The 230686-nt window shown below is 71.2% G+C and carries 202 protein-coding genes, 9 tRNA genes, 1 pseudogene and 1 riboswitch; of the genes and pseudogenes, 140 read left to right on the plus strand and 72 right to left on the minus strand.

The features are described 5' to 3' along the window. Positions 1–121: 121 nt before the first annotated feature. Both PX701_RS15290 and glsA read right to left on the minus strand, forming a co-directional pair. Positions 122–1798, minus strand: a complete 1677-nt coding sequence (locus PX701_RS15290) for an MFS transporter (RefSeq protein ID WP_275506813.1) — start codon at positions 1796–1798, stop codon at positions 122–124. Next, a complete protein-coding gene (gene glsA, locus PX701_RS15295) occupies positions 1795–2832 on the minus strand; it encodes a glutaminase A (RefSeq protein ID WP_231430687.1) in 1038 nt (345 codons plus the stop codon). Before glsA ends, PX701_RS15290 begins: the two co-directional genes overlap by 4 nt. Before the next feature lie 169 nt (positions 2833–3001). On the opposite strand from glsA, the gene PX701_RS15300 reads away from it, so the two are divergent. After that, positions 3002–3934 (plus strand): cytochrome b/b6 domain-containing protein, encoded by a 933-nt coding sequence (locus PX701_RS15300; protein ID WP_275506814.1) that lies wholly within the window; start codon positions 3002–3004, stop codon positions 3932–3934. A gap of 115 nt (positions 3935–4049) precedes the next feature. On the opposite strand, the gene PX701_RS15305 is transcribed toward PX701_RS15300, so the two are convergent. Next, a complete protein-coding gene (locus tag PX701_RS15305; RefSeq protein WP_275506815.1) occupies positions 4050–4817 on the minus strand; it encodes an ankyrin repeat domain-containing protein in 768 nt (255 codons plus the stop codon). Further along, positions 4810–5487, minus strand: coding sequence for a FadR/GntR family transcriptional regulator (locus PX701_RS15310; RefSeq protein WP_231430690.1), 678 nt, complete (start codon positions 5485–5487; stop codon positions 4810–4812). Before PX701_RS15310 ends, PX701_RS15305 begins: the two co-directional genes overlap by 8 nt. A 113-nt stretch (positions 5488–5600) precedes the next feature. On the opposite strand from PX701_RS15310, the gene PX701_RS15315 reads away from it, so the two are divergent. From PX701_RS15315 to PX701_RS15345, 7 genes are all read left to right on the plus strand, one after another. Next, positions 5601–6698 (plus strand): amidohydrolase family protein, encoded by a 1098-nt coding sequence (locus PX701_RS15315; protein ID WP_275506816.1) that lies wholly within the window; start codon positions 5601–5603, stop codon positions 6696–6698. Between the two features lie 101 nt (positions 6699–6799). After that, positions 6800–8428: an ABC transporter substrate-binding protein gene (locus PX701_RS15320; protein ID WP_275506817.1), complete on the plus strand. Its 1629-nt coding sequence runs from the start codon at positions 6800–6802 to the stop codon at positions 8426–8428. Positions 8429–8430: 2 nt separating this feature from the next. After that, positions 8431–9381 carry an ABC transporter permease gene (locus PX701_RS15325; protein ID WP_275506818.1) on the plus strand — a complete coding sequence of 317 codons (951 nt, stop codon included), beginning with the start codon at positions 8431–8433 and terminating at the stop codon, positions 9379–9381. Beyond that, on the plus strand, positions 9378–10268 hold the full coding sequence (locus PX701_RS15330; protein ID WP_231430694.1) for an ABC transporter permease: 891 nt from the start codon (positions 9378–9380) through the stop codon (positions 10266–10268). The genes PX701_RS15325 and PX701_RS15330 overlap by 4 nt, the downstream gene beginning before the upstream one ends. Then, positions 10265–11116 carry an ABC transporter ATP-binding protein gene (locus PX701_RS15335; RefSeq protein ID WP_275506819.1) on the plus strand — a complete coding sequence of 284 codons (852 nt, stop codon included), beginning with the start codon at positions 10265–10267 and terminating at the stop codon, positions 11114–11116. The genes PX701_RS15330 and PX701_RS15335 overlap by 4 nt, the downstream gene beginning before the upstream one ends. Continuing rightward, the gene (locus PX701_RS15340; protein WP_275506820.1) at positions 11113–11943 is read left to right on the plus strand and encodes an ATP-binding cassette domain-containing protein; all 831 of its coding nucleotides are present in this window, start codon (positions 11113–11115) and stop codon (positions 11941–11943) included. Before PX701_RS15335 ends, PX701_RS15340 begins: the two co-directional genes overlap by 4 nt. Before the next feature lie 141 nt (positions 11944–12084). Then, the gene (locus PX701_RS15345; protein WP_275506821.1) at positions 12085–14391 is read left to right on the plus strand and encodes a transglycosylase domain-containing protein; all 2307 of its coding nucleotides are present in this window, start codon (positions 12085–12087) and stop codon (positions 14389–14391) included. 3 nt (positions 14392–14394) lie between these two features. On the opposite strand, the gene PX701_RS15350 is transcribed toward PX701_RS15345, so the two are convergent. Then, entirely contained in the window at positions 14395–15033 is a 639-nt protein-coding gene (locus tag PX701_RS15350; RefSeq protein ID WP_275506822.1) for an MBL fold metallo-hydrolase, read from the minus strand. A gap of 217 nt (positions 15034–15250) precedes the next feature. Here PX701_RS15350 and PX701_RS15355 point away from each other — a divergent pair. Further along, positions 15251–15326, plus strand: a tRNA-Glu gene (locus PX701_RS15355). A gap of 141 nt (positions 15327–15467) precedes the next feature. Here the strand turns inward: PX701_RS15355 and PX701_RS15360 are convergent. After that, entirely contained in the window at positions 15468–16178 is a 711-nt protein-coding gene (locus tag PX701_RS15360; protein WP_231430699.1) for a TIGR00645 family protein, read from the minus strand. 210 nt (positions 16179–16388) lie between these two features. Here PX701_RS15360 and PX701_RS15365 point away from each other — a divergent pair, with 210 nt between their 5' ends. From PX701_RS15365 to PX701_RS15440, 16 genes are all read left to right on the plus strand, one after another. After that, positions 16389–17426, plus strand: a complete 1038-nt coding sequence (locus PX701_RS15365) for a TerC family protein (RefSeq protein WP_231430700.1) — start codon at positions 16389–16391, stop codon at positions 17424–17426. Positions 17427–17561: 135 nt separating this feature from the next. After that, the gene (locus PX701_RS15370) at positions 17562–18437 is read left to right on the plus strand and encodes a PP2C family protein-serine/threonine phosphatase (RefSeq protein ID WP_231430701.1); all 876 of its coding nucleotides are present in this window, start codon (positions 17562–17564) and stop codon (positions 18435–18437) included. Continuing rightward, positions 18430–19653 carry an FHA domain-containing protein gene (locus tag PX701_RS15375; protein ID WP_275506823.1) on the plus strand — a complete coding sequence of 408 codons (1224 nt, stop codon included), beginning with the start codon at positions 18430–18432 and terminating at the stop codon, positions 19651–19653. Before PX701_RS15370 ends, PX701_RS15375 begins: the two co-directional genes overlap by 8 nt. Next, positions 19653–21314: a serine/threonine-protein kinase gene (locus PX701_RS15380; RefSeq protein WP_275506824.1), complete on the plus strand. Its 1662-nt coding sequence runs from the start codon at positions 19653–19655 to the stop codon at positions 21312–21314. The genes PX701_RS15375 and PX701_RS15380 overlap by 1 nt, the downstream gene beginning before the upstream one ends. Then, positions 21311–22030 carry an FHA domain-containing protein gene (locus tag PX701_RS15385; RefSeq protein ID WP_231430704.1) on the plus strand — a complete coding sequence of 240 codons (720 nt, stop codon included), beginning with the start codon at positions 21311–21313 and terminating at the stop codon, positions 22028–22030. The genes PX701_RS15380 and PX701_RS15385 overlap by 4 nt, the downstream gene beginning before the upstream one ends. A gap of 168 nt (positions 22031–22198) precedes the next feature. Then, on the plus strand, positions 22199–27553 hold the full coding sequence (locus PX701_RS15390; protein WP_275506825.1) for an Ig-like domain-containing protein: 5355 nt from the start codon (positions 22199–22201) through the stop codon (positions 27551–27553). A 46-nt stretch (positions 27554–27599) separates the two neighbouring features. Then, positions 27600–28568 carry an AAA family ATPase gene (locus PX701_RS15395; protein ID WP_231430706.1) on the plus strand — a complete coding sequence of 323 codons (969 nt, stop codon included), beginning with the start codon at positions 27600–27602 and terminating at the stop codon, positions 28566–28568. Then, a complete protein-coding gene (locus PX701_RS15400; RefSeq protein WP_231430707.1) occupies positions 28565–29875 on the plus strand; it encodes a DUF58 domain-containing protein in 1311 nt (436 codons plus the stop codon). The genes PX701_RS15395 and PX701_RS15400 overlap by 4 nt, the downstream gene beginning before the upstream one ends. Beyond that, positions 29872–32178, plus strand: a complete 2307-nt coding sequence (locus tag PX701_RS15405) for a transglutaminase TgpA family protein (protein ID WP_275506826.1) — start codon at positions 29872–29874, stop codon at positions 32176–32178. Before PX701_RS15400 ends, PX701_RS15405 begins: the two co-directional genes overlap by 4 nt. A 9-nt stretch (positions 32179–32187) precedes the next feature. Further along, complete coding sequence (locus tag PX701_RS15410; RefSeq protein ID WP_275506827.1) at positions 32188–32751, plus strand: FHA domain-containing protein; 564 nt, start codon at positions 32188–32190, stop codon at positions 32749–32751. A 199-nt stretch (positions 32752–32950) separates the two neighbouring features. Continuing rightward, entirely contained in the window at positions 32951–34399 is a 1449-nt protein-coding gene (gene leuC, locus PX701_RS15415) for a 3-isopropylmalate dehydratase large subunit (RefSeq protein ID WP_275506828.1), read from the plus strand. Then, a complete protein-coding gene (leuD, locus tag PX701_RS15420; protein WP_275506829.1) occupies positions 34399–35019 on the plus strand; it encodes a 3-isopropylmalate dehydratase small subunit in 621 nt (206 codons plus the stop codon). The genes leuC and leuD overlap by 1 nt, the downstream gene beginning before the upstream one ends. Further along, entirely contained in the window at positions 35016–36386 is a 1371-nt protein-coding gene (gene murA / locus PX701_RS15425; protein ID WP_231430712.1) for a UDP-N-acetylglucosamine 1-carboxyvinyltransferase, read from the plus strand. Before leuD ends, murA begins: the two co-directional genes overlap by 4 nt. A gap of 7 nt (positions 36387–36393) precedes the next feature. Then, positions 36394–37170: a lysophospholipid acyltransferase family protein gene (locus PX701_RS15430; RefSeq protein ID WP_231430713.1), complete on the plus strand. Its 777-nt coding sequence runs from the start codon at positions 36394–36396 to the stop codon at positions 37168–37170. Next, complete coding sequence (locus PX701_RS15435) at positions 37160–38293, plus strand: NAD(P)H-dependent glycerol-3-phosphate dehydrogenase (protein ID WP_231430714.1); 1134 nt, start codon at positions 37160–37162, stop codon at positions 38291–38293. The genes PX701_RS15430 and PX701_RS15435 overlap by 11 nt, the downstream gene beginning before the upstream one ends. Further along, a complete protein-coding gene (locus tag PX701_RS15440) occupies positions 38193–39281 on the plus strand; it encodes a D-alanine--D-alanine ligase family protein (RefSeq protein ID WP_275506830.1) in 1089 nt (362 codons plus the stop codon). The genes PX701_RS15435 and PX701_RS15440 overlap by 101 nt, the downstream gene beginning before the upstream one ends. A gap of 28 nt (positions 39282–39309) precedes the next feature. Here the strand turns inward: PX701_RS15440 and PX701_RS15445 are convergent, their stop codons facing one another. Together PX701_RS15445 and PX701_RS15450 are read right to left on the minus strand one after the other, a co-directional pair. Continuing rightward, positions 39310–39837 (minus strand): DUF3515 domain-containing protein, encoded by a 528-nt coding sequence (locus PX701_RS15445; protein ID WP_231430716.1) that lies wholly within the window; start codon positions 39835–39837, stop codon positions 39310–39312. 191 nt (positions 39838–40028) lie between these two features. Beyond that, positions 40029–41705, minus strand: a complete 1677-nt coding sequence (locus PX701_RS15450) for a substrate-binding and VWA domain-containing protein (protein WP_231430717.1) — start codon at positions 41703–41705, stop codon at positions 40029–40031. A 203-nt stretch (positions 41706–41908) separates the two neighbouring features. Between PX701_RS15450 and thiL the strand changes: the two genes are divergently transcribed. Continuing rightward, on the plus strand, positions 41909–42916 hold the full coding sequence (gene thiL, locus PX701_RS15455) for a thiamine-phosphate kinase (RefSeq protein ID WP_231430718.1): 1008 nt from the start codon (positions 41909–41911) through the stop codon (positions 42914–42916). Here the strand turns inward: thiL and rsmD are convergent. Beyond that, positions 42886–43476 carry a 16S rRNA (guanine(966)-N(2))-methyltransferase RsmD gene (rsmD, locus tag PX701_RS15460; protein ID WP_231430719.1) on the minus strand — a complete coding sequence of 197 codons (591 nt, stop codon included), beginning with the start codon at positions 43474–43476 and terminating at the stop codon, positions 42886–42888. The genes thiL and rsmD overlap by 31 nt on opposite strands. Before the next feature lie 102 nt (positions 43477–43578). Here rsmD and PX701_RS15465 point away from each other — a divergent pair, with 102 nt between their 5' ends. The 11 genes from PX701_RS15465 to mutM all read left to right on the plus strand — a co-directional run bounded on the left by PX701_RS15465 (position 43579) and on the right by mutM (position 57237). Continuing rightward, complete coding sequence (locus PX701_RS15465) at positions 43579–44409, plus strand: tetratricopeptide repeat protein (protein ID WP_231430720.1); 831 nt, start codon at positions 43579–43581, stop codon at positions 44407–44409. Continuing rightward, entirely contained in the window at positions 44406–46625 is a 2220-nt protein-coding gene (locus tag PX701_RS15470) for an ATP-dependent DNA helicase RecG (protein ID WP_275506831.1), read from the plus strand. The genes PX701_RS15465 and PX701_RS15470 overlap by 4 nt, the downstream gene beginning before the upstream one ends. 51 nt (positions 46626–46676) lie before the next feature. Beyond that, positions 46677–47168, plus strand: a complete 492-nt coding sequence (coaD, locus tag PX701_RS15475) for a pantetheine-phosphate adenylyltransferase (RefSeq protein WP_275506832.1) — start codon at positions 46677–46679, stop codon at positions 47166–47168. A 47-nt stretch (positions 47169–47215) separates the two neighbouring features. Then, entirely contained in the window at positions 47216–48190 is a 975-nt protein-coding gene (locus tag PX701_RS15480) for an AAA family ATPase (RefSeq protein ID WP_231432311.1), read from the plus strand. A 1-nt stretch (position 48191) separates the two neighbouring features. Then, positions 48192–49556, plus strand: a complete 1365-nt coding sequence (locus PX701_RS15485) for a DUF58 domain-containing protein (RefSeq protein WP_231430723.1) — start codon at positions 48192–48194, stop codon at positions 49554–49556. Then, the gene (locus PX701_RS15490; RefSeq protein ID WP_275506833.1) at positions 49543–51873 is read left to right on the plus strand and encodes a transglutaminase TgpA family protein; all 2331 of its coding nucleotides are present in this window, start codon (positions 49543–49545) and stop codon (positions 51871–51873) included. The genes PX701_RS15485 and PX701_RS15490 overlap by 14 nt, the downstream gene beginning before the upstream one ends. Positions 51874–51884: 11 nt before the next feature. After that, positions 51885–52454 (plus strand): YceD family protein, encoded by a 570-nt coding sequence (locus tag PX701_RS15495; protein ID WP_231430725.1) that lies wholly within the window; start codon positions 51885–51887, stop codon positions 52452–52454. 2 nt (positions 52455–52456) lie between these two features. Beyond that, the gene (gene rpmF / locus PX701_RS15500) at positions 52457–52660 is read left to right on the plus strand and encodes a 50S ribosomal protein L32 (protein ID WP_106564619.1); all 204 of its coding nucleotides are present in this window, start codon (positions 52457–52459) and stop codon (positions 52658–52660) included. A gap of 76 nt (positions 52661–52736) precedes the next feature. Further along, positions 52737–53402 carry a ribonuclease III gene (rnc, locus tag PX701_RS15505; RefSeq protein ID WP_231432313.1) on the plus strand — a complete coding sequence of 222 codons (666 nt, stop codon included), beginning with the start codon at positions 52737–52739 and terminating at the stop codon, positions 53400–53402. Positions 53403–53522: 120 nt separating this feature from the next. Continuing rightward, positions 53523–56243, plus strand: a complete 2721-nt coding sequence (locus PX701_RS15510) for a sunset domain-containing protein (protein WP_275506834.1) — start codon at positions 53523–53525, stop codon at positions 56241–56243. A gap of 58 nt (positions 56244–56301) precedes the next feature. Next, on the plus strand, positions 56302–57237 hold the full coding sequence (mutM, locus tag PX701_RS15515; protein WP_275506835.1) for a bifunctional DNA-formamidopyrimidine glycosylase/DNA-(apurinic or apyrimidinic site) lyase: 936 nt from the start codon (positions 56302–56304) through the stop codon (positions 57235–57237). A gap of 33 nt (positions 57238–57270) precedes the next feature. On the opposite strand, the gene PX701_RS15520 is transcribed toward mutM, so the two are convergent. After that, positions 57271–57831: a dihydrofolate reductase family protein gene (locus PX701_RS15520; protein WP_231430727.1), complete on the minus strand. Its 561-nt coding sequence runs from the start codon at positions 57829–57831 to the stop codon at positions 57271–57273. A gap of 96 nt (positions 57832–57927) precedes the next feature. Between PX701_RS15520 and PX701_RS15525 the strand changes: the two genes are divergently transcribed. Then, the gene (locus PX701_RS15525) at positions 57928–58560 is read left to right on the plus strand and encodes a TetR/AcrR family transcriptional regulator (protein WP_275506836.1); all 633 of its coding nucleotides are present in this window, start codon (positions 57928–57930) and stop codon (positions 58558–58560) included. Between the two features lie 129 nt (positions 58561–58689). On the opposite strand, the gene PX701_RS15530 is transcribed toward PX701_RS15525, so the two are convergent. Further along, positions 58690–59757: a GNAT family N-acetyltransferase gene (locus PX701_RS15530; RefSeq protein ID WP_275506837.1), complete on the minus strand. Its 1068-nt coding sequence runs from the start codon at positions 59755–59757 to the stop codon at positions 58690–58692. A 182-nt stretch (positions 59758–59939) separates the two neighbouring features. Here PX701_RS15530 and smc point away from each other — a divergent pair, with 182 nt between their 5' ends. Then, positions 59940–63458, plus strand: coding sequence for a chromosome segregation protein SMC (gene smc / locus PX701_RS15535; protein ID WP_275506838.1), 3519 nt, complete (start codon positions 59940–59942; stop codon positions 63456–63458). Between the two features lie 34 nt (positions 63459–63492). Here smc and PX701_RS15540 read toward each other — a convergent pair whose 3' ends face one another. Together PX701_RS15540 and PX701_RS15545 are read right to left on the minus strand one after the other, a co-directional pair. After that, positions 63493–65154: an alpha-amylase family protein gene (locus PX701_RS15540; RefSeq protein WP_275506839.1), complete on the minus strand. Its 1662-nt coding sequence runs from the start codon at positions 65152–65154 to the stop codon at positions 63493–63495. Then, positions 65151–66119 carry a TIGR03885 family FMN-dependent LLM class oxidoreductase gene (locus tag PX701_RS15545; protein WP_275506840.1) on the minus strand — a complete coding sequence of 323 codons (969 nt, stop codon included), beginning with the start codon at positions 66117–66119 and terminating at the stop codon, positions 65151–65153. Before PX701_RS15545 ends, PX701_RS15540 begins: the two co-directional genes overlap by 4 nt. Positions 66120–66265: 146 nt before the next feature. Between PX701_RS15545 and ftsY the strand changes: the two genes are divergently transcribed. From ftsY to ffh, 3 genes are all read left to right on the plus strand, one after another. Continuing rightward, positions 66266–67141, plus strand: coding sequence for a signal recognition particle-docking protein FtsY (gene ftsY, locus PX701_RS15550; RefSeq protein ID WP_231430733.1), 876 nt, complete (start codon positions 66266–66268; stop codon positions 67139–67141). 24 nt (positions 67142–67165) lie between these two features. Further along, positions 67166–67654: a DUF2004 domain-containing protein gene (locus PX701_RS15555; protein ID WP_231430734.1), complete on the plus strand. Its 489-nt coding sequence runs from the start codon at positions 67166–67168 to the stop codon at positions 67652–67654. A 93-nt stretch (positions 67655–67747) separates the two neighbouring features. Then, a complete protein-coding gene (gene ffh / locus PX701_RS15560; RefSeq protein ID WP_231430735.1) occupies positions 67748–69328 on the plus strand; it encodes a signal recognition particle protein in 1581 nt (526 codons plus the stop codon). An 89-nt stretch (positions 69329–69417) separates the two neighbouring features. Here ffh and PX701_RS15565 read toward each other — a convergent pair whose 3' ends face one another. Then, complete coding sequence (locus tag PX701_RS15565; protein ID WP_231430736.1) at positions 69418–70563, minus strand: glutamate--cysteine ligase; 1146 nt, start codon at positions 70561–70563, stop codon at positions 69418–69420. 183 nt (positions 70564–70746) lie between these two features. On the opposite strand from PX701_RS15565, the gene PX701_RS15570 reads away from it, so the two are divergent. The 13 genes from PX701_RS15570 to PX701_RS15630 all read left to right on the plus strand — a co-directional run bounded on the left by PX701_RS15570 (position 70747) and on the right by PX701_RS15630 (position 84291). Further along, on the plus strand, positions 70747–71409 hold the full coding sequence (locus PX701_RS15570; protein WP_231430737.1) for a GntR family transcriptional regulator: 663 nt from the start codon (positions 70747–70749) through the stop codon (positions 71407–71409). A 188-nt stretch (positions 71410–71597) separates the two neighbouring features. Next, positions 71598–72782 (plus strand): branched-chain amino acid ABC transporter substrate-binding protein, encoded by a 1185-nt coding sequence (locus tag PX701_RS15575; protein ID WP_231430738.1) that lies wholly within the window; start codon positions 71598–71600, stop codon positions 72780–72782. 77 nt (positions 72783–72859) lie between these two features. Continuing rightward, on the plus strand, positions 72860–73747 hold the full coding sequence (locus PX701_RS15580; protein WP_231432314.1) for a branched-chain amino acid ABC transporter permease: 888 nt from the start codon (positions 72860–72862) through the stop codon (positions 73745–73747). A gap of 1 nt (position 73748) precedes the next feature. Further along, positions 73749–74948: a branched-chain amino acid ABC transporter permease gene (locus PX701_RS15585; RefSeq protein WP_231430739.1), complete on the plus strand. Its 1200-nt coding sequence runs from the start codon at positions 73749–73751 to the stop codon at positions 74946–74948. After that, a complete protein-coding gene (locus PX701_RS15590; protein WP_231430740.1) occupies positions 74945–75823 on the plus strand; it encodes an ABC transporter ATP-binding protein in 879 nt (292 codons plus the stop codon). Before PX701_RS15585 ends, PX701_RS15590 begins: the two co-directional genes overlap by 4 nt. Next, positions 75820–76530 carry an ABC transporter ATP-binding protein gene (locus tag PX701_RS15595; RefSeq protein ID WP_275506841.1) on the plus strand — a complete coding sequence of 237 codons (711 nt, stop codon included), beginning with the start codon at positions 75820–75822 and terminating at the stop codon, positions 76528–76530. Before PX701_RS15590 ends, PX701_RS15595 begins: the two co-directional genes overlap by 4 nt. A 41-nt stretch (positions 76531–76571) precedes the next feature. Further along, positions 76572–77732, plus strand: coding sequence for an NAD(P)/FAD-dependent oxidoreductase (locus PX701_RS15600; RefSeq protein ID WP_275506842.1), 1161 nt, complete (start codon positions 76572–76574; stop codon positions 77730–77732). Continuing rightward, positions 77729–77971 carry a (2Fe-2S)-binding protein gene (locus tag PX701_RS15605; RefSeq protein WP_231430742.1) on the plus strand — a complete coding sequence of 81 codons (243 nt, stop codon included), beginning with the start codon at positions 77729–77731 and terminating at the stop codon, positions 77969–77971. Before PX701_RS15600 ends, PX701_RS15605 begins: the two co-directional genes overlap by 4 nt. Next, positions 77968–79347, plus strand: coding sequence for an FAD-dependent oxidoreductase (locus PX701_RS15610; protein ID WP_275506843.1), 1380 nt, complete (start codon positions 77968–77970; stop codon positions 79345–79347). Before PX701_RS15605 ends, PX701_RS15610 begins: the two co-directional genes overlap by 4 nt. Before the next feature lie 87 nt (positions 79348–79434). After that, positions 79435–80751 carry an MFS transporter gene (locus PX701_RS15615; protein WP_231430744.1) on the plus strand — a complete coding sequence of 439 codons (1317 nt, stop codon included), beginning with the start codon at positions 79435–79437 and terminating at the stop codon, positions 80749–80751. Positions 80752–80829: 78 nt separating this feature from the next. Then, a complete protein-coding gene (locus PX701_RS15620; protein WP_275506844.1) occupies positions 80830–81762 on the plus strand; it encodes a dihydrodipicolinate synthase family protein in 933 nt (310 codons plus the stop codon). Then, positions 81762–82763, plus strand: a complete 1002-nt coding sequence (locus PX701_RS15625) for a proline racemase family protein (protein ID WP_231430746.1) — start codon at positions 81762–81764, stop codon at positions 82761–82763. The genes PX701_RS15620 and PX701_RS15625 overlap by 1 nt, the downstream gene beginning before the upstream one ends. 28 nt (positions 82764–82791) lie before the next feature. Beyond that, a complete protein-coding gene (locus PX701_RS15630) occupies positions 82792–84291 on the plus strand; it encodes an aldehyde dehydrogenase (NADP(+)) (RefSeq protein WP_231430747.1) in 1500 nt (499 codons plus the stop codon). A 117-nt stretch (positions 84292–84408) separates the two neighbouring features. On the opposite strand, the gene PX701_RS15635 is transcribed toward PX701_RS15630, so the two are convergent. After that, the gene (locus PX701_RS15635; protein ID WP_275506845.1) at positions 84409–85392 is read right to left on the minus strand and encodes a proline racemase family protein; all 984 of its coding nucleotides are present in this window, start codon (positions 85390–85392) and stop codon (positions 84409–84411) included. Continuing rightward, positions 85392–86333 (minus strand): ornithine cyclodeaminase family protein, encoded by a 942-nt coding sequence (locus PX701_RS15640; RefSeq protein WP_275506846.1) that lies wholly within the window; start codon positions 86331–86333, stop codon positions 85392–85394. The genes PX701_RS15635 and PX701_RS15640 overlap by 1 nt, the downstream gene beginning before the upstream one ends. Positions 86334–86407: 74 nt before the next feature. On the opposite strand from PX701_RS15640, the gene PX701_RS15645 reads away from it, so the two are divergent. The 6 genes from PX701_RS15645 (at position 86408) to PX701_RS15670 (ending at position 90979) form a co-directional block, all read left to right on the plus strand. Further along, positions 86408–87898, plus strand: a complete 1491-nt coding sequence (locus tag PX701_RS15645; protein ID WP_275506847.1) for an aminopeptidase P family protein — start codon at positions 86408–86410, stop codon at positions 87896–87898. Positions 87899–88089: 191 nt separating this feature from the next. After that, a complete protein-coding gene (gene rpsP / locus PX701_RS15650) occupies positions 88090–88515 on the plus strand; it encodes a 30S ribosomal protein S16 (RefSeq protein WP_231430751.1) in 426 nt (141 codons plus the stop codon). A 4-nt stretch (positions 88516–88519) separates the two neighbouring features. Continuing rightward, positions 88520–88756, plus strand: coding sequence for an RNA-binding protein (locus PX701_RS15655; protein WP_056651189.1), 237 nt, complete (start codon positions 88520–88522; stop codon positions 88754–88756). Between the two features lies 1 nt (position 88757). Continuing rightward, positions 88758–89393, plus strand: a complete 636-nt coding sequence (gene rimM / locus PX701_RS15660; RefSeq protein WP_275506848.1) for a ribosome maturation factor RimM — start codon at positions 88758–88760, stop codon at positions 89391–89393. A 10-nt stretch (positions 89394–89403) separates the two neighbouring features. Beyond that, positions 89404–90117 (plus strand): tRNA (guanosine(37)-N1)-methyltransferase TrmD, encoded by a 714-nt coding sequence (trmD, locus tag PX701_RS15665; RefSeq protein WP_231430753.1) that lies wholly within the window; start codon positions 89404–89406, stop codon positions 90115–90117. Between the two features lie 106 nt (positions 90118–90223). Continuing rightward, positions 90224–90979: a sirohydrochlorin chelatase gene (locus tag PX701_RS15670; protein WP_231430754.1), complete on the plus strand. Its 756-nt coding sequence runs from the start codon at positions 90224–90226 to the stop codon at positions 90977–90979. An 84-nt stretch (positions 90980–91063) separates the two neighbouring features. Here the strand turns inward: PX701_RS15670 and PX701_RS15675 are convergent, their stop codons facing one another. The 6 genes from PX701_RS15675 to nirB all read right to left on the minus strand — a co-directional run bounded on the left by PX701_RS15675 (position 91064) and on the right by nirB (position 100935). After that, the gene (locus PX701_RS15675) at positions 91064–92728 is read right to left on the minus strand and encodes an FAD-dependent oxidoreductase (protein WP_275506849.1); all 1665 of its coding nucleotides are present in this window, start codon (positions 92726–92728) and stop codon (positions 91064–91066) included. Continuing rightward, positions 92725–94902, minus strand: a complete 2178-nt coding sequence (locus PX701_RS15680; RefSeq protein WP_231430756.1) for a molybdopterin oxidoreductase family protein — start codon at positions 94900–94902, stop codon at positions 92725–92727. The genes PX701_RS15675 and PX701_RS15680 overlap by 4 nt, the downstream gene beginning before the upstream one ends. Positions 94903–94912: 10 nt before the next feature. After that, positions 94913–96301, minus strand: coding sequence for an MFS transporter (locus PX701_RS15685; protein ID WP_231430757.1), 1389 nt, complete (start codon positions 96299–96301; stop codon positions 94913–94915). A gap of 136 nt (positions 96302–96437) precedes the next feature. Continuing rightward, positions 96438–97568 (minus strand): uroporphyrinogen-III synthase, encoded by a 1131-nt coding sequence (locus PX701_RS15690; protein ID WP_231430758.1) that lies wholly within the window; start codon positions 97566–97568, stop codon positions 96438–96440. Next, positions 97565–98338: a uroporphyrinogen-III C-methyltransferase gene (gene cobA, locus PX701_RS15695; protein WP_275506850.1), complete on the minus strand. Its 774-nt coding sequence runs from the start codon at positions 98336–98338 to the stop codon at positions 97565–97567. Before cobA ends, PX701_RS15690 begins: the two co-directional genes overlap by 4 nt. Continuing rightward, entirely contained in the window at positions 98335–100935 is a 2601-nt protein-coding gene (nirB, locus tag PX701_RS15700; protein WP_231430760.1) for a nitrite reductase large subunit NirB, read from the minus strand. The genes cobA and nirB overlap by 4 nt, the downstream gene beginning before the upstream one ends. A 222-nt stretch (positions 100936–101157) precedes the next feature. On the opposite strand from nirB, the gene nirD reads away from it, so the two are divergent. Continuing rightward, entirely contained in the window at positions 101158–101508 is a 351-nt protein-coding gene (gene nirD, locus PX701_RS15705; protein ID WP_231430761.1) for a nitrite reductase small subunit NirD, read from the plus strand. A 17-nt stretch (positions 101509–101525) separates the two neighbouring features. Here nirD and map read toward each other — a convergent pair whose 3' ends face one another. Further along, the gene (map, locus tag PX701_RS15710; RefSeq protein ID WP_231430762.1) at positions 101526–102293 is read right to left on the minus strand and encodes a type I methionyl aminopeptidase; all 768 of its coding nucleotides are present in this window, start codon (positions 102291–102293) and stop codon (positions 101526–101528) included. A gap of 86 nt (positions 102294–102379) precedes the next feature. On the opposite strand from map, the gene PX701_RS15715 reads away from it, so the two are divergent. The 5 genes from PX701_RS15715 to PX701_RS15735 all read left to right on the plus strand — a co-directional run bounded on the left by PX701_RS15715 (position 102380) and on the right by PX701_RS15735 (position 105319). Beyond that, the gene (locus PX701_RS15715; protein WP_275506851.1) at positions 102380–102910 is read left to right on the plus strand and encodes a hypothetical protein; all 531 of its coding nucleotides are present in this window, start codon (positions 102380–102382) and stop codon (positions 102908–102910) included. Between the two features lie 216 nt (positions 102911–103126). Next, positions 103127–103474 carry a 50S ribosomal protein L19 gene (gene rplS / locus PX701_RS15720; protein WP_231430764.1) on the plus strand — a complete coding sequence of 116 codons (348 nt, stop codon included), beginning with the start codon at positions 103127–103129 and terminating at the stop codon, positions 103472–103474. An 82-nt stretch (positions 103475–103556) separates the two neighbouring features. Further along, the gene (gene lepB, locus PX701_RS15725) at positions 103557–104303 is read left to right on the plus strand and encodes a signal peptidase I (RefSeq protein ID WP_231430765.1); all 747 of its coding nucleotides are present in this window, start codon (positions 103557–103559) and stop codon (positions 104301–104303) included. After that, positions 104303–104989: a ribonuclease HII gene (locus PX701_RS15730; protein WP_231430766.1), complete on the plus strand. Its 687-nt coding sequence runs from the start codon at positions 104303–104305 to the stop codon at positions 104987–104989. Before lepB ends, PX701_RS15730 begins: the two co-directional genes overlap by 1 nt. A gap of 6 nt (positions 104990–104995) precedes the next feature. Next, entirely contained in the window at positions 104996–105319 is a 324-nt protein-coding gene (locus PX701_RS15735) for a DUF2469 family protein (protein ID WP_231430767.1), read from the plus strand. A 59-nt stretch (positions 105320–105378) separates the two neighbouring features. Here PX701_RS15735 and dprA read toward each other — a convergent pair whose 3' ends face one another. From dprA to PX701_RS15750, 3 genes are read right to left on the minus strand one after another with little or no spacing between them, the layout of a single operon-like run. Continuing rightward, positions 105379–106632: a DNA-processing protein DprA gene (gene dprA / locus PX701_RS15740; protein ID WP_275506852.1), complete on the minus strand. Its 1254-nt coding sequence runs from the start codon at positions 106630–106632 to the stop codon at positions 105379–105381. After that, positions 106629–108164: a YifB family Mg chelatase-like AAA ATPase gene (locus PX701_RS15745; protein WP_275506853.1), complete on the minus strand. Its 1536-nt coding sequence runs from the start codon at positions 108162–108164 to the stop codon at positions 106629–106631. Before PX701_RS15745 ends, dprA begins: the two co-directional genes overlap by 4 nt. Next, on the minus strand, positions 108164–108520 hold the full coding sequence (locus PX701_RS15750) for a YraN family protein (RefSeq protein ID WP_275506854.1): 357 nt from the start codon (positions 108518–108520) through the stop codon (positions 108164–108166). The genes PX701_RS15745 and PX701_RS15750 overlap by 1 nt, the downstream gene beginning before the upstream one ends. 197 nt (positions 108521–108717) lie before the next feature. Between PX701_RS15750 and PX701_RS15755 the strand changes: the two genes are divergently transcribed. Further along, entirely contained in the window at positions 108718–109620 is a 903-nt protein-coding gene (locus PX701_RS15755; RefSeq protein ID WP_275506855.1) for a phosphodiesterase, read from the plus strand. Continuing rightward, entirely contained in the window at positions 109617–110561 is a 945-nt protein-coding gene (locus tag PX701_RS15760) for a tyrosine recombinase XerC (RefSeq protein WP_275506856.1), read from the plus strand. The genes PX701_RS15755 and PX701_RS15760 overlap by 4 nt, the downstream gene beginning before the upstream one ends. Before the next feature lie 20 nt (positions 110562–110581). Here the strand turns inward: PX701_RS15760 and PX701_RS15765 are convergent, their stop codons facing one another. Then, positions 110582–111175 (minus strand): M23 family metallopeptidase, encoded by a 594-nt coding sequence (locus PX701_RS15765; RefSeq protein ID WP_275506857.1) that lies wholly within the window; start codon positions 111173–111175, stop codon positions 110582–110584. Positions 111176–111446: 271 nt separating this feature from the next. Here PX701_RS15765 and rpsB point away from each other — a divergent pair, with 271 nt between their 5' ends. The 9 genes from rpsB to PX701_RS15810 all read left to right on the plus strand — a co-directional run bounded on the left by rpsB (position 111447) and on the right by PX701_RS15810 (position 118202). Next, positions 111447–112367: a 30S ribosomal protein S2 gene (rpsB, locus tag PX701_RS15770; protein WP_231430774.1), complete on the plus strand. Its 921-nt coding sequence runs from the start codon at positions 111447–111449 to the stop codon at positions 112365–112367. A 23-nt stretch (positions 112368–112390) separates the two neighbouring features. Then, the gene (gene tsf, locus PX701_RS15775; RefSeq protein ID WP_231430775.1) at positions 112391–113215 is read left to right on the plus strand and encodes a translation elongation factor Ts; all 825 of its coding nucleotides are present in this window, start codon (positions 112391–112393) and stop codon (positions 113213–113215) included. A gap of 173 nt (positions 113216–113388) precedes the next feature. Next, positions 113389–114120, plus strand: coding sequence for a UMP kinase (gene pyrH, locus PX701_RS15780; protein ID WP_231430776.1), 732 nt, complete (start codon positions 113389–113391; stop codon positions 114118–114120). Between the two features lie 109 nt (positions 114121–114229). Continuing rightward, entirely contained in the window at positions 114230–114784 is a 555-nt protein-coding gene (gene frr / locus PX701_RS15785) for a ribosome recycling factor (protein ID WP_231430777.1), read from the plus strand. 24 nt (positions 114785–114808) lie between these two features. Beyond that, complete coding sequence (locus PX701_RS15790; RefSeq protein ID WP_275506858.1) at positions 114809–115792, plus strand: phosphatidate cytidylyltransferase; 984 nt, start codon at positions 114809–114811, stop codon at positions 115790–115792. A 20-nt stretch (positions 115793–115812) separates the two neighbouring features. Continuing rightward, positions 115813–116367, plus strand: coding sequence for a DivIVA domain-containing protein (locus tag PX701_RS15795; protein ID WP_231430779.1), 555 nt, complete (start codon positions 115813–115815; stop codon positions 116365–116367). Between the two features lie 129 nt (positions 116368–116496). Then, positions 116497–117075 carry an aggregation-promoting factor C-terminal-like domain-containing protein gene (locus PX701_RS15800; protein ID WP_231430780.1) on the plus strand — a complete coding sequence of 193 codons (579 nt, stop codon included), beginning with the start codon at positions 116497–116499 and terminating at the stop codon, positions 117073–117075. A 69-nt stretch (positions 117076–117144) separates the two neighbouring features. Next, complete coding sequence (locus PX701_RS15805; protein ID WP_231430781.1) at positions 117145–117453, plus strand: hypothetical protein; 309 nt, start codon at positions 117145–117147, stop codon at positions 117451–117453. Between the two features lie 17 nt (positions 117454–117470). Continuing rightward, complete coding sequence (locus tag PX701_RS15810; protein WP_275506964.1) at positions 117471–118202, plus strand: alpha/beta hydrolase; 732 nt, start codon at positions 117471–117473, stop codon at positions 118200–118202. Positions 118203–118208: 6 nt separating this feature from the next. Here the strand turns inward: PX701_RS15810 and PX701_RS15815 are convergent, their stop codons facing one another. Both PX701_RS15815 and PX701_RS15820 read right to left on the minus strand, forming a co-directional pair. Further along, on the minus strand, positions 118209–119273 hold the full coding sequence (locus PX701_RS15815; RefSeq protein WP_231430782.1) for an AI-2E family transporter: 1065 nt from the start codon (positions 119271–119273) through the stop codon (positions 118209–118211). A gap of 23 nt (positions 119274–119296) precedes the next feature. Further along, positions 119297–120949, minus strand: coding sequence for a DivIVA domain-containing protein (locus PX701_RS15820; RefSeq protein ID WP_275506859.1), 1653 nt, complete (start codon positions 120947–120949; stop codon positions 119297–119299). A gap of 144 nt (positions 120950–121093) precedes the next feature. Here PX701_RS15820 and PX701_RS15825 point away from each other — a divergent pair, with 144 nt between their 5' ends. After that, positions 121094–123025: a hypothetical protein gene (locus PX701_RS15825; protein ID WP_275506860.1), complete on the plus strand. Its 1932-nt coding sequence runs from the start codon at positions 121094–121096 to the stop codon at positions 123023–123025. Continuing rightward, positions 123026–123967, plus strand: a complete 942-nt coding sequence (locus PX701_RS15830) for a tetratricopeptide repeat protein (protein WP_275506861.1) — start codon at positions 123026–123028, stop codon at positions 123965–123967. It begins immediately after the preceding gene. A gap of 39 nt (positions 123968–124006) precedes the next feature. Here the strand turns inward: PX701_RS15830 and glgB are convergent, their stop codons facing one another. Then, a complete protein-coding gene (gene glgB / locus PX701_RS15835; RefSeq protein ID WP_275506862.1) occupies positions 124007–126220 on the minus strand; it encodes a 1,4-alpha-glucan branching protein GlgB in 2214 nt (737 codons plus the stop codon). Then, positions 126213–128234 (minus strand): alpha-1,4-glucan--maltose-1-phosphate maltosyltransferase, encoded by a 2022-nt coding sequence (locus PX701_RS15840; RefSeq protein WP_275506863.1) that lies wholly within the window; start codon positions 128232–128234, stop codon positions 126213–126215. The genes glgB and PX701_RS15840 overlap by 8 nt, the downstream gene beginning before the upstream one ends. A 121-nt stretch (positions 128235–128355) precedes the next feature. On the opposite strand from PX701_RS15840, the gene glgP reads away from it, so the two are divergent. Next, positions 128356–130935: an alpha-glucan family phosphorylase gene (gene glgP, locus PX701_RS15845; protein ID WP_275506864.1), complete on the plus strand. Its 2580-nt coding sequence runs from the start codon at positions 128356–128358 to the stop codon at positions 130933–130935. Between the two features lie 48 nt (positions 130936–130983). Here the strand turns inward: glgP and ybaK are convergent, their stop codons facing one another. Further along, entirely contained in the window at positions 130984–131484 is a 501-nt protein-coding gene (gene ybaK, locus PX701_RS15850; protein ID WP_275506865.1) for a Cys-tRNA(Pro) deacylase, read from the minus strand. Next, on the minus strand, positions 131481–133568 hold the full coding sequence (gene glgX, locus PX701_RS15855; RefSeq protein ID WP_275506866.1) for a glycogen debranching protein GlgX: 2088 nt from the start codon (positions 133566–133568) through the stop codon (positions 131481–131483). The genes ybaK and glgX overlap by 4 nt, the downstream gene beginning before the upstream one ends. A gap of 100 nt (positions 133569–133668) precedes the next feature. Here glgX and PX701_RS15860 point away from each other — a divergent pair, with 100 nt between their 5' ends. The 14 genes from PX701_RS15860 (at position 133669) to PX701_RS15925 (ending at position 148956) form a co-directional block, all read left to right on the plus strand. Then, entirely contained in the window at positions 133669–134898 is a 1230-nt protein-coding gene (locus tag PX701_RS15860) for a cysteine desulfurase family protein (protein ID WP_275506867.1), read from the plus strand. 85 nt (positions 134899–134983) lie between these two features. Beyond that, entirely contained in the window at positions 134984–136123 is a 1140-nt protein-coding gene (mnmA, locus tag PX701_RS15865) for a tRNA 2-thiouridine(34) synthase MnmA (RefSeq protein WP_231430792.1), read from the plus strand. Positions 136124–136625: 502 nt separating this feature from the next. Beyond that, positions 136626–138977, plus strand: a complete 2352-nt coding sequence (gene ligA / locus PX701_RS15870) for an NAD-dependent DNA ligase LigA (protein WP_275506868.1) — start codon at positions 136626–136628, stop codon at positions 138975–138977. 107 nt (positions 138978–139084) lie between these two features. Beyond that, positions 139085–139387 carry an Asp-tRNA(Asn)/Glu-tRNA(Gln) amidotransferase subunit GatC gene (gene gatC, locus PX701_RS15875; RefSeq protein ID WP_231430794.1) on the plus strand — a complete coding sequence of 101 codons (303 nt, stop codon included), beginning with the start codon at positions 139085–139087 and terminating at the stop codon, positions 139385–139387. After that, positions 139384–140925: an Asp-tRNA(Asn)/Glu-tRNA(Gln) amidotransferase subunit GatA gene (gene gatA, locus PX701_RS15880; protein WP_231430795.1), complete on the plus strand. Its 1542-nt coding sequence runs from the start codon at positions 139384–139386 to the stop codon at positions 140923–140925. The genes gatC and gatA overlap by 4 nt, the downstream gene beginning before the upstream one ends. Further along, complete coding sequence (gene gatB / locus PX701_RS15885; RefSeq protein WP_231430796.1) at positions 140925–142448, plus strand: Asp-tRNA(Asn)/Glu-tRNA(Gln) amidotransferase subunit GatB; 1524 nt, start codon at positions 140925–140927, stop codon at positions 142446–142448. Before gatA ends, gatB begins: the two co-directional genes overlap by 1 nt. Positions 142449–142565: 117 nt before the next feature. Continuing rightward, entirely contained in the window at positions 142566–143177 is a 612-nt protein-coding gene (locus PX701_RS15890; protein WP_275506869.1) for a hypothetical protein, read from the plus strand. 96 nt (positions 143178–143273) lie between these two features. After that, on the plus strand, positions 143274–144614 hold the full coding sequence (locus PX701_RS15895) for a DNA polymerase IV (protein ID WP_231430798.1): 1341 nt from the start codon (positions 143274–143276) through the stop codon (positions 144612–144614). Positions 144615–144624: 10 nt separating this feature from the next. Beyond that, the gene (locus tag PX701_RS15900) at positions 144625–144957 is read left to right on the plus strand and encodes a hypothetical protein (protein WP_231430799.1); all 333 of its coding nucleotides are present in this window, start codon (positions 144625–144627) and stop codon (positions 144955–144957) included. 89 nt (positions 144958–145046) lie between these two features. Next, a riboswitch (TPP riboswitch) is annotated at positions 145047–145156 on the plus strand. Positions 145157–145194: 38 nt separating this feature from the next. Continuing rightward, entirely contained in the window at positions 145195–145833 is a 639-nt protein-coding gene (locus PX701_RS15905) for an ECF transporter S component (RefSeq protein WP_275506870.1), read from the plus strand. A 1-nt stretch (position 145834) separates the two neighbouring features. Next, positions 145835–147325: an ABC transporter ATP-binding protein gene (locus PX701_RS15910; RefSeq protein WP_275506871.1), complete on the plus strand. Its 1491-nt coding sequence runs from the start codon at positions 145835–145837 to the stop codon at positions 147323–147325. Beyond that, complete coding sequence (locus tag PX701_RS15915) at positions 147322–148116, plus strand: energy-coupling factor transporter transmembrane component T family protein (protein ID WP_275506872.1); 795 nt, start codon at positions 147322–147324, stop codon at positions 148114–148116. The genes PX701_RS15910 and PX701_RS15915 overlap by 4 nt, the downstream gene beginning before the upstream one ends. Then, the gene (locus PX701_RS15920) at positions 148113–148694 is read left to right on the plus strand and encodes a nucleoside/nucleotide kinase family protein (protein WP_275506873.1); all 582 of its coding nucleotides are present in this window, start codon (positions 148113–148115) and stop codon (positions 148692–148694) included. The genes PX701_RS15915 and PX701_RS15920 overlap by 4 nt, the downstream gene beginning before the upstream one ends. A 4-nt stretch (positions 148695–148698) precedes the next feature. After that, a complete protein-coding gene (locus PX701_RS15925) occupies positions 148699–148956 on the plus strand; it encodes a hypothetical protein (protein WP_231430804.1) in 258 nt (85 codons plus the stop codon). A gap of 40 nt (positions 148957–148996) precedes the next feature. On the opposite strand, the gene PX701_RS15930 is transcribed toward PX701_RS15925, so the two are convergent. The 6 genes from PX701_RS15930 to PX701_RS15955 all read right to left on the minus strand — a co-directional run bounded on the left by PX701_RS15930 (position 148997) and on the right by PX701_RS15955 (position 152831). Further along, positions 148997–150250, minus strand: a complete 1254-nt coding sequence (locus tag PX701_RS15930; RefSeq protein WP_231430805.1) for a D-alanyl-D-alanine carboxypeptidase family protein — start codon at positions 150248–150250, stop codon at positions 148997–148999. 25 nt (positions 150251–150275) lie between these two features. Then, on the minus strand, positions 150276–150623 hold the full coding sequence (locus PX701_RS15935) for a metallopeptidase family protein (protein ID WP_231430806.1): 348 nt from the start codon (positions 150621–150623) through the stop codon (positions 150276–150278). 78 nt (positions 150624–150701) lie between these two features. Continuing rightward, a tRNA-His gene (locus PX701_RS15940) sits at positions 150702–150777 on the minus strand. A gap of 44 nt (positions 150778–150821) precedes the next feature. Next, positions 150822–151448 (minus strand): oligoribonuclease, encoded by a 627-nt coding sequence (gene orn, locus PX701_RS15945; RefSeq protein ID WP_231430807.1) that lies wholly within the window; start codon positions 151446–151448, stop codon positions 150822–150824. A 59-nt stretch (positions 151449–151507) separates the two neighbouring features. Beyond that, positions 151508–151580 (minus strand) — tRNA-Arg (locus PX701_RS15950). A 30-nt stretch (positions 151581–151610) separates the two neighbouring features. Further along, positions 151611–152831 (minus strand): cation:proton antiporter, encoded by a 1221-nt coding sequence (locus PX701_RS15955; RefSeq protein WP_275506874.1) that lies wholly within the window; start codon positions 152829–152831, stop codon positions 151611–151613. 90 nt (positions 152832–152921) lie between these two features. On the opposite strand from PX701_RS15955, the gene nadE reads away from it, so the two are divergent. Further along, positions 152922–153743 (plus strand): ammonia-dependent NAD(+) synthetase, encoded by an 822-nt coding sequence (gene nadE, locus PX701_RS15960; protein WP_275506875.1) that lies wholly within the window; start codon positions 152922–152924, stop codon positions 153741–153743. 13 nt (positions 153744–153756) lie between these two features. Here nadE and PX701_RS15965 read toward each other — a convergent pair whose 3' ends face one another. Both PX701_RS15965 and PX701_RS15970 read right to left on the minus strand, forming a co-directional pair. Beyond that, positions 153757–154431: a hypothetical protein gene (locus tag PX701_RS15965; protein WP_275506876.1), complete on the minus strand. Its 675-nt coding sequence runs from the start codon at positions 154429–154431 to the stop codon at positions 153757–153759. 70 nt (positions 154432–154501) lie between these two features. Next, the gene (locus tag PX701_RS15970) at positions 154502–154756 is read right to left on the minus strand and encodes a hypothetical protein (RefSeq protein ID WP_275506877.1); all 255 of its coding nucleotides are present in this window, start codon (positions 154754–154756) and stop codon (positions 154502–154504) included. Between the two features lie 259 nt (positions 154757–155015). Between PX701_RS15970 and PX701_RS15975 the strand changes: the two genes are divergently transcribed. From PX701_RS15975 to PX701_RS15990, 4 genes are all read left to right on the plus strand, one after another. Continuing rightward, a complete protein-coding gene (locus PX701_RS15975; RefSeq protein WP_275506878.1) occupies positions 155016–155642 on the plus strand; it encodes a single-stranded DNA-binding protein in 627 nt (208 codons plus the stop codon). 75 nt (positions 155643–155717) lie between these two features. Then, positions 155718–156215 (plus strand): DUF6993 domain-containing protein, encoded by a 498-nt coding sequence (locus tag PX701_RS15980; RefSeq protein WP_231430813.1) that lies wholly within the window; start codon positions 155718–155720, stop codon positions 156213–156215. A 53-nt stretch (positions 156216–156268) separates the two neighbouring features. After that, positions 156269–157951: an energy-dependent translational throttle protein EttA gene (ettA, locus tag PX701_RS15985; RefSeq protein ID WP_231430814.1), complete on the plus strand. Its 1683-nt coding sequence runs from the start codon at positions 156269–156271 to the stop codon at positions 157949–157951. A 1-nt stretch (position 157952) separates the two neighbouring features. Continuing rightward, complete coding sequence (locus PX701_RS15990) at positions 157953–158432, plus strand: acyl-CoA thioesterase (RefSeq protein ID WP_231430815.1); 480 nt, start codon at positions 157953–157955, stop codon at positions 158430–158432. Between the two features lie 66 nt (positions 158433–158498). On the opposite strand, the gene PX701_RS15995 is transcribed toward PX701_RS15990, so the two are convergent. The 3 genes from PX701_RS15995 to PX701_RS16005 all read right to left on the minus strand — a co-directional run bounded on the left by PX701_RS15995 (position 158499) and on the right by PX701_RS16005 (position 160477). After that, a complete protein-coding gene (locus PX701_RS15995; RefSeq protein WP_275506879.1) occupies positions 158499–159023 on the minus strand; it encodes a hypothetical protein in 525 nt (174 codons plus the stop codon). Between the two features lies 1 nt (position 159024). Next, complete coding sequence (locus PX701_RS16000) at positions 159025–159498, minus strand: QcrA and Rieske domain-containing protein (RefSeq protein ID WP_275506880.1); 474 nt, start codon at positions 159496–159498, stop codon at positions 159025–159027. 97 nt (positions 159499–159595) lie between these two features. Beyond that, positions 159596–160477, minus strand: coding sequence for an acyl-CoA thioesterase (locus tag PX701_RS16005; protein WP_231430818.1), 882 nt, complete (start codon positions 160475–160477; stop codon positions 159596–159598). 91 nt (positions 160478–160568) lie between these two features. Between PX701_RS16005 and PX701_RS16010 the strand changes: the two genes are divergently transcribed. Further along, positions 160569–161249, plus strand: coding sequence for a DUF8185 domain-containing protein (locus PX701_RS16010; RefSeq protein WP_231430819.1), 681 nt, complete (start codon positions 160569–160571; stop codon positions 161247–161249). 2 nt (positions 161250–161251) lie between these two features. Here the strand turns inward: PX701_RS16010 and PX701_RS16015 are convergent, their stop codons facing one another. The 11 genes from PX701_RS16015 to PX701_RS16065 form a co-directional block, all read right to left on the minus strand. Then, entirely contained in the window at positions 161252–162901 is a 1650-nt protein-coding gene (locus tag PX701_RS16015) for an FAD-binding dehydrogenase (protein ID WP_231432317.1), read from the minus strand. 47 nt (positions 162902–162948) lie between these two features. Then, a complete protein-coding gene (locus tag PX701_RS16020) occupies positions 162949–163335 on the minus strand; it encodes a globin (RefSeq protein WP_275506881.1) in 387 nt (128 codons plus the stop codon). Further along, the gene (locus PX701_RS16025; protein WP_231430821.1) at positions 163332–164447 is read right to left on the minus strand and encodes a mechanosensitive ion channel family protein; all 1116 of its coding nucleotides are present in this window, start codon (positions 164445–164447) and stop codon (positions 163332–163334) included. The genes PX701_RS16020 and PX701_RS16025 overlap by 4 nt, the downstream gene beginning before the upstream one ends. 11 nt (positions 164448–164458) lie before the next feature. Beyond that, positions 164459–167029: an aminopeptidase N gene (gene pepN, locus PX701_RS16030; protein WP_275506882.1), complete on the minus strand. Its 2571-nt coding sequence runs from the start codon at positions 167027–167029 to the stop codon at positions 164459–164461. 53 nt (positions 167030–167082) lie between these two features. Next, complete coding sequence (locus PX701_RS16035) at positions 167083–167796, minus strand: response regulator transcription factor (protein WP_275506883.1); 714 nt, start codon at positions 167794–167796, stop codon at positions 167083–167085. Further along, positions 167793–169193, minus strand: a complete 1401-nt coding sequence (locus PX701_RS16040; protein ID WP_275506884.1) for a sensor histidine kinase — start codon at positions 169191–169193, stop codon at positions 167793–167795. The genes PX701_RS16035 and PX701_RS16040 overlap by 4 nt, the downstream gene beginning before the upstream one ends. Before the next feature lie 10 nt (positions 169194–169203). Then, on the minus strand, positions 169204–170052 hold the full coding sequence (locus PX701_RS16045; protein WP_231430825.1) for an ABC transporter permease: 849 nt from the start codon (positions 170050–170052) through the stop codon (positions 169204–169206). Beyond that, positions 170049–170960 (minus strand): ABC transporter ATP-binding protein, encoded by a 912-nt coding sequence (locus PX701_RS16050; protein ID WP_275506885.1) that lies wholly within the window; start codon positions 170958–170960, stop codon positions 170049–170051. The genes PX701_RS16045 and PX701_RS16050 overlap by 4 nt, the downstream gene beginning before the upstream one ends. A 117-nt stretch (positions 170961–171077) precedes the next feature. Continuing rightward, positions 171078–173648, minus strand: coding sequence for an aminopeptidase N (pepN, locus tag PX701_RS16055; RefSeq protein WP_275506886.1), 2571 nt, complete (start codon positions 173646–173648; stop codon positions 171078–171080). Between the two features lie 180 nt (positions 173649–173828). After that, positions 173829–175094 (minus strand): RNA polymerase sigma factor, encoded by a 1266-nt coding sequence (locus PX701_RS16060; RefSeq protein ID WP_275506965.1) that lies wholly within the window; start codon positions 175092–175094, stop codon positions 173829–173831. Between the two features lie 55 nt (positions 175095–175149). Beyond that, positions 175150–175503 carry a YciI family protein gene (locus PX701_RS16065; RefSeq protein ID WP_231430828.1) on the minus strand — a complete coding sequence of 118 codons (354 nt, stop codon included), beginning with the start codon at positions 175501–175503 and terminating at the stop codon, positions 175150–175152. 185 nt (positions 175504–175688) lie between these two features. Between PX701_RS16065 and PX701_RS16070 the strand changes: the two genes are divergently transcribed. The 7 genes from PX701_RS16070 to PX701_RS16100 all read left to right on the plus strand — a co-directional run bounded on the left by PX701_RS16070 (position 175689) and on the right by PX701_RS16100 (position 182806). Beyond that, on the plus strand, positions 175689–176393 hold the full coding sequence (locus PX701_RS16070; RefSeq protein ID WP_275506887.1) for a DUF998 domain-containing protein: 705 nt from the start codon (positions 175689–175691) through the stop codon (positions 176391–176393). Between the two features lie 78 nt (positions 176394–176471). Further along, on the plus strand, positions 176472–177464 hold the full coding sequence (locus tag PX701_RS16075) for a DUF2332 domain-containing protein (RefSeq protein ID WP_275506888.1): 993 nt from the start codon (positions 176472–176474) through the stop codon (positions 177462–177464). Between the two features lie 9 nt (positions 177465–177473). Further along, entirely contained in the window at positions 177474–177989 is a 516-nt protein-coding gene (locus tag PX701_RS16080) for a ribose-5-phosphate isomerase (RefSeq protein ID WP_275506889.1), read from the plus strand. Between the two features lie 4 nt (positions 177990–177993). Continuing rightward, a complete protein-coding gene (locus PX701_RS16085; RefSeq protein ID WP_231430832.1) occupies positions 177994–178998 on the plus strand; it encodes an Fpg/Nei family DNA glycosylase in 1005 nt (334 codons plus the stop codon). An 81-nt stretch (positions 178999–179079) separates the two neighbouring features. Then, the gene (locus tag PX701_RS16090) at positions 179080–180636 is read left to right on the plus strand and encodes a multicopper oxidase family protein (protein ID WP_275506890.1); all 1557 of its coding nucleotides are present in this window, start codon (positions 179080–179082) and stop codon (positions 180634–180636) included. Next, positions 180626–182023, plus strand: a complete 1398-nt coding sequence (locus PX701_RS16095; RefSeq protein ID WP_275506891.1) for a sensor histidine kinase — start codon at positions 180626–180628, stop codon at positions 182021–182023. Before PX701_RS16090 ends, PX701_RS16095 begins: the two co-directional genes overlap by 11 nt. A gap of 123 nt (positions 182024–182146) precedes the next feature. Then, positions 182147–182806, plus strand: a complete 660-nt coding sequence (locus PX701_RS16100; RefSeq protein ID WP_231430835.1) for a response regulator transcription factor — start codon at positions 182147–182149, stop codon at positions 182804–182806. Positions 182807–182810: 4 nt separating this feature from the next. Here the strand turns inward: PX701_RS16100 and PX701_RS16105 are convergent, their stop codons facing one another. From PX701_RS16105 to PX701_RS16115, 3 genes are all read right to left on the minus strand, one after another. Continuing rightward, a complete protein-coding gene (locus PX701_RS16105) occupies positions 182811–183509 on the minus strand; it encodes a hypothetical protein (protein ID WP_231430836.1) in 699 nt (232 codons plus the stop codon). A gap of 49 nt (positions 183510–183558) precedes the next feature. Beyond that, on the minus strand, positions 183559–184467 hold the full coding sequence (locus tag PX701_RS16110) for an alpha/beta fold hydrolase (RefSeq protein ID WP_275506892.1): 909 nt from the start codon (positions 184465–184467) through the stop codon (positions 183559–183561). Positions 184468–184665: 198 nt separating this feature from the next. Further along, positions 184666–185154 (minus strand): Dps family protein, encoded by a 489-nt coding sequence (locus PX701_RS16115; RefSeq protein WP_231430838.1) that lies wholly within the window; start codon positions 185152–185154, stop codon positions 184666–184668. 197 nt (positions 185155–185351) lie between these two features. On the opposite strand from PX701_RS16115, the gene PX701_RS16120 reads away from it, so the two are divergent. Further along, positions 185352–185747: an SHOCT domain-containing protein gene (locus PX701_RS16120; RefSeq protein ID WP_231430839.1), complete on the plus strand. Its 396-nt coding sequence runs from the start codon at positions 185352–185354 to the stop codon at positions 185745–185747. Between the two features lie 77 nt (positions 185748–185824). Here the strand turns inward: PX701_RS16120 and PX701_RS16125 are convergent. Together PX701_RS16125 and PX701_RS16130 are read right to left on the minus strand one after the other, a co-directional pair. Next, positions 185825–185895: transfer RNA gene (locus PX701_RS16125), tRNA-Gly, on the minus strand. Positions 185896–185961: 66 nt separating this feature from the next. Continuing rightward, complete coding sequence (locus PX701_RS16130; protein ID WP_275506893.1) at positions 185962–189723, minus strand: SCO7613 C-terminal domain-containing membrane protein; 3762 nt, start codon at positions 189721–189723, stop codon at positions 185962–185964. A gap of 171 nt (positions 189724–189894) precedes the next feature. On the opposite strand from PX701_RS16130, the gene PX701_RS16135 reads away from it, so the two are divergent. The 6 genes from PX701_RS16135 to clpX all read left to right on the plus strand — a co-directional run bounded on the left by PX701_RS16135 (position 189895) and on the right by clpX (position 194876). Continuing rightward, a tRNA-Pro gene (locus PX701_RS16135) sits at positions 189895–189968 on the plus strand. A 50-nt stretch (positions 189969–190018) separates the two neighbouring features. Further along, positions 190019–191476: a trigger factor gene (gene tig, locus PX701_RS16140; RefSeq protein WP_275506894.1), complete on the plus strand. Its 1458-nt coding sequence runs from the start codon at positions 190019–190021 to the stop codon at positions 191474–191476. Positions 191477–191562: 86 nt separating this feature from the next. After that, positions 191563–192054 carry a tetratricopeptide repeat protein gene (locus PX701_RS16145; RefSeq protein WP_231430842.1) on the plus strand — a complete coding sequence of 164 codons (492 nt, stop codon included), beginning with the start codon at positions 191563–191565 and terminating at the stop codon, positions 192052–192054. A gap of 74 nt (positions 192055–192128) precedes the next feature. Next, positions 192129–192713, plus strand: coding sequence for an ATP-dependent Clp protease proteolytic subunit (locus PX701_RS16150; RefSeq protein WP_231430843.1), 585 nt, complete (start codon positions 192129–192131; stop codon positions 192711–192713). A 26-nt stretch (positions 192714–192739) separates the two neighbouring features. After that, on the plus strand, positions 192740–193423 hold the full coding sequence (locus PX701_RS16155) for an ATP-dependent Clp protease proteolytic subunit (protein ID WP_231430844.1): 684 nt from the start codon (positions 192740–192742) through the stop codon (positions 193421–193423). Between the two features lie 175 nt (positions 193424–193598). Further along, positions 193599–194876, plus strand: a complete 1278-nt coding sequence (gene clpX, locus PX701_RS16160; RefSeq protein WP_231430845.1) for an ATP-dependent Clp protease ATP-binding subunit ClpX — start codon at positions 193599–193601, stop codon at positions 194874–194876. A 67-nt stretch (positions 194877–194943) separates the two neighbouring features. Here the strand turns inward: clpX and sepH are convergent, their stop codons facing one another. Beyond that, the gene (gene sepH / locus PX701_RS16165) at positions 194944–196032 is read right to left on the minus strand and encodes a septation protein SepH (protein ID WP_275506895.1); all 1089 of its coding nucleotides are present in this window, start codon (positions 196030–196032) and stop codon (positions 194944–194946) included. A gap of 196 nt (positions 196033–196228) precedes the next feature. On the opposite strand from sepH, the gene PX701_RS16170 reads away from it, so the two are divergent. Then, the gene (locus PX701_RS16170; protein ID WP_026378289.1) at positions 196229–196522 is read left to right on the plus strand and encodes a DUF4193 domain-containing protein; all 294 of its coding nucleotides are present in this window, start codon (positions 196229–196231) and stop codon (positions 196520–196522) included. Here PX701_RS16170 and PX701_RS16175 read toward each other — a convergent pair. After that, on the minus strand, positions 196519–196983 hold the full coding sequence (locus tag PX701_RS16175) for a DUF3093 domain-containing protein (protein ID WP_231430847.1): 465 nt from the start codon (positions 196981–196983) through the stop codon (positions 196519–196521). The two genes, PX701_RS16170 and PX701_RS16175, sit on opposite strands and share 4 nt — an antisense overlap. A gap of 59 nt (positions 196984–197042) precedes the next feature. On the opposite strand from PX701_RS16175, the gene dut reads away from it, so the two are divergent. The 5 genes from dut (at position 197043) to dxs (ending at position 203956) form a co-directional block, all read left to right on the plus strand. Next, positions 197043–197501: a dUTP diphosphatase gene (dut, locus tag PX701_RS16180; protein ID WP_231430848.1), complete on the plus strand. Its 459-nt coding sequence runs from the start codon at positions 197043–197045 to the stop codon at positions 197499–197501. Then, positions 197498–198118 (plus strand): DUF3710 domain-containing protein, encoded by a 621-nt coding sequence (locus tag PX701_RS16185; RefSeq protein WP_231430849.1) that lies wholly within the window; start codon positions 197498–197500, stop codon positions 198116–198118. The genes dut and PX701_RS16185 overlap by 4 nt, the downstream gene beginning before the upstream one ends. Positions 198119–198120: 2 nt before the next feature. Next, on the plus strand, positions 198121–198909 hold the full coding sequence (locus PX701_RS16190) for a DUF3159 domain-containing protein (RefSeq protein WP_275506896.1): 789 nt from the start codon (positions 198121–198123) through the stop codon (positions 198907–198909). Positions 198910–199065: 156 nt separating this feature from the next. Continuing rightward, positions 199066–201876 (plus strand): aconitate hydratase AcnA, encoded by a 2811-nt coding sequence (gene acnA, locus PX701_RS16195; protein WP_275506897.1) that lies wholly within the window; start codon positions 199066–199068, stop codon positions 201874–201876. A gap of 133 nt (positions 201877–202009) precedes the next feature. After that, positions 202010–203956 carry a 1-deoxy-D-xylulose-5-phosphate synthase gene (gene dxs / locus PX701_RS16200; RefSeq protein WP_275506898.1) on the plus strand — a complete coding sequence of 649 codons (1947 nt, stop codon included), beginning with the start codon at positions 202010–202012 and terminating at the stop codon, positions 203954–203956. Between the two features lie 101 nt (positions 203957–204057). On the opposite strand, the gene PX701_RS16205 is transcribed toward dxs, so the two are convergent. From PX701_RS16205 to PX701_RS16220, 4 genes are all read right to left on the minus strand, one after another. Beyond that, entirely contained in the window at positions 204058–206202 is a 2145-nt protein-coding gene (locus PX701_RS16205) for a 3-hydroxyacyl-CoA dehydrogenase NAD-binding domain-containing protein (RefSeq protein WP_275506899.1), read from the minus strand. Positions 206203–206207: 5 nt separating this feature from the next. Continuing rightward, the gene (locus PX701_RS16210) at positions 206208–207413 is read right to left on the minus strand and encodes a thiolase family protein (protein WP_231430853.1); all 1206 of its coding nucleotides are present in this window, start codon (positions 207411–207413) and stop codon (positions 206208–206210) included. Between the two features lie 78 nt (positions 207414–207491). Next, positions 207492–208688 (minus strand): HRDC domain-containing protein, encoded by a 1197-nt coding sequence (locus PX701_RS16215; protein ID WP_275506900.1) that lies wholly within the window; start codon positions 208686–208688, stop codon positions 207492–207494. Further along, on the minus strand, positions 208681–209271 hold the full coding sequence (locus PX701_RS16220; protein ID WP_231430855.1) for a DUF3000 domain-containing protein: 591 nt from the start codon (positions 209269–209271) through the stop codon (positions 208681–208683). The genes PX701_RS16215 and PX701_RS16220 overlap by 8 nt, the downstream gene beginning before the upstream one ends. A gap of 91 nt (positions 209272–209362) precedes the next feature. On the opposite strand from PX701_RS16220, the gene PX701_RS16225 reads away from it, so the two are divergent. Continuing rightward, positions 209363–210592 (plus strand): alpha/beta hydrolase family protein, encoded by a 1230-nt coding sequence (locus PX701_RS16225; protein WP_231430856.1) that lies wholly within the window; start codon positions 209363–209365, stop codon positions 210590–210592. Here the strand turns inward: PX701_RS16225 and PX701_RS16230 are convergent, their stop codons facing one another. Together PX701_RS16230 and PX701_RS16235 are read right to left on the minus strand one after the other, a co-directional pair. Further along, complete coding sequence (locus PX701_RS16230) at positions 210593–211030, minus strand: SufE family protein (RefSeq protein WP_275506901.1); 438 nt, start codon at positions 211028–211030, stop codon at positions 210593–210595. It lies immediately after the preceding gene. 65 nt (positions 211031–211095) lie between these two features. Continuing rightward, entirely contained in the window at positions 211096–211995 is a 900-nt protein-coding gene (locus PX701_RS16235) for a sulfurtransferase (RefSeq protein WP_231430858.1), read from the minus strand. A gap of 143 nt (positions 211996–212138) precedes the next feature. Here PX701_RS16235 and zapE point away from each other — a divergent pair, with 143 nt between their 5' ends. The 4 genes from zapE to PX701_RS16255 all read left to right on the plus strand — a co-directional run bounded on the left by zapE (position 212139) and on the right by PX701_RS16255 (position 215699). Then, positions 212139–213194 (plus strand): cell division protein ZapE, encoded by a 1056-nt coding sequence (zapE, locus tag PX701_RS16240; protein WP_231430859.1) that lies wholly within the window; start codon positions 212139–212141, stop codon positions 213192–213194. Positions 213195–213372: 178 nt separating this feature from the next. After that, on the plus strand, positions 213373–214635 hold the full coding sequence (locus PX701_RS16245) for an ammonium transporter (protein WP_231430860.1): 1263 nt from the start codon (positions 213373–213375) through the stop codon (positions 214633–214635). 52 nt (positions 214636–214687) lie between these two features. Continuing rightward, complete coding sequence (locus PX701_RS16250) at positions 214688–215251, plus strand: type II toxin-antitoxin system PemK/MazF family toxin (RefSeq protein ID WP_275506902.1); 564 nt, start codon at positions 214688–214690, stop codon at positions 215249–215251. A 124-nt stretch (positions 215252–215375) separates the two neighbouring features. Beyond that, positions 215376–215699, plus strand: a complete 324-nt coding sequence (locus PX701_RS16255; protein WP_275506903.1) for a hypothetical protein — start codon at positions 215376–215378, stop codon at positions 215697–215699. A gap of 141 nt (positions 215700–215840) precedes the next feature. On the opposite strand, the gene PX701_RS16260 is transcribed toward PX701_RS16255, so the two are convergent. Beyond that, positions 215841–215913, minus strand: a tRNA-Val gene (locus tag PX701_RS16260). A gap of 237 nt (positions 215914–216150) precedes the next feature. Between PX701_RS16260 and PX701_RS16265 the strand changes: the two genes are divergently transcribed. The 3 genes from PX701_RS16265 (at position 216151) to PX701_RS16275 (ending at position 216453) form a co-directional block, all read left to right on the plus strand. Further along, positions 216151–216223, plus strand: a tRNA-Gly gene (locus PX701_RS16265). Between the two features lie 56 nt (positions 216224–216279). Beyond that, positions 216280–216353: transfer RNA gene (locus tag PX701_RS16270), tRNA-Cys, on the plus strand. Positions 216354–216378: 25 nt separating this feature from the next. Continuing rightward, a tRNA-Val gene (locus PX701_RS16275) sits at positions 216379–216453 on the plus strand. A gap of 291 nt (positions 216454–216744) precedes the next feature. Here PX701_RS16275 and PX701_RS16280 read toward each other — a convergent pair. After that, a complete protein-coding gene (locus tag PX701_RS16280) occupies positions 216745–218811 on the minus strand; it encodes a glycosyl hydrolase family 28-related protein (protein ID WP_275506904.1) in 2067 nt (688 codons plus the stop codon). A gap of 334 nt (positions 218812–219145) precedes the next feature. On the opposite strand from PX701_RS16280, the gene thrS reads away from it, so the two are divergent. Further along, entirely contained in the window at positions 219146–221080 is a 1935-nt protein-coding gene (thrS, locus tag PX701_RS16285) for a threonine--tRNA ligase (protein WP_275506966.1), read from the plus strand. Further along, a complete protein-coding gene (locus PX701_RS16290; RefSeq protein WP_231430864.1) occupies positions 221077–221649 on the plus strand; it encodes an HIT family protein in 573 nt (190 codons plus the stop codon). Before thrS ends, PX701_RS16290 begins: the two co-directional genes overlap by 4 nt. A gap of 95 nt (positions 221650–221744) precedes the next feature. Here PX701_RS16290 and pdxY read toward each other — a convergent pair. Both pdxY and PX701_RS16300 read right to left on the minus strand, forming a co-directional pair. Next, positions 221745–222597 (minus strand): annotated as a pseudogene (gene pdxY, locus PX701_RS16295) (pyridoxal kinase PdxY). A gap of 7 nt (positions 222598–222604) precedes the next feature. Then, on the minus strand, positions 222605–223966 hold the full coding sequence (locus PX701_RS16300) for an aminotransferase class I/II-fold pyridoxal phosphate-dependent enzyme (protein WP_231430866.1): 1362 nt from the start codon (positions 223964–223966) through the stop codon (positions 222605–222607). Between the two features lie 111 nt (positions 223967–224077). Between PX701_RS16300 and pdxS the strand changes: the two genes are divergently transcribed. The 9 genes from pdxS to yajC all read left to right on the plus strand — a co-directional run bounded on the left by pdxS (position 224078) and on the right by yajC (position 230671). After that, positions 224078–224968: a pyridoxal 5'-phosphate synthase lyase subunit PdxS gene (gene pdxS / locus PX701_RS16305; protein ID WP_275506905.1), complete on the plus strand. Its 891-nt coding sequence runs from the start codon at positions 224078–224080 to the stop codon at positions 224966–224968. Next, a complete protein-coding gene (gene pdxT / locus PX701_RS16310) occupies positions 224965–225603 on the plus strand; it encodes a pyridoxal 5'-phosphate synthase glutaminase subunit PdxT (RefSeq protein ID WP_231430867.1) in 639 nt (212 codons plus the stop codon). Before pdxS ends, pdxT begins: the two co-directional genes overlap by 4 nt. A gap of 73 nt (positions 225604–225676) precedes the next feature. Beyond that, positions 225677–226390, plus strand: a complete 714-nt coding sequence (locus PX701_RS16315; protein ID WP_275506906.1) for a hemerythrin domain-containing protein — start codon at positions 225677–225679, stop codon at positions 226388–226390. A 70-nt stretch (positions 226391–226460) separates the two neighbouring features. After that, complete coding sequence (locus PX701_RS16320; protein ID WP_231430869.1) at positions 226461–226997, plus strand: DUF1697 domain-containing protein; 537 nt, start codon at positions 226461–226463, stop codon at positions 226995–226997. Positions 226998–227108: 111 nt separating this feature from the next. Then, positions 227109–227864, plus strand: a complete 756-nt coding sequence (locus tag PX701_RS16325) for a YebC/PmpR family DNA-binding transcriptional regulator (protein ID WP_231430870.1) — start codon at positions 227109–227111, stop codon at positions 227862–227864. Between the two features lie 10 nt (positions 227865–227874). Beyond that, the gene (ruvC, locus tag PX701_RS16330) at positions 227875–228504 is read left to right on the plus strand and encodes a crossover junction endodeoxyribonuclease RuvC (RefSeq protein ID WP_231430871.1); all 630 of its coding nucleotides are present in this window, start codon (positions 227875–227877) and stop codon (positions 228502–228504) included. Next, on the plus strand, positions 228501–229124 hold the full coding sequence (ruvA, locus tag PX701_RS16335) for a Holliday junction branch migration protein RuvA (RefSeq protein WP_231430872.1): 624 nt from the start codon (positions 228501–228503) through the stop codon (positions 229122–229124). Before ruvC ends, ruvA begins: the two co-directional genes overlap by 4 nt. After that, a complete protein-coding gene (gene ruvB, locus PX701_RS16340) occupies positions 229121–230188 on the plus strand; it encodes a Holliday junction branch migration DNA helicase RuvB (RefSeq protein ID WP_231430873.1) in 1068 nt (355 codons plus the stop codon). The genes ruvA and ruvB overlap by 4 nt, the downstream gene beginning before the upstream one ends. Positions 230189–230260: 72 nt before the next feature. Continuing rightward, on the plus strand, positions 230261–230671 hold the full coding sequence (gene yajC, locus PX701_RS16345) for a preprotein translocase subunit YajC (RefSeq protein WP_231430874.1): 411 nt from the start codon (positions 230261–230263) through the stop codon (positions 230669–230671). The last annotated feature ends 15 nt before the right edge of the window (positions 230672–230686 follow it).

Consider the following 230686-nt stretch of genomic DNA (forward strand, 5'->3'; position numbering starts at 1 on the left):
GCGCTCCTGGCTCATCGACTACACCGACACCCTCACCCCACCCACCCACTGACGATGGCGGGAGCGGGCGCCGGGACGCCTCCGTCGCGGCACCCCGGCACTCGCGCCCCGGACCAGCGCATCAGACGTCGTCGCCGCCCGCGGCCATCGGGTCGGGGATCTCCTCGGGCTTGTACTTCGGCAGGCGCGACGCGGGCAGTGCCGCGAGCGCGCTGAGACCGGCGAGCACGAGGAACCCGAGGCGCAGCGTGTTCAGCCGCTCCTCCTCGTTGATGGCGACGGCGGCGTCGATCTGCTCGGGTGTCGCGCTCGTCTCCTCGAACTTCGCGCGCAGGTCGTCGTTGCTGACGAAGTTCACCTGGCCGAGGCCGACCTCGGCCTTCAGCTCCTCGGGGATCTCGGGGTGCTCGACCGCTGCCTGCGTGAAGTTGAGCGTGAGCATCGTGACGAGCAGGGCCCCCATGAGCGCGGTGCCCACCGCGCTCGCGAGGTTCTGCGTCGTGCCGCGGATGGAGCCGACGTCGCCGGCGAGTTCCTTGGGAGCCGCGGTCACGAGCACGTTGAACACGAGGGTCACGAGCGCGCCCTGGCCGATCCCGAACACGATGAGCCCGACGATCGTCGGCACCGTCTCCCAGTTGTTCGTGACCACGAACGCGAGCCAGATCAGCGCGGCCGTCGTCAGCCCGAACGCGAACAGCGCGATCGTGCGCGGGCTGTGCCGACGATAGAAGCGCACGATGAGCGTCGCCGTGACGAACACCGTGAGGTTGAACGGCATCATCGCGAGCGAGGTGTCGAAGGGGGTGCGCCCCTGCACCACCTGGATGTACGTCGGCACCGTGAAGTTCACGGCTGCCTCCATCGCGACGATGATGAACATGGCGTAGACGGCCGCCCGCTCGGTCGGCTCGCTCAGCACGCCGAGATCGACGAGCGGAACCCGGCCGAGCCGCATGCGGCGCTTCGTCCACATGAAGAAGGCCTGTCCGAGGATCAGCCCGACGACGACGAACACGGGCGCGGGGGAGAGGCCGAGCACGGAGAACGGCGCCCCGGGCTCGGCGAGCAGGATGCCCCACGCGTTCAGGTTGTTGAAGCCGAGCGTGAGCAGCACGATCGCGGCGCCGATGAGCGCAGACGCGACGAGGTCGATGCGGATGCTCCGGTCGCCCCGGTCGCCCCGCAGCCTGAAGCTCAGTGCGAAGACGGCGACGGCGAGCCCCAGCGTGATGAAGAACACCGGACGCCAGCCGACGAGCGTGCCGAGCGTACCGCCGATGAGGAAGGCGCTGATGCCCGAGAACGCGCGCGCCGAGCCGAGCGAGCCGACGGCGGTGGCCTGCTGGTCGCCGCGGTAGTTCTCGGCGATCAGCGCCACGAGTGCGGGCACGATGATCGCGGCGGAGGCGCCGGCGAGCACCTGCCCCGCGATCGCCCAGCCGATCGTCGTCGAGAGGATCATCATGACCGACGACACGGCGAACACCGCGACGACGACGCGGAAGATGAGCACCCACCCGATGCGCTGGCCGAGCTTCGCGCCCGTCATCACGAGGGCCGCGACCGCGAGGCCGTAGACGACGATCGTCGTCGATGCGACCGTCGGCGGCACGCCGAAGTCCTCGACCATGCCGCCGAGCGAGATCGGCAGCGCGGCGACGTTGAACGACATGAGCACCTGGGCGAGGAAGAGCCCCACCATCGGCGCCCACGAGCGGCGTTCGACTGCGTGCGGTGCCGGCCCCGAGGCGTCCGCCCCGTTCGCGCCGTTCGTGGTCGGTGCGGGTGTGGTCATCGCAGGTCTCCTTCGTCGGTGGGCGCGGTTCGCGCCACGAGCGGCTGTGGGTCGGAGGCGAACAGGTTGAGTCCGAGGGCGCGTGACAGGTAGGCGCAGGCGCGCTGGCCGCGCACGCTGTTGCCGGCCTCGTCGAGCGGCGGTGAGAAGACGCCGACCGCCCCCTTGCCCGGTGCGACGGCGACGATGCCGCCCGAGACGCCCGACTTCGCGGGCAGTCCGATCTCGAAGAGCCACTCGCCCGAACGTTCGTACATGCCGCACGAGGCGAGCAGTGCGAGGGTGTCCCGTGCGGTCTCCGCCGAGACGACGCGCTCACCCGTGACGGGGTTCACCCCGCCGTCGGCGAGCGTCGCGCCCATGACCGCGAGATCGCGCGCGGTGACCGCGAGCGAGCACTGCCGCGTGTAGACGTCGACCGCCTCCTCCGGGTCGATGGCGAGCCGGTCGTAGCTCTGCAGGAGCCGGGCGAGCGCCTGGTTGCGGTGGTTCGTGAACGACTCCGAGCGGTACACCTCGCCGTCGAGTGCGAGCGGCCGGCCGGCGAAGCGGCTGAGCCCGTCGCGGATCAGCTGCCAGCGCTCGTCGGCGTGGCCGGCCGGCACGAGCGCGGTCGTCGCGATCGCGCCCGCGTTCACCATGGGGTTCATCGGGCTGCCGCCGTTGAGCTCGACCGCGACGACCGAGTTGAACGCGAGCCCCGTGTTGTTCACCCCGATGACCTCGTGCACGGCTTCGTGACCGATCGCGTCGCACACGAGCGCGAAGACGAACGCCTTCGAGATCGACTGGACGGAGAAGGCGAGCCCGATGTCGCCTGCGAGATGCTCGCCGCCGTCCGCGCCCACCACGGCGAGACCGAACCAGGCGGGATCGGCCTCGGCGAGGACCGGGATGTAGTCGGCCACGGTGCCCTCGTGGAGGTCCGCATAGCGCGCATGGGCGGCCGCGACGAGTTCGTCGACGTGGTCCTTCAACGGCAACGACCCGGTCGAACTGCGCTGGGCGACGTCGCGAGCGTCCGATTCGAACATGCCCCCACTCTGGCGCGCCGAGCCCGATCGCGCGAGCATCTGCCCCGTCCGTCGCCGAATCCCCGGCGCGCCCGCGTCACGTGACGGCGCGGAGTTGCGCCGTTCGCGGGCCTTTGTCACGCTGAGTGACGTGCCCTCAACCTCGCGCCCCGGGTCACGGGGACTCTCCGTGAAGCGAGCCCTGCTCCTCGCCTGCGGCGCCGTCATCCTGCTCGTCGTCGCCGTGGTCGTCGCCCGGTTCCTTCGCACCGCGCCGGCCGTGCAGGACTTCATCGCGGAGTACCCGGGCCACAGCCCGCTGCCCGATGGGGCGCCGGTGGGCATCCCGGCATGGCTCGCGTGGCAGCACTTCTTCAACGCCTTCTTCCTGGTGATGCTCGTGCGGACGGGGCTGATCATCAGGTCGAAGGCGCGGCCGCCGGCCTTCTGGACGCGGGACAACACCCGCTGGCCGCGCACGAACGGGGCGCCGCGCCGGCTCGGGATCTCGGTGTGGCTGCATCTCGTCGTCGACGCGTTCTGGGTGCTCAACGGCGTCGTCTACGTCGTGCTGCTGTTCGCGACGGGGCAGTGGCTGCGCATCGTGCCGACCAGCTGGGACGTCGTGCCGAACTCGATCTCGGTCGTGCTGCAGTACCTCTCGCTCGAGTGGCCCGTCGAGAACTCGTGGGTCTCGTACAACGACGCGCAGGTGCTCGCGTACTTCGCGATCGTGTTCGTCGCCTCGCCGCTGGCGATCCTCACGGGACTGCGGCTGTCGCCGGTGTGGCCGATGCGGGGGGCGCTCGCCTCGGCGCCGCCCGAGCGGTTCGCGCGGGCGCTGCACTATCCGGTGATGCTGTTCTTCCTGCTCTTCACCGCCGTGCACGTCGTGCTCGTGCTCGCGACCGGCGCCCTGCGCAACCTCAACCACATGTACGCGGCCCGCGAGAGCGACGACTGGGTCGGGTTCGCGGTGTTCGCGGTGTCGCTCGCCGTCATGGTCGCCGGCTGGGTGCTCGCCCGGCCGCTCCTGCTGGCTCCCGTGGCCGAGCGCTTCGGCCAGGTGAGAAGGATGCCTCCGGCTCCTGCCGCTCCGGCGCGCAGCGCCGCTCGCAGCTGAGGCGCGGCTCGCCGCTGCTCGTGCGGGATGACCCCGCCGAGGGTGCGGTCGTGGCCCGCTGCGGGGAGTCGAACGCATGCGCGACGAGCGCGCGCCACGAGGCATCCGCCTCGAGTCAGCTCGCCGCGTCGATCTCGGCGACGATGGCGTCGTAGCCGCGCTGTGCGGCGAGCCGGCGGGGGAGCACCCCGTCGCCGTCGGGGATGGACGGGTCGGCGCCGGCCGCGAGCAGCAGTCGGACCGTCTCGACGTGCGCGTCGTCGCCGTCGCCCAGCACGATCGCCTCGTGCAGCGCCGTCCAGGCGAGGTTGTTGACGTGGTCGACGGGAACGCCCGCCTCGATGAGGATGCCGACGGTCTCGACGTGCGCGTGCTCGCTCGCGGGGATGAGCGCGGTGCCGCCGTAGCGGTTGGTGCTCTTCGGGTCGGCGCCGTGCGCGATCGTGAGGCGCAGGATGTCGTTCAGGCCCTCCGCCCCGGCGTAGAGGAACGCCGAGTCCTCGATGCCGTCCTTCGCGTTCGGGTCGGCGCCCGCCTCGAGGAGGGCTCGGGCGACGGCGACGTCGTTCGCGCGGGTCGCCGTCACGAGCACGGGCCGGCCCTCGCCGTCTCGCGCGTCGACATCGGCCGAGTTCGCGATCGCGCGCTCGACGCCGGCGAAGTCGCCCGCGGCGGTCGCGGAGACGATGAGGGCGGTGGCCCGGTCGGGCGTCATCTCGGGGGTGGGCACGGCGGTCTCCTCTGCGGTCGGGGCGGTCGTGGCGGGCCGGGCCGATGCCGTCGGGACCCCCGTCGGTCCGGGCCGGGCAGTGCATCCGGCGAGCAGCCCGACGGCGACGAGCGCCGTCACCGCGAGGATCGGCGTCGGCCGGCGGTCAGGCATCGAGCGAGCGCTCGGTCTGGTCGAGCACGCCGAGCGCCGCGGCGGTCGCGGCCTCGGGGTCGGCGGCCTCGATCGCGCGCAGCAGCTGCTCGTGCAGGTCGACCGCACTGGGATCGGCATTGTTCGAGAGGCACGAGTTCTGCGCGACCGAATGCCGCAGCGACGAATCGAAGCTCGCGTAGATGCCCACGAGCAGCCGGTTGTGCGAGGCGGCCGCCACGCCGACGTGGAACGCGACGTCGTGGTCGGCGAAGGCGTCGACGTCGTTGCGGTCGATCGCCGTGCGGCGATGCTGCAGCTCCTCCCGGAGGGCCGCGACGTCGTCGTCGTCGCGGTGCGTCGCCGCCTCGCGCGCCGCGAGCACGTCGAGCGCGCGGCGCACGGCGAGCACCTCGCGCGCGTCGGCGACGCCGAGCGCGCGTCGGAGGGCGACCTCGGTGGCGTCGCTCGCGATCACGTAGGTGCCGTCGCCCTGTCGTGTCTCGAGCAGCCCGAGCTGCGCGACCGAGCGCACCGCCTCGCGCACCGACGGGCGGCTCACGCCGAATGTCTCGGTGAGTTCGGCCTCGGTGGGGATCCGCGTGCCGACGGGCCAGGCGCCCGTCGCGATCTCGGACTGCAGGCGGTCGACGACCGAGTCGACGATCGACCTTCGCTGGATGGGCTTCACGATTTCCATTCTCTCGATCTTCCGCTCCCGGGGGAATGTATGGTTATCATACATCTTACAAATCGCGGCCGGCAGACCCCGGCCGACCCTCACGGACAAAGGAGTTCGTTCGCATGACCGACACGACCGCCACGACGGCCGAGCTGGCCGGCGACCACCGCTCGGCGACGGGCATCGTCGCCGCTCCGGGGCTCGTCGACGCCCACATCCACCCCGACAAGTCGAGCTGGGGCGGTCCGTGGATGTCTCGCCGTCGTGCCGGCTCACTGCCGGAGTTCATCGCGAACGACCTCGCGACGCAGCGCGCCTACACCCGCAGCGTCGAAGAACGCGCCCACGCGCTGCTCTCGACCGCGCTCGCGCAGGGTACGCTCGCGATGCGCGCGCACGTCGACGTCTCCAGCGAACTCGGCACGAGGAACGTCGAGGGCGTGCGAGCTGCCGCAGAGCGCCTCGCACCGTGGCTCACGGTGCAGATCGTCGCGTTCCCGCAGTTCGGCCTGCTCACGAATCCGGGAACCGTCGAGGCGATGGCCGCCGCGCTCGACAGCGGTGCCGACCTCGTCGGCGGCATCGACCCGCTCGGCCTCGAGGGCGACGTCGACGGCCACCTCGACACCGTCTTCGGGCTCGCCGAGCGCGCAGGACGCGAGATCGACATCCACCTGCACGACGGCGGCGAGCCGGGCCTCGCGCAGATCCGCGAGATCGCCCGGCGCACGCGAGCGGCCGGCCTGCAGGGGCGGGTCACCGTGAGCCACGCGTTCGCGCTCGGGGATGCCTCGCTCCCGACGCTCGGCGCGACGCTCGACACCGTGGCCGATGCCGGGGTGTGGATCGCGAACTGCGCCCTCGGCGACGACCCCGTGCCCGATCTCGACCAGCTCGGGCGTCACGGCGTCCGCCTGGTGGCCGGCAGCGACGGCGTCCGCGACTCCTGGACGCCGTTCGGCTCGGGCAGCATGGTCGATCGCGCGCACCTGCTCGCGTATCGCACGGGCGCCATGACCGACGACGAGCTCGAGCGCTGCTACCGCATCTGCTCGACCGAGGGGGCGAGCCTGATCGGCGTACCCGACCTCGCCGAGTTCTCGGGCCCGGAGCACCCGACCCGGGTCGAGTTCGCCGGCGAGTCGATCGCGCAGATCGTGGTCGACCGTCCCGGCCCCGTCAGCGTGATCCGCGACGGGCTCGTGTTCGACCGGCGCTGAGCCGGCCCGCCGCCCCACCCCTTCCGATCTCCACCCACCCACCCATCCGAAACACCCCCACCACCCCTCATCCAGAGACACGACGACAAAGGAGTTCCCCCGTGTTCCGACGCCGTATCACGCTCACCGCAGCCGCCCTGGCTGCCGCGAGCCTCGCCCTCGCCGGCTGCACCGCGCAGTCGACCGACCAGAACGCTGAGGCGGCGCTCGCCGTCGACTTCGACAACCTCGTCACCACCACGGAGTCCGGCACCGCGCCGGTCGACGAGGTGACGTGGAACCTGCCGTACGAGCCGATGTCGCTCGACCCGCAGTTCGGCTACAACTACGCGGAGAACACGGCCACCGCGAACCTCTGCGAGAGCCTGCTGCGCATGAAGCCCGACTTCTCGGTCGAGCCGGGCCTCGCGTCGGGGGTCACCCAGCCCGACGACACGACCGTCGTCTACACCATCCGCGACGGCGTCACGTTCTGGGACGGCACACCGCTGACGGTCGACGACGTGGTCTACTCGCTCGACCGCCAGGTCGGCGAGACGGCCACGAGCTACTTCTCGAGCTACTTCCAGAACGTCGAGTCGGTCGAGGCGACCGGCCCGAACGAAGTCACGGTGAAGCTCACCCAGCCCGACGTGCTGTTCACCCAGGCCATGGCCACCGCGGCCGGCGCGATCGTGCAGAAGGCCGCGGCCGAGGCGCAGGGCGAGGCGTTCGGCACGCCCGACGGCGGTCTCCAGTGCACGGGCCCGTTCTCGCTCGAGGCGTGGAACTCGGGCAAGAGCATCGAGCTCGCGGCGAACCCCGCCTACTGGGACGGCGCGCCGCTCGCGTCGAAACTCAGCTTCAGCTTCATCGCCGACGAGTCGACGGCGGTCAACGCCCTCCGCACGGGCGAGGTCGACGGCCAGTACTTCTACCTTCCGCCCGCCGGCCTCAGCCAGCTCACCGACAGCGACGAGGTGACCGTGACGTTCGGCGACTCGCTCGTGTTCTGGACCATGATGACGACGAACTTCGACGGCGGCCTCGGCGACGACCGCATCCGCCAGGCGCTCTCGCTCGCGATCGACCGCGAGGCGCTCACGAAGGTCGTCTTCCAGGGCGCCGGAATCCCCGCCACCACCCTCGCCGGCCCCGCGTACTGGGGCTACGAGGAGGAGAAGTTCGCGAAGGCGTTCGACGGGTTCTCGGCCGACCCCGACATCGAGGAGGCGAAGCAGCTCGTGGCCGAGGCCGGCACGGTCGCCCCGATCGTGCTCGCCGTGCAGGGCAGCTCGGCCGTGCACGAGCAGACCGCGAACGTCATCCAGGCCGCCGGCCAGGCGATCGGCCTCGACATCCAGACCAAGGTGATCCCGGTCGAGCAGTTCGGCAACCTCTACTTCGACCCGGCGGCGCGTGAGGGCATCGACGGCTTCTTCACGACGCAGTACGGCAGCTTCGCCGACCCGACCGACGTGTACCAGATGTTCGCGAGCACCGACAGCCACAACTACGCGGGCTGGGACCACGCAGACGACGCGATCTTCGCGGCGCGCGCCGAGACCGACGAGGCCGCTCGTGCCGACCACGTGATCGACGCGCAGCAGACCATCACCGACGAACTGCCCTGGCTCCCGCTCGCCTACGAGCCGGTGACCCTCGTGCAGAACGACCGCATCTCGGGTGCGACTGCCTCGTTCGCCTACCTCTACGCGCCGTGGGCGGCGACGCTCGGCGGCGTGGAGTAACCATGTCGGCCGGCTCCTACCTGTTGCGACGCGTGGGCGGGCTCCTGCTCGTCCTGCTCGTGACCTCCTTCCTCGTCTTCGGACTGCTGTACCTCGCCCCGGGAAGCCCCCTTGCGTTCATCCTCGGGCCGCGCGGCGGCACACCCGAGCAGATCGCCGCGGTCACCGAGCAGTACCACCTCAACGACCCCTTCCTCGTGCGCTACGTGGCCTGGCTCGGCGACATCCTCCACGGCGACCTGGGCTACTCGATCGTCTACCGGCAGGACGTCTCGACGCTGATCTCGGGTCGCGTCCCCACGACGCTCGTGCTCGTGTCGATGGCGGCCGTGATCATCGCGGTGGTCGGCATCCTGGCGGGGACGTACGCCGCGCTCCGGCGCGGCTGGAGCGACCAGCTCACGTCGACGCTCGCGGCGGTCGGGCTCTCGACGCCGTCGTTCGTGGTCGGCGTGGCGCTGATCAGCATCTTCGCCGTCACCCTCGGCTGGTTCCCGACCTTCGGGTCGGGAACCGGCGGGATCGACACGCTGCACCACCTCACCCTGCCGGCGATCGCCCTCTCGGTCGCGAGCGCCGCCTATCTCGCACGCATCACGCGTGCGGCGGTGCTCGAGGAGAGCGGGCGCGAGCACGTGCAGACCGCGACGGTGCGGGGTCTCGCGCCACGGTACATCGTCCGGCACCACGTGCTGCGCAACTCGCTCGTGCCGATCGTCACGGTGCTCGGCCTCACGATCGCGACGCTCATCGCGGGCGCCGTCGTCGTCGAGAACGTGTTCGCGCTCGACGGGCTCGGATCGCTGCTCGTGCGGGCGATCCTGCAGCGCGACTTCGCGGTCGTCCAGGCCGTCATCCTCGTCCTCGTCGTCGCGTTCGTCGTCGTGAACGCGGTCGTCGACTTCCTCTACACGTTCATCGATCCGCGCATCGCGCTCGGGAGCCGGCAATGACCACCCCATCCACCACGAGCCTCGCCGTCGCGCGCGTGACGCGGGAGCGACGCCGAGCGGGCGTCGTCACCGCGACGCGAGACCGGCTCGGCGTCCTCGGCTGCACCGCGGCGGCCGTGCTCCTCGTGATCGTCGTCGCCGCGCTGTTCGCGCCGATCGTCGCACCCTACGATCCCGACTTCCCCGACCTGCTGGCGGCGCTGTCGGGGCCCTCGCCGGCGCACCTGCTCGGCACCGACGCACTCGGCCGCGACATCCTCTCGCGGCTCATCTGGGGCGCGCGCATCACGCTCGCCGGCCCGGGTCTCGTGATCCTGATCGCGACCGTCGTGGGCGTCCTGCTCGCGCTCCTCGCCGCGTGGCGCGGCGGCCGCACCGACACGGTCATCACCTGGCTCCTCGACGTGCTGTTCGCGGTGCCTGGCATCGTGTTCGGGCTCATCGCCGTCGCCATCTGGGGCCCTGGCCTCGGCACCGTCGTCGCCGGGCTCTCGATCGCCTACATCCCCTACGTGGCCCGGGTCGTCCGCGGTGCCGCGCTCCGCGAGCGGAACATGCCGTACGTCTCGGCCGCGTGGCTGCAGGGGCAGTCGGGCACGGGCATCACGTTCACGCAGGTCCTGCCGAACGTGCAGCCGATCGTGGTCGCGCAGGCGGTCTCGTCGCTCGGCTTCGCCGTGATCGACCTCGCCGCCGTGTCGTTCCTCGGGCTCGGCGTGCAGCCGCCGACGGCCGACCTCGGCCTCATGGTCAAGAGCGGCTTCGACTCGATGCTGCGCGGCCACCCGATCGAGGCGATCGCGGCCGGCACGCTCATCGTCGTGATCGTCTGGTGCGTCACCGTCATCGGCGACCGACTCACCTCCAGCGCAAGGAGCCTCCGATGACCGCACCACTGCTGCGCCTCGACGACGTACGGGCGACCCTGCGGCTCAAGGGCGGCGAGCAGACCCTGCTCAACGGCGTCTCGCTCGAGATCGGCGAGGGCGAGGCCCTCGGACTCGTCGGCGAGTCGGGGTCGGGCAAGTCGCTCACCACTCGCGCGATCACCCGCATGCTCGGACCCGAGTTCGCCGTCACCGGCGAGATCGAGTTCGGCGGGGCGTCCGTGCTCGGCATGAACGCCGCGAAGCTGCGGCGCTACCGTTCGCAGGACGTTGGCATGATCTTCCAGGACCCGCGCGCCCACGTGAATCCGGTGCACCGCGTCGGCGACTTCCTCACCGAGGCGCTCGTGCAGAATCGGGGCGTCGATCGCCGCGAGGCCGAGCGCCGGGCGGTCGTGCTGCTCGACGAGGTCGGCGTGCGCAATCCCGAGCACCGGCTGCGCCAGTACCCGCACGAGCTCTCCGGCGGGCTGCTGCAGCGCGTGATGATCGCGAGCGTGCTGCTCACCGAGCCGAGGCTCATCCTCGCCGACGAGCCGACGACCGCGCTCGACGTGACCGCGCAGTCCGACGTCATGGCGATCCTCGACGAGCAGCGGCGTGCCCGCGGGCTCGCGCTGCTGTTCATCACTCACGACCTCGAACTCGCCGCAGCGTGCTGCGACCGACTGGCCGTCATGTACGCCGGCGAGATCGTCGAGCAGGGCGCGCACGTCTACGACGCGCCGAGCCACCCCTACACGGTCGAGCTGCTGGGCGCTCGACCGAGCATCGACGAACGAGCCGACCGGCTGCCGGTGCTGCGCTACAACCGTGAGACCCACGAACTGATGAAGGCGGAAGCATGACCGACAGGACCGAGCCCATCGTCGTCGCGCGCGGGCTGCGCAAGGTGTTCCCGGGGCGAGCGAAGGACGAGCCGATCGTCGCCGTCGACGAGGTGTCGTTCGAGCTGCATCCCGACGAGTGCCTCGCGATCGTCGGCGAGTCGGGCTCCGGCAAGACGACGGTCGCGCGCATGCTCGTCGGCCTCGAGACCCTGACCGGCGGCGAACTCACCGTTCGCGGGGAGTCTCGCGCCGGCGGGGTGAAGCGGCTCGCCGACCGCCGTCGCTGGGCGCGGGAGGTGCAGTACGTGTTCCAGGACCCGTACTCGTCGCTCAACGGACGGCAGCGTGTCGGCGACATCGTCGAGACGAGCGTGGTCCTGCACGCCAACCGCTCCGGGCGCCGAGGCTCAGCCAGGACGGCGGCGCTCGAGATCCTCGAGAGCGTCGGCCTCGGCGAGCAGTTCGCGTCGAAGTACCCGCATCAGCTGTCGGGCGGGCAGCGCCAGCGCGTCGCGATCGCGCGCGCGCTCGCGGCCGACCCCGCCGTCATCGTCCTCGACGAGGCGGTCGCGGCGCTCGACGTGTCGATCCAGGCGCAGATCCTCAACCTGCTCGCCGACATCCGGGCCGAGCGGGAGATCAGCTACCTCTTCATTTCGCACGACCTGGCCGTCGTCAACCAGATCTCCGATCGCATGATCGTGATGGAGCACGGCATCGTCGTCGACTCGGGCGAGACCGCGGGCCTCCTCGCGAACCCGGTGCACCCGTACACGCGCTCGCTGCGCGCGGCCGTGCCTCGCCCGGGATGGCGGCCGGTGCGACGCGACCGGCTCGCCTCCTGAAGGGCCGGGCGCCGCTTCGATTCCGCAACCGGCCGGCCGGACGCTTTACAAGTCCGGCCGGCTGCGGTGTCATGGAATGACAGCGCGGATCGATTCCGCTCGCATCCGCCGCGTACTGCTTGTGGCTGGGGGTGCGTCGGGGTGAAGTCGTCGGAACCGCGCAACAAGCGCAATCGAGACTTCGCCGAGACGCGCACGCCGCTGGGGGTGCTCGGCGGGTTCGTCGGGCTCATCGCCGCGAGTGCCGCCGTCGCCGCACTCGTCGTGGCGGCGGCGACGCCGGCGATCGCCATGGTCGGCATGGCCGCGAGCGGCACGATCGGCATGTTCGACAGCCTGCCCGGGTATCTCAAGATCGACGAGCTCAGCGAGAAGAGCAACATCTACGTGATCGGCGCGACCGGCGCACCGAGCCTGATGGCGTCGTTCTACGACCAGAACCGCGTCGAAGTGGGCTGGAGCGCCATCGATCAGGATGTGAAGGACGCCACCGTGGCGAGCGAGGATCCGCGCTTCTACGACCACGGCGGCATCGACCTGCAGGGCACGCTGCGCGCGGCGGTCACGACGGCGAGCGGCCGCGAGACGCAGGGCGGGTCGTCGATCGCCCAGCAGTACGTCAAGAACGTGCGGGTGCAGCAGTGCGAGCTCGAGACGGACGAGGCCGCGCGAGACGACTGCTACGACGCGGTCACCGAGACCACGATCGACCGCAAGGTGAAGGAGATGCGGCTCGCGATCGGAGTCGAGAAGCGCTACAGCAAGGACGAGATCCTGCTCGGGTACCTCAACATCGCGGGGTTCGGCGGCACCGTGTACGGCATCGAGGCCGCGGCCAACTACTACTTCGGCACGAAGGCGTCGGACCTCACTCTTCCGCAGGCTGCGTCGCTCGTCGCGATCGTGAACAATCCGGAGAAGTTCCGGCTGGACGAGCCCGACAGCGAGGCCAACGGGGCCGCGAACGGCTATGCCGCGAACCACACGCGCCGCGACTACATCCTGAAGCGCATGCTCACCCTCGGGAAGATCACGCGCGACCGCTACGACGAGGCGATCGCGACGCCGGTCGAGCCGAAGATCACGGAACCGAGCACCGGTTGCCAGACCGCCGGGGCGAGTGCCTACTTCTGCGACTACGTGAAGAACATCCTGCAGACCGATCCGAGCTTCGGGGAGGACGCCGAGACGCGCATGCTCAACTTCCGCCGCGGAGGCTACGACGTGTACACGACGCTCGACGTCGACCTGCAGGGCGCGGCCGTCCGGGCGATCGCGGAGAACGTGCCGATGACGTACCCCGGGTGGGACCTCGGCGGGGTCGTCGTGAGCGTGGAGGTCGGCACGGGGCGCGTGCTCGCGATGGCGCAGAACAAGCGGTACAGCCAGGATCCGACCGTGCTCGCCTCGGGCCCCGAGTACACGAGCATCAACTACAACACCGATTTCGACCAGGGTGGCTCGCGCGGGTTCCAGCCCGGATCGACGTACAAGGTCTTCACGCTCGCGCAGTGGCTGAAGGAGGGGCACGGGCTCAGCGAGCGCGTCGACTCGCGCCCGAGATCGAACTGGGGCGTCTTCCACGACAGCTGCCTCGGCGACTACGACGTCTCGGGCGAGAACTGGAACCCGAAGAACGACGCGGGCGAGTCCGGCGGTGCCTACACGGCGCTCGAGTCGACCGTCCAGTCGATCAACACGGGCTTCCTCGGCATGGCGAAGGAACTCGACCTCTGCGGCATCCGGAAGACGGCCGAGGCGTTCGGGATGCACCGGGCCGACGGCGACCCGCTGCTGGAGAGCCCCTCGACCGTGATCGGCACGAACGAGGTCGCGCCGTTGAGCGTCGCCGTGGCCTTCGCCGGCATCGCGAACAACGGGCGCACCTGCAGCCCCATCGCGATCGACCGAATCGTCGGTCGGGACGGCGAGGAGTTGCCGCCGCCCGCGTCGACCTGCACGCAGTCGGTGCCGCCCGAGGTGGCTGCCGGTATGCACTACGGCATGACCCGGGTGATGAACGGCACGGCGTGGGAGTCGGATCAGAACACCGTGCCGCACGTGCCGTTCATCGGCAAGACCGGAACGACCGACGGCGCGAAGGACACCTGGATGGCCGGTGCGAGCACGGAGGTCGCGACGGTCGCGGCGGTCGTGAGCGTGAACGGCGACGCCAACCAGCGCGGCATCTGGTTCGACAGCGGGCGGGCCGCCGAGGCGCGGCACCGCATGTGGCCCGTCGTGATGTCGGTCGCCGCCGCGAAGTACGGGGGAGGGCCCTTCACCGAGGCCGGACCGGGCCCCGTGGTCGAGCCGCCACCCGGTGTCGGCGAGCGGGACGACGAGAGCGCCGGCGACGAGGGCAGCGGCGATCAGGGCAACGGCAACGGCAACGGCAATAACGGGAACGGCAACAACGGCAACGGCAACGGCAATACGGGGGACTGAGCCTCAGAAGTCGAGTGTGTCGCCCGGCTCGAGCGGCAGGAACTCGCCGCCGTGCTGTTCGGTCGCCCATGCCAGGCGGGTGTTCGCGAGAGCCTTGCCGGCGCGCGAGAGCAGCATCTCGTGCGTCGCGAAGGCGCGGCGAGGCGCGACCGCCTCGACGTAGTCCATCGAGTCCGACAGCTTCATCCACGGTGCACCCGCCGGGGCGGCGAGCACATCGACCGCGACCCCCTCGGGCACGGCGAACGAGTCCCCGGCGTAGTAGAGCGCGTCGTTCACGAGGACGCCCACGTTGTCGATGATCGGGATCGACCGGTGGATGAGCGCGTGCTCGCCGCCGAAGAACCGCAAGTGGAAGGGGCCGACCTCGACGGCGTCGCCCGCGGCGACGACCTCGACCGGGTAGTGCTCGGCGTCGGCGGCGACCCCCGCCGGCCCGAAGATCCGCACATCGGGATTCATCTCGATGATGCGGTCGAGCTGGTCGGGGGCCCAGTGGTCGTCGTGCTCGTGCGTGATCACGACGGCGACGGTGCCCGCCGACTCGGTGATGGGCGTCGTGAACTTGCCCGGGTCGATGTACAGCTTGTCGCCCGAGTCCTCGATGAGGAGGGCCGCGTGCTCGAGTTTCGTGAGGCGCATGCCTCGAGCCAACACCCGTGCGGCCGGCGTGCGCAAGCCTGAGCGAGCCGATGCGATGCCGGCCGGGATCCGCGTCGTTCCGGCCGCCGTCGCGGCGTTCGCGTGACCCCGCGCGCCCGCCGGCGCCTCGATTTGGAAACCGCCCGAAACGTGTGTCATACTCTTCGAGTTGCCAGAACGGAGCGAGGTTCCCGAGAGGGAGTCCGATCCACGACACGGCCCCATCGTTTAGCGGCCTAGGACGCCGCCCTCTCACGGCGGTAGCGCGGGTTCAAATCCCGCTGGGGTCACCAACGGCAACACGGCAGAACGCCCTCGCGAAAGCGAGGGCGTTCGTCGTTTCCGGGGCGCGCCGGGCCGGGCGCGGCGCCGACGGCGGATGCCTCGGAGCGGGCCGCTCCGAGGCATCCGTGTCGGGCCGGAGGCCGGACCGCTCACCGCACGGGCTCGAGCCTCGGATCGGGGGATTGCACGCCCTCCGAGGCCGCATCGGGCCCCGGTGCCGCCGGGACCGGAACGACGACGCCGTCGTGGATCTCGCCCGCGGTGACCCTGTGGTACGACATGCGGTCGATGAGCGCGAGCGCGAGCGCCGACAGGATGAACACGCAGTGGATGATCACCTGCCACATGACGCCCTCGCCGGTGTAGTCGTTGCCGGTCGTGTTCTCGGCGTTCGGGCTGCCGAGGTCGCCGACCTCGATGAAGGTCTTGAGCAGGTGGATCGAGGAGATGCCGATGATCGCCATGGCGAGCTTGACCTTGAGCACGTTCGCATTGACGTGCGAGAGCCACTCGGGCTGGTCGGGGTGATCGTCGACCCTGATCCGCGAGACGAACGTCTCATAGCCGCCGATGATGACCATGATCAGCAGGTTCGCGATCATGACCACGTCGATCAGGCCGAGCACGAGCAGCATGATGTCGGCCTCGGTGAACGCGTGCTCCTGGTCGATGAAGACGCCGTCGACGAGGTGCCACAGTTCTTTGAGGAACACCCACACGTAGATCGCCTGGGCGACGATGAGTCCCAGGTAGAGGGGAGCCTGGAGCCAGCGGCTCGCGAAGATCGAATAGCCGATCAACGAGGTGCCGGGGGCGCGGCGGTACGGGCGGGCGGGGGTGGGCGTCGTTCGGGCGCTCAAGCTCTCTCCTCGGTTCGCGGGGTTCGAGTCTACGTGGGCCCGCCGTCCGCTAGACTCGCCTGAGCGAAGGGGAGTATCCCGCGAGGCAACGGCCTCGGCCCATGATCGTCAGTACGAGCGCCGTCGTCGCCGCTCCGGTCCTGGGAGTGGCAGCGCCACGAGGGAGAGACTTTCGGGTTCCGTCGTACCCTGATCCCCGAAAGGCCCAACGTGCTCGAACTCCCCATCTGGTTCGAAGTCGGTTCGCTCGTCGTCCTGACGCTCATCCTCGTCGGTGACCTGCTGCTCGTGCTCAAGCGCCCGCACGTGCCCTCCATGCGGGAGTCGACCCTGTGGGTCGTCTTCTACGTCGTGCTCGCCCTCGTCTTCGCCGGGCTCATGTACCTGTTCGCCGGCGGCGAGTTCGCGGGGCAGTTCCTCGCCGGATGGTTGACCGAGTACAGCCTCTCGATCGACAACCTCTTCGTGTTCGTCATCATCATGGCGAAGTTCGCGGTACCGCGGAAGCTGCAGCAGGAGGTGCTGATGGTGGGCATCATCATCGCGCTCGTGCTGCGCGGCATCTTCATCCTGCTCGGCGCCTCGCTCATCGAGAACTTCAGCTGGATCTTCTACATCTTCGGCGCCTGGCTCGTCTGGACGGCCATCCAACAGGTGCGCGGCGACCACGACGACGACGATTCCGAGACCTTCGTCGTGCGCATGCTTCGCAAGCGCGTGCGCCTCACCGACGACTACGACGGGGTGAAGCTGCGCACCACGATCGACGGCAAGCGCTTCTTCACGCCCATGCTCATCGTGTTCATCGCGATCGGTACGACCGACCTGCTCTTCGCGCTCGACTCGATCCCCGCGATCTTCGGCATCACCCAGTCGGCGTTCATCGTCTTCACCGCGAACGTCTTCGCGCTCATGGGGCTGCGCCAGCTGTACTTCATGCTGGGCGGCCTGCTCGAGCGCCTCGAGTACCTGAAGTACGGCATCGCGTTCATCCTCGCCTTCATCGGCGTGAAGCTCGTGCTCCATGCGATGCACGTGAACGAGCTGCCGTTCCTCAACGGCGGCGAGCCGATCGAGTGGGCGCCCGAGATCTCGACGTGGATGTCGCTCGGCGTCATCGTGCTCGCGATGCTCGTCGCGACCGTCGCGAGCCTCGTGAAGGCGCGGGTCGACGCGAAGCGCCGCGGCCACCGGCTGCTCGACGAGGTGCCGCACTTCACCGAGGACCCCGAGCACACCGGCCGCTGAACCGCGTCGACGGATCGCCCGCGTTCTCCACAGGCGCGGGCGATCGGTCCGCGGACTTGCTACCGTTGACGGGCGACGCCCGGGCGGCGTCGCTCGGGCTGCCGTCCCGACCATCCCGCCCTACCGAGGAGTTCCGTGCCAGGTGATGCCGAGGGCGTCGTCGCCCTGACTCGCGGCTCCGCGCTCGTCGCGCACTCGGCGCGCACCGACATCGGGCTCGTGCGCAGCGTGAACGAAGACGCCGTGTTCGCCGAGGCGCCCGTGTACCTCGTCGCCGACGGCATGGGCGGTCACGCCCGCGGTGACGCGGCGAGCACGGCGGTCGTCGAGACCTTCCGCCGGCACATCGAGCCGGGCACTCCGCCGTCGCCCGAGCAGGTGCTCGATGCGATCCACAGCTCCAACGACGCGGTCCGCGCGCTGAGCGGCGACGGCGACGAGGGCACCGCTGTGGCGGGCACGACGCTCGCGGGGGTCGCGCTGGTCGACGCCGGCGACTCGGGCGGCTTCCACTGGATGGCATTCAACATCGGCGACTCGCGCATCTACTCGTGGGACGGCCGCTCGCTCGAGCAGATGAGCATCGACCACTCGGCCGTGCAAGAACTGGTGGACGCGGGGCTCATCCGCCCTGAAGAGGCCGAGCGGCATCCCGAGCGGAACGTGATCACCCGGGCGCTCGGGGCCGACGACCTCGTCGAGCCCGACGTCTGGCTCGTCCCCGCTGCCGGCCGCCAGGCGTTCCTGATCTGCTCCGACGGCCTCACGAAGGAGCTTCCCGACGATCGCATCGCCGCGATCCTCGCGGGCGACGCCGCCCACCCGGCCGGAATGGCCGGTGAACTCGTCGAGGCGGCGCTCGCCCACGGGGGCCGCGACAACGTGAGCGTCGTCGTCGTCGAGTCCACGATCGGGGGCGAGGTCGACGACGACGGCGACGCGACGCGCGATCGGGTGCACGAGGCGGTCGAAGAGACGAGACCACGAGACGAGGGGGGTCGCGATGCCTGAGTATCGCGCAGACGAGCAGGGCGATGCGGTCGCCGCGGTGCGGAGCGGGGCCGCGCTCATGGTGTCGGGGCCGACGGCCCCGGCGATCGCGACCGAGCTGTGGCCGGCGCTGGCACCCGAATCCTCGACCGAGGTGATCGAGCGGCTCACCGCCGCCGGCCTCGGCCGCACCCCCGACTTCGCCCTGGTCACGTGGGCGGGCGACGGCGACACGCTGGGGTCCGTGCGCATCATCGTGCGCGGCGCATTCGAGGTCGTCGCGGGCGACACGACCGTCTCGGGCGCCACGGTGTCGACCTGGGCCGAGCGGGTCGTCGACGGTGTCGAGCGGGTCGAGATGTCGGCCGCGGGCGCCGGGGCGGATGCCTCGTGGCTGCCCATCCTCGACGGCGTCGTGCCGACCGCGGCGATCGCGGTGCCGAGCGCGTCGGGTGCCGGCGAGTCGCCTGCGAAGCCCGTCGCCGTGACGGCGGCCGTCTCCGGCGGCGAAGACGCCCCGGCATCCGGTCCGCGCGGTCCTCGTACGGCGCCGACCGTGCTCGCGAGCCCGCCGCGCGTCGACGCCGGTCGGGTCGACGACGCACCGGCACCGGTCGCGCCGCCGGCGCCGCCAGCCCCGGCCGTGCCGGTATCGGAGCACACGATGGCGCCGATCGAGGAGACGATCGTGGGCGTCTCCGAGCTGGTGCGCCCGCCCGAGCTCGATCTCGACGAGACGATCGCCCGGCCCGCGGGCGAGATCGCCTCTCCGCCGCCCGGCGACGGCGACCACGACGGCATGACCGTCGCGAGTGCCGACATCCGGCGCCTCCGCGCCGAGCGCGATGCCGCCCGCCCGTCCGACACGCCCGCCGAAGGCGCCGCCCCCGCGCCCGTGCCCGAGGTGCGCCTGCGCATGCCCGACGGCAGCTTCGAGCCGCTCGTGCACGAGATCGTGCTCGGGCGAGCCCCGAGCGTCAGCAAGGTGGCCGGCGGCCGGTTGCCCCGGATCGTCACGATCGGGCAGGGCGACGCCGACATCTCGCGCAGCCACGTCCGGCTCGCGCTCGAGGGCGGCACCGTCGTCGTCACCGACCTGCACTCTCGCAACGGCACCCTCGTCGTCGCGCCCGGGAAGGCCCCGGTGAAGCTTCGCGCCGGCGAGCCCACGCCCGTGCTCATCGGCACCGTCGTCGACCTCGGCGGCGGATGGACCATCCAGGTGGTCGGGGACTGATGCGTCGAGCCCCGTCCAGCCCGCCGGAACTGCCCGGCTACGCGTCGCTCGGCCTGCTCGGCTCGGGCGGGTTCGCCGACGTCTTCCTCTACGAGCAGCGGCTGCCGCGGCGCAAGGTCGCGGTGAAGGTGCTGCTCACCGAGGAGCTCGGCCGAGACACCCGCGCGCAGTTCGTCGCCGAGGCGAACCTCATGGCGCAGCTCTCGGCGCACCCGTTCATCGTCACGATCTTCCATGCCGACGTGTCGGCCGACGGCCGCCCGTACTTCGTCATGGAGTACTGCTCCGGCCCGAGTCTCGCCGAGCGCTACAAGCGGGAGCCCTTCTCCGTGGAGGACGCGCTGCGCACCGGCGTGCGACTGGCGGGGGCGATCGCGACCGCCCACGCCGCAGGCATCCTGCACCGCGACATCAAGCCGGCGAACGTGCTCACGAACGACTACGGCTGGCCCGCGCTCACCGACTTCGGCATCTCGTCGAACCTCGAGGGCGAGCTGCCCGTGCACACGGTCACCGTCGCCGAACTCGGCGCGACGGGATCCGGCTCGGGCCAGTCGGCCGTCGGCCTGAGCGTGCCGTGGTCGCCGCCCGAGATGTTCGAGGACGACCCGAAGCCCGACACCCGAAGCGACGTCTTCTCGCTCGCCGCGACCGTCCACACGCTGCTTGCGGGCCGCACGCCGTTCGAGATCCCCGGCCGGCCGAACGGGTCGCTCGACCTCATGGGCCGCATCGAGCGGGGCGCGATCACGCCGATCGGGCGCGCCGACGTGCCCGCGAGCCTCGTCGCCGTCCTCGCCAAAGGCATGGCGGCGCATCGCGCCGACCGCTATCCGAGCGCTGTGGAGTTCGCGCGCGCCCTGCAGCGCGTCGAACTCGAGCTCGGTTACGCGGCCACGACGATCGAGGTCCCGAACCTCGGCGCCGAGCGGGAGCCGGCTCCCGACGACGGGGCCGACGCGACCCGCGCGCGCACGGTGCAGACGGTCGAGGCGCAGGCGCCCCGAGCCCCCGGCGCGTCGATCGGAGCGCCGCCGGTCGCCGCAGCCGCGTCGGCCCCAGCGCCGATCGACGACGACCGGACCCGTGCACGAACGCCGCAGCAGGTCGACGCGCAACCGCACCGCACCGCACCGGTCGTCGACGACGCCACGGTGATGCGCGAAGCCTCGGCCGCGGCAGTCGACGAGACGATCGTCCGTCCGCGCAGGAACGTGCCGGAGGCGCCCGGTGCTGCGCCGACCGAGACCCGCGCACCGCGGCGCAGCCGCGTCGGTGCGATCGTCGCGGCCTGCGCGGGTGTCGTGATCGTCGCCGTCGTGGGCATCGCGATCGCCATGTCGGGCACGTTCGTGAATGCCGGGCCCGAGCCGACGAGCGATGCGAACGGCGAGGACGCGCTGCTCGAGGTCGCCGTTCCAGCGCCGGAGGTCGAGTTCACCGGGGCGGAGGGGTCCTCCGCCGTGTTCGAGGTCTCGCATCCCCGCGCCGAGGAGGGCGACCGCTATCGGTGGGAGCGCGCCGACGGTTCAGGCAGGACGGAGGTCACCGACGAGTCGACGATCATGGTCGAGAACACTGCTGGGGGAGTCGTCTGCATCGACGTCGAGGTGCAGCGCGGCAGCAAGACATCGGAGCCGGTGAGGGGATGCTCGGAATGAGGCCGTTGCGCGTCGAATACTGCGGGGAGTGGTACACGGTCGAGGCTGGAGGCGATCCGTTCACGATCGGACGGGACTCCGACCTCACGATCGACGAGAACCCCTACCTGCACCGAACCTTCCTCACGCTCTCGAGCGAGTACGGGCTGTGGTGGCTGTCGAACGTGGGCCAGCTTCTCGCGGCGACCGTCTCCGACGCCACCGGCAGCGTGCAGGCCTGGGTGGCGCCCGGCGCCAAGCTGCCGCTCGTCTTCCAGACCGTGCACGTCATGTTCAGTGCGGGAGCGACGACCTACGACTTCACCGTCCATGCCGAAGAGGACTTCTACAACACGTCCCTCACCGCGACGCCGGTCGACGGCGGCACGACGGTGATGCCGGTGACGCTGACGACGAGCCAGCGGTTGCTGGTCGTCGCGCTCGCCGAGCACGTGCTCGCGCAGCCGGCGGCCGGTCGCGCCGCGGTCCCGACTTCGGCGGAGGCCGCGGCCCGCCTCGGCTGGAGTATGACGACCTTCAACCGCAAGCTCGACAACGTCTGCGAGAAGCTCGATCGCATCGGCGTCGACGGCCTCCGCGGCGGTCGCGGCAAGCTCGCCACCAATCGACGGGCCCGGCTCGTCGAGTACGCGGTGGCGACCCGGCTCGTGAGTGCCGACGACCTGCCGCTCCTCGATCGCCCGGCCCCCGACGCCGACGACGCTGCGCGGGCGTGACGCCCGCCGCTGTGCCGACGACGCGGCACGATCGCACCGCGACGATCAGCGACTGTTGCGCATGGGGACGACTCCCCATGTGACCGCGTCGGATCCCCGTGTTACCGTGTACCCCGTTGTGGGGGCCGATCGGCCCGATCCGATTCGTGGTGCATCAGGGGAGAAGTGGTGGGATCCTTCACGTCCTGGGTGCGCACGCGCAAGGCGACGGCGACGACGCTCGCACTCACGCTCATCGCGGGGGTACCGCTGACCTTCGCGGTGCTTTACCAGGGTTTCCCCGTGACCGACCCCGACCTCGACGCGCGAGACGTCTGGGTCCTCAACGAGCACGATCTGCTCGCCGGCCGCCTCAACCGGCCGATCGGCGAGCTCGACGCGGCCGTCAACACGGCAACGAACGAGTTCGACGTCCTGCAGAACGGCGACGACGCGTTCCTCTACGACCGCAGCATCGGCTCGATCGAGCGCATCGATCCCTCGTTCACCACGCTCACCGAACGCATCGACGTGCCCCCGGGCTCGCAGGTCGCCTACGGCGGCGAGGTCATCGCGGTGCTCTCGCCGAAGGGCGAGCTGTGGACGGTGCAGGCCGGGTCCGCGCTCTCCTTCGACGCCGCCGGCACCGACCCGCTCCTGAAGCTCGGCGAGGGGGCCAGGGTCGCCGTCTCGAGCGAAGGCACCGTCTTCGCGACCCGACCGGGCAAGAAGGCGCTGTACACGATCGCCGTGGGCGCCGACCCGCAGAAGCGCAGCACGCCGAAGCTCGGCGAGCACCAGCTCGCCGCCGTGGGCGAGCGCGCCGTCATCCTCGACGAAGACCAGAACCGCCTGATCTCGGGCGACGTCGCCGTCGACCTGCCCGAGCAGGGCCTGCGACTGCAGCAGTCCGGCGCCGAGCACGACGTCGCCCTCGTCGCGAGCGCGGGTGCACTGCTCGAGGCACCGCTCGCCGGGGGAGAGGTCCGCGTCATCCCGAGCGGTGGCGAAGTCGAAGCCGAGAAGGCGTCGCAGGTCGCGGCACCGGTCTGGCTCAACGGCTGCGCGCACGGCGCCTGGGCGAATTCGGCGAGCTACCTCGCCGCCTGCGACGGCGAGGACCCCCGGTCGCAGGAGATCGAGCAGAAGACGGCGGGCGGGCGGCTCGAGTTCCGCGTCAACCGCAACGTCATCGTGCTCAACAACCTCTCGAACGGCAACGCCTGGCTGGTCGACTCCGACCTCCGACTCGTCGACAACTGGGAGGAGGTCACCCCGCCCGAGGAGTCGGACGACGAGGAGGGCGAGGAGAAGAGCTCCCGCCAGAACTTCGAGGACACGCTCGCGGAACGGGGGCCCGTCAACCGTCCTCCGGTCGCGCGCGACGACGAGTTCGGCGTACGGCCAGAACGCACGACGATCCTCGAGGTGCTCGAGAACGACACCGACCCCGACGGCGACGTGCTCACCGTGGCCGAACTGCCGGCCGTGAGCGGTGCGCAGGGCCGACTTGAACTCATCGACGGCGGGCGAGCGCTCCAGTTCACCCCCGATGACGGTGCGGCGGGCACCGCCTCGTTCCGGTACTCCGTCGACGACGGACGCGGGGGCGTCGCCGAGGCATCCGTGAACGTGCGCATCACGCCCGAGAGCGAGAACGAGGCGCCCGTGTCGATGCGCACCGCGGCGACGAGCGTCGAGCAGAACCGGCAGATCTCGTACAACGTGCTGGCCGACTGGAACGACCCCGACGGCGACGACGTGTACCTCGTGAACGCGTCGCCGACGAGCGGCGACTCCGTGCGGTTCAGCCCCGACGGCCAGGTCACCTTCGGGCACCGCTCGGGCGAGCTCGGCACGAAGGAGGTGCAGTACGTCGTCTCCGACGGGCAGACCGAGTCCGCCGGCACCCTCGAGGTCGAAGTGAAGCCCACCGGCACCCTCAACCCGGTCGGCACGCCCGACTTCGCGCAGGTCTTCGTCGGCGAGGCGGTCGCGATCGAGCCGCTCGCGAACGACCTGACGCCCTCGGGCGCCCCGCTGTCGCTCGCCGGCGTCGAGGAGGTGCCCGACGGTGCGACGGTCACCCCGAACCTCGAACGCGGCACCATCACGTTCTCGGCCGACGAGCCGGGCGAGTACGTCTTCCTCTACGACCTCGCCGCCGACACCGCCGTGAGCGTCGGCCTCATCCGCGTGCAGGTCGCCGAGACGCCCGACGACGAGCCGAAGCCCATCGCCGTGAAGGACACGGCCTACCTCCGGCCGGGCGAGCCGACCACAGTGCCGCTCCTCGCGAACGACGTCTCGCCGTCGGGCCGGGTGCTCGCCGTGCAGTCCGTCGACGACTCGGCGACCGACGACCTCGTCTCCGTCGAGATCCTGACGAACACGGTCGCACGCGTCACGGCCTCCGAGGCGATCGACCGCCAGCTCGAGTTCGAGTACACGATCTCCGACGGCGTGAACACCGCGACCGCGAGCGTCGCCGTCGTGCCCGTGCCGCCGCTCGTCAAGCACCAACCGCCCGTCGCGGCCGACGACAGCGTGAACGTGCGCGCGGGCGACATCGTCACCGTCCCCGTGCTGCGCAACGACTACCACCCCGACGCCGCGGCGATCCACGTGCTGCCCGAGCTGTCGAAGGTCGACGCCGAGGGCGGCCTCGCGTTCGTCAACGGCGACGAGGTGCGGTTCCAGGCTCCGAAGACGCCGGGCGTCTACAGCGCGGTCTACACGGTCGGAGACGACTTCGAGCAGACCGCGCGCGCGACGGTGCACTTCACGGTGGTCGGTCCCGACCCCGCGAACAACCGTGCGCCGCTTCCGACGCCGCTCACCTCGCGCACCTTCGAGGGTTCGGCGGTCAAGATCGACGTCCCGCTCGACGGCATCGACCCCGACGGCGATTCGGTGACGCTGACGGGCATCGCCTCGGCGCCGTCGCTCGGGCGCATCCTCGAGCGCACGAGCACGTCGATCACCTACGAGGCGTTGACCGGATCCGCGGGCACCGACACCTTCCAGTACGAGGTCGAAGACACGCAGGGCGCGAAATCGAAGGGCACCGTGCGCATCGGCGTCATCCCGCGGCCGGCGGTGCAGCTGCCGCCGAAGGCGGTCGACGACACGATCGAGATGAAGCCCGGCCGCACCGTCGGCGTCGAGGTGCTGCTCAACGACTCCGACCCGTCCGGCTACCAGCTGCGCGTCGCGGGGCTCCCCGACGTCGACGAGGGCATCGAGGCCGAGGTCCGCGACCGGCGGCGCGTCGTCGTGACGGCCCCCGAGACCGAGGGCGCCTACACCGTGCGGTACGAGATCTCGAACGGTCACGGCGGCGCCGATGCCGCCTTCCTGCAGATCGCGGTCTCGAAGGACGCCGTGATCCCGCCGCCCACCGCCGAGGACCAGGTCATCGAACCCGAAGAGGTCGTCGACGTCGACAAGGTCAACGTTCGCCCGCTCAACGATGCGACGAACCCCGGAGGACTCGTCGAGGACCTCAAGGTGAGCGTCGAGGGCCCCAACGCCGATCGCGCCGAGGTGCTCTCCGACGGCAGCATCGACGTGAAGCCGGGCCGCGATCGGTTCGCGGTCGCCTATCGACTGACCAACGAGCTCGACGAACTCGATGCGATGGCGTTCGTCATCGTGCCGCCGATCCCCGGCGGAGACGAGGAGCCCGTCGTCGAGGAGACCCAGCGGCCGAAGACCCCCGAAGAGCTCGCCGCCGAAGAGAAGGCGAAGTTCCCCGCACCGCACCTCGCCGACATGGAGCCGGTCGTCGTGCCGATGAACGGCAGCATCACCTGGGACGTCGACGACATCGTCGTGGTGCCCTCCGGCCAGCCGCCGCTCATCCTCACGGCGTCGGCGACGAACGCGGGCGAGGCGCCCATGGTCGACGGCCAGACGCTGCAGTACGTGCCCGAGCAGGATTACCGGGGCTCTGCCGCCGTGACGTTCCAGGTGACCGACGGCAAGAGCGCGACCGACCCCATCGGCCGCGTCGCGATCCTCACCATTCCCATCACGGTCGGCGATCCGAACTTCAACGACACCCCGCCGACGTTCACGCCGCGCACCGAGACGATCGAGGCCGGTGAGGCGCCGCTCGACGTCGACCTGCGCTCGTCGACCTACCAGCCGAATCCCGACAACATCGAGCGCGTCGAGTACACGAACCTGTCCGGGACGACGGACGAGATCCAGGCGTCGATCGACGGCGGAACGCTGAAGGTCTCGTCGGAGCTCGGCGTGCAGCCGGGCACCTCGACCCGCCTGACCTTCGACCTCAAGTTCGAGTCGTTCACGGTTCCGGGCTATGTCGACGTGAAGGTCGTCTCCTCGACGCGCGCGAAGCCCATCGCCAAGGACGACGGTCCGATCGAGATGGTGCGCAGCGACTCGAAGCTCGTCGACGTCCTCGAGAACGACTTCAACCCGTTCAACGCGGAGGGCGAGAAGCTGCGCGTCGTCGCAGCCGAGATCGACTCGGCGAGCGTGGGCTCGAACGCGTCGGTGAGCCACACCGAGTCCGACATCACGGTGCGCACCGGTGCATCGTTCACGGGCGAGCTCAGCGTCATCTACCGCATCGGCGACGCCACGATGGACCCGGCGCGCGAGGTGCAGGGACGCGTCACCGTGATCGTCAGGGATCGGCCCGACCCGCCGACGCTCACCGCCGCGACGAGCGGAGACGGCAACATCCAGGTGACATGGCGCGCCAACGCCACGAACAACTCGCCGATCACGGGCTACATCGTGAGCTACGACGGCGGCTCGAGGGAGTTCGGCGAAGCCGCAGCCGGCACGCCGCAGACGATCGACGGCCTCCGCAACGGTGCGGCGTACACGTTCACCGTGCGCGCGGTCAACGCGAAGGGCACGTCCGACGCGTCGAACAGCATGACCCAGACGCCGTACGGCACGCCGACCCAGCCTACGAACCTGCGCACGGGCGGCATCGGCTACGCGCCCGCCGACGTCACGGTCGCGTGGGATCCGCCCGCCGACACGGGTGGCGGAGGCGTGCAGTACTCGTGGCGCATCGACGGCGGCGGCTGGTCGGATTGGTCGACCGCGCAATCCCACACGTTCGGCAACCTCGGCGCCGGCAGCCACACGGTCGACGTCAAGGCGAGGAACAACGGCAGCGGCAAGGAGGGCCCCGCGAACTCCATCAGGTTCAGCGTCGAGAACCGTCCGCCGCCCCAGGCTTCGGGCTCGATCGGCAAGGGCGGGAGCCGCGCCTGCGACAGCGGCGGCAGCGGTTGCGCCAACGTGCGCATCAGCTGGAGCAACATGGACCCGGGCCGCTACCAGGTGTACGTGACCGTCAACGGCTCGTGGGGCAACTACAAGGGGACCTACGACGTCGGCGCGGACGGCCGACTCGAGCTGCAGAACCACCTCGGCCGGCGTGCCGCGGGCGAGACGATCGCGGTGCGCTTCGAGAACGTCAGCGGCGGCACCTCGAAGACCCTCGGCGCGATCAGCGGCAGCCAGTGGAACAGCATCCCGTACAACACGTGGTGACGCGTGTGACCCGACGGCAACGAAGCAAGAGAGAGACGAAACCCGCATGTCAGTGACCCAAGAACAGGCCCTGTGGTTCCAGGACGCGTTCTCGAAGCTCGTCGACAACGTCGACCGCGCCATCCTCGGCAAGCGCGAGGTCATCGAGCTCGTCGTGACGGCACTGCTCTCCGACGGGCACGTCCTGCTCGAGGACTTCCCCGGCACGGGCAAGACGGTGCTCGCGAAGGCCCTCGCGAACACCCTCGACGGCACGAACTCGCGCATCCAGTTCACGCCCGACCTGCTGCCGTCGGACGTCACCGGCGTCACGATCTACGACCAGGGCAAGGGGCAGTTCGAGTTCCATCGTGGCCCCATCTTCGCCTCGATCGTGCTGGCCGACGAGATCAACCGGGCGAGCCCGAAGACGCAGTCGTCCCTCCTTGAGGTGATGGAGGAGGGCCGGGTCACGGTCGACGGCGTCTCGTACGAGGTGGGGTCGCCCTTCATGGTGATCGCGACGCAGAACCCGGTCGAGCAGGCCGGCACGTACTCGCTGCCCGAGGCGCAGCTCGACCGGTTCCTGATCAAGACCTCGCTCGGGTACCCCGACCACGACACCGCCGTGACGTTGCTGCTCGACTCGGCGAACCGTGCGCGGGCGTCGAAGGTGTCGCCGATCATCGCCCCCGAGTCGATCACCACGATGTCCGCGCTCGCGAGCGACGTGTACGTCGACGCGGCCGTGCTGTCGTACCTGAACGAGCTCGTCGCGGCGACCCGGGACGACCGGGATTCGGCCTTGGGCGTGAGCATGCGCGGCGCACTGGCCCTCGCACGGGCGGTGAAGACGCGAGCGATCTCGCGTGGCCGCACGTTCGCCACGCCCGATGACGTGCGCGACCTGGCCGTGCCGGTGCTGGCCCATCGCATCATCGTGGATCCCGAGTCGGAGTTCGCGGGCGTGACCGCGACGGACATCGTGAACAGGGTCCTGGTCGAGGTCGCTCCGCCGGCGTACCGGGCGGCATGAGCGTACCGGCCGGCACGCGGGAGGCCCAGGCGCAGGCGCCCTCGCAGACACGCATCGCACTCAGGACGGTCTCGCGTTCGCTCGGGACGTCGCTGACGGCGGCTCGGCGCGCCGTCGTGCGCGCGGCGCGCGCGGTGGCCGCCTTCTGCGAGCCGGTCACGGGCGTGATCTCGACGACGGGATGGCTCGTGCTCGCCGCCGCCGTCGTCTCGCTCGTGCTCGCGTGGGCCTTCGGCTGGATCGAGTTCGCGTTCCTCGGGTTCACCCTGCTCGCGGCGGTGCTCGTCTCGATCGCGTTCGTGTTCGGTCGTATGCACTTCGACGTCGGCATCGAGCTGCAGCCCGCCCGAGTCGTCGCCGGTGAACGCGCACTCGGACGGCTCGCCGTCCGCAACGCGGGCGGCGCGCCGTCGGCGCCCGCGCGCATCGAGCTCCCGGTCGGCGCCGGGCTCGCCGAGTTCGTCGTGCCGCAGCTGGCACCGGGCGAGGAGCACGAAGAGCTCTTCGCCGTGCCGACGAACCGCCGCGCCGTGATCGTCGCCGGCCCTGCGGTCTCCGTCCGCGGCGACCAGCTCGGCATGCTGCGCCGGACGGTGCGCTGGACCGACCCGGTCGAACTCTTCGTGCACCCGGTGACCGCGCGCCTGCTGCCGTCGGCCGCGGGCCTCGTCCGCGACCTCGAGGGCGAGATCACGAAGGTCATCACGAACAACGACATCTCGTTCCACGCCCTGCGCGCCTACGAGCCGGGCGACCCGCTGCGCAACGTGCACTGGCGCACGTCGGCCCGCACCGGACAGCTCATGGTCCGCCAGTACGAGGAGACGCGTCGTTCGCAGCTCGCGCTCCTGCAGTCGACCGAGCGGGCGCACTACGCATCCGAGGACGAGTTCGAGCTCGGGGTGTCGGTGCTCGCCTCGATCGGCGTGCAGGTCATCCGCGACAAGACGCGGCTCTCGGTCGCGACCGAACGGGTCTCCCTGCGCACGGCGACGCCGACGACCTTGCTGGATGACTCGTGCCGCATCGATCCGGTCGACCGCGCCTACCCGACGATGCGTGACTTCGTGCGCGAGGCGACGAAGCGCCTGCCGGCCCCGAGCGTCGTGATCGCGGTCGGCGGTTCGCAGCTCCCGCTCGCCGAGTTCCGCGCCGTCGAGACGGTGTTCGGCAACGACACCCAGACGGTCGCCGTGCGCATCGACCTCGGCGCGCCGAGCTCGCTCACGAAGATCGCGGGCATGACCGTCGCAACCATCGGCGAGCTCGCCGACCTTCCTCGGCTGATGCGGAGGGTGCGCCCATGAGACGCCTGCCCCGCAACGTCGTCAGCGACCTGCTCGTCCTGAGCCTCCTGTCACTGCTCGGCATCGTCGGCTACGAGACGAGCTTCGGCGACCTCAACTTCCTCGTCGCGGCGATCGCCGGGCTCGTCGTCGGCACCCTCGCGGCCGTCGCCGGCGCGGTCTGGCGGCTCGGCGTGCTCACGACCGTGCTCGTCGCCGTCGCCGCCTACTTCATCCTCGGCACGCCGTTCACGATGCCCGAGACCGGACTCTTCGCCGTGCTGCCCTCGCTCACGTCGCTCGCCGGGCTCGCCTACGGGGCCGTCTTCGGCTGGGCCGACATCGTCACGATCGGCACACCGGTCGAGGCGCCGTACTACATCGCGGCGCTGCCCTACTTCGCCGCCTGGCTCGTCTCGCTCGTCGGCACGATGCTCGCGACCCGATGGCTGCCCAAGCGTCGAACCGCACTGCGTGCGAGCGTGCTCGTCATCGGCCCAGCCCTCCTCTACCTCTCCGGCATCCTGCTCGGCACCGACGAGCCGTACTTCGCGGGTGTCCGCGGCGTCGCCTTCGCGGTCATCGCCCTGGTCTGGATCGCGTGGCACCGCGGGACGACCGTCGAGGCGACGGGAGAGGGGGCGAAGCGCCTGCGCCGGCAGAAGATCACCGGCACGAGCGCGGTCGTCGCCGGAGCCGTCGCCATCGGCGCGATTGCGGGCGTCGCGTTCGCACCGGTGAGTCCCGAGCGCTTCGTGCTGCGCGACGAGGTCGTGCCGCCCTTCGACCCGCTCGAGTTCCCGAGCCCGCTGTCGGGATTCCGCAAGTACACGAAGGACCTCGCCGAGGAGACGCTGTTCACGGTGCGCGGCCTCCAACCGGGCGACACCCTGCGGCTGGCCACGATGGACTCCTACACCGGCCGCCTCTGGAACGTCGCCGGTCCCGAGGACGCCGGGTCCGACGCGGGGTACGGCATCGTGGGCGAGTCGCTGCCCGAGCCCGGACTCGCCGACCTCGGCTCGAAGCGCGACGTCGAGATCGAGGTCGGCGCCTACTCCGACGTCTGGCTCCCGACCGTCGGTTACGGCAGCAGCCTGCACTTGCAGGATGCCGCCAGCGCCGCCCGCGCGAGCGACCTGCGCTACAACCCCGACGCGGGCACCGCCGTGCTCACGAGCGGCATCGGCGAGGGCACCCGGTACGAGCTCACGGCGAACGTGCAGCGCGAGCCCGACACCGACGACATGCTCGACGTGCCCGTCGCCGACCTCACCCTGCCGATCGTCGAGAACTCGCCCGACGTGGCCGAGGCCAAGGCGAGCGAGCTCGCCGGCGACGCCGCGAGCCCGATCGAGCAGCTGCGCGCGATCGAGAAGGCGCTCAAGACGAACGGATTCCTGAGCCACGGCCTCGCCTCCGACGAGGTGGCGTCGCGCGCGGGGCACGGCGCCGATCGCATCACCGAGCTCTTCACGCGATCGCAGATGGTCGGCGACGCCGAGCAGTACGCCGCCGCGATGGCGCTCATGGCCCGCGATCTGGGCTATCCGGCGCGCGTCGTGATGGGGTTCGCACCCGACGTCGCGGAAGGACAGGACGAGGTGGAGGTCGTCGGCGACGACGTCACCGCGTGGGTCGAGGTCGCGTTCGACGGCATCGGCTGGGTGAGCTTCCACCCCACGCCCGACCAGGTCGACGTGCCGAAGGAGGAGACCCCGAAGCCGAAGTCGGAGCCGCAGCCGCAGGTGCGCCAGCCGCCGCGCGCCGAGCAGACCGAGGACGAGCTGCTCGCCACCGTCGAGATCGACGACACGGACGACGACGACAAGGATCGGCCATTCCAGATTCCGGGATGGGTGTGGATCGCACTCGGGTCGATCGCGATCCCCGCGGCGCTCGTCTTCCTGCCGATGCTCGCCGCGGCGCTGATCAAGGCGGCACGGCGCCGGCGGCGTCGCTCCGGCCCCAACGACCGGCAGGCCGCGGCCGCCTGGGACGAGCTCGTCGACCGCTACGCAGAGCTCGGCTTCGAGCCGCCGACGCGAGCGACGCGCCTGCAGTCCGCGAGGGCCCTCGAGCAGCAGGTCGTCGAGCAGGGGCTCGGCGATGCGATGCAGGGCGCGGATGCCGCGGCCGAAGGCGTGCCGTTGTCGACGCTCGCCTCCACGATCGACCGGGACGTCTTCGACGGCCGCCCCGTGTCCGACGAGGTCGTCGCCCGTCGCTGGACCGAGGCCGAGGCGGCGACGGCCGCGGTGACCGCGGCCGTCGGCAGAGCCCGGCGATTCATCAGTCGCTATCGGATCCGTCGTCGTCGGTAGGCTGGGACGGTGGGTGAATCGGACTTCATCGTTCCCCCGCCGGGGATCGTGCCCTCGGCGCCGCAGCCGCATGCGCCCGATCGCACGGTTCGGGCCGTCCCGAGGACGCTGCCGACCTTCGCCCCGGGCGGGCCGGTCATCGGCGCGCCCGGAACACCGCTTCCGGCGCCGCCGCAGCATCCCGCACCAGTGGTGGCGGCGGAGCCGGCAGCTCCGCCTCCGCGGCCCGGTGCTCCCGCACGGCGTCTCGTCGCGGCATCCGGGTTCGAAGCCGTCATCGACCAACCGGTCGTGCTCGGCCGCGACCCGGCGCCGTCCGCGGTGCCCGGCGCTCGCACCGTCGCGGTCGACGATCCCGCCCGTACCGTCTCGAAGACGCATGCGTACGTCGAGCCCGTCGAGGCGGGCGTGCGCGTCACCGATCTCCGGTCGACGAACGGGGTGCGAGTCGAGGTGCCGGGCGCACCGGTGCGCGAGCTGCCACCGGGCGAGGCGACGGTGGTGCCCCTCGGGTCGGCGCTGTACCTCGGCGAGTTCGGGCTGCGGGTCGACGGCGCCGGGACGCACCGCTGATCGCGGATCCCTCGGCGTGACGCCCGATGACCGCCACATGTCCGCTCGCGGCCGAAGCGCCGGCGGCGAGGTGTTAGCCTGATGGGCATGCGCGCGCCACGACTTCTCCTTCGTCGCCGCGACGGGGCTTCGATCTGAGGCCGTCCCCGTCGCGGAGTCCGTCGTCGGCCGAAACCGATCCTCGAAGGAAGACGAACGAATGAACGCTGCGCACGACGCTGTCGCACGTCCCCGCACCCTGGCCGAGAAGGTCTGGACCGACCACTTGGTCAAGCAGGGCGAAGACGGCACCCCCGACCTCATCTACATCGACCTGCACCTCGTGCACGAGGTCACGAGCCCCCAGGCGTTCGACGGCCTGCGGATGGCCGGGCGCCCGGTGCGGCGGCCCGACCTCACGATCGCGACCGAAGACCACAACACGCCGACGCTCCAGATCGACCGGCCCATCGCCGACCCGACGAGCCGCACGCAGATCGAGACCCTCCGCAGGAACGCGAAGGAGTTCGGCATCCGCCTGCACTCCCTCGGTGACAAGGAGCAGGGCATCGTCCACGTCGTGGGGCCCCAGCTCGGCCTCACGATGCCCGGCATCACGGTCGTCTGCGGCGACTCGCACACGTCGACCCACGGCGCCTTCGGCGCGATGGCGTTCGGCATCGGCACGAGCGAGGTCGAGCACGTGCTCGCCACGCAGACGCTGCCGCTGAAGCCGTTCAAGACCATGGCGATCAACGTCGACGGCGCCCTGCGGCCGGGCGTGACCGCGAAGGACATCATCCTCGCCGTCATCGCGAAGATCGGCACGGGCGGCGGCCAGGGCTACGTGCTCGAGTACCGCGGCTCGGCGATCCGCGAGCTGTCGATGGACGGTCGCATGACGATCTGCAACATGTCGATCGAGGCCGGCGCGCGCGCCGGCATGGTTGCCCCCGACGAGACCACCTTCGCGTACCTGAAGGGTCGCGCGCACGCGCCCGAGGGGGCCGACTGGGATGCGGCCGTGGAGTACTGGAAGACGCTGCCGACCGACGAGGGCGCCGAGTTCGACGCCGAGGTGTTCATCGACGCCGACGCGCTCGAGCCGTTCGTCACCTGGGGCACGAACCCGGGCCAGGGCGTGTCGCTCTCCGAGTCGGTGCCCGATCCCGCCGCCATCGCGGACCAGCACGAGCGGGCGGCCGCCGAGCGCGCGCTCGAGTACATGGACCTCGAGCCGGGCACGCCGCTCAAGGACATCAAGGTCGATGCGGTGTTCATGGGCTCGTGCACGAACAGCCGCATCGAAGACCTGCGCGCGTTCGCGTCGGTCATCGAGGGCAAGCAGAAGGCCGACGGCGTGCGGGTGATGGTCGTGCCCGGCTCGGCACGCGTGCGCCTCGAGGCCGAGGCCGAGGGGCTCGACAAGGTGTTCGAGGCGTTCGGCGCCGAATGGCGCTTCGCCGGCTGCTCGATGTGCCTCGGCATGAACCCCGACCAGCTCGCCCCGGGCGAACGTTGCGCCTCGACCTCGAACCGCAACTTCGAGGGCCGGCAGGGCAAGGGCGGCCGAACGCACCTCGTCTCGCCGCTCGTCGCGGCCGCGACCGCCATCAGGGGCACGCTCTCGAGCCCCTGGGATCTGCAGACCGAAGGGGAGGCCCGCTGATGCAGAAGCTCACGACCGTCACCGGCGTCGCCGTGCCGCTGCGCCGCTCGAACGTCGACACCGACCAGATCATCCCCGCGGTCTTCCTCAAGCGGGTCACGAAGACCGGCTTCGACGACGCGCTGTTCCACGCCTGGCGCCAGGACTCCGAGTTCATCCTCAACCGGCCCGAGTACGCGGGCGCGAAGGTGCTCATCGCCGGCCCCGACTTCGGCACCGGATCGAGCCGAGAGCACGCCGTCTGGGCGTTGCGCGACTACGGTTTCGACGTCGTGATCAGCTCGCGGTTCGGTGACATCTTCCGCGGCAACTCGGGCAAGCAGGGCCTGCTCGCCGCCCAGGTCGCCTACGAGGACATCGAGCGCCTGTGGGCGGTCGTCGAAGCCGACCCGGGAATAGCGGTGACCGTCGATCTCGTTGCACGAACGGTGAGCGCGGGCGCGCTCACCGTGCCGTTCGACATCGACGACTACACTCGGTGGAGGCTTCTGGAGGGCCTGGACGACATCGGCCTCACCCTCCGGGACGAAGCGGCCATCGCCGAGTTCGAGACACATCGAGCGGCATGGCGGCCCAAGACGCTCCCCATCAGGGAGCCGGCGGAATCAGGGAGTCTGTGAACACACTCGGGCAGGATGCCAAGAACCATGGAACGGCAGTCGGGTTGAACGTCGACAAGATCACGATCAACGGAGGCAAGCCGCTCCGCGGCAGGATCGAGTTGAAGGGCGCCAAGAACCTCGTCACGAAGGCGATGGTGGCGGCGATCCTCGGCGACACCCCGAGCGTGTTGAAGAACGTGCCGAACATCAGCGACGTGCGCATCGTGCGGGGGCTGCTCGAGGTGCACGGCGTGAGCGTCACGCACGGCATCGAGGAGGGCGAGCTCATCCTCGACCCGTCGGGCGTCGCCACCGCGCACATGGCCGACATCGATGCCCACGCGGGCTCGAGCCGGATCCCGATCCTGTTCTGCGGACCGCTCCTGCATCGCCTCGGCGAGGCGTTCATCCCCGATCTCGGCGGCTGCCGCATCGGCGACCGGCCGATCGACTACCACCTCGAGGTGCTGCGCAACTTCGGTGCCATCGTCGAGAAGCTGCCGAGCGGCATCCGCATGTCGGCACCCGGCGGCCTCCACGGAGCCAAGGTGTCGCTGCCGTACCCGAGCGTCGGCGCGACCGAGCAGGTCCTGCTCACCGCCGTCCTCGCCGACGGCATCACCGAACTCTCGGGTGCCGCGATCGAGCCCGAGATCATGGATCTCATCAACATCCTGCAGAAGATGGGCGCGATCATCACGGTCGACACCGACCGCGTCATCCGCATCGAGGGCGTCGACAAGCTCGACGGCTACACGCACCGCGCGCTCTTCGACCGCAACGAGGCTGCGAGCTGGGCGGCCGCGGCACTCGCGACCGACGGGGACATCTTCGTGGGCGGTGCCCGACAGGCCGAGATGCTCACGTTCCTCAACGTCTTCCGCAAGGTCGGCGGCGCCTTCGAGATCGAGGAGGAGGGCATCCGCTTCTATCACCCCGGTGGCGAGCTGAAGCCCGTGATCATCGAGACCGACGTGCACCCCGGCTTCATGACCGACTGGCAGCAGCCGCTCGTCGTCGCCCTCGCGAAGGCCAAGGGCGTCTCGATCGTGCACGAGACGGTCTACGAGCAGCGTTTCGGCTTCGTCGACGCCCTCGTCGAGATGGGCGCGTCGATCGAGGTGCACAAGGAGTGCCTCGGCGGTCGGCCCTGCCGCTTCGGCCAGCGCAACTTCAAGCACTCCGCGGTCATCTCCGGCCCTGCGACCCTCACCGGCGCCGACATCGAGGTGCCCGACCTGCGCGGCGGTTTCAGCCACCTGATCGCGGCACTCACGGCCGAAGGGCGTTCGACGGTCTCGAACGTCGGCATCATCGCCCGCGGGTACGAGGACTTCATCACGAAGCTCGAGCTGCTCGGGGCGGATTTCGAACTCGAAGGATAATAGGGGCGTGCCACACGACACCTCCGAGGCGATCACCCCTGCCAAACCGCGGTCCGAGACCCGTCGACCGTCGTTCTTCTGGGTGCTCGCCGTCCTCATCCTGCCGATCATCAACCTCGGCATGCGCTTCCGGTTCCACCATCGAGAGCGCATGCCCGCTTCGGGCGCGTTCGTGCTCGCGCCGAACCACTACAGCGAGATCGACCCCGTCGTGATGGGCGCCGCGAGCTGGAAGCTCGGTCGCGCGCCGCGGTTCCTCGCGAAGGCGTCGCTCTTCAAGAACCCCGTGCTCGGCTGGTTCCTGCGCACCTCGGGCCAGATCCCGGTCGAACGAACCGGAAGCAACGGCCACCAGGCGCTGCGTGCCGCCGAGGAGCTCGTCGAGAAGGGCCGGATGGTCATCGTCTACCCCGAGGGCTCGCTCACCCGCGACCCCGACCTCTGGCCCATGCGCGGCAAGACCGGCGCGGTGCGCATCGCACTCGAGCGAGGCATCCCGATCGTGCCGGCCGCCCACTGGGGCACCCAGGCCGTGCTGCCCCGCTACGGCAAGAAGATCAGCCTGTTCCCTCGCAAGACGATCGACGTCATCATCGGCGAGCCCTTCGACCTCAGCGCCTACCGCGACAAGCCCATCGACCAGGCGATGCTCGTGAAGGCGACCGGCGAGCTCATGGACGCGATCGCCGAGCTCCTCGCCGAGGTGCGCGGCGAGCCCGCACCCGCCGAGCGCTGGAACCCGGCCGCCCACGGCCAGAAGGAGACGGGGCGCCTTGAAGAGTAGACAGAAGCCGCCGCACGGCACTCGTGTGGCCGTGCTGGGCGCCGGCAGCTGGGGCACGACCTTCGCGAAGATCCTCGCCGACGGCGGTGCCGACGTCGTCCTGTGGGCCCGGCGGCCCGAGATGGCCCGCGAGATCCAGGAGGCGAAGCGCAACAGCGACTACCTCCCGGGTGTCAATCTGCCGCTGAACCTCCGTGCGACGAGCCGGCTCGACCTCGCCCTCGCGGGGGCCGAGCAGGTGTTCGTGTCGGTGCCGAGCCAGTCGCTGCGCGACAACCTGAAGACGATCGCGCCGCACCTGCACGCCGAGGCGAAGGTCGTCTCGCTCATGAAGGGCGTCGAGAAGTCGACGGGCCTTCGCATGAGCGAGGTCATCGCCGAGGTGCTGCACATCGACGAATCGCAGATCGCCGTCATCTCGGGCCCCAACCTCGCGCTCGAGATCGCGAAGGAGCAGCCGACGGCCGCCGTCGTGTCGTCGACGAGCCTCGAGACCGCGCAGGCCGTCGCCAGCGTCGCGCGCAACCGCTACTTCCACTCGTTCGTCAACACCGACGTCATCGGCACCGAGTTCGGCGGCGTGCTGAAGAACCTCATCGCCGTGGCGATCGGCATCGTCGACGGTGCCGGCTACGGCGACAACACGAAAGCGTCGATCATCACGCGCGGCCTCGTCGAGATGAGCGACTTCGCCGTCGCCTTCGGCGCCCACCCCGAGACGCTGTCGGGCCTCGCCGGACTCGGCGACCTCATCGCGACGAGCCAGTCGCCCCTCTCGCGCAACAACACGGCCGGGCGGTTGCTCGGCCAGGGCTATCACCTCAACGACGTGGTCAACCGCATGCAGCAGACGACCGAGGGCCTCGCCTCGGTCGGGCCGATCCTCGAACTCGCGCGGGCGAAGGGCGTGGAGATGCCCATCGTCGAGCAGGTGCGACAGGTGCTCGCGGGCACCCTCGACCCCAAGGACATCGCGCCGCACCTCACGACCGACGACGAGCCGCAGGGCGAAAGGACGAAAGATGGACAAGCTCACGGTGGTTCTGCTGTTCGGCGGGCGCTCAAGCGAGCATTCGATCAGCTGCGCCACGGCGGGCGGGGTGCTGGGGGCGATCGACCGTAGCCGGTTCGAGGTGATCCCCGTCGGGATCACGCGCGACGGCGCCTACGTGCTCGAGGCCGACGACCCGGCGCGATTCGCGCTCGATCCGGCCCACCTGCCCGAGGTCGTCGACAACGGCACCCGGGTGCGTTGGCCCGAGTCGGCCTCGTCGCGCGAGCTCACCGTGTCGGATGCCTCGGGCACGCGCTCGCTCGGCGACGTCGACGTGGTCTTCCCGATCCTGCACGGCCGGTTCGGCGAGGACGGCACCGTCCAGGGCCTCCTCGAGCTCGTCGGCCTGCCCTACGTCGGCAACGGCGTGCTCGCCTCGTCGCTCGGCATGGACAAGCACTTCACGAAGACGGTGCTCGAGGGTGCCGGCATCCCCGTCGCGCCGTGGGTGACCGTGACGCGCGCGGCGATCGACCGCGACCCCGAGCTGTGGCATCGCCGGGTGCACAGCCTCGGCCTCCCGGTGTTCGTGAAGCCGGCCCGGGCCGGCTCGTCGGTCGGTGTCACGAAGGTCGACGACTGGGCGAAGCTGCACGGGGCCCTGGACGTGGCGTTCGCCGAGGACGGCACCGTGCTCGTCGAGTCGGGCGTCGTCGGCCGTGAGATCGAGTGCGCCGTCCTCGAGGGGCGCGACGGAACGCCGCAGGTCAGCGTCGCCGGCGAGATCGTCGTGACCGGGCGGGAGTTCTACGACTTCGAGGCGAAGTACCTGGACGCGCCGGGTGTCGAACTCGTCTGCCCGGCCGACCTCGGCGACGGCGAGCTGTTCGAGCTGCAGCGCGTCGCGCGCCGAGCCTTCGAGGCGATCGGCGGCCAGGGCCTCGCCCGCGTCGACGTCTTCCTCACCGGCGAGGGGTTCGTCGTCAACGAGATCAACACCATGCCGGGGTTCACGCCGATCTCGATGTTCCCGACGTGCTGGCTGAACTCGGGCCTCAGCTATCCCGAGCTCATCACCGAGCTCATCGAGGTCGGGCACGCGACCGGTGCCCGGTAGCACGCGAAGTGCGGCCCCCGGTTCCGGCTCAGCCGTCGGTGCCGGGCGCGGTGGTCGCGTCGTCGACCGACGTGCACTCGGTCTCCGAGGGGATGACCGAGACGGCGGATGAGAGTTCGGTGATGGCCGTGGTGCCCGAGACGACGTCGTTGTCCACGAGCACCTCGACCGCCGGGGTGCGCCCGTAGGTGGTGAAGCGGTAGTTCGGGGCGTCGGTCTCGTCGATGATCCAGTCGACGCCGTTGACGGTGACGCAACGGTCGGTCGTCGGCCCGGGAGGCTCGACGCCGCAGCGCAGCAGCACCGAGGCGGGGGAGCCCCAAGCGCCCGTGCCCTGGGCGTTCGTCTCGCGCTCGGCCTGCTCCTCGCCGGTGCCCTTCGCGAGCACGTCGGGCAGGCGTACGACGACGGCCGCGCAGTCGGGCGAGCTCGCCTCGTCGGCGGGGTCGATCGGCACGGGCTGGCTGCAGCCGGTGAGCGAGATCGCGAGCGCGGCGGCGCAGGCGGCGACGAGGGGCAGGCGGGCGCGACGCAGACGCGCGTTCGGGTGGTCCATCCCCTTCAGGTTAGCCGCGCGCGGCCCACCGCGCCCGACGGCCGTCGCCCGTCGCCCGTCGCCCGTCGCCGGGCGCCCGTCGCCGGGCGCCCGACGACGGTCGCGAGCGTGGCCGTTCGAGCCGAGCGTCGCCCATCGCACGGCAACACCCGGTCGGAACGGCAACATTCGATGGGTTCGACGTGCGTGACTCAGCAGTTCGGACGGCAGGCCCGCTGCGAGAGGGCGTCGGTGAGCACGGTGCTCAGGTCCTGCGGCTTCGCGGCCGAATAGGCGGCGCCGCCCGTCGCCTTCGCGATCGCTCGCATGGCCTTCACGTCGGTGTCGGGCCCGATGCCGACCATGACCACGGGCACGGGCTTCGACGGGTCGTCGAGCTGCTTCAGCTTCTCGAGCAGCGTCTCGAGCGAGATGCCGTGCTCGTCCTCGTTGCGGCCGTCGGTGAGCAGCAGCACGGAGTTCACGCGATCGGCGTCGTAGGTCGAGCGCACCTGCGCGACGGCCGCGAGCACCGTGTCGTAGAGCCCGGTCGCCCCGCCGAGCCGGCCCGGGAGGGACGCGATCGCGCTGTTGATGCGCGCCCGATGGTCGTCGGTGCCGAGACTGTCGATCGGGACGAGCGGCTCCCAGTCGCGATCGCCCGCGCGCGCGGTCGAGAAGATCCACATCCCGAGGTCGACGTCGCCCGAGAACTGCGAGAGCGTCTTGGCGGCGGCCTGGGTGAGCAGGTCGATGCGGCGGAGGCCCGTGACCGTCGGCTCCTCCATCGAACCGGAGACGTCGATGACGCCGAGGATGCGGGAGCGAAGGCTCAGCACGCCCCAGGTGCGCAGGATCGCGACCTGCGCGCCGGCGGCGGCCGAGTCGACCGGCACGGCGTCGACGAGCACGCCCTCCTGTTCGAGCTCGCCCGAGCCGGTACCGTCGCGGAACCCGTCGGCGGCGAACGCGTCCTTCGCCGACCAGAGGGCGAGCTTCAGCGCGTCGAGCTCGCGCGCGTGCAACGCCCGGGCTCTGGCGTCGGCGCTCTCGTCGGTCTCGGCGTCGGCGGCGGGCAGGTTCTTCGCGAGCTCCGATTCGTCGAGCACCCGGAGGAACGGGTAGCTGAGCGCGAGCGTGCCGTCGGCGGGGTAGAGGGCGACGAGCGGGGTCGAGCCGCCCTCCCGGTTGTGGCGGGCGATCTGCTGCTCGCTCGCGATCACGACGGTGCCGTCGGCGGCGCCGTCGAGGGCGGCGAACGCGTCGTCGATCGAGGACGGCATCGTGTCGTTGAGCTCGATCATCGCCTGCTGGAACTGGCGGGTCGTCCCGATGTCGACCCGGCGTTCCATCGCCTGCAGTGCGCTGAGGCTGGCCGACGAGGCCTCGGGGTCGGGCAGCAGCGCCGAGAACGCGTCGTTGAGCAGGCCGTTCCAGCTGAGGTCCTCCCCGTCGACCGCGTCGGGCCGGTCCGCGCGTGCGGCGAACACGACCGGGCTCGAGGCGATCGATCGCTCGAGGGCGAGATCCGGCACCGGGCGGCCGAGCGACCGGGCGGTGCTCGACATCCGCACGAGCCAGACGGGGGAGTCGGGGATCCAGGCGTCGACGTCGGAGGCGTTGCCCGAGGCGAGCATGGCGGCCGTGTCGGCCGAAGCCTGCGCGACCACCTCGGTGCGCGAGCACGAGTCCTCGGCTGCGTCGTAGTCGGCCGCGATCGCCTCGACGGTCGATGCGATCGCCGGGTCCGCCGCGACGGTCAGCTCCACCGGCTCGGTGCAGGGGATCTCGGGGTGCAGCCAACGATCGAACTGGCCGCCGGCCCAGGCGACGCCGGCGCCGCCGACGAGCGCGACGACGGTCGCGGCGGCGGACAGTCCGATGATCACCCGGCGGCGGCGACGGCGGCGGCCCGCTGTTCGTGCTGCTCTCTCGCTCCGACGGCTCACGCGTGCTCCATTGCAGGGGCGGTGAGCGGGGTGGACTCACCGCATTCGGGTCTCGTACCGAACCCACCGTACGTCAGCGAGACGGGGTTCGTAAGGACCCATTACACACCATTCGCGAGTCCGGCGCTCGTTACGCTGGACGGATGCCCGACTCGACCGCCTCCGCGACCAACGACGACCGCCCGATCGGCGAACTCGGCGAACAGGCCGTGCTGGCGCGGATCCTTCCGCGGCTCGACCCCGGCGACTCGGCGCTCCTCGGCGCCGGCGACGATGCGGCGGTCGTCGCCGCGGCCGATGGGCGGTTCGTCGTCACGTGCGACCTCATGGTGCACGGCCCCGACTTCAGGCTCGCGTGGTCGAGGCCCTTCGAGCTCGGCTGGAAGGCCGCTGCGACGAACCTCACCGACATCGCCGCGATGGGCGCCCGGCCCACGGCGCTCGTCGTCGCGATCGCCGCCCCGAACGACCTGTCGGTGAGCGTGCTCGAAGGCATCGCCGACGGACTGCGGGAGGGCCTCGCGACGCTCGCCCCGGGCTGCGGGGTCGTCGGCGGCGATCTGTCGGCCTCGAAGGTGCTCACGATCTCCGTGACGGCGTTCGGCGACCTCGAGGGCCGCGCGCCCGTCACACGCTCGGGCGCGCGGGTCGGCGACGTCGTCGCGCACGCAGGCGCGCGCGGTGCCGCGGCACGCGGGCTCGCACTGCTCTTCGCCGAGGGGGTGGATGCCTCGGGCCGGCCCGACCCCGGGCGCACCGCCGCGCTGCGCGACCGGCACGGGGAGCTCATCGCGGCGCAGCTTGCTCCGAGCCCACCCGTCGGGGCGGGCCGCGACGCGGCCATCGCCGGCGCGACCGCGATGCTCGACGTCTCCGACGGGCTCGCGCGGGACGCCCGCCGGCTCGCCGAGGCGAGCGGGGTGGGTCTCGACTTCGAGCGGAAGGCGCTCGGCCCCGACGTGCGCCTCGCGCTCGCGGGCGCGGAGGACCACGGCCTGCTCGCGACCTTCCCGCCGGGCGCCGCACTGCCGGCGCCGTTCCAGGCGATCGGTCGGGTGGTCGACGCCCCCGGTGCCATCCTGCTCGACGGCGGCCCGGTCGACGCCGACGGCTGGGACCCCTACTCGGGCTGGGACGGCGCGGCGGGCTGAACGGCGTCGGCCCACCACAGGGTCGTCTCGCCGTAATCGCGCCGGCGGGAGGCTTCGATGCCCGCGGGCCAGGTCGGCTCGGGCGAGCGGCTGCTGCGCTCGACCACCACGATCGCGTCCTCTGCGAGCAACGGCGCGAGCAGTTCCAAGTCTCTCGCCAAGGCGGGTTCGCCGAGGTCGTACGGGGGGTCGATGAAGACGAGATCGAATCCCGCCGCCGCGCCCTCGAGGTAGGCGGCGACGGCTCGTTGCACCACCCGCACGCGGGCGCCGGCGCCCCGGGCCGCGCGACGCACCGCGTCGGCATTGCGCCGGCAGATCTCGGCCGCGGCCGACGCGCGCTCGACGAGCACGACCTCGCCCGCGCCGCGGCTCGCCGACTCGAGCCCGAGGGCTCCGGATCCGGCGTACAGGTCGAGCACGCGCGCGCCGTCGATCGCGTCGCGCGATTCGAGCGCCGAGAAGATCGCCTCGCGCACGCGGTCGCTCGTCGGGCGGGTGCCCGAGCGGGGCACCTGCAACGTGAGCGAACCGGCGGATCCGGCGATGATTCGGGTCATGACTCCGGCAGCCTATCGGCGGCGGCGCGGCGGTGCCACGAGGCCGGCGACGCATGACCTTCCGGCACGGCGATGTCGGCCCGGCACTGCCATGATGGGAGTGTGCCTGCCCCGATTGATGAAGAGACCGGCTCGACCGACCGCGTACCCGCCGAACCGTCCCGGCATCGAGGGGGCGAGCAGCAGCTGCTCGACCGCCTCTGGGACTTCTCCGATCCCGAGGCGAGTGCCGAGCGCTTCCGCGCGGCCGCGGCCGACGAGGGGAGCCCGGCGCACACCCGCGCGGTCATGACCACGCAGCTCGCCCGAGCGCTCGGCATTCTCGGCCGCGGCGACGAGGCGCTCGCCCTGCTCGACGAGGTCGCCGCCCTCGGCCCCGTGGCCGGTGAACCCGAGGCGTACGCGGCCGAGCTGCGAGCGAGGGTGGCGATCGAGCGGGGCCGGCTCGCGGCATCCCATCATCGCCCTGCCGACGCCGTGCCCGACCTGACCCGCGGCGTCCGCGAGGCCGCCGTCGCCGGATCGCCGTTCCTCGTGCTCGACGCGCTGCACATGCTCGCCCTGAACGACGCCGGTCACGAGGAGGAGTGGGCGACGGAGGGCTTCGACGTGCTCGACGGCTCGCGCGACCCGCGGGTGCTGCGCTGGGGCGTCGCGCTGCACAACAACCTCGGCTGGACCCTGCACGACTCGGGTCGGCTGACCGGTGCGCTCATGCACTTCGAGCAGGCCGTCGAGGCCGCCGACGCGTACGGCACCCCCGAGCAGCGCCATGTCGCGCGCTGGTCGGTCGGTCGCTGCCTGCGCAGCCTCGGCCGGCACGACGAGGCGCTCGAGCTGCAGCGCGCGCTCGCGGCGGAGCGGCCCGACGATCCCTACGTCAAGGCCGAGCTCGCGGCGCTGACGGAGGCGGAGCCTACGATCGAGGCATGACGGCGCGACCTGCTGAGACCGAGGGTGGGGCTCCGGCCGTGCCCGGCAGCCTCACCCTCGACTCGAAGCTGTCGGGCGCCCTCGGCGGTCGCACGGCACAGGCGGTCGAGCGCGCCTTCGGCTACACGACGGTCGGCGAGATGCTCGCCCACTACCCGCGGCGCTACGCGCTCCGCGGTGAGCTCACGGCGCTCGCCTCGCTCCCGCTCGACGAGAACGTGACGATCGTCGCCGAGGTGCTCGAGGTGCGCGTGCGCGAGATGCGCCAGCGTCGCGGCTCGATCGTCGAGGCGAAGATCTCCGACGGCACCGGGGTGCTGACGCTCACCTTCTTCAACCAGCGCTGGCGCGAGAACGACCTGCGTCCGGGCCGGCGGGGCATCTTCGCGGGCAAGGTGGGCGACTACAAGGGCAACCGGCAGCTCGCGCATCCCGACTACGAGCTCTTCGACGACCTCGCACCCGTCGACGTCGGCGACGCGGCCGCGAAGCGCTGGGCCGAGTCGCCCATCCCGATCTATCCTGCGACCTCGACGCTCGCGAGCTGGCAGCTCGCCAAGGCGATCGGCGTGCTGCTCGACGGGCTGGGCGCCGTCGACGATCCCCTCCCGTCGTCGGTGCGCGAGGGGCGGAGGCTCCTCGCGCACCGCGAGGCGCTCGAACGCGTGCACCGGCCCGAGCACGAGTCGGAGTGGAAGGCCGCCCGGCGCACGCTCCGGTTCACCGAGGCCTTCGTGCTGCAGACGGCGCTCCTCGAACGGCGTGCCGCGCTCCGCATGACGCGGGCCCTGGCCCGGCGCCCGACCGCCGGCGGACTGCTCGAGCGATTCGACGCTGCGCTGCCGTTCGCGCTCACGGGCGACCAGGTGCAGGTCGGCGACGAGATCGCGCGCGACCTCGGCGAACCCGTGCCGATGAACCGACTCGTGCAGGGCGAGGTCGGCTCGGGCAAGACGCTCGTCGCGTTGCGGGCGATGCTCGCCGTCGCCGATTCGGGCGGGCAGTCGGCACTGCTCGCGCCGACGGAGGTGCTCGCCGCGCAGCATCTGCGTTCGATCGTGAAGATGCTGGGCCCCGAGCTCGCCGCGGAGCTGATCCCGACCCTGATCACCGGGCAGCTGCCGGCCGCCGAACGCAAGCGGGCGCTGCTGCGGGCCGCCGCCGGCCAGTCGCGACTCGTCGTCGGCACGCACGCGCTCATCGGCGATCGGGTGTCGTTCGCCGACCTCGGGCTCGTCGTCGTCGACGAGCAGCACCGCTTCGGCGTCGAGCAGCGCGAGGCGCTGCGCCTCAAGGGCGCCGAACCGCCGCACGTGCTCGTGCTCACCGCGACGCCGATCCCGCGCACGGTGGCGATGACGGTGTTCGGCGACCTCGACGTCTCGACGATCGCCGAGCTGCCCGCGGGCCGCGCCGGCATCGAATCGCAGGTCGTGCCGCTCGCGATCCGTCCCGCCTGGCGGCCGCGGGTATGGGAGCGGCTCGCCGAGGAGGTCGCCCTCGGGCGCCAGGGATTCGTCGTGTGCCCAGCCATCGAGGCTCGCGTCGCCGAAGACGACGGCGAGCCCGTCGAGGCGGACGGCGAGGGCGAGACCGCCGGACCGGTCGCATCCGTCGCCTCGGTCCTCGCGGAGCTCGAGGCGAACCCGCGCTTCGCCGACCTGCGGGTCGCCCCGCTGCACGGGCGGATGAGCGCCGACGAGAAAGACCGCACGATGCGCGCGTTCGCGGCGGGCGAGCTCGACGTGCTCGTCTCGACCACCGTCATCGAGGTCGGCGTCGACGTGCCGAACGCGAGTGTCATGGTCGTCGTCGACGCCGACCGCTTCGGCGTCTCCCAGCTCCACCAGCTCCGCGGCCGGGTCGGCCGCGGGGCGGTCCCGGGGCTCTGCCTGCTCGTCACGCAGGCGGTGCCCGGCTCGCTCGCCCTGCAGCGCGTCGAGGCGGTCGCCGCGACGCTCGACGGCTTCGAACTCGCCCGCGTCGACCTCGAGCTGCGACGCGAGGGCGACGTGCTGGGCGCCACGCAGTCGGGCGGTCGCTCGTCGCTGAAGCTCCTCCGCGTCGTGCGCGACGGCGACGTCATCGCCGACGCCCGCGCCGAGGCCGAACTGCTGCTCGGGTCCGACCCCGGGCTCGCCGACCATCGGGCGCTCGCGGCCGCCGTGCGGCGCCGGCTCGACGACGAGGCGAGCGGGTACCTGAGCAAGGGCTGAGACTCTCGGCCCGACGCCGCGGGGCTCCGCAGAGACACTACGCTGTTGCGTATGCAGCGGATCGCCGTCGTCCCAGGATCGTTCGACCCCGTCACGCGCGGCCACCTCGACGTGATCGCCCGGGCGGCGGGCCTCTACGACGAGCTGCACGTGGTCGTGGTGCACAACCCCGACAAGTCGGCGCTGCTGCCCATCGCCCAGCGCGTCTCGCTCATCGAGCAGTCGATCGCCGACGCGGGCATCAAGGGGCGCATCGTCGTCGCCTCGTGGAGCATGGGGCTGCTCGTCGACTACTGCACCGACGTCGGCGCGACCGTGCTCGTGAAGGGCATCCGCTCGCAGGTCGACGTGGCCTACGAGACGCCGATGGCGATCGTGAACCGGCACCTCGCCGGCGTCGAGACCGTGTTCCTGCTGCCCGACCCGGCGAATGCGCACGTGTCGAGCTCGCTCGTCAGGCAGGTGGCGGCGCTCGGGGGCGATGTCGCGCCCTACGTGCCGACGGTCGTCGCCGACTACCTCGAGACGGCGATGACGCCATGAGCGAGGCGGTCGCGGTGACGGGCGGGCCCGGGGCCGGCTCCTCGATCATGGGCATCGACGAGGTGGGCGCACTCGCCGCCGGGATCGTCGCGAACGTCGAGACCGTGATCGCCGGCAAGCGCGACGCCGTGACCGCGTCGCTCACCGTGCTGCTGGCCGAAGGGCACCTCCTCATCGAAGACGTGCCCGGCGTCGGCAAGACCATGCTCGCCAAGGCGCTCGCCCGCTCGGTCGACGCGACCGTCAGCCGCATCCAGTTCACTCCCGACCTGCTGCCGAGCGACGTGACCGGGGTCTCGGTGTTCGACCAGTCGAGCCGTCGGTTCGAGTTCAAGCGGGGGCCGGTGTTCGCGAACCTCGTCATCGGCGACGAGATCAACCGCGCGAGCCCGAAGACGCAGTCGGCGCTGCTCGAGTGCATGGAGGAGCGCCAGGTCACGGCCGACGGCACGACGTATCGGCTCGATGCGCCGTTCACCGTCGTCGCCACGCAGAACCCGGTCGAGATGGAGGGCACGTATCCGCTGCCCGAGGCCCAGCGCGACCGCTTCATGGCCCGCATCTCGATGGGCTACCCGGCATCGGCCGACGAGCTCGCGATGCTCTCGACGCGCGAGACGAAGAGCCCGCTCGACGACCTCTCCGCCGTCGTCTCGCTCGAGGAGCTGCGATCGATGATCGAGGCGGTGCAGCACGTCTTCACGTCGCAGCCGGTCAAGGAGTACGCGGTCGATCTCGCCCGTGCGACCCGTGACGATCGTCAGCTCCGGCTGGGTGCCAGCCCGCGCGCAACGCTGCAGCTCGTGCGGGCGGCGAAGGCGCATGCCGCGATGCACGGCCGCGACTTCGTGCTGCCCGACGACATCGACGCGCTCGCCGTTCCGGTGCTCGCGCACCGGCTGGTGCCGACGAGTCGCGCCCTCGGCGCGCACGACCGCGACGCGGGTCCGCTCATCGACGCCATCGTCCGACGCATCGTGGGGGAGACGCCGGTTCCGGTCGGCAGCGCACGAAGGAACTGAGATGCAGCGCCTGCGCCCTCCTCGCTTCGCCGCCTGGCCGCGGCTGACCCGGCGTGGCGGTGCGCTGCTCTTCGTCGGCGTCGTGCTGCTCGCGGTCTCGCTGTGGTTCGACCTGCGCGACATCATGCTGCTCGCGTTCGTCGGCATCGCCATGCCCGGCGTAGCGGCCCTCTTCGTGGCGCTGCGCGCGCCGAAGCTCGGCGTCACGCGCACGTTCACCCCGCCCGTGGTCAGCGCCGGGTCGGGCGCGAGCGTGGCGATCACGGTGCGGAACCGTGCACGGCGCACCTTCGACGGCGCCCACTGGCGCGATCGCGTTCCCGAGGGGCTCGATGCGCCGCCCGAGGCGGTGCTGCCCGCGATCGGTCCGTACGAGGGCGTGCTGCCGTCGGGCGACGACACGGTGCACCTGGAGTACCGGCTCCGCCTCCCGCGGCGTGGCGTGTACGGCATCGGCCCGCTCCGCGTCGGCGTCTTCGACCCGTTCGCCCTCGCGCGCATCGATCGCGACGCCGGAGCACGCCACGAGGTCGTCGTCACCCCCCGGGTGACGCCGCTCGAGCGGGCGCTCGGTTCGGCCGCCAGTGTCGACGGGGTGCTGCACGGCCTGCAGCGGCGCACGCACCCGAACTCCGACGAGCTCATCGCACGGGAGTACCGCTACGGCGATCCGATGCGCCGCGTCAACTGGGCGGCGACCGCCCGTCGCGGCGAGCTCATGGTGCGCGAGGAGGAGCAGCGGGGGGATCCCGAGGTCCGCATCCTGGTCGACACCACCCTCGCCGGCCGGCCGCGCACCGGCGCGTTCGCCCACGGGAACGCAGAGCACGGGCACGCCGGCTTCGAACTCGGCGTCGAGGTCGTGGCCTCGATCGGCGTCCACCTGCTCGAGCGGGGATTCCGAGTGCGCTGCGATCCGGTCGCCGACCCGGCACGCGGGTCGATCGCGACGGCGAACTCGAGCGGCCCGTACCACATGCCCGGCGGCGACCGGCTGCTGCTCGAAGACCTCGCGCGCCTCGAGGTCGCGAATCGCGACGACGCAGCCGACCGTGCGCCGCGAGGTGGGGGAGACCGCGGCGAAGCGCGCGCCCGGGAGGCCAGGATGCCGGGGTTCGCGGTGCTCGTCGAGCCCGACGAGCGCGACGCCGCGGGGCTCGTGGGGCTCCGGCAGACGATCGAGCCCGCGATCGCGTTCGTCGCGGAGACGGTGTCGCATCGCGTCGTCGAGGCGCTCGAGGAGGCCGACTGGCGCGTCGTCCGAGTGCGTCGGCCCGCCTCGATCGGCGACGCGTGGGCGGGCATCGCACTGCGTGCCGACGTCGGGGCGCCGGGAGACGGGGGCGAGCGCGATGCATCCCGATGACCGCCCGCTGAGCCGCGCGCAGCGCCTCGCGCTGACGGCAGCATCGTTCCTGCTCGTCGCGGTCGCCTCGATGGCGCTCGGCCCCCTCATCTCCGGCAGCGGCTGGTGGTGGCTCTGCGCCTTCATCGCGGCCGGCACGATGTTCGGCGGTTCCGGGCTGCGCGCCCTCCGCGTGCCCGGCTCGCTCGTACCGCTCGGCGAACTCGTGATCCTGCTGCTGCTGCTCACCCTCGTCTTCGGCGGGGGGACGAGCTTCGCGCTCATCGTGCCGACCGCCGACACCTTCCCGCTGTTCGGCGACCTCTTCGACGGCGCGCAGCGCACGATCCAGCAGCAGGCGGTGCCGGCGATCGCCGTGCCCGCCCTGTCGTTCGTCCTCGCGCTCGGCGTCGGGGTGCTCGCCATCTGCGTCGACGTGCTCGTGCAGACCGTGCGCATGCCGGCGCTCGCCGCGGCGCCCGCACTGGTGCCCATCCTCATCCCCGGCTTCATCATCGAGTCCGGCGCCGAGGTGTGGGCACTCGTCTTCTCGGCGGCGGCCTACCTGCTGCTGCTCCGCGTCGACGTGCGGGTCCGTCGGCGCGCGAACCTCGCGGGCGGCGACGACGACGAGCGAGCCGCGACGGTGGTGCCGCCCGCGCGCGTGCCCGCCGCCTCGGGCCTCGCCACGACGCTCGGCCTGACGACCGTCGGCATCCTCGTCGCGACCGTCCTCGCCGCCTCCACGCCGAGCATCTCGACGAGCCTGCTGCTCGGCACCGGATCCCAGGGCGCGATCTTCGGTCGCGGGGTGACCCCGTTCATCGATCTCGGGCGCGACCTGCGCAGGCCCGAGCCGCGACCCGCCTTCCACTACTTCGCCCGCGACAACGACCGCCCCTACTTCACCCTGCTCACGCTCGACCGGTTCGAGGGCGCCGCGTGGGGCGTCACCGAGTCGCCCGTCGATGCCGACAACACGGTGGACGCGCTGCCGTTGCCCGATGGCCTCGACGGCGAGGTGGAGGCGAAGGAGCACCCGATCGACATCGTCGTCGACGAGGTGCGCACCACCTGGCTCCCGCTGCCGTACCCGACGCGCAGCGTCGAGGGGCTGAGCGGCTCCTGGTTCTGGGATCCGGGCGCGCTCACCGTGCGCAGCGTCGACACGGACACCGGCGGTCAGCGCTACCGGGCGACCTGGCTCGACCGGCAGCCCACGCCCGCGCAGCTGCGCTCGGCCCGCCCCACCGGGGGCGACGACCTCGCCCCGTACCTCGCACTGCCCGACGACGTGCCGTCGATCATCTCCGAGACCGCCGACACGGTGACGGCCGCCGAGGCGACCCCGTACGACGCCGCGGTCGCGATCCAGTCGTACCTGCGCTCCGACCGGTTCGAGTACTCGACCGAGGCGCCGGTCGAAGAGGGCTACGACGGCGGCGGATTCGAGGTGATCGCGAAGTTCCTGGAGAACAAGTCGGGGTACTGCGTGCACTTCGCCTCGACGATGGCGGTGCTCGCCCGCGAGGCGGGGATCCCGTCGCGCATCTCGGTCGGCTACACGCAGGGCACCGCGGCCCAGGAGCGGGTGGGCGGTGTGCAGCGCATCGAGGTCGACTCGCACGACCTGCACGCCTGGCCCGAGCTGTACTTCGAGGGCGTCGGCTGGGTGCCGTTCGAACCCACGCCCGGCCGGGGCAGCGTGCCGGACTACTCGCGCCCCGGTGCCGGCGAAGCGGCGGAGACCCCCACCCCGACGCCGGGTGCGTCGAGCGGCGCGCCGAGCGGGCGACCCGAGCTCGATCCCGACCGCGGCCTCGGTGCGTCGGCCGGCGGTTCGGTCGGCGTCGACGGGTGGTGGTGGCGCGGCGGCATCGTCGTGCTCCTCGCGGTCGTGGTCCTCATCGCGCCGGCCGTGCTGCGCGCCGCTCAGCGCTCAGGCCGGTTGCGCCGGATCCGGCGCGGCGAACGACCCGCGGATGCCGCGTGGGACGAGCTCGTCGCGAGCGCACGCGACCTGGGGGTGCGACTCGATGCGACCGCCACCCCGCGCGGCGCCGCAGTGGCGCTCGCCGAGCGCGAGGGCTTCCGTGAGCCCGCGGCGGCCGCGGCGCTCCTCGTGCTGCGCGACGCCGTCGAACTCGAGCGATACGGTCCCGGGCGGCACGCCGACGAGGCATCCGTCGCACGTCTGGCAGGGGCGCTGTCGACGGCGCGTGCCGCGCTCGCGGTCGGCGAACCGCTCGCGGGACGTTACCGCGCGGTGCTCGTGCCGCGTTCGCTCGTCGACCGGGTCCGCCCGGCGTTCGGCGAACGCACTGCCACCGGCGCGTAGAATCGTCGATCGTGGCCATCAAGCAGTCCCCTTTCAGCGTGAACGTGCGCGACCTCGTCAACCGTCCCGGCGAGATGCGCGAAGCGTTCATCACCGTGCCCGCGCCCGAGCAGTTCGGCGAGGGGCTCGTCGCCGTCGCCGCCGGTTCGGAGGTCGAGCTCGACGTCCGGCTGGAGTCGGTGCACGAGGGCATCCTCGTCACCGCCGAGGTCGACGCGACCGCCGAGGGCGAGTGCGGTCGCTGCCTGACCGACATCGCGCTGCCCGTCCGAGTCGAGTTCCAAGAACTCTTCGGGTATCATGGCGGGGAAGCAATCGAGTATGAGGTTCAAGACGACCACGTGGATCTTGAACCACTCATCCGAGATGCGGTGGTGCTGGCACTGCCGTTCCAGCCGGTGTGCCGACCGGATTGCCCGGGTCTCGACCCAGAGACAGGGCTCCGACTGGCCGATCATCCGGAACTCGTCACCCCTGAGCACAGCGATCCTCGCTGGGCCGCGCTCGCGGGGTTCCAGGCTTCCGAAGACAACGGTCCGGATGCGTCATCCGGCGCCGATCAGCAGAGAGAAGAGAGATAGTCATGGCGGTTCCCAAGCGGAAGCAGTCACGCGCCAACACCCACGCGCGCCGTTCGCAGTGGAAGGCCGAGGTCCCCACGCTCGTCAAGACCGTCGAGAACGGCAAGGTCACCTACAGCCTTCCGCACCGCGCGAAGGTCGTCGAGGACTCGGCGGGCACCCCGCTCTTCCTCGAGTACAAGGGCCGCAAGGTCGCCGACGTCTAGTCGGCCCGAGACGCACCGACGACCGGTCGTGACGCGAACGGAGCGCACGGGTAGCGAGAATCGCACGCTCGACGAACTGCAGCAGACGCTGCAGATCGAGATCGATCCCGCCCTGCTCCAACTCGCGCTCACGCACCGGTCGTTCGCGTACGAGAACGGCGGCATCCCGACGAACGAGCGCCTCGAGTTCCTCGGCGACTCGATCCTCGGGCAGGCCGTCACGGTGAAGCTCTTCCGCGACCATCCCGACCTCGACGAGGGCGAGCTCGCGAAGCGCCGCGCCAGCCTGGTGTCGAGTGTCGCACTGGCCGAGGTCGGTCGTGCGATCGGCGTCGGTCGGTACATCCGGCTCGGCCGCGGCGAGACCCTCACCGGGGGAGCCGACAAGCCGTCGATCCTCGCCGACACGGTCGAGGCGATCATCGGCGCCGTCTACCTCGACGCCGGCGGCGACGTCGCGACCGGTCTCGTGCTGCGCCTCATCACGCCGCTCATGCAGGACCCCGAGCGATTCGGCGCGGCGATGGACCCGAAGACGAGCCTGCAGGAGATCGCGGCGCGGCGCAGCGCCCCTGCACCCGCGTACTCCGTGGCCGAATCCGGCCCCGACCACAACAAGCACTTCGTCGCGACCGTGACGGTCGGCGAGCTCGTGCAGGCGTCGGGCGAGGGATCGAGCAAGAAGCAGGCCGAGATGGCCGCGGCGCTCGAGGCGTGGACCCTGCTCAACGGCGCGAACTGAGGCGTCGTTCGAAGCCCCCCGGATTCGAAGCCCCCCGGAATGGGGTCACTCTCCCGGCCGAACGGAACCGGATCGCTCAGTAGTCTGATGCGAGCCCTGCCGATCCCGAACGGAGTCTTCGTGCCTCGCATCCTCAACGCTGCCGCTGCGTCTGCGGTCATCGCCCTGGTCGGCGGCCTACTGAGCGCGGCTCCCGTGTTCGCCGCCGAGCATGACGGAGTCGCTGCAGGCACGATCACCGGCACGGTCAGGGGTGTACTCGCTGAAGCCTTCGAAGGCGCGTGCGTCACCGTGTCCGCCGACGAGGACGGCGACGGCATCTGGACCGCCGTGGGCGAGCCGACGACGACCGCGGCCGACGGTTCCTACACGGTGGCCGAGCTGGCGCCCGGCGCGTACGCCGTGGCCGCGGACGGGTGCGAGGACGTCTCGTTCGAGACGACCTGGTACCGCTCCGGGCTCACGAGGCCGGTCACGGTCGAAGAGGGGCTCGTCATCATCGCCGACGGCGGCTCGGCGACGAACGTCGACATCCAGCTGATCGCCGCGGCGATCCAGAACCTCTCGGCGCCGACGGTAGCGGGCCTGCCGGTTGTCGGGGCGGAGCTGACGGCGGGGCCCGGCACGTGGAGCCTCGATGGACTGGCCTTTGAATTCCAGTGGAGCGCCGACGGCGCCCCGATCGACGCCGCCACCGGACCTGCGTTCGCCGTGACGGCTGACCAGCTGGGCGCCGCGATCTCAGTGGCGGTGCGCGCAACGCGGCCCGGTTTCGACCCGGTGACCGTCGTGTCGACGGCGACCGGGCCGATCGTGGCGGGCACACTGCCAGAATTCTCCGCCGAGATCACCGGCGACGCGAAGGTCGGCTCGACGCTGATGACGGTGCTTCCCGCCAGCGCCGGCGTCGCGGTGACGTGGAATCGCGACGGTGCGCCGATCGACGGTGCCGTCGAGGCGACGTACGTGCCGACCGTGGACGACCTCGGTGCGATCATCTCGGTGACGATCACGCAATCGGTCGCGGGATACGCGACACGGAGCGCGACGAGCGCGGCGACCGCTCCCGTCGCCGAAGGCGATCTGCCTGCCTACGCACCTGCGATCAGCGGTGCCGCGGCGGTGGGTGCGACGCTGTCGGTCGCAGTGCCGTCGGTCGGTGACATCTCCGTGCAGTGGCTGCGGAACGACGCGCCGATCACGGACGCGGTCGGCACGTCGTACGTCCTCGCGCCGTCCGACCTCGGCGCCTCGATCACGGTCACGGTGACCCAGGTGGTCGCAGGATACGTTCCGCGCACGGTCATGAGCGATGCGACCGCGCCGGTCGCCCTCGGCACGCAGCTCGCATTCACCCCTCTCGTGTCGGGCACAGTCGTGGTGGGCAAGACGCTCTCCGCATCCGTTCCGGCCGGCCCCGTCTACTCGTACCAGTGGCTGCGGAACGGTGTATCGATCTCCGGTGCGACGTCGAGCACCTATCCGGTCGTCCCGGCTGATCTCGGCACGCAGCTCACGGTCGGCGTCATCGCGAAGGTTGCGGGCTACTCGGATCGCACCGCATACTCGGCGTCGACGGTGAAGGTCGCACCCGGCACGCTCGCGTCCTTCACCCCCGTCGTCACGGGGACGCCGATCGTCGGCTCGACGCTGAGCATCACCGTGCCGGCGGGCAATTCGTACAGGTACCAGTGGCTTCGCAACGGGGCGAAGATCACCGGGGCGACGGCATCGACGTACAGGCTCGTGACGGCCGATGCCGGCACGAAGGTCTCCGTCACCGTCGTCGCATCGCGGACCGGGTACACCTCGCTCACGAGGACGTCGGCGGCGACCGCGACGGTGCTGCGCGCGCTAACAGCCGCCCCGACGCCGACGATCTCGGGTACGCGCAAGGTCGGCCAGCTCCTCAGTGCCGTACCCGGCACGTGGTCGCCCGCCCCGGTGACGCTGCGATACCAGTGGTATCGGTCGGGCGTGGCGATCACCGGAGCCACGTCGTCGACGTATCGCGCGGCGGCGGCCGACCTCGGAAAGTCGCTCTCAGTCGTGGTCACCGGGTCGAAGTCGGGATATGCGACCGTCGCCCGCAAATCGGGCGGAACGGCGGCGATCGCCGCGGGCACGATCGCGATCTCGACCCCGACCGTGTCGGGCACGGTGCGAGTCGGGTACACGTTGACTGCCAACGCCACGGTCGCGCCGAGCAGTTCGACGCTCAGGTACCAGTGGTACCGCGCGGGGGTAGCGATCACCACGGCGACGACGTCGACATACAAGCTCACGACGAGTGACTACGGGAAGTCGATCTCCGTCCGCATCACGGCCTCACGCCTCGCCTACACGACGACCGCGAGGGCGAGTGGTGTGACGCCCGCCGTCGGTCCTGGATCGATGTCGGGGCCGGTACCGACGATCACCGGAACCGCTCGCCTCGGCTACACCTTGAATGCTGTCGCCGGCACCTGGCCGAGTGGAACAACGCTGAAATACCAGTGGCGCGCGAACGGCGTGGCAATCTCGGGTGCGACGAAATCATCCCTCTTTCTGAACTCCGGCTCGCTGAGCGGAAAGCGGATCACCGTCATTGTGACTGGAAGCCGGTACGCGTACTCGCCACTCACGCGGACGTCGGGCTCTACCGTCGCCGTTGTCGTGCCGGGCTCGACCTCGCCCGTCGCCGACTGGACGTGTCCGTCGTGGGCCCCGATCAAGGGCAACGAGAGTTCGATGATCTATCACATGCCCGGTCAGCGCTACTACGATGCGACGAATCCCGAGGTCTGTTTCTCGACGGAGAGTGCGGCCGTGAACGCGGGCTACCGTAAGGCGAAAGTCTGAACAGGTCGCGACACCTCGACCACGATCGAACGCCCGGAGTGTCGCGTAGAATCTCCGGGTGCCCGAGCTTCCCGAGGTCGAGGTCGTCCGCGCAGGGCTCGCGCCCGCGGTGACCGGCGCCGTCATCACCGCCGTCGAGGTGCTCGACCGGCGTTCGCTGAAGCGCCACGATCCGGCCGTCGGCGACTTCGAGCGCCTGCTGGCGGGTGCACGGGTGAGCGCGGCCGTGCGTCGCGGCAAGTTCCTCTGGCTGCCGCTCGACGACGGGACCGCCGCGAGCGACGGGGCGGGTGCCCGCGCGATCGTCGGCCACCTCGGCATGAGCGGGCAGATGCTGCTGCGCACGCCCGATCACCCGGGCGACGACCGGCACGCCCGCGTACGACTGAACGTCGAGCACCCCGAGCACGGCGAACTCCGAATCGACTTCGTCGACCAGCGCATCTTCGGCTCGCTCGCCGTCGACCGCATGGGGCCGACCGACGACGGCGAGATCGCCGGGTTCTCGGCGTCGGTCACGGGGGAGTGGGCGCGCTCGATCCCGAGCCAGGTGTCGCACATCGCCCGCGACCCGCTCGACCCGGCGTTCTCCGACGACCTGTTCGCCGCACGGCTCGCACGTCGCGCCAGCGGCATCAAACGCGTGCTCCTCGACCAGGGTGTCGTCAGCGGCATCGGCAACATCTACGCCGACGAGTCGCTCTGGGCGGTGCGACTGCACCCCGAGCAGCTCGCCTCGTCGCTCAGCCGGCGCCGCACGACCGAGCTGCTCGCCGCCGTGCGCGACGTGCTCGGGCGCGCCCTCGTCGAGGGCGGCACGAGCTTCGACGCGCAGTACGTGAACGTCAACGGCGCGTCGGGCTACTTCGCGCACTCGCTCAACGCCTACGGACGTGGGGGAGAGCCGTGCCCACGGTGCGGAGGGCCGATCCGTCGTGAGGCCTTCATGAATCGCTCCAGCCATTACTGCCCGAAGTGCCAGCGCCGGCGCTGAGCCCGGCTTCAGCGCCCAGCGTCGTTCGATACGTCAACGTCGCGTTCGATAGCGAGCGGAGATCAATCCGGACGGGAAGGAGCGCTGCTCGACGAGCTCGAGGTCGAGGCGCACGTCGTCGGGGAAGAACCGCGTGCCCCCGCCGACCACGCTCGTGGTGATGAAGAGGTGGTATTCGTCGACCAGGCCGGCCCTGATCGCCTGGGCCGCGAGGTGGGGGCCGTCCACCGAGAGGTCGTGGTCGGACTCGGCCTTGAGCCGCCGGACCGCCTCCGGGTCGAAGCTTCGCTCGATGCGGGTCCTCGCGCTCGAAACGGATTCCAGTGTCGTCGAGTAGACGACCTTCTCCGCGGCCCGCCAGTCGTTCGCGTACTGGAGGATGTGCGGCGGCACCTCGGGCTCGTCGCGCACGGTCTCCCAGAAGACCATGGTCTCGTACATCCGCCGGCCGTAGAGGAAGGTGCCGATGTCGCGGAACGCGTCGCCGATGAAGGTGTGCACCTCCTCGTCTTCCGCACCTCTGCCGAGATCGCCCTCGGCGGCTTCGGCGTACCCGTCGAGCGAGGTGATCATCGAGTAGATGAGCTTGGCCATGTGCAGCTCCTTCGTGAGAGGTGAGTCGGTGGGCTCACCTCCGAAGCTAGCTCTCCTCGAGTGGTGAGTCAACTGGCTCACCTCTATGATGGCGGCATGTCACGCGAGCTTTCGAGCTACCACCGTCGGGTCGCCGCGACCAACCGGGCGACGATTCTCGACGCCGCCAACGAGCTGTTCCTCGAGCACGGCTACGACCGAACGTCACTGGCACGCGTCGCCGAGCGGGCCGGCGTCTCCAAGGCGACGCTGTTCAAGCAGTTCCCGACCAAGGCCGAGCTCTTCGAGGCGATGGTGCTCTCCGCGGCCGGCTCGACGGAGGGCGCTGTCGAAGAACTGCCGTCGGGCGACTTCAGCGCAAGCCTGACCGGCTTGGGCCTCGCCTACGTCGAGCTCCTGAACCGGCCCGGGATGACGGACCTGATCCGCGCGGTGATCGCCGAGTCGTCGCGCTTCCCCGAACTCCGGGAACGGGTCTTCGACTTCGGCACGCTGCCGCTGTTCGCGACGGTGCGGCGCTGCTTCGTCACCGCGCACGCCGAGGGCACCGCGGTCGTCGACGACCCGGACACCGCCTCCGCGCAGTTCCTCGGCATGATCTCGACCGTCGTCTTCTGGCCGCGACTGATCCACGGCGGCTGGTCGCTGAGCGACGCCGAGATGCGTCGCGTGGTGCACGAGGCGATGCTGACCATCGTGGCACGGTACGGTGCGCGAACCGGCGACTGATCGACCGGATCATCCGCGGCGCGCGGTGCACCGGGTCAGGCGGGCCCTGCGCCCTCGTAGAGGATGCGTGCGAGCACGACTCGACGATGCTCCGGCGAACCATGGGAACGCGGTGGAGTTCCCTCCCGCTCACCCGCGCTGCCACTCGGCGGAGATCCCGCGGAGTCCGAAGCCCAGCGCGATGTTGATCGCGAGCATGTGCTCGTTCTCGTCGGCGTTCCACGTGTAGACATCGGTGCGTTCGGGGGCGAACTCGCCGAGCAGCACGAGGTTCGCGAGTTTCACGCGCATGCCCAGCCCGTGACCGCGGTGCGCCGCGACGACCAGCGTGTCCGATTGATAGGCGACCGTCTTCCCGGGCGGCAGCAGCAGCTCGGTGTACCCGGCGACGGTGCCGTCGGGGGCGACCGCCGCCTGCACGAGCAGGGAGCGCCCGCCGTCGAGCGAGCGATCCTCGTGGGCGCGAACGCGGGCCGCGTCCCACTCCTCCTCGTCGATCGTCAGGCCGCCCGCAGGCACGTCCAGCGCCATGCGCGCGCGGGCCGCCGCATAGCTGTCGACGAGCTCGTCGGGCGTTCGGTCGACCCAGCCGACGAGCCGATAGCCGGATGCCTCGGCCTCGCGCTCCTCGGACGCGGCGCGGAACTCCTCGAGACGCCCCGCGACCGTGAGTCCGCTCTGCCGCTCGAGCTGTCGCAGCGTGTACCCGTGCCGGGTCGCGAACCGCACGCTCGGCAGGTCGGCCGGGATCGAGGCATCGCCCTGGGGGGCTCGCAACCGCTCGCCGGCTCGCTGGGTCACGGCGATCGGGAAGTCGTCGAAGCCGGCGAACGCCTGGCGTCCAAGCCCGCGGATCACGGCCTCCGCGCGTTCGATCAGCCGCGAACCGATGCCGGCCCGTCGGTACGCCGGGTGCACCTCGACGATGAGATTGCCCACCGTCGCGGCCGGGTCGGCCTCCCAGAACGTCACCACGCGACCCACGCAACGCTCGCCGTCCCACGCGGCGAAGAGCCGTCGCGGCAGGTACTCGTCGCGGTACATGGCGAGGAGCTCCGGGGCGGTGAATGCGAACCGGTCGTCGCCCCAGCGTTCGACCTCGATGGCGGTCATGAACTCGACGACGCGTTCGAACTCGATGGCCTCTGGTGCGCCGAGCGTCGCGGGGAGGGCCACCTCGCGGATCTCGACCGGCATCGGCTGCTCCTCTCGTGCGGGTTCCGACGCATCGGGCCGCCGACCGGGCAGCCGCCCAGACTATCGACCCCGCCCGGCGGCGGCAAGGGCCGATCACCGAAGCGCGGCGCGCGTGCGCGGATCGGCCCCGAACCTCGGATACCGTAGTCGGCAGCGTTCGTGCGGCGAGGAGAGGGTGGAGCGTGTACCTGAAGAGTCTGACGCTCAAGGGCTTCAAGTCCTTCGCACAGCCGACGACCTTCGCCTTCGAACCCGGCGTCACCTGCATCGTCGGCCCGAACGGATCGGGAAAGTCGAACGTCGTCGACGCGCTCGCCTGGGTCATGGGCGAGCAGGGCGCGAAGACCCTCCGCGGCGGCAAGATGGAGGACGTCATCTTCGCCGGCACCTCGACCCGTGGACCGCTCGGACGCGCCGAAGTGAGCCTCACGATCGACAACACCGACGGTGCGCTCCCGATCGAGTACACCGAGGTGACGATCTCGCGCACCCTGTTCCGCAACGGCACGAGCGAGTACGCCATCAACGGCGACCAGTGCCGGTTGCTCGATGTGCAGGAGCTCCTCAGCGACTCGGGCCTCGGTCGCGAGATGCACGTCATCGTCGGCCAGGGACAGCTCGACCAGGTGCTGCGCGCCACTCCCGAGGACCGCCGCGGCTTCATCGAGGAGGCCGCCGGCATCCTCAAGCACCGTCGTCGCAAGGAGAAGACCCTCCGCAAGCTCGACGCGATGCAGACGAACCTCACTCGCCTCTCCGATCTCGCGGGCGAGATCCGCCGACAGCTGAAGCCGCTCGGCCGGCAGGCCGAGGTCGCCCGCGAGGCGGCCACGATCGCCGCGGTCGTGCGCGACGCGAAGGCGCGCCTGCTCGCCGATGAGGTCGTCGGGCTGCGACGCGCACTCGAGGAGCACGGCAAGAGCGAGCACGAGCGGCACGCCGAGCGACTCGTGCTGCAGGAACGGCTCGAGCAGCATCAGGCGAAGGTGACGACGCTCGAGCAGGCGCAGGGCGGCGACTCCGTCGACCGTGCCCGTTCGACGAGCTTCGCCCTCGAGCAGGCGCAGGCGAGGCTCCGCTCGCTCGATTCGCTCGCCCGTCAGCGCATCGCGCTCCTCGAGGGCGCCTCGGAAGAGGCGGATGCCTCGCCGAGCGTGACCCGCGAGATGATCGACGCCGCCGTCGCCGAGCTCGAGGGCCTGCGCGACGGCATCGGCGCCGCGGCATCCGCCCTCGACGAGGCGCACGAGACGACCATGCGCACCCGCGCCGAGCTCGACGCCGTCGACCAGGAGATCGCCCGGCAGTCGGCCGAGGTGTCGGCCTACGACCTCGAACTCTCGAAGCTGTCGGGGCAGGCCGACTCGGCCGCCTCGAAACTCGCCGCCGTGCGCGGCGAGGTGCTGCGGCACGCGAATGCGCTCGAGGCGTCGGCCGGCCGACGTGCGGCGGCGGCCACCGCGCTCGCCGAGGCCGAGGCCGCGGCAGGTGTCGAGGAGTCGGCCGAGACCGACCTCGACGAGGCCTACGAGCTGGCCCAGGCCGCGGTCTTCGAGGCGGAGGCCGAGATCGAGCGCATCCGCGAGGAGCTGCACGGCCGCGAGCGCGAGCAGGGGGCGCTCAGCGCCCGCACCCAGGCGCTCTCGCTCGCCCTCGACCAGAAGGACGGCTCGGCCGCGCTCGTCGCCGCGGGCGTCGACGGCGTGCGCGGACTCCTCGCCGAGTCGATGCAGGTCGAGCCCGGCTTCGAGGCCGCGATCGCCGCCGCGCTCGGGTCGCTCGCCGACGCCGTGCTCGTCGACGACCGTGATGCCGCGTACCGGGCGCTCGACCGCGCCGAGGCGGGCGAACTCGGCCGGGTGGCGCTCGCCGTCGCCGAGCCCGGGGTCGAGGCCGCGGCGACGCCGGCCCTCGCCGGGCTCACGCCGGCCGCGTCGGTCGTCACCGCGCCCGCCGGCGTGCGCGGCCTCCTCGCCGAGGTGTTCATCGCCGACGACCGCGACTCGGCTCGCGCCGCCGAACCCGCGCTCGGGGGGCTCGACCGGCCCGCGACCGTGATCACGCGCGAGGGCACCGTCATCGGCCGATACGTCGTGCGCGGCGGCTCCGGGCGCAAGCAGAGCCGCATCGAACTCATCGCCGAGCGCGACCGCGCCGCCGCCCGCCTCGAGGAGGTGCGCGGCGAGATCGAGCGCAGCCGCACCGAACTCGCCGAGCAGCGCCGGCTCGTCGAGCAGTCCAAGGAGCAGTCGAAGCGCGCTCTCGCGGCGCTGCGCGAGTTCGACGCGCAGCTCGCCCAGCGCACCGAGCGCCTCAACCGCGCGCGCGTTCAGGCCGAGGCCGCCGAGGCCGAGTCCGAGCGACTGCAGCAGGCGTCGGCGAATGCCGAAGAACGGGTCGCGGACGCCGAACGCGCCGCCGACGAGGCGAAGGCCGCCCTCGAGGCGGCACGCGCCGTGCCGCGTCCCGTGCTCGACGTCGCAGCGCGCGACGGGGCGCTCGCGTCGGTCGAGGCCGCCCGCGAGGCCGAGGTCGAGGCGAAGCTCAGGCTCGAGACCGCGAAGGAGCGGGTCCGCGCCGAGGAGGCGCGGATCCGGGCGATGGAGGCCCAGTTCGACCAGGAACGGCGCGCCGCCGACGAGGCGGCGCGGCGCGCCGTCATCCGCCGTGCGCAGCTCGACGCCGCCCGGCGCGTCGCCGAGGTGCTGCCGCCCGCGCTCGCGTCGGTCGACGCGTCGGTCGCCGAGGCTCGCGTCGCCCTCGGCCGCGCCGAGGCCGAGCGTGCGAGCCGCAACGAGGAGTTGCAGGCGGTTCGGCGTGAGGAGTCGGTCGTGCGCGAGCGGCTGCACGCGGTCACCGAGGACGTGCACGGCCTCGAGCTGCGCATCTACGAGAAGAAGCTGCACGTGACGGGGCTCGTCGAGCGCGCCGAGTCGGAGCTCGGGCTCGACGAGACCGTGCTCATCGACGAGTACGGTCCCGAGCAGCCGGTGCCGGCCGAGACGGAGGACGGCGAGGCCGTGCCGTTCCGTCGTGAGGAGCAGCAGCGACGGCTCGCCGCCGCCGAGCGCAAGTACGCCCAGCTGGGTCGGGTCAACCCGCTCGCGCTCGAGGAGTTCGCCGCGCTCGAGCAGCGCCACCAGTTCTTGAGCGAGCAGCTGACGGACCTCGCGAACACGCGCAAGGACCTGCTGACGATCATCGAGGAGATCGACGGCAAGATGGAGTCGATCTTCCGCAGCGCCTTCGACGACACGAAGGCCGCGTTCGCCGAGGTCTTCCCCGTGCTCTTCCCGGGCGGCGCGGGCAGCATCTCGCTCACGAACCCCGACGACATGCTCACGACCGGCATCGAGGTCAGCGTCAAGCCCGCCGGCAAGAAGATCGAGCGGCTCTCGCTGCTCTCCGGCGGCGAGCGCTCGCTCGCGGCCGTCGCGCTGCTCATGGCGATCTTCAAGGCCCGCCCCAGCCCGTTCTACATCATGGACGAGGTCGAGGCCGCGCTCGACGACGCGAACCTCGGGCGCCTGCTGACGACCTTCGAGGATCTGCGCGACTCGAGCCAGCTCATCGTGATCACCCACCAGAAGCGCACGATGGAGATCGCCGACGCCCTCTACGGCGTCTCGATGCGCCAGGACGGCGTCTCGGCCGTGGTCGGGCAGCGCGTGCGAGAGGAGCGCGAGCAGCAGGCGAGCTGAGGCGGTCGGGCCCGGGCCCGGCCGATGGGGCCGCTCACGTGAGCCGGCGGTCGTCGGGCTCCACGATGCGGAACCAGCGATAGCCGTACGCGTCGAGGTGGACCTCGATTCGCCCGCGCTCGTCGAGCGGGTAGGTGTCGGGCGCGAACAGGTCGCTCAGCACGGCGTGGGGCGCGACCCTGCCGAGCTCGAGCGGCACGACCGTCGGCGTCGGGGCGAAGTTGTGGACGGCGACGAAGCGGCCGACATCGGCCGTGATGCGGTGCGCGAGCACCTCGTCGAGACCCGTCGACAGCACGTCGAGCACGCCCCAGCCGATCTCGGGGGAGCTCCGGTACCTGGTCGCGAGCTGCTTGATGAAGGCGAGCAGCGAGTCGGGGTCGTGCATCTGCGCCTCGACGTTCACGTGCTCCGGCGCGTAGCCGTCGGCCGGAGGTGCCGCGGCGAGCCGTGAGGGCGTCGCCCGCGAGAATCCGCCGTTGCGCTCGTCGGTCCACTGCATGGGGGTGCGCACGGCCTGCCGGCCCTTCTGCGCGCCGTTCTCGCCCATGCCGATCTCCTCGCCGTAGAACAGCACGGGTGTTCCGGGCAACGAGAAGAGCAGGCTGTAGACGAGCCTGATCCGGCGCGGGTCCCCGTCGAGCATCGGCGGGAGGCGTCGGACGATCCCCCGACCGTAGACGCGCATCCACTCCTCGGGCGCGAACGCCTCGAAGACCTCGTCGCGCTCGGCGTCCGAGAGCTTGTCGAGGGTGAGCTCGTCGTGGTTCCGCACGAAGTTCGCCCACTGCGCCTCGGGCTCGATGCTCGGCCGCTTCGCGAGCGATGCCGCGAGCGGGCGGGCGTCCTCTCGGGCCAGCGAGAGGTAGAGGGCCTGCATGCCGAGGAAGTCGAACTGCATCGTGAGCTCGGCCGCGTCGCCGACCCGCCCGAAGTACTCGAGCTGCTCGGAGTAGGGCAGATTGACCTCGCCGAGCAGGACCGCCTCGCTCGAGCGCCGCTGCAGGAATCGCCGGAGATCGCGGAGGAACTCGTGCGGGTCGCCGACGTCGACGCCGTCTGGCGGCTCGATGAGGAACGGCACCGCGTCGACCCGGAAGCCGGAGACGCCGAGCTCGAGCCAGAAGCCGACGGTCTTGGCGATCTCGTCGCGCACCGCGGGGTTCGCGATGTTCAGGTCGGGCTGGTGACGGTAGAAGCTGTGCAGGAAGTACTGGCCGGCGCGCTCGTCGAACTCCCAGATCGAGTCCTCCTCGCCCGGGAAGACCGCGTTCGGCGCCTTCGGCGGGTCGTCCTGCCAGACGTACCAGTCGCGGTACGGCGACCTCCGGCTCCGCCTGGCCGACCTGAACCAGGGATGCCTCGCCGACGTGTGGTTCATCACGAGATCGACGATCACGCGCATGCCCCGGTCGCGGGCGGTGCGCGTGAACTCGGCGACGTCGCCGAGCGAGCCCAGCCGCGGGTCGACGCCGAGGAAGTCGGTGATGTCGTACCCGTCGTCGCGGTCGGGGGTCGGTTGGAACGGCATGAGCCAGATGCAGGTCACGCCGAGCTCGGCGAGGTGGTCGAGTCGGTGGGCGAGCCCCTCGAAGTCGCCGAACCCGTCGTCGTTCCAGTCCATGAAGGTCTCGACGTCGAGGCAGTAGACGACCGCGGTCTTCCACCAGAGGTCGCTGCGATCCGTGATCCTCATGCTGAGACCGCCTCGAGGTCGGGAACGACGCGCTCGCCGAAGGTGTCGATGAACGCCTCCTGCTCCGTGCCGACGTGGTGCAGGTAGATCCGGTCGACGCCGAGCTCGGCGATGCGCGCCAGATGCGCGAGGTGGCGCGCCGGGTCGGCCGAGACGAGCAGCGTGGCGGCGACCTCCTCGGGCGTCGCGTCGGCGGTGCGGGCGTCGAAGTCCTCGGGCCGATCGAGCTCCCACGAGAGGTGCGCCGGCACGAGCCCCTGCCGCCACTGGTCGTGGGCGATCGCCAGCGCCTCCCCGTCGGTGCGAGCCCAGCTCAGGTGCACCTGCACGCCGACCGGCCCGCGACCGCCCGCGCCCCGATAGGCGTCGATGAACTCGCGGAGCGCGTCCCGCGGCTGGTCGACCGTGATCACGCCCTCGGCCCAGCCGGCGGCCGCGCGCGCGGTGTCGGCGCTCACCGCGGCGGCGAGGAGCGGCGCCGGCACCACCGGCAGGCTCCACACCCGCGCGCGATCGACGCGGATCCGCCCGTTCGCGGTCACCTCCTCGCCGGCGAGCAGGCGCCGCATGACGTCGACGGCTTCGACGAGCCGCGCGTCGCGATCGTCCTTCGCCGGCCACGGGTCGCCGGTGACGTGCTCGTTGAGCGCCTCGCCGCTGCCGAGCGCCGCCCAGAATCGACCCGGGTACATCTCGGCGAGGGTGGCGATCTTCTGGGCCGCGACGGCCGGGTGGTACCGCTGTCCGGGAGCCGTCACGACGCCGATGGAGAAGCTCGTGGCCTCGAGCGCCGCGCCGAGCCAGCTCCAGGCGTACCCGGACTGCCCCTGTCGGACGCTCCACGGCTCGAGGTGATCGCTGCACATCGCCGCCCCGAAGCCGGCCTCCTCGGCGCGCTTGACGGCGTCGAGCAACCGCCCGGGCGGCAGCTGCTCGTGCGAGGCATGGAATCCCACCGAGGTCATCTGCATCCTTCCGATGCCCCGAGACTCCCGTGGCCCGTCCGTCGTGGCAACCCCTTGCGCGGTCCCGGCCCGCCGGGTAGCGGCTCACGCCCCCGCGCTCCGGGGCACGGCAGTCGCCGAGGCATCCGCCCCCGTAGGCTGGAGCCATGGCAGAACGCGCTTCATGGTCGCTCGGCAACGCCCTGCGTGGCATCTTCGGGGCGAAGACGATCGATGAGGACACGTGGGACGACCTCGAGGCGGCGCTCATCACCGCCGACTTCGGTCCCGCGGTCACCGAGGAGATCGTCGACCAGATCAGGGCGCAGGTCGAGCGGTTCAAGACGACCGACCCGAAGGACGTGCAGCGGATGCTGCGCGAGATCGTCGAAGAGCGGTTGGCGAAGTACGACCCGACGCTGAAACTCACCGAGCGCCCTGCGGTCGTGCTCGTGGTCGGCGTCAACGGCGTCGGCAAGACCACGACGATCGGCAAGTTCGCACGCTTCCTGCGCACGTACGACCGCTCCGTCGTGGTCGGCGCCGCCGACACGTTCCGCGCCGCAGCGGTCGATCAGCTCGCCACCTGGGCCGATCGCGCGGGCGTCGGCATCGTGCGGCCCGAACGCGAGGGCCAGGACCCGGCCTCGGTCGCGTTCCAGACCGTCGACAAGGCCAAGCAGGACGGCACCGAGATCGTCATCATCGACACGGCCGGCCGGCTGCACACGAAGGGCGGGCTCATGGACGAGCTCGGCAAGATCAAGCGCGTCGTCGAGAAGCAGGCCCCCATCAGCGAGGTGCTGCTCGTGCTCGATGCGACGACCGGGCAGAACGGTCTCGCCCAGGCCGAGGCGTTCATCGAGCACGGGGGAGTGACGGGGCTCGTGCTCACGAAGCTCGACGGATCGGCGAAGGGCGGCTTCGTGCTCGCCGTGCAGGAGAAGACCGGCCTGCCGATCAAGCTCATCGGGCAGGGCGAGGGCATCGGCGACCTCACCGGCTTCACGCCGCACGTCTTCGCCCAGAAGCTCGTCGGATAGCGCAAGGACTCGGGAGGAGAGCCCATGTCGATCGAACACGACTACTTCGGACTCGTCGGCGACTACTGGTCGGAGACGTTCGAGTACGCCGACCAGCGCGTCGAGGTCGTCCTCGACGCCGACGCCGACCTGGTGTCGACGGCGGCGCTCGACGTCGCGTCGGCGATCGTCGGCGAGCTCGAGCTCGTCGACGACGAGCTGCGGCAGGCGTTCGTCAGCCAGCTCGACACCCGCTCCTCGCCGATCGTGCGATTCCTCGACACGATGCTCGACCCAGAGCTCGAGCAGGCTGACGAGATCGAGGCGGCGATCGGCCGCGAGTCGGGCGACCGCCAGGTCGACGCGCTGCGTTCGCTCAGCCTCGTGCGCGTCGACCTGCGGCCCGACGCCGACGAACCCGGCGACGCGTTCGCCGAGTTCGAGTACGCCCTCGCGCCCGACGACACCGACGAGCGACTCATCGCCGCGATCGACCTCGAGCGCGAGATCGTCGACGTCCGCTTCGAGGGCTGAGCGCCCCGCTCGAGGGCCGAACGCCCGGCCGGAGGAACCGCGTCGGCCCGCGCAGCGGGGAGGCATCCGGACTCGCTTAGAATCGAAGGCACCATGGCTACCTTCGGAAACCTGTCTGACCGCCTCGCCGAGACCTTCAAGAACCTCCGCACCAAGGGCAAGCTGTCCGCGTCCGACGTCGACGGCACCGTTCGCGAGATCCGTCGCGCGCTGCTGGACGCCGACGTCTCGCTCGACGTGGTCAAGCAGTTCACCGCGCACGTGCGCGAGCGCGCGCTCGGCGACGAGGTCAACAAGGCGCTCAACCCGGCCCAGCAGGTCGTGCAGATCGTCAACGAAGAGCTCGTGGCGATCCTCGGCGGCCAGCAGCGCCGCCTGCAGTTCGCGAAGACCCCGCCGACCGTGATCATGCTCGCGGGCCTCCAGGGCGCCGGAAAGACGACCCTCGCGGGAAAGCTCGCGAAGCACCTCGCGAAGGAGGGGCACACGCCGCTGCTCGTCGCGAGCGACCTGCAGCGCCCGAACGCCGTGAACCAGCTCCAGGTCGTCGGGTCGCAGGCGGGCGTGCCGGTGTACGCACCCGAGCCGGGCAACGGCGTCGGCGACCCGGTGAAGGTCGCGAGAGACGGTGTCGCCGAGGCGCGTCGCGCCCTCCACGACGTCGTCATCATCGACACCGCCGGCCGTCTCGGCGTCGACGCCGAGATGATGAAGCAGGCGTCGAACATCCGCAAGGCGACCGATCCCGACGAGGTGCTCTTCGTCATCGACGCGATGATCGGCCAAGACGCGGTCGCGACCGCCAAGGCCTTCCAGGAGGGCGTCGACTTCACGGGCGTCGTACTCTCGAAGCTCGACGGCGACGCGCGCGGCGGTGCCGCGCTCTCGGTCGCGTCGATCACCGGGCGCCCGATCATCTTCGCGTCGACGGGCGAGGGGCTCGACGACTTCGAGCCATTCCACCCCGACCGCATGGCGAGCCGCATCCTCGACCTCGGCGACATCCTCACCCTCATCGAGCAGGCCCAGCAGGCCTTCGACGAGGAGGAGGCGATGAAGGTCGCCGAGAAGCTCGCGAAGGAGCAGTTCACCCTCGAGGACTTCCTCGCGCAGATGCAGCAGCTGCGCGGCGCCGGCTCGATCAAGAAGATGCTCGGCATGCTGCCGGGCGCGGGCGGCATGAAGCAGCAGCTCGAGAACTTCGACGAGCGCGAGATCGTGCGCACCGAGGCGATCATCCAGTCGATGACCCCGGCCGAGCGGCAGAACACGAAGCTCCTGAACGGCTCGCGACGCCTGCGCATCGCGAAGGGCTCCGGCATGACCGTGACGGACGTGAACCAGCTCGTGCAGCGGTTCGAACAGGCCGCGAAGATGATGAAGACCGTCGCGCGCGGCGGTGTGCCGCAGATTCCCGGCATGGGGCCGATCCCGGGTGCCGGCGGCTACGGCGGCGGCAAGCGGCAGGCGGCCAAGAACAAGAAGAAGTCGGGTGGCTCGCGTTCGGGCAACCCCGCGAAGCGCGCCGCCGAGAACGCGGCGATCGCACAGGGCGTCACGCCCGCCGGCCAGGGCGCGCCCGCGGGTTCGGGCTTCGGGCTCGGCGGCGCGAAGCCCGACGGGCCGAGCGAGCAGGACCTCGCTGCGATGCAGAAGCTGCTCGGCGGCCGGTAGGCGCCGCCCAGCGCCGGCTGCGCGGCCGGTAGGCGCCGCCCAGCGCCAGCTGCGCGGCCGGCAGGCGCCGACCGGCGCCCGCACGGGCGTCAGCGGCCGTCCATGCCCTCGCGCAGCTCCCGTGCGAGGTGGGCGACGACGGCTCGCAGGTCGCCCCCGGATGCCTCGGCGACGTGCACCTGCCGCTGCGCGCTGGCCCCCGCCGCGACCATGTGCGCGACCTCCGCGAGTTCGTTCGCGCAGCCGAGGCGCGCTGCGACGGGGGCGAGGGTCTCGACGAGTTCGACGAGATCGGCGGAGACGGGGCGCTCCGAGCCCGAGGCATCCGTGATGACCACGGCCTCGAGCCCGTAGCGGGCGGCCCGCCACTTGTTCTCCCGGGTGTACCAGGGCTGCAGCACCTCGAGCGGCTCGCCGTGGTCGAGCCGGGTCGACATCCATTCGACGAGGCACTGCACGAGGGCGCCGATCGCGCCGAGCTCGCGGGCGGTCGAGACGCCGTCGCACACGCGCACCTCGATCGTGCCCCAGCGCGGCGACGGCCGGATGTCCCAGCGGACCTCGCTGTGGTCCTCGATGACGCCCGTGCGCTGCAGGTCGTCGACGAAGCGCTCGTACGCGGCCCAGTCGTCGAGCCGGTAGGGGAGCCCCGCGGTCGGCAGCTGTTGGAACATGAGCGCCCGGTTCGACGCGTAGCCGGTTTCGACCCCGGCCCAGTACGGGCTCGAGGCGCTGAGCGCCTGCAGGTGCGGCAGGTAGGTGAGCAGGCCGTCGAGCAGGGGCAGCGCCTTGTCGCGATCCTCGACGCCGACGTGCACGTGCACGCCCCAGATCATCATGTTGCGACCCCACCACCGGGTGCGCTCGATGAGCTTGTGGTAGCGCGGCTTGTCGGTGAGATGCTGGTCGTACCACTGGCTGTACGGGTGCGATCCGGCGCAGATGAGCTCGTAGTCGCCGAGCTGCTCGACGACGGTCCGCACCTCGGCGAGCTGGTGCTCGAGGTCGGCGACCGCGGCGGCCACCGTCGCGTGCACGCTCGAGACGAGCTCGACCGTGTTCGTCAGCAGCTCCGAGGTGATGAACGGGTGCTGCCCGCCGGGGCTGATCGCGTCGAGCATGGCGAGCACGCGATCGCCGACAGAGGCGAGCTCGCCCGTGCTGCGATCGACGATCGCGATCTCCCACTCGAGACCGACGGTCGAGCGCGGCGACCGGGCGAACTCGATCGACATGGACGGCCCTCCTCGGGCGGGTCGCCCGACCCGCCCCGTGCGGCAATCATGACACGGTCGAGACGGTCGGGGCGGGGTGCGACGCCGCGTGACGCGCCGATCGCCGAGGGCGCTCGGTTCGGTGGCACGAGGCGTCGATTGGCATACGATGTGGCACATGATGTATCACGTGCGCGGTGCGCGATGAGTCCGGAGCCGATCCGGCTGCTCGAGGTGCAGAGCCTTCGCGAGCAGGTCGAGCGCACCCTGTCGTCGCGCATCGTCGCGGGCGAGTTCGCGCCCGGCACGGTGCTCACGGTACCGACCCTCGCGAACGAGTTCGGCGTGAGCGCCACGCCCGTGCGCGAGGCGATGCTGAATCTCGCACGGCGGGGATTCCTGAGTCCCATCCGCAATCGCGGCTTCCGGGTGACCGAGGTCTCCGACGACGAGCTCCGCGAGCTCCGCGAGGTGCGGGTGCTGCTCGAGGCCCCGCCCATGCGCGCGATCGCCGGCAAGGTGCCCGCCGGCACGGTCGGCGAACTCCAGGCGCTCGCCGACGAGATCGTGAGCGCCGGGCGCGAAGGGCGCTTCGAGGACTACCTCGAGGCCGACACCACGTTCCACCTGACGCTGCTCGAGCTCACGGGCAACCGGCACCTCGTGCGCCTCGTGCGCGAGCTGCGGCAGCAGACTCGTCTCGTCGGGCTCGTGGACCTCGCCGAGACCGACGCGCTCGCGGCGTCGTCGCTCGAGCACGCCGAGCTCGTGCGGCTGCTCGTCGACGGCGACGGCGAGGCGGCCGAGCAGCTCATGCGCCGCCACATCGGGCATGTCGCGGGGCTCTGGAGCGGTCGCGACGAGTAGTCGCACTGGCGACGACCGATTACCGGGCCGTGGGATGCCTCGCGGTCGGCGAGGCTGCCGGGAGGCCGTTCGGCGTCGTGGTTTGCGCGATGGTCGATCATGAGTAATATGTCACGTACCGCACGGCGGCGTGGCACCAGCGACGCGAGCCCGAGGTCATGCAATGACGCAGACAGAGGAGAGTCCCCATGTCCCACGCTCCACGGCGCCGTACGCGCCTCCTGCAGTTCGCCGCCGCGGCGAGCCTCGTGATCGCCACCGCCGGTTGCTCCGGCGGCCTTGGTGGTGGGGGCGATGACGGCGGCTCCGACGACGGCCCGATCAAGCTCGGCATGCTGGCGCCGTTCTCGGGCAGCGAGTCGGCCTTCGGCGAGTACATGCAGAACGGCGCCCAGCTCGCCGTGGACGAGCTCAACGCCGACGGAGGCGTGCTCGGCCGCGACCTCGAGCTCGTCGTCGAAGACGACGCCTGCGACGCGACCACCGCCGTCGCCGGTGCGAACAAGCTCGTCACCGACGGCATCGCCGCCTCGGTCGGCGGCTACTGCTCGGGCGCGACGCTGCCCACGCTGCCGATCTTCGACGAGGCGGGCATCCCCATGGTCATCCCCGCGGCGAACTCGAACGAGCTCGTCGAGCAGCAGCTCCCCGGCGTCTTCCTCATCAACGGCACCGGCACCCAGCAGGCTCAGGCCGCCGTCGCCTACTCGGAGAAGATCGGCGCCTCCTCGGTCGCCGCGATCGACGACGCGACCGCATACTCCGCCGACCTCGCGGCATCCTTCGTCGAGCAGGCGACCGACGCCGGCCTCGACGTCGCGTTCGAGGCGACCATCACGCCGGGCGAGAACGACTACTCGGCGGTCGCCACGCAGCTCGCCAACGAGCAGCCCGCCCTCGTCTACTGGACCGGCTACTACCAGGAGGGCGGCCTGATCGCCCGCCAGGCGAAGGACGCCGGCTTCGACGGCGTGTTCCTCGTCGGCGACGGCTCGGTCGACGCCAAGTTCGCCGAGATCGCGGGCGACGGCTACACCGACAACGTCGTGGGGACCTTCACCCAGACGCCCGACATGATCGAGGGTGCCGACGAGTGGATCGCCGACTACACGGAGCTCGCGGGTGCGGCCCCCGGTCCGTACTCGACGCAGTCGTACGACGCCGTCCGCGTCATCGCGCAGGCCATGGAGGACGCCGGGTCGACCGACTTCGACGAGGTCGTCGCAGGCCTCGAGGGGCTCGAGGACTTCGACACCTTCGCCGGCCCCCTGACCTTCACCGACGACCACACCCTCTCGGGCGGCGGCTTCGTGATCGTCGCGATCGACCCGGCCACCGGTGCCTTCGTGCTGAAGGACGACCTGCAGGGTTGAGCCGCCGGGGCGGGGGCGCGAGCCCCCGCCCCGCCTCGAACCCCCAGGCCCCCGGCGGAAAGGACACCGCTGTCGTGATGCAACTCATCTGGAACGGGCTCATCGTCGGCTCGTTCTACGCACTCGTCGCGCTCGGCTACAGCATGGTCTACGGGATCATCAAGCTGCTGAACTTCGCGCACGGCGACATCTACATGCTCGGCGCCTTCGTCGGGTTCTTCACCCTCTCGGCGTTCGGCATCTCGAACGAGACCTCGATCCCGCTGCTGCTCGTCATCATGCTGCTCTCGATGGTGACGACGGGCCTCATCGGCGTCGGCATCGAGCGGATCGCCTACCGGCCGCTCCGCAACAGCCCGCGGCTCGCCGTGCTCATCACCGCGATCGGCGTGTCGTTCACGCTCGAGTACGGCGTGCGCCAGCTGTTCGGGCCCAACCCCGAGGCGTTCCCGATCCGGCTCGCCTCGACCGGGTTCGACGTGCTCGGCATGCGCATCACGGCCTCGCAGCTCGTGCTCGTCGTCATCGCGGCCGTGCTCATGCTCGTGCTCGCGCACATCGTCGAGCGCACGAGCCAGGGCCGAGCGATGCGTGCGATCGCCCTCGACCCCCAGGGCGCCCAGCTCATGGGGGTCAACGTCAACCGGGTCATCGCGACCGTCTTCTTCATCGGCTCCGCCCTCGCGGGCGCGGCCGGCGTCATGGCGGGTGCGTACTACGGCTCGATCGACTTCCTGATGGGCTTCATCATCGGGCTCAAGGCGTTCACCGCCGCGGTCATCGGCGGCATCGGCAACCTCTACGGCGCCATGCTCGGCGGGCTGCTGCTCGGCCTCCTCGAATCGTTCGGCGCGGCGTGGTTCGGCGGCGAGTGGCGCGACGTGTTCTCGTTCGCGTTCCTCATCCTGTTCCTCACCTTCAAACCCACCGGGCTCCTCGGCGCCCGCGTCGTCGAGAGGATGTGACATGGCCGGCCGACTCGACCAGGCGCTCAAGCACGCGCCGCTGCGCGCGCCGTCGCCGCTCTTCGATCGTCCGCGCGCCCCGCGCGGCGTGTTCACCTCGCAGACCGGCTTCCTCCGGGCGCTCGGCGGCCTCGCCGTCGTGCTGCTCCTCGTGCTCCCGTTCATGGACGCGTCGCGGTACACGATGTCGATCGCGACGAGCGCCCTCATCTACGTCATGCTCTGCATGGGCCTCAACGTGGTCGTGGGCTTCGCGGGACTGCTCGACCTCGGGTACATCGCCTTCTTCGCCGTGGGCGCCTACGTCTCGGGCATCTTCACGACGGTGCTCGGCTTCCCGATGTGGCTCTCGCTCATCGCCACGATCTGCGCGTGCATCATCGCGGGAATCATCATCGGCGCCCCCACGCTGCGCCTGCGCAGCGACTACCTCGCGATCGTGACGCTCGGCTTCGGCGAGATCATCCGGATCACGGCGAACAACCTCGACATCACGGGCGGCCCGAGCGGCATCCACGGCATCCCGTCGTGGGAGTTCGGCGGCTGGAGCTTCGACGACGGCTTCTCGATCGGCGGCATCGAGTTCCCCGGCTACGTGGTGTTCTACTACTTCGTCGCGCTCGTCGTCGTGGTCGTCGGCGTGATCGGGGCGGGCCGCCTCGGCAAGGGCAAGATGGGCCGCGCCTGGAAGGCCGTGCGCGACGACGAGGACGCCGCCGAGGCGATGGGCATCAACACCTACATCGCGAAGATCTCGGCGTACATCATCGGCGCCGTGTGGGCCGGCATGGCCGGACAGCTCATGGCGACGCACCTGTCGGCGATCAGCCCGAACAGCTTCCAGTTCCTGTACTCGGCCCTCATCCTCATGGCGGTCGTGCTCGGCGGAATGGGTTCGACGCCCGGCGTCATCATCGGCGCGCTGTTCGTCTCGCTCGCCCCCGAGCTCCTGCGCGACTTCGCCGAGTGGCGGTTCCTGATCTTCGGCGTGCTGCTCGTCGTCGTGATGCTGTTCCGACCGGCCGGGCTCTGGCCGGCGACCGCGGTGCTGCCGTGGCTGAAGCGGCAGAAGCCGCAGCCGCCGCCCTTCACCTCCGCCGTGTCGGCGGTCGACCACGGCGAGCCGACCGTGCCGCCGAGCGTGATGGAGTCGGTCGACGGCCTGCCGGCGACCGACGCCGAGGAGGGGAGGCAGCCGTGAGCGCGCTCCTGGAGGTCCGCGACCTGCGACTGCAGTTCGGCGGCGTGAAGGCCGTCGACGGCCTCAGCTTCGAGGTCCGGACCGGTGAGATCCTCGCGGTGATCGGCCCGAACGGCGCCGGCAAGACGAGCGCGTTCAACTGCATCTCCGCGTTCTACCTGCCGACGTCGGGCTCGGTCGAGTTCGACGGCAATCGCATCGTTCGCGAGGTGCCGGGGTTCTGGCGGCGGCTCGGCCTCACCCATCTGCTCCAGAGCTTCGGCTTCTACCGGGTGCTCCCGTCGAGGGTCACGAAGTGGGGCATGGCCCGCACGTTCCAGAACCTGCGGCTCTTCCGGGAGCTCAGCGTGCTCGACAACGTGAAGACGGCGATGCACGCGAACCTGCGCGAGGGGTTCTGGTCGACGCTGCTGCACACGCCCGGATACCGCAGGGCGGAGGAGGCGTGCGCCCGCGAGGCGCGCGGCTGGCTCGACTTCGTCGGCTTCGCCGAGGACGAGAACCTCTACGTGACGCAGCTGCCCTACGGCGAGCAGCGTCGGGTCGAGATCGCCCGCGCGCTCGCGACGAGCCCGAAGCTGCTGCTGCTCGACGAGCCCGCCGCGGGCCTCAACTTCAACGAGAAGCAGTCGCTCATGGAGCTGATCCGCAAGATCCGAGACATGGGGGTGGCGGTCGTCCTGATCGAGCACGACATGGGCCTCGTCATGGAGCTCGCCGAGCGCATCGTCGTGCTGAACTACGGCAAGGAGATCGCCGACGGCACGCCCGAGGAGATCAAGAACGACCCGGTCGTCATCGAGGCCTACCTCGGCGTCGACGAGGATGAGGGCGGCGCCACGAGCACCGCCCGTGCGGACGGAGGCCGATCGTGAGCGTGCTCGAGGTGAACGAGGCCGACGTCTACTACGGCCGGGTGCATGCCCTGCGAGGGCTGAGCTTCGCGGTCGAGGAGGGCGAGATCGTGTGCCTGCTCGGCAACAACGGCGCGGGCAAGTCGACGACGATGAACATGCTCTCCGGCCTCGTACGGCCGAAGTCGGGAGAGGTGCGCTGGAACGGCCTCGACCTGACGACCGCGAAGCCGTGGAACATCGTCTCGGCGGGGCTCCTCCACGTGCCTGAGGGGCGGCGCATCTTCTCGACGATGACCGTGCACGAGAACCTGCTGCTCGGCGGCTACACCGTGCGCGACAAACGGGCGATCCAGACCAGGCTCGACGAGGTGTACGGCCTCATGCCGCGCCTCGCCGAGCGGCGCAGGCAGCAGGGCGGAACGCTCTCGGGCGGCGAGCAGCAGATGGTCGCGATCGGCCGGGCGCTCATCGGCGGGCCGAAGCTGCTGCTGCTCGACGAGCCCTCCATGGGGCTCGCACCGCTCATCGTGAAGCAGGTGATGGAGATCATCCAGCAGGTGAACGCCCAGGGCACGACGGTGCTGCTCGTCGAGCAGAACGCCCGTGCGGCCCTCAAGATCGCGCATCGCGCGTATGTCGTCGAGACCGGTGCGGTGACCCTGTCGGGTCCCGCCGCCGAGCTCGCCGCCGATCCGCGCGTGGTCGAGGCGTACCTCGGCGCGTGAGCGCACGCTGCATCGAAAACGACAGGGAAAGGGGTGGCGCGGTGCGCGTCATCGTGATCGGCGCCGGGGCGATCGGCGCGGCCAGTGCACTCGCGCTCGCCGAGGCGGGTGCCGAGGTGGTCGTCGTCGATCGGGCCGGCGTCGCGGGGGAGACCTCGAGCCGGTGCGAGGGCAACATCCTCGTCTCCGACAAGGGCCCGGGCGCCGAGGCCGAGCTCGCGATCGTCGCGAATCGCGCCTGGCGTGCACTCGCCGAGCGGCTCGACGCCGACCGCGGCCCGGGACAGCCGGCGACCGAGTTCGAGGCGAAGGGCGGCGTCGTCGTCGCATTCCCAGGCGGCGAGGCAGCGCTCGGCGCGTTCGCCGCGTCCCAGCGCGGCATCGGCATCACGGCGAACGAGGTGGATGCCTCGGCGCTGCGCGCGCTCGAGCCCCACCTGTCGCCGGAGGTCGTGCGAGGCATCCACTACCCCGACGACGCGCAGGTGCAGCCGAGCCTCGCGACCCAGGCGATGCTCGCCCGGGCCGTGCGCCTCGGGGCGACCGTCCGCGTGACGGAGGCGACCGGAGCCCGGGTGCGCGCGGGCCGGGCCATCGGCGTCGAGACGCCGGAAGGCCCGATCGAGGGCGACGCCGTCGTGAACTGCGCGGGGCCGTGGGCGGGCGAGGTCGCGGCACGCTTCGGCGCCCGGCTCGACATCCGGCCGCGCCGCGGCCTCATCCTCGTGACGGTGCCGATGCCGCAGCGCGTCTTCCACAAGGTCTACGACGCCGACTACGTCGGCGCGGTCGGCTCCGGGGATGCTGCCCTGCAGACCTCGACCGTCGTCGAGTCGACCCCGGCGGGCACCGTGCTGATCGGCTCGAGCCGCGAACGCGTCGGGTTCTCGGAGTCGAACACGCTGCCGGCGCTCGCCGAGATCGCGGCGAAGGCGGCTCGGCTGTTCCCGTTCCTCGCCGACACGATGCTGCTGCGCAGCTACCACGGCTTCCGCCCGTACGCCCCCGACCACCTGCCGGCGATCGGTGCCGACGGCGAGGTCGCCGGGCTCTTCCACGCGGCGGGCCACGAGGGCGCGGGCATCGGGCTCGCGCCGACGACCGGCGACCTCGTCGCGCACGCCGTCCTCGGCGTGCCCGCGCCGATCGACCCGGCGCCGTTCCTGCCCACGAGGGCCGCACTGCGAGAGGAGGCCGCATGACCATCCGCATCAGCTTCGACGGCGACGAGGTCCTCGGGCGCGAGGGCCAGACGATCGCCGGGGTGCTGCTCGCCTCCGGGCGCCGGAGCTGGCGCACCGCCGACGGGGAGGAGCGCGGCGTGTTCTGCGGCATCGGCGTCTGCCAGGACTGCGTCGTGACCGTGAACGGGGTCGGGAGCGTGCGCGCCTGCCAGCGCACGGCGTGCGACGGCGATGCGATCGAGCGGGAGGTGCGATGAAGCGACGGGTCGTCATCCTCGGGGCGGGTCCGGCCGGCCTCGCCGCCGCGCAGGCCGCGCTCGCCCACGGGGCCGACGTCGTCGTGATCGACGAGGGCGAGCGGGTCGGCGGGCAGTTCTGGCGCCACCACGACACGCTCACCGATCGTCGCCTCCAGCATCAGTGGGCGAGGTTCGAGCGGTTGCGCGGCGCGCTCGAGCGGGCGACGGTGCACGCCTCGACGAGCGTCTGGCGCGTCGACACCGAGCACGGGGTGCGCGTGCACGCGCTGCACGGCCCGGTGGACGCCGTCGATCGCGAACCGCTCGTGATCGACGCCGATGCCCTCGTGATCGCGACGGGCGCGCACGACCGTGCCCTCCCGGTTCCGGGCTGGACCCTGCCTGGCGTCACGACCGCCGGTGCCGCCCAGGCGCTGGCCAAACGCGACGGGGTCGCGCTCGGCGGGCGCACGGTGGTCGCAGGTGCTGGCCCGTTCCTGCTGCCGGTCGCGGCGAGCCTCGCGCAGGTCGGCGGCGAGGTCGTCGAGGTCGTCGAGGCGGCCGGCGCCCGTGCGATCGCACGCGGTTGGGGTCGGGCCCCGTGGCAGTTCGCCGGGGTCGCGGGCAAGGCGGGGGAACTGGGGGAGTATGCGCTCTCGCTCGCACGCCACCGCACGCCCTACCGGATCGGGCAGGCCGTGACCCGGATCCACGGCGAGCGCGCCGTCGAGGGAGTCACGATCCAGCGCGTCGACGCCCGTTGGCGCCCGATCGCCGGCACGGAACGCCACGTCGAGTGCGACGCGGTCGCGCTCGGGCACGGGTTCACGCCGCGGCTCGAGGCCGCGATCCAGGCCGGCTGCGCGATCTCGCCCGACCGGTTCGTCGTGGTCGACGCACGTCAGGGCACGAGCGTCGCGGGGGTCTTCGCGGCCGGCGAGGTCACCGGCATCGGGGGCGCCGACGCCGCACTCGCCGAAGGCGCCGTCGCGGGCTTCGCCGCCGCCGGGGGAGACCCGGCCGACGCGAGGATGCGAGGGCCGCTCGCGGCGCGCCGGCGCATGCACGCGTTCGCCGCGCGCCTCGCGACGCACGACATCGCACCGGGGTGGAGCGCCTGGCTCGACGACGAGACGATCATGTGCCGGTGCGAGTCGGTCACCGTCGCCCGCTTGACCGCGGCGGCCGGGGCGGCGGGTTCGAGCCGAGGCATCCGCCTCGCCACGCGCGCGGGACTCGGCGCCTGCCAGGGGCGGACCTGCGGACGCAGCGTGGAGGCCCTGCTCGGCCGGCCGCTCGGCCTCGACCGGCGACCGGTCCTCTCGTCGGTGCGGATCGGCGAGCTCGCCGCCTGCGCCGATGAAGCACCCGCCGCGTCGGCCGACGCCGGCTGAGGCTCGACGATGCGCTCGGCAGCCACCCGTTCCTAGGAGTAGTGTGTGATATATTACATAGCACGTATCGCGACAAGGGAGCCGCCAATGACCGCCACCGCAACCGGAGAACGCATCGCCCCGCCCGGCGACGACGAGGCGCGCCGCGTCCGCAAGGTCATGCGCTCCTCGGCAATCGGGCATTTCGTCGAGTGGTTCGACTTCGCGGTCTACGCGTACGCGGCTCCGGTGATCGCGTCGCTCTTCTTCCCCGACTCCGACCCGGCTGCGGCCCTCATGGCCGTCTTCGCGATCTACGCGGTCGGCTTCGTCGCCCGCCCGATCGGCGCGTTCCTGCTCGGCCACCTCGGCGACCGGTTCGGCCGCAAGCGCGTGCTCGCCGGCGTCATCCTCGTCATGGGCGTCTCCACGACGCTCATCGGCCTGCTGCCGACCTACGCCGTCATCGGGGTCGCCGCGCCCGTGCTGCTCATCCTGCTGCGCATGGTGCAGGGCCTCTCCGCCGCAGGCGAGACGATCGGCTCGAACTCGTTCGTCGCCGAGCACTCGCCGACCGCGCGCCGCGGGCTCAACGTCGGCCTCGTGTACACGTGGTCGAACCTGCCGCCCGTCATCGCCGCCCTGCTGGTGCTCGCGCTCACGACCGTGCTCTCGCCCGAGGCGTACGAGACCTGGGGCTGGCGCGTGCCGTTCCTGCTCGGCGCGCCCCTCGCCGTCGTCGGCCTCTACATCCGCTCCCGCGTCGACGAGTCGCCCGCCTTCCTCGAGATGCGCGAGAGCCGCCAGGTCGAGTCGGCGCCGATCCGCACGGTGTTCCGCGAGCAGTGGCGCAACATGGTCGTCTGCTTCAGCATCGCCGCCGTCGCGAGCCTCGGCTACTACTCGCTCACCGGCTACTTCTACTCGTACATGACCGTGACCATCGGCCTCGACTCGTCGGCCGCGCTCATCTCGAACAGCATCGCCCTGCTCATCACCTTCTTCACCGTGCCAGTCGCGGCGTACTGCTCCGACCGCATCGGCCGACGCCGAATGCTGCTGATCGCCGGCCTCTTCGGCGCGCTCGTCGCCGTGCCCGCGTACCTGCTCGTCGGCGTCGGCACGCTCGGCGCCGCGGTCGTGAGCCAGGGCCTGCTCGGTCTCGCGCTCGGGCTCTTCTTCGGCCCGGCGGGTGCGGCCTTCGTCGAGCTCTTCCCCGCGCGGGTGCGGTACACGGGAGCCTCGATCAGCTACAACCTCGCGTTCACGATCTTCGGCGGCACCGCACCGCTCATCGCCACGTGGCTCATCGGGCTCACCGGCTCGACCGTGGCGCCGGCCTGGTACGTCGTCGCGGTCACGGTGCTCGCGCTCCTCGTCGTGCTCACGATGCCCGAGACGAACCGGCGTTCGATGCGCGACTGACCACCACCTCCGGCATCACCCGCGGACTTCACCAACCCCGTCGCCCTCAGGGGCGAGAACGATCAGAATGGAAAGCAGATGACCACGAACAACATGGACCTGGGCGGCGTCGTCGTCGCCACCACGCTCGCCTTCAAGGAGGACGCGCAGGCGCCCGCCGGGCTGGCCGTCGACTACGACAGGTTCGCCGAGCACGTCGACTTCCTCATGGCGAACGGCTGCCGCGGCGTCGGGCCCAACGGCTCGCTCGGCGAGTACTCGTCGCTCACCGACGAGGAGCGCCGCAAGGTCATCCAGGTCGCCGTCGAGGCGGTCGACGGGCGCGGCATCGTGATCGCCGGCGTGCACGGCGTCGGCAGCCACCAGGCGCGCCTCTGGGCCGAGTACGCGAAGGAGGACGGCGCCGACGGCGTGCTGCTGCTGCCGCCCACGATCTACCGGGCCAACGAGGGCGAGGTCATCGCGCACTACCAGGAGGTCGCGAAGGTCGGCCTGCCGATCATGGCCTACAACAACCCCTTCGACACCAAGGTCGACCTCGTGCCGTCGCTCGTCGCGAAGCTCGCCGAGATCCCCGAGGTCGTCGCCATCAAGGAGTTCTCGGGCGACGTGCGCCGCGTCTACGAGATCAAGGAGCAGTGCGACATCGACGTCATCGCCGGTGCCGACGACGTGCTCTTCGAACTCATGGTGAACGGTGCCGTCGGCTGGTTCGCCGGCTACCCGAACGCCTTCCCGCGCGAGGCCGTCGAGCTCTACAACCTCTGCGCCGAGGGCAAGTGGCACGAGGCGAAGGCGCTCTACGAGCAGCTCGTCGCCGTGTTCCGCTGGGACTCGCGCACCGAGTTCGTGCAGGCCATCAAGCTGTCGATGGACATCTGCGGCAACTCGTACGGCGGCCCGACCCGCCCGCCGCGCGGCCCGCTGTCGGCCGAGCAGCGCGACCAGGTCACCGCCGACACCGAGCGGGCGCTCGCGGCGCTCGCGGCGCGGCGGGCGGCGGTCGCCTGATGCGTGCGCGCCGGGTCCTCTCCGCCGTCGACTCCCACACCGAGGGCATGCCGACCCGTGTCGTCACGGGCGGCGTCGGCCGGATCCCCGGCGCGACCATGAACGATCGCCGGCTCTACGCGATGGAGCACCTCGACGGGCTGCGGGGCCTGCTCATGAACGAGCCCCGCGGCCACGCGTCGATGTCGGGCGCGCTGCTGCAGCCGCCTGCGCGCGACGACGCCGACTGGGGGGTCGTCTTCATCGAGGCGAGCGGGTTCCTGCCCATGTGCGGGCACGGCACGATCGGCGTCGCGACCGTGCTCGTCGAGACCGGCATGGTCGAGGTGACGGAGCCGGTCACCGAGGTCCGTCTCGACGTGCCCGCGGGACTCGTGATCGCGCGCGTCGCGGTCGAGGGCGGCCGCGCGAAGCACGTCACGATCGAGAACGTCCCGAGCTTCGTCGACCGGCTGGATGCCTCGATCGAGGTGCCCGGCTACGGCGAGGTGCCCTACTCGGTCGCCTTCGGCGGCAACTTCTACGCCCTCGTCGATCTCGACGCGGTCGGGCTGCCGTTCGATCGCGCCAGGCAGGGCGACATCCTGCGCGCCGGCCTCGCGATCATGGATGCGATCAACACGCAGGCGCCGCCGCAGCATCCCGTGATCGCTGGGGCGAACCACGTGCACCACGTCGAGTTCATCGCGCCCGGCTCAGACGCCGTGCGCTCGCGACACGCGATGGCGATCCACCCGGGGTGGTTCGACCGGTCGCCGTGCGGCACCGGCACGAGCGCGCGCATGGCCGAGCTCTTCGCCCGCGGCGAGCTCGCGCTCGACACCGATTTCGTCAACGAGTCGTTCATCGGCACCGAGTTCACGGGGCGCCTGATCCGCGAGACCGAGGTGGGCGGCGTCCCGGCCGTGGTGCCGACGATCACGGGCCGGGCGTGGGTCACCGGCCTCGGACAGTACTTCCTCGACGACGACGACCCCTTCCCCGAGGGCTTCGTCTTCTGACGAACCCGACCACCTGGAGGACCTCCTGATGACCACCGCTTCCGACGTCGACACCGACGCCGTCGCCGCCCGCGCGGCCCGCGCCGCCCGCCCCTTCGCCGAGACCGACCCGCGCGCCAGGGCCGCGGCGCTCGTCGCGGTCGCCGACGCGCTCGATGCGGCCGGCCCCGAGCTCATCGCCATCGCGATGCGCGAGACCGGCCTGACCGAGGCCCGGCTCACCGGCGAGGTGCGTCGCACCACGAACCAGCTGCGACTCTTCGCCGAGGTGATCGTCGACGGCGGCTACCTCGACGCCCGCATCGACGACGCCGATCCCGCCTACGTCATCGGCCCGCGCCCCGACGTGCGGCGCGTGCTCGAGCCGGTCGGCCCCGTGCTGAACTTCGCCGCATCGAACTTCCCGTTCGCCTTCTCGGTGGCCGGCGGCGACTCGGCCGCAGCCCTCGCGGCCGGCTGCCCGCTCATCGTGAAGGCGCACTCGGGTCACCCCGAGCTCTCCCGCCGCACGGGCGAGATCGTCGCCGAGGCACTCGCGACCGCCGGCATGCCCGACGGCGTCTTCCAGGTCGTGGCGGGGCAGCAGGCCGGCGTCGAGCTCCTGAAGGACGACCGCATCCGCGCCGGTGCCTTCACCGGGTCCACGCACGTCGGGCGCCTCCTCGCCGACATCGCGGCGTCGCGCCCGCGTCCGATCCCGTTCTACGGCGAGCTCGGCAGCGTGAACCCGGTCTATGCGACGGCGGGCGCCGTCGCGGGCGACCCCGAGTTGCTGCAGGGCTTCCTCACGTCGGTCTCGGGCTCGGCGGGCCAGCTCTGCACGAAGCCCGGATTCCTCTTCGTGCCGCGCGAGGCCGAGCTCGGTGCGGTCGGCGACACCGCCGCCTCGGTGTCCGAGCATCGGCTGCTGAACCCCGGCATCGGCCGGGCGTTCGAGGAGCGCCGGAGTGCCGTCCTCGGCGCGCCCGGTGTCGCCGTGCTCGCCGAGGGCGCCGTCCGCGTCGACGACGCCGAGCAGCGCTTCGCGACGCCGACGGTGGTCGAGGTCGACCTCGACACCCTGCGCGCGCACCGCGACGAGCTGCTCGAGGAGTCGTTCGGCCCGCTCTCGATCATCGTGCGCTACGACGACGCCGGCGAGCTGCCCGACGTGCAGCGCGAGCTGTTCCCGGGCAACCTCACCTCGACGCTGCACGCGAGCGACGCCGAGCTCTCCGGCGGCGGGCTCGCCGACCTCGTCGACGCCCTCGCCGAGACGAGCGGCCGGGTGCTCTTCGGCGGATGGCCGACGGGGGTGTCGGTGACGAGCGCGATGCAGCACGGCGGCCCGTACCCGGCGACGACGAGCGACGCGACGAGCGTCGGGACCGCGGCGATCACGCGGTTCCTCCGCGGCGTCGCCTACCAGAACGCGCCGCAGGCGCTGCTGCCGGCACCGCTCCGCGACGAAAACCCGTGGGGCGTGCCGCAGCGCCGCAGCGCGGCGGGCCGGTCCGCCGAGTGGGGAAGCCTCACGGGCTCGCACTGACCGGGCCTGCACGTCGACCGCCGCTGGAGCCCGTGCGAGTCGCTGGAAACGGTCCTTCGACGCGTGAGGAAGGGCTGTTTCCAGCGACTCGCGCCGCCTGATGGGTGCGGGAAGGCGTCAGCGCAGGCTGAAGCCGTCGGCGAGCGGGTCGGCGGGGTCGAGCTCGAACTCGCAGCGGCCGACCCGGTACGCCTGCCCGGTGACCTCGGGGACGACCCCGCCCTCGGTGCGAGCGGCCACCCGCGCGAGGAACCGCGTGCCGATGATCGAGTCGTGCGTGAGCGTCTCGCCGTCGGCGAGCGCACCCGTCTCCGCGAGGAATGCGACCCGCGAGGCGGTGCCCGAACCGCACGGGCTGCGGTCGACCTCGCCGTCGGCGAAGACCGTGACGTTGCGCTGCCACGGGCCTTCGTCGGTGCGGCCCAGGTCGTCGACGAGGATCGTGCCGTAGACGCCCGAGAGCCGGTCGTCGTCGAGCTGCGCGGCCGGGTGGTCGTTCAGGGCCCACTTGATCTCGCGGCCGAGGCGGATGAGCTCGGTCGTGTGCGCGGGCGCGACCTCGAGGCCGAGCGATGCGGCCGGCAGCGTCGCGTAGACGGCGCCGCCGAAGACGAGGTCGACCTCGACGTCGCCGCGGCTCGTCGTGAGCGGGATGCCTCGTGCGAGCACGCGGGAGGCGACGTTGCGGAACACGACCCCGGTGGTGACGCCCGCGGAGCGCTGCACGCGCGCCTGCACCCGCCCGCTCGGCACGTCGATGGTGACGATCGCCTCGCCGTCGTCGGGCGCGGAGACCCGCCCCGTCGCGACGGCCCACGCGCCGAGCGCCATCGTGCCATGCCCGCATGCGGTCGAGAACCCGTCCTTGTGCCAGAACAGCACGCCGAAGTCGGCGCCGTCATCGTCGGGCGGGGTGACGAACCCGCCGTACATGTCGTCGTGGCCGCGCGGCTCGAGGCAGAGGAACCGGCGCACCCGGTCGGGTTCGCCGGCCATGGCGTGCACGCGTCGTTCGGCGACCGTCGCGCCCTCGGTCGCGACGCCCTCGACGATGCGGAACGGCTCGCCCGCCGTGTGCCAGTCCTCGGTGGTCCACCGCATCACGCGCCTCCGTCTCCGTCGAGCGCGGCCTGTGCGACCGCGAGGTCCTGCCATCCCATGCCGCACGTCTTGACGACGCGGGGCCGGTCGTGCGCGACCTCCACGACGCCGGTCGCGATGCGTGCCATCGGCACGATATCGGCGGGGGAGAGGTGCCCCTCGTCGAACGCCATGATGACGTCGCCCGCCTCGGTGCGGGCGACCCGGTCGGTCTCGACGATCACCTGCGCCCGACCGAGCAGCTCGCCGGGCAGCTCGCGCACGCCTCGCTCGTGCGAGCCGACGGCGACGAGTGCGGCGCGGTCGCGCACGAGGTCGGCGTCGAAGAGCGGCTCGCGTGCGGTCGTCGCGCAGACGACGAGGTCGGCCTCGGACACGTCGCCGGCGTCGCCGACGGCGATGTCGAGCCCGGATGCCGCGCACTCGGCCACCGCGCGCAGCGCCTTCGCCCGATCGCGGCCGATGAAGCGCACGCGTTCGATCGGCCGGATCGCGCGCATCGCCTCGACGTGGCGGATGCCCTGCGGACCGGTGCCGAACACCACGAGGCGCGTCGCGTCGGGCTCGGCGACGAGGTCGAGCATCGCCGCCGACATCGCGGGCGTGCGCAGGCTCGTGAGCTCGGTGCCGTCGAGGAGCGCGACGGGGGTGAGGCTCTCGGCGTCGAGCACGACGTAGACCGCCTGGATGCGCTCGAGTCCTCGGGCGGGATTCGAGGGAGCGACGGTCGCGAGCTTCTGGCCCGCGTAGCGGCCGAGGTCGGCAGGCATGAGCAGGAGCTGCCCGTGCCGCACGTCGACGATCGATCGGGGCGGGTCGTCGTCGGGATCGAACCCGGCGCGAAGCGCGGCCTGCAGGGCTCGGACGGCGCGGGGCATGTCGATGCGCGCGCGGAGCGCGGCGGCATCGAGGATCCGCATGGCGGCGATGACATCGGACATGCACCAAGCCTACTATGTGATGCGTAATACATCACCTCGATGCGAGCGCGCGAAGCAGCGCAGAAGGAGCGGACATGCACGCCGACGAAGGCGCCGCCACGATCAACCCCGTCGATCGCACGGAGGCCGGCGCGGCGCCCGGGCCCGCGCGCTCGATGCCGCAGGCGCCCGAGCCCGATCCGCGGATGCCGCGCCTTGCCGGGTCGCCCGGATTCCGCGAGTTCATGCAGCGCGGCTGGGCCGACGCCGACCGCACGCCCGTCATCCCCTCCGGCGCGCCCGCCGCCGCAGCACGGCACCGCGAGCGGCTCTCGGCGGCCGCCGGGGGACGGGTGATCGCGATCGCGGCCGGCCGGGCGCCGATGCGCGTCAACGACAACGCGCACGAGTTCCGCGCCGACAGCGACTTCCTCTGGCTCGTCGGTGCGGGGGTGGAGGACGCCGTGCTCGTGCTCGAACCGGCGGGCGGCGGTCACGATGCGACGCTCTACCTGCCGTCGCCCTTCCGCCCGGGCGACGAGGGCTTCTTCGCCGACCCGCTGCGGGGTGAGCTGTGGGTCGGCCCGATGGCCGGCCTCGCCGAGTACGCCGACGTGCTCGGCGTGCGCACGCGGCGCATCGAGGAGCTCGACCTGCCGAGCGGCGCCCTCCTCGCCGGCACGCCTCCGACGACGGGTCCGGGTGCCGCGATCGCCGCTCACCCGCGGTCGGGCGAGCTCGCGCGCGTACTGGCCGAACTCCGCATGGTGAAGGACGACTGGGAGCTCGCCGAGCTGCGCGCCGCGGTCGACACCACGGTCGACGGCTTCGCGGCCACCGCGTTCGAGATCCCGGCCGCGGTGCGCCGCGGTGGCGAGCGATGGCTGCAGGGCACGTTCGACCGGTACGCGCGCACCTTCGGTGCGGGCACGGGGTACGCCTCGATCGTCGGATCCGGCGCCCACGCGCCCGTCCTGCACTGGGTGCGCGCCGAGGGCGACGTCGACCCCGAGGCGCTGCTGCTGCTCGACCTCGGCGTCGAGCGCCGGTCGGGCTACACGGCCGATGTCACCCGCACGCTGCCCGCGTCGGGCTCGTTCTCGACCGCCCAGCGCGAGGTGCACGACCTCGTCGAGGCCTCCCACCGCGCGGGGCTCGCAGCCGTCGGGCCGGGTCGTGACTGGGCCGACTTCCACACGGCGTGCATGGAGGTGCTCGCCCGGGGGCTCGCCGACTGGGGCCTCCTGCCGGTCTCGGTGGACGAGGCGCTCTCGCCAGAGGGGCAGCAGCATCGCCGATACATCGTGTGCGGCGTCGGCCACCACCTCGGCATCGACGTGCACGACTGCTCGGCCGCGAGCCACGCGGCGTACCAGGGCGCGAAGATGCGGCCGGGCATGGCGCTCACCGTCGAACCCGGGCTCTACTTCCACGCCTTCGACGAGACGGTCCCGCCCGAGCTCCGCGGGCTCGGCGTGCGGCTCGAGGACGACGTCGTCGTGACCGCCGACGGCGGCGAGGTGCTCTCGCGCGGGCTCCCGATCGACGCCGCGGGCATCGAGGCGTGGATGGCCGGGCTCCGCTGACACGTCGCGGGATCGGCTCCGCCGACCGTGCGGCGCCGGTTCGCGGCATCCGCCCCGATCTGGCAGAATAGGGGGTTGGATCGCCGCCCGACCCTCTATCAGGCCGCGGTCCGACCATTTCGAGCTTCCGCCGGGTGTGCACCCCACGCTCCAGGCGATCGGTTCAACCTTTCTACACATTCAGGAGAATCGTGGCTGTCAAGATCCGTCTCAAGCGTCTCGGCAAGATCCGTGCGCCGTACTACCGCATCGTCGTCGCCGACTCGCGCACCAAGCGCGACGGTCGTGTGATCGAGGAGATCGGCAAGTACCACCCCACCGAGCAGCCCTCGTTCATCGAGGTCGACTCCGACCGCGCGCAGTACTGGCTCGGCGTCGGCGCGCAGCCGACCGAGCAGGTGCTCGCCATCCTCAAGCTCACGGGCGACTGGGGCAAGTTCAAGGGCGACGAGAACGCCGTCTCGAAGGTGCAGACGAAGGACGCCAAGGCCGAGTTCGTCGCCGACGAGAAGAAGAAGCCGGTGCTGAAGCCCAAGGCCGAGAAGCCGGCCCCCAAGGCCGAGGAGCCCGCCGAGGCCGAGGCCGAGGCTGCGGAGACCGCGACGGACGAGGCGTAAGGCCTTGCTCCAGTCCGCGCTCGAACACCTCGTCAAGGGGATCGTCGATCACCCTGACGATGTGAAGGTCGTCTCCGCGTCGAGCGCACGCGGCGAGGTCCTCGAGGTTCACGTGAACCCCGAGGACCTCGGCCGTGTCATCGGCCGGGCCGGTCGCACCGCAAAGGCCCTCCGCACGCTCGTCACGGCGCTCGCCGACGGCCGCCGCGTGCGGGTCGACGTCGTCGACACCGACGACTGACGTGGCCGAAGCACCGAAGTCGCAGCTCCGGGTCGGTCGCCTCACGAAGGCGCACGGCCTGAAGGGCGCGATCAAGCTCGAGCTCTACACCGACGACCCCGAGCGACGTTTCACGCCCGGGGCCGAGTTCTCGCTGCAGGTGCCGAAGGAATCGCCCTGGCACGGCAAGCACCTCGTGCTGCGCGAGCTCCGCTGGTACAACGGGCACCCCGTCGGATTCTTCGAGGGTGTCGACGACCGCACCGCGGCCGAGACCCTCATCAAGGCGATCCTCTGGGTCGAGCACGCCGACGACGAGGCGGCCGAGCCCGACGCGTGGTACGACCACCAGCTCGTCGGGCTCGCGGTCGTCCGCGACGGCGAGCGCATCGGCGAGGTCGTCCATGTCGACCACCTCCCCGCGCAGGACCTGCTCATCGTCAAGACCGCGGGCGGCGAGGTCATGGTGCCGTTCGTCTCCGCGATCGTGCCCGAGGTCGACCTCGAGGCCGGCACGCTCACGGTGACCCCGCCGGCCGGGCTCTTCGAGGAGATCCCCGAGACGGGGCAGCAGGATGCCTCGGCCGACGAGTCGGCCGACGCCGGCGCCGAGCTGCCCGGCGACGAGCCCGCCGCCGGCGACGAGCCCCGCGCGTAGGAGCGGGCCCGTGCGCGTCGACATCGTCACGATCTTCCCCGAGTTCTTCTCGGTGCTCGATCTCTCGCTGCTCGGTCGTGCGCGGGAGTCGGGCCTGCTCGAGATCACCGCGCACGACCTGCGAGACCACACGCACGACCGGCACCGCACCGTCGACGACACGCCGTACGGCGGCGGCGCGGGCATGGTCATGAAGCCCGAGCCGTGGGGCGAGGCACTCGACGCGATCGTCGGCGAGGGCGAGTCCGATGCGCTGCTCGTCGTGCCGTCGCCTGCGGGCGAGCCGTTCACGCAGCAGCTCGCTCGCGAGCTCGCGGCCGAGCCGCATGTCGTCTTCGCGTGCGGGCGGTACGAGGGCATCGACCAACGCGTCGTCGACCACTATTCGACGCGCATGCGGGTGCGGCTCATCTCGCTCGGCGACTACGTGCTCAACGGCGGCGAGGTCGCGGTGATGGCGATGATCGAGGCGGCGGGCCGTCTCGTGCCCGGCGTCGTCGGCAACCCCGAGTCGCTCGTCGAGGAGTCGCACGAGAACGGGCTCCTCGAGTACCCGAGCTACACCAAGCCCGCCGAGTGGCGAGGACTCGAGGTGCCGCCGGTGCTGCGATCGGGCAACCACGGCGCGGTCGCCGCCTGGCGTCACGAGCAGCAGCTCGAGCGCACCCGCCGGGTCCGACCCGAGCTGCTCGCCGGAGGCGATGGCGCCGACAGCGACGCGTGAGCCGTTCTTCACCCGTTCGAAACACCCGGAACGCGTCCGCGTAACACCGCCTTCCTACCGTCGAAGCCGCGGGTGCCCTGATCCCCGCGGGAGGCGGGGTTCGAACATGGCCGTCACGAGTGCGGGTTCGCCCGCGATGCGGGCATCGACCCGCAGCCTGCGACTGGTCGCGGTGACGCACGGCCGGCCGACGTCGGCGAACCGAGCGGCCATCATCCGGCTCGTCGACGCCGTGGCCTCGTCGCGCCCGGCACTCGACGTGTCGATCGCCTTCATCGACGCCCGCGCTCGAGAGCCGATCGAGCTCGTCGCCGACCGCGATGAGGGCGCGGTCATCGTGCCGCTCGTCCTCTCAGCCGGATTCCACGTGCGAACGGGGCTCGAGCTCGGCATCGCCCACTCGCGATCGCACGCCGGGCTGGCCGCCGGGCTCGGTCCCGACGATCGCATCGTCGACGTGCTCGCGAGGCGACTCGACCGGACCGGGCTCGACGACGACGACGTCGTCGTGCTCGCCGCCGCCGGCTCGAACGACCCGCGGGCGGTGCGCGAGTGCTTCGAGACCGCCCGCCGGCTCGGGCTGCGACTCGGTCGGCCCGTCACGGTCGGTTTCATCGCCGCGGGGCTGCCGCGGCTGCGCGACGCGATCGAGATGATCCGCGAGCTGCACCGCGGCCGGCGCGTGGTCGTCGGGCCCTACCTGCTCGCGCCCGGGCAGTTCTACGACGCGATCCTGACCTCCGGCGCGGACGTCGTCGCCGATGCGCTGCTCACACCCGACGCGTCGGCGCCGGCCGAACTCGTCGACCTGGTGCTCGCCCGCTTCGACGAGACCCGGCCCGACACCCTACCCGGGGCCTGACTCGGGCAGCGCTCCGCCGCACCTGCTCGGGCCGACGGTGCGCGTGGGCCGGGCCGCTCGCACCGGTGACCGCACGGTCCGCCGTCAGCCGGCCCGGCTCGGTGCGTCGTCGGCCTCGAACGCGCGGGCGAGCAGCTCCGCGATCCGGCCGCGACAACCACCGCAGCCCGTGCCGGCACGGGTGTCGCGCCCGATTGCATCGACGGTGGCGTTGCCGCAGGCGGCCGACTCGGCGATGCGCCCGGCCGTGACCCCGTTGCACCAGCACACCGTCGCGGCGGGGGCGAGCCCAGCCGAACCGGTGCTCGGGTCGTCGTCGGGGCCGTCGAGGCGCAGCAGCAGCGAGCGGTCGGCGGGCAGCTCGGCCCGTCGTTCGAACAGCAGCGTGAGCTCGGCGGCGGTGCGCGGCATCCCGACGCTCGCGAAGGCCGTGAGCACGCCGTCCTCGGTGACCATCTTGACGTATCGGTCGTGCTCCGGGTCGGCCCACTGGGCCACCCGCCGACGCGGGCGTTCGCGGTCGTCGTCCCACGGGTCGGCCGACACGTCGCCCACGGCGACCACGTCGAGGTGCTCGGCCTTCAGCATGACGATGGGTTCGCGTTCCGGCGCGAGCGCCTCGTCGGCGGCGATGGGCGGCGATCCCGGCGCGGCCGGGACGGCCCCGAGCGGCGCCAGATCGGACGATCGGGCCGAGCGCGCCGCCGCGACGAAGCGACCGGCGAGCCAGGCCGCCTGGCGCCATCCCGGGCCGATGAGGCCGGCGGGGGCGCCCGGGACGATCCGGTCGGAGCCGTGCCCGGCCGAGTCGGCGATCTGCGCGCAGTCGCCGATCGCGTGGATCGCCGGGTCGGTCCACGTCTGCAGTGACGGGTGCACGACGATGCCGACCGCGGTGCGCAGGCCGGCGAGCGTCGCGAGCTCGTTGCGCGGGCTCACACCGCACGAGAGCACGAGGAGGTCGCCGCGGAGTTCCTTGCCGTCGGCGGTGATCAGCCGGTCGAATCGGCGCTCGTCGTCCGCTCCGCGGAATCCGATCGCCTCGGCGCGGGAGTTCGCGACGACCGCGATCCCGCTTCGGCGGAGAGCTGCCCGGAGCACGAGTCCGCCTCCGCGATCGAGGTTGCGCGGCATCGGGTGCTGGCCGTGGTGCACGACGCAGACCTCGGCTCCGGCGTGCGCGGCCGCGAGCGCGAGCTCGAGTCCGAGCACGCCGGCGCCGAGCACGATGATCCGCTTGCGCTCACGTACCGTGGCGAGCACCCGTTCGGCGTCGTCGAGGTCGCGGAGCGTCGTGACGCCGGCCGGCAGGTCGCCGTCCCGACCGACGAGCGCGGCGCCGTGCCGCTCGAGCGACGTGAGGTCGCGTCGCGGCCGGTCGACGCCGTCGAGCGTCGGCACGTTGGCCCGGGCGCCCGTCGCCAGCACGAGCCGGTCGTACGGCACGAACTCGCCCGTCGAGAGCTCGACCGTCCTCGCATCGCGGTGGATCGCGCGTGCGGAGACCCCGAGCAGCACGCGGGCGCCGGCGGCTTCGGCGGCGTCGCGGTCGCCGATGGTCATCGCACCGAGCTCGGTGGCGCCGACGGCGTACTCGGCGACCAGCACCCGGTTGTACGCCTCGACGTCTTCGCCGCCGATGACCGTGAGCTCGAGCACGCCCTCGGCGACGGCGGGGAGCAGTTCGTCGACGAAGCGGGCGCCGACCGGGCCGTATCCGATGAGGACGATGCGGTGAGGTGGGCTCATGCGACGGCTCCGTGCTCTTCGAGGCGATCGTCCCGCGCGGTCGTCGCGCCGACGCGCGGTGCGACGCGGGTGACCCGCACGTGATTGGTCTTGAACTCCGGCATCGCGGAGATCGGGTCGACGGCGTCGGAGGTGAGCAGGTTCGCGGCCTGGTCGTCGCCGAAGTGGAACGGCAGGAACACGCACTCGACGCGGACGTCGGTGGTGATCGCGGCGCGGCATCGGACGCGGCCGCGGGAGTTCTCGATGGCGACGATCTCGCCGTCGGCGACGCCGAGCCGCAGGGCGGTGGCCGGGTGCAGCGACGCGACGAGGACGGGCTGCGCGGTGAGCAGCTCGGGAACCCGGCGCGTCTGCGCACCGCTCTGGTAGTGCTCGAGCAGCCGACCCGTGACGAGCGTGAGCTCGTCGGGTGCCGGCACCGGCCGGGCGCCCGCGCGGGGGGCGACCGCGACGAGGCGGGCGAGGCCGTCGGGGTGCGCGAAGCGCTCGGTGAACAGGCGCGGTGTCGATGTGCCGCCGCGCGGGTAGGGCCAGTACGCCGGCTCGCCCCGGTCGAGGCTCGCGTAGTCGATGCCCGAGTAGTCGGCGATGCCGCCCTCGGATGCGCGCCGCAGTTCGTCGAAGACGGTCTCGGGCTCCGTGGCGAAGCCGGTGCGGCGGCCCAGCAGGCGGGCGAGCTCCGCAAGCACCCAGAGCTCGTCGCGCACGCCCGGGGGCGGGTCGAGGGCGCGCCTCCGGCGGAGCACCCTGCCCTCGAGCGAGGTCATCGTGCCCTCCTCCTCGGCCCACTGCAGCACGGGCAGCACGACGTCGGCGAGCGCGGCCGTCTCGGACGGGACGAAGTCGCACACGACGAGGAGGTCGAGCGCCGCGAGCCCGTCGCGCACGGCTGCGGCGTTCGGCGAAGAGACGACGGGGTTCGAGCCGTGCACGAGCAGGGCCCGGACGCCGCCGGCCCGCCCGAGCGACTGCAGCAGCTCGACCGCCGGCACGCCCGGGCCCGGGATCTCGTCGGGCTCGACGCCCCACACCCGCGCGACATGCTCGCGCGCCGCAGGGTCGGTGATCTTGCGATAGCCGGGCAGCTGGTCGCACTTCTGGCCGTGCTCGCGGCCGCCCTGGCCGTTGCCCTGCCCGGTGAGCGTGCCGTAGCCGCTGCCCGGTCGTCCCGGCAGCCCGAGCAGCAGGGCGAGGTTGATCGCGGCGGTCGCGGTGTCGGTGCCGTCGACGTGCTGTTCGACGCCTCGCCCGGTGAGGATGAACGTGCGACCGCCCGCGGCGAGCCGGCGGGCGAGATCGCGCAGCATCGCGGCGGGAACCCCCGTGACCGATTGCACGCGCGCGGGCCACCAGCTCGCGACGCTGCGGCGCACGGCGTCGTAGCCCGCGGTCCGCCGCTCGAGGTAGCGGGTGTCGGCGAGCCCCTCGGCGATCACGATGTGCGCGAGTCCGAGCAGCAGCACGAGGTCGGTGCCCGGAGCCGGCTGCAGGTGCGCCCCGCGGCCGTCATCGGTCAGCCGCGCGGTCGCGGTGCGCCGGGGATCGACCACGACGAGCCCGCCGGCGGCCTGCGCACCCGCCAGGTGTCCGATGAACGGCGGCATCGTCGCGGCGACGTTCGTGCCGAGCAGCAGCACGGTGTCGGCCGCGTCGAGGTCCTCGAGCGGGAACGGCAGGCCGCGGTCGACGCCGAATGCGCGGTTGCCCGCTGCGGCGGCCGACGACATGCAGTACCGGCCGTTGTAGTCGATGCGGCTCGTGCCGAGCGCGAGCCTCGCGAACTTGCCGAGCTGGTACGCCTTCTCGTTCGTCAGCCCGCCGCCGCCGAAGACGCCCACGGCGTCGGCCCCGTACCGATCGCGGATGCCTCGGAGCCGTGTCGCGACGAGATCGAGTGCCTCCTCCCAGCTCGCCTCGTGGAGCCCGCCGTCGGCGCCGCGCACGAGCGGGGCGAGCAGTCGCGAGGGCGAGCGGAGCAGCTCGGGCGAGGTCCAGCCCTTCTTGCACAGGCCACCGCGGTTCGTCGGGAATTCGCGGCCGGCGACGATGACCGGCGCGATCGGCTCGGTCGTCGGGGGCGCGGCCGACCGCGAGGCATCCGCCGCGGTGAGGGTCATGGCGCACTGCAGCGCGCAGTACGGGCAGTGGGTGTCGGCGGCGGCTGTCGGCATCGCGGGTTCCTCACACCCGGTGCGAACGAAGCGGACGCACGTAGACGAGGGCGGTCAGGAGGAGGAGCCCGGCGTAGGCGGCGACGAATCCGAGGAACGCCGCCGAGTAGCCGCCCGTCGTCTGGAACGAGAGGTTCAGGGCCTGCGGGATGAGGAAGCCGCCGTACGCGCCGATCGCCGAGATGAGGCCGAGCGCCGCCGCCGCCTTCCGGCGACGGGCGGCGTCGTCGCCGGAGGCGCGGAGCGCGAAGACGACCGGCACCATGCGATACGTCGAGCCGTTGCCGATGCCGGCCGCGGCGAACAGCAGGAGGAACAGCCCGAGGAACGGCCAGAAGCCGGCCGCGGGCACGACCACGACGACGACGAGGGTGATGGCACCCATGGCCGCGAAGGCGCACATCGTGATGCGGGCCCCGCCGAACCGGTCGGCGAGCCGGCCGCCGAAGGGACGGGCGAGCGACCCCACGAGCGCCCCGAGGAAGGCGAGGGAGACCGACGCGCCGCCGACCGCGAAGGTCGAGAACGCGGGGAACTGGTCCGCGATGAGCTTCGGGAACACGCTCGCGAAGCCGATGAACGAACCGAACGTGCCGATGTAGAGCGAAGAGAGCAACCAGAGGTGCGGCTCCTTGAGGGCGGCCGCCGAGCCGGCGAGGTCGGCCTTCGCGTTCGAGAGGTTGTCCATGCGGCGCCAGGCGCCGATCATCGCCACGACGATGAGCGGCACCCAGATCCAGCCGGCGAGCGGCAGTTGCAGGGTCGCGCCGGCGCCGATCGTGATGATGACGGGCACGGCGAACTGCGCGACCGCGGCGCCGAGGTTGCCGCCCGCGGCGTTGAGGCCGAGCGCCCAGCCCTTCTCGCGCTGCGGGTAGAAGTACGTGATGTTCGCCATGGAGCTCGCGAAGTTGCCGCCGCCGAACCCGGCGAGCGCCGCGGCGGCGAGGAGCACGGGGAACGGCGTCGCCGGGTTCACGACGCAGACGGCGAGCGCGATCGTCGGCACGAGGAGCAGCCCGGCCGAGACGATCGTCCAGTTGCGTCCGCCGAACCTCGGCACGAGGAACGAGTAGGGGATGCGCAGGGTCGCGCCGACGAGGCTCGGAATCGAGATGAGCCAGAACACCTCGCTCGTCGAGAGCACGAACCCCGCATCCGGCAGCGCGACCGCGACGATCGACCAGAGCTGCCACACCACGAAGCCGAGGAACTCGGCGAAGATCGACCAGCGCAGGTTGCGGCGGGCGATGCTGCGCCCCTGCGACGCCCACTGCACCGCATCCTCGGGGTCCCAGCCGTCGATCCACCGGCCGGGCCGGGTGACGAGGTCCGGTGCGGGCTGCGCAGCGGTCGGGCTCTGGGTCGAGTGCGGTTCGGTGCTCACGGTGTCGGTCATCGGGGCCTCCGTTGCGGTCGCGGTCGGGGTTCGTGACGTCGACGCTAGTGAGCGGGTGTTTCGACCGGTCGCTGCGGTCGTGAACGCTGCGTCTCCACCTGCTCACCCGCGCGGCGGCGACGTGTGAGGGCGGTCATCAGACGTCGATCCGGTAGCCGCGCTTGACGACGGTCGTGATGAGTCCGGGAACGCCGATGGTGCGGCGCAGGCGGCTGAGCGCGACCTCGAGCGCGTGCGGGTCGGTCGTGCCGGGCAGGCCGGATGCCAGGCGGTCACGTGCGACGACCGCGCCGTGGGCGAGGACGAGCGCGCGCAGCAGCGCGAGCGCGACGGGGGCGAGCGGCACTCGTCGATCGTGGATGTCGAGCATCGAGCCGCGGAGCTCGAGCGGCCCGTGCCGGGTGTCGAGGCGGATGACGCGCGACTGCTCGAGGTGCTCGCACACGAGGCGGATGAGTGCGCCCATCCGGTAGCGCTCCGGCGTGATCGGGGTGATGCCGGCATCCTCGAGCGGGGCGGCGGTCACGGGACCGACGGCCGCGGCGACGACGGGACCGCACATCGCGTCGACGAGCTCGTCGTACCGCCCGCGCGCCTCAGCGGCGCCGAAGAGCGCGTGCACCGCCGGCGCGCTCGTGAAGGTGATGCAGTCGAGCCCGCCCGAGCAGGCCGCGTCGATGAGCCGGTCGACGCGGTCGTCGTCGGCGTCGGTCTCCACCCAGCGGTACGGCTCGACCGTGAGCACGCGGGCGTGCGCCTCGTGCAGCCGTTCGAGCTGGAACGGCTGCAGGAAGCCGTGCAGCTGCACCGCGACGGTGAGACCCGGCGGATAGCGTTCGAGCACCTCGTCGACGAGCGACTCGGTCGTCTCCTCGGCGCTCATCCCCACGTCGCCGAGGCCCGCGGCGCGGATGCCGCCGCGCGCCTTCGGCCCGCGCACGAGGATGTCGGTCGCGGAGAGCGCCTCGACGAGGTCCTCGCCGAGCCCAGCGGCATCGGCGACCTCGAACCAGCGCCGCACCCCGTACGCGGTCGTGGCGAGCAGCACGTCGGGGCGTGCGGCGATGATCGCCCTGGTGTCGGCGATCACGGGATCGTCGGAGACCGCGTTCGCCATGCGCAGCGTCGGTGCGTGCAGCACCTGGGCGCCCCGTCGTGCGAGGGCGTCGATCAGGTCGCCCGCGCGGCGGTCGCTCGTCACGCCGATCCGGAATCCGGCGAGCTGGTCGGGCCGGAAGCCCGGCGCGCAGTCCGAGGCATCCGTCATGCGACCACCGACCAGCGGGCGGCGCGCTCCATGAGCTCGGCGGCGCTCGCGTCGCCGTCGTGCGCGAGGCGCACGACCTCGCCGACGACCACGACGGCGGGTGAGGCGACCCGGGCCCGTGCCGCCGCCTGCACGATGTCGCCGAGCGTGCCGAGCGTCGTCCGCTGCGCCGGGGTGCAGCCGCGTTCCACGACGGCGACGGGATGCCGTGCCGGGAGTCCGTGCCTCGCGAGGCCGGCCGCGAGCGACGGCAGCGTGCCGATGCCCATGAGGACGACGATCGTGCCGCCGAGCCCGGCGAGGTGGCGCAGCTCGTCGTCGGCGAGCGGGGCGTGACCCGACACGACGGTGAATGCGTGGCTCACCCCGCGGTGCGTGAGCGGGATGCCGGCGGCCGCCGGCACCGAGATCGCACTCGTGACTCCGGGCACCACGTCGACGGGGATGCCCGCGGCATGGCAGGCGAGCACCTCCTCGCCGCCGCGGCCGAGCACGTAGGGATCGCCGCCCTTCAGTCGGACGACGTGGGCGCCGGATGCCGCGTGGCCGACGAGCATCGCCCCGATCTCGTGCTGAGGCACGGCGTGGTGGCCCGGGCGCTTCCCGACATCGACGAGCAGCGCCCCCGGCGCGAGAGCTGCGAGCTCGTCGTGCGGAGCCAGCCGGTCGTAGAGCACGACATCGGCGTCGGCGAGCGCACGCGCGGCGCGCAGCGTCAGCAGGTCGACGGCGCCCGGGCCCCCGCCGACGAGCGTCACCCGGCCGGTCATCGTGCGCCCTCCCGCACTGGGATGCGCGCCCCCGAGACGAGCACCGCCCGCCCGTCGGCGCGCTCCTCGGGGGTCGCCGGGCGGAACTGGTCCCGTTCCGGTACCCGGGCGATCGACGGGTCGGGGGTGCCGGGGGCGTTGACGAACGAGCGGAAGCGCCGGAGCCGCTCGGGGTCGGCGAGGGTCGCCGCCCACTCGTCCTCGTAGTGCTCGACGTGCGCGCCGACCGCGGCTTCCAGTTCTGCTGCGAGGCCGAGCGAGTCGTCGACGACGACCTCGCGCACGTGGCCGATCCCGCCCTCGAGGTCCTCCATCCAGCGGGCGGTCCGCTGCAGGCGGTCGGCGGTGCGGATGTAGTACATCAGGTACCGGTCGATGTACCGGATGAGCGTCTCGTCGTCGAGGTCGCTCGCGAGCAGCTGCGCGTGCGCCGGCTGGAAGCCGCCGTTGCCGCCGACGTAGAGGTTCCAGCCCGCGTCGGTCGCGATCACGCCGACGTCCTTGCCGCGCGCCTCCGCGCACTCGCGGGCGCACCCCGAGACGCCGAACTTGAGCTTGTGCGGGGAGCGGAGACCGCGGTAGCGCAGTTCGAGGCGGACCGCCATGGCCACCGAATCCTGCACGCCGTAGCGGCACCAGGTCGAGCCGACGCAGCTCTTCACGTTGCGCAGTGCCTTGCCGTACGCCTGCCCCGACTCGAAGCCGGCGTCGACGAGCCGGCGCCAGATGTCGGGCAGCTGGTCGAGCCGTGCGCCGAACAGGTCGATGCGCTGACCGCCGGTGATCTTCGTGTACAGGCCGAACTCCATCGCCACCTCGGCGATGACCGCGAGCTTCTCAGGAGTGACCTCGCCGGCGGGGATGCGGGGGACGACCGAGTAGGTGCCGTCCTTCTGCATGTTCGCCATCGCCCGGTCGTTGGTGTCCTGCAGTGCTCCGCGGCCGCCGTCGAGGATGTACGAGCCGTGCTGGGTGGCGAGGATCGACGCGATCACCGGTTTGCAGACGTCGCACCCCCGGCCGGTGCCGAGCCGCTCGACGATCTCGTCGAACGACGTGAGCCCGAGCACTCGGATCGACTCGAAGAGCTCCTGCCGGCTCAGGTCGAAGTGCTCGCACAGCGCGCGCGACGGGGTCACGCCCGACTTCACGAGCTCCGACTCGAGCAGCTTCTTCACGAGCGGCACGCAGGAGCCGCACTGCGTGCCGGCCCGGGTGCACGCCTTGAGCTCGCCGAGGTCGGTGCAGCCCGGCACGTGATCGTCGCCGGCGACCGCGCCGCGGATCGTGCCCGCGGCGACGTTGTTGCAGGCGCAGACGAGCGCGCCGTCCGGCAGCTCGTCGCCGGCGGGCGGCTCGACGCCGGCTGCCGACAGGTAGGCCGCGGGTTCGGCCGAGAGCTCCGTGCCGAGCAGCGGCCGGAGCGAGGAGTACGGAGCCGCGTCGCCGACGAACACGCCGCCGAGCAGCGTCTTCGCGTCGTCGGTCATGACGAGCTTCTGGTACAGCCCGCGAGCGGGGTCGGCGTAGACGATCTCGAGTGCGTGCTCGGTTCGCGCGAGGGCGTCGCCGAAGCTCGCGACGTCGACGCCCGAGAGCTTGAGCTTGGTCGCGTCGTCGACCGTCGTGAACTCCGCGGTCCCGCCGAGCAGCCGGTCGGCGACGACCTCCGCCATGGCGTTCGCCGGGGCGACGAGACCCGTGCACCGCCCGTCGAAGCTCGCCACCTCGCCGATGGCCCAGACGTTCGGCAGGGACGTCGCGCACGAGGTGTCGACGGCGACGCCGCCGCGCGGGCCGAGCTCGAGGCCGAGGTCGCGGGCGAGCTCGTCGCGCGGGGTGATGCCGATCGCGAAGACGATCACGTCGCAGTCGATGCGACGCCCGTTCGCGAGCTCGACGCCGACCACCGAACCGTGCTCGACGACGACCGCCGCCGGGCGGGTGCCGAGGTGCAGGCCGATGCCCTGGCCCGCCATGATGCGGCCGAGTGCGCGTCCCGCGCCCTCGTCGAGCTGGGCCGACATGAGCCAGCCGCCCGAGTGCACGACGGCCGTGTGCGCGCCGAGCCCGGCGAGCCCGCCCGCGGCCTCGAGGCCGAGCAGCCCGCCGCCTGCGACGACGACCTGGGCGGGCCTGCCTCGCTCCCGGGCGATCGCCGCGGTCTCGGCGACGAGCGCGTCGACGTCGTCGATCGTGCGGTACACGCGGGCGTGCTCGGCCCCGGGGAGGTCGGGAACCGGTGCGCTCGAACCCGTCGCGAGCACGAGCTCGTCCCACGGCAGGACCAGGCCGCTCGAGGTCGTCGCGGTGCGCGCCGAGGCGTCGACGTCGACGACCCGGTCGCCCACGACGAGCTCGACGCGGCCGTCATCCCACATCGCGCTCGGTTCGAGGGTGAGGTCCGTCGCGGCATCCGCGAGCCGGGTGCTGAGCGCGACCCGGTCGTACGGCGCATGGCGTTCTTCGCCGACGACGGTGACGCGCAGCGCGTGGTCGGCGTCGCGGGCGTGCAGGCTGTCGGCGAGGCGATGGGCCGCGGGCCCGCCGCCGACGATGACGACGTCGCGCACCGCGGCACGGCTGTTCTCGGTCATGCTGCCTCCCCGGGCTCGGATGAGGCGAGCGTAGGTGGGGGCGGTTTCGGGGCTGTTACGGCGGGGTAACCTCGGCGCACCGGCGCCGCACGCGCCCGGTCGCCGGGTGTGAGGCGGACGTCATGCGGGTGTAACGGCGACGGGAGGGTCGTCGAAACAGGCGGCCGCTAGCGTCGGACGCACGCGCCGGCGCCCCGAGCGCCGCCGAGGAGAGGAGCCGCCATGTCGACGACGATCGAGTCGAGGGTCGCCTGGGTGCGGACCTGCGGCGTCGACGACCTCGAGCCTGGCTGGGGCGAGGTCGCACTGCACGGGTCTCGCCAGATCGCCCTGGTCCTGCTCGACGATCGCGAGGTCTACGCCGTCGACCACCACGATCCGCACACGGGCGCACCCGTGATGGCGCGCGGCATCGTGGGGTCGCGGGGCGAGCGCCCGACGATCGCCTCGCCGCTGCACAAGGAGGTCTACGACCTCGGCACGGGGGAGTGCTTCACCGACGGCTCGCTCGCGCTTCGCACCTACCGCACCCGGATCGTCGGAGGCATGATCGAGGTCGAGCTCGACGTGTGAACCCGTACGCCGTCGGTTCAGCCGCGCTGCGTGAGCACGATCGGGTCGCCGTCGGTGACGGCGATCGTGTGCTCCGAGTGCGCGCCGCGCGAGCCGTCGGCACTGCGGAGCGTCCAGCCGTCGGGATCGGTGAAGATCTCGTCGGTCGTCTCGAGCCACCACGGCTCGATCGCGATCACGAGGCCGGGCTTGAGGGGAAGCCCGCGACCCGGGCGCCCGCTGTTCGGGATGTGCGGGTCGCCGTGCATGGTGCGGCCGACGCCGTGCCCCCCGAAGTCGGTGTTGACGCGGTAGCCCGACGCCTTCGCGACGTCGCCGATCGCCCGGGAGATGTCGCCGATGCGGTTGCCGGGACGCGCGGCGGCGATGCCGGCGGCGAGCGCGCGCTCCGTCGAGTCGATGAGCCGCAGATCCTCGTCGCGAGGGGTGCCGACGACGATCGATCGCGCCGAGTCGGCGACCCAGCCGTTCACCGAGGCGGCGAAGTCGAGGCTCAGCAGGTCGCCGTCGCGCAGCTTGTAGTCGCGGGGGAGCCCGTGCAGCACCGCGTCGTTCACCGAGGTGCAGATGACCTTGCCGAACGGACTCGCGCCGAACGACGGGTGGTAGTCGATGTAGCAGCTCTCCGCTCCGGCCTTGCGGATCATCTCGTGCGCGAGCGCGTCGAGCTCGAGCAGGTTGACGCCGACGGCCGCGGCCTTCGACGTCGCCTCGATGACGCTCGCGACGAAGCGGCCGGCGGGCCGCATCTCCTCGATCTCGGCGGGGGTCCTCAGTTCGATCACGGTCATCCTCTCCGAGTCCATTCTGTCGGCTCCGCCCTGAGTGAACACCCGGCGCGCTCGCAGGCGGTCGGGATTAGCCTTGGCACATGCTCATCCGGCGCCTCTTCTACCGCTGGCAGTTCATCGCGATCGTCGCGCTGCCGGTGTGGTTGCTCGTGGGCTGGGCGATCTTCGGCTCGGGCGGCTGGGGCACGCTCGGGCTCGTCATCGTCGTGCCGATCGCGTTCCTCACGCTCGGGGTGGTCGCCCTGCTCGTGAACGCGAGGCCGACGGTCCGCCGCGAGCGGGCGGTCTCGTGGACCGACGTCGGCGTGCTCGGCGCCTGGCACGCCGCCATCATCGGCACCGGGTTCTACCTCGCCTCCAGCGGCGTGTTCGGCCTCCTCGCGGTGGTCGGTGCGATCGCCGCGTTCTGGGTGGTCCTGTGGGAGCTCGTGCGCGACGGCGCGAGGCGCATGAACGCGTCGATGGCCGAGTTCGAGCGGCTCGCGGCCGAGCAGCGCGGCGGCGCACCGGCGGGGGATGCCTCGGCGCGGCGTCCGCCGTTCCCGTCGACCGGCTCGGGGCGGGGCGACGACGACGGCGATGTCATCATCGTCCACGAGGTGCGCGACTGATCACCGTCGCGGCGCGGTCGAGGCATCCGTCTCGTCGCTTTGGCTGTCGGGCCGTCGGCATGGCACAATAGAGGATTGTGCCGCTGCAGGAGCGATCCTGCCGACGACTCTGCCTCCGGGGAGCATGCGACGCACGGTCACCGTGCGAGGCGGCACCAGACACTTTCCCATCAAGATCCGCGTTCGACCGGTGGCGGGCGCAGAGAGCGAATCATCATGCACATCCTCGACCATGTCGACGCGGCGAGCCTGCGTTCCGACATCCCGGAGTTCCGGGCGGGTGACACCGTCAAGGTGCACGTGAACATCATCGAAGGCACGCGCTCGCGCATCCAGGTCTTCCAGGGCGTCGTCATCGGCCGCTCGGGCGAAGGCGTGCGCGAGACCTTCACGGTCCGCAAGGTCAGCTTCCAGGTCGGCGTCGAGCGCAAGTTCCCGGTGCACTCCCCGGTCATCGACCACATCGAGGTCGTGACCCGCGGTGACGTGCGTCGCGCGAAGCTCTACTACCTGCGCAAGCTGCGCGGCAAGAAGGCGAAGATCAAGGAGAAGCGCGACGCCTGATCCGGCGCGCGTGAATCGCGGCCTGCCGCGAACTTCCGACCGAGCTCCCCACCATAGACTGGTGGGGAGCTCGGGCGGTTAAATGACAGAAGAAGACACCACCACGCGCGCAGATCGCGCGGGTACGGCAACGGCACGACGGCAGCGCAGCTTCCTCCTCTTCCTGAGGGACCTGCTCGTCATCTTCGTGGTGGCGGTGCTCGTTTCGTTCCTCATCAAGACGTTCCTCATCCGATCGTTCTTCATCCCATCGCAGTCGATGGAGGAGACGCTCGTGAAAGACGACCGCATCATCGTGAACCAGCTGGTGCCGGAGCTCACGCCGATCTCGCGCGGCGACGTGGTCGTCTTCAAGGATCCGGGGGGCTGGCTGACGTCGGTGCCCGAGCCGAACCAGCCGCCGCTCGTCGCGGCCGTCGACTGGTTCCTCGCGTTCGTCGGGCTGAGTGCGCCCGACTCGAACGACCACCTCGTGAAGCGCGTCATCGGGCTGCCGGGCGATCACGTCGAGTGCTGCAACGCGCTCGGCCAGATGAGCGTCAACGGGGTGCCGCTCGACGAGCCGTACATCTTCCTGCCGCCGGGCGACACGAAGGCCTCGGAGGTGGACTTCGACGAGGTCGTCCCCGACGACTCGCTCTGGGTCATGGGCGACAACCGCAACAACTCGAAGGACTCGCGCTACAACGCCGACACCCCGCTCAAGGGCTTCGTCCCGATCGAGAACGTCGTCGGTCGCGCGTTCGTCGTCAGCTGGCCGCTCTCGCACTGGTCGTGGCTCGACAACTACCCCGACGTGTTCGAGGGCGTCGACGAGGGTACGGGCTGATGCCGAAGCAGGCGATCCCGAACCTCAAGCTCGAGCGCGAGCTGTTCGACGAGGGGGCGCCGTTCGTGCTCGCCTGCGACGAGGTGGGCCGGGGTGCGCTCGCCGGCCCGGTCACGGTCGGACTGGTCGTCATCGACCAGACGGTCAGGCGCATGCCGACGGGGCTGCGCGACTCGAAGCTCATGACCGAGCCCCGCCGCGAGGCGATGGCGCCCCGAGCTGCCGCATGGGTCATGGCGGCTGCGGTCGGCGAGGCGTCGGCGAACGAGATCGACGCGCTCGGCATCATGGCCTGCCTGGGTCTGGCGGGGGCCAGGGCACTCGCCTCGCTGCCGGCAGAACTCGCCCCCGAGCTCCGTGGGGCGCCGCTCATCCTCGACGGCAACCACGACTGGCTGAGCCCGGCGATCGAGTACCGCGCCCGCGTGCGCACGCGCATCAAGGCCGACCGCGACTGCGCGTCGGTCGCTGCGGCGTCGGTCATCGCGAAGGTGCACCGCGACGGCGGCATGCGCCTGGCGCACACCGAGACCCCGTTGTACTCGTGGGACGAGAACAAGGGCTACTCGAGCCGCGCGCACTTCGCCGCGATCGACGAGCACGGTCCGAGCGACCTGCACCGCCGGACCTGGCTGCACGAGCGCGAGCGCGAGGCGCCGGCGTTGTTCGACCTCGGCGTAGGATGATTCGCGATGGATGAAGACGAGTTCGAAGACTACGACCGCGAGGTCGAGCTGGCCCTGTACCGCGAGTATCGCGACATCGTCGCGCAGTTCAAGTACGTGGTCGAGACCGAGCGACGGTTCTACCTCGCGAACGAGGTCGAACTCGTTCGACGCGACACCGAGCACGACTTCTACTTCGAGCTCACGATGAAGGACGTCTGGGTGTGGGACGTCTACCGAGCCGACCGTTTCGTGAAGAGCGTGCGCGTGCTCACCTTCAAGGACGTCAACGTCGAGGAGCTCGCCACCCGCGAGTTCGAGCTTCCGAAGGAGCTCGCGCTCGACGAGTGAGCCCGCGGGGGCCCGCTCCCCGGCACCGCTCCGAGAGGGTGGGGCCTCTGACTCACGGCTCATCGTCGTCGGATCCGTCGCGTCCAGAGCCCTCCGGCGTCGCGCCGGGCGTGCCCCTCGACCTCGAGTTCGGCGAGCGTGGACATGACATGTCCCGGCGACATACCGCTTCGGCGGGCCAAGTCGTCGACTCCGCGGGCCGCACGCGTGCTGAGCGCATCGAGCACGCGGAGCCCGTCGTGGCTCGGCTCGACGGGTGCGGACGTCGAGACTCGGCCGCCCGACGGGGAAGCCCCGCCGATCGCGGCGCCGATGCCCGAGGCGAGTTCGGCCATCTGGGCCGCGTCGACGACGCAGATCGCGTCGCGTTCGCGGAAGAGCCGATGGCAGCCTGCTGACGCAGGACTCGTGACGGGCCCGGGCACCGCCCCGAGCGGTCGGCCGAGCTCGGTGGCGTGCGTGGCGGTGTTGAGCGAGCCCGACCGCAGTCCGGCCTCGAGCACGACGGTCGCATCGCCGGCCGCGGCGATGAGTCGGTTGCGCATGAGGAACCGCCACTTCGACGGCGCGGTGCCGCACGCGACCTCCGAATAGACGGCGCCCGTCTCGGCGATGCGTGAGAGCAGTGCCTCGTGACCGCTGGGGTAGTAGCGGTCGATCCCGCCGGCGAGGAACGCGACCGTCGTCCCGCCGCTCGCGAGCGCGGCCCGGTGCGCCGTGCCGTCGATGCCGTATGCGCCGCCCGAGACGATCGCGAACCCGCGGTCCACGAGCCCGGCCGAGGCCTCGGCGGTGACGTGCTGGCCATAGCCGGTGGCCGCCCTGGCGCCCACGAGCGAGATGGTGGCCTGCCCCTCGGCGAGGGCCTCCGGGCGCCCTCGCACCCACAGCGAGACCGGCGCGGCCGCGCCCAGATCGTCGACGCGCCACGGCCACTCGGGATCGCCCGGTACGAGCAGGCGCGCCCCGACGCGCGCCGCCTGCACGAGCGAGCGGGCGAAGGCCTCGTCGTCGAGGCGCGGTCGCCACCGCCCGAGCGCCTGCGCGGCCGACTGCAGGGTCGCCGTCTCGCCGTCGCGGCCCAGCACCTCGGCGAGCTCCGAAGCGGGTGCCCCGCCGGCGACGAGGCCGGCGACGGCGCGGGCGCCGGCAGCGGCGACCGCCCTGCCGAGCACCCCGTCGCCGGGTTCGGCCAGGAACCCGAGCAGTGCCCGGGCCTCGGCATCGGCGCGGCGTTCGTCGCCGGTGCGGGCATGTGCGCGGACGGCGTCGAACACGGCGGCGTCGACATGGCGGAACGGGTCGGTGCTCATGCCTCTGCTCCCGTCTTGAAGAAGCTCGCGCGGCCGACGTGCTCGGCTCCGGGCGATCCGGCCCCCGCGAGATCGGCGAGGGTCCACGCGACCTTGAGGATTCGGTCGTAGCCGCGCATCGTGATGGCACCGAGCTCGAGCATCCGGTCGATGCCCTTCGTGGCTGCGCCGCCGGGATGCAGCCGGCCGGCGCCGCGCAGCCAGGTACCGGGCATCTCCGCGTTGGTGCGCCACGGCGTACCGCGCAGGCGCTCGGCCGCCGCCAGCCTCGCCTCGCCGACGCGATGTCGTGCTTCGGCGGTCGAGACGGTCGAACCGTCGCCGGCCAGGCGCATCGCCGCCACGGTGATGCGAGGTACCCGCAACTGGAGGTCGATCCGGTCGAGCAGCGGGCCCGAGAGTCGAGCGAGATAGCGCCGCTGCACGATCGGCGCGCACGTGCAGTCGCTCGTGCCCGCATTGCCGCACGGGCACGGGTTGGAGGCGAGGACGAGCTGGAAGCGCGCCGGGAACGTGGCGACGGCGTTCGCGCGATGGATCGAGATCGTGCCCGACTCGATGGGCTGCCGCAGCACGTCGAGCACCGCCCTCGGGAACTCCGGGGCCTCGTCGAGGAAGAGCACCCCGTGGGTCGCGCGGGCGGCGGCCCCCGGACGGATCATCCGGCTGCCGCCACCGACGATCGCCGCCGCCGTCGCGGTGTGGTGCGGCGCCTCGAACGGGGGACGGAACGAGAGCGACCCGTTGGGACGGAGGCCGGCGAGCGATCGGATCGACGCGACCTCGAGCGCTGCATCGGCATCGAGATCGGGCAGCAGGCCGGGCAGCCGCGCCGCGAGCATCGTCTTGCCGGCACCGGGCGGCCCCAGGAGGGAGAGGTGGTGTCCGCCTGCGGCGGCCACGAGCATCGCATCGACGGCGTCCGTGTTGCCCGCGACGTCGGCGAGATCGCCGGGCAGCTCGCAGAGGACGTCGTCGACGGCGGGGGCCTCGACCGCTGCCACCTCGCGCGGAGGGTACGCAGCGCCGTGCCAGATCGCCGCCTCCAGGAGCGACGCGACCCCGACGACGCGCACCCCGGGGACGAGTGCCGCCTCGGCGGCGTTGGCGGTCGGCACCATCACGAGGTCGTGCCCCGCCCTCGCCGCCGCGAGCACGGCCGGCAGGACGCCGTCGATCGGGCGGAGGCGCCCGTCGAGCCCGAGTTCGCCGAGATGCACGACCCGGTCGATCGACGCCGTCGGCACCTCGCCCGCGGCGCCGAGGCAGGCGAGCGCGATCGCGAGGTCGAACCCCGACCCGTGCTTCGGGAGGGCGGCAGGGGAGAGGTTCACCGTGAGTCGTCGGGTCGGCAGCGGGCACCCGGCGTTGCTGGCGGCCGAACGGACACGGTCGCGGGCCTCGCCGAGTGCGGCATCGGGCAGTCCGATGATGACGACGGCGGGCAGTTGCGAGGAGAGGTCGGCTTCGACCTCGACGATCGATCCCGTGAGGCCGAGCAGGGCGACGGAGCGCGTCCGGGCGACCGACATCAGCACACCCCCTCGAGGTGCTCGATGACCACCGCACCGGAGGGCGGCGCGAGGACCGAGACGGCGTCGATCCTGATGAGGTCGGCGCGCGCGCCGGTCTCGTCGCACCAGGCCGCCGCGAGTCGTCGGAGTCGCGCGAGCTTGCGCGGCGTGATCGACTCGAACGGGTGGCCGTAGCCGGCCCCCGAGCGTGTCTTCACCTCGACGAACACGAGGGTCGCACCCGCACGGGCCACCAGGTCGACTTCGCCGAGCGCACAGCGCCAGTTCCGGTCGACGACCGTCATGCCGGCGCCTTCGAGATGCTCGGCGGCGAGCTGTTCGCCACGTCGTCCGAGTTCGGTGTTGTGGTTCATCGGCACCACCTCCGCGTCCAGCGTCGACCGTCGCGGACGGCGGTCCGCCGTCGACTGCCGTCGAACCGACGGATCCGTCGCACCCCGAGCTGTCGAGGAGGGGTCGCCCGCACTGTCGAGGACGGGTGCCCCGGCACGCCCGGCGTCGTCCGGGGACGTGTCGGCGCCCACGTCTAGGCTGGCCGCGAGGAGGACCCGTGCACCCACGACTCGGCTTGTATCCGGCGGCGCGAACCGTCATCGCGCACGTGAGCGACACCCATCTGCTCGCGGGCGGCGCGCCGCTCGGCGGAGTCGCCGACACCGAGGGCGCGCTCGCGCAGGCTGCAACGCAGCTGCGGAGGCTCGGTCCGGCGCTCGACGCCATCGTGGTGACCGGCGACGTGGCCGACCTCGGCGAACCCGACGCGTACGCCCGCGCACGCGCGGCACTCGAGCCGGTCGCCGCCGACGCCGGTGCCCGCCTCGTCTGGGTGATGGGCAACCACGACGAACGTGCGCCCTTCCGTACCGAGCTCCTCGACGAGCCCGCGAGCGACGACCCCGTGCACCAGGTGTTCGACCTCGACGGGCTCCGCATCGTCGCACTCGACTCGAGCGTGCCGGGCTACCACCACGGCGAGCTGGATGCCTCGGCGCTGGCGTGGCTCGACGGGGTGCTGTCGGTGCCGGCACCACGGGGCACGGTGCTCGCGCTCCATCATGCGCCGATCCCGACCCCGCTCGTCCTCATGGACGTGCTCGAGCTCCGCGGGCAGCGCGCGCTCGCCGAGGTCGTCTGGGGTCGCGACGTACGGCTCATCCTCGGCGGGCACCTGCACTATCCGACGCAGGGAATGTTCGCAGGGGTGCCGGTCGCGGTCGCGGGGGCGACGGCGTACACGATGGACCTCTCGGCGCCGCCGCGCGAACTCGTCGGCGTCGACGGCGGTCGCTCCTTCTCGCTCGTCCATCTCTTCGACGATGCGGTCACCAGCTCGGTCGTCCCGCTGCCACCCGGCCTGGTGGTCACTCGATTCGACGAGGCGTATCTCGCCGAGCTCGAGTCCCTCGAACCGGCTCGACGGCTCGACCGGTTCTCACGCAAGCCGGAATCATGAACCTCGACGCGGCCATCGACGACTACCTCGGCGGCGTCCGTGCGGAGCGAGGCTACTCGGAGCACACCGTCGCCGCCTACCGGGCCGACCTCCTCGACCTGGCGACGTTCGCGGAGTCGCACGGCGTCGGCGATGCGCGCGACCTCGACCTCGCGCTGCTTCGCGACTGGCTCTGGGCGTCGACCGAGCGCGGTCTCGCCCGGTCGAGCATCGCCCGGCGCGCGGCGTCGGCGCGCGGGCTGACGGCGTGGCTCACCCGCCGAGGCGAACTGGCCGCCGATCCCGGCGCGCGTCTTCGGGCGCCGCGCGCCCAGCGTGCGCTGCCGCGGGTGGTCACGGCCGATGCGCTCGCCGCCGCGCTCGCGCGCCTGGAGGCGCGCGCCGTGACGACGGGGGATCCGATCGCGGCGCGAGACGTCGCGATCGCCGAGCTCCTGTACGCGTCGGCGCTTCGAGTCTCGGAGCTCGTCGGCATCGATCGCGGCGATCTCGACCGGCGGCGCCGCACGGTCCGCGTGCTCGGCAAGGGGTCGAAGGAGCGCGTCGTGCCGTACGGCGCTCCCGCAGCGCGGGCGCTCGACCGCTATCTCGATGCCGCCCGGGGCGAGATCCTCGCGGCGGCCGACGAACGGCACGGCGACGCGTCGTCACGTGCGCCGACGACCGAGGCCGTCTTCGTCGGCGAGCGGGGCGCCCGGTTGGGCACGCGCAGCGTGTACCGCCTCGTCGCCGGCCTACTCGCGGAGATCCCCGGCACCGGCCCGAGCGGGCCGCACACCTTCCGGCACACCGCGGCGACCCACCTGCTCGACGGCGGCGCCGATCTTCGGGCCGTGCAGGAGTTCCTCGGCCATGCGAGCCTCGGCACCACCCAGATCTACACGCACGTGTCGGCCGAGCGCCTGAAGGAGAGCTACCGCACCGCGCATCCGCGGGCGTGAGCCGCCTTCGGAGGCGATCGTCACGACAGCGGCAGCAGCACCGACCTGGGTAGTCCGCCGAAGAACAGGAAGGGCGAGACGTACTCGCCGTCGACCCTGATGCCGAAGTGCACGCAGTCGCCCTCGCAGTGGCCGCCGCGGTCGACGGCGCCGATCCGATCGCCTGCGGCGAGCACGTCGCCTTCCCGGACGAGCGCGGTGATCGGCTCGATGGCGCTGATGACACCGTCGCCGTGGTCGATCGACACGACGCCCCGGCCCGCGACCATGCCGGCGAAGCGGACGGTGCCGCCCGCGGCGGCGACGACGGTCGCGCCGGGTGCGACCGCGAGGTCGATGCCGCGGTGTCCGGCCGAGTAGGGCGTCGGCGGAGCACGGAACGGTGCGACGACCCTGACGGGCGCCGGCGCGGGCCAGACCCACTGCAATGGCGCCCGAGCCGGACCCGTCGCCCCCGCGGGGGTCGGAGCGCGATCGAGCGCGGAAGCCGTGGGCGAGGTCGCGCCGCCCACAGCGGCGAGCAGGCCCGCGACGAGGCAGGACAGTGCGGCGACGGTCCAGGCGGCTCGTCGAGGCCGCGGACGGGTCGGAACGGAACGGTCGAGATCATCCATCCACCGATCGTGCGTCGGCGGGAGGCATCCCCTCGGCGGAAGCGGCGGCTTGTGGACTGCGGTGCCCCTGCCGCGGTTGGGGAGGACGGGTGCCGATGGTAGAGTATCCGGAGCGCCTCGCATGTCGAGGTGACTACGCGTGCCCATTCGGCAGCCGACTCCATTCAGTCCGACCCGCTCATCGCGAGCGAGACCGGCGGAGCCGTGCCGGGCACCAGGGCTCCCGGCCGCCGGCCGGTTGCGACAACTGAGAACAGAAGGAGAACGGCTCATGGCCGTCGTCACCATTCGCCAGCTGCTCGACAGCGGCGTGCACTTCGGGCACCAGACCCGCCGCTGGAACCCGAAGATGAAGCGCTTCATCTTCACCGAGCGCTCGGGCATCTACATCATCGACCTGCAGCAGTCGCTCGCCTACATCGACAAGGCCTACGACTTCGTCCGCGAGACGGTCGCCCACGGCGGCACCATCCTCTTCGTCGGCACGAAGAAGCAGGCGCAGGAGTCGATCGCCGAGCAGGCGACCCGCGTCGGCCAGCCCTACGTCAACCAGCGTTGGCTCGGCGGCCTCCTCACCAACTTCCAGACGGTCTCCAAGCGCCTCGCGCGCATGAAGGAGCTCGAGGAGCTCGACTTCGAGGGCACCACGAGCGGCTTCACCAAGAAGGAGCTCCTCATCAAGAAGCGCGAGCTCGACAAGCTGCACAAGTCGCTCGGCGGCATCCGCAACCTGTCGAAGACGCCGTCGGCCCTCTGGGTGGTCGACACCAAGAAGGAGCACCTCGCGATCGACGAGGCCAAGAAGCTCGGCATCCCCGTCATCGGCATCCTCGACACCAACTGCGACCCCGACGAGGTCCAGTACCCGATCCCGGGCAACGACGACGCGATCCGCTCGGTGAGCCTGCTCACCCGCATCATCGCCGACGCCGCCGCCGAGGGGCTCATCGAGCGCCACCAGAAGCCTGAAGAGGCCGGCAACGTCTCGGCCGTCGAGCCGCTCGCCGAGTGGGAGCAGGAGCTCCTCCAGCAGGGCGCCGCGACCGAGAAGACCGCCGAGACCGAGGCCGAGGCCAAGGCCGAGGCTGCTGAGGTCGTCGACGAGGCCGCGACCGAGATCGCTGCGACCGAGTCGGCCGCCGACGTCGAAGGCGCGGAGGCCGCCGAGGCCGCCGCCACCCCCGCCGAATAAGTCCCCGAAGGAGACAGCCACACATGGCAATCAGCATCGCTGACATCAAGGCCCTGCGCGAGCAGCTCGGCACGGGCATGGTCGACACGAAGAAGGCGCTCGAGGAGGCCGGTGGCGACCTCGAGAAGGCCACCGAGATCCTGCGCCTGAAGGGCGCCAAGGGCAACGCGAAGCGCGCCGACCGCTCGACGAGCGAGGGCCTTGTCGCCGCCAAGGAGTCGCCCGCCGGCTACACGATGATCCAGCTCGCCTGCGAGACGGACTTCGTCGCGAAGAACGACAAGTTCATCGCGCTCGCCGACAAGGTGCTCGACGCGGTCGCCGCCGCCGGTGCCGCCGACGTCGAGGCCGCTCTCGCGGCGCCGGTCGACGGCAAGACCGTCGGCGAGGTCATCGACGAGCAGGCCGCCACGCTCGGCGAGAAGGTCGAGCTCGCGAAGGTCGTCACCCTCTCGGGCGACGAGTTCGCGGTCTACCTGCACAAGACGTCGAAGGACCTGCCGCCGCAGATCGGCGTGCTCGTCGCCTACACGGGTGCCGACGCCGAGACCGCTCGCGGGATCGCGCAGCACATCGCGATGTTCGACCCGTCGTTCATCTCGCGCGACGAGGTTCCGACCGATGTCGTCGAGAAGGAGCGCGAGCTCGTCACCGAGATCAGCCGCAACGAGGGCAAGCCCGAGGCCGCCCTGCCGAAGATCGTCGAGGGTCGCCTCACCGCGTTCTTCAAGCAGGTCGCCCTGCTCGAGCAGGACTACGCCCGCGACAACAAGCAGCAGGTCAAGAAGATCCTGGACGACGCCGGTCTCACCGTGACCGGGTTCGCCCGCTTCAAGGCCACGGCGTAACGCCGACATGAGGGAGTCCGGATCGTCCATTCGATCCGGGCTCCCTTTTCCATGCGCGGATGCTTCGCCGAGCTCGTCCTCGGACGACGCCGCGCCGCGCGCCTCGACCGGATGCTGTGCACCCGGTCGGGTGAAGCACTAGTTTTGACACGGGCACCGGAAGGACGGCGGGGATGACGGAACGCAAGCGCAGGGTGATGCTGAAGCTCTCGGGAGAGGCATTCGGCGGGGGAGCGCTCGGGGTCAACCCCGACGTCGTGAGCGCCCTCGCGCGCGAGATCGCCGATGCGGCGCAGACGGTCGAGGTCGCGATCGTCGTCGGCGGCGGCAACTTCTTCCGCGGCGCGGAGCTCAGCCAGCGCGGCATGGATCGCGGTCGCGCGGACTACATGGGCATGCTCGGCACCGTCATGAACTCGCTCGCGCTCCAGGACTTCCTCGAGCAGGCCGGCGCAGAGACCCGCGTCCAGTCGGCGATCTCGATGACCCAGGTCGCCGAGCCGTACATCCCGCGTCGCGCCGAGCGGCACCTCGAGAAGGGCCGCGTCGTGATCTTCGGCGCGGGTGCGGGGCTCCCGTACTTCTCGACCGACACCGTCGCCGCGCAACGAGCGCTCGAGATCGATGCCGACGTGGTGCTCGTCGCGAAGAACGGCGTCGACGGCGTCTACTCGGACGACCCCCGGACGAACCCCGACGCCACGAAGATCGACCGCATCAGCTACCAGGAGGCGCTGCAGCGCGGCCTCAAGGTCGTCGACTCGACCGCCTTCAGCCTCTGCATGGACAACGGCATGCCGATGCAGGTGTTCGGCATGGAGCCGGCCGGCAACGTCACGGCGGCGATCCTCGGCGCCGACCTCGGCACCGTCGTGAGCAACGGCGTGGAGTCGTCGAACCGATAGAACCCGACCGCGCCGGGCCGTGACGCCGAACGTGGCGTCGCGGCGAGCAACGGTGTGGACCCGGCCAGTCGATAGACTGGCACGAGTAGCGAACCGTAAAGGAGTTCCCGTGATCGCGGATGTACTTTCCGATGCCACCGCACGCATGCAGAAGGCGGTCGAAGTCGCCAAGGACGACTTCGCCACCGTGCGTACGGGGCGGGCGAACCCCCAGCTCTTCCAGAAGATCATGGTGAGCTACTACGGCACGCCGACGCCGCTCGCGCAGCTCGCGTCGCTGCAGAACCCCGAGGCGCGCACGCTGGTCGTCACGCCCTACGACAAGGGCGCGCTGCGCGACATCGAGCAGGCGATCCGCGACACCCCGAACCTGGGCGCCAACCCGACGAACGACGGCAACCTCATCCGCGTGACGCTGCCCGAGCTGACGGAGGAGCGCCGCAAGGAGTACGTCAAGATGGTCCGTTCGAAGGCCGAAGACGCGAAGGTGTCGGTCCGCAACATCCGCCGCAAGGCGAAGGACGACCTCGACGCGCTCAAGGGCGAGGTCGGCGACGACGAGGTCGGGCGCGGCGAGAAGGAGCTCGAGCAGATCACGAAGACGCACGTCGACGCGATCGACGAGGCCCTCAAGCGCAAGGAAGCCGAACTCCTCGAGGTCTGAGGGCTCGGGGGCTGAGGGAGGGCCATGTCAGGCGTCCCAGAAGAGGGTCAGTCGGACGCCGGGGGGCAGGACCGCACCGCGCGCGACGATTTCCGCGCACAGGTCACGGCGCGCAAGGCCGACCTCGAGCGTCAGTTCGAGGCATCCAAGGCGCAGTTCGACGAGGCCCAGGAACGGATCAAGGCGCGCACGGGTCGCAACCTCATCGTCGCGATCCTCATCGGGCTCGTGTTCGGCGGCGCGCTGCTGCTGAGCCTGCTCGTCGTCAAAGAGCTCTTCATGCTCTTCGCCGTCGTGATCGCCGGGTTCGCGAGCTACGAGCTCGCGCAGGCACTCCGCAAGGGCGACCTCCGCGTGCCGCGGGCACCGACCGTGGCGGTTGCGGTGATCGCGGTGCCCGTCGCCTACTACGGCGGTGCGGGCGGGCAGTTCCTCGCGGTCGTCGCGGGAGTCGCGATCGTGACGGCGTGGAGGCTCGTCGAGCAGGCACTGCCGTCCCGCCGGACCGACGGCGCGGCGCTCGGGCGAGACCTCGCCGCAGGTGCGTTCGTGCAGGGATACGTGACGTTCCTCGCAACGTTCGCGGTCGTGCTGACCGCCGCCGACGGTGGACAGTGGTGGACCCTCGCGTTCATCGTGCTGGCGGTCGCCGCCGACACCGGGGCCTACGCGTTCGGTCTCATGTTCGGCAAGCACAAGATGGCGCCCGTGATCAGCCCGAAGAAGACCTGGGAGGGCTTCGCCGGCGGCGCCGCGACGAGCCTGGTCGCCGGTGTGCTGCTCGCCCTGTTCATGCTCGGCGAGCCGTGGTGGTTCGGGCTCGTCTTCGGCGGTGCGATCTTCCTCACCGCCACGCTCGGCGATCTCGTCGAATCGCTCGTCAAGCGCGACATCGGCATCAAGGACATGAGCTCGTGGCTGCCGGGCCACGGCGGGTTCCTCGACCGGCTCGATTCGATCCTGCCGTCGGCGGCCGTCGCCTTCGTGGCGTTCCGGCTCTTCGGATGAGCGTGCGCGATACTGGTGCAGTGGATTCGACGTTCCCGCGCGCCAGAAAGCCCAGACTCGGGTACAAGATCGATCAGGTCGAGGAGTTCCTGCAGCTCGCCCGCCGTGCCTACGACGGCACGGCGACGCCGGGTGACGAGCCGATGACGAGCGAGCGAATCCGGCTGACCGCCTTCGCGATGCAGAAGGGCGGCTACTCGACGGAGCACGTCGACGCAGCGCTCGCCCGCCTGGAGGACGCGTTCGCCGCCCAGGAGCGGCAGGATGCGGCCCGGCTGCACGGCGACGAGGCGTGGCTGCGCGAGGCGCGCCTGACCGCGCAGGTGGTCTCCAACCGGCTCGCGCGGCCCGAGGGCGAGCGGTTCGAGCGCATGAATCCGCTCGTGCTCGGCTACAGCGTCCGCGAGGTCGACAAGTTCGCCGACAAACTCACCCGGTACTTCAGAGACGGATGGCCCATCTCCGTCGAGGACGTCCGCTCGGTCGTCTTCGCGACCCAGCGCGGCGGGTACCGCGAGGCGCAGGTCGACCTCGTGCTCGACGCCGTCGTCGACGTCATGCTGGCGGTCCGGTGAGCCCGCGCGCGGCATTGGCCCGTCCGGCCGCCACTCCGCTACACTCGTCGAATCGTGGGTAGGCATGCAGGATCGGGCGAGGCGGCGCAGCCGTCGTCCCCGACCGTTCCCAGAATCACCCGCGGGCCCGTGAAGCAGGCCGCGACCGTCGTCTTCGCGTTCCTCGCCTCGGTCAGCTTCGTGCTGGTGAACATCGTCGACCCGTACAGCGGGGCGACCGCTTCGCCCGACTTCGCGCAGGGCGACCGGTTCGGCGGCGAGGCCGTGCAGTCGATCGCCGCCGGCGGCGACTACGAGGTCACCGTCGACGGGCACGAGCAGTACGTCGTCGAGGAGAAGCCCGAGCCGGTCGTGGAGCCGGCTTCGTCCGGCGCCGGTTGGGCACCGCCCGCGGTGACGCCCGACCCGGGCTCCGCGCAGGCATACGCCGCCGGTGCCGTCGCCGCACGCGGCTGGCCCACCTCGGAGTTCGACTGCCTCGTCGCGCTCTGGAACAAGGAGTCGGGCTGGCGGGTCAACGCCTACAACGCCGGGAGCGGCGCCTACGGCATCCCGCAGGCCCTGCCCGGGTCGAAGATGGCGACCGCGGGGGCCGACTGGGAGACGAACGCGGCGACGCAGATCGAATGGGGTCTCGGCTACGTCTCGGGCCGCTACGGCACGCCCTGCGGCGCCTGGGCCCACTCCGAGTCGGTCGGCTGGTACTGAGTCGGGCCGTCCAGCCGAGGCATCCTCGGCGATGCGGCCTCGATGCGCGGCCGTTCTAGACTTGGACGCATGGCACGCTCGAACCGACCCCGGTCGCGTGCCGCCCGTGCACGCGAGGGGCACCCCGAGCTCGACGTCGATCGGCTGAGCGCCGGCTGGCGCCGCACCGAGGTGCGCGCGGGCCGCGAATGGAACGTGCAGCCCGTCTCCGAGGCGCAGGCCGTCAAGGCGTACGTGTGCCCGGGGTGCGGCCTCGAGGTCGCACCGGGTGTCGCGCATCTCGTCGCCTGGCGGGCCGACGGCGTGCTGGGCGACGCGGCCGACCTTGCGGCGCGTCGGCATTGGCACACGCACTGCTGGAGGTTGGGCGCACGGTGAGCGAGACGGATGACACGATCGAGATCCGATCGGGAGTCGAGCTTCCGGCCCGCCGGGAGGAGATCGAACTGCACACGGCAGACGGCCTGCGCCTCGTCGGCGAGCTGGCGCTGCCCCTCGAGCGCGATCCCGTCGCGACGCTCGTCACGCTGCATCCGTTGCCGACGGCCGGCGGCTTCATGGACTCGCACATCCTGCGCAAGGCCGCCGCGCGGCTCCCCGCGCTGGCCGACCTCGCGGTGCTGCGGTTCAACACGCGAGGCACGGCGTCGCCGCGCGGGCGCAGCGAGGGCGAGTTCGGCGACGGCGTCGCCGAGCGGGCGGATGTCGCGGCGGCGATGTCGTTCGTGCAGCAGCGCGGACTCCCGCACCCGTGGCTGGTCGGGTGGTCGTTCGGCACCGAGCTCGCCCTGAAGTACGGGCTCGAGCACGGCATCGACGGCGCGATCCTGCTCTCGCCCCCGCTGCACCGCACGAGCACGGCCGAACTCGCACGCTGGTCGACCGCGAGCCCCGCGCTCGTCGCCCTCATCCCCGAGCACGACGACTACCTCAGGCCGGCCGAGGCGGCCGAACGCTTCTCCGGGCTGCCGAAGCTGCGGCGCGTCGACGTCGCCGGCGGGCGCCACCTGTGGGTGGGGGAGACGCAGACGCGGCGCGTGCTCGACGAGATCGTGGCCGCGGTGAACCCCGAGGCTGCGCCGCTGCCGACTCGGTGGCCTGCGGCGTCCGCCTCCGACGAGGACTGAGCCGGCTCAGCGTTCGTTCTGGCGCGGTATGACGACCTGCTTGATGATGAGCAGGATGGCGGCGGCGACCGGGATGGCGACGAGCGCACCGAGGATGCCGCCGAGCGCGCCGCCGGCGAGGGCGGCGATCACGACGAGGGCGCCGGGCACCTTCACCGCCCGATGCATGATGCGCGGGCTCAGGATGTACGCCTCGACCTGCATGTAGACGATGTAGTAGATCGCCGCCGCGAGGGCGGTGATGGGCGAACCGAGGCCGGGAATCAGGCAGACGAGCACGATGACGATCGAGCCCGAGAGCGTGCCGACGAGCGGTACGAGCGAGAACATGAAGGCGAGGAACGCGAGCACGGCCGGGAACGGCGCACGGATGATCGACAGGTAGATGAAGCTCAGCACCCCGTTCACCGCCGCGAGCGAGACCTGACCCAGCACGTAGCGGCCGACCGACTGCGTGATCTGCTCGGTGAGGTCGGCGAACCTGGCGCGCCGCGACGCCGGCACGAGCTGGTACGTGGCGCGCTTCATCGTGTTCAGCGACGCGGCGAAGTAGAGCATCAGGATGAACACGATCACGACCGCGAAGACGCCCGAGCCGATGGCGATCGCGACCTGCAGCACGCCGCCCGCGAGCTCGGAGAGCTTGTCGGGGTTGGTGAAGAAGTCGGTGAGGCCCGTCGTGACCTGCGCGTTGATCTCCTCGACCTGCAGCTGCGGGAACTGCTCCTGGAGCACGGCGAGCCAGTCCTGCGAGTTGAACCGCTCGATGATGCCGGGGATCTCCTCGACGAGGTCGCCGATCTGATCGACGATGATCGGGACGACGGCGAGCACGAGCGCGGCGACGATGATGCCGACCCCGCTCATCACGATGAGGATCGCGGACCAACGCGGAAGCCCTCGGCGCTCGAGCCAGCTGATCGCCGGGTCGAGGCCGAGGGCCAGGAAGAGCGCCGCTCCGATGTAGGTGATGATCGTCGAGAGGCTGACGATCGAGGTCAGGATGAACAGGCCGACGCCGACACCGAGGGTGCCGACGAGGCCGATGCGGAACGCGTTGAGGATCTTCACGGAACCACCGCGCCCCTTCCGGACTACTTCGTGTCGGCTGCGACCTGCTCGGCCTGCGTCAGCACGCCGCGCAGGCTCTCGAAGTAGCCGGCGACCGCGTCGCGCTCGATCCTAATCTGCGAGAGCCGGTCCTCGGCGTCGGCGACGAGCGCACGAGTGCGCTCCTCTGCGTCGGCGATGAGCTTGCGCGCCTGGTCGTGCGCAGCGGAGATGCGCTCGGACGCCTCCTGCTCGGCCTTCTCGCGGATGCCGGAGATCGCCGAGCGCGCCTCCGTCTCGAGACGCTCGGACTCGGCGCGGCTCTCGGCCGTGCGCGCGCTCGTCTCGGCGAGCTCGGCGTTCGCGTCGTCGAGGAACTTCTGCGTCTGGGCGACCGCCTCCTGGTGGGCGGCGAGCAGCTCCTGCTCGGCCTCGTCGCGCTTGGCGGTGAGCTCGGACTCGAGGTCCAGGCGGCTCTTCTCGATCTCACGTCGCATGCGGTTGACCTCGTGCGTGGTCTTCTTCCGCATGGCGGTGAGCTGGTTGTCGAGATCGATGCGCGCCTGCTCGGCCTCGGCCTCGAAGTCGGCGCGGGCCTGCTCCTGCTCGAGGGCGAGGTCGGCGCGCATCTGGTCGAGGTCGGCGGCGTGCTTCGCGCGGATGCGCTCGAGCTCGTGCTGCAGCTTCAGGCGTGCCGACTCGGCTTCTCGCTCGAGGTCGACCGCCGACTGCTCGCGCTCCTCGGCGAGCGCCGCGCGACCGGTCGCGAGCTCGCGCTCGAGGTCGGTGCGGGCCTGCTCGAGCTCGTGCGCGAGAGCGGCGCGACGCTCTTCGATCTCCGCGTCGATGGCGGCGCGGGCCTCGGCGGACTCCCGCTCGAGGTCGAGCCGTGACTGCTCGGTCTCGCGGGCGAGGTCGATGCGCGCCTGTTCCGTCTCCTTCGCGAGCTCGGCCCGCGCCCGGTCGAGTTCGACGGCGACCTCGGCGCGGGTCTGCTCCGTCTCCTGCGTGAGCCCGGCGGCGGTGGCCCGGGCCTCGCTCGCCTCGGTGTTCGCAGCGAGCAGGATCTCGGAGGCCTTGCGCTCCGCCGCGGAGATGACCGCGGCGGACTCGCGCTTCGCGCTCGAGCGCAGCTCGGCCGTCTCGGTCGCGACCGCGCCCCGGATCGCCGCTGCGTCGCGGGCGGCGTCCTGGCGGAGCTGCTCGCTCGTCTCGTGGGCGCGGGCGACCATGTCGTCGACCTCGGCCCGGGCGTTCTCGACGACGCGGCTCGCCTGCGCGCGGGCCTCGCCGAGCGTGCGCTCGGCGAACTCCTGTGCGTCGGAGCGCATGAGGTGCGCCTCGTCCTCGGCTGCGCGACGGAGCTTCTCGGCGTCGATGTCGGCCTGGGCGATGAGGCGGGTGGACTGCTCCTCGGCGACCCGCAGCGTGTTCTCGAGCTTCGTGCCGAGCCCCGAGAAGGTCGGGCTGCCGACCTCTTCGAGCTCGGCGGTGAGCTCGTCGATGCGGGCCAGCAGGCGCTTGTTCTCCTTCACCGTGTCCGCGGACTGGGTGTTCGCGGCGATGATGTCGCGACGAAGGCCGTTGATGGCCTTGTCCACCTCGTCCTTGTCGTATCCGCGGAACACCTGTGTGAACTCGGTCTCTTCGACGGCCATGCTTCCTCCGGGTCGTGTCCCGCGTTTGTGGGGGCTCATGCGGGAATCGTTCTGATTGTACGGGGCTTCGGGATGCCGCGTTTGCGCGTGTCGTTCAGGCGGTGGGCAGGCGACTCCCAGACTCTGCCGGTAGTGTGGAATGTCTTTGTCGGATGCCGCAGCAGCGGCTTGGGAGGTCAGTTCGTGCGCTTCGTCTTCGCTATCGTGGCGTTCGTCGCCGCGGCCGTGATGATCGGGCTCGGTATCGCCCAGCGCACGGTGCTCATGGAGCCCGACCGGGCGTCGATGGCGATCGAGTCCGACGGCGCGACGGCATTCACCGTGCTCGAACCCGACGCGCTCGAAGCGAATCCCGGCAAGCAGGAGATCACCGTCTCCGGCGACGGCGCCATCTTCATCTCGTACGGGCGCAGCGCCGACATGGTCGCCTGGCTCGGGTCGACGCCGTACCAGTCGGTGCACTACGACCCCGAGGCGAAGTCGCTCGTGAGCGAAGTCGTCACGACCGACCCCGCCGACGACCCTCAGGCCGAGACGCCCACCGAGACGCCGACCTCCGCGACCCCCGCTCCGACGACGACCGCGCCGGCGACGACCGCGCCGGCGACACCAGGGGCGACGGCTGCGCCGGCCCCGGTCGACCCCGAGGTGCTCGCCGCAGCGACGCCCGTCGGTTCCGACCTCTGGCTCGACGAGTTCACGGGCGACCGCTTCGTGACGACCACGATCGACGTCCCCGAGGGCATCTCCGTCCTCATCGCCTCAGACGGGGTGAACCCGGCGCCGGCCCGAGTCGCGCTCGATTGGCCGAGTGACACGAAGACCCCGTGGGTCGGCCCACTGATCGCCGGGGGTGCGCTCGTGTTCCTCCTCGGACTCGGCCTGCTCATCTCGGGCTTCGTGCGGCACCGTCGCTCGCGCGGCCCGCGCAGAAACCTTCCCAAGGGTCCTCGCGGCAGGCTGCCGAGCGCTCCGAAGCCCTCGAAGCGCAATCAGGTCACGGCTGGTCGGCGCGCGATCGGTCGCGCGAAGCGCGTCGTGATCGTTCCCGCGCTCCTCGTGCCCGCGCTCGCGCTCAGCGCGTGCTCGGCCGACTACTGGCCGAGTTTCGAGAGCGAACAGGCTCCGGCGACGACCGCGCCGGCGACGCCCGAGGCGAGTGTCGCGGCGACGGAGGCCGCCGAGCCCGAAGAGCCCGCGGTAGAACCGGCCGTCACCGTGCCCCAGATGGAGCGCATCATGCGCCGCATCGCGGTCTTCACGAGCGAGGTCGACCAGGCGGGCGACGCGACCCGCGCGGCCGAGCGATTCGCCGGGCCGGCCCTCTCCGCGCGCGTCGCGAACTACAAGGTCCGGGCGACGCTCACCGACCACCCGTTGCCGGCGGCGATCCCCGCTTCTCCGCTCACGCTCACGCTTCCGCAGCAGTCGACCGGCTGGCCCCGCACGGTGCTCACGATCGCGAAGAACGCGGACGACGAGACGATCGCCCCGACGGCGCTCGTGCTCGTTCAGAAGACGCCGCGCGACAACTATCACGTCGTCTACCAGACGGCGCTCGTGCCCGACACCGAGGTGCCCGAGGTCGCACCGGCGTCGATCGGCGCGCCGCCGATCTCGCCCGAGTTCAAGGGCCTCGTCATGCCGACCGGAGAGGTGGCGGCCGCGTACGCCGACATCCTGCAGAACGGTGCCTCGAGCACGTTCGCGCCGATGTTCGACCTCGAGGCGACTGATCTCGACGAGGCGCTGAACGCGGCGAACCGCAAGGCGGAGGCGGAGAAGGCGAACCCGACCGCGACGCTCACCGTGTCGACCGCGGGCGGCAGTGCGCCGGCGATCGGCTTCGGCACGATCGACGCGGGCGCGATCGTGTCGGTGAACGTCATGCGCGGCGAGAAGAGCGTGCCGAACGACGGCGGTACCACCGGCTTCCAGGAGGGCGGCAGCGCCGCGGCCCTGTCCGGTTTCACGGGGCAGAGCGCCAAGGGAGTGCAGCGCGCGAGTGATATCCAGCTGCTCTTCTACGTGCCGGGCGTCAGCGCTGGTGAAGAAGCCAAGATCCAGCTCCTCGGCTGGTCCGAGAGCCTCGTCTCAGCATCGGAGGTCAAGTAGATGACGAACCCGATTCCGCCCTCAGGCGCATCGCTGCGCGGTGCCGTCGATCTCACGGCGCTCGTGCAGCGCCAGCAGGCGGCCGCCCAGCCGGCCGGCGCCCACGCGCCGGCGTCAGCTGATCGCATCGTCGTCGAGACCGACGACGCCTCGTTCGGCCAGGTCCTCGAGCTCTCGCGCACGCTGCCCGTCGTCGTCGCGGTATGGGCGTCGTGGAGCGAACCGTCCCAGCAGGTGCTCGCGTCGCTCGAGCGGCTCGTGCGTGCTCGCGAGGGCCGGCTCGTGCTCGCGGCGGCCGATGCCGATCGCAGCCCGCAGCTCGTGCAGGCGCTCCAGGTGCAGTCGGTCCCGACGGTCGTCGCCCTCGTCGCCGGACAGCCCGTGCCGCTGTTCGCGGGCGAGCAGCCCGGCGACGTCGTCTCGCAGCTGTTCGACCAGCTCCTCGAGCTCGGTGCGCAGCACGGCGCGGGCGGGCGAATCGAGACCGGTGACGAGGCGGAAGGCGAGGCGCCGCCCACCGAGCAGCCCCTGCCGCCGCTCCACCAGGAGGCGTACGACGCGATCGAACGCCGGGACTACGACGCGGCCGCCGCCGCGTACCGCACGGCCATCGCGCAGGACCCCCGCGACGCGCTCGCGGTCGCCGGCCTCGCCCAGGTGAGCCTGCTCGGCCGGCTCGCCGGCAAGACGCTCGATTCCATCCGCGCCGCGGCCGCCGCATCTCCCGACGACCTCGGAGCGCAACTCGACGTCGCCGACCTCGACATCTCGGGCGGCCACATCGACGACGCCTTCGACCGTCTGCTGACGCTCTTCCCCGAGCTCGATGCCGACGGTCGCAAGGCGGTGCGGGAGCGGATCGTCGAGCTGTTCGAGGTCGTCGGAACTGACGATCCGCGAGTCGCAGCGGCCCGCGCCCGGCTCGCGAGCCTGCTCTACTGACACCCGTCGAATCGGCGAGCGACGACCCGGCCCCGAGCCCTACTCGTCGAGTTCGAACCAGACGGCGGCGAGCGGCGGCAGCGTGAAGGCCGCCGAGGCCGGCCGCCCCGCCCACGGCACTGCCTCGGCCTCGACCCCGCCGAGGTTGCCGACGCCCGAGCCGCCGAACTCGGAGGCATCCGAGTTGAGCACCTCGCGCCACCGGCCGGTGAACGGGAGGCCCAGCCGGAACCGGTCGTGCGGCCTGCCCGCGAAGTTGACGATGCACAGGAGCGGTCGCCGGTCGCCGTCGTAACGCAGGAACGCGAGGACGTTCTCGGCGGCCGCCCCGCCCTCCACCCACTCGAATCCCGCCGCGTCGTCGTCGAGCTGCCAGAGCGCCGCGGTCGTGCGATACCGGCGGTTCAACGCGCCCACGAACTCGGCGAGCTGCCGGTGCGATGGCTGGTCGAGGATCCACCAGTCGAGGCCGCGCTCTTCGCTCCACTCGCTGAGCTGGCCGAACTCCTGGCCCATGAACAGCAGCTGCTTGCCGGGATGCGCCCACATGAATGCGAGGTAGGCGCGCGTGTTCGCGAGTTGCTGCCAGTGGTCGCCCGGCATCTTGCGCACGAGGGAGCCCTTGCCGTGCACGACCTCGTCGTGGCTGATCGGCAGGATGAAGTGCTCGCTGAACGCGTAGAGGAACGAGAACGTGAGTTCGTGGTGGTGGTGCGAGCGGTACAGCGGGTCGTTCTGGATGTACTGGAGCGAGTCGTGCATCCACCCCATGTTCCACTTGTAGCCGAACCCGAGCCCACCGGATGAGGTCGGTGCGGTGACACCCGGCCACGACGTCGACTCCTCGGCGATCATCACGATGCCGGGATTGCGCTTGTACGCGGTCGCCGTCGCCTCCTGCAGGAAGGCGATCGCCTCGAGGTGCTCGCGGCCGCCGTGCACGTTCGGCAGCCACTCGCCCTCGGCGCGCGAGTAGTCGAGGTAGAGCATGGATGCCACGGCGTCGACCCGCAGTCCGTCGACGTGGAACTCCTCGAGCCAGAACAGGGCGTTCGCGACGAGGAAGTTGCGCACCCGGGGGTTGCCGAAGTCGAAGACGAGGGTGCCCCAGTCCTGCTGCTCGCCGCGCCGCGGGTCGGCGTGCTCGTAGAGGGGTTCGCCGTCGAACCGCGCGAGTGCCCACTCGTCCTTCGGGAAGTGCCCCGGCACCCAGTCCATGATCACGCCGATGCCGGCGCGATGCAGCCGATCGATGAGGTAGCGGAGGTCGTCGGGAGAGCCGAACCGGCTGGTGGCGGCGTAGTAGCCGGTCACCTGGTAGCCCCACGACCCGCCGAACGGGTGCTCGGCGAGCGGCAGGAACTCGACATGCGTGTAGCCGAGCCAGTCGAGATACTCGATGAGCTCGTCGGCGACCTCGCGGTACCCCTTGCCCGGGCGCCACGATCCGAGGTGCAGCTCGTAGATCGACATCGGGCGTTCGTGCGCATTGGTCGTGGCACGCCGGTCGAGCCAGTCGCCGTCGCCCCACTCGTACCGGCTGTCGTCGACGATCGAGGCGGTCGCCGGGGCGGTCTCGGCGCGCCTGGCCATGGGGTCGGCCTTCATGATCCACTCGCCGCCGGAGGTGAGCAGCTCGAACTTGTACAGTGCCCCGGACTCGAGGTCGGGTACGAACAGCTCCCAGACGCCCGACGCCCCCATGCTCCGCATGGCGTGGCCCGAGCCGTTCCAGCGGTTGAAGGCGCCGACGACCCGCACCGCGCGGGCGCGCGGGGCCCAGACGGTGAACGCGGTGCCGCTCACGCGCCCGTCGACGCCCCAGTGCTCGCGGAAGCGCGCGCCGAGGACCTGCCAGAGCTGCTCGTGTCGGCCCTCGGCGATGAGGTGCAGGTCGAGCTCGCCGATCGTCGGTGCGAATCGGTACGGATCGTCGGCGGTCCATTCCGAGCCGTCGTCGTAGCGGGCCTCGACGAGGTAGTCGGTCGGACCGAAGCGGCCCGCGCCCGCCCAGACGCCGTGCCCGACGTGCTCGAGCGCCAGGGTGGTGCCGTCGGCGAGCACGGCGTCGACGCCCGCGGCCAGCGGTCGGAGCGTGCGGATCGCGGTGAGCGGCCCCGGCTCCTGCGGTGCGTCGAACCCGTGCTGGCCGAGGACCGAGTGGGGATCGCTGTGCCGGCCCTCGGCCACCGCCGCGAGCACCTCGTCGGGCACGACGGGCGCGGTCACCGGGGAGGGGGGCGTGTCAGGCATCCGAGCCTCTTCTCACGTGCAGGATGTGTGCGGGTCGGGTGAAGGCGTCCAGCCGGACGTAGTTCGACGGACCCCACTCCCAGCGCGACCCGGTGACGAGGTCGTCGACCTCGAACCGGGCGCCGGCCTCGAGCCCGATCGCCTCGAGGTCGAGGTGCACGGTGGTCTCGCGCACCGAGTGCGGGTCGACGTTGGCGACGACGATCAGCGTGTCGTCCTCGCCGTCGGGCGTGAACCGGCCGTCGAGGTGCTTCGAGTAGACGAGCACCGAGTCGTCGTCGCTCGCGTGGAAGCGGATGTTGCGGAGCTGCCCGAGTGCGGGGTGCTCAGCGCGGATGCGGTTGAGGATGCCGAGGTAGAGCGCGAGCGAGCGGCCCTCGGCTTCGGCCGCGGCGAAGTCGCGCGGCTTGTACTCGTACTTCTCGTTGTCGATCGCCTCCTCGGCGCCGGGGCGCGCGACCGACTCGAAGAGCTCGAAACCCGAGTAGACGCCCCACAGCGGGGCCGCCGTCGCGGCGATGGTCGCCCGCACGGTGAACGCGGCGGGCCCGCCGAACTGCAGGTACTCGGTGAGGATGTCGGGCGTGTTCACGAACAGGTTCGGCCGCATGAAGTCGGCGGTCTCCTGCGACACCTGGGTGAGGAACTCCTCGAGCTCGGCCTTCGTGTTGCGCCACGTGAAGTACGAGTACGACTGCTGGAATCCCGCCATCGCGAGCGCCTGCATCATCGCCGGTCGCGTGAACGCCTCGGCGAGGAAGACGACGCCGGGGTCGTCGGCGTTCACGGCCCCGATGAGCCGCTCCCAGAAGGCGAGCGGCTTGGTGTGGGGATTGTCGACGCGGAAGATGCGGACACCCTGCTTCATCCAGTGCCGCACGATGCGCAGCACCTCGTCGAAGATGCCCTGGGGGTCGTCGTCGAAGTTGACGGGGTAGATGTCCTGGTACTTCTTCGGCGGGTTCTCGGCGAACCGGATCGTGCCGTCGGGCAGCACCGTGAACCACTCGGGGTGCTCGGCGACCCAGGGGTGGTCGGGCGAGGCCTGGAGGGCGAGGTCGAGGGCGACCTCGATGCCGAGCTGATTCGCGCGGCGCACGAAGGCGCGGAAGTCGGCGAGGGTGCCGAGGTCGGGGTGCACGGCGTCGTGCCCGCCGGCGCTGCCGTCCTTCTGCGGCCCGCCGATCGCCCATGGCGAGCCCGGGTCGCCGGGGCCCGGGTCGAGCGTGTTGTTGGGGCCCTTTCGGTTGGTCACGCCGATCGGGTGGATCGGAGGCAGGTACACGACGTCGAACCCCATCGCGGCGACCCCGTCGAGCCGCTTCTGCGCGGTGCGGAAGGTGCCGCTCTTCCAGGTGCCGTCCTTCTGGCGCTTCGCGCCCTCGGAGCGTGGGAAGAACTCGTACCACGACCCCACTCCGGCGCGGCGTCGTTCGACGAGCAGGCGCTGCTCGGGCGAATCGGTCGACAGCCGGGCGAGCGGCCGCGCGTCGAACTCCGCGAGCACGGGTGCGTCCACGAGGGCGCGGCGGTCGGCGGGGGATGCCTCGCCGTCTCGCAGCGCGCCGGCCAGCGCCGTGAGGCGCTTGCGCACCGCCGGAGGGCGGTCGGTCTCCGCGGCAGCCCGTTCGACGAGCCTCGCGCCGACCTCGTACATGAGCTCGACGTCGACGCCCGCGTCGATCTTGACGCCCGCGTCGTGACGCCAGGTGGCGATCTCGTCGTCGAACCCGGTGACGTGCCATCGCCACTCGCCGGTCTCGTCGAGCCGGACGAGCGCCTCCCACCGATCGGTGCCGGGGGCGAGCGGGGCCATCCGGTGCCGCTGCTCCACGCCCGAGGGACCGTTGATGACGAGCATCGCCCCGACCCGGTCGTGCCCTTCGCGGAACACCGTCGCGCGGAACGGCACGACCTCGCCCTCGAACGCCTTCGGATGCCAGCGGGGGTCGGGCACGGCCGGGGTGAGCCGCGTCACGGGGATGCGGCCGGCGAGCGCGGTAACGGTGGTCACGTTCCGACCGTAGCGCGTCGGCCCGCGCGCGGCCCGAATCGTTCCTCGCGGGTCGAGGAGGACCACGCCCGCGTTGCGCACGGTTCACACGCCCGACACGAGCGCGACCTAGGGTGGAGCCGTGAAGTCGATCCGGAAATTCACCGTCCGAGCCGTCGTCCCCGTCCGCCTCGGCGCGCTCGAGGAGCTCGCGGCCAACCTGCGCTGGGCATGGCACGAACCGACGCGCCGCCTCTTCGAGCACATCGACCCCGACGCGTGGTCGCGGTCCGAACGTGATCCGGTCACCTTCCTCGGCGAGGTGGATCCGGCACGGCTCGACGCGCTCGCCGCCGACGACGACTACGTCGCATGGGCCGAGCGCGAACGCGAGGGACTGCGCCGGTATCTCGAGGAGCCGCGCTGGTACCAGGGCCTCGAGGGCGAGCGCCCGGGACTCGTTGCGTACTTCTCGCCCGAGTACGGCATCACTGCGGCACTGCCGCAGTACTCGGGCGGACTCGGCATCCTCGCCGGCGACCACCTCAAGGCGGCATCCGACCTCGGCGTGCCGATCGTGGCGGTCGGCCTCTTCTACAAGGCCGGATACTTCGCGCAGTCGATCTCCTCCGACGGATGGCAGCAGGAGCGCTATCCCGTGCAGGACCCGGACGGCCTGCCGCTCACGGTGCTGCGCCGCTCCGACGGCAGCGCGGTCCAGGTCTCGCTCGCGCTGCCGGACGGCGGCACGCTGAGCGCCCGCGTCTGGCGAGCGGCCGTCGGCCGCGTCGAGCTGCTGCTGCTCGACACCGACGTCCCGGCGAACAGCGACGAGCATCGCGCGATCACCGACCGGCTCTACGGCGGCGGCAGTGAGCACCGGCTGCTGCAGGAACTGCTGCTCGGCATCGGCGGGGTGCGGGCGTTGCGCGCCTGGGCGGAGCTCGTCGGCGCCCCGGCGCCCGAGGTCTTCCACATGAACGAGGGGCACGCCGGCTTCCTCGGCCTCGAGCGGATCTCGGCCTACATCGGCGAGGGACTCGCCTTCGACGAGGCGCTCCAGCTCGTTCGCTCGGGCACGGTCTTCACGACCCACACCCCCGTGCCGGCCGGCATCGATCGCTTCGACCGCGCGCTCGTCGAGCGCTACGTCACGGCGGAACTGCTGCCCGGGGTCGATCCCGACGCAGCGCTCTCGCTCGGCGTCGAGCCCGGCGCCGACCCTGCGGCGAGCGCATTCAACATGGCCGTCATGGGGCTCCGGCTCGCCGGCCACGCCAACGGTGTCTCCGAGCTGCACGGGCAGGTCAGCCGTCGCATGTTCGGCGACCTCTGGCCGGGTTTCGACGCCGACGAGGTGCCGATCACCTCGATCACGAACGGGGTCCACGCGCCGACATGGACCGATCCGTCGCTCACCGCGCTCGCCGAGCGCGAACTCGGCACCGACGACAGCGAGCACGCCGACTGGCTGAGCCCTGCGGTCGCCGACGCCGATCTCTGGGCGGTCAAGCGGGAGATGCGCGCCCGACTCGTCGCGGATGCCCGGCGGCGGCTCGAGGCGAGCTTCGGCGAGCAGCACGCGGGTGCGCCCGCTCCCGAGTGGATCTCGAACGCGCTCGACCCCGAGGTGCTCACGATCGGCTTCGCCCGTCGCGTTCCGACGTACAAGCGCCTGACGCTGATGCTGCAGGATCCGGAACGCCTGAGGGCGATCCTCACCGATCCCGACCGCCCCGTGCAGTTCGTGGTCGCCGGCAAGTCGCACCCCGCCGACGACGAGGGCAAGCGCCTCATCCAGCGCCTCGTCCAGTTCGCGGCGCAGCCCGACGTGCGCGAGCGATTCGTCTTCCTGCCGGACTACGACATGGCGATGGCCGAGCGGCTGTACCCGGGCTGCGATGTCTGGCTCAACAACCCGTTGCGTCCCCTTGAGGCCTGCGGCACCTCGGGCATGAAGGCGGCGATGAACGCCGCGCTCAATCTCTCGATCCTCGATGGATGGTGGGCGGAGTACGCGGGTGACGACTTCGGCTGGGTCATCCCCTCGTCGGATGCGGCCGGCGACGCGGCCGAGCGCGATGCCCGCGAGGCGGGGGCGCTCTACGACCTCCTCGAGCACCGCATCGTGCCGGCGTTCTACGACCGGCCCGTCGAAGCGGACGGGCGGGCCGGCTACTTCGAACGCGACGCTGATCGGGTGCCGGCCGAGTGGCTGCAGATGCTTCGCACGACGATGACCCGCCTCGTGCCCGAGCTCGGTGCCGATCGCATGGTGCGCGAGTACGTCGAGCGGCTCTATCGGCATGCCGGCGAGTCCTTCGAGCGCATGCGCGCCGACGATGCCAGGGGTGCGCGCGAGTTCGCGGCCTGGGCCGCGAGGGTGCGTGCCGCGTGGCCCGGGGTGAAGGTGCTGCACGTCGAATCGGGCGGGCTCGACCAGCCCGCGGTCGGCGACGAGCTGCACGTGCGCGCCGAGGTCGAGCTCGGGGGCCTGGGCACGGACGACGTCGCCGTCGAACTCGTCTCGGGCCGAAGCCTCGCGGACGACTCGATCGGCGACCCGCGCCGCACCGCGCTCGTCCCCGCGGCCGGAGGCGGGTACGAGTGCACCGTCACGCTCGATCGTGCCGGAGCGTTCGGCTACTCGGTCCGGGTCGTGCCGTCGCATCCGCTCATGACGAACCCGGCGGAGCTCGGACTCGTCGCGATCGCATCCTGACGACCGGGCGATGACCGCGACCGGCGGCGGACTCGACGCCGGGTCGCGTCAGCGGGCGCGGGCGATCGGCGCGTAGCGGCCGCCGGTGACGGCGAGGAGGTCGTCGGGGGAGAGCTCGAGGTCGAGACCGCGCCGGCCGCCCGAGACGCAGATCGTCTCGCAGATGATCGCCGACTCGTCGAGCACCGTCGGCAGCGGAGTCTTCTGGCCGATGGGGCTGATGCCCCCGACGACGTACCCGGTCTTCCGCTCGGCGACCCTGGGGTCGGCCATCTCGGCGCGCTTGCCGCCGAGCACGGCCGCGAGCGCCTTGAGGTCGAGCTGCATGGCGACGGGCACGATGCCGACCGCGAGCGCGCCGTCGACGTCGGCCAGCAGGGTCTTGAACACGCGGTCCGGGTCGATTCCGAGCTTCTCAGCGGCCTCGAGGCCGTACGCGGCGGCGCGCGGGTCGTGCTCATAGGCGAGCGGGGTGAACGCGACGCCGGCCCGAGCGAGGGCGAGCGTCGCGGGCGTACCCGCCGACGAGGCATCCGCCTTCTTGGTCACCGCCCACCGCCCTCGGCGCGGAACAGGCGCATCGACGGGCCGGTGATGCGCAGGCGCGCACCGGGGGCGAGTTCGCCCCCGCCCGAGGAATCGGTCTCGGGCGTCTCCTCGGCGGAGTCCCACAGCGGCAGGTAGCCGGTGACGCCGTCGACGGCCGGCAGCACCACGTCGGCCTCCGTCTCGCGGGCGTGCACGACGAGCAGGATCCGGTTGAACGCCTCGGTCTCGGGCGTCGACGCCGCGACGAACTGCAGGGTGCGTTCGACCGGCGAGTTCCAGTCGTCGATGCCCATGGTCTCGCCGTCGGCGTTGAACCAGTACATCTCCGAGGCGCTCGGCGTCGTCTCGCCGTCGCGGCCGAAGCGGATCGGCCGGAGGGCCGGGTTCTCGGCGCGCAGGCGCAGCAGGTGCCTCGCGGTGGCGAGGAGCGCCGGTGCATACCGGGGGCGCTCGGCCGGATCCCACGCGAGCCAGGTGAGCGGCGAGTCGTGGCAGTACGCGTTGTTGTTGCCGCGCTGGCTTCGTCCGAACTCGTCGCCCGCGGTCAGCATCGGAACCCCGGCCGACAGCAGCAGGGTGCCGAGCAGGTTGCGGATGCTTCGCCGCCGTGCCGCCCGGACGACGGGGTCGGCCGCCTCACCCTCGACCCCGTGGTTGTACGAGTTGTTGTGATCGGTGCCGTCGCGGTTCTGCTCGCCGTTGCCGAGGTTGTGCTTGACGTCGAACGCGGTCAGGTCGGCGAGCGTGAACCCGTCGTGCGCGGTGACGAAGTTGAGGCTCGCGAGCGGGCCGCGCTCGGGCGAGAACGTGTTCGACGACCCCGCGAGCCGGGTCGCGAAGCGGCCGATGCCGCTGCCCGCCGAACCCGATTCGCGCTCGCGGCGCAGGTCGCCGAGCCAGAAGTCGCGCATGCGGTCGCGGTAGCGGTCGTTCCACTCGCTGAAGCCCGTCGGGAATCCGCCCGTGCGCCATCCGCCCGGACCGACGTCCCACGGCTCGGCGATGAGCTTCGAGGCGCCGATCACCGGGTCGTCGAGCATGCCGCGCAGCAACGGGTGGTCGGGGGTGAACTCGCCGTTGGCATCGCGACCGAGCGTCGCCGCGAGGTCGAGGCGGAACCCGTCGACCTGCAGTTCGCCGCTGAAGTAGCGCATCGAGTCGAGCACGAGCCGCACCGCGGCGTCGTGCCCGAAGTCGACCGTGTTGCCGCAGCCGGTCGTGTCGACGTACCGGCCGTGCGCGTCGTGTCGGTAGTAGTTCGCGTTGTCGATGCCGCGGAAGCTGTAGGTCGGCCCTTCGCGCCCCTCCTCGGCCGTGTGGTTGTATACGACGTCGAGCACGACCTCGAGGCCCGCTTCGTGCAGGCGACGGACCATGCCGGCGAACTCGCGGCGCACGGCGTGCGCGCCTGCGGCCTGCGCTGCGGCGCTCGCGTACGGCGCGTGGGCGGCGAAGAACGCGAGGGTGTTGTAGCCCCAGTAGTTCGGCTTGCCCTGGCGCACGAGCCGCTGCTCGGGGACGAACGCCTGCACCGGCAGCAACTCGACCGTCGTCACCCCGAGGCCCGTCAGGTATTCGAGCGAGGCGTCGTGGGCGAGCCCGGCATAGGTGCCGCGGAGCGGCTCGGGGATCGCGTGGTTGAGCTTCGAGAACCCGCGTACGTGCGTCTCGTAGACGACCGTGCGGTCGAGCGGCACCGCGGGCTTGCCGACGCCGCCCCAATCGAAGCCCGCGTCGGCGAGTCCGCCGAGCACGACGCCGCGCCACGAGCCGTCGTCGGCACGGGCGAGGCCGCGCGCGTACGGATCGAGCAGCGTGTGCACGGGGTTGAACGCATGATCGAACCCGGCGGGACCGTCGACCCGCAGCCCGTAGTGCGCGCCGGGCACCAGCGACGGGGAGGCCCCCGTCCAGACGCCGTCGGCATCGCGGGCGAGCGGCATGCGTTCGGCCGCCCAGTCGAGGTCGTCGGGATCGAACACGACGAGGTCGACGCTCGTCGCGTGCTCCGACCACACCCGGATGCGCCCGCCGTCGGCGTCGGCGCGGACGCCGAGCTCATCGAGGGGATCGGGCGCGGGCATGCGATCTACAGTAGTTCTTGCGGGAGCGACCGCTGGAAGCGCATGCAGGCGGCGCGCCGAGGCATCCATCTCGGATCGGACGACCACGAAGGGCGGGCGAATGGTCTACCTCGACCACGCGGCGACCACGCCGATGCTGCCCGAGGCGATCGAGGCGATGACCGCCGCGCTCGCCGTGGTCGGCAACCCCTCGTCGATCCACAGCGCGGGCCAGCAGGCGAAGCGCCTGCTGGAGGAGTCGCGCGAGCGGATCGCCGCGACGCTCGGCGTCGACGGCATCGAGATCGTGTTCACCGGCAACGGCACCGAGGCGGTCAATCTCGCGATCAAGGGACTGTGGTGGCAGCGGCGCGGCGCGGGCGGTGCCGACCGCTCTCGCATCCTGGTTCCGGCCGGAGAGCACCACGCCACGATCGACACGGTCGACTGGCTCGCCGAGCACGAGGGCGCCGAGATCGTCGAGATCCCGCTCGACGAGGTCGGGCGGGTGCGGCTCGACGTGCTCGCGGCGGAACTCGCCGATGCCGAAACGGTCGCGCTCGTCACCACGCTCTGGGCCAACAACGAGGTCGGCACGATCCAGCCGGTCGAGGAGGTCGCCCGACTCGCCGCCCGCGCCGGGGTGCCCCTGCACGTGGATGCCATCGCCGCCTACGGCCAGGTGCCGATCGACGTGCGCGCGCTGCGCCGCGCGACGGAGGCACCGCGTGGCGCCGGGCTCGTCGCGCTCAGCGTCTCGGCGCACAAGATCGGCGGGCCGGCGGGCATCGGCGCACTCGTGCTCGACCGCTCCGCAGCGGTCGAGCCGCTCATCCACGGTGGCGGGCAGCAGCGCAAGGTGCGGTCCGGCACCCAGGATGTGGCGGCGGCGGCGGCCTTCGCGGCGGCGGCCGAGATCGTCGCGGCGCGCCTCGACGACGATGCGACCCGCATGGCCGGGCTCCGCGACCGTCTCATCGCCGGCGTGGTCGAGGCGGTGCCGACTGCGCGACTGTCGGGCGATGCCGGGCCCGGGGCATCCGCCCGGCTGCCGGGAAACGTGCACTTCTCCTTCCCCGGTTGCGAAGGCGACTCCCTGCTCTTCCTGCTCGATGCGGCCGGGGTGGCCGTCTCGACCGGCTCCGCCTGCCAGGCGGGTGTGCCCGAGCCGTCCCACGTGCTCATGGCGATGGGTCGGTCCGAGTCCGACGCGCGCGGTGCGCTGCGGATCACGCTCGGGCACGCGTCGACCGAGGCCGACGTCGATGCCTTCCTCGCCGCACTGCCCGCTGCGCACGCCCAGGCGGCGAAGGCCGGGCTCGCCGGCCGGGCGACCTCGTTCGACCGCTGACCGTCGATCGGTGATCGCGTCGGGCGCGCCGCGCATCGAGGAGCCGCCCACCGCCTCTTCAGACTGCCCTGCCTACACTGGAGGGGTGAAGGTCCTTGCAGCGATGTCAGGCGGCGTCGACAGCGCCGTCGCGGCCGCGCGCGCCGTCGAAGCCGGCCACGAGGTCGTCGGCGTGCATCTCGCGCTGAGCCGCATGCCGGGCACCCTGCGCACCGGCAGCCGCGGGTGCTGCACCATCGAAGACTCGATGGACGCGCAGCGCGCGGCGAACGTGCTCGGCATCCCGTACTACGTGTGGGACTTCTCCGAGCGGTTCAAGGCCGACGTCGTCGACGACTTCATCGCCGAGTACTCGGCCGGCCGCACGCCGAATCCGTGCATGCGCTGCAACGAGCGCATCAAGTTCGCGGCCCTCCTCGAGAAGGCGCTCGCCCTCGGGTTCGACGCCGTCGCCACCGGACACTACGCGAAGGTCGTCACGGGCGACTCGGGTGCGCTCGAGCTGCACCGGGCGAACGCCGAGGCGAAGGATCAGTCGTACGTGCTCGGCGTGCTCACGGCCGAGCAGCTCGCGCACGCGTACTTCCCGCTCGGCGACACGGCGTCGAAGCAGCTCGTACGTGCCGAGGCGGCCCGGCGCGGGCTCAGCGTCGCGCAGAAGCCCGACTCGTACGACATCTGCTTCATCCCCGACGGCGACACGAAGGGCTGGCTCGCCGACAAGGTCGGCGTCGCCGAAGGCGACATCGTCGACCGATCGGGCTCCGTCGTCGGATCGCACGATGGGGCGCATGCGTACACGGTCGGGCAGCGCAGGGGCCTGCGCCTCGGCACGCCCGCGCCCGACGGCAAGCCGCGCTTCGTGCTCGAGGTGCGACCGAAGGAGAACACCGTCGTCGTCGGCCCGAAAGAGGCGCTCGCCGTCGCCGAGATCGCGGGAGCGCGATATTCGTGGGCCGGGCTCGATCCCGTCGCGTCGGGAATCATCGCCTCGCCCGGCGAGGCGTTCGACTGCGAGGTGCAGATCCGCGCGCACGCCGACCCGGTGCCGGCCGTCGCCCGCATCGATCAGGATGCTCCCGGCTCCGCCGAACTCGTCGTCCGCCCCGCCGAGCCGCTCGGCGGCGTCGCCCCGGGCCAGACCGCGGTGCTCTACGTCGGCACGCGAGTGCTCGGCCAGTTCACGATCGACCGAACCGTGAGCGCGGTGCCGGTCGAGGCATAGGCTCGCCGCCGGGCCGCACCGCCGGGCGCTCCGCGTTGCTGCCGTCGAGATCGACGGCGGGTGCGCCTCGCCCTCGCCCTCGGGGTCGCCGGTCGCATGGCCCGCTTCAGCGGCGTCGTGCAGGGACTCGCGGTCCGGGCGTGGGCCCTCCTCGCCGCGATCGTGGGTGCGGTGGTGAGCGTGGTGGCCGGCAGGAGCGCCTCCGTGCTCGGCTCCTTCGACGCCTTCCCGCGGCTCCCGGTGCCCGACGACGCACTGTCGATCGCCGTCGCCGTCGCCGGCCTCGTGGCGGTCGTCGTGAGCCCGGGCGGTGCGATCCTCGGCGGTGTCATCGGCGTCCGGTACCACCGTCGCGTCGATTCGTTCGGGCTCGACGCGCAGCGGCATCCCGGTCGATCCATCCGGCACCCGCCATCTCCTCGGGTGCCGGGCGCAGGAGTCGGCGCCCCGCGGGCTCGTCGATCGGACCCCCACTGTCGGACGGCCTCCCTAGGATTGGCCTGTGAGCGAGACTCCCGCCGAGAACGACCTTCCGACCGACTTCGAGACGGCCCGCGCCGAGGCCGACGCGCTCACCGCGCGCATCGAGAGCGCCCGGCTCGCCTACTACGGCGACGGCGATTCGCCGCTGTCCGACGCCGAGTACGACGCCGACTTCCACCGACTCGAGGCGCTCGAGCGCGCGTTCCCCGAGCTCTCCGGCCAAGACAGCCCGACGCAGCAGGTCGGCGCCGCGGTCGTCTCCGCCGGGTTCCCCGAGCACGAGCACGCCGAGCGCATGCTGAGCCTCGACAACGTCTTCTCGATCGACGAGTTCCGCGACTGGGCGGCGAAGACGGCCGCTGCGGCCGGGCGGCCGGTGCGCTGGCTGTCGGAGTTGAAGATCGACGGGCTCGCGATCAGCCTCGCCTACCGCGACGGCGTGCTCGAGACCGCGACGACCCGCGGCGACGGCCGGGTCGGCGAAGACATCACCGAGAACGTCGACTTCATCCCGGCGATCCCGCGGCGGCTCACCGGCGAGGGGTATCCCGGCTTCTTCGAGGTGCGCGGGGAGGTCTTCCTGCGCACGACCGACTTCGAGGCCCTCAACGAGCGCCAGCACGAGCTGCAGTCCGCCTACGAGGCCGATCAGCTCGCGAAGGGCCGGCCGGCCGACCAGATCCCGACCAAGTACCCCGAGTTCGCGAACGCCCGCAACACGGCCGCGGGCAGCCTGCGCCAGCGCCGCGAGAAGAAGACGGGTCTCGAACTCGAGCTCATGCGCGAACGACTGGGCCGGCTCGAGCTCTACCTGCACGGCATCGGCGCCTGGGCGCACCCCGACGTCCGCAACCAGTCCGAGATCTACGGCCTGCTCGCCGGCTGGGGCCTGCCGGTCTCACCGCACTCCCGCGTGTTCGACACGGTCGACGAGGTCGCCGATTACATCGCCGAACGCGGCGAGCACCGGCACTCGGTGGAGCACGAGATCGACGGCATCGTCGTCAAGGTCGACGAGCTCGACCTGCACGACGAGCTCGGCGCCACGAGTCGTGCGCCCCGCTGGGCGATCGCGTACAAGTACCCGCCCGAAGAGGTGCACACCAAGCTCCTCGACATCGTCGTGGGCGTCGGCCGTACCGGTCGCGCCACGCCCTACGCGGTGATGGAGCCGGTGAAGGTCGCCGGTTCGACGGTGCGGCAGGCGACGCTCCACAACCAGCAGGTGGTGCGGGCGAAGGGCGTCATGATCGGTGACACGGTCGTGCTGCGCAAGGCGGGCGACGTCATCCCCGAGATCCTGGGTGCGGTCGAGCAGCTCCGCGACGGCACGCAGGTCGAATGGCACATGCCCGAGCTGTGTCCTGAGTGCGGTACGCCGCTGCGCGCCATGAAAGAGGGCGACATCGACCTGCGCTGCCCCAACGCGCGGTCGTGTCCGGCGCAGGTGCGCGGCCGCATCGAGCACATCGGTTCCCGTGGCGGCCTCGACATCGAGGCGCTCGGCGAGGTGACCGCCGCGGCGCTCACGCAGCCGTCGTTCCCGGCCGACCCGCCGCTGCCGACCGAGGCGGGTCTCTTCGAGCTCACCATCGAAGAACTGGTGCCGATCGAGGTCGTCGTGCGCGATGCCGAGACCGGCGAGCCCAAGGTCGACGAGGCGACGGGCGAGCCGGTGAAGCGCGCCCCGTTCCAGAAGGTGCGCATCACCTACCCGCCGGGCACCGAGCAGCTCACCGCCGCCGAGCGCCGGGCCGCGGGCGTGAAGAAGGACTTCCGCGAGCTCGGGCCGTCGGAGGCGGCCACGAAGCTCCTCGCCGAACTCGAGAAGGCGAAGACCAAACCGCTGTGGCGCCTCATCGTGTCGCTCAACATCCGTCACGTCGGCCCGGTCGCCGCCCGCGCCCTCGCCGACTGGTTCGGCTCGCTCGAGGCCATTCGTGCGGCGAGCCGCGAACAGCTCGCCGAGGTCGAGGGGGTCGGCGGCATCATCGCCGACTCGCTCATCGACTGGTTCGGCGTCGACTGGCACGTCGAGATCGTCGACCGCTGGACGGCCGCGGGCGTGCAGTGGTCGACGCCGGGGCACCCGGGCCCCGGCGCCGCCGCCGAGGCCGGCGGCGTGCTCGCCGGCCTCACCGTCGTCGCCACGGGTTCGCTCGACGGGTTCACGCGCGAGGGCGCCCAGGAGGCGATCATCGCCGCCGGCGGCAAGGCCGCGTCGAGCGTCTCGAAGAAGACCGACTTCGTGGCGGCCGGACCGGGTGCGGGCTCGAAGCTCGCGAAGGCCGAAGAACTCGGCATCCGCGTACTCGACGCCGCGCAGTTCGCCGTGCTCGTGAGCGAGGGGCCGGCGGCGCTCGACGGGTGATCGGCAGGGTGGGGAGGCATCCTCGACCGATCGACGGCGCCGCAGGCGACGCGGGGGCCGCTCGAATAGACTTGCCGGTGTCCCCGTCACGACACGTTCGGAGCAGCATGCCTGAAATCAGTGCCGAGCAGGTCGCGCATCTCGCGACCCTCGCTCGCATCGCGCTCACCGAAGAGGAGATCGCGCACCTCACCACCGAGCTCGGCCAGATCATGCAGGCCGTCGAGCAGGTGAATCGCGTCGCGACTCCCGAGGTGCCGCCGACCAGCCACCCGATCCCGATGCAGAACGTCTTCCGCGCCGACGTCGTGACCGACGACGTGCTCAGCCCCGAGCAGGCGCTCGCCGGCGCCCCCGAGCGCGACGGCGACCGCTTCGTCGTCTCCGCGATCCTGGGGGAGGAGCAGTGAGCCACGCCGACGACCTGATCCGGCTGAACGCCGCCGACCTGGCCGGCCGCCTCGCCGCGGGCGACGTCTCGTCCGTCGAGGCGACGCGTGCCCACCTCGATCGCATCGCTGCCGTCGACGGCGCCGTGCACGCGTTCCTCCACGTCGACGCCGACCGCGCCCTCGCGGCCGCCGCCGAGGTCGACCGTGCGCGTGCCGCCGGCGAATCGCTCGGCGAGCTCGCGGGCGTGCCGATCGCGATCAAGGACGTGCTCGTCACCGAGGGCATGCCCTCGACCTCGGGTTCCAAGATCCTCGAGGGCTGGATCCCGCCGTACGACGCGACCCCCGTGCGCAAGGTGCGCGAGGCCGGGCTCATCCCGCTCGGCAAGACCAACATGGACGAGTTCGCGATGGGCTCGTCGACCGAGCACTCGGCGTACGGCCCGACGCACAACCCGTGGGACCTCGAGCGCATCCCCGGCGGTTCCGGCGGCGGCTCGGCCGCGTCGGTCGCGGCGTTCGAGGCGCCCCTCGCACTCGGCAGCGACACGGGCGGCTCGATCCGCCAGCCCGCGCACGTGACCGGCACGGTCGGCGTGAAGCCGACCTACGGCGCCGTCAGCCGCTACGGCTCGATCGCGCTCGCCTCGAGCCTCGACCAGATCGGCCCCGTCACGCGCACCGTGCTCGACGCCGCGCTCCTGCACGACGTCATCGCCGGGCACGACCGGCACGACTCCACCTCGATCGACATGCGCTGGCCCTCGATGGCCGAGGCCGCGCGCAACGCCGACGTCAAGGGGCTGCGTATCGGCGTCGTGAAGGAGCTCGATTCCGACGGGTTCCAGGCCGGAGTCCGCCAGCGCTTCCACGAGTCGCTCGAACTGCTCGAGCAGCAGGGCGCCGAGATCGTCGAGGTCTCCGCGCCCAACTTCGAGTACTCGATCGCGGCCTACTACCTGATCCTGCCGGCTGAGGCCTCGTCGAACCTCGCGAAGTTCGACTCGGTGCGCTTCGGCCTGCGCGTGACGCCCGACGGCGGCGGCACGGTCGAGCAGGTCATGGCCGCGACCCGCGAGGCCGGCTTCGGCCCCGAGGTGAAGCGCCGCATCATCCTCGGCACCTACGCCCTCTCCGCTGGGTACTACGACGCGTACTACGGCAGCGCCCAGAAGGTCCGCACGCTCGTGCAGCGCGACTTCGACGCCGCCTTCGCGAAGGTCGACGTGCTGGCCACGCCGACCGCACCCACGACGGCGTTCAGGCTCGGCGAGAAGCTCGACGACCCGCTCGCGATGTACCTCAACGACGTCGCGACGATCCCGGCGAATCTCGCCGGCGTGCCCGGCATCTCGGTCCCGTCGGGCCTCGCGCCCGAAGACGGGCTGCCCGTCGGCATCCAGTTCCTCGCGCCCGCGCGTGAGGACGCACGCCTCTACAACGTCGGCGGTGCGCTCGAGCAGCTGCTGATCGCAGAGTGGGGCGGGCCGATCCTCGCGAAGGCGCCCGACCTCACGACCCACGAGCTCACCGCGACCGAGGAGGGCGCACTCTGATGGCGCGCGTCGAACTGATGGACTACGAGAAGGCCCTCGAGCTCTTCGAGCCGGTGATCGGCCTCGAGGTGCACGTCGAGCTCAACACCGAGACGAAGATGTTCTCGCCCGCGCCGAACCCGGCCAACGAGAAGTACCACGGTGCCGAGCCCAACACGCTCGTCTCGCCCGTGTGCCTCGGCCTGCCGGGGTCGCTCCCGGTCGTGAACGGCGACGCCGTCGAGAAGTCGATCTCGCTCGGCCTCGCGCTCGGCTGCTCGATCGCCGCGTCGAGCCGCTTCGCGCGCAAGAACTACTTCTACCCCGACCTCGCGAAGAACTACCAGATCTCCCAGTACGACGAGCCGATCGCGTTCGAGGGATCGGTCGAGGTGGAGCTCGCCGACGGGCGCACCTTCCAGGTGCCGATCGAGCGGGCGCACATGGAGGAGGACGCGGGCAAGCTCACGCATGTGGGCGGTGCGACGGGCCGCATCCAGGGTGCGGAGTACTCGCTCGTCGACTACAACCGTGCCGGCGTGCCGCTCGTGGAGATCGTCACGAAGCCGATCTTCGGCGCCGAGGCCGATGCGCCCGAGCTCGCGAGGGCGTACGTCTCGACGATTCGCGACATGGCGCTCTCGCTCGGCATCTCCGAGGCGCGCATGGAGCGCGGCAACCTCCGTTGCGACGCGAACGTGTCGCTGCGCCCGCGCGGTGCCGAGCAGCTCGGCATCCGCACCGAGACGAAGAACGTGAACTCGTTCCGCTCGATCGAGCGGGCGGTGCGCTACGAGATCCAGCGCCAGGCCGCGATCCTCGCGAAGGGCGGCACGATCACGCAGGAGACGCGGCACTGGCATGAGGACACGGGCACCACGAGCCCCGGCCGTCCGAAGTCCGACGCCGACGACTACCGCTACTTCCCCGAGCCCGACCTGGTGCCCGTGGTGCCGACGACCGAGCTCATCGAGTCGCTGCGTGCAGCCCTGCCCGAGCCGCCGGCCGCCCGCCGCCGCCGACTGAAGGGCGAATGGGGCTTCACCGACCTCGAGTTCCAGGACGTGGTGAACGGCGGTCTCCTGAACGAGGTCGCCGCGACGATCGCGGAGGGTGCGACGCCCGCCGCTGCACGCAAGTGGTGGACGGGCGAGCTCACCCGGCTCGCGAACGCGAGCGAGACGGATGCCTCGGGGCTCGCGACGCCCGAGCAGGTCGCCCAGCTCGCGGCGCTCGTCGACGCGGGCACCCTCACCGACCGCCTTGCGCGGCAGGTGCTCGAGGGCGTCGTCGCCGGTGAGGGCTCGCCGCAGGAGATCGTCGACGCGAGAGGGCTCGCCGTCGTGTCCGACGACGGTGCACTGATCGCGGCGATCGACCAGGCGCTGGCGTCGCAGCCCGATGTGCTCGAGAAGATCCGTGACGGCAAGGTTCAGGCCGCCGGCGCCGTGATCGGCGCGGTCATGAAGGCGATGCAGGGCAAGGCCGACGCGGCTCGCGTTCGCGAGCTCGTGCTGGAGCGAGCCGGCTCGGGCGGAGCATAGCCGAGGCCGATGCTGAGAGCCGGGTCCGAGGCGGAGACGCCTCGGACCCGGCTCTCAGCCGTTTCAAGGCGAGGCCCGCGAGAATTCGATGACACCTTCACGATTGGCGAGGACACCATGGGATTCTTCGATCGACTCTTCGGCGCCCCGGAGCCGCAACGGCCGGTGCCGCCCGCGCCCGGGCGCGGGCTCACGCCCGACGAGCTCGCGATCGAGCGCTACCGCTACCTGCTGCGCACCGCACCGCCGGAGGCGATCGAGCAGGTGCACGCGGAGGCGTTCGCGAAGCTGACGCCCGAGCAGCGCCAGCAGGTCTACCGGGCCCTCGCCGACCAGGCGCCGGCAGGGGAGCGGCTCGTCTCCGACGACCCGAGCGCCCTCGCCCGGGCCGCCACCCGCCAGGAGCTGCGGGCGCCGGGGAGCATGGAGCGCGCGTTCTCGAACGCCGGCGCGCAGGGCGGCCCGCAGGGTGCGGGGCGACCCGGACCGTCGTTCGGCCAGATGTTCGGCGGCTCGCTCCTCGGCTCGATCGCGGGTGTCGTCGTCGGCACGGCGATCGCCGATGCGATCCTGCCCGACCCCGCATCGTTCGACGCCGGGGGCGCCGATGCCGGTGCGGATGCCGGCTCGGTCGAAGCCGGGGGTGACACCGGTGGCGACTTCGGCGGATTCGGCGGCGACTTCGGCGGGGGAGACTTCGGCGGCGGCGGCGGCGACTTCGGGTTCTGAGGCCCGGCGCCGTCTTCGTCGTGCGTCGGGCTCGCCGCCGTCCGGCATGACTCCGGTCGGCCGGGCGACGTCGGCGGACCGGGATAGAGTCGCAACATGAGCAAGCAGGACGGCTCGTCGCGCCAGGTCACGACTGGACCGGTCGACGATTCGGCCACCCCGATCCTGCACGTCGACATGGACGCGTTCTTCGTCTCGGTCGAACTCCTGCGCCGCCCCGAGCTCCGTGGCAAGCCCGTGCTCGTGGGCGGCACCGCCGGCCGCGGCGTGGTCTCGGCAGCGAGCTACGAGGCCCGCCGGTACGGCGTCAACTCGGCGATGCCGATGTCGGTGGCGTTGCAGCGCTGCCCGAACGCGATCGTGCTCCGGGGCGACTACGCGAGCTACTCGCGCTACTCGAAGCAGGTCATGAAGATCTTCGAGGAGGTCACACCGCTCGTCGAACCCCTCTCGATCGACGAGGCCTTCCTCGACGTGTCCGGTGCTCGTCGGCTCCACGGCAGCCCGGCGGAGATCGCGTGGGCGATTCGTGAACGCGTCCGCTCCGAGACCGGCCTCACCTGCTCCATCGGCGTCGCCGCGACGAAGTACGTGGCGAAGGTGGCGTCGAGTCGTGCGAAGCCCGATGGCATGCTCGTCGTGCCCGCCGCCGAGACCCTCGCATTCCTGCATCCGCTCCCGGTGTCGGCGCTCTGGGGTGTCGGGCGCGTCACCGAGGAGTCGCTGACGCGGCTCGGACTCCGCACGGTCGGCGACGTGGCGGAGATGCCGGCCGATGCCCTCCAGCGCGCCGTCGGGCCGGCGCTCGCGTCACGTCTGACGAGGCTCGCCAACGGCATCGACCCGCGCGACGTCGAGACCGCCCGTTCGGAGAAGAGCATCGGACATGAGGTCACCTTCGGCCACGACCTCACCGATCCGACGCAGATCCGCCGCGAGCTGCTGCGACTCTCGGACGACGTCGCGGTCCGGCTGCGCCGTGCGGGCGTCGTGGGGCGCACGGTCGTGCTGAAGCTGCGCTACGGCGACTTCCGCACCGTCACCCGTTCGCGCACGCTCGGTGAGCCGACCGACGTCGCCCGCCGCATCTACGACGAGGCGTCGGCCGCGCTCGGCGAGCTCGTCGGCGACGGCGCCCGGATTCGCCTGATCGGGGTGCGCGCCGAGCAGCTGCGTCCCTCCGGCGGCGGGGCCGCCCTCTGGGACCCCGATGAGGAGTGGCGCGGGGCCGAGCGGGCCGTCGACGAGGTGACGGCCCGGTTCGGACGCGGTGCGGTGCGACCGGCCGCGCTCGTCCGACCCGGCGAAGCCGCGGCGCGCGTCGAGTCCATGCGACGTCGGCCCCTCGACGCAGCGGGCGCATCGCGCGACGCGGCGGACGCCGCCGAGGCGGCCGAAGGCCGGGCGGGGGTGGATCGAACGCAGTTCGGCGGGTAGCGTGGCGGTCATGGCTGATCTCGTGCTCGAACTCGCAGAGACCGTCGCCGGCGTGGGCGTGAAGACCTCGTACGGCGAACCCGTCGATCTCGACGGCACCAAGGTCGTCCCCGTCGCGCTCGGGTACTACGGGTTCGGGGCGGGCAGCGGCAGCGACTCCGGCGGCGACCAGGCCGGCGGCGGCGGTGGCGGTGGGCTCTCCATTCCGCTCGGCGCATACGTCGGCCGTGGCGGCGACGTCCGCTTCGAACCGAACCTCATCGGTCTCCTCCTCGTCGCGACCCCGCTCATCTGGGTGACGGGCAAGGCGCTCCGCGCCGTCATCCGCGCGCTCAAGCACTGATGCGGTCCTGAAGGCGGGGCGCGGTTCGACGGGCGACCGCGCCGCTCGTCCGTCGCGCGGCGTCATGCGGTCGTGGCCTGCGTATACTCGTCGATGAACACGGGAGTCCGGTGAGCCGGGCTGAGAGGAAGGTTCTCAACCTTCGACCGTCGAACCTGATCTGGGTCATGCCAGCGCAGGGAGGGCAATCGATCTCAATATCCCGTGCCTCTTTCCACCGAACGAAAGGGCACGACAGTGCACGCATCCGCACCAACCCCCACCACCTCCACGACCGGTGCCGCGCCGGCGCGCAATCTCCGCTGGCGTGTCGTCGACATCGTCGTCGCCTCGGTCGTCGCCGTGGCGACGGGGCTGCTGTTCCTGTTCTGGAACAACATCGGCTACGCCTGGTTCGTGGCTGCCGACGCAGTGACCCCGGGACTCGGCGGCATCGCCGTCGGCATCTGGCTCATCGGCGGTGTGCTCGGCGGCCTCATCATCCGCAAGCCCGGCGCCGCCCTCTTCGTCGAGCTCATCGCGGCCATGGTCTCCGCGATCGTCGGCAACCAGTGGGGCGTCGAGACCATCTGGTCGGGTCTCGCGCAGGGCATCGGCGCCGAGCTCGTCTTCGCGATCTTCCTCTACCGTCGCTTCGGGCTCCTCCAGGCGATCCTCGCCGGTGCGGCCGCGGGCGCCGGCGCGTGGACGCTCGAGCTGTTCACCTCGGGAAACCTGCAGAAGTCGGCCGAGTTCCTGACGCTCTACTTCTGCACGGTCGTCATCTCGGGCGCGGTGCTCGCCGGAGTGCTCGGGTGGCTGCTCGTTCGCGCGCTCGCCGCGACGGGCGCGCTCAGCCGGTTCGCGGCGGGACAGGAAGCGACCCGACGGGTCTGACGTGGCGAACACCGCATCTTCGCCGACCCCGGCCGCCGTGGACGTGCGCGGCTGGGGTTGGCGTCACGCCTCCCGGCTCCGCCCCGCGCTCGAGGGGATCGACCTCCGCATCGAGCCGGGCGAGCGGGTGCTCCTGCTCGGGCCGAGCGGCGCCGGCAAGTCGACCCTGCTGCACGCCATGGCCGGTGTGCACGGCGGTGACGACGAGGGCGAGGCCGTCGGCGAGCTCCTGGTCGACGGAGCCGAGCCGGCGCGGGTGCGGGGGCGTTCGGGGCTCGTGCTGCAGGATCCCGACTCGCAGGTGATCCTCGCACGGGTGGGCGACGACGTCGCGTTCGGATGCGAGAACCTCGGTGTCCCTCGCGACGAGATCTGGCGTCGGGTGCGCGAATCGCTCGACGAGGTGGGTCTCGACGTGGCGATCGACCATCCGAGCTCGGCGCTGTCGGGCGGGCAGAAGCAACGGCTCGCCCTCGCGGGCGCCCTCGCGATGCGCCCGGGGCTGCTGCTGCTCGACGAGCCCACCGCGAATCTCGACCCCGACGGGGTCCGAGAGGTCAGGGCGGCGGTCGAGCGGGTACTCGATCGGCATGGCTCGACACTCGTCGTCGTCGAGCACCGCGTCGAGGTGTGGGCCGATCTCGTCGACCGCGTCGTCGTTCTCGGGCTCGACGGGCGTCTCATGGCCGACGGGCCCCCCGACGTCGTGCTCTCGCGTCAACGCGCGGCGCTCCTCGCCGCGGGCGTATGGGTTCCCGGCGGCCACGGCCCCACGGCCCCTCGCCGTCGAGTCGCCGTGGACGAGCCGACCGAGCCGTTGCTCACCGCGAACGGACTCGCGGTCGGCCGTCGTCCGCGCGACATCGTCCAGCGCGGACTCGACGTCGAGCTTCCGCGTGGCACCAGCACGGTGCTGACCGGCCCGAACGGTGCCGGCAAGTCGACCCTCGCCCTGACCCTGGGCGGCCTCCTGCGCCCGCTCGACGGTCGGGTCGAGGCATCCGCGTCGTTGTCGGCAGGGCTTCGAGGCGACCCGATCGGCTGGCGCTCCCGCGACCTGCTGACGCGCATCGGAACCGTGTTCCAGGAGCCCGAGCACCAGTTCGTCACGTCCAGCGTGCGCGCCGAGCTCGAGGTGGCGCCGCGGGCGCTCCGGCTCGGCGACCGCGAGACGGCCGCTCGCGTCGAAGACCTGTTGGCGCGCCTGCGGCTCGACCGCATCGCCTTGGCGAATCCGTTCACCCTGTCGGGCGGCGAGAAGCGCCGGTTGTCCGTCGCTGCCGTCCTTGCGGCCCGGCCCTCGGTGCTCGTCCTCGACGAACCGACGTTCGGCCAGGACCGGATCACTTGGCTCGAGCTGACCGCGCTGCTGCGCGAACTCGTCGACGAGGGCCTCACGCTGTTGTCGGTCACCCACGACGCCGCGTACATCGCAGCCCTGGGCGACCGCGGCATCCGCCTGGAGCCGACGAACACCCGGGCGTTCGCATGAGTGCCGTCGCCTCCGGAGCCGTCGACGCTCCCCGACTCCGGTTCATCGATCGAGTCAACCCCGTGACGAAGCTCGCCGCGGCGATGCTGCTCACCGCCCCGCTGCTGCTCACCGTCGACTGGGTGAGCGCCGCGACCGCACTCGTCATCGAGCTCGTGCTCTTCATGGCCGCGGGCGTGCGCCCCCGGATGCTCGTCCGACGGGCCTGGCCGATCCTCATCGCCGCGCCGATCGCCGGCATCAGCATGCTCCTGTACGGCCGTCCGTCGGGGGAGGAGTACTGGAGCTTCTGGCTCGCGCGCATCACCGACGGCTCGATCGAGCTCGCGATCGCGGTGACCGTTCGAGTGCTCGCGGTCGGCCTGCCGGCGGTGCTGCTCTTCATGCGGGTCGATCCGACCGAGCTCGCCGATGGTCTCGCGCAGGTGTGGCGACTCCCGAGTCGCTTCGTGCTCGGCGCACTCGCGGGCGCCCGGCTCGTCGGGCTCTTCATCGAGGACTGGCACGCGATGGCGCTCAGCCGTCGCGCGAGAGGGATCGGCGACACGGGCGTGCTGCGGCGGTTCGCGACCATGGCGTTCGCCCTGCTCGTGCTCGCGATCCGCCGGGGGTCGAAGCTCGCGACCGCGATGGAGGCTCGAGGGTTCGGGAGCGATCGCCCGCGCACCTGGGCCAGGGCGTCGACGATCGGCTGGAGCGACTGGGTACTGATCGCGATCGCGTTCGCCATCGCGGTGGCGGCCATCGGCGCCGCGATCGCGGTGGGCACCTTCCATCCGGTGTGGTCGTGAGCGAGGCGGCGGCCGTCGCCAGGGTACTGGTCGCGGCACGGCGGCGTCAGGCGAGCGCGGCGTGGCCGCTCATCGCGATCGACGGCCCGAGCGGTGCCGGCAAGTCGACGCTCGCCGATGCGCTCGCGCTGTCGTGGCGTGCGGGGGCGTCCCCCCGACTCGTCCGGCTCGATGCGATCTATCCCGGCTGGCGGGGGCTCGCGACCGCCTCCGGATCGCTCGAACGAACTCTGCTCGCCCCGCTCGCGCGCGGCGTGCCGGGCGGATGGCGCGGGTGGGACTGGGCGCGGAATCGGCCGGCGGCCTCCGTCACCGTCCTCCCGGGTCGGCCGCTCATCGTCGAGGGCTGCGGTGCCTTCGAGGCGACAGCGGGTCGCACCGGGGTGGTCAGGGTGTGGGTGCGAGCGGCGCAGGCGACGCGGAAGCGCCGTGCGCTCGAGCGCGATGCGGGGGGTTTCGACCCGTTCTGGGACCTCTGGGAGACCGAGTGGCGCCGATACGTGCACCGTACCGACCCACTGGGTTCGGCCGACCTGGTCGTCGAACTGCCCGAGTGCGGAGCCCGGGGGCTACGGTAGTGCTATGAGTGCAGATTCGGTCGGCGCCCAGTACGTCGCAGAGTTCATCGACGGACCGCTCGAGGGCGAGTTCGACCATCGCGCCCTCGTCGGGGGCAAGCCCGAGAAGCGCGTCGGCATGGTCGCCGCGGTCGACGGGCTGGAGTCGCTGTTCTGGTACAACGCCGTCGACGAGCGCGAGATGGGCGGCCAGCTGCGCGTTCGCTTCAGCTTCGACGCCGACGACTCCGATCCGGTGGAGTCCGACGACGAGAACGACTGAACCGGCCGGCGTCGCCGTCGACGGCGGATGACGCGCTCGCTCAGCCCGATCGGCCGTTGACGAACGCGTCGATCAGCACGAACGGGTTCGCGAGCCGCCAGAGCGGCCCCGGGTCGTCGATGTCGGCGGAGAGCTCGAGTTCACTGCCGATGTCGCCGTTCGCGGTCGGCACGGTCACGGTACCGACCGCGCGCCCGGCACGCGCCGTCGTGAACGGTTCGACGGCGACGGATGCCTCGCCCGGGTCGCTGCCCCAGGCGGCGTCGGTCCGCTCGGTGCGGGCGATGAGGTCGGCTTCATCGCCCCATGCGGTCTCGACCGTGCCGTAGCGGGCGCCCTCGGCGATGACGGTGACGGGCGCCGCGGATGCCGCGACCGACGTGAACGCCTCGACCACGGCAGGGTCGAGCGTCTCGTAGTCCGGCATGGTCGTCATCGCTCCCACGATGCGCTGCGGCTCGTCGTCGGCCCCGGGAACGGTGGCCGTGAAGATGAAGCAAACGCCTGCTTCGTCGGTGTAACTGCGCGAGAGTGCCCGAACGCCCTCGTCGCCGAGGTGGTCGATGACGTCGGGGACGTTGCGCGAGGTCGGGTCGCTGCGCTCGGGATCGGCGACGAGGGCCGCGAGCTGCGGGTTCGCGAGCGTCATTGCGGCGAGCCGCGCGAGCTCTTCAGCCGTACCGACGTTGTCGGCCGAGAGGCCCGTCGCATCGGCCACTCGCGTCGACTCGAAGCCCTGTGCCTCGAGCCACGCGTTCGCTTCGTCGACGTATCCGTCGACACTGCCGAACGCCCATCGGGCGAGCGTGTCGGCGTGGTTGTTGCTCGAGGCGAAGAGCACCGCTCGAACGACGTCGCGTTCCGACCAGCTATCTCCGGGCGAGACCTGCAGCGTGCGGTTGCCGGCCTTCGAGTGATCGAGGTAGTCGGTGTAGTCGGCGGGGCCGATCTTGATCGCGGGGCCGGGTCCGTCGTCGGGCAACGGCAGCGAGTCGAGGGTCGCCAGCACGGTCACGAGCTTCGCGGCGCCGCCGATGGGGACCACACCGGTCTCGCCGGCGGTCGCGAGCATCGAGGCGCTGCCGTCCTCGTCGACGAGCGCGACGGCACTCGCTCCGCTCTCGGGCAGCACGATCGGCTCGGGCTTGCCGGCGGCGCCCTCGCCCGCCGCGCTGACGTGGACCTCCGCCTCCGGCAGGGGACCGAGCAGCATGGCGGGGCCGTAGACGCCGACCGCGAGGATCGCGACGGCGCCGATGGCGATGCCGACGATGCGGCCGGGCGACAGACTCATGACGTTCAGGGTATCTCGGCCGAGCTCACGCCCAGCCCAGTTCGTGCAAGCGGTCGTCGTCGATGCCGTAGAAGTGGGCGATCTCGTGCACGAGGGTGACGTGGATCTCCTCACGGAGCTCGTCTTCGTCGTCGCAGATCGCAAGCAGAGGTTCGCGGTAGAGGATGATCCGGTCGGGCATCTCGCCGAATCCGTAGCGGTCGCGCTCGGTCAGCGCCCAGCCGTCGTAGAGGCCGAGCAGGTCGAGCGAGCCGTCCTCCGGGCGGTCCTCGACGACGAAGACGACGTTCTCGAGCCCGTCGATCATGTCGTCGGGCAGTTGGTCGAGCTCATCGACGACGAGGGCTTCGAACGCTTCGGCATCGAGTTCCACGGCCTCTCCCATCCGTCCGTCCAGAGGGCTGATACACGAAGCGCGGGCCGTTTCCGGACCCGCGCTTCGCACACCGCTTGGGGTGAGTAACGGGGCTTGAACCCGCGACCTCCTGGACCACAACCAGGCGCTCTACCAACTGAGCTATACCCACCATGTGTCGACCGCCGGGGCGATCAGGACAACGGATAGAGCCTACTACACGTTGGAGCCCTGCTCGAACTCGGCCACCACTTCGGCGGCGAGCGCCTGCAGTTCGTGACTGGCCGGGCCCGGGTCGGCGACGAAGACGGCGCGGCGGTAGTAGTGCAGCTCGCGGATCGACTCGAGGATGTCGGCCAGAGCGCGGTGACCGCCGTTCTTCGCGGGGGAGTTGAAGTACGCGCGCGGGAACCAGCGCTTGGCCAGCTCCTTGATCGACGAGACGTCGACGTTGCGGTAGTGCAGGTGCGCATCGAGTCGGGGCATGTACTTCGTGAGGAATGCGCGATCGGTGCCGATCGAGTTGCCGGCGAGCGGCGCCTTCTGCTCGTCGGGCACGTGCTTCAGCACGTACTCGAGCACCTGGTACTCGGCCTCTGCGACGGAGACGCCGTTGGGGATCTCCTCGATGAGCCCCGAGGTGGTGTGCATCTGCCGCACGAACTCGCCCATCGACTCGAGTGCGCTCGCGTCGGGCTTGATGACGATGCTGAGCCCACCGTCGACGGGGCGGAGGTCGTAGTCGGTGATGACGACGGCGATCTCGACCAGCTCATCGACTTCGAGGTCGAGTCCGGTCATCTCGCAGTCGATCCAGACCAGTCTGTCGCTCGAAGAAGCCATGCGGCGAGTCTAACCGGAGGCGCCGACAGCGTCGTTCGACGCGGCATCCGCGTCGTCGGTGCCCCCGGCAGGAATTGAACCTGCGACCAAGAGATTAGAAGGCTCCTGCTCTATCCGCTGAGCTACGGGGGCGGTCGTGGCAAGCATACCCGCCGAGGGCGATCAGCCCTCGGTCGGCACGTGCACGTCGTCGGTCACGGCGCGATCGCGCGACGCGCCGCCGCGACGCCGGACCAGGAGGGCGATGAGCGGGAACAGCAGCACCGAGAGCATGCCGGCGCCGACGAGCGCGGCGGCCGTGCCGCTCGAGAGGTCGCCGGCATCGACGCCGATCGCCGTGACCGCGACGATGATCGGAAGCCCCGTGGCACCGAACAACGCGGTCGCGGCGAGGTCGCGCCGGCTCGATCCGGCCGGTGCCGCGAGCATCGAGGGAATGCCGCGTACGACGAGCATCAGGAGGAGGAAGATCGGCAGCATGGCCGTCGTCCTGCCGTCGGCGAAGAGGGCCTCGAGGTCGAAGGTGATGCCGGTGTTGATGAAGAACACGGGCACCAGGAAGCCGTAGCCGACCGCCTCGAGTTTCGACTCGATCGCTTCGGCGTCGCGTTCCGGAGCCCCGTTCAGCAGCAGCCGGTAGAGCACGCCCGCCGTGAATGCGCCGAGCAGCATGTCGAGATCGAGCACGATGCTGAGCGCGACGAGCGCGAGCAGGATGAAGATGACGAGTCGCACCGCGAACTGCCCGCTCGTGTGGAGCGTCGACGTGATCATGGCATGCATGCGCTTGCCGTACCCCTTCGCCGCGAGCCAGATCGCGATGCCGGCGACGACGGCGAACACGACCAGCACGACCGCGGCGATGAGCGGCGAGCGCCCGCTGAGGAACAGCGAGATCGCGAGGAGCGGTCCGAACTCGCCGACCGCGCCGATCGCGAGGACCGAGAGGCCGAACGGCGTGGTCAGGTCGCCCGAATCGCGGAGAACGGGCATGAGCGTTCCCAGCGCCGTGGAGGTCAGCGCGATGCCGATGAACCCGGCGGCGGGAAGGTCGGGGGCGAACAGCACCGCGATGCTGATGCCCGCCGCGAGCGAGATGATCCACCCGATCGCCGCGCGACTGAGCGGGCGCCCGCGAACCGCCCTGAAGTCGATCTCGTTGCCGGCGAGGAAGAACAGCGTCGCGAGGCCGAACTCCGCGAGCATGCCCATGAATTCCTCGGGCACGACCCAGCCGAGCACCGACGGGCCGACGATCAGCCCGAGCACGATCTCGAACACGACGAGCGGAATCGCGACCCATCGCCCGAGTCCGCGGACGATGAGCGGTGCGGCGACCGCGATCGCCGGCACGAGCACCATCGTGCTGATCGAGTACTCCACGTGACCTCCTGAGCGGGCGAGTCTCCTGCCGCGATGCTAGTGGAGCGCGCGCGTTTCCTCGCCGAAACATGACGGCGGTATCGTCGGGGCATGCGAGATCTCCAGGCGCGAATCATCGCCGAGCTCAACGTCAGCCCGCGGATCGACCCCGCCGCAGAGGTGCGTCGTCGCGTCGACTTCCTGAAGGAGTACCTGACCGCGTCGCACGCGCGTGGATACGTGCTCGGCATCAGCGGCGGGCAGGACTCGACGCTCGCCGGCCGGCTCTGCAGGATGGCGGTGGCCGAACTCGTCGACGAGGGCGTCGACGCGCGGTTCATCGCGGTGCGCCTGCCGTACGGCGTCCAGCGCGACGAGGACGACGCGCAACTCGCGCTGAGGTTCATCGCCCCGCAGGAGACCGTCGTCTTCGACATCAAGGACGGCGTCGACGGGATCGCGTCCGAGTTCGCGACCGCGACCGCTCGTGCGCTCAGCGATTTCGGCAAGGGCAACGTGAAGGCTCGCATGCGAATGGTCGCGCAGTACGCGCTCGCGGGTGAGGGCGGTCTGCTGGTCGTCGGCACCGATCACGCCGCGGAGGCGGTCACGGGCTTCTTCACGAAGTTCGGCGACGGCGGAGTCGACCTGGTGCCGCTCACGGGCCTGACCAAGCGGCAGGGCCGTGCGTTGCTCGAGGAACTCGGGGCGCCCGAGCGGTTGTATCTCAAGGTGCCGACCGCCGACCTCCTGGACGGTGACCCCGGACAGGCCGACGAGGCGAACCTGGGGCTCCGCTACGAGGATCTCGACGCGTACCTCGAGGGCGAGGCGATCGACGACGAGATCGCCGATCGGATCGAGGCGCGGTACTTGCAGACGCGCCACAAGCGCACCGTCCCGGCGTCGATGTTCGACGAATGGTGGCGCTGACCGGCGCGTCGGCTCAGCGCTGCGGTTCGGTCTCGGGCAGCGCGGCGGTCGCCGGCGCTGCGGACTCGGACGCGAAGGTCTGGGTGGGCGCGGTCGAGGCGTCGGCCGTCCCGGCGACGTCGCGATACCGATCGTGGTGCTGCTCGGCGACCCAGGTGTCCTGCGCGTCGATCATGCCCTGATCGGGCTCCTGGCGCTGCGTTCGCCAGCGATCCAGGTCGTTCTGGAACTGCCGACGAGTGCGGCCCGGGTGACGCTGCCACTCGAGGAGTCGGTCGCGGAACTCCACGACGGCGGGGTCGAGCTGATAGCCGAACGTCGCCGAGGCGCGCTTGAGCTCGTGCAGCTGGTGCGCCGCCCAGTTCGCCGCGACGTCCGAGCCGCGGATCGGCAGGAGTCGGACCACGATGTCGGCCTGGCCGACGGTACGGTCGGCCAGCACCTGCTCGTGCGGGGTGAGCGAGTTCCAGACGGAGGCCTCGGTGGCCGCGTCGACGAGGGCGGCGATCGCCGCGACCCTCGCTTCTCTGTCGCGCTGCGCGACGACGCGTCGGACGGCGGCGGTCGAGATCCACGCCGCGAGGAGGCCGGACGCGAGCACCGCGACGAACAGCACGCCGGCGGCGAAGACCGCCGACTGCGACGAGCTCGAGGTCAGCCAGGAGATGAAGTCGTTCCACCACTGCATGGCCGTAGGCTACTGCGGCCGGCGCGCGGTGCGGCCGCGTGCCGACGGCGTGGCCGGGATCGGGACGTGCTCACCGGAAGAGCTCGATGGCCGCCTCGGCCGACCAGAATTCTCCCAGTTGAACTGGCGGGCGACCTCCGGGAACGTAGCGGCGAGCGGCGAACCGAACGCCGTCGCCGTCGCCGTCGCCGCGGCGTTCGACGTGGCCGAGTACGGCACCACCCGGGCGCGCGACCCTCCACAGATCGGGTGCGGCGGGCACGATGACGAGGCCGGGAACGGCGACGGGGAACGACTCGCGCAGGCGGGCGGCGATGGTCGTCATGAGGCTCCTTCTGGATCGCGCAGCCGGCCCTGCAGGTGGTCGATGCGACGGTATCCCGAGCCTCCGACATCGCGCGGTCGCGACTCCTCCTCGACAAGTGCCGATCAGCGTGGAGAACCCACATTCGGCGAGAACCCCGGCGGATGACTCGATGTCGGCGCGATCGTGGGTCCACGTGGTTCCGGGGCGGTGTCCGGCACGAGGCCGCTCCGGGACCACGAGCCGTCGACTCGCGACGGCGTCCGAACGAGGAGTGCAAATGACCGACAGCATCACGGTGACCGGCATCGTCGGCACCGATCCCATCCAGAAGGTGACGGGCGACGGCCTCGTCATCACGACGTTCCGTCTCGCGTCGACGCGGCGATACTTCGACCGTGCGAAGGGCACATGGGAGAACGCCGAGACCAACTGGTTCTCCGTCTCGGCCTTCCGGCAGCTCGCCCGCAACGCGAGCCTGTCGGTGCGCAAGGGCCAGCACGTCATCGTGCAGGGACGACTGCGGGTGCGGGCATGGGAGACCGGCACGAAGTCCGGGAAGTCGGTCGAGATCGACGCCGACTCGATCGGGCACGACATGGCCTGGTGCGTCTCGACCTACGCCCGGATGCAGTCGGAGGCGAAGCCCGCCGAGCACGACCCGATCGGCGAGGCCGCCTCGCCCGACGGGCTCGGCGAGCAGGGGGAGCGGGCCGATCTCTCGGGGCTCGGCGGCGGCACGGACTGGTCGGGACTCGCGAGCGGGGGCTCGACGGGCTTCGACGACGGTGCACCGTTCGCCGACGGTGACGCCGTGGTCGGCGACGACCTCGACGATGACCTCGACGATGAACTGGAGGCCGACGATGCCGGGCGGGCTGTGTACACCGCGGCGGTGAGCGACTGACCGGCCTTCGACCGTCCGGGCCCGAGCGACCCAATAGACTCGGCTCGGGCGGTCGACACCGCGGTGAGGGGAAGCATGGCACGGCGGTTCGGAACGACGGTGATGCTCGCGCTCGCCGCGACGACGACGACGTTGTCGCTCGCGGGTTGCACGCTGTTCGGCGGCCCGCCCACTCCGCAGTCGTCCCAGTCCGCCGACCCGTCGGCATCCGCGCCGGCGACCACCGATCCCGCCGCTCCGCCCACCCTCCGGCCCGAGCTCTCGGCCGGCGAGAACCTCGACTTCTTCAACTCGGTGAACACCGCCGTCGTCGTCGCCAACGCCGCAGCCGGCGGTCGCGACTTCATCGACGCGCTCGTCGCCGCAGGCTTCGACAAGGCGGCGATGCAGGTGACCTCCGACGAGACGACTCAGGGTGATCAGGCTGACTCGATCCAGTTCGCCGTGCTCTTCCAGGACGAGTGCCTCGTCGGACAGTACGGCCCGAAGTCCGGCGGATATCACGGTGCGGTGCGTCCGGCGCTCGGCACCGGCGGCTGCCTCATCGGGCAGACGCGCCCCATAGACTGGTAGCCGACATGCGGCGGCCCGTGCTCGGCGGCCGCCGAACGCTGTGAGGGAAAGTCTTGGCTGAATACATTTACTCGATGGTGCGCGCCCGCAAGGCGGTCGGCGACAAGGTCATCCTCGACGACGTGACGATGGCGTTCCTCCCCGGGGCGAAGATCGGCGTGGTCGGCCCGAACGGCGCCGGAAAGTCGACGATCCTCAAGATCATGGCCGGTCTCGACCAGCCGTCGAACGGCGAGGCGAAGCTGAGCCCCGGGTACTCGGTCGGCATCCTCATGCAGGAGCCCGAGCTCGACGAGTCGAAGACCGTGCTCGAGAACGTGCAGCAGGGCGTGGGTCCGATCAAGGCGAAGCTCGACCGCTTCAACGAGATCTCGCTGCTCATGGCCGAGCCCGACGCCGACTTCGATGCGCTGCTCGCCGAGATGGGCTCCCTCCAGGAAGAGATCGACGCGGCCGACGCCTGGGACCTCGACTCGCAGCTCGAGCAGGCCATGGACGCCCTGCGCTGCCCGCCGGGCGACGAACTGGTCTCGGTGCTCTCGGGCGGTGAGAAGCGCCGTGTCGCGCTCTGCAAGCTGCTGCTTCAGAAGCCCGACCTGCTGCTCCTCGACGAGCCCACCAACCACCTCGACGCCGAGAGCGTGCTCTGGCTCGAGCAGCACCTCGCCAAGTACCCCGGTGCCGTGCTCGCCGTCACCCACGACCGGTACTTCCTCGACCACGTCGCGGAATGGATCTGCGAGGTCGATCGCGGCCGGCTCTACCCGTACGAGGGCAACTACTCCACCTACCTCGAGAAGAAGCAGGAGCGCCTCACCGTCCAGGGCAAGAAGGACGCCAAGCTCGCGAAGCGCCTGAAGGAAGAGCTCGAGTGGGTCCGCTCGAACGCGAAGGGCCGGCAGGCGAAGTCGAAGGCGCGACTCGCGCGCTACGAGGAGATGGCCTCGGAGGCGGAGCGCACGCGCAAGCTCGACTTCGAGGAGATCCAGATCCCGGCGGGTCCGCGCCTCGGCGACGTGGTGCTCGAGGTCAAGAACCTCAAGAAGGGCTTCGGCGATCGCGTCCTGATCGACGGTCTCAGCTTCTCGCTGCCGCGCAACGGCATCGTCGGCATCATCGGCCCGAACGGCGTCGGCAAGACCACGCTCTTCAAGACGATCGTCGGCCTCGAGCCGGCCGACGACGGATCGGTGAAGATCGGCGAGACCGTGCAGATCTCGTACGTCGACCAGACCCGCGGCGGCATCGACCCGAACAAGTCGCTGTGGGAGGTCGTCTCCGACGGGCTCGACTACATCCAGGTCGGCAAGACCGAGGTGCCCAGTCGCGCGTACGTGTCGACGTTCGGCTTCAAGGGGCCCGACCAGCAGAAACGGGCCGGCATCCTCTCAGGAGGCGAGCGCAACCGCCTGAACCTGGCGCTCACCCTGAAGCAGGGCGGCAACCTGCTGCTGCTCGACGAGCCGACGAACGACCTCGACGTCGAGACGCTCTCGAGCCTCGAGAACGCGCTCCTCGAGTTCCCCGGTTGCGCCGTCGTGATCACCCACGACCGGTGGTTCCTCGACCGCATCGCCACGCACATCCTGGCCTACGAGGGCACCGACGAGAACCCGTCGAACTGGTACTGGTTCGAGGGCAATTTCGAGGCCTACGAGGCCAACAAGGTCGAACGGCTCGGCGCCGACGCGGCGAAGCCGCACCGGTCCACCTACCGCAAGCTCACGAGAGACTGACATGCGCCTGCACGTGCCGACACCGCTCCGCTGGAGCGACCTCGACGCCTACGGGCACGTGAACAACGCCCGGATGCTGAGCCTCCTCGAGGAGGCTCGCATCCAGGCGTTCTGGGTGAACGAAGACGGCACCGCCGAACATGCGGTCGGCGCGTCGACGGCCGTGCTCGACGCCACGCCCGGAGCGGCCACGATCACGCTGATCGCCCGGCAGGAGGTCGAGTACCTTGCGCCGATCCCGTACCAGCGCCTGCCCCTCGACATCGAGCTCTGGATCGGGCACATGGGCGGGGCGAGTCTCGACGTCTGCTACGAGGTGTACTCGCCGGCGGGCGCCGAACCGCGGGCGCTCTACACGCGTGCCGTGACGACGATCGTGCTCGTCGACGCGGCGACCGAGCGACCGCGGCGCATGAGCGAGTCGGAGCGTGCGGCGTGGGAGCCCTATCTCGAGCCGACGATCGAGTTCCGGCGGCGCTGAGCCGCCCAACGGGGCCGCCCGCGCCGCTGATGCCGTGCGCGAAAGCCTCGCCGAGCGGGCGTGCCGTCAGCGCTCGACCGGCTCGTCGCTGAACGAGCCCTCCCACACGGCGCGACTGCCGGCCTCGCCGATCTGAACGAGCTTCCAGGTCGAGCCGATCGCGACGGTCAGCGCGGCGAGCGTCAACATCGCACCGGCGGCGATCGTGACACCGTGCGACGGCGACGCGACGCCGGTGCCTCCCGTCGAGCGTGAAGCCGACCTGCGCTCGACGATCGCCCACGCGGCGATCGCGACGGCCACGACGAGCATCGAGATGAGCCAGGGCGTCAGATCCTCGCCCATCGCGGTGTGCTGCTGGATGAGCGGCGCCGGCGGAACCCGTACTTCGAGCCACTTTCCGGCCTCGACGGTGAGCAGGCCGAGCACGAGCACTCCGACGGCGCCGACGAGCGCCGGCAGCCAGAGCACTCGGCGGGCGCCGGGCCACGCGGCGATCACGACGAGCAGGAGCCCCACGAGTGGCGTCAGCACGATCACCGCGTGCACGAGCAGCACGTGCGCCGGTAGGCCGGCGAATTCGTAGTCCATCTCAGGAGGCCGTGACGACCTGGTCGCCGGCGACGGTGACCGCGATGGGGCTCAGCGGTTCGGGTGCCGGTCCGGCGAGCACCTCGCCGGTCGCGGCATCGTAGATCGAACCGTGGCAGGGGCAGTGGAACTCCGCGCCCGCCGCCGCGACGACGCACTGCTGGTGCGTGCAGATGGCACTGTATGCGACGAACTCGCCCTCGCTGGGCTGCGCCACCAGGACGGGATCGCTGCCGAGCTTCGCGTCGATGCTGCCGCCGACCGGCACGTCGGCGGTCGCCGCGACCGCTTCGCCGGCCGCCGGCGGCTCAGCCGACGCCGTGTCGTCGGGGGCGATGGGAGACGAGTTCGCGTCGTCGTTCGAGCCGTCGCCGGAGACATCCGCGCAGCCCGCGAGGGCGAGGGCGCCGGCCGCAACGCCGGCCGTGCCGAACGTGAGCGCCGCGCGTCGCGTGAGATCGTGGGAAGCCGTCATCGCCGAACTCCTTCGTCCGCGTCGGGCGCCCGACCGCGCCCCTGCCCCCCATTCTGGGCTATCCGAGCCTCGGGCGACGGGATTGCGACGGCTCCGGTCAGGAGAAGTGTTCGGAGTGCGGTACCCGCACCATGCCCTCCTGGGCGACGCTCGCCACGAGCAGCCCGTCGCGCGTGTAGATGCGACCGAGCGAGAGGCCGCGACCGCCGCTCGCCGACGGCGACTCCTGCACGTAGAGCAGCCACTCGTCGACGCGGGCGTCCCGGTGCCACCACATCGCATGATCGAGGCTCGCGACCTTGAGCCCGGGGGTGGCCCACGCGACGCCGTGCGCGCGCAGCACCGGTTCGAGGATCGAGTAGTCGCTCGCGTACGCGAGCGCGGCCCGATGCTGCTTCGGATCGTCGGGCAGGCGGCCGAACGCCTTCATCCACACGGCCTGCCTGGGCGTGCGCTCGCCCTCGACGCTGAGGTAGACGGGCGACGGCACGTGCCGCACGTCGAAGGCGCGCTCGCTCGACCAGTAGCGCGCGACGTCGTGGTCGACCGCCCCGAGCACGTCGGCCGTCGACGGCAACGACTCGGGGTCCGGCAGGTCGTCGGGCATGTCGAGCTGGTGCTCGACTCCGCCGTCCTCCGTCTGGAACGAAGCGATGAGCGAGAGGATCGGCTCGCCGTGCTGGAACGCCTGGGTGCGTCGGGTCGAGAACGAACGGCCGTCGTGGATCCGGTCGACCGAGAACGTGATCGGATGGGCGACGTCGCCCGGCCGTAGGAAGTAGCCGTGCATCGAGTGGATGTTCCGGTCCTCCGGCACGGTACGGAGCGCCGCGACGATCGACTGCGCGAGCACCTGGCCGCCGAACACGCGACCGAGCGGCATCCACTGCGACGGGCCCGTGAAGATGTCCTCCGTCGTGCGCGCGCCCGTGTCGGTCAGGTTGAGCGTGCTCAGCAGGCCGTCGATCGGTCCGTTCATCGTTCCTCCGTGTCGGTGGGCGGCCGCCGCCGGCGCCGTGGAACCCGGACCGCCGTGAACGGGCCCGTGCACTTGGTAGTTTAGACAGGAGATGGTTGAACGACTCACGCTCGCCGACAGCCTGTCGCTCGGCGATCTGCACACGTACCTGCAGCGGGCCGGCCGCGTCGAAGACGGGTCGGTGCGCCTCGTCGCGGGCTCCGGAATCCTCGCCGTCTACACCGCGATCCTTTACCCGCGCGGCATCCTCGACGAGAGCCCCACCGTGCTCGGCCTGCGCACCTTCGCCCTGGCCGACGACGAGGAGTTCGACTCGGTCGTGCCGATGCGCTCGCTCGTGGAGCGCATCGTGCGCGCCCGCGGGGAGCTCGCCGACGACGACGAGTCGCGACCCGTGTCGATGTCGCGCCCTCCGGAGGTGAACACCGTCACCTGGGCCGGCATCTCGCCGCCGCGCGGCGGCTGGCGAGCGCTCGGCGAGGCGGATGCCTCGGTGCTGGAGTCCGCCGCACGGGCGGGTATCGACGAGGTTGCGAAGGCGATCCCGGAGGGCACCGGCGAGCAGCTCGTGCAGCGGGTGCGCTCCGAGGTGTGGGGGCGCGGAGTCGACGGGCTCGAGTACGTGCCGACCGGTGCCGCCTTCGCGGCGTTCAGCCTGGGATTCCTCGGCGACGACCCGGTCAGGCTCTTCGAGACGGGACCGTGGACGCGTCTCACGTCGCGGCGCGGGCACGTGCTCGTGCGTCGGAAGCCCTGGACGCTGAAGGCCTGAGGTCAGCCCCGAGCGATCGCCCGCCCCGCCGAGCGACCGGTGAAGAGGCATCCGCCCAGGAACGTGCCCTCGAGCGCGCGGTAGCCGTGCACGCCGCCGCCGCCGAAACCGGCGGCCTCGCCGACCGCGTAGAGTCCGGGCACGGGAGCGCCGTCCGCGCCGAGGGCGCGCGAGTCGAGGTCGGTCTGGATGCCGCCGAGGCTCTTCCTGGTGAGGATGTGCAGCTTCACCGCGATGAGCGGCCCGGCCTCCGGATCGAGGATGCGGTGCGGCGTCGCCACCCGGATCAGCTTGTCGCCGCGGTACCTGCGCGCGCCGCGGACGGCGATGAGCTGCAGGTCCTTGGAGAACTCGTTGTCGACCTCGCGGTCGCGCGCGACGATCTCGCGCTCGATGTTCGCCGTGTCGAGTTCGACGTCGGGGGAGAGGGCGCGCATGCCGTCGAACAATTCGTCGAGCGTGTCGGCGACGACGAAGTCGGCGCCGTGCTGCTTGAAGGCCTCGACGGGGGCGGGCGCGCCCGCGCGAACGCGCTGGGCGAGGAGCTTCAGGTCCTTGCCGGTGAGGTCAGGGTTCTGCTCGCTGCCCGAGAGCGCGAACTCCTTCTCGATGATCTTCTGCGTCAGCACGAACCACGAGTGGGCGTGCCCGGTCGCGGCGAGGTGCTCGAGCGTGCCGAGCGTGTCGAAGCCGGGGAAGAGCGGTACCGGCAGCCGGCGTCCCTCTGCGTCGAACCAGAGGGACGACGGACCCGGCAGGATGCGGATGCCGTGCAGCGGCCACACGGGGTCCCAGTTGGTGATGCCCTCGGTGTAGTGCCACATGCGGTCGCCGTTGACGAGCCGCGCCCCCGACGCCTCGGCGATGCCGAGCATGCGTCCGTCGACGTGCGCGGGCACGCCCGAGAGCAGGTCGACGGGCGGCTCGCCCATCCGCTCGGGCCACGCGGCGCGCACGAGGTCGTGGTTGCCGCCGATGCCCCCCGATGCGACGACGACGGCGGGGGCGCGCAGTTCGAACTCCCCGACCTCGTCACGGTTGGATGCCTCGCCCCGGGCCGCCTCGTCGGGCGCGAGCACGGCGCCGCGGACTCCGACGACGGCGCCCGACTCGACGATGAGCTCGTCGACCCGATGGCGGTGCCGGAACTCGACGAGTCCGGCCGCCTCGCCCGCCTTCACCCGGGCGATGAACGGCGCCAGCACGCCGGGGCCGGTGCCCCAGGTGATGTGGAAGCGGGGCACCGAGTTGCCGTGGCCGTACGCGGCGCCCGCGCCGCGCTCGGCCCAGCCCACGACGGGGAAGAAGCGGACGCCCTTCTCGTGCAGCCAGGCCCGCTTCTCGCCGGCCGCGAACTCGAGGTAGGCGTCGGCCCACCGACGGCCCCACTCGTCCTCCTCGCGGTCGAATCCCGCCGTGCCGAGCCAGTCCTGGCGGGCGAGGTCGATGGAGTCCTTCACCCCCATGCGCCGTTGCTCGGGGGAGTCGATGAGGAAGAGGCCGCCGAACGACCAGTGGGCCTGGCCGCCGAGGCTCGCCTCGGGCTCCTGGTCGACGATCACGACCCTGCGGCCGGCGTCGACGAGCTCGGATGCCGCGACGAGGCCGGAGAGGCCTGCGCCGACGACGATCGCATCGGGGTTGGGGGTGATTGCCACAGTGACTCCTTCGTCGCTTCGGGTGGGTGGCGGTGGGTCGATCAGTCGTCGAACGTGTTCACCATCGCGAACGCGGCCCGCTGCAGATAGTCCCACAGCGTCTCCTCGGCGAGCGGGGGGAGCTCGAGCGAGTCGACGGCCGTGCGCATGTGGGCGAGCCAGCGGTCGCGGGCGTCGGGGTTGACCTTGAACGGCATGTGGCGCATTCGCAGCCGCGGGTGACCGCGCTCGTCACCGTAGGTCGTCGGGCCGCCCCAGTACTGCTCGAGGAAGAGCTGCAGGCGCCGTGCGGCGGGCCCGAGGTCCTCCTCGGGATACATGGGGCGCAGCACCGGGTCGTCGGCGACGCCGCGGTAGAACTCGGCCACGAGCTTCTCGAACGTCGCGCTGCCGCCCACCTGGTCGTAGAACGACTGCAACTCGGTCATGCAGTGCCTCCGGTCGGCGGGGTGGGCGGTTTCGTCCGCGGGACGCGGGGAGCCTGGTTCTTCGGCTTCTTCCCGCTCGGCACGCTCGCGTCGGCGACGACGGCATTGGGCGCCGTGCGCGGGGGCTTCGCGCCTTTGACCCGGGTCGCCCCCTCGAAGCCGGTCGGCACGACGCTCGTGAGGCTCGGCAGCTTGACGCCCATCTCGTCGAGGGCGCGCTTCAGGCGCATGCGCAGTTCGCGTGCGACGTCGTCCTTCGCCGACGAGCGCACCTTCATGACGACGCGGATGACGAGCGCGTCGGCCGAGATCGACTCGAGGCCCCAGACCTCGGGCTTCTCCATGATGCGGCTGCGCCACTTGCTCGAATGGGCCATCTCGGTCGCCGCTCGCAGCAGTTCCGCCTCGACGGCGTCGACGTCGGCGTCGTAGGGCACCGCGAGGTCGATGATCACGCGTGCCCAGCCCTGCGACATGTTGCCGACGCGCAGGATCTCGCCGTTGCGCACGAACCAGAGGGTGCCGTTGACGTCGCGGACGGTCGTGATGCGGATGCGCACCTCTTCGACGATCCCGGTCGCAGGGCCGAGGTCGACGATGTCGCCGACGCCGAGCTGGTCCTCGACGACCATGAAGAGGCCGTTGAGTGCGTCCTTCACGATGTTCTGCGCACCGAAGCCGAGGCCGGCGCCGACCGCGGCGGTCAGCAGCGCGAAGGAGCTGAGGATCGCCGAGTTGATGGTGTTGACGATCAGCAGCACGACGACGACGAACAGGGTCACGTTGACGATGTTCGTGAGCACCGTGCCCAGGGTGCGGGTTCGCTGCACGAGCCGCACGGTCGCGAGCGGCGACGCCTGCAGGGCCTGGGTGTCGGTGACGTCCTGCTTCTTCTTGACGCCGGAGACGATCTGCTTGACGACGCGCTCGATCACGAAGTGCAGCACCCAGCGGATGAGCAGGGCGATCGCGATGATGAAGACGATCGAGATGAGCTTGCCGAGGATCTCGTCCCAGTGGGTCGCCCACCAGGTGCCGAGACCGGTCCAGTAGTCGACGTCGACCGGGTTGCCTTCGTCGCCGGTGGTGCGGAAGATCTCGAACCCGAACATGGTGTGCAAGTCTACTGAGCCCCGCCCGAGAGCTCGCTGGCATCGCGGGCGCGCGCGGCGAGCGCGCGGTCGAGTTCGGCGAGGTGCTCCGTGACCGCGCGATGCATCGATGCGGGCTCGGGGTGGCGGGCCAGCCACGTGCGGGTGAGCTCGGCGAGCTCGGCGTCGATGAGCGGGGTCGGGAACAACCGCTTCGACAGGATCGACGCCATGTTGTAGCTGCGGTCGGCCCACACTCCGGGAAGCGCGGCGAAGTACTCGTGCACGACCGTCGCGAGCAGCTCGGGGGAGTTCGTGCGGCGCCAGCCGTCGGCGATCGCCCGGGCGACGTCGTTGGAGAGGCCCTCGTCGGTCATCGCGCGCCGCCACGCGGCGTCCTTGACGGCTTGGTCGGGGCGGGCCGCCCGCGCGGTTTCCGCGAGCTGGCGACCTTTCGCGGTGTCGTCGGCCGCGAGCGCCGCGGCGATCTCGTCGTCGTCGCCCGCTCCGAGCGCCGATCGTGCGATGACGAGCTCCCAGCGGAGGTCGAGGTCGATCGCGAGCCCGTCGAGGGCGATCGAGCCCTCGAGCAGGCTCCCGAGGACGTCGCCGTGCGCGTCGGTCGACGCGAGGCCGGTGAAGGCCTTGACGAACTGCAGCTGCGCGTCGGAGCCCGCCGGTGCGAGTTCGGCGAGGGCCCAGATGGCGTCGCCAGCCTCGGAGGCGAGGCGCTCGCGGTGCTCGTCGGCCAGGTAGCGCGACACGGCGTGGTCGAGCCTGGAGAGCGCGAGCGAACGTGCCGAGGACTGCGTCTCGTGCCCGATCGACGCGAGCACGAGACGCACGAAGGCGGCTGCGGGCAGTTCCGCGTCGCGCACCGCATCCCAGGCGGAACCGAGCACGACGGCGCGGGCGACCGGGTCGGCGAGCTCGGCGAGGTGGTGCACCGCCGTGTCGAACGATCGTTCGTCGAGCCGCACCTTCGCGTAGGTCAGGTCGTCGTCGTTCACGAGCAGGAGGTCGGGCCGCGCTCTACCGATGAGCTCGGGCACCTCGGTCCGCGCGCCGTCGACGTCCAGTTCGGCGCGGAAGACCCGGTCGAGCCGGGAATCGTCGAGCTCGTAGCCGCCGAGCGCGACCCGGTGCGGGCGCAGCGTCGGATGCGACGAGGCCGCGGTCTGCACGATCGCCGCGGACGTGATGGTGCCCGAGGCGTCCGTCTCGATCTCGGCGCGCAGGGTGTTCACGCCGGCCGTCTCGAGCCACAGCTCCGACCAGCGTGTGAGCTCGCGCCCGCTCGCGGCCTCGAGCTCGTCGAGCAGGTCGCGCAGGGTCGCGTTGCCGCCCGAGTGCTTCGCGAGATAGGCGCCGACGCCGCGCTTGAACGCATCGAGGCCCACCCAGGCGACGAGCTGCTTCAGCACCGAGGCGCCCTTGTCGTAGGTGATCGCGTCGAAGTTGACCTCGACGTCCTCGAGGTCGCCGATCTCCGCGACGATCGGGTGCGTCGAGGGCAGCTGGTCCTGCTCGGCGGCGTGCGTCTTCTCGTCGTTCGCGAACGTCGACCAGACGCCCGTGAACTCGGTGACCTGCGACGTCGCGAGCGTCGACGCCCACGTCGCGAACGACTCGTTGAGCCAGAGGTCGTTCCACCACTTCATGGTCACCGAGTTGCCGAACCACATGTGACTGAGCTCGTGCAGCACCACGATGGCGCGCTGCTCGCGGCGAGCATCGGAGACGCGCGAGCGGAAGAGGTAGCCCTCGTTGAACGTCACGGCACCGACGTTCTCCATCGCGCCCCAGTTGTACTCGGGCACGAAGATCTGGTCGTACTTGCCGTACGGGTACGGCACGCCGAACGCCTGCTCGTAGAAGCCCAGGCCCGCCTGCACGGTCGAGAACATCATCTCGGGGTCGGCGTACTGGGCGAGCGACGCACGCGTGAAGAGGCCGAGCGGCACGTCGCGGCCGTCGACGCTCGTGGCGCTGCCGCGCCAGCTCGCGTAGGGGCCTGCGATGATCGCGATGATGTAGCTCGAGATGACGGGGCCGGTCTCGAAGGCCCACGTCGCGACCGCGGATGCCGCGGGGCCGGCGACCGGCTCGGGGGAGGGCGCGTTCGACAGCACTGTCCAGTGCGCCGGTGCCGTGATCGTGAAGCGCACGCCCGCCCTGAGATCGGGCTGGTCGAACACGGCGTAGACGCGATTCGCCTCGGCGACGGCGAACTCGGTGTAGAGGTACGTCTCGTCGTCGACGGGGTCGACGAAGCGGTGCAGGCCCTCGCCGGAATTCGTGTAGCGTGCGTCGGCGACGACGCGCAGCTCGTTCTCAACCTCGAGCTCGTCGAGACGGATGCGGGTGCCGTCGCTCACCGTGGCGGGGTCGAGGACCCGCCCGTTGAGCACGACCTCGTGCACCCGGTCGGTGCAGGCCTCGATGAAGGTCGAGGCCCCGGCCACCCCGGTGAACCGTGCCGTCGTCTCGCTGCGGAACGTCGCGCCGTCGCCCGTGAGGTCGAGCACGACCTCGTAGCTCGGGGAGCCGACGATCGCCGCCCGCTCCTCGGCTTCGGTGCGGGTGAGGTTGGCAGCAGGCATGGACGATCCCTTCGTAGCGATGGCGCCAAGCCAGCCTAGCGATGCACGTGGCGTCAGCCGTGCGCGTCGAGGAGGCCGGATTCGTACGCGAGGATGACGAGCTGCACCCGGTCTCTGGCACCGGTCTTCTGCAGCACTCGCCCGACGTGGGTCTTCACGGTCGACTCCGAGAGGAAGAACCGCTCGGAGAGCTCGGTGTTGTTGAGCCCCTCGGCGATCCCGACGAGGATCTCCCGCTCGCGCGCGGTGAGCGCGTCGAGCGGACCGGCCGGCGAGGCGCCGTCGGGGCGTGCCGGCTCCGTCGGCAGCTCGGCTGCGAAGAGCTCGAGCATGCGCCGGGTCACCCGCGGCGACAGCGTCGCCTCGCCCTCGTGCACCGTACGGATCGCGGCGACGAGTTCATTCGGCCGCACATCCTTCAGCAGGAAGCCGCTCGCCCCCGCCCGGATCGCGGCGAACGCGTACTCGTCGAGATCGAATGTCGTGAGCACGATGACGCGGGTCCCGGGATGGCTCGCCGTCACCTCGGCGGTGGCGGTGATGCCGTCGACGCCGGGCATCCGCACGTCCATCAGCAGCACGTCGATCTCGGTCGCGTCGGCGAGCTCGACCGCGGCGCGGCCGTCGCCGGCCTCGCCGACCACGTCGATGCCGGGCTCCGCGTCGAGCACCAGCCGGAATCCGGTCCGGACGAGCGCCTGGTCGTCGACGAGGGCGACGCGCACCGGCGCCGTCGGGGCGGCGGTCTGCGGTGATGCGTCGGTCATTCGGCGTCCTCGTTCGGGATCGTCGGGCGGTCGTGGGAGTCGGCGGAGCCGGGCCGTTCCGGGACTCCGGGGAAGCCCCGGCCATCGGTGGGCTCGGACGCGTCGTCACCGCGGTGAGGGGCCGAGGCATCCGTGGCCGGTCTGGGGTGGAGCGTCGCCCGCAGTCGCCAGCCTCGTCCATCCCGCGGGCCGGCCTCGAGCGAGCCGCCGTAGAGGGCGACGCGCTCGCGGAGGCCGGCGAGACCGCGACCGGCTCCGCGAGTGGACGGCATGGCATCGGTGGTCTCGGCGGGTGCGTCGTCGTCGACGACGACTTCGACGGCTCCCGGGGCGTATTCGATGCGGACGTCGACGTGGTGCGCCCGCTCGCCGTGGCGCAGCGCGTTCGTGAGCCCCTCCTGCACGATGCGGTAGATCGCCAGTCCGAGCGCGGGGTCGGGGGCGGGCGCGCCGATCGTCGTGAGGCCCACGGGGAGCCCCGCGTCACGGAACCCGTCGACGAGCTCGGGGATCGCGGCGAGCCCCGGCTGCGGCGCCCGTTCGGCCGGCTCGGTGCCCGGCTCGGCGAGCACACCGAGCATCCGCCGCATCTCGCCGAGCGCATCCCGGCCGGTCTCGGCCACGCTCCGCATGACGTCGGCAGCCCGTTCAGGGTCGCGTGCGACGGTCGCGGCCGCACCGTCGGCGAGGGTCACCATGACGGTGAGCCCGTGCGAGACGATGTCGTGCAGCTCGCGGGCGATGCGGGCGCGCTCGGCGGCCGCTGCGAGCTGTGCCTGCTGGTCGCGCTCGCGCGCGAGGTCGTGGGCGCGGGCGATCAACGCCTCGAGGTAGCGCCGCCGGTTGCCGGTGGTGACGCCGATGAGCGTCGCGATCAGCAGTATCACGGTGTACTGCGACGATGCGGCGACCGGTCCGCCGGGAAACACCGCCGAGGTCCACGCCTCGACGTACGAGCTGGCGACGGCCACGAGCACCGAGGCGCCGAAGCCGATCCACGCCGATCTCGTCGATCGGTAGACGCCGAGACCGTAGAGCGCGAACAGCATGGGGAAGATGTCGCTCTGGCCGAAGGGCGAGACGATGATGCAGACGAGCCAGGCGACGCCCATCACGAGCCATGGCCTGGTTCGGCGGAACAGCAGCAGCGCGGCGCCGCCCAGTGCGATGCCGACCAGTTGCAGCACCGTCGACCAGAGCGGCGGCTCGGGGTCGTCGCTCGCCATCACGATCGCGGCGATGAACGTCGGGACGACGTACACCGCCGTGATCAGCGAGTCGGTCAGTCGTGGATGCCTCGCCCAGAACTGCCTGATCACTCCGGGCGGCTTCGGCAGACGGAGTTCTCCCCCGACCGCCGAAGCCGGGCGGCCGGGGGAGAACGGTGCTTCCGTCATAGGCAGGACTCTACGCGTCCCTGCGCTTCAGGAGCACCGAGGCGCCGGCGATGGAGACCCCCACCCACGCCAGCACGACCAGGAGGCTCTGCCAGGCGTTCGGGCCCACGATCGCCGAGTCCTCGGCGCCGATCGCCATGAACATCGTCATGCCCGACGACGACAGCAGGTACGGGATGGCGTCGTGCGCCCAGTCGGCCGGGATGAGCTGCAGCACCGTCGGCAGCAGCAGCAGCAGGCCGAGCACGGCGGCGATGCCACCTGCGCTCGACCGGATGATCGTGCCGACCCCGAGGGCGAACACCGCGACGAGCGCGAGGTACAGGGCGCCGCCGGCGAGCGTGAGGAGCGTGTCGGCGTCGAGCAGTTCGAGGTCGGTGCCGAACACGATCGTCGCGGTCAGGTATGCGCCCAGGTTGGCGAGCATGCCGATGACGAACGTCGCCACGAACAGCACGACGCCCTTCGCGGCGAGGGCGGGCAGGCGCTGCGGCACGGCCGTGAGCGTCGAGCGGATCATGCCGGTCGTGTACTCGCCGCTGATGACGAGCACGCCGAGCACGCCGACGACGAGCTGGCCGAAGTAGACGCCGAAGGTCGAGGCCTGCATCACGAGCTCGTGCTGCTGCTCCACGGGAGCGCCGTCGATGTCCATGCCGCCGCCCATGCCGTTCACCATGCTGAGCGACATGAGCAGCGCCATGCCGAGCGAGATCGCGATCACGATGAGGTACGACCAGACGGTCGAGCGCAGGCTCCGCAGCTTGATCCATTCGGACGAGAGCACGCCGCCGAACGTGAGGCGGGTCGAGCGCGCGCCCTGCGCTGGGTGCGTCGCGGTCGGGGTGATCGTGGTCATCGGACGGCCTCCGTACGGTATTCGACGGCGTCGGCGGTGAGGGCCATGTAGGCCTCCTCCAGCGACGCGTTCTGCGGGGTGAGTTCGTGGATGGCGAGGCCGTGCGCGGCGGCGAGGTCGCCGATCCCGGCCGCCTCGACGCCCGTGACCTCGAGCACGCCGGCTTCGGATCGGAGCACGGCGACCTCGGGCGCTGCGAGCAGGTCGGCGAGCTGCGACGCGTGCGGCGATCGCACGCGGACGCGGGGACGCGTGCCTCCGGCCACGATCTCGTCGACGGGCGCGTCGGCGATGATCTCACCGCGGCCGAGCACGATCAGGTGATCGGCGGTCTGCGCCATCTCGCTCATGAGGTGCGACGAGAGGAAGACGGTGCGGCCTTCGCCGGCGAGGTGGCGGACGAACTGGCGCACCCAGAGCACGCCCTCGGGGTCGAGCCCGTTGACCGGCTCGTCGAGGATGAGGGTCGAGGGGTCGCCGAGCATGGCCGCGGCGATGCCCAGTCGCTGGCCCATGCCGAGCGAGAAGCCGCCGACGCGCTTGCGGGCGACCGACTCGAGGCCGGTGAGCTCGATGACCTCGCGCACGCGGCGCTTGCCGATGCCGTGGGTCGCCGCCATCGCGAGCAGGTGGTTCTCGGCTGTGCGGCCGGTGTGCACGGCCTTCGCGTCGAGGAGCGCACCGACCTCGTGGAGGGGTGCGCGGTGCGCGGCGTACGGCTTGCCCCCGACGGTGACGGTGCCGGCGCTCGGGCGGTCGAGGCCGACGATCATGCGCATCGTGGTCGACTTGCCGGCGCCGTTCGGACCGAGGAATCCTGTGACCTGGCCGGGCCGCACGGTGAACGTGATGTCGTTGACGGCCGTCTTCTGGCCGTAGCGCTTGGTGAGCGCGGTTGCGGTGATCATGCCTTCGACGCTACGGATGCGACCGCCTCCGGCGCATCGGCCGCGGGAATGGTTCGGGGCGGCGGCGGGTGGTACCGGGGTACCACTCGCCGCCGCCCCGGTGAGGCCGCGGTGCGACTACTGCGCGTCGCGCGCCTGCGCGGCGAGCGCGCGCTCGACACCGGCGACGTTCTCGATCACGAGACGGCGCAGGGCCGGCGCGGCATCGGTGTTCTGGTCGAGCCAGGCGTGGCTCGCGTCGACGAGCTCGCGGTTCGCGAGCGTGGCGGGGTAGAGCAGCTCGACGAGCTTCTCGGCGATCGCGTAGCTGCGGGCCTTCCAGACCTCGCCGATCATGCCGAAGTAGCGCTCGATGAAGGGCGAGAGCAGCGACTGTTCGTCGGCGCGCACGAAGCCGGCGGCGGTCGTGCGGACGACCGAGTTCGTCGCGGTGTCGGCGACGACGATCGAGTCCCACGCGCGCTGCTTGCCCACGGCGGTCGGCATCGCCGCACGGGCGTGCGCCGCCGACTCCTGGCCCGTCGCGGTCTTGTCGGTGGCGAGGCGGGCGTCGATCTCGGCATCGCCGGCGCGGCCCGCGGCGACGAGCGCGATGAGCAGCTCCCAGCCGAGGTCTGTGTCGATGTCGAGCCCGTCGAGCGAGATCGAGCCGTCGAAGAGACCGGCGAGGGCGTCGACCTGGGTGCCGGCCTCGGCGATCGCGGCGAACGACTTCACGAACTGGAACTGCGCGTCGCTGCCGGCCTCGGCTTGCTGTGCGAGCTGCCAGAACCCGTCGGCGAGCGTGCGGCGCGCGTCGGCGCGGTGCTCGGGTGCGACGTACGAGCTCGCGGCGAGCTGCGCGTTCGCGAGGATGATGCGCAGCGTCGTCGACTCGGTCTCGCTCGCGATGTTGCCGAGCACGAGGTCGAGGTAGTCGCTCGCGCTCGTCTCGGCGTCGCGCGTCGCGTCCCAGACGCTCGACCAGACCAGCGCGCGGGCGAGCGGGTCCTCGATCTTCGAGAGGTTCGCGATCGCGACCTTCTGCGATGCCTCGTCGAGGCGGATCTTCGCGTAGGCGAGGTCGTCGTCGTTGAGGAGCACGAGGTCGGGGCGAGCGAGACCCGAGAGCTCGGCGACCACGGTGCGCTCGCCGTCGACGTCGAGCTCGACGCGGTGCTCGCGCACCAGCTTGCCGTCCTTCAGGTTGTAGAAGCCGATCGCGAGGCGGTGCGGTCGGATGGTCGGGTAGTCGGGGTGCGCCGACTGCAGCACCGTGAACGACGTGATCGCGCCCGAGTCATCCGTCTCGATCTCGGGGCGCAGCGTGTTGACGCCCGCCGTCTCGAGCCACAGCTTCGACCAGCCCGACAGGTCGCGGCCCGAGGCGACCTCGAGCTCGGCGAGCAGGTCGGCGAGGGTCGTGTTGCCCCACGCGTGCTTCTTGAAGTACGCCGAGACGCCAGTGAAGAACGCGTCGATGCCGACCCAGGCGGCGAGCTGCTTCAGCACCGAGCCGCCCTTGGCGTACGTGATGCCGTCGAAGTTCACGAGCACGTCTTCGAGGTCGCGGATCTCGGCGACGATCGGGTGGGTCGAGGGCAGCTGGTCCTGGCGGTACGCCCAGCTCTTCTCCATCGAGTTGAACGTCGTCCACGCGTGGTGCCACTCGGTCGCCTCGGCGGTCGCGATCGTCGAGGCCCACTCGGCGAACGACTCGTTGAGCCACAGGTCGTTCCACCACTTCATCGTGACGAGGTCGCCGAACCACATGTGCGCGAGCTCGTGCAGGATCGTGACGACCCGGCGCTCCTTGATGGCATCGGTCACCTTGGAACGGAAGACGTAGACCTCGGTGAAGGTGACGCACCCGGCGTTCTCCATCGCGCCCGCGTTGTACTCGGGCACGAAGAGCTGGTCGTACTTCGTGAAGGGATAGGGCACGTCGAACTTCTGCTCGAAGTACTCGAAGCCCTGCTTCGTCTTCTCGAAGATGTAGTCGGCGTCGAGGTACTGCGACAGGCTCTTGCGGCTGAACACGCCGAGCGGGATGACGCGGCCGTCGCGCGAGATGAGCTCGTCGCGCACGACGTCGTAGGGGCCGGCGACGAGCGCCGTGATGTAGCTCGAGATGCGATGGGTGGGCTCGAACGACCACGTCGCCGTCGAGACGTCGTCGGCGCGGCGGCCCGACGGGTGCAGCTCGGGCTCGGGCGTCGGCATGTTCGAGACGACCTGCCAGTGCGACGGGGCCGTGACGGTGAACGTGAATGCGGCCTTCAGGTCGGGCTGCTCGAACACGGCGAACATGCGGCGCGAGTCGGGCACCTCGAACTGGGTGTAGAGGTACACCTCGCCGTCGGCGGGGTCGACGAAGCGGTGCAGGCCCTCGCCGGTGTTCATGTATCGCCCGTCGGCCTCGACGACGAGCACGTTCTGCGCTTGGAGGTTCGGCAGCTGGATGCGCACGCCGTCGCTCACCTCGGCCGGGTCGAGCTCGACCCCGTTGAGGGTGACCGAGTGCACGGTCGCGGTGATCGCGTCGATGAACGTCGAGGCGCCGGGCGTGGCCGCGTCGAACCGCACGGTCGTGGTGGTCTTGAAGACCTCGGGGCCGACGGTGACGTCGAGCACGACGTCGTAGTCGTGCACCGTGACGAGCGCGGCGCGCTCCTCGGCTTCGAGTCGGGTGAGGTTCTCTCCGGGCACGTGCGCTCCTTCGCAAGTATCGACGCGGCTCGTGGCCGCAGGCAACGCGTCCCAGCCTAGCCCTCGGGCCGTCGGTGGAGTAGCCGGATGATCGGCACGGTCGCCTCAACCGCGCACCATCGACACGACCACTGCGCCGAAGGCCGGGAGGGCGACCGGCGACGGGCGCCGCCGATCACCTCATCGATCGGACGGCGGCCGCCGCGCCGCTTCCGCCCGATGCAGCAGCAGTCGCCGCTCCCGTTCGTTCGCCGTCATCGCGGCGGCCCGGTCGAACTCGGCGGCAGCCTCGGCGCCGCGGCCCTGCTGCTCGAGGAGGTCGCCGCGCACGCTCGGCACGAGGTGGTAGCCGCGCAGCGCCTGCAGCTCGGCCAGCTGGTCGAGCAGTGCGAGCCCGGCCGCCGGTCCGTGGGCACGGGCGAGCGCGACGGCCCGGTTGAGCTCGGCGACGGGGGAGCCCGTGCGCCGGCCGAGCTGCTCGTAGAGGTCGGCGATGCGCGCCCAGTCGGTGTCGGCGACCGAGGCCGCACGTGCGTGCTCGGCGGCGATCTCCGCCTGCAGCGCGTACTGCCCGGGCCCCTCGCCGGCCACGGCGAGCGACTCCGCCCGCGCGAGGGCCTCGATGCCGCGGCGGATGCGCGAGGCATCCCATCGCCTGCGATCCTGAACGTCGAGCAGCACCGGTTCGCCGTCGGTGCCGATGCGCGCGGCGAGCCGCGACGACTGGAGCTCCATGAGCGCCGAGAGCCCGTGCACCTCGGGATCCTCGGGCACGATCGCCGTGAGGATGCGCCCCAGCCGTACGGACTCGTCGCAGAGCGCCGGGCGGACCCAGTCGTCGCCCTCGGTCGCCGAGTAGCCCTCGTTGAAGAGGAGGTACACGACACGGAGCACGGTCTCGAGCCGTGCCGCGCGCTCGTCGCCGCTCGGCTCCTCGATCGCCGCCCCGGTGTCGGCGAGCGTGCGCTTCGCCCGTGAGACGCGCTGCGCGATCGTCGATTCGGTCGTGAGGAAGGCCCGCGCGATCTCTCTGGTCGTCAACCCGGCGACGAGCTTCAGCGTGAGCGTCGTCTGCGCCTCCTGCGTGAGTGAGGGGTGGCAGCAGATGAACATCAGCCGCAGCACGTCGTCCTCGACGTGGTCGATGCCCGCAGCCGGGTCGTCGTCGATCGTCTGCTCGAGCTCGCGCGCGAGCGCGGCCGCCGTCTCGTCGTTCCGTGCGCGACGCCGGAACGCGTCGACCGCCCGCCGCTTGGCCGTGGTCATGAGCCACGCGCCCGGGTTGTCGGGGATCCCCGACGCCGGCCACTGCGAGAGTGCCGCGATGACCGCGTCCTGCGCGACGTCCTCCGCGAGGCCGACGTCGCGCACGATGCGAACGAGCGCGGCGATGATGCGCGCCGACTCGAGCCGCCAGACCGCCTCGATCGCGGCGCGCGTGGTCATCTCGCTCACGGGTGCATGAGACCACGCGCGCCACGCGGCCGCAACCGCCGGGGCGTCAGAACTCTGCGATCTGCCGGATCTCGACGCTGCCGACGAATCCCGGCCAGAAGTCCTTGTGGATCTGCATGAGCCGTCGGCCGAGCTCGAGCGCCTCCTCTCGGGTGCCGACCTCGATCACGGCGTAGCCGCCGACGAGCTCCTTCGCCTCGGTGAACGGACCGTCGACGGCCTTGATGTCGCCGTCGGCCAGCGAGATGATCGCGCCGGTCTCGCTGGGCAGCAGTCCCCGGCTGTCGAGCAGCACGCCGTTCGCGCGGCCCCAGCGGTCGTATTCGGCCATCGCCTCGTAGACGGCCGGCGGTGTCTCGCCGTTCGACTCGCTCGACTTCATCATGCACAGGTAACGCATCGGATTCCTCCTCGATGAGGCCCGCCTGGGTGGCGTGCCTTCACGATAGCGTCGGCGGTTCCGGCCGGTTCTCGACACGGTCGCGAGAAATTCTGCGAATCGATGTCGAGATCGGATGCCTCGCGGCGACGCCATGGTGAACGACCCGGTCGATCGACCGGGTCACGACCGGAAGGAGCATCACCATGGATACCCGCATCGACCGCTCGAGCGCCGAACCGGGCGAGACTGCCGACCGACGACGTGCCGCCCGTGCCGGCGACCCCGCGACGCGCGGTCTCGTCGCCGCAGGGGTCGTCGCCGGACCGCTCTTCGTCGTGGTGGGCGTCGCGCAGGTCCTCACCCGCGAGGGATTCGATCTGGCCCGGCACCCGCTCAGCCTGCTCTCGCTCGGCGACCTCGGCTGGGTGCAGATCGCGAACTTCGTCATCGCGGGCGTGCTCATGCTCGCGTTCGCCGCGGGCGCTCGCCGGAGCCTCGGCGACGGGCCCGGACGCATCGCGGCCCCGGTGCTGTTCGCGCTCTACGGAGTCGGGCTCGTGCTCGGCGGGGCGTTCACCGCCGACCCGGCGCTCGGTTTCCCGGTCGGCGCGCCCGCCGGCATGCCGACCGAGCTGACCCTGCACGGGTGGCTGCACGCGTTCGCGGCGCCGCTCGCGTTCCTCGCGCTCGTCGCCGCGACGTGGGTCGTCGCCCGCCGACTCGCCTGGGAGGGGCATCGCGCTGCGGCGGCCTGGTCGCGGGTGATCGGCGTCGCCTGCCTCGTGCTCTGCGTCCCGTTCGGGCCCGGCATGAGCGTGCGGCTCCTCCTCGGCGTCGCCCTCGGATTCGCCTGGATCGCTGCGTACGCGATCTCGCTGCTCCGGCCGCCGATGACCGAGGACGTGTGAGGGAGCGCTCCGGCGACGGGATGCCGCAGCTCCCGCCGAGGCATCCCCGTCGCCGCGCCGCAGGCGTAGCCTGACCCCATGCGCACCACCGTCGACAACGACGCCCCGACCGCCGAGCGCTACCGCGCGTTCGCCGAGGTCGAGGCCCGCGGGATGTCGGAGACGTACGATGCATGGGCGCTCGGCGTCGCCGACGACCCGGCGACGATCGCGCTCATCGACGAGCTTCCGCCGGCGAAGCGCCAGCCGAACCTCGTGTTCTCGGCCGCGCGATTCCACGGTTCGGAACCGGCGCCGTACGACGACTTCAGGCGGTGGCTGGCGGCGCACTGGCCCGAGGTGCGCGAGACCGCCGAGACCCACGCCACCCAGACCAACGAAGCCGGCCGCTGCGCACTGCACGTTCCCGCGCTCGCCGAGATCCCGGGCCCGCTCGCGCTCCTCGAGGTCGGCGCCTCGGCGGGCCTCTGCCTGTACCCCGACCGGTACAGCTACCGATACCCGGGCCACGGGCGACTCGACCCGGCCGACGGCACGAGCCGCGTCATCCTCGACTGCGAGACGCGCGGCACCGAACCGGTGCCCGTACCCGCCAGCCTGCCCGAGGTCGCCTGGCGCGCCGGCATCGATCTCAATCCGCTCGACGTCACGGACCCCGACGACCTCGCCTGGCTCGACGCGCTCATCTGGCCCGAGCACGAGGACCGCCGCGAGCGGCTGCGCGCCGCGGCGACGATCGTCGCCGCCGATCCGCCGCGCCTCGAAGCGGGCGACCTCAACGAGCGGCTCGCCGCGCTCGCCGCGGAGGCGCCCGCCGAGGCGACCCTCGTCGTCCTCCACACCGCCGTCATCGCCTACCTCGACGAGGCCGCGCGCGCCCGGTTCGTCGAGACGGTGCGCGAGCTGCCGGGTCACTGGCTCTCGGTCGAGGGGCGATCGATCGTGCCGGGCATCCGCGTCCGCGACGACGTGCCCAACGATTCGACCGACTTCGTGCTCGCGCTCGACGGGGTGCAGCGGGCGTGGGCGCAGCCGCACGGGCGCGCCGTCACGTGGGTGCCGAATCCCTAGAATTGCTGCATGCGCATCCACATCGCGACCGACCACGCCGGCCTCGAATTCAGCCGGACCCTCCAGGCCCACCTGTCGAACGGCGGTCACGAGGTGATCGACCACGGCCCGGTCGAGTACGACGCGCTCGACGACTACCCGGCGTTCTGCATCAATGCCGCGCTCGGCGTCGCGCGCGACCAGGCCGCCGGCGTGAAGGCCCTCGGCGTCGTTTTCGGCGGCTCGGGCAACGGCGAGCAGATCGCCGCGAACAAGGTGAAGGGCATCCGCGCCGCCCTCGTCTGGAGCATGGACACCGCGATCCTCGCCCGGGAGCACAACGACGCCAACGTCATCTCGATCGGTGCGCGCCAGCACACCGTCGAAGAGGCGATCCGCTACATCGATGCGTTCATCGCCGAGCCGTTCTCGGGCGACGAGCGCCACGTGCGCCGCATCGCGCAGCTCGCAGAGTACGAGACGACGGGCGACATCGCAGGCAAGGGCGTGGACGTCGAGCCGCGCGCCGAGGCGCCGGCGGAGTAGCAGGGTGCCCGAAGGCCACTCGGTCCACCGCATCACCCGGCAGTTCGAGCGCAACTTCGTCGGCCACGTCGTGCACGCCTCGAGCCCGCAGGGCCGGTTCGCCGTCGGCGCCGCCGAGCTCGACGGCCGACGCATGATCGATGCGCGCGCCGTGGGGAAGCAGATGTTCCTCGGATTCGAGGGCGACGTCTGGCTGCGCGTGCACCTCGGCATGTACGGTGCCTGGGACTTCGCGGGCGACATCCTCATGGATGCCACGATCGCATCGGCGAACGGGCGCATGGGGCAGACGAACCAGCGCGGCACGTTCCTCGACGCGCCCAACCCCGACGCCGTCGTCTTCGACTCGGCCGGAGAGAACTCGCTCACCTCGATCGGGGCGCCCCGCACGACGCGGCTGCGCATGTCGGAATCCGAGAAGGAGGGCAACGGCCTCGAGACGTTCCCGCCCGAACCGATCGGGCAGGTGCGGGTTCGGCTGCTCACCGACACGATCTGCGCCGACCTCCGCGGGCCGACCGCGTGCGAGGTGCTCGACCCCGCCCAGGTCGAGGCGATCGTCGCGAAGCTCGGCCCCGACCCGCTGCTCGATCCAGGCGCCGTCGCCGAGGAGCGCTTCACGAGCGTCGTCCGCAAGAAGCCGACGCCCATCGGGCTGCTGCTCATGGATCAGAACGTCGTCGCCGGCATCGGCAACGTCTACCGCGCCGAGCTGCTGTTCCGGGCGCGCCTCAATCCGCACACGCCGGGCAAGCAGGTGCCCGAGGAGCTCGTGCGCGAGCTCTGGCGCGATTGGTCGAAACTCTTGCGCATCGGCGTCGAGACCGGCCAGATGATGACGATGGACGACCTCGACCCCGAGGCGTACCGCGCCGCCATGGCGAGCCGCGAAGACCGGCACTGGGTGTACAAGCGCGAAGGCCTGCCGTGTCGGGTCTGCGGCACGCACATCGTGCTCGAAGAGATGGGCGCCCGCAAGCTCTACTGGTGCCCGTCCTGCCAGGCGTGACGGCACGGTGGGGATAACCCCCGCCGCGATCCGGGCGCACGCCGGCTGTGCTGGCTGCGCGCCGCTCGCGAGGCTGGAGGCATGCTTCAGACACGTCTCCGCAGGCCGCGCGCCGCAATCGGCAGCGCCATCGCCGCCATCGCCGCCGGCGGCCTCGTCGCCGTCGCCTTCGCCGGTTGCGGCCTCGTCACCCCCGCTCCGGTCTCCACGATCGGGAAGGTCGACTTCGACCGCCCGCTCGTGATCCCGCCGCTCGTCGAATCGACGGTCGACGCCGACGGAACCCGCGTCTTCTCCCTCGAGGCGCAGGCCGGCGCGACCGAGTTCGAGCCGGGCGAACCGAGCGACACGTGGGGGTTCAACGGCAGCTACCTCGGCCCGACGCTCGTCGCCGACCGCGGCGAGCACGTGCGCGTCGAGGTGACGAACTCGCTCGACGAACCGACGACCGTGCACTGGCACGGCATGCACCTGCCGCCCGAGATGGACGGCGGTCCCCACCAGATGGTCGAACCGGGCGCCTCGTGGTCGCCCGAGTGGGACATCGACCAGCAGGCGGCGACCCTCTGGTACCACCCCCACCCGCACGGCGAGACCGAGGACCACGTCGCACGCGGACTCGCCGGCATGTTCATCCTCCATGACGAGCACGAGCGCTCGCTCGGGCTGCCGGGCGAGTACGGCGTCGACGACATCCCGGTCATCGTGCAGGACACGGGGTTCTCGGCCGAGGGCGAGCAGGAATCGAGGCAGCGCACCTACGCGGGCGGGCTCGGCGACGAACTCATCGTGAACGGCACGCGCAGTCCCTACCTCGAGGTGACCGACGAGCTCGTTCGGCTGCGGCTGCTCAACGCCTCGACGGCGCGCACCTACGCGTTCACCTGGAGCGACGCCCGCCCCGTCCAGCTCATCGCGACCGACGGCGGCCTGCTCGAGACATCCGTCGAGCTCGACCAGGTGCGCCTGTCGCCCGGCGAGCGCGCCGAGGTCCTGCTGCGGGTCACGCCCGGCCAGCGCGTGGTGCTGCAATCGAGGATGACGCCCGAGGTCGCCGGCCTCGTCGGGCCGGTCGCGGCGACGAACGGCGGCAGCGACGCGTTCGACGTCCTCGAGGTGCGCGCTGGGGACGCGCTCGAGCCGGCGCCAGCGGTGCCGGCGCAGCTCAACACGATCGACGACATCGACGAGACCGAGGTCGCGACGACCCGACGTTTCGAACTCAGCGACAGCTTCGAGATCAACGGCGAGGCGATGGACATGGGGCGCATCGACGAGACCGTCACGGTCGACACGCTCGAACGATGGGTGGTCGAGAACGCGACGCAGGTGCCCCACAGCTTCCACGTGCACGACGTGCAGTTCCGCATCGCCTCGATCGGCGGCGAGGCGCCGCCGCCCGAGCTCTCGGGCTGGAAGGACACGATCTTCACCGAGCCCGAGACCGAGTACGAGCTGCTGATGCGGTTCGAGGACTACACCGACACCGACACGCCGTACATGTACCACTGCCACCTGCTGTGGCATGAGGACCAGGGGATGATGGGGCAGTTCGCCGTCGTCGAACCAGGTCAGTCCGCGACCCTCGATCCCACCGGGTCTGCCACGATGACGGGAGGAACCCACCATGAGCACTGAGGCGATGAGCACCGAGGCGATGACCACGAACACCACGACCGATGCCGCGCCGCGGCGCCGCGGCTACTGGGCGCTGTGGGCGACCGTGCCCAGGGAGTTCGCCTTCCTCATCCTGACGATGCCGATCGCGATCACGGCGCTCGTGCTGCTGTCGACGACCTTCTTCACGGGGCTCGGCCTGATCTTCCTCGTCTTCGGCATCTTCATCGTGGTCGCCTCGATGTTCATGGCGCGCGGCTTCGGCACGCTCGAGATGGTACGGCTGCGCTGGGCCGGTCGCCGCGAGGTCGCCCGCCCCGCCTGGGAGCGGGGCGATCGCGACCAGGGCTTCTGGCGCACGATGTTCGCGCCCTTCATCGACGGGCACTACTGGCTGTACCTGCTGCACGGGCTCGTCGTGAACCCGATCGTCAGCATCGTCTCGTGGAGCCTGACCGTCGCCTGGACCTCGGTCGCGCTCGCCGGCACGACGGGCTGGATCTGGCAGCGCTACATCCCCGACGGTCGCGCCGACGACGACTTCTGGCTGTTCGACACCGTGCTCGACTTCCTGTTCCCGGGCAACACGTGGCAGTTCGACCCGCGGGTCGGCGAGACCGTCTTCGAGCTCATCCTCGGCGTGATCTTCCTCGCGACGCTGCCCTACGTCTTCCGCGGGCTCACGCTCCTGCACGACGTGGTCGCGCGCGGAATGCTCGGGGCATGGCGGTCCGAGGCCCTCGAGCGCGAGGTCGCGCAGCTGGCTGCTTCGCGCGGCGCCGCCGTGCAGGCCGAGGACGCCTCGCTGCGACGTCTCGAGCGGGACATCCACGACGGGCCGCAGCAACGGCTCGTGCGCCTGCAGATGGACCTCGCGGCCATCGAGCGCAAGCTCGACCGTGATCCCGAGTCGGCGCGCGAACTGCTCGGCGAGGCGCGCGACCAGGCGCGGGAGACGCTCGACGAACTCCGTGCGCTCTCACGCGGTTTCGCCCCGCCGATCCTGCAGGACCGGGGGCTCGCCGTCGGCCTCGAATCGCTCGCCGCGCGCAGCCCCGTGCCGGTCGCGGTCCAGATCACGCTGCCCGAGGATGCCTCGCTGCCGGCCCCGATCGAACGCAACGTCTACTTCGTGGCCGCCGAACTCCTGACCAACGCGGCGAAGCACACCGAGGCGACGAGCGTGCGGCTCGCCGTCTCGACGCGCGACACCGGCGCCACGGGGCACTGGGTCGACGTCTGGGTGACCGACAACGGCCGGGGCGGCGCATCGACGGTGCCCGGGCACGGACTCGCCGGACTCGCCGAGCGGGTCAACGGTCTGCGCGGACTGTTCGTGGTCGACAGCCCCGCCGGCGGCCCGACGACGATCGGCGCGCACATCCCGTACAGCCCGCTGGTCGGGTAGCCGCGAGCCGCGCCGGCGGTCGAGCGACGACGGCACCGGGGCGTTCGAGCGGCGACGGAGGGGCAAGACCCCGCCCCGGCGCACGCCCGCCCCGGGTCGTCCGCCCCCGATAATGTGGGGGGCATGACCGACTCGGCCCGGCCCCTCCGCATCGTCCTCGCCGAAGACTCGGTGCTCCTGCGCGAGGGGCTCGTGCGCCTCTTCGACGAGGCCGGCTTCGAGACGGTCGCCGCCTACGGCGAAGCCGACTCCCTGCTCGCCGCGATCGACGAGACGGATCCCGACCTCGCCGTGCTCGACGTGCGCATGCCGCCCACGTTCCGCGACGAGGGCGTTCGCGCGGCGATCGAGCTGCGCAAGCGCCGCCCCGGACTCGGCGTGCTGCTGCTCAGCCAGTACGTCGAGGGCACGTACGCGCACGAGCTCCTCTCGTCGGGCGAGGGGGGCATGGGCTACCTGCTGAAAGACCGGGTGGCCTCCCTCGACGAACTCGAGGACGCGGTCGAACGGGTCAGCGAGGGCGGCACGGTGCTCGACCCCCAGGTCGTGCGCGAACTGCTCGCCCGGCGCAGCGACCCGCTCGCCACCCTGACCCCGCGCGAGCGGGAGGTCATGGAGCTCATGGCCGAGGGCCGCACGAATGCCGGCATCGCGAAGCAGCTCTTCATCGGGGTCGGCGCGGTCGAGAAGAACGTGACGTCGATCTTTCAGAAGCTCGGCCTCGAGGATTCGGGCACCGATCACCGGCGCGTCCTCGCGGTGCTCACCTGGCTGCAGCGCTGAACGCTCACCGCGTCGTGCCCCGCAGCGGTGCGTGGGCGGCGAACACTCCGCGATAGCTGCGATAGCCCCGTAGCATCCAGAGCACGAACTGGGCGACGGCGGCGAGCGCGCCGAGGGCGATCGACCACGCGATCGACCCGGTCGCAGCGAAGACCAGCGCGCCGATGAAGAGGCCGACGAGCGCCGTGTTCACCACGAGCATGACCATCATCGAGCTCGCGAACACCTGCGAACGATCGCGCGCCGCGAACGGGAAGTAGGTCGTCTTCGCGCCGGCCTCGTCGTCGGTCGTACCGGTCATGAGATAGGGCTCGATGCCGGGGTCGAGATCCACGTACGCCCGGCGGAGGCGGTTCATCGCGAGGACGTAGACGAGGTCCTCGGTCGCCGTGTTGAACACCCGCAGCTGGGTGATCACCCCGAGCAGCACCAGCAGTGCGAGCACCCCGAGGGCGGCCGCGCCGAACCACCCGCGGAAGCCGGTCGCGTTGCCGAGCACGCCGAGCGAGACGAGTCCCGCCGACACGAGGGTGAGGAAGATCGCGATGCGGGTGAGCACCTCGCTCTGCGTGGTGCTCCTCGATGCGAGCAGGCTCCAGTGCTCGGTCGCGAGCATCTGCGCGCGCAGCGATCGCTGCGCATCGCTCAACGATGCGGTGTCGCCGTGGGTCGACGGCTCGGGCTCGGGTTCGACCGTCGCCATATCGGCATTCTCCACCCGGGCCGGGCGGCCCGCCATCATCGCGGCGTGTTCAGTCGTCGGAGTCGTCGCGGCGCGCGCCTCGATGCAGCTCGATGACCTTGGTCTCGCCGGGGGAGTCGGGGTCGTCGGTGATCGGCTCATCGGCCATGAACTGCCGGATGATGTGCGCGAGCTCGCCGGGGTGGCTGAAATTGATGGCGTGCGCCGCGCCCTCCATCACGACGACGATCACGTCGGTGTCGACATGGGCGACGACCTCGTGCACGCGCGCCGGGTCGGGCATGAGCGGGTCGCGGTCGCCGATGACGGCCAGGATCGGCACCGGCAGCGAGAGGAGGCGCTCGAGCGTGGGGTACCGGGTCAGTGCGCCGAACATCTTGACGGTGCTCGCGACGCCGAACTTCAGGTAGTCGGGTGCGGCGACGCGCACCATGCGCTTCGGCTCGCGGCCGCCGTCGCGCGCGAGCTGCACCATCGCGCGGGCGAGGGGCTGGTTGTGGTAGCCGCCGGCCGGCGAGACGAGGATCGCCCGCTCGAGACGGTCGGGGAAGTGGTGGCCGAACTCGCAGATCACCGGGCAGCCCATCGAGTTGCCCACGAGGGTGGCCTTCTCGATGCCGCGGTCGTCGAGGAACCTGGCGGCCGCCTCTGCGAGCGAGCCCAGGGTGAGGCCTTCCGAGCGCGAGCGCCGTGCGCTGCGCCCGAAACCCGGCAGGTCGGGCACGAGCGTGTGGAAGTCGTCGGCGAGGAGTTCGGCGGTGGGCAGCAGGTAATGCCCCGACAGCCCGAACCCGTGCACGTGCATGACGACGGGAGCGCCGGGCGGCGGCGCCGGCGACTCCCGGTAGAAGACGTCGAGGCCGTCGACGTTGGTCCAGTGCTCGGCGAGCTTCGACTGAGGGCGCTTGGGCGTCTTGCGCTCCCGATGCCGGTTCGAGGCTGCCTCTGTGCTCGCCATCGTCGCATCCCCTTCCGTCGTGCCGCCCGGTCGGTTTCGGGCCCTGGGACGATTCTCGCGCACCCGCGGCACGTGCGGTTCGTGCGAACCGCGTGAAATCCCGCCCGCTGCCGCGTCGGAGACGGCTCGGGCCCGGACGCCGGGCCACCGGGGCGCCCGGCGTGCGGCATCCGGGCCCGTCAGCCCGTCGGGAGTCGCCTACTCGACGGCGATGTGCGAGAAGAGGAACCAGCGGTCCTTGTCGAGGCCGCGACGGATCTCGATCACCACGTCCTGGCTGGCGGGGTCGAGGTCGGCGAGCCCGTCGATCGCGGCGTTGACCTTCTCGGTCGCGAGGTCGATCTGGGTCACGACGCCCGTGATCGCCTCCTCGTACGAGAGGAAGCCGAGCTTCGGGTCCTTGGCGCCGCTCTTCGCGGCGACGGTCCCGAGGCGCCCGTCGATCGGCAGCCCGAGGGCGACGACGCGTTCGGCCGCGAGGTCGGCCCACTCCTGCGCGTGGGCGACGACGTCGTCGAGCAGTTCGTGCACGGCGATGAAGTTCGCGCCGCGAACGTGCCAGTGCGCCTGCTTGCCGTTGACGACGAGGGCGACGAGCTCATGCACGACGGGGGTGAGGTACTGGGCGACGCCTGCGGCGACGTCGGCGTTCGAGCCGGTCTTCGGTGCGGTCTGGATGTCGGTCATCGTGTCCACCTTCCCTGGAGTATGTCCTCCTCAACGCTACGCACCTGCCCCGGTATTTCAAGGAAGGGTAGGCAGGGCTGGCTTCCTGACACGGCATGGCCGACAATGACCGGATGTCGCGGCGCAGTGCCGCGCGTCATGCTCGCGTTCCGTGCCGTCGAACCGATAATTTGGCCGCACGAACGAAAGGGTCTGCCATGTACTTCCTCAACAGCGTGTGGGACTGGTTCTGGTTCCTCTTCTGGATGTTCGCCTACGTGGCGTACATCTTCGCGCTCGTCTACATCCTCATCGACATCTTCCGCGACCACGAGCTGAACGGGTGGGCCAAGGCGGCCTGGACGATCTTCCTGATCTTCGTGCCGTTCATCACCGCGCTCGTGTACCTGATCGCGCGCGGCAACGGCATGGCGGAGCGTGCGGGGCGCAAGCAACGCGAGTACCAGGAGTACAGCGAGGAGTACATCCGCTCGGTCTCGTTCGCGAATCCCGCCGACGAGATCGCGAAGGCGAAGGCGCTGCTCGACGCGGGCACGATCACGCAGGGCGAGTTCGAGGCGATCAAGAACAAGGCGATCGGCAACAAGTACTGAGCAGGAGAACGGTACTGAGCCGGAGATACCAGAACGGCCCCGCGACGGTGTCGCGGGGCCGTTCTCGTTGCGCTCGGAGGGGATGACGGGAATCGAACCCGCGTAATCAGTTTGGAAGACTGAGGCTCTACCATTGAGCTACATCCCCGCGACCCGCTCGCGGGCCATGGATCATCGTAGTACACGGCGGCGGCCCGCCCGTGCACGTGGGCGCCTACCTGAGCGCCGCGATCGAGCCGATCGTCGAGCGGGCGAACCGCAGCTGCCGCTCGTACGTCGCCGCGAGCACGACGAGGAGCACACCGGCGATGCCGAGCCACAGCCACCACCACACCGCCTCGTAGAGCGTCGCGATGTACGGCCACAGCTGCACGACGGCGTGGACGAGCAGCACGCCGCCGCCGATCAGCACGGGTGCCTGGAGCCGGCGCACGACGCCGACGACGAGCACGGTCAGGCTCGCGACGCCGAGCGCGACGACGCGCCACAACTGCGGGTCCGTGAAGTCGGCGACAAGCGGTGGCACGAGCAGGACGGCGAGCCCGGCGCCGAGCGCCGGCCAGCTGCCGAGCGCGGGGGAGCGGCGCATGGCGAGCACTCCTGCGACCGTGAACGCGAGGCCGACCGGCACGGTGACGAGGTCGAACGGCTCGACACTCCCGCGAGCCAGCACGATGACGCCGCCGATCACGAGGATGCCGCGCGTCGTCCACGCGAACACCGGGCCGGCGACGGGCCTGGCACGGACCGCGACGCCGACGACGTGCGCCACGGCGACGGCCCAGAAGAGCACGGCCGTGCGGGCGAGCGGGTGCTCATCGGAGACGATCGCGAGGAGCGTGGGCAGTACGGCGAGCACGAGCGACGCCGCCAGTGACACCTCGGCGAGCCACGCGGGCCGCGACTCCGAGCGGGCCCAGACCAGGGCGACGACGACGCCGGCGGCGAGCGCCACGGCGGGCCACAGCTCGATCGGGTCGGCGCCCTCGACGCCGCGGGCGAGTGCGAGCCCGCGAACGATCGCGGCGCCGCTCAGCGCCGTCCAGCCCGTCGCGACGACGAGGAGCCGTGCCGGGACCCCGCCGAGGGACGTCGGCAGGAACCCGCCCGCGATCGCGACCACGGCGCCGCCACCGACGAGCACGAGGGTGCGGAGCGCCGAGTCGCCGGCCGACGCCACGCTCGGCAGCACCGCGATCGCCGCGGCCGTGCCGAACAGCGCCGTCCTGCCGGCGTCCGCCGCAGCCTTCGCGGGGCGCCGCCACGCGATCAGCGTGCCGCACCCGGCGACGACGACCGCGAGCGGAAGCGTGTAGGCCTCGGCCGTCTCGACGCCGTCGCCGAGGAGCCAGGCCCACACCGAGCCGATCGCGAGCGCCGGCGTCAGCCAGCCGACGTGGCGCCACGGCGCATCGCCCGCGATCGGGTCGCCGGCGATGGCGGCGAGCACGATCGGCACCGGTGCCAGGACCGCGAGGACGAGCCAGGGCTCGCCGGCGGGCGCGGTCGTCATCGCGAGCGTCGCGGTGCCGAGCAGGGCGACGGCGGCCACCCAGGCGATGGTCGCCGCGCCGGCGCGGTGGCGCGCCACGAGGTGCGCGATCGCCGCGGTCGCGAGCGTCGTCGCGGCCAGGGCGTACCCGATCGCCCGGGATCCGGCGAGCTCGAGGGTGATCAGCGCGACGGCGACGCCCAGGCTGAGCGGCGCGACCGCGGCGAACACGATCCTGAGCCCTGACGGTGCCGACCGACGGAGCCCCACGGCCGCAGCGAGGGTCAGGACCGCCGCAGGCGTCCACCGCCACGACGCATCCGTCGTCGTGAATGCGAGTGCCGCCACGGAGATGATCGCCGTGGCCAGCATCGGAATCGCGAAGGCGAGCCGGTCGCCGGGCGTGGCGACCGCGACGAGCATCGCGAGGCCGAGCAGGAGCGAGGTGCCGAGGCCCGCGATGATCCATCCGGTCGTCACGGGCTGCGCGAGGGGCACGCCGACGGCGTCGAGCCACCAGGCGAACGAGCCGAGCGTCGTGACGAGCAGCGCGCTCGCGAGCACGACGTGGACGAGCCCGATCGGCCGGGCGCCCCTCGACCAGATGAGGGCGGCGAGCACCCGTCCCGCGAACGCCGCCGCGATGACGACGGCGCTCGCCCACGGCCAGACGCCGGGATCACCGAAGCCGAGCCACCAGCCGAGTCCGGCGGCGGACGCCCCGGCGACCGCGAGCACGGTCGTGAGGCCGGGCACCCGGCGTCCCGCGAGCGCGGCCCAGACCAGTGCTCCGACCGCGATGGCGAGCCAGACGGCGGCCGACGCCCACGCCGGGTCGACGACGGCGCCGACGACGATCAGCGCTGCCAGCACGGCACCGATGGGCACGGCGGCGACGCCGCGGAGCCGGCCGAGGAGGGCAAGCACCGCGGTGCTGACGACGGCGATCACGAGCGGCACGAGCACCGCACCGAGTTCGGCCTCGTCGTCGAGGCGGAACGACGATCCGGCGCGGAACGGGCCGGTCGGCAGGGTGCTGCCGAACACCTTCGCCCCCACCGCGGCCGCGCCTACGGCGAGACCGGGAAGCGCGGCCGCAGCGGCGACCGCGGCCGCGGCGACCAGTGCCACGAGCCATGCGCGCGCCCCGCTGAGCCGGTGGACGAGTGCGAACAGGCACACGACGGCCCCGGACGCCGCGGGAGCGAGCCAACTCGCGGGGCCGGCCGGAAGCTCCGACGCGATGGCCGCGGCGGGCGCGATCGCCGCAGCGAGGCCGAGGCCCGCCGCGGCGACGTCGGTCCACACCCCCGAGACCGCCGCAGCGCGCATGCGCAGGGCGGCCAGCACGACCAGCCAGGCGACCGCGACGAGTCCGAAGGTCCACAGCTCGGGCCACGCTGCCTCGGGCAGCGCCCAGACCGCGACGACGAACGCCAGCGCACCGCCCGCGAACCCGCCCGAGAGCAGGATCGTGCGCTCGACGCGCGTCGGCACCAGCACGCCGACAGCGCCGACGAGGGTCATCGCGAGTCCGCCGACCCACGCACCGGTCGCGACCTCGGTCTCGGGCGCGGCCTGGACGCCGAGCAGGAACGCGGCGACCGGGATCAGCGCCGCTGCGGCGAACCCGGGCACGCGGATCCCGGTGACGACGCGGGTGAGGGCGAGGAGGCCGGCGACGACGAGGAGGGCGCCGCCCGTGTAGCCGGCCGAACCGAGCGCGTCCGTCCCGAAGAGTCCGTTCGCGCGCACGATCCAGACGTCCAGCAGCAGCAGGACCACCGCGACCGCGGCGACACCCTCGGCCGTGCCCGGCAGACGGCGCGCCCGCAACAGCCAGGCGACACCGAGCACGAGCACGCTCGCGGCGGCGATGATGACGGACCGCACCTCCAGGCCGGCCACGAGGTAGGCCACGAAGAGGAACACGATCGCGGTGATCGAGATGAGCACGACGCCGAGCGCGAGCAGGAAGACCTGCACGCCCGACCGGCGGCGGGGGGCATCGCCCACGACGGGCGCGAGCGGCGACGACGGCTGCCGGTCCGCGGTGGCCGCGACGGGCGACGGCGAGACGGCGGGCGGTGCGGGCCGCGCGACGACGTGCTCGGCCGGCACCGTGCCAGGCACCGGCTGGGCCACCGGCATGACGATCGGCTGCGACGGGGGCGCGGCCGGCGCGGGCCGGGCGACGACCGCGGTCGACGCCGAAACCGGTGCGACGAGGGTCGCCGCCTGAGCCGCGCCGACCTCGGCGAGCAACCGCTGACGGGCGGTCTCCGCCTCGCGCACCCGTTCTCCTGCGGCGAGCAGTCGCGTCGCGTCGGGAGTCGACAGGTCGAGGCCGCACATCCCGCAGTGCGATGACGCGAGGCGCTCGAAGCACGACGGGCAGAGCGTCGTGTCGGTGAAGTGCGCGGGCGAGGTCGGCCAGCGACGGAGTCCGGGGGAGATTGGCCCGGCGGAGCGGCGGTCGGTCATGCGCACACTCTGCCATGGCGGTTCGACGGTGTGCACGCGCCATCCACAACCGCAGGTCGACGGAGCGCACAGCGCCGGCCTGCGCGCGTGCAGTAGACTTTCCGGGGTCCCTCGGCCCGACGTGTGCTTCGGCATGCCCGCGCCGATGGTCCGACGAGTTGAGTCGCGACTCGGGGCGTAGCTCAGCTTGGTAGAGCGCCCGCTTTGGGAGCGGGAGGTCGCAGGTTCGAATCCTGTCGCCCCGACGAGTCGATCCGACTCGACACGAACTTCCACACAACAGGAGAACTTCCCCATGCCGACCACTTCGGTTGAGAAGCTGAGCCCGACGCGCGCCAAGCTCACCATCTCGGTGACGCCCGAGGAGCTGAAGCCCAGCATCACCCACGCCTACAGCCACATCGCCGAGCAGGTCAACGTGCCCGGCTTCCGCAAGGGCAAGGTGCCGCCCCCCATCATCGACCAGCGGGTCGGCAAGGCCGCCGTGCTCGAGCACGCGGTGAACGAGGGCCTCGACGGCTTCTACCGCGCCGCCGTCGCCGAGCACGAGCTGCGCCCGATGGGCCGCCCCGAGGCCGACATCGTCGAGTGGCCGAGCGAGAAGGACTTCTCCGGCGACCTGCTGCTCGCCATCGAGGTCGACGTGCGTCCCGAGATCGAGCTTCCCGCATACGACGGCCTCGAGCTGACGGTCGACTCCGTCGAGGTCGGCGACGACGAGGTCGAGGCCGAGCTCGAGCGCCTGCGCAGCCGCTTCGGCACGCTCATCACGGTCGACCGCCCGGCCAAGACCGGCGACTTCGTCACCCTCGACCTCGTCGCGACGATCGACGGCGCCGAGGTCGACAAGGCCAGCGGCATCTCGTACGAGCTCGGCTCGGGCGAACTGCTCGAGGGCATCGACGAGGCGCTCGACACCCTGTCGGCCGACGAGTCGACCACCTTCTCGTCGAAGCTGCTCGGCGGCGACCACGAGGGCGAGACCGCCGAGATCAGCGTCACCGTCACCGCCGTGAAGGAGCGCGAGCTCCCCGAGGCCGACGACGACTTCGCGCAGATCGCGAGCGAGTTCGACACCCTCGCCGAGCTGAAGGACTCGCTCAAGGAGCAGGCCGGACGCAACAAGGTCTTCGGCCAGGGCAACCAGGCCCGCGACCTGCTCGTCGACAAGCTCCTCGAGCTCGTCGAGGTCCCCGTCGCCCAGGGCGTCATCGACGACGAGGTGCACCGCCACCTCGAGAGCGAGAACCGCCTCGAGGACGACGAGCACCGCGCCGAGGTCGCCGAGGCGAGCGAGAAGGCGTTCAAGACGCAGATCCTGCTCGACGCGATCGCGGAGGCCGAGAAGGTCCAGGTCAGCCAGGAGGAGCTCACCCAGTACCTCGTGCAGGGCGCAGCCCAGTACGGCATGGACCCCAACGAGTTCGTCCAGATCCTCAGCCAGCAGGGCCAGATCCCCGCCATGGTCGGCGAGGTCGCGCGCAACAAGGCGCTCGCGATCGCGCTCGGCAAGGCGAAGGTGACGGATGCCTCGGGCAACGCCGTCGACCTCTCCGAGTTCACCGCCGTCGCCGGCGACGACGAGGCCGAGGAGGCCGTCGAGGCCCCCGCCGAGGAGAAGAAGCCCGCCGCGAAGAAGCGCGCGCCGAAGAAGGCCGCGGCAGAGGCTCCCGCCGAGGAGGCGGCCGAGGCCCCGGCCGAGGAGAAGAAGCCGGCTCGCAAGCGCGCGCCGAAGAAGGCCGACGCGGAGTAATCCTGCATCGCAGTGCGAAGGGGCCGAGCGTTCTCGCTCGGCCCCTTCGTCGTCTCCACGACCGGCGGACGAGGAAAGAGGATGGGATGAGCGAAGCGAGCGAGTGGCAGCGTCGGGTCGACGAGGTCTGGGCGGCGGCCGACGAGCTCGGCGAGCTCGAGGTCGTCGAGCGCATCGACGCGCTGGCCGCCGAACGGGACGAGCACGATCCGCTCGCGCTCTTCGAGCGGGCCGGCGCCCGCGACTCGGCCGGGCTGGAGGCCGAGGCCGAACCGCTCTACCGACACGCGATCGACGCGGGCCTGACTGGATCCGAGCGCGTGCAGGCGCACGTGCAGCTCGCATCGACGCTGCGCAACCTCGGCCGGCCGCTGGAGTCGCTCGCGCTGCTCGACGCGATCGAGTCCGAGGCAGGAGAGCTCCGGGACGCCGTCGCGGCGTTCCGCGTGCTCGCGCTCGTCGATACGGGCGACGCCCGCCACGCGGCATCCGTCGCGCTCACGGCGCTCGCGCCGCACCTCGCCCGCTATCGCGTGTCGGTCGCCGCATACGCGGAGGCGCTCACGGCATCCGCCTAGGGCGAACACCGGGGTTCGCGCGCGTTGCAACGGATAGATTCGATTCCAACGCGACAACCGAAACGGAGCGACACATGGCCGAACCGACACCAGGCACCGGTGTTTTCGATCGACTGCTGAAGGACCGCATCATCTGGCTTGGCTCCGAGGTGCGCGACGAGAACGCCAACGAGATCGCGGCGAAGCTGCTGCTGCTCGCCGCGGAAGATGCCAAGAAGGACATCTACCTCTACATCAACTCGCCCGGTGGCTCGATCACGGCCGGCATGGCGATCTACGACACCATGCAGTTCGTGCCCAACGACATCGTCACCGTCGGCATCGGCATGGCCGCGTCGATGGGGCAGCTCCTGCTCACCGCCGGCACCAAGGGCAAGCGGTACATCACCCCGAACGCCCGCGTCCTCCTGCACCAGCCGCACGGCGGCTTCGGCGGCACCGCGAGCGACATCCAGACCCAGGCGCAGCTCATCCTCGACATGAAGCGCCGCCTCGCCGAGATCACCGCCGCGCAGACCGGCAAGACCGTCGAGCAGATCAACGCCGACGGCGACCGCGACCGCTGGTTCAACGCGCAGGAGGCCCTCGAGTACGGCTTCGTCGACCACATCCGCGAGTCGGCCCTCGACGTGGCCGGCGGCGGCGGAACCCAGGCGTAGGCAGCGAGAGAAGAGAGAACGAGCGAATGTCAGTACCTACTATCGGTGGCCCTGCTTTCGGCGGCACCGCCTTCAACGGCGTGCAGGCGCCCGGCTCGCGGTACATCCTGCCGAGCTTCGAGGAGCGCACCGCCTACGGCTACAAGCGGCAAGACCCCTACGCCAAGCTCTTCGAGGATCGCATCATCTTCCTCGGCGTGCAGGTCGACGACGCCTCGGCCGACGACATCATGGCGCAGCTCCTGGTGCTCGAGTCGATGGACCCCGACCGCGACATCATCCTCTACATCAACTCGCCCGGCGGCTCGTTCACCGCGATGACGGCGATCTACGACACGATGCAGTACATCCGCCCGCAGATCCAGACCGTCGTCCTCGGTCAGGCCGCCTCGGCGGCGGCCGTCATCGCCGCCGCAGGCACGCCCGGCAAGCGCCTCGCGCTGCCGAACGCGCGCGTGCTCATCCACCAGCCCGCGATGGGCGAGGCGGGTCACGGCCAGGCGAGCGACATCGAGATCCAGGCCGCGGAGATCCTGCGCATGCGCACCTGGCTCGAAGAGACGCTCGCGCGTCACTCGAACCGCGACCAGCAGCAGGTGCACGACGACATCGACCGCGACAAGATCCTGTCGGCCGAGGAGTCCCTCGAATACGGCCTCATCGACCAGGTGCTCACGTCGCGCAAGAACCTGCCGGCGATCACGCGCTGACCGCTTGCAGCACGCACGGATGCCTCGGCCGAACACTCGGCCGAGGCATCCGTCGTTCTGATTCCGGCGCGGTTCGCGACCGGCGAAACGGCTCGCGTGTCGAATCGCACAGGCTACGCCGCAACCGCTCGAACTCGGGCTAGGCTCGGAACAGGCTCGTCGAGAGGAGGGTGCGATGGCACGCATCGGGGAGAGCGCCGACCTGCTCAAGTGCTCCTTCTGCGGAAAGAGCCAGAAGCAGGTGCAGCAGCTCATCGCCGGGCCCGGCGTCTACATCTGCGACGAGTGCGTCGAACTCTGCAACGAGATCATCGAGGAGCGCCTGGCCGAGGCCGGCGAGACCGAGACGGGCGAGTTCGAGCTGCCGAAGCCGAAGGAGATCTTCGGCTTCCTCGAGGAGTACGTGATCGGCCAGGAGGCCGCGAAGAAGGCGCTCGCCGTCGCGGTCTACAACCACTACAAGCGCGTGCGCGCGAAGACGACGCTGACGACCGCCGACCGCGCCCACGACGACGTGGAGATCGCGAAGTCGAACATCCTGCTCATCGGTCCGACCGGATGCGGCAAGACCTATCTCGCGCAGACGCTCGCGAAGCAGTTGAACGTGCCGTTCGCCGTCGCCGACGCCACCGCCCTGACCGAGGCCGGCTACGTGGGCGAGGACGTCGAGAACATCCTGCTGAAGCTCATCCAGGCCGCCGACTACGACGTCAAGCGCGCCGAGACGGGCATCATCTACATCGACGAGGTCGACAAGATCGCCCGTAAGGCCGAGAACCCGTCCATCACGAGGGACGTGTCCGGCGAAGGCGTGCAGCAGGCGCTGCTGAAGATCCTCGAGGGCACCGTCGCCTCCGTCCCGCCGCAGGGCGGACGCAAGCACCCGCATCAGGAGTTCATCCAGATCGACACGACGAACGTGCTGTTCATCGTCGCTGGTGCGTTCGCCGGGCTCGAGGACATCATCTCCTCGCGTGCGGGCAAGCGCGGCATCGGGTTCGGCGCCCCCCTGCACAATAAAGAGGAGGAGGCCGACATCTTCAGCGAGGTCCTCCCCGAAGACCTGCACAAGTTCGGCCTCATCCCCGAGTTCATCGGTCGCCTGCCCGTCGTCGCGACGGTCACGCCGCTCGATCGCGAGGCGCTCATGGAGATCCTCACCGAGCCGAAGAACGCACTCGTGAAGCAGTACCAGCGCATGTTCCAGCTCGACGGCGTCGAGCTGGACTTCGAAGACGCGGCGCTCGAGGCGATCGCCGACCTCGCTGTTCTCCGTCAGACCGGTGCGCGAGGCCTGCGCGCCATCATGGAGGAGGTGCTCGGGCCGATCATGTTCGAGGTCCCCTCGTCGACCGGGGTCGCCCGAGTCGTGGTCACCAAGGCCGCGGTGCTCGACAATGCCGCGCCGACGATCGTGCCGCACAAGGCGCGTCGCGCCGAGAAGTCGGCGTAGCCGCTCGACGACGGAAGAGGCCCGGTCACCGTTCGGTGAACCGGGCCTCGTGCGGTCGTGGGCGGCGTCAGGCCAGATCGTCGTCGGTGCGGGCGCCGAAGACGATCTCGTCCCAGCTCGGCATCGATGCGCGGCCCTTCTTGGCTGCGCGCCCCGATCCCGACGTCGAGGACGACGACGACGAGACCTTGCCCCACAGGCTTCGGGCGCCGGCGCCCGGCTTCTCCTCGGCGGCGGGTTCGCTCAGCGTCTCAGTGGCCGGTGACGGCTCGCTGGGCACGTCGAGCGTCGCGGGCTGCAGGGGAGCGGGAGCGTCGAGCGTCGCCGACTCGCGCTCGCCGCGCCGACGGCGGAGTGCCTCGAGGAGGTCGGCGGTCTCGCCGAGCGACGGCTTGGGTTCGTCGGCTCGCTTGATCGCGGCGCGCGCCGCCGCGGGGCTCGAGGTCTGGGCCGTGCGTGCGTACGGAAGCGGCTCGAGGTGCGGGGCGGTGTCGTTGTCGCTCTGCTCGATCTCGTCGAACGTGAAGGCGCCGCTGTCGAAGCGCGACTCGTCGGAGTCGGGGCCGACGGCGCGCAGGCGCGGAATCAGGCCGCCCTTGAGCTCGCCCTGCTGCGAGAGCGTGATCGCCTCGGAATTGAGCGGCTGCAGCGACTGCTTGCGCGGCTCGAAGGTCCAGCGCGCGTCGTGGTCGATGGTGTCGGCGGTGAATTCGAGCTTGACGATCCAGCCGCGCTCGTCGTCCTTCCAGCTCGCCCATCGCTCGCCCTCGGCGCCGAGCTTCGCGAGCCGGTCGCGGATCACGCCGCCGAACGAGGCGGGCTCGTCGGCGGGGTCGACGTCGAGGGTCACGTTCACGGGCACGGCGAGGGCGGACGTCACGACGTGTTCGCGTTCGGCCATCACCGGCCCCTCGAAGCGACGGATGTACTCGACTGCGGCGCCCGTGAGCTGGGCGACCTCCTCGGCCGACATGCCGCCCCTGATATGGGCCTGCACCTCGCGTGGCGACGGCTTCGGTCCGGTGAGCTGCTCCGGCTGCGCCTGGCGGATCCGCGATTGGAGCACTTCGTCGATCTCGATCCGGAAGCGCGCGCCATCGTCGGAGGCGGCGAGGAGCGCGCCGTTCTCGACCCCGATTACCTTGAGTTCCTGCATCGCGACAAGCCCTTCCGTGCTTTCGTCTCCGCCCAAGGATGCCACGCCCGGACCGGTGCTCGCGGGAATAGCCCGGGCGCGGCGGAAGTTGAGCAGGAAGCATCGGACGATCCGCCGTACAAAGGGTTTGCTTACGTCCTCGTTTTGATGCAGACTATGGCCGCCGAATCTCCGGCGCTTGAGGAAATGGATGGGAATGGCAACGGATTACGACGCCCCGCGGAAGACCGAAGACGACTCGGAGTCGATCGAGGCCCTCAAGGAACGCGTCCCCGACAAGATGTCGGGTGTGGTCGACGTCGATGACGCCGACAACCCCGGAGGTTTCGACCTCTCGGGTGCCGACCTGTCGGATGTCGAGCTCGACGTCGTCGTGCTGCCTCCGCAGGCCGATGAGTTCACGTGCGTGAACTGCTTCCTCGTGAAGCACCGCTCGCAGATCGACCACGAGACGAAGCTCGGGCCGATCTGCCTGGAGTGCGCCTCCTAAGCGCTCCGCTCAGTGTCGTCAGGCCGTCGCGATCCGTTGATCGCGGCGGCCAGTTCTTTGGGATGCCGCGTCGAGACCAGCCAGTACGGCGTCGGGTCGGCCGGGTCGATGACGGGCACGCGCACGACCGGTCGGATCCAGCCCCGGATCACGAGGAAGGCGCGGGCGTCGAGCCCGGTGCCCCGTTCGATGCGAGCAGCGGCATCGTCGGCCGCGACGGCCTCGCCGAGCAGTTCGAGCGAGATCTCGGCACGCCCTGCGTGCAGGCGTCCGCTCCTGACCTCGATGACGGGTGCCGTGATGCTCAGGGCGCCGGCGACCGCGGCATAGAGGATGATGCCGGTGGCGATTCCGGCCGGCATCGACACCGGTGCGAGCACGAGGATGCTCGCGGGCACGAGCAGCAGGCTCGAGAGGTAGATCCACGGCGTCGGCCACAGTTTCTCGCGATAGTCGGGCATGGCTCTATCAGATCAGACTTCTGCACGAGCCTCCGACACTTCTGGACTACCCTCGAACGGTGACCGATTCCGTCGACGTCCTCATCACCGCCGAGCGCCTGCCGAACTACGCCCACCCGGGTGATGCCGGCGCAGACCTCCACGCCGCCGAGGCCGTCGTCCTCGAGCCCGGTGAGCGCGCGACGGTCGGCACCGGCGTCTCGATCGCCCTGCCCGACGGCTACGTCGCCTTCGTGGTGCCGCGATCCGGGCTCGCGTTCAAGCACGGCATCACGATCGTGAACGCACCGGGCACCGTCGACGCCGGCTATCGCGGCGAGATCAAGGTCGCACTGCTCAACACCGACACGAGCGAGTCGTACGCCATCGCGGTGGGCGACCGCATCGCACAGATGGTCGTGATGCCGGTCAGCCGCGCACGCTTCGTCGAGGTCGAGCGACTGCCGGGCAGCCTGCGCGGCGAGGGGGGATTCGGCTCCACGGGATTCGGGGAGCACAAGTCAGGAGTGAACGCGTGAGCGACATCGAGAACACCGACGGGGCTCCCGTCGATCAGCCCAAGTCCGCCCCCGAAGACCGCGCGAGCGCGGGTCCGCTCGACGAGGCCGAGGCGAATCCCGTGCGCCCCTACGTCGACCTCGGCGGCGTGAAGATCCTTCCGCGCGAGGGCCTGCACCTCCGCCTCGAGGTGGAGGAGGGCACGAAGCGCGTCGTCGCGATCGGGCTCGACTACGCGAACTCGACCCTGCAGGTCCAGCCGTTCGCCGCGCCGCGCTCGAGTGGGCTCTGGCACGAGATCCGTGCGCAGATCGCCGACCAGATCGCCCGCCAGGGCGGCACGACGACGGTGCGCGAGGGCACGTTCGGCCCTGAGCTCCTCGCGCAGATCCCGGTCGCGGCGGGCGAGGCGCAGCAGGGCCAGATGCGCCTGGCGCGCTTCATCGGCGTCGACGGACCGCGCTGGTTCCTGCGCGGTGTGATCGCGGGCCAGGCGGCGGTCGACCCCGCCGCTGCCGCGCAGGTCGAGGACCTCTTCCGTTCGATCGTCGTCGTCCGCGGGGCGACGCCGATGCCGCCGCGCGACCTGATTCCGCTGCGGATGCCGGCATCCTCCACCGGCGCTCCGACGGCGTAGGCGTGACCGACGCGACGGGCGCAGGGCGCCGCGACCCCGACGAGCACGAGCAGGATGCCTCGGCGCAGGCCGGGGCGGACGGCGGTGAGTTCGGCCGGGCCTTCGCGGCCGCGGCCGAGAAGAGCGGGCTCGGCGCCCTCGCACGCGACGAGAAGCTGAGCGGTCGCGACCTGCTCGTCGCCGTCGGCGGGGTGCGAGGCATCCTCGAGGCCTTGCTGCCCGGGCTCGTCTTCCTCATCGTCTACAGCACGCTCACGAGCTTCGCCGGCCAGGACGCCCAGGCGGCCCTGGTTCCCGCCCTCATCGCGTCGGTCGGGCTGGCCGTCGTCTTCACGCTCGTCCGCATCGCGACGAAGGGTCAGCCCACGCAGGCGATCGCCGGCCTCATCGGCGTGCTCGCGTCCGCTGCGCTCGCACTGTGGACGGGCAACGCGCGCGACAACTACGTGCTCGGCTTCTTCACGAATGCCGCCTATGCGCTCGCGCTGCTCGTGTCGCTGCTCGTGAGGTGGCCGGCGATCGGGCTCATCGTCGGATTCCTCATGGGCGAGGGCGTCGCCTGGCGCAACGACCGCCGCAAGTATCGCGCAGCACAGTTCCTGACGCTCGTCTGGATCGGCCTCTTCGTCGCCCGGCTCGCCGTCCAGGTGCCCTTCTACCTGGTCGACAACGTCGAGGCGCTCGGTGCGTTCAGGCTGCTCATGGGGGTCCCGCTCTACGCCCTCGCGCTCATCTTCTCGTGGCTTGTCGTACGTGCCGTCTACCCGTCGGCACATCGATCGGCCGAGTGATACAGTTATCTCGACGTCAAGATAAATCCGCACACCGTGCGAAGCCTGTCGGCGGGCGAACGGCTTAGGTTACCCTTGCTGGATCGGCCCCCTGTCTGACGGAGAAGATGGAGAGTCGCCCGCGTGCCGGGCGTCATCCGCGAAGGAGAGGACATCGTGTCTGCAGTGAACAGTTTCGGGGCGAAGGACACGCTCCACGTCGGTGACAAGTCCTACGAGATCTTCCGGCTCGACACCGTGCCGGGGCACGAGAAGCTGCCGTTCAGCCTGAAGGTGCTCCTCGAGAACCTGCTGCGCACCGAGGACGGCGCGAACGTCACCAAGGAGCAGATCGAGGCGCTCGGCTCGTGGGTGCCGACGGCCGAGCCCGACACCGAGATCCAGTTCACGCCCGCGCGCGTGGTCATGCAGGACTTCACGGGCGTGCCGTGCATCGTCGACCTCGCCACCATGCGCGAGGCGGTCGTCGCCCTCGGGGGAGACCCCGACAAGATCAACCCGCTCGCTCCGGCCGAGATGGTCATCGACCACTCCGTCATCGCCGACCTCTTCGGCACCGAGAACGCCCTCGAGCGCAACGTCGAGATCGAGTACGAGCGCAACGGCGAGCGGTACCAGTTCCTCCGCTGGGGCCAGACGGCGTTCGACGACTTCAAGGTCGTCCCGCCGGGCACCGGCATCGTGCACCAGGTGAACATCGAGCACCTCGCGAAGGTCACCTTCACCCGCACCGTCGACGGCGTCCTCCGCGCGTACCCCGACACCTGCGTCGGCACCGACTCGCACACGACGATGGTCAACGGCCTCGGCGTGCTCGGCTGGGGCGTGGGCGGCATCGAGGCCGAGGCCGCGATGCTCGGCCAGCCCGTGTCGATGCTCATCCCGAAGGTCGTCGGCTTCAAGCTCTCCGGTTCGATCCCCACCGGTGTCACCGCGACCGACGTCGTGCTGACGATCACCGACATGCTGCGCAAGCACGGCGTCGTCGGCAAGTTCGTCGAGTTCTACGGGTCGGGCGTCGCCTCGGTGCCGCTCGCGAACCGCGCGACCATCGGCAACATGAGCCCCGAGTTCGGCTCGACCGCCGCGATGTTCCCGATCGACGACGTCACGCTCGACTACCTGCGCCTCACCGGCCGCAGCGACGAGCAGATCGCGCTCGTCGAGGCCTACTCGAAGGCTCAGAAGCTCTGGCACGACGCCGACAACGAGCCCGCCTTCAGCGAGTACATGGAGCTCGACCTCTCGACGGTCGTTCCCTCCATCGCGGGTCCGAAGCGTCCGCAGGACCGCATCGAGCTGTCGAACTCGAAGACGGCCTTCGAGCAGGACCTCCTGAACTACGCCACGGTCGACCACGACCTCGTCGATCTCGAGATCGCCGAGTCGTTCCCCGCGTCCGACCCGCCCGGCAACTCGCCCGAAGACGAGCACAGCCACCACGAGCACCACCACGCGAGCCACGCGCCCGCCACGGCGTCGAACCCGACTCCGGTGACGCTCGCCGACGGCGAGAAGTTCACGCTCGACCACGGTGCGGTCGCGATCGCCGCGATCACCTCGTGCACGAACACCTCGAACCCGTCGGTCATGCTCGCGGCCGGCCTGCTGGCCCGCAACGCGGCGAAGAAGGGCCTGAAGGCGAAGCCGTGGGTGAAGACCACGCTCGCGCCCGGGTCGAAGGTCGTCACCGACTACTACGAGAAGGCCGGCCTGACCGACGACCTCGAGGCGCTGGGCTTCTACACCGTCGGGTACGGATGCACGACCTGCATCGGCAACTCGGGTCCGCTGATCGATGAGATCTCGACGGCGGTCAACGAGTCCGACCTCGCAGTCACCGCGGTGCTCTCCGGCAACCGCAACTTCGAGGGCCGCATCAACCCCGACGTGAAGATGAACTACCTCGCGTCGCCGCCGCTCGTGATCGCGTACGCCCTCGCGGGTTCGATGAACTTCGACTTCGAGGTCGACGCGCTCGGCAAGGACACCGAGGGCAACGACGTCTTCCTGAAGGACATCTGGCCCGACGCGGCCGAGGTGCAGGAGACGATCGACAACTCGATCAACAAGGACATGTTCGTGCACCAGTACGCGAGCGTGTTCGAGGGCGACGAGCGCTGGCGCAACCTCGAGACGCCGACCGGTGCGGTGTTCGAGTGGAACGAGGCGTCGACCTACGTTCGCAAGCCCCCGTACTTCGACGGCATGACGATGGAGACGACCCCGGTCACCGACATCTCGGGCGCGCGCGTGCTCGCGAAGCTCGGCGACTCGGTCACCACCGACCACATCTCGCCGGCCGGTTCGATCAAGGCCGACAGCCCGGCGGGCCGCTACCTCACCGAGCACGGCGTCGACCGCAAGGACTTCAACTCGTACGGCTCGCGCCGTGGCAACCACGAGGTGATGATCCGCGGCACGTTCGCGAACATCCGCCTGAAGAACCAGCTCCTCGACGGCGTCGAGGGCGGCTACACCCGCGACTTCACGCAGGCCGGCGGTCCGCAGTCGTTCATCTACGACGCATCGCAGAACTACCAGGCGCAGGGCACTCCGCTCGTCATCTTCGGCGGCAAGGAGTACGGCTCGGGTTCGTCGCGCGACTGGGCGGCCAAGGGCACGAGCCTGCTCGGGGTCAAGGCGGTCATCACCGAGAGCTTCGAGCGGATCCACCGCTCGAACCTGATCGGCATGGGCGTCGTTCCGCTGCAGTTCCCGGCGGGCGAGAGCTGGGCGTCGCTCGGCCTCGACGGCACCGAGATCGTCTCGATCACGGGTCTCGAGCAGCTCAACGAGGGCACCACCCCGAAGACGGTGCACGTCGTCGCATCGCCGAGCGAGCACTCGGCGCCCGGCAAGGCGACCGTCGAGTTCGACGCGGTCGTCCGCATCGACACGCCGGGTGAGGCCGACTACTACCGCAACGGCGGCATCCTGCAGTACGTGCTGCGCAGCCTCGTCTGACGCAGACGCATTCGACGACAGGGCGATCGGCGTTTCCGCCGATCGCCCTGTCGTCTGCCCGGGCGCTCAGGTTGCCCGGCGTAGACTCGTTCCGTTCGGCGGCATCGCCCGCGTCATCCCGGAGGCCCAACGAATGACCTTGCTCGAGACGATCCGAGGCCCGCGCGACCTCGACGCTCTCTCGAAGGAGCAACTGGAGCAACTCGCGGTCGAAGTGCGAGAGCACCTCGTCTCCGACGTCGCCAAGACGGGCGGGCACCTGGGTCCGAACCTCGGGGTGGTGGAGCTCACCATCGCGATCCACCGCGTGTTCGACTCGCCCCGCGACGCGATCGTGTTCGACACCGGTCACCAGTCGTACGTGCACAAGCTGCTCACCGGCCGGCAGGACTTCTCGACCCTTCGGCAGACCGGCGGTCTGGCCGGATACCCGCAGCGCAGCGAGTCGGAGCACGACATCGTCGAGTCCTCTCACGCTTCGAGCTCCCTGTCGTGGGCCGACGGCATCTCGAAGGCGTTCGAGATGACCGGGCAGCACGACCGGCACGTGGTAGCGGTCGTCGGCGACGGCGCCCTCACCGGCGGCATGACGTGGGAGGCGCTCAACAACATCTCCGACGACAACACGCGCAAGCTCATCGTCGTCGTGAACGACAACGGCCGTTCGTACGCGCCGACCATCGGGGGCATGGCGCGCTTCCTCAACTCGGTGCGCACGAAGAGCACGTACCGCAACCTCCACCTCTCGAGCCGCGACGCGTTCAACCGCCTCGGCGGCCCGGCCAGGGCGTTCTACCGCGGCGTGCGCGGTGGCCTGCACGGCTTCCTCTCCCGATTCACCGGGAACGAGGCGCTCTACTCGAACCTCGACATCAAGTACGTCGGTCCCGTCGACGGGCACGACGAGCAGGCGATGGAGGCCGCGCTCCGGCAGGCGAAGCACTACGGCGCGCCGGTCATCGTTCACGCGATCACCGAGAAGGGCCGCGGCTACGAGCCCGCCCGCAACGATGTCGCGGACCAGTTCCACGCCGTCGGGCAGATCGACCCCGAGACCGGTGAGCCGCTCGACACCGGCGGGGCGAAGAGCTGGACGAGCGTCTTCGCCGACGAGCTCGTCCACCTCGCCGAGGGCGACGACCGCCTCGTGGGCATCACGGCCGCGATGCTCCGCCCGACGGGCCTTCACCGGATGGCCGAGCGCTTCCCGACACGGGTTTTCGACGTCGGCATCGCCGAGCAGCACGCCGTGACGTCCGCCGCCGGCCTGGCGTTCGGCGGCCTGCACCCGGTCGTCGCGGTGTATGCGACGTTCATGAACCGGGCGTTCGACCAGCTGCTCATGGATGTCGCCCTCCACAAGGCGGGGGTCACGTTCGTCCTCGACCGCGCCGGCGTCACCGGGCCCGACGGCCCGAGCCACCACGGCGTCTGGGACCTCTCGATCCTCCAGGTCGTCCCCGGCATCCGCATCGCCGCACCGCGCGACGCGATCCGCCTCGCCGAAGAGCTCGGCGAGGCCGTGCGGGTGACGGATTCACCGACCGTCCTGCGATTCCCGAAGGGTTCGGTCGGCACCGAGTACGACGCGGTGCGTCGCACCGACGACGGCGTCGACGTGCTCGTCGAGTCCCAGCGCAAGGACGTGCTCATCGTCACCGTCGGGCCGATGGCCGGCATCGGCCTCGAGGTCGCCGAGCGCCTCGAGGCGCAGGGCATCGGCGCCACCGTCGTCGACCCCCGGTGGGTCGTGCCCGTGCCGCGCAGCGTCGTCGGGCTCGCCGGCGACTACCGCATCGTGGTGTCGCTCGAAGACGGCATCCGCGTCGGCGGTGTCGGTACACGCATCCGTCAGGACCTGCGCGAGGCCGGGGTCGACACCGCGGTCACCGAATTGGGCCTGCCCGACGAGTTCCTCGAGCACGGCTCCCGTTCCGACATCCTGGAGCGCGTCGGCCTCACCCCGCAGCACATCGCCCAAGACGTCACCGCAATGGTGCTCGGCACGAAGCTGCCGCACGCGCGCGGCGCGTCGGGCGACACGGGCACGCAGCCAGTCATCGCGCACGTCGCAGACTGAGACCACCGCCTTGCGGAGGATCGCCGCAGGGCACGAGGACCTCGAACGAGAGCGGGCCCGCGACCGTGTGGTCGCGGGCCCGCTCTGGTTCGGCGAGTGCGCTACGCGCCCACGCCGCGGATCGCCGGATGGTGGAAGGTGTCGCCGAACACACGCTCCGAGGCCCCGACCCGGTCGAGGTACGGCGTCGCACCGCCGGCCTGGAAGGGCCAGCCGGCGCCGAGGATGAGGCAGAGGTCGATGTCTTCGGCTGCGGCGACCACGCCTTCGTCGAGCATGAGCTTGATCTCACGTGCGAGTTCGTCTTCGACGCGGCGCAGGATCGTCGCGGCGTCGACCGACGTCTTGCCGACGGTGATCGCCTTCTTCGCGTCCTTGGTCAGATCGGTGACCTTGCCGTGCTTGTCCTTCTCGACGACGGGCGAGCCCAGCTTCGAGAGGGCGTGCATGTTCTCCGAGGCGTAGAACCGCTCGGGGAACTCGCGCACCATCGTGTCCTGGACGTGGGCGGCGACCGCCCAGCCGACGAGGTCGATGAGCTCGAACGGCCCCATCGGCAGCCCGATCGGCGCGAGCGCCTTCTCGACGACCGGCACCGGGGTGCCCTCGTCGACGGCGCGTGCCGCCTCGCCCATGACCTTCGCGAGCAGTCGGTTCACGACGAAGCCGGGCGCGTCGGCCGTGAGCACGGCGCTCTTCTTGAGCTTCGCGGCGGTGGCGAACGCGGTGGCGAGCGTCTCGTCGTCGGTCTTCGGGGTCTTCACGATCTCGATGAGGGGCATGACCGCGACCGGGTTGAAGAAGTGGAAGCCGACGAGGCGCTCGGGGTGGGTGAGCTTCTCGCCGATCTCCTCGACCGAGAGCGACGACGTGTTCGTCGCGATGATCGCGGTCTTCGAGAGGTGCGGCTCGACCTCGGCGAACACCTGCTGCTTCACGGCGAGGTCTTCGAAGACCGCTTCGATGACCCAGTCGCAGTCGGAGAAGTCGGCCTTGTCGGTCGTGCCCGAGACGAGCGCCCGCAGTCGATTCGCCTCGTCGGCGTCGATGCGGCCCTTCTGTTCGAGCGTGCCGATCTCGTCGCGGATGTAGGCGAGACCCTTGTCGACGCGGGCCTGGTCGAGATCGGTGATGACGACGGGCACCTGCAGGCGACGCACGAAGAGCAGTGCGAACTGGCTCGCCATGAGGCCGGCGCCGATGATGCCGACCTTCGTCACCTTCCGGGCGAGCGACTTGTCGGGCGCGCCGGCGGGGCGCTTGGCACGCTTCTGCACGAGGTTGAAGGCGTAGATCGAGGCGACGAACTGGTCGCCCGAGACGAGGTCGGCGAGCGCCTCGTCCTCACGGGCGAAGCCCTCCGCCTTGGTGCCGGACTTCGCCGCCTTGAGGAGGTCGAGCGCGACGTACGGCGACTTCGCGGTCGTGCCGAGCTTGCCCTCGATGCTCTTGCGGGCGATGCCGACCGCGACGTCCCACTTGGCGAGCCGCTCGAGCTTGCCGGGAACGTTGGGACGCTTCACCTGAACCGAGCCGCCGAGCACGCCGTCGGCCCACTTGAGCGAATCCTCGAGGAAGTTGACCGGCGCGAACATCGCATCGGCGATGCCGAGCTCGAGGGCGTCCTTCGCCTTCAGCATCCGGTTGTTCTTCAGGGGGTTCTCGATGACCACCTTGAGGGCGTTCTCGATGCCGATCAGGTTCGGCAGCAGGTACGCCCCGCCCCAGGCGGGCACGATGCCGAGGAAGACCTCGGGCAGCGCGATCGCGGGCGCCGAGGCATCCACGGTGCGGTAGTCGCTGTTGAGCGCGACCTCGAGGCCGCCGCCGAGGGCGAGGCCGTTGATGAACGTGAACGAGGGCACGCCGAGCTCGCCCAGCTTGCCGAACACCATGTGGCCGAGCTGGCCCATCTTCAGCGCGATGTCGCGGCTCGGGATCTCGCCCACCTTCGAGAGATCGGCGCCTGCGGCGAGGAAGTACGGCTTGCCGGTGATCGCGACCGCCTGGATCTCGCCGGCGGCGGCACGGGCCTTCAGCTCGTCGAGCCGTTCGCCGAGCTCGATCAGCGTGACCGGGCCGAGCGTCGAGGGCCGGGTGTGGTCGCGACCGTTGTCGAGCGTGATGAGCGCGATCACGCGGCCCGACGCCAGGCGGATGTCGCGCACGTAGGAGTGCGTGACGACCTCGTCGTCGGCGAACGCGGCCGCCAGCTCGGAGAAGTCGATCTTCGAGTAGTCGGTCATGTCGCTCAGCGGCCCTTTCCGTAGCGCTTGTGGTGGGGGTTCTCCCAGATGACGGTGCCGCCCTGGCCGAGGCCGACGCACATCGCGGTGATGCCGTAGCGGACCTCGGGGTGCTGCTCGAACTGGCGCGCGAGCTGCAGCATGAGGCGAACGCCCGAGGCGGCGAGCGGGTGGCCGATCGCGATGGCGCCGCCCCACGGGTTGACCCGGGCGTCGTCGTCGGCGATGCCGAAGTGGTCGAGGAAGCTCAGCACCTGCACGGCGAAGGCCTCGTTGAGCTCGAAGAGGCCGATGTCGTCGATCGAGAGGCCGGCGCGCTTGAGCGCCTTCTCGGTCGAGGGGATCGGCCCGATGCCCATGACCTCGGGCTCGACGCCGGCGAAGCCGAAGCTCACCATGCGCATCTTCGTCGTGAGGCCGAGCTCCTTCGCGGCGTCGGAGCTCGCGAGGATCGCAGCGGTCGCACCGTCGGTGAGCGGCGACGCGTTGCCCGCGGTCACCCGGCCGTGCGGGCGGAACGGGGTCTTGAGGCTCGCGAGCCCCTCCATCGTGGTCGCGGGGCGGCGACCCTCGTCTTCGCTCGCGAGGCCCCAGCCCTCGGCGGTGCGGATCGCGACCGGCACGAGATCGGGCTGGATGTGGCCGGCGTCGTAGGCGGCCTGCACCTTCTGCTGGCTCAGCATGCCGAATCGGTCGCTGCGCTCCTTCGTGAGCTCGGGGAACCGGTCGTGCAGGCGCTCGGCCGTGTTGCCCATGTTGAGTGCGTCGGCGGCCACGAGCTTCTCGGTGAGGAACCGGGGGTTCGGGTCGGCGTCGAGGCCCATCGGGTGACGGCCCATGTGCTCGACGCCGCCGGCGATGACGACGTCGTACTGCCCGAAGCCGATGCCCGAACCCGTCGTCGTCACCGCGGTCATGGCGCCGGCGCACATGCGGTCGATCGCGAAGCCGGGAACGCTCATCGGCAGGCCGGCGAGGATCGCCGCCGTGCGGCCGAGCGTCAGGCCCTGGTCGCCCTGCTGCGTCGTCGCAGCGATGGCGACGTCGTCGACGCGCTCGGGAGGAAGGTTCGGGTTGCGCTCCAGGAGCCCGGTGATCGCCTTGACCGCGAGGTCGTCGGCCCTCGTGTTCCAGTACATGCCCTTTTCACCGGCTCGTCCGAACGGGGTCCGAACCCCATCGACGAACACGACATCAGCTCGTTCAGCCACGCTGCAGCTCCGTTTCGAAATCAGGATGCCTCGATCCTACGAACCGGTGCCGAGCGCCCGTGAATCGCTTGACGGTTCCTACGAACCCTCGGAGGTCGCGTCGAGGAGCGATTGTGACGCCTCGACAAACGCATCGGCGATCGTCTGTGCGGTTGCCGCAATCTGCCACGGGCGCGCGCCGAGCTGCGCGAGGGCCGCGCCGACGCCCGCGGCGTCGGCCGGCTGTGGGGGGTGCCAGGCCACCCGACGCAGGAAATCGGGCGTGAGGAGGTTCTCGAGGGGCATCTCGAGCTCTTCAGCGACCTCGGCCACCGCGGCCTTCGCGGCCTTCAGACGGGCGTCGGCCTCGGGATTCCGGCTCGCCCATGCACGCGGCGGAGGCGGGGCATCGCTCGGCACGCGCACCGCCGGCAGCTCGTCGGTGGTGAGGCCGCGCTCGAGCGCCGTCCACCAGCGGTCGAGCTCGGTACGGCTCGCGCGACCGGTGAACTCTCGGAGGTCCGCCAGTGCGCGCCGAGTGGACGGCAGGGCGCGCGCGACGGCGACGATCGAGGCGTCGGGAACGAGTCGGCCCGGCGCGATGTCGGTCTCGGCGGCCAGGGCGTCGCGCGACACCCACAGTTCGCGGGCGACGGCGAGGTTGCGGGCACTCCGCATGGCGTGGATGCCGGAGAGGCGTCGCCAGGGCTCGGCGGCGGGCGGCTTCGCCGCGCGGTGCAGCACGGCGTCGAACTCCTCGACGGCGAGGCCGGCCTTGCCGGTCGCGTCGAGGCGCTCGGCGAGCCGATCGCGCACGTCGACGAGCAGTTCGACGTCGAGGGCCGCGTACTTCAGCCACGATTGCGGCAGCGGTCTCGTCGACCAGTCGGCCGCCGAGTGCTCCTTCGCGAGCTTGATGCCGAGAAGGTCCTCCACGACCGACGCGAGGCCCACGCGAGGCATGCCGAGCAGGCGCGCCGCGAGTTCGGTGTCGAAGATGCGATCGGGGTCGAGGCCGACCTCGCGAAGACATGCGAGGTCCTGGCTCGCGGCGTGCAGCACCCACTCCTCCGAGCGGATGCCGTTCTCGAGCGCGGAGAAGTCGGGCACCTCGGGGGCGTCGAAGAGGAAGACGCCCGCACCGCGCCGGTACATCTGGATGAGGTAGGCGCGCTGGGAGTAGCGGAAGCCGCTCGCACGCTCGGCGTCGACGGCGATGGGCCCCGATCCGCCCAGCAACCGGTCAACGGCCTCGTCGAACGCCGCGGGCGTCTCGATCACCCGATACTCATCCACGATCCGACCTCCGGCGGGGCAGTGCGGTCACCCCTTCAGCACGCGGCGGCAGTCCCGCGAGCATGCACAACAACTCACCCCAGCCTTCCACATGGGCGCCGATGGCGGCGTCGAGGGGCGTCCAGGACGCGCGCAGCTCGATCTGCGCGCCGTCACCCTGGTGGGCGAGCTCGCCGAAGCCGGTCGAGAGGATCTTCGTCGCCGTGCCCGACGCCGCGATGTAGCGCGCGCCGCGTGCGTCCAACGCGTCGATCAGCCACGACCACGCCACGTCCGCGAGGAACGGATCGAGGCCGATGTCGGTCTCGAGGGGTGCCTGCGCGAAGCACACGATGCGGAACCGCCCGCCCCAGGCCTCGGGCTCGCTCGGGTCGTACAGCACGATGAACCGGCCGGTGCCGAGTTCGGAGTCGTCGCCGTGGCGCGTCGGCGAGACGTCGGCCGACAGCGCCGCCGCGAACGGGGCCAGACCGCCGGGCGCCGGGATCTCCGACACCGAGAGCTCGGCGCGCGGCGCGGCGGCCCGGATCGAGGCGAGTGCGTTCTCGAACTCGGCGGGGGAGGAGGTCGGGTGGTCGGGCACGAGTGCAGACTAGAGTCTCCATCGGAACCGGCAGCGGCGGCACGCCGCACCGGCACGCAGTGGGATCGGTTCATCGGGGAGGAAGCGGCGGATGGCACAGCGGCGGGGCGGGTTCCGCATCATCGGCACGACGCTCGCCGCGGTCGGAATGGTCGCCGGCGCGATCGCCGTCATCACGGCCGCCGTCACGGCGTTGGCCACCGTGGTGTTCGCCCGCAAGGTCGTCACCCCCTCCACGAAGCGCGAGGAGGACGTGCGGATCCTCGCCGTCGATCTCGCCGGGCGGCGGATCACGCTCGCCGACGGCGACGAAGCGAGGATGCGTGGCCGGTACGGCCTCTGGTTCGACGGCGACGCCGGCCACGCCCGCATCGCCGAGGTCGACGAAGCGCGCGGCGGCATGGTCATCAGGGGGATCGACTCGGTCGACTTCGGACGCCTCGACCGAGCCCGACGGGGCCGGATCGACGGCTGGTACTTCCTCGGCCCCTGGGAACTCGACGTCCCGTACCGCGAGGCCGTCGTGCAGACGCCCCTCGGCGCCGCGCCGGCGTGGTCGGTGCCGGCAGACGCACCGACCGATCGCTGGGTCGTGCACGTGCACGGCCGGGGGGCGAAACGGCACGAGACCCTGCGAGCCGTCCGCCCCGTGCGCGAGGCCGGCTGGAACAGCCTCCTCATCTCCTACCGCAACGACGGCGAGGCTCCCGAGAGCACCGATCGCCGATACGGTCTCGGAGGCACCGAGTGGGAGGACGTCGTCGCCGCGGTGCGTTTCGTCGTCGCGCGGGGGGCCCGCGAGATCGTGCTGATGGGCTGGTCGATGGGCGGCATGATCTCGCTGCAGGCGGTGCTGCGCTCGGAGGAGGTGCGCGAGCACCTGGTCGGGGTCGTCCTCGACTCTCCCGCGATCGACTGGGTCGACATCCTCCGGTTCCAGGGTTCCGCCATGGGATTGCCCGCGGGCCTCGGCGATCTCGTCGCCGGTGTGCTCGGAGCACCCGTCGGCGCGGGACTCACGGGTGCCGCCGCACCGATCGACCTCGTGGCGCTCGACCTCGTGGCCAGGGCCGAGGAGTTCACCGTGCCGATGCTGCTCATGCACAGCGTGGACGACGGGTTCGTCCCCATCGACGGGTCGCGCCGGTTGGCGGCATCCCGCCCCGATCTCGTGCAGTTCGAGGAGTTCACCGGAGCCCGTCACACGAAGCTGTGGAACCACGATCCCGAGCGGTGGAGCGAGCTGATCGTCGCCTTCCTCGCGACGAGAGGACGACGCGACGAACCGGCGGCCGAGGGCGACGCCGAGATCGTCGGCTGATCAGGCGGCGACGCGCTCGCGCAGCTGCCGCTTCGTGCGGGCGAGCATGCCCGTCATGCCGCGAACCCGGAGCGGCGACACCGCCTCGGCGAGGCCGAGCGACTGCGGGTAGTCGGCGGGGATGTCGAGCACCTCCTGCACGGAGAGCCCGTCGAGCCCCTGCACGAGGATCGATGCGAACCCGCGCGTCGTCGGCGACTCGGCGGGCGCGGTCGCGAAGAGGTGCACGACGCCGTCGGCCACCTCGACGAAGATGAAGACGGGCGACTGGCACTCCTCGACCCGCTCGAGCAGGTCGGGGTGGTCGGCATACCGTTCGGGGAGCGCGGGCAGTTCGTTCGAGAACTCGAGCAGCAGCTGCAGCCGATCGCGCACGCCGAGCGCGAGGAAGTCGTCGCGGATCTCGGCGAGGGCGGGGGGCAGGGTCGTCTGTTCCATCCGGTCCATTCTCCCACGGGCGGCCGGACCGTCGGCCGGTCGCCGACGGTCCGCTCGGCCGACGATCAGCGGCCGGGCACCTCGCCGCGCTCGGCACCCGTCACGATCGGCACCCGCACCGCGCTGCCCCATTCGGTCCACGAGCCGTCGTAGTTGCGCACGTTCTCGAAGCCGAGGAGGTGCTGCAGGACGAACCACGTGTGGCTCGACCGCTCGCCGATACGGCAGTACGCCACGATGTCGTCGCCGTCGGCGAGTCCGACCTCGTCGCGGTAGATCGCGTCGAGCTCCGCACGCGACTTGAAGGTGCCGTCGCCCGCAGCTGCGCGCGCCCACGGCACGGATGCCGCGGTCGGGATGTGCCCGGCGCGGAGCGCGCCCTCCTCGGGGTAGGCGGGGGCGGTCGTGCGCTCGCCCGTGTACTCCTCGGGCGAGCGCACGTCGATGAGCGGGTTGCCGAGGTGGGCGAGCACGTCGTCCTTGAACGCCCGCACGGCGCGGTCGTCGCGCTCGACGACGGGGTACTCGACGGGGGTCACGTCGGATGCGTCGGTGGTGAGCTCGCGCCCCTCGGCGATCCACAGGTCGCGACCGCCGTCGAGCAGGCGCACGTCCTCGTGGCCGAAGAGCGTGAACACCCAGAGCGCGTACGCCGCCCACCAGTTGTTCTTGTCGCCGTAGACGACGACGGTCGTGTCGCGGGCGATGCCCTTCGAGCCGAGGAGCGCGGCGAACTGCTCGGCATCGACGTAGTCGCGGACGACCGGGTCGTTGAGGTCGGTGTGCCAGTCGATCTTCACCGCACCGGGGATGTGGCCGGTCTCGTAGAGCAGCACGTCCTCGTCGGACTCGACGACGACGAGGCCGGGTTCGCCCAGGTGTTCGGCGAGCCAGGCGGTGGAGACGAGACGCTCGGGATGGGCGTACTCGGCGAACTTCGCGGCGGAGTCGAACTCGGCGGACATGGGGGCCTCCTGTGGTCGCCCGGTCGGGCGGGGTGATCGGGGGAGCGGACTAGGCTGATGACCTGTCCACCCTCCGAATCTACGCGGCCCGCGGGGCGCAGTCACAGCACCCGTCATCCGGTGCAACACGGGAGCTCTCCAGCATGACCACGGCCTCCAGCCAGGCGCCCATCCACCTCGTCGACCGCAATCCGTCGATCTCGGGGACAGAGATCGCGGCCGAGCTCGTGCCACCGCCGCAGTTCGAGCACGCCTCGTTCGAGTCCTACCGGCCCGACCCCGACTTCCCCTCGCAGCAGGCGGCGCTCGACCGGCTGAACCAGTTCGCCGGCGCGTGGCGAGCCGCCCAGCGTCCCGGCGGGTTCTTCTCGCGCAAGCGGCCCGCGCGCATCGAGCTGCCCGGCGTCTACCTCGACGGCGGCTTCGGCGTCGGCAAGACCCACCTGCTGGCCTCGCTCTGGCACGTGGCGCACGGCCCGAAGTACTTCGGCACCTTCATCGAGTACACGGCCCTCGTCGGGGCCCTCGGCTACGCGCAGGCGGTCGAACTGCTGCGCGGAGCCAAGCTCATCTGCATCGACGAGTTCGAACTCGACGATCCCGGCGACACGATGCTGATGACGCGGTTCCTCGGTGAGCTCATGGCCGGCGGCACGCGAGTCGCCGCGACGAGCAACACCCCGCCGAATGCGCTCGGCGAAGGGCGCTTCGCGGCGGCCGACTTCCTCCGCGAGATCCACGCGCTCTCGTCGAACTTCGAGACGCTCCGCATCGACGGACTCGACTATCGCCGGCGCGACACCGAAGGGCATGCGGTCGTCGCGGGCGACGACGCCGCCGTGCGGCGCACGGCCGGCGCGCTGGCCGAGCGCGGCCATCGTGTCTCGCTCGACGGGTTCGACGAGCTCATCGCCCACCTCGCGACCGTGCACCCGTCGAAGTACGTGCGACTCGTCGAGGGGCTCGACACGATCGCGCTCACCGGCGCCCACGAACTCCACGACCAGAACGCGGCGCTGCGCCTCGTCGCCTTCATCGATCGCGTCTACGACGCCGAGGTGCCGGTCGTCGCGAGCGGCGTCGCCCTCGACGAGGTGTTCGACGCCGAGATGATGGCCGGCGGCTACCGCAAGAAGTACCTCCGGTCGATGAGCCGCATGATCGCGCTGACGTCGGGCGAGCTGCCCCCGCACGACTGATCGGGGCACTCCCGCAGCCGATTCACCGTGCCGTCGAGGCATCCCGAAATCTGCTGTTCACACGAGACGCCCGACCGTAACGACCCCGAAACACAACGACGAATCGATCGAAACGCCCACTCGTGACACTTGCGGCACAGGTTCCCCCCACGACCTGCATCCGAGAGAGGTTCGAGAGATGGATCAAGGCAACACCGCGTTCCTGTTGATCTCGGCGGCACTCGTGCTGCTGATGACCCCTGGGCTCGCGTTCTTCTACGGCGGCCTCGTCAAGGCGAAGAGCGTCATCAGCATGATGATGATGAGCTTCGGCGCGATGGGCCTCATCGGCGTCCTCTGGGTGCTCTACGGCTACGCGATCGCCTTCCCCGGCTCGGAGGGCCTCGTGCCGCCGTGGTCGATCGACTGGTCGGCGATCGGGCTCGAGAGCCTCCTCGAGACGCCCGAGGGCGCGGCGTACCCCCCGCTCGCGTTCGTGGCGTTCCAGGCGACTTTCGCGATCCTCACCGTCGCGCTCATCTCCGGCGCCATCGCCGACCGTGCCAAGTTCGGCGGCTGGATGGTGTTCGCCGGGATCTGGGCGACGATCGTCTACTTCCCGGTCGCGAGCTGGGTGTTCAACTTCGGCCTCGCCGAGGACGGCAGCTTCGCCTACGGCGGCTGGATCACGTACGGCCTGCAGGAGGCGTTCGGCGTCGGCGCGATCGACTTCGCGGGCGGCACGGCGGTGCACATCAACGCCGGCGCAGCGGCGCTCGCCCTCGCGCTCGTGCTCGGCAAGCGGGTCGGGTTCTCGAAGGGCGCGCACGTCCCGCACAACCCGCCGTTCGTGCTCCTCGGCGCTGGCCTGCTCTGGTTCGGATGGTTCGGCTTCAACGCCGGCTCGGAGCTCGCAGCCGACGGCACCGCGGCGCTCGCGTTCGTGAACACGATCGCCGCGCCCGCCGCGGCGCTCCTCGCCTGGCTGCTCGTCGAGAAGATCAAGGACGGCAAGCCGACGTCCGTCGGCGCCGCCTCGGGCGCCGTCGCCGGTCTCGTGGCGATCACGCCCGCCTGCGCCTCGCTGACGCCGATCTGGGCGATCGTGCTCGGCCTGATCGCCGGTGCCGTCTGCGCCCTCGCGATCGACCTCAAGTTCAAGTTCGGCTTCGACGACTCGCTCGACGTGGTGGGCATCCACCTCGTCGGCGGCCTGATCGGCACGCTGTACCTCGGCATCTTCGCGAACGGGACCGGTCTCATCTACAGCGGCAACTTCACTCAGCTCGCCGTGCAGGCCATCGCGGCCGTCTCGGTGCTCGTGTACTCCTTCGCACTGACCTTCGGCATCGGCACGCTCATCCAGAAGACGATGGGCTTCCGGGTGAAGAACGAGGACGAGATCGCCGGCATCGACACCGTCGTGCACGGCGAGGACGCCTACAAGCTCGAGACCGTCTGACGCGAGTCATCGAGCCTCGGCCGGCCGACGGCGGTGGGGTAGTGTGCCCGGTGTGACTGACACCGGCCGCCTCCTCACCGCCGTCGGCCGTTTCCTGCGGGCGCTCGGTTCGGGCGGTTCGAAGACACCGGCCGCGCCACGGACGACGACCGGGCGGGATGCCTCGCCGGCGCGGCTCGCCGATGGCGAGCCCTCCCCGGGGCAGACGGGATCCGATGCGACCGTCGAGGTCGATCCGCGGCGCCTCCGGGGAGTCCGGCTCGGTTACGCGCCGAGTCGCGACGGCGATCCCGATCCCGGTGAGGTCGTCTGGACGTGGGTGCCCTACGAGGAGCGCGACGGCCGGGGCAAGGACCGTCCGGTCGTGATCGTGGCGGCGTCGGGGGCGGGGGACTTCCTCGCCGTGCAACTCACGAGCAAGCCGCACGACGGCGACCGCGACTACGTCTCGCTCGGCGAGGGCGCCTGGGACGCCGAGGGGCGGCCGAGTTGGGCGAAGACCGATCGCGTCTTCAGGGTGCGCACCGGCGGCATGCGGCGCGAGGCCGCCTCGCTCGACGCCGAGCGCTACACGCGGGTGGCCGATGCGCTCAATCGCCGCTACGGCTGGAGCTGATCGCCGACCTCGAAACGATGAACGTCCGTATCCCACCCGGTTTGGTCGAACCTCCGCAGCGGCAGCACGACGGGCCGCATGGCGGCTGGGGACCTGTTTCGAACGGATGCAACGAGGAGCCGGAATGTCGCAGGCTTTTGAGAGGACGGTTGGTGTGATCGGCGGGCTGGCGCTCGTCGGCCTGAACATCGCCGTCGTCGCGTTCTACGTTCTCTGGCAGATCGCGGACACTGCTGCGATCAATCACATGGAGTCCGCGTCCGGCTGGGACGCGTCGCGAATGCTGCCGAACGCCAACCTGCTCTGGCTGGCAGCCAACGCCTCGGTGTTCATGGTGTCGGTCGTGGACGCATTGGCGATCTTCATCGTGGCGATCCTCGTGAAGGCGAATCGCAGGTCTCCGGCCATGGCGGCAGATCATGCGTGCCGAACGCATTCGGTGCGTTGACTTCCGGCAGACACGTGCAGCCACGTGCCATCGGCGCGGAACGCGGTGTCTCGCTGTCGGCGTGCGGCGTGCTCGAGGGGTTCCGAATCGGATGCGGCCGTGAAATGCGGAAACCCCCGGGCTACCGGGGGCTTCTCGTTGTGGGCGATGCCGGGCTCGAACCGACGACCTCTTCCGTGTGAAGGAAGCGCGCTACCAGCTGCGCCAATCGCCCAAGTGGGTTTCGGTCTCCGTTGCGGTGACCGGACTCGATACTAGCCGACGGAGCAGGGCGAATGCACATCGAGCTGCCGCCGGGCGCGGCGCGGGGGTGCCGCTTCGATCGACACGCCCGGGAATCATGGGACGAATGGCACTGTGACCGGGGAGAACATCGCGCGAGGCCCGCTCGGTTTGTGAATCGCTCGAAGTGTGTATAAAGTCTTCTCTGCACGCAGAAATGCGGAGCAACGCGGATGTGGCGCAGTTGGTAGCGCATCACCTTGCCAAGGTGAGGGTCGCGAGTTCGAGTCTCGTCATCCGCTCTGATCAGGGTCGGGCGAAAGCCCGGCTCCTGTTCTTTGGTGGTGAACCCATGAACGGTGGATTGGCCGAGAGGCGAGGCAGCGGCCTGCAAAGCCGTATACACGGGTTCGAATCCCGTATCCACCTCCAAGCCGAGATCCTCCCATCTCGACTCGGGCGATTGGCGCAGCGGTAGCGCGCTTCCCTGACACGGAAGAGGTCACTGGTTCGATCCCAGTATCGCCCACCACAATGAAAGCCCCGGCTCAGCCGGGGCTTTTCTCGTCGCTGCGGCGACCGCAGTGCGAGGTTCGGCGCTGGCGCGAGACATCCCCGTCGCGGCGAGCCGGAGCGGTGGGTCGGAGCGGTGGGCCGGACCCCGGTGACCGGCTTTCGCTTTCACCGGGATCCGGTGGGCCGACATGGTCGGTCCACGGGGAATTGTCCCCCGAATCACCTACTTCGGGGTACACCCCCGTTCGGGGCAATCGGTTGCGGGGCGGTGCGACCCGGGTCCAACCGGTCTGCACCGCCCGCGGCGTCAGGGCTGCGCCCAGGCGCCCGGTGCAGGCGGCGCGACGACCGGCGGCCGGTCGTCGCACGTGATCGTGTTCGGGAGCTCCCACGGTGCGAGCCACGGTCCCGTCGTGCCGCCGCCGTCGTTGCCGCCGAGATCGGCGACCGAGAACTCCGAGCCCGATGGCGGGAAGTTGAACGCGCCGCAGTTGTTGATGCCGACCGCGCCGACGTTGCGCGCGTCGACGTTCTCGAACGAGGCGCTGCCGGCCGTCCGGGCGCTGAGCACGGAGGTGCCCGTGCCGTCGATGCGGAGGTTGCGGAATGCGACGTGCTCGATCCGGTGGCGGTCCTTCACAGGCCAGTCGGTCACGAGCATGATCGCGTTGTAGGTGCTGTCGAGGTAGTGGTCGCCCGACACCGTGATGTCTGCCCCCTCGATCGACCGGTCGAGTGCGAAGAACCAGATCGCGCCGAGCCCGATGTTCCAGTTCAGCTCGTACGTGCCGGCGCGCACCGTCGTGTTGTCGGTGATCGCGAGCGTGCCGGCGAACGCCTCGGCACCGAAGCGGGCTCCGATGTGGATGCCGCTGCCTTCGCGGATCGGGTCGGCGACGAGGTTGCCGGAGACGGTGTTGTCGGTGCCGCCGTAGATCGCGATGCCGTTCGCGAGGGTCGGCGTCTGCACCGTGTTGCGTGCGAAGGAGTTGCGGGCGTTCGCGGTGCCCTCCGACCACATCGCGAGCGCGTCGTCGCCGGTGTTGCGGACGAAGTTGTGCTCGACGAGCGAGTCGGTGACGCCGCGGTGCAGGTTCAGTCCGTCGGCGACCTGGTCGACGATGATGTTGTCGCGCACCACGAGGCCGCTCATCGGGCCGTCGAACCACATTCCGACCTTGGTGTGCTCGATGTACAGCCCCTCGATCGTCGAGTCGCTCATCGCGCCCCCGACGCCGTTCACCTGGTCGGTGTCGATCCGCTCGGCGACGTCGCCGCGAACGGTGAAGCCCGACAGGTGCACGTTCGTGCTGCCGCCGTCCGACGCGTCCTTGCCGTAGAAGCCGACGCCCGTGTGCACCGAGCCGTCGGGTGAGGGCTCGTCGAGTGCGACCTCGGAACCGCGGACGACGGTGTACCAGCTGCCGGCCCCCTCGATCGTGACGTCGTCGACGATGATGTGGCGATCGACGCGGAAGGTTCCGGGCGGAAGGTACACCGGCACGTCCTTGCGCTTGGCGAACGCGATCGCGCGGTCGATCGCATCGGCGGCGTCGCGCCGCCCGGTGGGGTCGGCGCCGAACGCGAGCACGTTGGCGGCCTCGACGCGGACGTGCGGCGCCCCGACGAACTCGGTGTCGACGAGGTCGATCGTCGTGAGCGCGGCGCTCGAGCCCGCGGGGGCGGTGAGCCGGAGGATGTCGCCCGCCCGGTAGGTCTTCTTGAGCAGCAGGCGCTGCTCGTCGTAGAAGTGCATCGGGCGGAACGGCTTCTGCACCTCGAACCCGTCGCCCGGCACGCAGCCGCACTCGGTGATCCACCAGTCGGGGTGGAGGAGCCCGGCGTTCGGATCGTTCGTGAACGGGTATTGGTTGTAGAGCCACGAGTACTCGCTGGTGAGGGTCATCGAGCGCTGCTGCTTGCCGTTGACCGTGACCTCGAGCGGAGCCTCGATGCCGCCGCCGCCCGGCGCGTCGGGGATGGAGTAGCGCACCGTGATGGCGTTCGTGCGCTCCGGCAGCGCGAACTCGACGTAGTCGCCAGGGGCGAGCTGCACGGCCGACCGACCGGAGGCCTCGGCCGCGAGGGTGTAGGCGTCCCGGACCGGTTCGAGGACCGTGCCGTTCGTCGTCGCGTGCTCGGCCTCCTGCTCGAGGAAGGCCACGTCGGCGCCGCGGCCGGCGACGAGCGCCGGGTCGAGCCCGGCGCGGGTGACGTGCACGGCGGCTGCCGGGGGCGTCGAGGCCGGTGCGGCGATCGCCGCGGCGGGGGCGGTGAGGAGCGCCGTCGCGGCGACGGCGATCACGATGGTCGCGGCGGCGGCGGCGGCGGCGCCGCTCGATCGTATCGATGAGGTGGGGGAGCGGCGGGTCATGTCGGCACGGGTCCTCTCGAGTCGTGTGCGCCATCGGACAGCTCGCGGGCGCTGCACGGCCCGGATGCGGCCGACTGTAGGAGCGCGGCCCGATGTCGCACAAGGCACTGGTGTGAAATGTCGACTAAGTGTCGAGTTCTTGCGCGATCGGACGCAAGCGGGTGCAAGCCCTCGTGCGCCGAGGCATCCGATCGCACGCAACTCGGCGCAAGCCGTGCGCCGGAGCGAGGGTCGGCGGCCGACTACAGTTGAAGGGTTCGTTTCAAGAGAATCCAAGGAGTGGATCCAGGTGGCTGACGGCTTCGAGCTCTTCACCGACCGATCCGTTGTCGCGATGCGCGTCAACGGCGAGCTCAAGGACCTCGCCACGACGGTGACGGACGCCGACGTCGTCGAACCGGTCACCATCGACTCGCCCGACGGCCTGAACATCCTGCGCCACTCGACTGCGCACGTCCTGGCGCAGGCCGTGCAGAACGTCAACCCCGAGGCGAAGCTCGGCATCGGTCCGCCCGTCACCGACGGCTTCTACTACGACTTCGACGTCGAAGAGGCGTTCTCGACCGACGACCTGAAGGCCCTCGACAAGGAGATGGCGCGCATCATCCGTGCCGGCCAGCGCTTCGTGCGCCGGGTCGTCACCGACGACGAGGCGCGCGCCGAGCTCGCGAACGAGCCGTACAAGCTCGAGCTCATCGGGCTCAAGGGGGCGGCTTCGACCGGCGGTGACAACGAGAACGTCGAGGTCGGCGCGGGCGAGCTGACGATCTACGACAACGTCGACCCCAAGACCGGCGAGGTCGCCTGGAAGGACCTGTGCCGCGGGCCCCACCTGCCGAACACCCGCATGATCGGCAACGGATGGGCGCTGCAGCGCGTCGCCGGCGCCTACTGGCGCGGCAGCGAGAAGAACCCGCAGCTCCAGCGCATCTACGGCACCGCATGGCCGACGAAGGACGAGCTGCGTGCGTACCAGCACCGCCTGGAGGAGGCGGCCAAGCGCGACCACCGCAAGCTCGGCAAGGAGCTCGACCTGTTCAGCTTCCCCGACGAGATCGGCTCGGGCCTGTCGGTGTGGCACCCCAAGGGCGGCATCGTGCGCGGTGAGATGGAGCAGCACGCCCGTCGCCGCCACGTCGAGGGCGGCTACACCTACGTGTACACGCCCCACATCTCGAAGGAGGACCTCTTCCTCCAGTCGAACCACCTGGTCACCTACCGCGAGGGGATGTTCCCGCCCATCGTCATGGACGAGGAGCGCGACGCCGAGGGCAACGTCACGAAGCAGGGCCAGGACTACTACCTGAAGCCGATGAACTGCCCGATGCACATCCTCATCTACAAGGAGCGCGCGCGCAGCTACCGCGACCTGCCGATGCGGCTCGCGGAGAACGGCACCGTGTACCGCAACGAGCTCTCTGGCGCCCTGCACGGCCTCACTCGCGTGCGCGGGTTCACCCAGGACGACTCCCACCTGTTCGTCACCCCCGAGCAGCTCGAGGAGGAGACGACCCGCGTGCTCGAGTTCGTCATCTCGATGCTGCGCGACTTCGGCCTCGAGGACTTCGAGCTCGAGCTCTCGATGCGCGACGACGAGAAGTCGAAGTGGATCGGTACCGACGAGTTCTGGGAGTACTCGACGAACGCGCTGCGCAACGTCGCCCTCGCGAGCGGGCTGAAGCTGACCGAGGTGCCCGGCGAGGCGGCGTTCTACGGCCCGAAGATCGACCTCAAGACCCGCGACGCGATCGGTCGCACCTGGCAGCTGTCGACCGTGCAGGTCGACCCCAACCTGCCCGAGCGGTTCGAGCTCGAGTACATGGGCCCCGACGGCGAGAAGCACCGGCCGATCATGATCCACCGAGCGCTGTTCGGCTCGATCGAGCGCTTCTTCGCGATCCTGCTCGAGCACTATGCCGGGGTCTTCCCGGTGTGGCTCGCGCCGGTGCAGGTCGTCGGCATTCCCGTCGCCGACGAGTACGCGCCGTATCTCGGGGCGATCATCGAGCAGCTGAAGGGCTTCGGCGTGCGCGCCGAGCTCGACGTGAGCGACGATCGCATGCAGAAGAAGATCCGCACCCACACCACCCAGAAGGTGCCGTTCCAGCTCATCGCGGGAGACAACGACCGCTCGGGCGAGACGGTCAGCTTCCGGTTCCGCGACGGCAGCCAGGAGAACGGGGTGCCGATCGCCCGGGCGATCGACCTCGTGCGAGCGGCGATCGCCGACCACCGCCAGGTCACCACCCGCGACGACCTCTTCGCATGACCAGCTACGGGGCCGACGAGTTCGACGGGGTGCCCACGGATGCCTCGGCCGACCTGGCCGGCGTGCCCGACGCGTTCCAGCGACTCTGGACCCCGCATCGGCTCGTCTACATCCAGCAGGGCCAGCAGCCCGACGAGCACGCCTGCCCGTTCTGCCGAGCGCCCGAGATGAGCGACGAGCAGTCGCTCATCGTCGCGCGCGGGGAGCACGCCTACGTCCTGCTCAACCTGTTCCCCTACAACTCGGGCCACCTGCTGGTCTGCCCGTACCGCCATATCGCGACCTACGACGAGGCGAACGCCGACGAGGTCGCCGAGATCGGCGAGCTCACGCAGACCGCCATGCGCGTCGTCAAGCAGGTCTCGAAGTGCGACGGGTTCAACATCGGCATGAACCAGGGGCGCATCGCGGGTGCCGGCATCGCCGAGCACCTGCACCAGCACATCGTGCCGCGCTGGGCGCTCGACTCGAACTTCTTCCCGATCATCGCGGGCACGAAGGCGCTGCCGCGGCTGCTCGGCGAGGTGCGGCAGGAGATCGCGGACGGCTGGCCCGCCCCGGCCGGATAGGCCTCCGGTCGGTCGAGTGGCGACGGAGCGGCGTCTCGAGACCATCGCGGGATGGTCTCGAGTCGGCGCCTCGCGCCTGCTCGACCGACCTCGGGTCAGCGAACCTGCCGCACCTCGAACTGCATGCGCGGATTCGCGTAGAACTCCTGCGACTCGACGAGCTGCAGCTCGCGTTCGCCCGACTCGTGCGTGGTCGCCAGCAGGTCGTAGACGCTCGAGATCGTGCGGGCGAGGGCATCGGCGGCGTCGCCCGTGCGGCGATAGTGCGCGGTGAAGAGCGCCGCCGTGACATCCCCTGAGCCGTTCGCCTTGAGCGGCAGGTGCGGGGTCTGCGCGAGCCATGCGCCGCGCTCGTCGACCGCGAGCATCTCGATCGTGCCGGGCGTGCGGTCGGGCCGCTCGACGCTCGTGACGAGCACCGTCGACGGCCCCGACGCGCGCGCCAGGTCGACCGACGCGAGGGTGGACTCGAGCGTGTCGGGTTCGGTGCCGGTCAGGTAGCCGAGTTCGAACTGGTTCGGGGTGATGAGGTCGGCCGCCGGCACGACGCGCTCGCGGAGCAGCACCGGGATCGCGGGGGCGACGAAGCATCCCGACTTCGCGTTGCCCATCACGGGGTCGCAGGCGTAGATCGCCGACGGGTTCGCCGCCTTCACCCGCGACACGGCGTCGAGGATGACGTCGGCGATGCCGTCGCTGCCCTGGTAGCCGCTCAGCACGACGTCGATGCCGCCGAGCACGCCGCGCTCCTCGATGCCCGTGATGAACCTCGCGGACGTCGTCGGGGGAGATGAGAGGCCCGCGCCAGGCGCCGTAGCCGGTGTGGTTCGAGAAGTTCACCGTGTAGACGGGAAGCACCTCGACGCCGATGCGCTGCAGGGGGAACACGGCCGCGGAGTTGCCGACGTGGCCGTAGGCGACCGCCGACTGGATCGAGAGGATCTTCACCGTTCGATCATCGCATCTCCGACGAGCGCGCCCGCGCGACGGGTGCCCCCGGGCTCGACACCGCTCGGATCGAGGCCGCGACGTCGGCCGCGAGCTTCGCCAGGTCGGCGTCGTCGAGATCGTGCACCGTGAGCCGCAGCCGATCCGACGGCGCCCGGTCGCCGAGGGCGAACTCGTCGCCGGGTCGGGCCAGCCAGCCCCGGCGCATGAGCTGCTCGGCGACGTCCCTGGCCGGAGCGTCGAGCCCCACCCAGACGTTGAGCCCGTCGCCCGGGGCCGTCGGCACGCCGGCCGCCGTCAGCAGTGCTGCGAACTCGGCGTTCCGGGCGGCGTAGTGCTCGCCTGCGGTGCGGATGCCATGGGCGACGGCCGGGTCGGTCGCCAGCGCGTGCACGAGGCGCTGCAGCAGATGGCTCACCCACGTCGTGCCCGGAGTCAGCCGCATCGCGAGGCGGTCGGCGGTCTCGGGGTCGGAGGCGGACACCGCCAGGCACATGTCGGGGCCGAGGAATTTCGAGACGGACCGCACGAGCGCCCAGCGGCGGTGCTCGGGGCCGATCAGCGAATGGAACGGCTGACGCGAGAGGAGCGAGTAGTGGTCGTCCTCGATGACGAGCACGTACGGGTGGTCGCGCAGCACGGCGCGCAGTTCGGCGGCGCGTGCGGCCGTGAGGCTCGCACCGGTCGGGTTCTGGGCGCGCGGCGTGCAGATGACGGCGCGCACCCCCTGCTCGAGCGCGGCGCGCAGCCCGTCGACCGTCATGCCCTCCTCGTCGACGGCCACCGGCACGGGGCGGTAGCCGGCGACCCGCACCGTGTGGATGCTCGTGAGGAAGCACGGATCTTCGAGGGCGACAGCGTCGTCGCGCGTGAGCGCCTGCGCGAGCAGTCGCTCGACCGCGTCGGCGGCACCGCTCGTGACGGTCAGGCGCATCGGGGTGCCGGGTGGGAGGTCGCCGCGCATCCAGTCGTCGGCCCAGCGTTCGAGTCCGGGGTCGATGACCGGTTCGCCGTAGAGCACCGGGCGTCGGGCGATGCTCGCGAGCACCGGCGAGGGATCGGGGATGCGCGAGGCATCCGGATTGCCCGTGCCGATGTCGCGCAGCGCGGTGTCGGCGGCGAAGCCCTCCTGGGCGACGGGTGCCGAGCCCGCGACGCGGGTGCCGCCACGGCCGAGCGTCACGACGATGCCTGCGCTGGTGAGTTGCCGGTATGCGGCCACGGCGGTGTTGCGATTGACGCCGAGTTGCTCGGCGAGGCTGCGCACCGGTGGGAGCGCGTCGCCCGGGCGCAGTGCCCCGCGCTCGACCAGGGCGCGCAGGCTCTCCGCGATCTCAGCCGCCGATCGTCCCTCGATGTCGATGATCACGTCACCGCCCTTTCGTCGTTCTCCGACCATGCTATCTTTTGGCCTAGGTCAATCATTCCGTTGGTCTGTTCTGAAGCGCGAGTCGCTGCGCGCTCATCGAAAGGATTCCCCGTGACCGTACCCGAGACGGGCTCGAGCCGCGTGAAGCGCGGCCTCGCCGAGATGCTGAAGGGCGGCGTCATCATGGACGTCGTCACCCCCGAGCAGGCCCGCATCGCCGAGGACGCCGGCGCGGTCGCCGTGATGGCGCTCGAGCGCGTGCCCGCCGACATCCGCGCCCAGGGCGGCGTCGCCCGCATGAGCGACCCCGACCTCATCGAGGCGATCATCGCCGAGGTCTCGATCCCCGTCATGGCGAAGGCCCGCATCGGTCACTTCGTCGAGGCGCAGGTGCTGCAGGCTCTCGACGTGGACTACATCGACGAGTCAGAGGTGCTCTCGCCCGCCGACTACGTCAACCACATCGACAAGTGGAACTTCACGGTGCCGTTCGTCTGCGGTGCGACCAACCTCGGCGAGGCGCTCCGCCGCATCAACGAGGGTGCGGCGATGATCCGCTCGAAGGGCGAGGCCGGCACCGGCGACGTCTCCGAGGCGACGAAGCACATCCGCAAGATCACCTCCGAGATCAACGCGCTCTCGTCGATGACGAAGGACGAGCTGTACGTCGCCGCGAAGGAGCTGCAGGCGCCGTACGAGCTCGTCGCCGAGGTCGCCGAGACCGGCAAGCTGCCGGTCGTGCTGTTCACCGCGGGCGGCGTCGCGACGCCGGCCGACGCGGCCATGATGATGCAGCTGGGGGCCGACGGCGTCTTCGTCGGCTCGGGCATCTTCAAGTCGGGCAACCCCGAGGCCCGCGCCGCCGCGGTAGTCAAGGCCACGACGTTCTACGACGACCCCTCGGTCATCGCCGACGTGTCGCGCGGCCTCGGCGAGGCGATGGTCGGCATCAACGTCGGCGACCTGCCCGCGCCGCACCGACTCGCCGAGCGCGGCTGGTGACGACGACCCTGCGAGCCGGCTCCGTCGACGCGGGGCCGGCCACGGCCGGACCCCGCGTCGGCGTGCTCGCCCTGCAGGGCGACTTCCGCGAGCACGCGCACGTGCTCGCCGCGCTCGGTGCGCGCGTCACGCTCGTGCGACGTCCCGAAGAGCTGGCCGAGGTCGACGGCCTCGTGATCCCCGGCGGCGAGTCCAGTGTGATGGACAAGTTGTCGCGCACGTTCGGCCTCGCCGCTCCGCTCAAGGCCGCGATCGCCGCCGGACTGCCGGTCTACGGCACGTGCGCCGGCCTCATCATGCTCGCCGACACCGTGCTCGACGCGATCGAGGGGCAGCAGTCCCTCGGCGGCCTCGACGTCGTGGTGCGGCGCAACGCCTTCGGCTCGCAGAACCAGTCGTTCGAGACCGACCTCGCGATCCCCGAACTCGGCGACGCGCCGGTGCACGCCGTGTTCATCCGCGGGCCGGTGGTCGAGTCGGTCGGTCCCGCGGCGACCGCGCTCGCGACGCTCGACGACGGCCGGGTCGTCGCGGTCGAGCAGGGGAGCCTCCTCGGCACGAGCTTCCACCCTGAGATCAACGGCGAGCACCGCTTCCACGAGTACTTCCTGTCGAAGGTGCGAGCGCGCGTCTGAGCCCCGAACGGGGGAGCGGTTCTCAGTGCCGGCACCGATTCCGGCGGCGGGATGCGTCGATAGCGTCGCCCGCATGACCAGACGACTGCCGAGCACCGGGGCCGACGACCGCATCGTCGACGAGACCGGGTGCGACACGAGCGACATCTTCCTCATCCACCGCATCTTCCGCTGGGGGTATCGCGAATTGCCGAAGGCCGTGCGCGAGGTCCCGGCGGGCGACGTCCGTCGCGCCGAGACCGTCGCGCAGGCGGTCGACCGGATCGACCAGGGCCTGCACGTCCATCACGAGGGCGAGGACGAGCTGCTCTGGGATCGCCTCGAGCGGCGCGAGCCGGGGTGCTCGATGCACGTCGACGTGATGAAGGCGCAGCATGCGCAGGTCGCCGAGCTGCTCGCACTCGTCGACCCGATCGTCGCCGAGTGGCGCACGACGGCCGATCCGGCGACGGCCGAGCGGCTCGCCGCGGCGCTCGACGACGTCGGCTCGACCCTCGGCGTGCACCTCGGCCGAGAGGAGGCGGACATGGTGCCGGTCGCCGCGCGGGTGCTCAGCCAGGCCGAGTGGGAGGAGATCGGCGAGCACGGACGCAGGGCGCTGCCGAAGGACGCGATGCCCGTCCAGCTCGGCCTCATGATCGACGCCGTGCCGACGGCGGAGCGTGACGAATGGGTGCGCTCGAACCTGCCCGCGCCGATCCGCCTGCTCTGGGTGCTGCTCATGCGCCGCAAGTACACGGCGTGGCAGCGTGAGCTGTTCCCGGAGGGGATGCCCGCGCTCGTGTGAGCCCGTGCCCGGTCGCCGGGCGCGGCGGCGCGCGCTCCGCCCGTCGGCGGCGCGCGCTACGCTCGCCCACGTGAGCGAATGGATCGCCCTGCTGCGCGGGGTCAACGTGGGCGGCATCACCGTGCGGTCGGCCGAGCTCGCCGAGCTCTTCAGGGGGCTCGGCTTCGATGCCGTGCGCACCGTGCTCGCGAGCGGCAACGTCGCGTTCTCGACGGGCGCGGCGGGCGAGGCGGATGCCTCGGCGCTGAAGTCGACCATCGAGCGGGCGCTCTCCGACCGGTTCGGGTACGAGGCGTGGATCGTGCTCGTCTCGCGCGACGAGCTCGAGCGGGTCATCGCATCGTTCCCGTTCGACGACGAGCGCGAAGGCTGGCACCCGTACGTGGTCTTCTCGTCGTCGCAGGCCGCGCTCGACGAACTCTTCGCGGCGGCCGTCGGGGTCGATGCGGCCGACGACGTCGTCGCCCCGGGCGACGGGGTGCTCTACTGGCACAACCGTCGCGCACGCGGGGTCGACAGCGCGTTCTCGAAGGTCACGGCGAAGGCGCGGTTCAAACCGAGCATCACGACGCGCAACCTGCGAACGCTGCGCAAGCTCGCCGCGTGAGCACGGAGCGCGGGCGAGACATCCGGACCGTGCGCCCGAGCGCGACCCGCGCGCTCGACTAGAATGAACCGTCGGCGGGCGCCCCCGCCGAGAAGTCGATACAGGAGCAGCATGTCCGGGCATTCCAAGTGGGCGACGACCAAGCACAAGAAGGCCGTCATCGACGCGCGTCGCGCGAAGTCGTTCGCGAAGCTCATCAAGAACATCGAGGTCGCGGCCAAGCTCGGCGGCGCCGACCTGAACGGCAACCCGACCCTGTACGACGCGGTGCAGAAGGCCAAGAAGACCTCGGTGCCGAACGACAACATCGATCGCGCGATCAAGCGCGGCGCGGGCATCGGCGGCGAAGCCGTCGAGTACCTCAGCATCACGTACGAGGCCTACGGCCCGTCGGGCGTCGCCCTCATGGTCGAGGTGCTGACCGACAACAAGAACCGTGCCGCCGCCGAGGTGCGCACGGGGCTCAACCGCAACGGCGGCACGCTCGCCGACCCCGGTTCGGTCGCCTACAACTTCACCCGCAAGGGCGTCATCGTCGTCTCGGGCGAGGGCACCACCGAGGACGACGTCATGATGGCGGCGCTCGAGGCGGGTGCTGAGGAGATCGAGCCGCACGCGCAGGGCTTCGAGGTCATCACCGACCCGTCCGACATGGTCGAGGTGCGCAAGGCGCTGCAGGAGGCCGGCCTCGACTACGAGTCGGCCGACATCGAGTTCGTGCCGAACCTCAAGGTCGAGATCGACGCCGACACGGCGCGCAAGGTGTTCCGCCTGATCGACGCGCTCGAAGACAGTGACGACGTGCAGAACGTCTACAGCAACTTCGACCTGACGCCCGAGGTGCAGGCCGAGCTCGAGGCGGAGTAGGTCGATCGCCATGCGGGTGCTCGGCATCGACCCCGGGCTCACCCGCTGCGGCGTCGGCGTGGTCGACGTCCAGGGCGACCGCACGGCGCGGCTGGTCGACGTCGTCGTGCTGCGGTCGCCGACCGACGCGCCGATCGAGCGTCGCCTCGCGCGCATCGCCGACGGGCTCGAGGCGATCTTCGACGAGCACCGGCCGCAGGCGGTCGCGCTCGAGCGGGTGTTCGCCCGGTCCGACGTGTCGACGATCATGGGCACGGCGCAGATCTCGGGCGTCGCGATGCTCATCGCTGCGCGCCGGGAACTGCCCGTCGCGCTGCACACGCCGTCCGAGGTGAAGGCCGCGATCACCGGCTACGGCCGCGCCGACAAGAAGCAGGTCGGGGCGATGGTGGCGCGCATCCTGGGGCTCGAGGCGGTGCCGAAGCCCGCCGACGCCGCGGATGCGCTCGCGCTCGCGATCTGCCACGCCTGGCGCACCGGCGGCGTCGCGGGGGCGGCCATCCGCGAGGAGGCGCTCGGTCGCGCGCGGGGCGGCGCGGCGACGGCGGATGCCTCGGCGCTGACCCCGGCGCAACGCGCGTGGCTCGCCGCGGAGCGCTCCGCCGCCGTGTCGGGGGCGGCCCGTAGGGTGAAGGAGTGATCTCCTCTCTCCGTGGGCGCGTGCTCGCCGCCGCCGGCAGTTCCGTCGTCATCGACGTGGGCGGCGTCGGCTTCCAGGTCAACACCACCCCGGCGCTCGTACTCGCGAGCCGCGAGGGGCACGAGCTCGCGGTGCACACCTCGCTGATCGTGCGGGAAGACTCGCTGACCCTCTTCGGGTTCGGCACCCGCGACGAGCTCGACGTGTTCGAGCTGCTCATCGGCGTGACCGGGGTCGGCCCGAAGTCGGCGCTCGGCGTGCTGTCTTCGCTCTCGCCCGAGCAGGTCGCCGAGGCCGTGCACCGTGAAGACGATGCGGTGTTCCGCAAGGTCAGCGGCATCGGGCCGAAGACGGCGAAGCTCATCACGGTCTCGCTCGCGGGCAAGCTCGCGGCGCCGGCCGCTCGCCCGACGACGGCGCCGGTCGCATCGGGCGGCGTCGCCGAAAGCGTCCTTGCAGCGCTCACCGGGCTCGGGTGGTCCGAGCGGGTGGCCGCAGAGGCACTCGACGAGACGCTCGCCACGGCGGGCGAGGTCGAGTCCACGTCGGTGCCGACCCTCCTGCGACTGACGCTCGCCCGGCTCGGTCCGGCCCAGCAGTCGGGGAGGGGCGGTCGATGAGCCGCCCCGGTGAAGACCTCACCGACCCCGGGCTCGCGTCGGAGGCGGAACTCGCGTTCGAGGGTGCGCTGCGACCCCGGAGCCTCGCCGAGTTCGTGGGGCAGACCCGCGTTCGCGGCCAGTTGCAGCTGCTGCTCACCGCGGCGACGCTCCAGCAGCGTACTCCCGACCACATCCTGCTCGCGGGGCCGCCCGGGCTCGGCAAGACGACGCTCGCGATGATCGTCGCCCACGAGGGCGGCCGCCCCCTGCGCATGTCGAGCGGTCCGGCGATCCAGCACGCCGGCGACCTCGCCGCGATCCTGAGCTCGCTCGTGCCGGGCGAGGTTCTGTTCATCGACGAGATCCACCGCATGGCGCGGTCGGCCGAAGAGATGCTGTACCTCGCGATGGAGGACTTCCGCATCGACATCATGGTCGGCAAGGGCGCTGGTGCCACGTCGGTGCCGCTCGACCTCGCTCCGTTCACGCTCGTCGGGGCGACGACGCGCGCGGGGCTGCTGCCGAACCCGCTCCGAGACCGGTTCGGCTTCACGGCGCATCTCGAGTTCTACGACGAGTCGGAGCTCGAGCAGGTGCTCGGCCGCGCCGCCGAGCTGCTCGGGCTCGACATCGATCGCGCGGCTCTCGCGGAGATCGCCGGCCGATGTCGCGGCACGCCGCGCATCGCGAACCGCCTGCTGCGCCGGGTGCGCGACTACGCGCTCGTGCACACGTCGTCGGGCTCGTTCGACGGCACCGGCCGGGCAGACATCCAAGCCGTGCGCGCCGCGCTCGAGCTCTACGACGTCGACGCCCTCGGCCTCGACCGGCTCGACCGCGCGGTGATGGAGACGATCCTCACCCGCTTCGGCGGCGGCCCGGTCGGCCTCAACACGCTCGCGGTGTCCGTCGGCGAGGAGGCCGAGACGATCGAGGCGGTCGTCGAGCCGTTCCTGGTGCGCATCGGCCTCATCACACGCACGCCGCGGGGGCGGGTGGCGACCCCTGCGGCCTGGCGGCACTTCGGGCTCTCCGAGGGCGTCGAGAGTGCGGCAGCGGTCCTTCCGATCGATGACCTATAATCCTTTGAGGCGTCACCCTCAACGCCACTCGACTTCGTGCGCGAAGCGCACCCCGGAAGGTATTTCACCCTCATGACGTTCGATCCGATCACCATCATCATGCTCGCCGTCCTGGCGGTGCTGATCTTCTTCATGTTCCGCAACTCGCGGAAGCGCCAGGCCGACGCGAAGGAGATGCAGTCGAAGGTCCAGCCCGGTGCGCAGGTGATGACGAACTTCGGCGTCTTCGGCACCATCCTCTCGATCGACGAAGACGAGAACCAGGTGCTGCTCGAGACCTCGCCCGGCACGATCCTGACCGTGCACCGCCAGACGATCGCGCGCGTCGTGGAGCCGACCGCGGTCGCTGACGAGTCCGCGACGACCGATGACGGCGAGCCGGAGTTCGGCGAGCGCGTGTCGGAGGCGCCGGCCGACGAGACGCCGAGCGACACGTCGGGCACCGACCAGTCGAACACCGACGAGACGCCCGACACCAAGTAGTCGGCGGCTCAGACT

The sequence above is a fragment of the Agromyces chromiiresistens genome (genome assembly GCF_029167465.1).
Classification (GTDB): domain Bacteria; phylum Actinomycetota; class Actinomycetes; order Actinomycetales; family Microbacteriaceae; genus Agromyces; species Agromyces chromiiresistens.

Bases quoted from the DNA above. Each gene is read 5' to 3' on its own strand.
- PX701_RS15290 (WP_275506813.1), bottom strand. From the start codon at position 1,798: ATGACCACACCCGCACCGACCACGAACGGCGCGAACGGGGCGGACGCC.
- glsA (WP_231430687.1), bottom strand. From the start codon at position 2,832: ATGTTCGAATCGGACGCTCGCGACGTCGCCCAGCGCAGTTCGACCGGG.
- PX701_RS15305 (WP_275506815.1), bottom strand. From the start codon at position 4,817: ATGCCTGACCGCCGGCCGACGCCGATCCTCGCGGTGACGGCGCTCGTC.
- PX701_RS15315 (WP_275506816.1), top strand. From the start codon at position 5,601: ATGACCGACACGACCGCCACGACGGCCGAGCTGGCCGGCGACCACCGC.
- PX701_RS15325 (WP_275506818.1), top strand. From the start codon at position 8,431: ATGTCGGCCGGCTCCTACCTGTTGCGACGCGTGGGCGGGCTCCTGCTC.
- PX701_RS15330 (WP_231430694.1), top strand. From the start codon at position 9,378: ATGACCACCCCATCCACCACGAGCCTCGCCGTCGCGCGCGTGACGCGG.
- PX701_RS15335 (WP_275506819.1), top strand. From the start codon at position 10,265: ATGACCGCACCACTGCTGCGCCTCGACGACGTACGGGCGACCCTGCGG.
- PX701_RS15340 (WP_275506820.1), top strand. From the start codon at position 11,113: ATGACCGACAGGACCGAGCCCATCGTCGTCGCGCGCGGGCTGCGCAAG.
- PX701_RS15350 (WP_275506822.1), bottom strand. From the start codon at position 15,033: ATGCGCCTCACGAAACTCGAGCACGCGGCCCTCCTCATCGAGGACTCG.
- PX701_RS15375 (WP_275506823.1), top strand. From the start codon at position 18,430: ATGCCTGAGTATCGCGCAGACGAGCAGGGCGATGCGGTCGCCGCGGTG.
- PX701_RS15380 (WP_275506824.1), top strand. From the start codon at position 19,653: ATGCGTCGAGCCCCGTCCAGCCCGCCGGAACTGCCCGGCTACGCGTCG.
- PX701_RS15385 (WP_231430704.1), top strand. From the start codon at position 21,311: ATGAGGCCGTTGCGCGTCGAATACTGCGGGGAGTGGTACACGGTCGAG.
- PX701_RS15395 (WP_231430706.1), top strand. From the start codon at position 27,600: ATGTCAGTGACCCAAGAACAGGCCCTGTGGTTCCAGGACGCGTTCTCG.
- PX701_RS15400 (WP_231430707.1), top strand. From the start codon at position 28,565: ATGAGCGTACCGGCCGGCACGCGGGAGGCCCAGGCGCAGGCGCCCTCG.
- PX701_RS15405 (WP_275506826.1), top strand. From the start codon at position 29,872: ATGAGACGCCTGCCCCGCAACGTCGTCAGCGACCTGCTCGTCCTGAGC.
- leuC (WP_275506828.1), top strand. From the start codon at position 32,951: ATGAACGCTGCGCACGACGCTGTCGCACGTCCCCGCACCCTGGCCGAG.
- leuD (WP_275506829.1), top strand. From the start codon at position 34,399: ATGCAGAAGCTCACGACCGTCACCGGCGTCGCCGTGCCGCTGCGCCGC.
- PX701_RS15440 (WP_275506830.1), top strand. From the start codon at position 38,193: ATGGACAAGCTCACGGTGGTTCTGCTGTTCGGCGGGCGCTCAAGCGAG.
- PX701_RS15445 (WP_231430716.1), bottom strand. From the start codon at position 39,837: ATGGACCACCCGAACGCGCGTCTGCGTCGCGCCCGCCTGCCCCTCGTC.
- thiL (WP_231430718.1), top strand. From the start codon at position 41,909: ATGCCCGACTCGACCGCCTCCGCGACCAACGACGACCGCCCGATCGGC.
- rsmD (WP_231430719.1), bottom strand. From the start codon at position 43,476: ATGACCCGAATCATCGCCGGATCCGCCGGTTCGCTCACGTTGCAGGTG.
- PX701_RS15470 (WP_275506831.1), top strand. From the start codon at position 44,406: ATGACGGCGCGACCTGCTGAGACCGAGGGTGGGGCTCCGGCCGTGCCC.
- coaD (WP_275506832.1), top strand. From the start codon at position 46,677: ATGCAGCGGATCGCCGTCGTCCCAGGATCGTTCGACCCCGTCACGCGC.
- PX701_RS15480 (WP_231432311.1), top strand. From the start codon at position 47,216: ATGGGCATCGACGAGGTGGGCGCACTCGCCGCCGGGATCGTCGCGAAC.
- PX701_RS15485 (WP_231430723.1), top strand. From the start codon at position 48,192: ATGCAGCGCCTGCGCCCTCCTCGCTTCGCCGCCTGGCCGCGGCTGACC.
- PX701_RS15490 (WP_275506833.1), top strand. From the start codon at position 49,543: ATGCATCCCGATGACCGCCCGCTGAGCCGCGCGCAGCGCCTCGCGCTG.
- rpmF (WP_106564619.1), top strand. From the start codon at position 52,457: ATGGCGGTTCCCAAGCGGAAGCAGTCACGCGCCAACACCCACGCGCGC.
- PX701_RS15520 (WP_231430727.1), bottom strand. From the start codon at position 57,831: ATGGCCAAGCTCATCTACTCGATGATCACCTCGCTCGACGGGTACGCC.
- PX701_RS15525 (WP_275506836.1), top strand. From the start codon at position 57,928: ATGTCACGCGAGCTTTCGAGCTACCACCGTCGGGTCGCCGCGACCAAC.
- PX701_RS15530 (WP_275506837.1), bottom strand. From the start codon at position 59,757: ATGCCGGTCGAGATCCGCGAGGTGGCCCTCCCCGCGACGCTCGGCGCA.
- PX701_RS15540 (WP_275506839.1), bottom strand. From the start codon at position 65,154: ATGAGGATCACGGATCGCAGCGACCTCTGGTGGAAGACCGCGGTCGTC.
- PX701_RS15545 (WP_275506840.1), bottom strand. From the start codon at position 66,119: ATGACCTCGGTGGGATTCCATGCCTCGCACGAGCAGCTGCCGCCCGGG.
- ftsY (WP_231430733.1), top strand. From the start codon at position 66,266: ATGGCAGAACGCGCTTCATGGTCGCTCGGCAACGCCCTGCGTGGCATC.
- PX701_RS15555 (WP_231430734.1), top strand. From the start codon at position 67,166: ATGTCGATCGAACACGACTACTTCGGACTCGTCGGCGACTACTGGTCG.
- ffh (WP_231430735.1), top strand. From the start codon at position 67,748: ATGGCTACCTTCGGAAACCTGTCTGACCGCCTCGCCGAGACCTTCAAG.
- PX701_RS15565 (WP_231430736.1), bottom strand. From the start codon at position 70,563: ATGTCGATCGAGTTCGCCCGGTCGCCGCGCTCGACCGTCGGTCTCGAG.
- PX701_RS15570 (WP_231430737.1), top strand. From the start codon at position 70,747: ATGAGTCCGGAGCCGATCCGGCTGCTCGAGGTGCAGAGCCTTCGCGAG.
- PX701_RS15575 (WP_231430738.1), top strand. From the start codon at position 71,598: ATGTCCCACGCTCCACGGCGCCGTACGCGCCTCCTGCAGTTCGCCGCC.
- PX701_RS15580 (WP_231432314.1), top strand. From the start codon at position 72,860: ATGCAACTCATCTGGAACGGGCTCATCGTCGGCTCGTTCTACGCACTC.
- PX701_RS15585 (WP_231430739.1), top strand. From the start codon at position 73,749: ATGGCCGGCCGACTCGACCAGGCGCTCAAGCACGCGCCGCTGCGCGCG.
- PX701_RS15605 (WP_231430742.1), top strand. From the start codon at position 77,729: ATGACCATCCGCATCAGCTTCGACGGCGACGAGGTCCTCGGGCGCGAG.
- PX701_RS15610 (WP_275506843.1), top strand. From the start codon at position 77,968: ATGAAGCGACGGGTCGTCATCCTCGGGGCGGGTCCGGCCGGCCTCGCC.
- PX701_RS15615 (WP_231430744.1), top strand. From the start codon at position 79,435: ATGACCGCCACCGCAACCGGAGAACGCATCGCCCCGCCCGGCGACGAC.
- PX701_RS15620 (WP_275506844.1), top strand. From the start codon at position 80,830: ATGACCACGAACAACATGGACCTGGGCGGCGTCGTCGTCGCCACCACG.
- PX701_RS15625 (WP_231430746.1), top strand. From the start codon at position 81,762: ATGCGTGCGCGCCGGGTCCTCTCCGCCGTCGACTCCCACACCGAGGGC.
- PX701_RS15630 (WP_231430747.1), top strand. From the start codon at position 82,792: ATGACCACCGCTTCCGACGTCGACACCGACGCCGTCGCCGCCCGCGCG.
- PX701_RS15635 (WP_275506845.1), bottom strand. From the start codon at position 85,392: ATGCGGTGGACCACCGAGGACTGGCACACGGCGGGCGAGCCGTTCCGC.
- PX701_RS15640 (WP_275506846.1), bottom strand. From the start codon at position 86,333: ATGTCCGATGTCATCGCCGCCATGCGGATCCTCGATGCCGCCGCGCTC.
- PX701_RS15645 (WP_275506847.1), top strand. From the start codon at position 86,408: ATGCACGCCGACGAAGGCGCCGCCACGATCAACCCCGTCGATCGCACG.
- PX701_RS15670 (WP_231430754.1), top strand. From the start codon at position 90,224: ATGGCCGTCACGAGTGCGGGTTCGCCCGCGATGCGGGCATCGACCCGC.
- PX701_RS15675 (WP_275506849.1), bottom strand. From the start codon at position 92,728: ATGAGCCCACCTCACCGCATCGTCCTCATCGGATACGGCCCGGTCGGC.
- PX701_RS15680 (WP_231430756.1), bottom strand. From the start codon at position 94,902: ATGCCGACAGCCGCCGCCGACACCCACTGCCCGTACTGCGCGCTGCAG.
- PX701_RS15685 (WP_231430757.1), bottom strand. From the start codon at position 96,301: ATGACCGACACCGTGAGCACCGAACCGCACTCGACCCAGAGCCCGACC.
- PX701_RS15690 (WP_231430758.1), bottom strand. From the start codon at position 97,568: ATGACGGATGCCTCGGACTGCGCGCCGGGCTTCCGGCCCGACCAGCTC.
- cobA (WP_275506850.1), bottom strand. From the start codon at position 98,338: ATGACCGGCCGGGTGACGCTCGTCGGCGGGGGCCCGGGCGCCGTCGAC.
- nirB (WP_231430760.1), bottom strand. From the start codon at position 100,935: ATGACCGAGAACAGCCGTGCCGCGGTGCGCGACGTCGTCATCGTCGGC.
- nirD (WP_231430761.1), top strand. From the start codon at position 101,158: ATGTCGACGACGATCGAGTCGAGGGTCGCCTGGGTGCGGACCTGCGGC.
- PX701_RS15715 (WP_275506851.1), top strand. From the start codon at position 102,380: ATGCTCATCCGGCGCCTCTTCTACCGCTGGCAGTTCATCGCGATCGTC.
- rplS (WP_231430764.1), top strand. From the start codon at position 103,127: ATGCACATCCTCGACCATGTCGACGCGGCGAGCCTGCGTTCCGACATC.
- lepB (WP_231430765.1), top strand. From the start codon at position 103,557: ATGACAGAAGAAGACACCACCACGCGCGCAGATCGCGCGGGTACGGCA.
- PX701_RS15730 (WP_231430766.1), top strand. From the start codon at position 104,303: ATGCCGAAGCAGGCGATCCCGAACCTCAAGCTCGAGCGCGAGCTGTTC.
- PX701_RS15735 (WP_231430767.1), top strand. From the start codon at position 104,996: ATGGATGAAGACGAGTTCGAAGACTACGACCGCGAGGTCGAGCTGGCC.
- dprA (WP_275506852.1), bottom strand. From the start codon at position 106,632: ATGAGCACCGACCCGTTCCGCCATGTCGACGCCGCCGTGTTCGACGCC.
- PX701_RS15745 (WP_275506853.1), bottom strand. From the start codon at position 108,164: ATGTCGGTCGCCCGGACGCGCTCCGTCGCCCTGCTCGGCCTCACGGGA.
- PX701_RS15750 (WP_275506854.1), bottom strand. From the start codon at position 108,520: ATGAACCACAACACCGAACTCGGACGACGTGGCGAACAGCTCGCCGCC.
- PX701_RS15760 (WP_275506856.1), top strand. From the start codon at position 109,617: ATGAACCTCGACGCGGCCATCGACGACTACCTCGGCGGCGTCCGTGCG.
- PX701_RS15765 (WP_275506857.1), bottom strand. From the start codon at position 111,175: ATGGATGATCTCGACCGTTCCGTTCCGACCCGTCCGCGGCCTCGACGA.
- rpsB (WP_231430774.1), top strand. From the start codon at position 111,447: ATGGCCGTCGTCACCATTCGCCAGCTGCTCGACAGCGGCGTGCACTTC.
- tsf (WP_231430775.1), top strand. From the start codon at position 112,391: ATGGCAATCAGCATCGCTGACATCAAGGCCCTGCGCGAGCAGCTCGGC.
- pyrH (WP_231430776.1), top strand. From the start codon at position 113,389: ATGACGGAACGCAAGCGCAGGGTGATGCTGAAGCTCTCGGGAGAGGCA.
- PX701_RS15790 (WP_275506858.1), top strand. From the start codon at position 114,809: ATGTCAGGCGTCCCAGAAGAGGGTCAGTCGGACGCCGGGGGGCAGGAC.
- PX701_RS15805 (WP_231430781.1), top strand. From the start codon at position 117,145: ATGGCACGCTCGAACCGACCCCGGTCGCGTGCCGCCCGTGCACGCGAG.
- PX701_RS15820 (WP_275506859.1), bottom strand. From the start codon at position 120,949: ATGAGCCCCCACAAACGCGGGACACGACCCGGAGGAAGCATGGCCGTC.
- PX701_RS15830 (WP_275506861.1), top strand. From the start codon at position 123,026: ATGACGAACCCGATTCCGCCCTCAGGCGCATCGCTGCGCGGTGCCGTC.
- glgB (WP_275506862.1), bottom strand. From the start codon at position 126,220: ATGCCTGACACGCCCCCCTCCCCGGTGACCGCGCCCGTCGTGCCCGAC.
- glgX (WP_275506866.1), bottom strand. From the start codon at position 133,568: ATGCCCGCGCCCGATCCCCTCGATGAGCTCGGCGTCCGCGCCGACGCC.
- PX701_RS15860 (WP_275506867.1), top strand. From the start codon at position 133,669: ATGGTCTACCTCGACCACGCGGCGACCACGCCGATGCTGCCCGAGGCG.
- gatC (WP_231430794.1), top strand. From the start codon at position 139,085: ATGCCTGAAATCAGTGCCGAGCAGGTCGCGCATCTCGCGACCCTCGCT.
- gatB (WP_231430796.1), top strand. From the start codon at position 140,925: ATGGCGCGCGTCGAACTGATGGACTACGAGAAGGCCCTCGAGCTCTTC.
- PX701_RS15890 (WP_275506869.1), top strand. From the start codon at position 142,566: ATGGGATTCTTCGATCGACTCTTCGGCGCCCCGGAGCCGCAACGGCCG.
- PX701_RS15895 (WP_231430798.1), top strand. From the start codon at position 143,274: ATGAGCAAGCAGGACGGCTCGTCGCGCCAGGTCACGACTGGACCGGTC.
- PX701_RS15900 (WP_231430799.1), top strand. From the start codon at position 144,625: ATGGCTGATCTCGTGCTCGAACTCGCAGAGACCGTCGCCGGCGTGGGC.
- PX701_RS15915 (WP_275506872.1), top strand. From the start codon at position 147,322: ATGAGTGCCGTCGCCTCCGGAGCCGTCGACGCTCCCCGACTCCGGTTC.
- PX701_RS15925 (WP_231430804.1), top strand. From the start codon at position 148,699: ATGAGTGCAGATTCGGTCGGCGCCCAGTACGTCGCAGAGTTCATCGAC.
- PX701_RS15930 (WP_231430805.1), bottom strand. From the start codon at position 150,250: ATGAGTCTGTCGCCCGGCCGCATCGTCGGCATCGCCATCGGCGCCGTC.
- orn (WP_231430807.1), bottom strand. From the start codon at position 151,448: ATGGCTTCTTCGAGCGACAGACTGGTCTGGATCGACTGCGAGATGACC.
- nadE (WP_275506875.1), top strand. From the start codon at position 152,922: ATGCGAGATCTCCAGGCGCGAATCATCGCCGAGCTCAACGTCAGCCCG.
- PX701_RS15965 (WP_275506876.1), bottom strand. From the start codon at position 154,431: ATGCAGTGGTGGAACGACTTCATCTCCTGGCTGACCTCGAGCTCGTCG.
- PX701_RS15970 (WP_275506877.1), bottom strand. From the start codon at position 154,756: ATGACGACCATCGCCGCCCGCCTGCGCGAGTCGTTCCCCGTCGCCGTT.
- PX701_RS15975 (WP_275506878.1), top strand. From the start codon at position 155,016: ATGACCGACAGCATCACGGTGACCGGCATCGTCGGCACCGATCCCATC.
- PX701_RS15980 (WP_231430813.1), top strand. From the start codon at position 155,718: ATGGCACGGCGGTTCGGAACGACGGTGATGCTCGCGCTCGCCGCGACG.
- PX701_RS15990 (WP_231430815.1), top strand. From the start codon at position 157,953: ATGCGCCTGCACGTGCCGACACCGCTCCGCTGGAGCGACCTCGACGCC.
- PX701_RS15995 (WP_275506879.1), bottom strand. From the start codon at position 159,023: ATGGACTACGAATTCGCCGGCCTACCGGCGCACGTGCTGCTCGTGCAC.
- PX701_RS16000 (WP_275506880.1), bottom strand. From the start codon at position 159,498: ATGACGGCTTCCCACGATCTCACGCGACGCGCGGCGCTCACGTTCGGC.
- PX701_RS16005 (WP_231430818.1), bottom strand. From the start codon at position 160,477: ATGAACGGACCGATCGACGGCCTGCTGAGCACGCTCAACCTGACCGAC.
- PX701_RS16010 (WP_231430819.1), top strand. From the start codon at position 160,569: ATGGTTGAACGACTCACGCTCGCCGACAGCCTGTCGCTCGGCGATCTG.
- PX701_RS16020 (WP_275506881.1), bottom strand. From the start codon at position 163,335: ATGACCGAGTTGCAGTCGTTCTACGACCAGGTGGGCGGCAGCGCGACG.
- PX701_RS16025 (WP_231430821.1), bottom strand. From the start codon at position 164,447: ATGTTCGGGTTCGAGATCTTCCGCACCACCGGCGACGAAGGCAACCCG.
- pepN (WP_275506882.1), bottom strand. From the start codon at position 167,029: ATGCCTGCTGCCAACCTCACCCGCACCGAAGCCGAGGAGCGGGCGGCG.
- PX701_RS16035 (WP_275506883.1), bottom strand. From the start codon at position 167,796: ATGACCGACGCATCACCGCAGACCGCCGCCCCGACGGCGCCGGTGCGC.
- PX701_RS16040 (WP_275506884.1), bottom strand. From the start codon at position 169,193: ATGACGGAAGCACCGTTCTCCCCCGGCCGCCCGGCTTCGGCGGTCGGG.
- PX701_RS16045 (WP_231430825.1), bottom strand. From the start codon at position 170,052: ATGACCACGATCACCCCGACCGCGACGCACCCAGCGCAGGGCGCGCGC.
- PX701_RS16050 (WP_275506885.1), bottom strand. From the start codon at position 170,960: ATGATCACCGCAACCGCGCTCACCAAGCGCTACGGCCAGAAGACGGCC.
- PX701_RS16060 (WP_275506965.1), bottom strand. From the start codon at position 175,094: ATGACCACGCGCGCCGCGATCGAGGCGGTCTGGCGGCTCGAGTCGGCG.
- PX701_RS16065 (WP_231430828.1), bottom strand. From the start codon at position 175,503: ATGCGTTACCTGTGCATGATGAAGTCGAGCGAGTCGAACGGCGAGACA.
- PX701_RS16070 (WP_275506887.1), top strand. From the start codon at position 175,689: ATGGATACCCGCATCGACCGCTCGAGCGCCGAACCGGGCGAGACTGCC.
- PX701_RS16075 (WP_275506888.1), top strand. From the start codon at position 176,472: ATGCGCACCACCGTCGACAACGACGCCCCGACCGCCGAGCGCTACCGC.
- PX701_RS16080 (WP_275506889.1), top strand. From the start codon at position 177,474: ATGCGCATCCACATCGCGACCGACCACGCCGGCCTCGAATTCAGCCGG.
- PX701_RS16090 (WP_275506890.1), top strand. From the start codon at position 179,080: ATGCTTCAGACACGTCTCCGCAGGCCGCGCGCCGCAATCGGCAGCGCC.
- PX701_RS16095 (WP_275506891.1), top strand. From the start codon at position 180,626: ATGAGCACTGAGGCGATGAGCACCGAGGCGATGACCACGAACACCACG.
- PX701_RS16100 (WP_231430835.1), top strand. From the start codon at position 182,147: ATGACCGACTCGGCCCGGCCCCTCCGCATCGTCCTCGCCGAAGACTCG.
- PX701_RS16105 (WP_231430836.1), bottom strand. From the start codon at position 183,509: ATGGCGACGGTCGAACCCGAGCCCGAGCCGTCGACCCACGGCGACACC.
- PX701_RS16110 (WP_275506892.1), bottom strand. From the start codon at position 184,467: ATGGCGAGCACAGAGGCAGCCTCGAACCGGCATCGGGAGCGCAAGACG.
- PX701_RS16115 (WP_231430838.1), bottom strand. From the start codon at position 185,154: ATGACCGACATCCAGACCGCACCGAAGACCGGCTCGAACGCCGACGTC.
- PX701_RS16120 (WP_231430839.1), top strand. From the start codon at position 185,352: ATGTACTTCCTCAACAGCGTGTGGGACTGGTTCTGGTTCCTCTTCTGG.
- PX701_RS16130 (WP_275506893.1), bottom strand. From the start codon at position 189,723: ATGACCGACCGCCGCTCCGCCGGGCCAATCTCCCCCGGACTCCGTCGC.
- tig (WP_275506894.1), top strand. From the start codon at position 190,019: ATGCCGACCACTTCGGTTGAGAAGCTGAGCCCGACGCGCGCCAAGCTC.
- PX701_RS16145 (WP_231430842.1), top strand. From the start codon at position 191,563: ATGAGCGAAGCGAGCGAGTGGCAGCGTCGGGTCGACGAGGTCTGGGCG.
- PX701_RS16150 (WP_231430843.1), top strand. From the start codon at position 192,129: ATGGCCGAACCGACACCAGGCACCGGTGTTTTCGATCGACTGCTGAAG.
- PX701_RS16155 (WP_231430844.1), top strand. From the start codon at position 192,740: ATGTCAGTACCTACTATCGGTGGCCCTGCTTTCGGCGGCACCGCCTTC.
- clpX (WP_231430845.1), top strand. From the start codon at position 193,599: ATGGCACGCATCGGGGAGAGCGCCGACCTGCTCAAGTGCTCCTTCTGC.
- sepH (WP_275506895.1), bottom strand. From the start codon at position 196,032: ATGCAGGAACTCAAGGTAATCGGGGTCGAGAACGGCGCGCTCCTCGCC.
- PX701_RS16170 (WP_026378289.1), top strand. From the start codon at position 196,229: ATGGCAACGGATTACGACGCCCCGCGGAAGACCGAAGACGACTCGGAG.
- PX701_RS16175 (WP_231430847.1), bottom strand. From the start codon at position 196,983: ATGCCCGACTATCGCGAGAAACTGTGGCCGACGCCGTGGATCTACCTC.
- dxs (WP_275506898.1), top strand. From the start codon at position 202,010: ATGACCTTGCTCGAGACGATCCGAGGCCCGCGCGACCTCGACGCTCTC.
- PX701_RS16205 (WP_275506899.1), bottom strand. From the start codon at position 206,202: ATGACCGACTACTCGAAGATCGACTTCTCCGAGCTGGCGGCCGCGTTC.
- PX701_RS16225 (WP_231430856.1), top strand. From the start codon at position 209,363: ATGGCACAGCGGCGGGGCGGGTTCCGCATCATCGGCACGACGCTCGCC.
- PX701_RS16230 (WP_275506901.1), bottom strand. From the start codon at position 211,030: ATGGAACAGACGACCCTGCCCCCCGCCCTCGCCGAGATCCGCGACGAC.
- PX701_RS16235 (WP_231430858.1), bottom strand. From the start codon at position 211,995: ATGTCCGCCGAGTTCGACTCCGCCGCGAAGTTCGCCGAGTACGCCCAT.
- zapE (WP_231430859.1), top strand. From the start codon at position 212,139: ATGACCACGGCCTCCAGCCAGGCGCCCATCCACCTCGTCGACCGCAAT.
- PX701_RS16245 (WP_231430860.1), top strand. From the start codon at position 213,373: ATGGATCAAGGCAACACCGCGTTCCTGTTGATCTCGGCGGCACTCGTG.
- PX701_RS16255 (WP_275506903.1), top strand. From the start codon at position 215,376: ATGTCGCAGGCTTTTGAGAGGACGGTTGGTGTGATCGGCGGGCTGGCG.
- PX701_RS16280 (WP_275506904.1), bottom strand. From the start codon at position 218,811: ATGACCCGCCGCTCCCCCACCTCATCGATACGATCGAGCGGCGCCGCC.
- thrS (WP_275506966.1), top strand. From the start codon at position 219,146: ATGCGCGTCAACGGCGAGCTCAAGGACCTCGCCACGACGGTGACGGAC.
- PX701_RS16290 (WP_231430864.1), top strand. From the start codon at position 221,077: ATGACCAGCTACGGGGCCGACGAGTTCGACGGGGTGCCCACGGATGCC.
- PX701_RS16315 (WP_275506906.1), top strand. From the start codon at position 225,677: ATGACCAGACGACTGCCGAGCACCGGGGCCGACGACCGCATCGTCGAC.
- PX701_RS16325 (WP_231430870.1), top strand. From the start codon at position 227,109: ATGTCCGGGCATTCCAAGTGGGCGACGACCAAGCACAAGAAGGCCGTC.
- ruvC (WP_231430871.1), top strand. From the start codon at position 227,875: ATGCGGGTGCTCGGCATCGACCCCGGGCTCACCCGCTGCGGCGTCGGC.
- ruvB (WP_231430873.1), top strand. From the start codon at position 229,121: ATGAGCCGCCCCGGTGAAGACCTCACCGACCCCGGGCTCGCGTCGGAG.
- yajC (WP_231430874.1), top strand. From the start codon at position 230,261: ATGACGTTCGATCCGATCACCATCATCATGCTCGCCGTCCTGGCGGTG.